The organism is Anatilimnocola floriformis, assembly GCF_024256385.1.
Taxonomy (GTDB): domain Bacteria; phylum Planctomycetota; class Planctomycetia; order Pirellulales; family Pirellulaceae; genus Anatilimnocola; species Anatilimnocola floriformis.
Map to the genome: position 1 here is coordinate 1 of NZ_JAMLFW010000001.1, position 230,686 is coordinate 230,686.

Here is a 230,686-nt window from a genome sequence, read left to right on the forward strand (position 1 = left end):
AGGTCGATAGCGCTGCTAACCCCTCACCCCGGCCCTCTCCCCGAGGCGGGGCGAGGGAGCGAAGCGTGCTGCGCACGTGCGATGTGGCGTGCGGCGTTTTGATGATGTGTGATTGCATGTTGGCTTTCGTTTTCACTTCTTTTTGCGAGGAGTCATCTCATGCCTGCCAAGTCGAAGAATCCGTTGCGCTCGATTGAGATGCGGGTGTCGCAGCGCGATCGGCAGATTTATCAAGCCGTGGTCATCGAGCAGCGGTTGCAGTCGGCGGTGGCGGCCGAGCATGGCATCAAGCAGCCGCGCGTGAGTGCGATCGTCAGGCGGGTGCGGAAGTGGCGAGCGCTCCCCGCGCCGCCGGGCATGGAGCAGTTTTCGCGCGAGGAGCAGTTGCGGGTGGCGGCTCGCGATCATCGCGATCGGCTCGCATTTTGGCATCAGCAGGCCGTGGTCGCGTGGCAGTCGTCGAAGCAGACGAAGCACAAAGTGAAAGTGCGAAAGGTGAAGGGCGAGGAGGTCGAGGAGCGGACGGTGGAGGTGCGCGATGGCGATGATCGGCTGTTCAATGTTGGGTTGCTCGCCGCGGATAAGATCGTGCAGTTTGAGGGCTTTGATCTGCGGGGCAACGTCGATGTGTCGAACAATGGGCGTGTGCCGGAGCCGCCGAAGATGGCCGACGAGGAGCTCTATCGCGGCGTAAAACGGAAGGTGATGAGCGGCGACTTCGACACTCCCGGCGATGAAGGCGTGCCCGGCATGTGGCAGCAAGAAGCCGAGAAACGAAATGCCGAAGTGATCGCGGCGCAGGCGGAAGTGACCGAAGAATTGCCGGTGAGCGCGCCGCTGCTCGCATGCGTGACGGCTGCGGTGGAAGAGGATAGCTCGAATCAGAAGTCGGCAGCCATCGAGGACTCAAAGCTGAAGAGTTCCTCGGCAGAGTGCAATAAAGTGTTATGCAAGAACGAAGTAAAAACGTCGCAAGACAATCAGCAACCAGCGGTTACATCGAAAGCAAAAACAGATCACCTGTTATATAACGCCCCGCCGGCAGAGGGGGCTCGCCAGCGGCCGCCGGCCCCGGTCAGCGCGCTGGTTCGGGGTTATTGCGTGCCGGTGCAGCATGTACCGGACGACGAACCGCCCGGCACCGGCGAATTCCGCTGGGCGAATCGGCCTCGTGGATCGTGATTGTGCTCATTGTCGTCGAATACTCCGTATTCGATGGTGGCGGTTGCAGGCAGTGGGCCGCTGGAATAAGCGTCAGCGAAATTCCAGCAAGTTCGGCGAGGGGAGTCTCGGCGGTTGTGTTGTTCCGCGATTGCGCTTCCTCGATACGACTCCACTTCCACGATCGCGCGCCAAAGCCGGAATTTCGCGGAGCTCATTCCTAGGCATGTTTTGAGTTCACCTCAACCCACCGGATACGGAGTATCCGGCGACAATGATTCTGCGCATGTTGGCAATCGCCTCAAACGTCAACGTGCATCGTTTTGGCACGCCAGCTGCTTTTTCTTCCCGCGTGTTCGCGCTCTTCTGTCATTTTGACTGCGGAGCTCCGCAACGTGACGAACATGTCAGCTTTTTGTTTTTCGTCAAATATTCCGCAAGAACCGCCTGTTTTGGCGCAACGTACAAAATAGCTAAGGGACAACTTTCGAAACCTAGGAGGAAATTCAATCATGCAAACATCGGCTAATAATACGTTTTCCCGCTGGGCGATGGGCTCGGTGCTCACCATCGCGACGCTGACGTCGGCGGGCTATTTTCTTGAGTCAACACATCTGCTGTCGCCCAATCATGTGACAGCAGCCCCGGCAGCGCCGGTGGTAGCAACTCCCAAGGCTCGCGAAGATTTGTCGCATGCCAATTCGCTGTCGGAAGCGTTTCGTAACTCCTCGAACCGCGTCCTTCCAGCCGTCGTCGCGATTCAAAACATTCAACAGCCGAAGCTGGTGCAGCGCGAAATGCCGCGCAACATGCCCCGCGGTGGCGGCATGCGGCAAATGCCGCCGGGCATGGGCGAACTCGACCCGCTGCTGAAGCGATTCTTTGAAGGCATGCCGGAAGGTGAGTTCGATGGCCGCGGTGGCGAAGGCGCGCCGGGTCGACAAATGCCAGGACGCGAAAGCAGCGGCTCGGGCGTGATCATCGATCCTGCCGGTGTGATTCTCACGAACAATCACGTCGTCGCTGGCGGCGGCAAGTTGCGTGTGAAGTTGCATGACGGTCGCGAGTTCGATGCAGTAGATGTGAAGACCGATACAGGCACCGATCTCGCCGTGATCAAGATCAAAGCCAACGGCTCGCTGCCGTATGCCGCGCTGGGTGACAGCGATCAGATGCAGATTGGTGATTGGGTGCTCGCGCTCGGTCAGCCGTTTGGTCTGCAAGACACCGTGACTGCCGGCATCATCTCGGCGAAGGGCCGCGACATTGGCATCACGCGTCACAACGAGTTCCTGCAAACCGATGCTGCGATCAATCCGGGTAACAGTGGTGGCCCGCTCGTGAATCTGCAAGGCGAAGTCGTCGGCATTAATACCGCGATCAGCAGCAGCAGCGGCGGTTTTCAGGGGATCGGCTTTGCCGTACCTGTGAACGTTGCCAAGTGGGTCAGCTCGCAGTTGCTCAAGGATGGCTCGGTGCATCGCGCTTACCTGGGCGTCGGCATTCAAGCTGTTGACCAGACGCTAGCCGATCAATTGGGGCTCAGCACGTCGCAAGGCGCACTGATCACCGATGTGCAAAAGGATTCGCCGGCCGCGCAAGCGGGTGTGCAAGCGCAAGACGTGATCGTGGAATTTGCCGGCAAGCCGGTGAACAGCCCACGCTCGCTGCAAGCCGTTGTCGGTCGTGCCGATCTCGGCAGCAAGCAGCCGATGGTTGTGCTCCGCGATGGCAAACGGGTCACACTGCAGGTGAATATCAAGGAACAGCCGAAGGGCTACGGAGAGGTTGCCAAGTTCAATGAAGAAGAAGGCTCGGGCCCACGCAAGCCAGAGTCGTCGTCATTCGAAAACCTGGGCCTCGATGTCGCGCCGCTGACCGCTGATCTGGCGAAACAGCTGAGCGTGAAGGCTGACGCTGGCGTTGTTGTGACCGACGTCGAAAACGGCTCGGCTGCGGCGAACGCCGGTCTGCAGCAAGGCGATGTCATCGCGCAGGTCGGCCGCACGCCGGTCAAGAGTGTCGATGAATTCCGCGCTGCGGTGAAGAAGGCCGACCTCGATAAAGGCCTGATGTTGCTCGTGAAGAGCAGCGAAGGTTCGCGCTTCGTCGTCCTGAAGAACTAAGCAAGTTGGAGTGCCGCCTGCAGGCGGTCTTCCGACACCAACGAGAGTGGCGTGGAGGTTAAAAACTTCACGCCACTTTTTTGCGCGGATGCAATCGACTTACCAGTACGACGTATTTCCGGTCCACGGAAAGTAACTCGGTCGCTTGCCGCCAAAGCGGTATTCCACGCCCATCATCAGGCTGAAATTATTCATCGGATCGACGTGCGCTCCGCTGAAAGAAAGATTCGCGGTGGCATCGAAGCGAATGGTGAACCAGGGAGATTGATACATCTTCAAGCCGACGCCCAGCGGCATGGTGAGGACGGTATCGTCGATTCCCTGGCCTGCTTCGTTCATGTAACGGGCATTCATAAAGCCCAGGCCGGCGAGCAAGTAAGGCCGCCAGCGCGAATCGCCCCACGGGTAATGCAGCAGAGCCAGATCGACATAGTATTCGCGAGCTGGATCACTGATCGGCGTGCCGGCGACGTTGAACGTCTCCACGCGCGAATAAGCGTAGCGGGCTTCCCAGCCCCAGAAGTGATCGAAGTCGTGACCGAGCCGCAAGCCGACGATCGGCCCGCTATCGGAATAGACGTGATCCTCGAGTATGTCATCGGCGATCATGCCGCCAACAAACACGCCGACGTACCACGGCCGATTCAGCCAACTGGTGCCGGTGAGCGGATCGCCCCAACCGGTGTGTCGGCCGGCATCGTTCGGATCGTTGTGCGAAAACCACGGCTCGCGCGCCGGGTATGCCTGGCCATGATGATTGCCAAAACGGCCGCCGCCGTAGTGATCCATCGCGGGCGCATCGGCAGGCCAAGCCTGGTTAGGATCGCCCTCGATGTATTGCTCCGGCTGTGAACCAGGAATGGGCACACCCGGCGGCTGCTGCGGCTGCGTCTCCATCGGTGCCGCCCCCATTGGTGAAAGACGCAACGGCGTGGGCAGCGTTTCCTGCGCTTGGGTAGGTTTCACATTGGGATCGATGCGTGTGAGCGCGATCGACTCGGACGACGAGCGGAGCGGATTGGTCGGCGCGTTGGCCGTGCCGCTGCTGCCGACTTTGCGAATTGGGTTTTGTCCCCACGCTTCACTCGCTGAGCACAACGCTAGCGCGCAACAACAGCCGATCGCCAGCAGGGCGAGGCGGTATGTCGGCCAGCGAAGGTGTGAGAAAAGTAATTGCATGAGCGCAGGGAATCGTGAGATTTTTTGGCGGCGGGATTGTGCTGATGCAGCCCCGCGGCGTCAAGGCGAAATTGGGCCGCTAGCAACCGATTCGGCCCGAAGAAATGACGTGCGCCGGGAATTGAGAGCCCGGCATTAGAAGTTCGCAGGCAAGGAAGGTCCGCCGCGCGCAGCCACTCGTCTCTCCAGCGAGTGCTGCGCGCAGCGGCCTGAGCGGCCACTCGATTGATTCGTGCCGGGACCGCTTGAGGTCGATCCCGGTCAAAGATGACGCGTTGTCAACGCTATCGAGTTTGCCTCGCGGCTAGTTCCAACAACAACTACACCAGAGCAGCAAGACGCGGATCAGTTGCTCTTTAAAAGTCGGTTCCGCAGCGACGGCACGGGGCGGCACTGGCGACGGTGAAATCGCTTCGCGGGCCCGGCGGACGGTTGCGCTGAACTGGCTCGTAATTCGACTGACTCGCATCGGCTGTTTGTCGCTACTTAAACGTGTTTGAACTCACGCGTGCTGAAGTCGCACGACAGGCCTCTCTTGGCGAATCGCGTGCCAACGTTGAAACTGCGCCGAAAAGCGTGAATTTCGCGGAAATTCAGCAGCGCGCGGCGAGAAGGCAATGTGCTGGATCCCGTCGACCCAGCAAATGTGCGCGAGACCCAGCAGGAGTCATGGCCGAGCCGATGTTTGGTGGCTAGTGCGGCTTGCCGGGCACTAGCGGCCCAAGAGATGATCGGCGAACCGCCGGTCGAGATCGGGAAGCCGCCGACGCAGACGCCGGCTGAGCGGCTCTGGCTGTTGATTGGCGCGGAGCTCGGAGATGTAGTTGACGAGCTCTTCGTGAGCTTCGCGCGGGCCGTGCAGCATGAAGTGAACCCAGGCGAACGAGTCGCGATATTCGTCTCGACCGAGCTGTTCAAAATCGGTGATGGCTTCGAGCGTGGGGAGTGCTGGCGGCTCAGCCGTTTGCAGCAACCGGCGCAGGTCGGCGAGGTGCGGATTGTTCGACGAGCGATCGTTCTTGTGGACTTCGAAATACTCGGCGAGTCCTTCGTCGAGCCACAGCGGCAAGCCGTTCACCACGGTGTGCAGCAGTGCGTGAGTCGCTTCGTGGCGGACATCGATTTCAAAATCGTCCCCCTTCGCGGCGAAAACCATCCCCGGCCCCTTCGACTTGATGAACAGGGCCCGGCGATAAGGAATGCGGGGAAAGTAGGTCTTCAGATAGTTTTGATAGGCTTCGCGATCATGAAACAGAAAGAGGTGCACCGACTCGCGCGAAGCCGGCAAACCGAGGATCTCGGTGAGGTCGCGCGAAAGATCGCCCAGCTGATTGAGGAGTAGTTCATCGCGGCCGAATTGAAAATCGGCATGGCAACGGAAGATGCCGATGGTCTTCTCGGCTGGCCAGCGCGACTCTTGCGCAGCGCCGCTGGCGGCAAGAATCAGTAGCAGCAGGAGTGCACCGCAGCTCGACGCCAGAGAAACTGCGCAGCGAATTGGAAGCAGTGATAGCATCGCGCAGGTTCGCCATCCACAGAGAAGACCCGGCTGGGAAAGGGGTGGGAATGTACCGATGCGTTCGACAGCCGGTCAAGGCGAATCTGTGAAGATTGCTGGATGGCAGCAGGCGGCAGATCAGACTCCACCGAGCTTGCTCGGTGGTGAAACGATTTTGCACCAGACCGCATCCCCAGAGAGCGTTGCCCCCTCCGAGCTTGCTCGGTGGAGCACATGATTGAAGCTGCGGCGAAATCACTCGCTCCACCGACCAGAGATCGGTGGGGGCGAAAGGCATACGGAATCGCCCTGCTAGTGCAAAATCACGGCTCCACCGAGCAAGCTCGGTGGGGGCCAAGCCACCAGCAGGTTCTCTCCTGCGACCTACACTTGCCCGTAGGTAAGCATCGCAGGCTCGTTCCTGGTTCCGATTATGTCGACTGAAACAAATGCACCGACCGATCCCGGCTTGCTCGCGCGGCGAGTCTGGCTCGCGCCGATCTGCTTGTGCCTAGTGGCTGCCGTGCATTTGTATCGCGTGGCAACGGCTGGCCAAACGCCCTGGAAGGGCGGCAGCTTCGGCATGTTCTCGACGATCGACAGCGAAGGCGCCCGCTTCGTTCATGCCTACGTTCAAACCGCCGCGGGCCGAACGCCGGTGCAGATTCCGAACGACCTCGATAAAAAAGTCGCCGAACTCCGGGCCGCGCCGAATCAAGAACTCGCCGACGAAATCGCGCGGCGGCTCGCCAAACGCTACTGGTTCGACCCACAACTCCGGCAGGCACAACTGAACGAACAACTACGTCGGCAACCGGTCGATGTCCCCCTGACCGGCGAACGGCTGCGCGAAATGCGCCGCGGATCAGCCGTCACGAACGTCTCGCTGCCGACAACTGTGCTCGCCGCGACAAGCGACCCCGAATCGGCGGCGACGATTCCGTTTGACTTGGTGCGGGTAGAAGTTTGGAAACAAACGATGAGCCCGGGCACGACGCGGCTCGTACCGCAGTTGCTGTTCTTCTCTTCGCTACCGATCACGGAGAAGAGGCCATGATTGCCATTTCTCCGCCGAGCTGGCAAAAGTCAGCCGTTGAATCGCCGCCGACGCAACTGCCGCCGCGCTGGTTGCAGCTCGATCCGTTCGTGGTGCTGCCGCCGCTCACGCTGCTGCATCTGCTCGTCCACGCGCCACAGGCCTGGTATCTGCAGCTCTTGCTGTTGCCGTTGTTCGCGGCCGGGCTGGTGTTTCGCCGTTGGCTCAATACACCGGCATTCTGGTATCTGACGGCGGCGCTGCTGGGAACGACGATTTATCTCAACTGGGAATCGTCCGACAATCACAAGTACCTGTTCGTCTATTGGTGCCTGGCCCTTTGCTCGACCTTCTCGATGCCGCGCAGCGATCAACCCGAAACGCTGCGCCGCAGCAGTGGGTTGCTGATCGCGCTCTGCATGCTGTTTGCCATGGCTTGGAAGGCCTGCACGCCGCAGTACCTCGACGATCGGTTCTTTACGTATGAACTGATCGCCGACGAACGCTTCGCGCACTTCACTTCGTGGACGACTGGTCTGCCGTTGGAAACACTCGCTGCCAATCGCGAGCTGCGCGATCTGCAGCAGAGCTATCCTGCCGGCGTCACCGTTCCCACAGTCGAACTGTCGGGCGGCGGGCAAGTGAAGTTCCTCGCGCACTTTCTCACGTGGTGGACGGTGCTGATCGAAGGTTTGATCGGCGGATTGTATTTGTTGCCGTCGAATCGCTGGACGAACCGCGCGCGCAATTTGCTCCTCATTCTCTTTGCCGTAACGACCTACAGCGTCGCGCCGGTGCGCGGCTTCGGCTGGATGCTGATGCTACTCGGTCTGGCGCAATGCCCGCGCGACGAGTGGCGATACCGCTGGGGTTTTCTCGGCGGCATGCTCCTCATCCAAGCCTACATGCTGCCGCTTGGTCAGATTATTCAGATTGTGGGAAGAGGCTGAGGTTATTTGATGTGGGCACGCAGGGGCTTCTTTGCATGAGGCGGGCTGCGAGCGATAATGCCGCTACCTCTCATTCGCCAACTTCCGCCTCTGGATGTCTTGCTATGTTCCGCACCATTCTTGCGCTGTTCGTGTTTTTCTTCGTCACCGCTCCCCTCTTCGCTGAAGAAGCTCCCGAGAAGCCGCTCACGGTCGAAGAGGCGCTCGCCAAAGCCGGCAGCGATGTCTATGTCGAGTTGACGATTCAATCGGCCAAGAATCTGCTCGCCGATCGCGGCGCGGTTTACCTCGATAGCGAAAAGAACTTCCGCGATCCCAAGAACATCGCGATCACCATCACCAAAGCCGCCGCTGCCGATTTGAAGAAGACTGGCATCGAGGATCCCGCCGAGCACTTCAAGGGTAAGACCGTGCGCGTCCGCGGCAAGCTCAATCTCAAAGACAAGATCGCCCGCCTCGAGGTGAAAGAGGCGAAGCAGATCGAACTGGTGAAGTAACTCCACTAGTGTTGAATGCATCCGGTTCAGCCGCCAGGCGCTAGCCTCCGGCTTCTTCCTGCTTGCTGATCCGTAGGTAGTGCTGATCGCTGCTGCGCGCTCTTGGTTTTCGGCCGATTCACTCAGGCACCTAGCTGGGGTATTTTGGTACCGCACTTCTTGTCTTGCGGCTCTCCTCAGCAGGCTTATCCATGTATCGGAACCCGGCGGCACTCAGCGCGGACAGCATTGTGACGCTCGAAAAAATCCTCGAGCCGATGCGGAAACAAGATCGTGAAATTGCCGACCGCCTGATGAAGTACATCATCGATGGCGACGAAGAGTCCGTACTGAACAAGATGTGGGAAGCGGGCAAGGACCTGCGTTTGGGCGCGCTGGAGCAGTATGGTTTTCAAGCCGATCCTATTTCTTGGCAGACGTTTTTTCGTGACTTGACCAACTTTGATATCGAGCTATTTCAGCGGTTTATCAAGGTCTTCGAGGCTGCCGTTTGCAATGCACCAAAGGATCGCTTCTTGTTGCAAAAGTGGCTGGGAAACTCGCGCGGCTTGGAGGTGCTGCTACAAGAGGCAAATCGAATCACTGGGCAGTTCTACACCACCGACCGTAAGCCCGCGAATTTTCCCTTTCCGTTGATCGAACAGCTGCTGAAGGAAGCGGGCGCTGACATCGACAAGTATTTACACGGCATTTTTGAATTTGATGAGAAGCGACCCTGGGATTCTCAAGTCCGCAAGCAACTGCGTCTTGGTATGCAAGGTCTCGGGCCCGTGCTGGCCGAGCGGCGGTCATTGGTCGTGCCCTATTTGCTGGAAGGACATGTCATATCGCGAGTGTCCGCCCTCGAAACGCTCATCGATGCTAACGTGCCGCTGGCGGTGTTTGTCGAAGAGTTGGCTACGTGCGCAACCGAGTCCTCGAAACAAGTTCGCGATGCCGCCTGGCCGGTGCTGCGGAAGGTCTCCGACGAAGCTCGGCCGCACGTCGAACGCTTGGCCCGCGAAGGTGATCGCAACCAGCGTGAGCACGCGATTCGTTTGTTAGGCCGTTTCTACGGCGAGCAGACTTTGCCGCTGCTGCGCGAGTTGCTCGAAACCGAAAAATCGGCGCCGGTGCGCGAAGTGCTGCAAGCGGCACTCGGCGAAGTGAAGACCGCAACGGCGGAGCCACTTGTGCTCGAAGTGCCGCCACTCCCGCCGCTAGATTTGCACGCGCCCGTCACACCTGCTCTCCGGCAAGCGATTGAAGCGATCGCTGGTGGCCACGAAAAGCAGCGCGCGATTCACAACGAGAAGTTCAATAACCCAGCTGCCAATCCGCACCTTCATCCCAATCATCGGCTCGAATCACTGCCGAAAGATTGGGTCGATGCTGTGTGCGCGATTCTGGCAGGCAAGCGAGAGCCTGCCGCGCAGTCGCACGGATACTTGCAGGAAGCTGGGCTCTACGGTGGATACCTGAAAGGGGACATTACCGCTGCTCACCAGCGATTGTTGGAGAATCCCGATCTGCAACTGATTCAACTGGTTCGTTGGCTGGTGGTCATTCATGCGATTCCGCTGAGCGGCCGAAAAGCTGTGGAATCGCAGGCGATTGATTCGATTGAAAAGTATCGCGCGACGCATTCACCGCCGATCACGCTGGCCGAACTCGGCGCCGCTGTGGAGGCGGTGGGAGCTGATAGCGGCAGCCTCCTGCAATTGTCCCTCTATGAATATTGGCAAGCCTTCGACTGGGAAGCCGAAGCCGTGTGGCCTTACCTGTATGCAAATCTGGCAGCTCTCGAACGTTCGTTCATTCCGGTGCAAACGACCGACTACCAGACGAGATACGAAAGTGAATGGCAGCGCGCCGGTGCATTTCGGTTGCTGCGCAAATTCCCCGTCGTGCCACCGGCCATCGTCGGCAAAGTGTGGGAACTCGCCATCAGCACAAACAAACACGAGCGACAACAAGCGCAACCGATTGCAGCGAGACTTCCCGACTTGCAAGAGCGATTAGCCACGGCGCTCAGCAGCGGCAGCTTTCAAACACGACAAAATGCAGCCGAATGGATCGGGAGGTTGGGAGACAAGGTAGCAATCAAACCGCTCGTGGTCGCAGCCAAGAACGAGAAACAAGACGCCACGTTCGATACGATGTTGACCGCGCTCGAGCGACTTGGCGAATCGATCTCGCCGTTTCTCGATCGCGAAAAACTGCAAGCCGATGCGCAGAAGAATCTTGCGAAGGGCCTGCCGACAGCCCTCGTCTTTTTTCCCTTCGACACGCTGCCAGGAGTTCGCTGGCAAGATAGCGGCAAGCCAGTTCCGACGGAAACGCTCATCTGGCTGATTGTGCAGAGCTTCAAATTGAAGACGGCGGAGCCCGGCGCGCTCCTTAAGCGTTATTGCGAACTCTTTCGCAAGAATGACCGCGAGGAGTTCGGCAACTTTGTGCTGCAGGCCTGGCTTGGTCAGGATTTGAAACGTGGGTTGACCGATGACGAAGCCCGTGCAAAAGCCAAGAAGAATGCGCCGCAGCAATGGCAGTATTATCAGCACAGCATCCAGTGGTATCAGAACAACAAGCAGCCCATTCCTGCGGGCTTTCCGCAGAGTCAGTCGGCACTCGAAGATCAGCTCTTTGCACAATATCAACGCGAGGTCGGCTCCGCCGTTGCGGAGAAAGGCATGCTCGCCGTGGCCGGCGCTTGCTGTGGCGATGCTGCCGTCGGGCCGGTGCAGCGGTATTTGAAAGAGTGGTATGGCTATCGCGCGGCGCAGTGCAAGGCGCTCATCGCCATGCTCTCCGGCGTCGATCGGCCGCTGGCGATTCAATACATTCTCTCGATTTCGAATCGCTTTCGCACGAAAGGAATTCGCGAAGAGGCCGAGAAATACATTCAGCTGCTCGCCGAGCGCAAGGGCTGGTCGCTCGATGAACTGGCCGATCGGACGATGCCGACGTGCGGACTCGATGACGAAGGAAAACTCGAGCTCGACTTCGGCCCGCGCAAGTTTCTGCTGCGCGTGAATGCCGATTTGGAGCTGACCGTTTACGACGCCGAAGGGAAGGCGTTGAAAAAACTCCCCGATCCGCGCAAAGATGACGACGCTGAACTCGCGAAGGCCGCGAAGAAAACCTACTCGGTGGCCAAGACCGAAGTGAAAAAGCTATTTGGCCTGACGCAGACGCGGTTATATGAAGCGATGTGTACCGAGCGAACTTGGCCGCTTGCCGATTGGGAGTTGTATCTGCATCAGCATCCACTCGTGCGGTTTCTAGTGCAGAGACTCGTGTGGGCGGTGCTCGTTGATGGCGAGGTGGTGCAGACTTTTCGGCCGCTCGATGACGGCTCGTTTACGGACTTCGAAGACAATCCCGTCACCCCGCCCGCTGGTAGCTCGATTCGCGTCGCGCATGCCTGCAACGTGTCGCCGGAGACCACGCAGGCTTGGGCACAACACCTTTCCGATTACGATGTCACGCCGTTATTTGCGCAGTTCGCTCGCGCTCCGTATGAGTTGCCGGCAGCGAAACAAAAGACGACGAGCGCCGACGATTTCCAAGGACATCTCGTCGAAGCCTTCAAGCTCCGCGGCTTGGCGACGAAATTCGGCTACACCCGCGGTCAGGCCGAGGATGGCGGTTGGTTCTACAGCTATTCGAAAGCATTTCCCGGCCTGGGCATCGAAGTGCTACTAAGCTTCAGCGGGAACGGCTTACCGGAAGAGAACCGCACCGTCGCACTCACAACGATGAGCTTCGCAAGAAAATCGCCGGGTCGCGACAGCGGTTACAACCGCGCTGGCAATCTCCAACTCAAGGACGTTCCCAGCGTGCTGCTTGCCGAATGCCTCGGCGACATGAAGACAATCGCCGCGGCGGGAAGCGGTTTCGATGCCGAGTGGGAGAAGCGGCTGTAGCCCCGCCCACGCTACTGCGCGGCAGCCGTCGCTTTCGCTGCCGCTGCAGCAGCCATCTCGGCGCGGATTTCATTCATCGGCTCGATCACATCGTCAACCTTGTCATCGAACAGATCGCCAATCAAGAGATCCGTAAGGTGTCCCTTCAAGTTGGGATGCTTCTTCACGAACCGGCCGAAGCTAAAGCCGTCGTAGTATTCGCAGACGAGACGCTTCATGCGGTTCATGCCAGTGATGAAATCGGGGCCCCATTTGCCGAGTTGCGCAGCCGATGTGTCGCCTTTGCTCAAACCTTCGGCCACGGCATCGCCGCAGACCGAACCCGAACGGAGCGCGAGGAGCACGCCGGACGAGTAGAGCGGATCGAGGAAGCCAAAGGCATCGCCCACCAGCGCCCAGCCATCGCCGGCGACTTGCGTCGAGCGATAGGTGTATTCCTTGGCCGCTCGCATCGGCGCGACTTGTTTGGCATTGGTGAGTCGCGGCTGCAGGCCGGGGCAGCGGGCGACTTCTTCGTTGTAAATGTCTTGCAGATCTTTCGACGCGCGGTTCTGAAAAAGATACGAGTGCTCGGCAACGACGCCGATGCTGACAATGTTGTTGTGCAGCGGGATGTACCAGAACCAACCCTTCTTACCTTCCGTTTGCATCACGTGCGTGGCGCCTTCGTCGCGGCCTGTGTCGCGATAGGCATTTTCCCAGTAGCTCCAAACGGCGGCTTTTTTCAGATCGTTGTCCCACACTCGCAGCCCAAGTTTCCCGAGCAGCAGCGAGCTTTGACCGCTGGCATCGACGACGACCTTGGCTCGCACTTCGCGCTGCTGGCCGTTTTCATCTTCCACCTTCACGCCGACCGCGCGAGTTCCTTCGAACAGCACATCGAGCACGCGCACCCCTTCATGCACCTGCACGCCATGTTCGGCGGCATTGCGGAGCATCATCAGGTCGAACTCGCTCCGCAGCACTTGCCAGGTTTGCGAGCACTCGTGCGGCTTGTTGTCGTGAAAGTAGAACGGCTCCGACAGACGGCCTTTGTCGGTGACAAATTGCACGCTGAACTTTTTGACGAAGTGGCTTCCCTTCATCTTGTCGAGCATGTTGAGCCGCTTGAGGACCCAATACGTTTCGGGAATCAAGGATTCGCCGATGTGGAACCGCGGAAAGCGCTCGCGCTCGAACAGCTGCACCTTGTGACCGTGCTGCGCGATGATCGTGGAGACCGTTGCACCGGCGGGACCGCCGCCGATCACAACGACATCGGTGGTTTCGACAGCAGGGTTTTCGGCAGGCGATGAAGAAGTGGTCATCAGCAAAATCCTGTGGAGAGAAGGGTTCCCAGGCAGGTCAATTGCACAATAGTTGTTTCAACAAGTGTCGTCAAGAGCTGAGGTCTGAATGCCTCGTAGCTGTGCGTTTTTCAGCGCGAGGGCGACAAACTGTCGGCGCGGGACGCAAGCAATGACCAGAAATGGCACCGCATGGTGGGGCCGGTGTTCAACTGAGATTGAAAACGAAAAATTCAGCGCGGTATTAAAATCGCTTTCGCTTTACGAATGAGTTATCGTGAGATCACCACCGCGATCGAGTTGCATTTGGGAAGAGGCGATGGTTCCCTGCCAACTTTCGACCTGCATGCGGAAGGCGTCCCATGTCGCACGATGTGCGGGTAATTGCCGCGACTGATTTTTTGCCGACAACTGTCGAAGGCAACATTGTCTTTGAGAGCAGCGACCAATTCCTGCGGCAAATCGCCGTGGCTTGCGATCAGCACGATCAGCACCACGTGCTGTTCGATGCTACGAAGCTCCCCGAAAAGAGCTTATCGGTGATCGAGCTCTATCAACTGGGAAGCGGCCTGCAGCAATACGGCTTTGGAGCAACGCATCGCATTGCAATTGTCTGCAGCCCCGGCGAAAGTGCGCAGCGGGGAAAGTTCTTTGAGCTGGTCGCCGTCAATCGCGGCGCAAACGTGCGATCGTTCGATAAGGTCGAAGAAGCCTGGACCTGGCTGGGTGAAGCTACGCCGCCAGGAAATCCAACGAACACAAACGCGCGGGCTTCGGCTTGCTGAGCGTGTTTACTTCGACTTCCGCAAGAAGGCGATGATCTCTTCGTTCGTCTTGAACTTGCCGAGCATCGACTTGCCTCCCCCGCCAGCAGCAGGAGCTTCGGCGACTGGTTCGGGCTCTGGTTCCGGTTCTGGAGCAGGCGGCGGCGGGGCTGGAGCGGGCTTGGCTGCCGCAGGAGCCGGGGCGGCAGCGGCCGGAGCTTTGCCGCGAGCGGCGGCCAGAATTTCGGCGGGGCTGAGTTTTTTGGCTTCGGCTGGCTTGGTTTCAGTAGGTTTGGCTTCGGCGGCCGGGGCAGCCGGTTTGGCACCGCGGGCGGCGGCCAGGATATCGGCAGCACTCATTTTGCCGGCCGGCTTGGGAGCTTCGGCGGCGGGAGCGGCCGCTTTCGCACCACCCTTGGCGGCAGCCAGAATTTCGGCGGCCGACTTGGCAGCGGGCTTTGCGGGGGCAGCCTTCTCGGCGGCAGGAGCAGCCGCGGCGGGCTTCTTTTCGGCCTTCTCAGCCTTCGGCAACGGAGCGTCGACAACCTTCAAAAAGGCCGGATCGATGTCGTACCAGCCGATGTTGTTATGGCCATCGAACTGCACCAGGGCCCGGCCGCTGAAATTGACCGTCTTCACCATGCCAGTCAGCCCGTTGAACCTTTTGAGCTCCGGACGATTGGCATCGACGACCACGTATTTGTCGGTCAACTGCTTCTGAAGACTGAGGATATTGTCGAAGACCATAGCCCTGACGACCGGTGAAAGATGTTGCCGTGGAAAGCGGCATATTCTCCCGTCCACGGCCGGAAAAGGCAAGGTGCCAGGAAGGGGCTGGGAGCTAGGAACTGGGACCTGGGGAAAGAAATCGCGTTAGGGATAGCATTGGGTTGGGAGCTTAAGAAGGCGTAATAGAAACAGAGAGGGGCGGGAATGCATTTTCCCAGCCCCAGTTCCTTGTCCCCAGCCCCCACCTCCACCTAATCGCCCGCGATGCTTCCCGACGCCAAGCCCTTGATCATCACAACGAGGCCGATGATGAACAGCACGGGCGGATAGAAGAAAATGAAGCCAGCGGCCAGACCACCGAAGAACCACACGACGGAAATTGCCATCAGCGCTAGACCGCCGAGGATGCTGCTGTCCCAGAACTGCCCCTTGGCCGGTTCGGGCCGATAGGCGGAGTAGGGCGTGACCGATGTCGGCGAGGCATACGGACTGGCGATGGTCGATTGCTGATACGCGGCTGGCGCCAGAGTGTATTCCGATTCTGGCTGTTGATAGGCCGGACCGGAGGGTGCAAAGGCATTGCCGAAATCGAGCGGCGAAGGCTGATAGGCCGGAGCTGCTTGAACTGCTTCGGCTTCGAAGACTTGCTCGAGCAGAAACACCGAATTGCAAGCCGGGCAGCGCCCCTGCTTCCCCAGCGAAACTGCCGGGACGAGCAACCGCTTATCGCACTGGGGGCAAACGACTGGAACTTTTTCACCTGCTGTCGACATGGCAATATCCTCTGGCTGACAAAAGCACTCGCGACCTCAACCGCGTGGCTCAAGTATAAAGAGCCGCGCGGCAATTCGCCAAACTTTTGCTCTCATTTCATAGTCCGCGCCGCCTGTTCATATTTCTCACGCAGGCCCGGCAAAATTCGGAGCGCATTTTCAAAATAAATCTTGCGCAGCACCTCATCTGGCAGATGCATGCCATAAATCTGCCAAAAGCCTTGCGGTGGAAATTCTTTTTCCGAATAGGGAAAGTATTCGTCCTCGGTTTCCAGGAACCTCCAGTAAAGTTTCAGGCGTTCTTCGGGCCAGGGGCCATCGGTGCCAAGCAGCACGCGGTCTTGATATTTAATGAGAAACTTCCGCGCGCTGTGCGGCTGCCGGCCGAGCTCGGCGATTCGCGAAGCTAGCTCCACATTCAGATTTGGATAACGCTCGAGCACGGCTGCAATCGCCGGCAGATTCTCAGCCTGGCCGTCCATATGAGCGCCGAAAAAGATCGTCTTCGGATGTCGCTCGACGACGCGATGAAAGGCCGCGAGCAATTCTTCGTGCTTGGGAAATTGCGGCCCATAAAAACTCCACTCGGGCCGACGATGGAGCTCTTCCCAGCGTTCGTTTTTCTCGTCGATCGGCTGAAAGAAGGCCAGCGGATCGGCAACATGAATTAGCACGGGGAATTTCAATTCCGCGCAGGCTTGCCAGATGGGATCAAACCGCTGGTCATCGATTTTCAAGAGCGAGCCATCAGTGTTTTTATATTCGAGGCCGAAGCCTTTGAAGATTTTCAGGCCAAGGCAGCCACGTTCTTTGGCATCCTTCAAGGAAATGGCCATCCGCCGCGGAAAGTCAGGTCGATTGCAGTCCCAGGTTGCTGGCTCACCCGCTTTGCCGGTTCCCTGCCAGTCGAGATTGGCGAACATCGCGAAACGGCTGGGGTATTTCGTGAGTAAGTACTTCGCATGCTCATCGATGTTTTCACCGAGTTGGCCGTCGAGGCTCACGCAGACGGCGATTCGTTGACGATCCATTACTTTCACGAATTCGTCGAGTTGCTCCGGCGAATGCTTGAGGCGAATGCGAAAGTGCGAGTGAACGTCGATGGCAGGAAACTTGGCGCCGTGCAGCACCGTGGGCTGAACCTGCAAGGTCGTTTGTGGCCGAAAATTTTCCAGCAGCAGCTGTCTGCCATCACGGCCATCGAGCGGCGGATCTTGGGCGAATATGGCAATCGCTTGTAACAAAAGTGCTACCGCGATCGACATGAGAATGATTCGTGCGCGCATTTCAACAAACTCCATCCGGTCGAAGATTCGTCAATCTGTTACGATAATCCATTCATGAGTGCCGACGTAACCGAGCAACAATCCGACGACGACCGGCAGCGCTCACGCGACTTGAGCCTGCGGAGCACGCAGCCACCGACGCAAGCCCCCGGCTACGAAGCCCAACGGCTGCTTGGCACCGGCGCGTATGGCGAAGTCTGGGTCGGCCGCGATCTGAACACCGGCCGGCAAGTGGCCATCAAGTTTTATGCCCACCGCCGGAGCGTCGATTGGTCGCTACTATCGCGCGAGGTCGAGAAACTCGTGTTCCTCTCGGCCGATCGCTACGTCGTGCAGTTGCTCGACGTCGGCTGGGACGCCGATCCGCCGTACTACGTGATGGAGTACATCGAGAACGGCTCGCTCGATGAAATGCTCCGCCGCCAAGGCACACTGTCGATCACCGACGCCGTCGATCTGTGGAAAGATATCTGCCTCGGTCTGGCACATGCGCACGGCAAGGGCGTGCTGCATTGCGATCTCAAGCCGGCCAATATTTTGCTCGATAGCGACAACCGGCCGCGGCTCGCCGATTTCGGACAATCCCGATTGTCGCATGAGCAGCGCCCCGCGCTCGGCACGCTGTTTTACATGGCGCCCGAACAGGCCGATCTGCAGGCGGTGCCCGATGTCCGCTGGGACGTCTACGCCCTCGGCTCGATTTTGTACTGCCTGCTCATCGGTCTGCCGCCGCATCGCAACGACGATTCGGTCACGCACATCGATACGGCTGGCGACCTGGCCGATCGTCTGGCTCGTTATCGCAAGCTAATTGTCACGGCGCCGTTGCCCAGCGAGCATCGCCGCGTGAGCGGCATGGACCGCGCGCTGGCCGATATTATCGATCGCTGTCTGGCTCCGCATCCGGCCGATCGCTTCGCGAACGTGCAAGAAGTGCTCGACGCGCTGAATGCTCGCGAGCAGGCCCGTTCGCGGCGGCCGATGCTCGTCCTCGGTTTTGCCGGGCCGGTGCTACTGCTCTCGGCGATGCTCTTTTTTGGCTTCCGCGGTTACGAGCAAGCGCTCCGTGAAACGGCCAATGTTGCGCAGCAAGCCGCGGTCGACAACAACACCTTCGCAGCGCAACTCGCAGCGGAAAAAGTGACGGTGAAGATCGCCAACTTTTTTGATCTCTGTCGCCAGGAGGCAGGCCGCGCGGAATTGGATGAATTTCTGAAACCGCTGAAGGATTTGAACTCACTCGCAACGCTCAATCGTTCGCTCTCAACCGACAACGAAATCACCGTGGCGCGAGCGGAGTTTGTCAACGATCCACGGCGGGCCGCGCTCAATAGCTATCTCGATCGCCGATTGCAAAAATACAAATCCGCCGCGGCCAAGGATCCGCGAGCGCCGAAGTTCTCGAGCATTTTTGTCGTCGATCGTTTCGGCACTCAGCTGGGCGTAGTGTTTGACGAAGACGCGGTGGCGAGCAATATCGGCCGCAATGTGGCGCACCGTTCCTATTTCAGCGGCATCCCGGAAGTGCCCGAATTTCCACGGGCCACGGTCAACCCGCGGCATATTGAACAGACGCATTTGTCGAATGTGTTTCAAAGCTCTTCAACCCGCCGCTGGAAGGTCGCCATCAGTTCGCCGCTGTGGAGTGACAAAGAAGAGTTCATGGGGGTGTTTGTTCTCACCGTGAACCTTAGCGATTTTGAATTGATCGGCTCGACGGCCTCTGCCGATCGCTTTCCGGTGCTGGTCGACGGCCGGCATGGAGAGTCGGCAGGAACGATCGTGCATCACCCGCTGTACGAGGAACTGCAGGCCACTTCGAGCAAGCTGCCGAAAGAGTTCTTTGAGAAACGCGTCCCCGCCGAAGTGCTCAACGGTTCGAATTTGAAAGACAACGACGGCGGTAACTACCAGGATCCACTCGGCGAGCATCCGCTGGGAGCCGACCAATACAATCGCCCCTGGATTGCCGTTGCCGCACCGGTGAAGTTGCCTGATGCTTCGCAAGCGGAGACGGGCCTAGTGGTGCTGATGCAGGAAGATTACCGCCGTGTGATCGCGCCGGTGCAGCAACTCGGCCGACGATTGCTCCGCGAAGGCTTGATCGCCCTCGCAGCCGTGATCGCGCTCAGCATCGGCCTGTGGTGGTTCGTGATCCGGCTGTTTCGCGAACCGAAAAAAGAGATTCGCGTGACGGCGCTGAATACATCGCAATCAACGCCTCAGCAGGATGCACCAACCCTGGCCCAAACAATCAAAGCCCGCAAAAAGGGCTGACCTTACGTCTCGTCGATCACCGGATTCGTCAGCTGGCCGATCTTTTCGATCTCGACGGTGATCTTGTCGCCGTGCTTGAGAAAAACCTTAGGATCGCGGGCCACACCCACGCCGTGCGGCGTGCCGGTCATGATCACCGTGCCCGGCAACAGCGTGGTGCTGCCGCTGAGAAACTCGATCAGCGTCGGCACGTCGAAGATCATGTCACTGGTCGACCAATCCTGCATCGTTTCGCCATTGAGCACCGTCTTGATCTGCAGCGCATTAGGATTCGGGATTTCATCCTTCAGTACCAGCACTGGCCCGAGCGGTCCAAACGTGTCGAAGGTCTTGCCACGGCACCACTGCGAACCGCCGAAGTCTTTTTGCCAGTCGCGAGCGCTCACGTCGTTGCCGCAGGTGTAACCGAGCACGTAGTCGAGCGCGTCGGCCTTCGATACGTTCTTGCATTTCTTGCCGATGACGACAGCGAGTTCGCATTCATAATCGACCTGCGTGCTGAGCAACTTCCGCGGCAGAACGATGGGATCGCCGGGGTTCTGCGCCGCGCCGGGAGATTTCATGAACAGCACCGGAAACTTCGGAATCGGCGCCTTTCCTTCCTCGGCATGCTTACGATAGTTGAGGCCGATGCAGAGAAAGGCCCGCGGATCGACCGGCGCCAGCAACTTCGCCACATCGGCCTGCTGATCGGTTACTTTGAAATCGCCGAAGATGCAGCCGTCGATTTTGAAATCGCCCTTGTCGGTGCGGGCTGCGTGATGCGTGGAACCTTGCGAATCGGCGTAGCGGATAAGTTTCATGGCGGGTGTGCGTGAAGAGTTCGTGTGTCGGAAGAACACGAATTGTAGCGCACCGCCTCAGGACGGACCATTGGTCCGTCTAGGACTGCTATTGAACGAATTGGGCGAACACCCGCTTCGGCACCATCCTAAGAAGAAATATCCATGACCGAGAAAATACCCACAGCCGCGAATCGTCTCGCATCGCTCGATGCCTTTCGCGGCTTCATCATGTTCTTGATGGCGAGTGCTGGTTTTGGCATTGGTGGTGTGGCGGCGAAGTTGCCCGAGAGCATTTGGGCCACGATCGCGCCGCAGGTCGACCATGTTCCTTGGGTTGGCTGCGTGCTGTGGGATTTGATTCAACCAGCCTTCATGTTCATGGTGGGCGTGGCCGCGGCCTATTCGACGGCGAACCGGTTGAAGAAAGGGGATTCGCTCGCGCTGGTGCTGTGGCATGCAGCCGTGCGGTCTGTCGCGCTCGTGCTGCTCGGAGTGCTGCTGGCTTCGAATTCGCGCGAGGACAAGCAAACGGTTTGGCTGTTTACGAACGTCCTCGCGCAGATCGGCATTGGTTATTTCTTCGTCGTGTTGCTTTCTTGGACGAATGCGAAAGTGCAGGCCGCTGCGATTGCGGCGATTCTCGTTGGCTACTGGCTGTTCTTTGCCGTGTGGACGCCCTCGACGTTGCCGACAGGGGCCGACACTAGTTGGATCAAGTCGACGGAATATCTCAGCGGCTTTTTTGCTCACTGGAATCCGCATACCAATGCGGCCGCCGATTTCGACGTGTGGTTTTTGAATCTCTTTCCGCGCAGTTCGCCGTATGTGCTGACGCGCGGCGGTTATCAAACACTGAATTTCGTCCCTTCGCTGGCCACGATGCTCATGGGACTGATGACTGGCGAGATGCTGCGACGCGAAGGTCGACCGGAAGTGAAACTTTGCACGCTGCTGATCGCTGGTGCGATTTGCTTGCTCGTCGGTTGGCTGGCAGGTTTGACCGTTTGTCCGCTGGTGAAACGGATTTGGACGCCCAGTTGGACCCTCTTCAGTGGCGGCTGGGTGCTGCTGATGCTCGCCGCGTTTTATGCGGTGATCGACGTCGGCGGCTGGAAGGCCTGGTCGGTACCATTCACGGTGATCGGCATGAACTCGATCTTCGTTTACCTCGGCTTTCAGCTCAGCAGCGGCTGGATTCGCGATACGGCTGCAAGGCACTTGGGGCAAGAACTTTATACGGGCGATTACGCGACCATGGCCCAGCGGACGACAGTTTTGGTCGTTTTATGGCTGTTGGCGACATGGTTGTATCGGCAACGGGTCTTTTTGCGGCTGTGAGGTGTCCAGGCCTTACGCCCAGAAATACGGGCGGCTGTAAGAAGTGTCCAGTCCGCCGGTAAGACCAGCAAAGGCCAATACAACTCACCGTCAAAAAGGATCACTGCCATGACCGCCTACGTCACCACCGTCCTGGTTGCTCACGTCGCTGTTAGCCTGGTCGCTCTCGCCCTGGGATTCGTCGTGACTGCCGGTTTTCTGCGAGGTCATTCGCTCGACCGCTGGAATGCCTGGTTTCTGGGAACGACCATTGTCACTAGCCTGAGCGGCTACCTGTTTCCCGTCGATCGCGTTCTGCCGTCGCATATCCTGGGTGTGATCTCGCTTGTGGTGCTCGCGGTCGCAGTCGACGCTCGCTTTCGTCACTCATTGGCCGGTTGGTGGAGGCCCACGTATGTCGCCTCGGCGATGGCGGCCTTTTATCTCAACTTCTTCGTCCTCGTGGTGCAGGCCTTCTTGAAAGTCCCCACGCTGCACGCTTTGGCCCCGACGCAAGCTGAGTTGCCGTTCGCCCTGACGCAGCTTTTGGTCCTCGTGGCCTTTGCAACGGTCGGCACGTTGGCCACACTGCGGTTCCGGCCCACGCAAACAGTTACCGCCTAATTCAGAAAGCAAACCATGAGCGATCAGCCTCTCCGCGGGCGAAAGATTCTCACCCTTGTTGGCGACATCTACGAAGACCTCGAGCTCTGGTATCCCAAACTGCGAATGGTCGAAGCCGGAGCCGAAGTGGTCGTTGCCGGCGAAAAAGCCGGAGTAAAGTACGCCGGCAAGCACAGCTATCCGTGTTCTTCCGATGCCGCCTACGCTGATCTCAAAGCGGCGGATTTTGCTGGGCTGATTGTTCCTGGTGGTTTCATGCCGGACAAACTGCGACGTGATCCGGTTCTCTTGCAACTCGTCCGCGATTTTGACCAGCAGAAAAAGTTGATCGCCGCGATCTGCCACGGCGGCTGGATTCCGATTTCGGCCGGCGTGTATCGTGGCGTGCAGGTGACGGGCTCGCCGGGCATCAAGGACGATCTAGTAAACGCCGGCGCGATTTGGAAGGACGCCGCCGTCGTCATCGACCGCCACTTCGTCAGCAGCCGCAAGCCCGATGACCTGCCGGATTTCTGCCGCGGCTGTCTGCAAGTACTCGGTTAAGAAATAGGTAGCCCGTAGCGTTAGCGAGGGCATCCGCTAGAGGCGATTCTCCCTCGCTAACGCTACGGGCTTCCTGGAGGCAAGCACATGTTCACCGGCCCCGAAATCGTCGCCATCCTCACCGAACTCGGCTTCACGCACGTGATTTGGGTTCCCGACACAACGCTGGGACCATGGGAAGAAGCTCTCGAGTCTTCTAAGAAGTTGCAGCTCGTGCGCGTCTGCCGCGAGGGCGAAGCCTGGCCCCTCGCGGCGGGTTTGCTCCTCGGCGGCAAGATGCCACTCGTCGTGATGCAGACCACCGGCTTGTACGAATCGGGCGATGCGCTGCGTAATGTTCTTTACGATCTGAAGCTACCAGTCTTTGCGCTCATCGGCGTACGCAACGCGCTCGTGCCGGAATCGACCGATTCGGCGAAGGCGTTTGCCCTTCTGATCGTGAAAGCCTGGCAGCTGAATGATGTGTGGATCACTTGCGAAGCAGATAAGCCCAAGTTCGCTGAGCATGTCCGCCAATGCCGCGCCGACAACACTGCCGGCGTGATCATGTTGGCCGAAGGAGCACCGTAACATGAGTGACGAACAACCCTTGATGCCGGTGGTCGATGCGCTGCAAACCATCATCAACCACCTGTCGGATGACTGGATCGTCGTCACCAACCAAGGCTCTGCCCGCACCTGGCCGAAGCTGGTGCAGCGGCCCCTCGATTTGCATTACAACCCATCGACGATGGGAGGCGCCGTGCCGCTCGCGTTGGGTTTGGCGCTCGCGCAGCCCAAGCGCGAGGTGTTGTGCATCACCGGCGATGGCGCGTTGCTGATGAACTTGGGTTCGCTGGTCACCGTTGGCGCGGCAAATCCTCCCAACTTGACCGTCGTCGTGCTCGAGAATGGCATTTACGAAGTGACTGGCGGCCAGCAAACGCCGGGGCCTGCAGCGCTAGTCCAGTTCGGCAAGATCGCCGAGAGCACTGGCTTTGAAACGATTGCCGAGTATCACGAACTCCGCGATTGGCAACGAGAGGCGCGCGGATTCCTGCTGGGGACCACCGGCCCGCGGTTCGCCTGCCTCGCCGTCGATGTAACACCGCCCGAATATCTGAAACATCCCACGCCACCGGTGGGCCAACAGCTCGCGCGCTTTCGTGCCGCCATCCGCGGCGATTGAAAGATTGACCCTCTATCCCGACGCGGTGATAATATCACGCGAATTGGTGGGTGCTCACCGATGTGTTCGCGGAGAACGAGGCAGTCATGTCGGAAACGTTTGATCCCTATTACACCTGGCTCGGCATTCCTCCCGAAGAGCAGCCCGCGAACCACTATCGGCTGCTCGGCCTGCGGACGTTTGAGCCGAATGCCGACGTCATCTCGAACGCCGCTGATCAGCGGATGGCGCATTTGAAGACGTTGCAAACGGGCAAGCATTCAGCTGCGAGCCAAATGCTCCTCAACGAAGTCTCGAACGCGGCCGCTTGCTTGCTGACGGACAAGAAAGCGGCCTACGACGCCGCCCTTCACCAGCAGCAACAAGCCAGCGCTCCATTGCTGCAACCGGTTGCACCCGAAACGCCAGCCTTTGTCGCCGTCGCACCGCTCGGAGCCAATCGCCGCGGCGGTGCCAAGCCAGCTAAGGCATCTCCGTTTGCGAATCTGAATCTTCCGGTCGTTGCCGCAGCCGCAAGCGCTATCTTGGTTCTGGCCCTTGGCTTGATCATTCCTGCTCTTTCGAAAAAGCCCCCGACCGTTATCGCGCAACCTGCTGACGAAGACTCACAGCCCAGCGAACCGCCGGTTGAAAAGCCAATTGAAAAACCAATCGAGAAGCCCACAGAAAAACCGGTCGAATCGCCGGTCGTCAAACCGCCACCGGTAATCGTTGGTCCACCGTCACCAATGCCTCCACCCGTGGTCGTTCCACCAACCATTCCTCCAGCCGAACCCTCGAAAACCACTCCGGAGCCCACACCTCCGCCCACCGAGATCCCTTCACAACCGACCGATCCCGAACCCGAACCGGTTGCGGAAGAAAGTCCGAAACTTGCGATCCCGGACGAAGAGGCCATCACGGCTGCTCGAGCCGAAGTTCTGACCATGCACGGCGTGGAAGCCAAGGCCGCCACCAATCCCGATCTGAAAAAGTCACTTGCTCGCAAGATGCACACGGAAGCCGCCACGGTCAAAGACCCTGCCGTCCGTTATCTGCTGTACGACAACGCTCGCAAGTTATTCGTCGGCGCCGGCGAAGTCCGCGCCGCTCAAGAAGCTGCGAAGGACATGGACAACGCGTATCGTTTCGACGATGCCGCGTACCGCGATTTGCTGGTCGCCACATTTACGGGCTTGTCCGATGCCCCGCTTCGGGAGCAGCATCGCCAGGATCTGGAAGACGATCTGGCCGTCGCGACCGATACGTATCTGCGCGACCTCGCCATCGAGCATGCCGATCAATGCTCGCTGCTGCGGTTGAAAGTCGTGGCCCGCTTGAACGATTTAGACCTGAAGAAGGCGGCCGGCGAGCAGCGAACCGTCGTGACGAAGCTCAAGAATGAATACTACGAATACAAACGGGCCCTCACCACGTTGGAGACAATGCCCGAGAGTCTCGCCGCGAACTTGAGCGTCGGCAAGTATCTGTGCGGAATTGCCGGCGATTGGAAGGAAGGGCGGAAGTATTTGGCCGCGAGTGTCGTAGCATTGAAAACTGCCATCGACGCAGACCAATTGGCGGAAGAGGCGCCATACGCAGACGAGCCAGGCTTCGTCGCCGGCAATGAATGGTATGAGTTTTCCGTATCAAACAAGAGTAACGATTCCGAGTTGGTTAACATCGCCAAGCTGCGCGCGAAACACTGGTATTTGAATTCACGCGAAGGGTTGAGCGACGACAATCGCCGCTTGGCATCGAACCGGTTGCTGGACCTCGCCGACGTGCAGCCGCAGTTCGCGGTGGGCTCCGCTGCCGGTCTTGCGCCGACAAAGTCCATCTCGTCGGCAAAGGTCGGCGGCATGTATGGCCGCTTGCTCATTAACTCTCGAACGCAAGATGTTGTTCTGAATTACTCGCCAGGAACCAACATCTTGCCCAAGCATCGTGATGTCTTGATTCCCGATCGCCTTCCGAACCAGAGAATACAAATCGTGCTGGAAGGATTTCTCGAAGTCAGAGCAGATGGCAAGTATGTCGTTCATCTGGACGGTGGACCGCCGACGGGGGGCGTGAACACGGTCTACATCGACAACCAGCGCTGGAAGGTGGGCCTAAATGGCAACAATTCCGATTCCCATACAGTCACGCTTACCAAAGGGGTTCACTCCATACGTTTCGAAATGGAGGGAGCGATCGGCGGCAAGTTTTCCGTCCGATTGCCCAAGGGCGCGCCCATAGGTCTGCAGGAGCCGTCCATTTACAGCATCAACAGCGACGTGATTGCGCTTCGCAAAGCAGCTTCGAAATCGTTCACGCTCGGCTCGTCGAATGCCACGATCGTTTCCAACCAATCGCAGCTGGCGGGTGGTACGCAAAAAGGACCGCAACCTGGGCGGGGATCCAATGAAAACCCGACCGCTAAACTTTCCGCGGGCATAGACGCCGTAAAAGTCATTCCTGGCAGCATCTCCGGCGGCGGCGTGAATCTGCTGGACGGCTGGGAGTTCAAGACGTCCAGCGCGATCATCGTCACCCACCTGGGAATTCTCGATTTGGCCAGCGATGGCCTGACCGCTGCGCATGAAGTTGCCATTTGGGATTTGGAAGACAAGACCAAGCCGCTCGCCCTGGAAATCATTCCTGAGGGCGAGAGAGCGCCATTGGCCGGCAACATCCGCATCGTTCCAACTCCCCGCGTCGAGCTCAAGGCGGACCACCACTACGCGATCGTGGCGCACTTCCCGGCTGGATCTTCCGACAGCACTGTCAGCCTCGGGAATCGCGCTGGTCTCACAATCGAATACAGTCCTCACATCGAACCCATTGGCCGACGCTACTCGTTCCCTCACCAAGCCATGGCCTTCCCCGACAAACTCGGTGAGGGAGGCGATCATGCAACGATCGGCCCGACTTTTAGGTACGAATTGCCGAAAGCCGGAAAATAGAAACCGCTTGACGAATGCGCCTGCCGCAATTGATAGTTCAACGTATGAAAGACTCTCCTTTCCTACGGCTGGCTCTTTGTTGCGGTGCACTTCTCTGCGCTGCGACGTCGCGCGCCGAAGAACTCCCTCCGCCAGCCGCCCGGCAGATTGATTTCGTCAAAGACGTCCAACCGATCCTGACGGCCAACTGCGTGAAGTGTCACGGGCCGCTGCTGCAGGAAGGGGAATATCGCGTTGATGTGCGCGAGATCGCGCTCACCAAAGGCGCTGCCTACGCGCCGAACATCATTCCGAAAAAAAGTGCCGAGAGCCCGCTGATTCAGTTCGTCGCCGGCCAGGTCGACGGCATGCTGATGCCAGCCAAGGGCGCGACACTGACCCGCGAACAAATCGGCGTGTTGCGGGCCTGGATCGATCAAGGCGCGAACTGGCCCGATTCGGCGGCGGGAAAGGTCGAGGACAAACTCGCCTGGTGGTCGCTGCAGCCGTTAAAGTCAGTACCGCTGCCGATGATCGTGGCCGCCAATCCGCTCGACACCTTCATTCGCGCAAAGCTTGCCGAGGAAAAGCTCCAGCCTTCGCCGCGGGCTGATCGGCGAGTGCTCATTCGCCGTTTGTATTTCGACCTCATCGGCTTGCCGCCCGCGCCGGCAGAGATTGATTCGTTTCTCACGAACCCCGCGCCGGATGCCTACGAACAACTCGTCGATCGCTTGCTGGCGTCGCCGCAGCATGGCGAGCGCTGGGCTCGTTACTGGATCGATACGGCCCACTTCGCCGAAACGCATGGTCACGATCAAGATCGCATTCGCGAAAACGCTTGGCCGTATCGCGACTATTTGATTGCAGCTTTCAATCGCGACAAACCGTATGGCCAGTTTGTGCGCGAGCAACTTGCCGGCGACGTGCTCGCTGCCGCCGATCCGCAGGCCACGGTCGCGCTCGGTTTTCTCGCGGCGGGGCCTTGGGACGAGAGCTCGCTTCGCGACATTCGCGAAGACACGCTCGATCGGCAAATCGCCCGCTACCTCGATCGCGACGACATGCTGGCCAGCGTGCTGAACAATTTCTGCAGCCTGACCGTGCAGTGTGCCCGTTGTCACGATCACAAGTTCGATCCGATTCCACAAACGGACTACTACGCGCTGCAAGCAATCTTCGCCGGAGTAGAACGGGCCAATCGCACCTTCGATGCCGATCCCGCCGTTGCTCACAGACGACTGAAACTCAAAGAATACGAAGCAAAACTAACGAAACTCGATGCGCAGACGCGCGAAGAGTTGCTCAGCGAGCCAATTCAAACGCAAGTTGCAGCCTGGGAACGCGCCGTAGGCGAAAAACCACTGGCGTGGGAAGTGTGGAGCTCGGCCACGCTCGCCACGGCCGAAGGTTCACAACTGGCGAAGCAAGACGACGGTTCGTATCTCGCGTCGGGATCACGGCCAGAAAAAGAAACGTACACATTCACTGGTTCGACGCCGCTGCGCGAGATCACGGCCGTTCGTTTGGAAGTGCTCGCCCACAACAGCCTGCCGCAGCAAGGACCAGGCCGACAGGACAACGGCAATTTGCATTTGTCGGAGATCGAGATCTTTCTCGGCGACAATAAAACGCCGCTGCCAATCGCGCGTGCCGTGGCTGACTTCGATCAAGATGGCTGGGGAGTCGCGCGGGCCATTGATGGCAATCCCGCTACCGCTTGGGGCATCTATCCGCAGGTCGGCAAGAATCACGAAGCCGTCTTCGAATTGAAAGAGCCGCTGAAAATCGCCGCCGATCAAACGCTGGTGGTGGTGCTCAAGCAACTCCACGGTGGCGGTCATTTGATCGGCAGGCCGCGACTATCGCTGACGAGCGCGAAGAATCCGTTGCGACTCAACCCGCTGCCACTGGAAGTTGCGAAAATCATCGCCATCCCAGTCACCGATCGCACACCTGCGCAGCGGCTCGAGATTGCTCTCTATCAACAGCGCGAGCAACTGCGAATCGATCGCGAAGCATTGCCGAAGGCCAGCCTGGTTTACGCCGCCGCAGCCGACTTTACGCCCGATGGCAACTTGCGGCCGCCACCAGGGCCGCGGCCCATTCATGTGCTGAAGCGAGGTGAAATCACCAAGCCGGGCGAAGAAATCTTCCCCGGCGCGCTCTCTTGTTTGAAGCAGCTCCCCGCCAGATTCGAGTTGCAGGGCGCGACGCAGGAAAGTGCTCGTCGCGCTGCTCTCGCGGACTGGGTAACTCATCGCAACAATCCGCTCACGTGGCGATCGATCGTCAATCGCATCTGGCAACAGCACTTCGGCCGTGGCATTGTCAGCACGCCGAATGACTTCGGCCGGATGGGATCGCTGCCGACGCAACCGGAGTTGCTCGATTGGCTCGCGCTGCGACTGCGCGATTCCGATCAATCGCTGAAAGGCCTGCATCGATTGATCGTCACCAGCGAAACTTATCAACAAACATCGCAAGCCCAGCAGACGATTTCTGGACCGCGCAACGATCAAGCAGCAACGCGTGATGCCGACAATCAATGGCTGTGGCGAATGCAGCGGTCGCGACTCGATGCCGAATGCATTCGCGATGCCGTGCTGACCATCTCAGGCCGTCTCGATCAGCGCATGCGCGGTCCCAGCGATCGGCAGTTCGATCTCAAGCCGGGCCGTCACGTGACGCCGATCATCGACTACGGCCAGTTCGATCTCGATGGCCCAAAGGCGAGTCGGCGGAGCGTTTATCGTTTTCTGTTTCGCACGCTCCCCGATCCTTTCATGGAAGCGCTCGATTGCCCGGCCGGCGATCAGATCATGCCGACCCGCACCAACAGCGTGACCGTGCAGCAATCGCTGGCGATGTGGAACGACGCTTTCATTCTGCGCCAGGCCGAACATTTTGCGATGCGACTGGAACGTGCAGCGCCAAACACCGGCGAGCGTGTGCAACTGGCCACCCGCCTCGCGCTCGGCCGCAAACCCACCGCGTCAGAGCAAACGCAATTCGCGGCCTACGCCGACAAATACGGCTTGGCTAACTTTTGCCGGCTGCTGTTCAATGCGAATGAATTTGTCTTCATCGAATAACGACCTTCTGAGGCGAAGAGCATGTTCCGAAACGTGATGGCTGCGATGTTTCTGGCGGTACTCTCCAGTGTTGCCTGGAGTGCTGATAAACCAGTGAAGGTCTTCATTCTCGCCGGCCAATCGAACATGGAAGGGCACGGCATGATCGCTGCCGATGCCAAACGCAACGGCGGCCAGGGAAGCCTCGAGTTCGTTGTAAAGGAGCCGAGCACGGCGGCGAAGTTTGGTCATCTCGTCGACAAGAGCGGCAAATGGAATGTGCGCTCGGACGTCTGGATTTCGTATCTCGAGCGGAGCGGGCCGCTGACCGCTGGGTTCGGCGTGAAGCCGGATCGCATTGGCCCGGAGCTTGGCTTTGGTTGGGTGATCGGCAACGCGTTCGATGAACCGGTGCTGCTCATCAAATGTGCCTGGGGCGGTAAGAGCCTGGCCGTTGATTTTCGCCCACCCAGCGCCGGCAAGATTCCGTACTCGCAAGGTGAAAAGCAGGACGCCGCCCTCGCCGCCGATCCGGCGATGGTCGGCAAATACTATCGCGAGATCCTGCGACTGACCAAAGAGACGCTGCCGAAAGTGAAGGAGCTCGTGCCGGGCTCGGATGGCAGCTACGAACTCGTCGGCTTCGGCTGGCATCAAGGTTGGAACGATCGGATCAACGACAAATTCAACGCCGAGTATGAAAGCAACATGGCCCATTTCATTCGCGACATGCGCAAGGATCTGGGCCGCCCCGGTTTACCGTTTGTAATTGCCGAAAGCGGCATGAATGGCCCGACGGAGACACATCCGCGAGCGTTGTCGCTGATGAAAGCTCAAGCCGCCGTCGCCAAACATCCTGAGTTTGTCGGCAACGTCGGCTTTGTGCCGACGCAGGCCTTCTGGCGCGATGCGGACAAGTCGCCCAGCAATCAGGGCTATCACTGGAACACCAACGCCGAAACGTATTATTTAATCGGCGAAGGGATGGGGCAGGCGATGAAGCAGCTCTGCGGCAAGCAGGCCAAATGATTTACGATTTCGACGCCAGGAAAGTCATCTTCCGCGCCTGACCTGCGGCGCCAATGACGCGCAGCAGGCTCCGTTTGATCTCATGCTCGCTGTTGCGAGCTTCGGCCACCGCAGCCAGTTCATTGGCGGGATTCGCCAGCGCGTCGCAATGGAGCGAGCGCGCCAGATCGGCGAGTTGCTGACTCTGGCGGGTGACTTCCTGCCAGTCGCGACGATCAGCCGCCGCGACAAGAGGCTCCAGCCAGCCAGGCAGCGAGTTCAGCGCGTTGAGCACGCGCGCGTTGTTGCTGGCCAGCTTTTGATTGACGTTTCCGAAGTCGCGCGGTGAAAGCATGGGAAACGCAGAATGAAGAAGGCAGAATGCAGAATGAAAATGCGGAAACCAAATGTCAGAGGAGCAGCGAGAGGCAGATTTTGTTCTGCCTCCATTCTGCATTCTTCGTTCTGACTTCTGCGTTTGACTACGCGGCCAATCGTCGCGCAGCTGGGCGAGCCCGGCGGGCTTGTTCCATTTGCTGCAGAATGGCCGTGACCAGCGAGTCCATGGCAGCGTTGATCAACTTGCTGCGAAGCCTTTGGACGCCGGAACCTTCTTGTGCGATGAGTTTGTCGGCCTCTTGAGTGACGACGGCAGCCGCCCGAGCGCGGATGTAACCGCGGGCCTCGTGAGCGTCGAGCGTCATCAGGCGTTCGCACACGCGCTGATAAGTTGCAAGTCGGCTGCGCCCGGCGATGCGTTCGGCCAGGTGAGCGACTTTATCGGTAACAAGCCAATCGACCATCCATTGTGTCAGACCCATAACCACAATCCTTCCAAGCTAGGGGAGCTCTGGCGGCCAAGCGACGTTCGCCACGACGGGCCAGGCTCTAGTGAAATCCGTGCCTTGGTTGAAATCGAGTTTCGCGTGCCAGCAACTTGATGCAGTAGCCGAGTACGCCGGTTTGGTCTGGTTGGCGAATCTGGTGCTACGACTCGTTGGCGGGTGCTAGCGAGCCAGCGATCGCAGGGACTGCGGGGTTTTGGAGGTCTGGGAAGACCCTGTGATCATGGAATCGACGAAAATGCAAACAGAGCTAATCCAAGGCGGGCAGAAATCCGATACAAACCATGCCTCGGTACGCATCGTCGCGTTCCTTGCAACTGACCAAGTCGCCGCAGCCGGCAACCCTGCCCCAGCTCGCGCCCCTTGACCAGTCCGCAAGGTTTCCCTTACGCTCAGGTGCAGACAGAGTACATGGCGCTGTAGCCAAGTGGCTAAGGCAGCGGATTGCAAATCCGCCATCGTGAGTTCGACTCTCACCAGCGCCTCTTCATTATTCCCGTGACAGTTGACGACAGGCGGTGACAAGTACCGCTCAGATATAGCCTTAGAGTTCACGGGCTCTAAGCTATCTGGAAACTGGCAGTTCGTGTCAAATGTGACAACCTGTGCCAGGAAATGCCCCTCTGAGACACACTCTTGTGTCAAATTTTGTGTCAAAAGCGCGGGCAGCGCTGGCAACTTCTCAACAGCCGCTGCGCCGTCGTTTTCTTCAATTTTCGCGTAAGTATCCAGCGTCAGCGTAATGCTCGAATGCCGCGCGAGCGTCTGAGCAACCTTCGCCGGGACGCCAGCCCGCGCCAGGCCGGAAATGAATGTGTTGCGCAGGGCATGGAAGTCCAGCACTTTGCCCGCAGCATCGACATCAGAAAGGCCGGCGGCGTGCAGATCGGCCCTGAGCATTGCTGCGGCGTGGTTCGACCAGCTTCCTGGCCAGAGAAGCCCTTCGCGACCGGGAAGCCAAGCCCGCAGGATCGCGACAAGATCGCGGCGCAGGGGCTGGCGATCATTCTCCCGCCGTTTGCTGTGGGCGGCCTTAACCGCCACCGCTGCCGCTTCAAGATCGAAGGATTCAGGCAGCAGGCTTTTGAGTTCGGATGCTCGCAGGCCGGTGCTAACCGCGACGAGATAGAGCATCACCCTATCTTCGCCGGACAGGCAGCGATAAACAGGCGCGGTGAGAGTGGCTTCAATCAGCTTGGCGAAGTCGTCCGCGCTGCACGGCCGGCGCTCGCGGGCTTCATCGGTTTCGGCATTCAATGGCGAGAAATGCGCCATCGGGTTTACTTCGGCGCGGCCGTCAGTCACCAGCCAGGCCATGAACGACTTGAAGTCGCGAGCGTAATAGTTGCTCGTCTTGATTCCGAAGGCCTTGTCAAACGGTTTTGAGATTCTTGGGTTTTACGGCAGATCGGGCGGAAAATTCGGAAGTCTTGGACTTTTCCGGGAAGTCGGTTGCCTCAGTTGTTCCGATTTCAATCATACCGCAAGCGGCAACGATTCCGCGTCCTAGTCGGCCTAAAGTTGAGGTGCGATTAGCTGCACCCGATAAGAACTTTGCGGGCATCAAATAACCTTGGGAGAAACTCAATGAGCATGTACAAACTTAACTCTCCTGAACAGCAAAAGCGGTTGGACGAACTTTCGAGGGAACCAATTCCCGCACCGGGCGTTGGAGTTCGCACGATAGAAGAAAAACTTGCGGGCTTGTCGGCTGATTCGCCACTTCGGCCGGGGCTTGAAAAAATGTTGGCCGACTTGAAGGCCAAAGGTAAAAAGGCGTGAATCGCGCTGTTAACGAAAAAAACCCGTAGCCGCCGAAGCGACCACGGGCTAGTTGTTATCGCGCTGTTCCTCGCCGGAGTTCCCGGCGAATGTGGGCCATTACTTCGCGGGCGGTGGCTTTTGAATCGCCCTCGCCATGCAAATTCAGGTTAATGTCGCCGTTCAGGTTCGTTGTCGAACCGGCCGCCATGGGGCGCGGAGCGATTCCCGCGTTCACCTGCTGAAACTGTGGGAAGAACTTCGCCGCCGATCGCGCGTTCACAACGAACTCGCCCGGCGTGAGCATCGCAGAGACTGTGTCGGTCCCCTGCGGCGCTTGGCCGCCGGCCGCGAGTGCCAGCCCGCCAGCCGCTTTGCTCACCGGTGCCTGGCCGCCGATCCCGGCCGCGGCGCTGGCCGCTGCCTGATAAGAGGCCGCGGTCGCAGCTGCCGACTTCGCGATTGAATCTGCGGCCGATTGCGTGCTCTGCAGGGTGCTGCCGAGCGACGCAGCCGCGGTGCTTGTCGACTGCATCGCGGAAGACATCGTCACGGCCGGCGCTGCGGCCTGCAAAATCTTCTGCAACGGGGCGAGCTTGGCTTCCAGTTCAGGAATGTTGCCGATGGTGCTTTGGACTCGCTGAATCTCTTGGAACGTTCCGAGGGCCTCATCCAGGGCGTTCAGCGTGGAAGCAAAGGCGAACTTGCCCGCCTTCGGAGTGAAGAACCCATCACCCGCGAGGGCCTGCGATCCGAGCTTGTTACGCGCTTCGATGACTTTGGCGAGTTCCTCTTCAGTGAACTTCCCCGCGTCGCGCAGCCGCTGCAGTTCCGCAAACACGCCCGCGAACTGCTGGCGCAAATCCTCGCCCTCGCCGCCGCCGATCACCGCCCGGGACGTTTTCAGCCGTTCCAAGGTCTGGAATAGCGAGTCCAGATTGCCGCGCAGCCGATCCGCTCCGGCCTGGCCGCTTAACGCCGTGTCAATCTGCGCCTTCAGTTCCGCGGCCTTCTTCTGCGCGTCGATCAGCCCCCGGCTGACTTGGTCCGGGTTGGTCAATTCGCGGCCGAGCACCTTCCCGAGCGCCGCTTCATCGACCTTGGTCCCCGCCTTGAACTTGTCGAAAGCTGCTTTCTTCTCTTCTGCCGTCTTGGCGTTCGCCACGTCCTGCAGATAGGCCGCGTTCAGCTTCTGGTTGACCTGCAGCGCTGCTTGAACCCTCGCCTCATTCGTTTTATTGAATGCGTCGCGCTGCGAGGCGAGCTTGCCTTGAAAGTCCTGAAGAAACGTTTTGTCTTCAGCCTTCAGTTTGTTCAAGTCTCGGAACAGCGCTTCCATGCGTTTACTTTCAACTGCGTTACCGACTGCCTGGCCGATTCCGGCCGCAATCGGCACGAGCGCCAGGCCGTTCAAGCCTTTCGACAAGAGGCCTAGCTGCGAGTTCGCGGCCGTAATGCTCAGGCGCAGCGTCACGAAGCCGGCAGTGATCCCCGCGAGGGCCGGCAGCACCTGTTTCGTTGTGGCGATTATGTTTTCAGCACCGCCCGCGAACTTGAAGAACTTATCGGCGGTGTCTAGGGTTGCTTGCCCTAGGTTCACTGTCATTTCGTTCCGCAGCTTATTCAGCGCCGCCGTGACGCGCTCAGCATCGGTATCCGTTGCCGCGAGAAACTTCTCTCGGTTGAACTCGCGGCCCGCGTTCGTCATCTCGTTGATATTCCGAGTCAGTTCGCCAAGGTCGTCGGAGGTCAGCGAGGTAGCGCCCGATAGTCCGCGGATATTCGGGAACAACTTCGCCATTTGTTCGGCGCTGCCGCCGGTGCTCGCGGACAATTCCTTCAGCACGCCAGAGAGGCCGAGCGTCTTGATTGCCAATTCACTGGAAGAGAACCCCATTTCAGCGAGTTGTTTTTCCATCGTCTCGCTAGGCTTCTGCAGCGCTGACAGAATCGCACGCAGTTGCGTTAGTGCTTCGCTGGTTTTCGTACCGCGAACCGAGATTGCCGCGAGTGCGCCGCCGGTTTCTTCCAAAGAAACTCCGAGGTCGCTTGCGATGGTATCGATACGACCGAAGCTGTTGGCCAACTCGCTGGCGTTAATCCGTCCGCGATCAATCGTAGCAAAGAAAATGCTGCTGACTTTGTCGGTATCATCGACCGATAAATTGAACCCGCGCAACGCTGCCGAGAGTAAATCGACAGAGTCTTTCAAGCTCGAATTCGTTGCTTTTGCAAATCGCGCAGCCTCAGCCGTAAAGGTCAACGACTGCTGAAAATCTCCGACTTGATTCGAGAGTGCGTTGTAGGTTGCTTCGGTCGCCTGCAGTAGCGGGATATTGAATTCGTCCGACAGCTTGCGAACGGATACGGCGATTTCGTCAAACTTCGCGCCGTCCGCAATCGTGGTTGTCAGCGCGACTTGCTTCTGGAAATCGATTGCCGATTTCGCGGTATCCTGCAGAGCGTTTCGGAGTTGCGACAGTGCGCGAATAATCGCCTGCGTGTAAACGATGCGCGACAGCAAGCCGAGTGACGTAGTAAGCCGCTCAGTGTGCTGCACGGCCTGCGGTACGTTCTGGTTAAACGCCTGCGCGGCCGCGCCCAATTGCTGCTGCGTGCTGGTGCCGAATTGCTGCGTGGCTTTGGTCGCATTGCCTAGACTCGTCTGCACTGATGAAGCCATGCCGCTCGCGGCCGTGGCAAAGTTCTTTGCCGTGTTATTGAATTGCCCGATGGTTTGGCCGAGATTGGCAAAGCTCTGCTGCAGTTTGTTCAAGCCGCTGTCGAGGGCCGCAATTGCCGCCAGGGCATTCGAGGCATCGAAGCCCATCCGCTGTACGATTTCAGTCATTGTTCGATTCCAAGAAACGAAAAAGCCCCAGCGAATGCCGGGGCCAGTGGTTGTTTAAGTTGTGGGAGAGGGCGCTAGGCTGCTTTCAGCAGTTCGACAGCGCACACGGTGGCCGTGTGATAGAGCCACGGCCGAACCTGATGATGGTCAGTTATCGTGACCGACTTCAGCCGCTCGTATGCTCGCTGCGTTGCCAGTTCGGCGAGTATCTGATTGCCCTTGAAGTAACGCATGGCCAAGTAATCTTGGATGCCTGCGGCAAGGTGTTCTGCGTTCATGCCACCACCTTCAGTTGAGGGCGGAACATTTCATCGCACAGCGTCAGCAGTTGTTCATCGTCCGCAGTGAGATATTGCCAGATTTCCAAGTTATCCAGCGCTGCGGCGCACGCTTGAAACTTGGGAGTCTCCCAAATCTCGCTGTACTCGCCCGGATCGCTCCCGCAGTTCATCGCCGCGAACTGCCGCCAGTAGCGGGCCGGGATGCGGTGCGAGCACAATACATCCTGCAACTGTTGTCGGCCGATGATTTCGACAACCGCGCGAATCAATGCAATCTGCGGCGATGGGGCGAACGCCCGCGGATTTAATCGCAGGGCGGTTAGAGCGTCCGAGACGATCCGCGGGGAACTGCCGTCAAAATCGGTAAGCCAATCGGCGATACCGGTGAGCATTTGCTCGCAGGATCGCACGAATTCGGAATACCGACGCTCGTTGCCAGTCGCTAAGAAAGAGTAGAAAACATCGTCAGAAGTCATTTGTTGTCTCCGGCCAAGGTGCGAATCAAGTTGGTACTTGAAACATACCCGCAATTAGGCCGAAGTCAAATTATTTTGTCGCCGTAACTGCTTTTGTCAAAGCAACTTACACCAGCTTTGACAGCTTCGCCGCCACTTATTCCACGTGCCAGTGGAGCAGCCGCAGAAGACTATCAAAATTGCCGCTTCCTGCCTGATAGTTGCTAATCCCAATTCCAATTTGATCGGGCGCACCTAGTGCGGTGCGCGAGTGTTGGAGCAGTTGCACCCACTCGACTCCATCAGGGCTAATGGAATACGTCAGGTTCGCACCGTCATCACGCACGCGAAGCCAATGAACCGTCTGGGAATAGACTGGGTTGGTCACGACGATGCGAGACGTTCCTGAGAATGTTGTCTCGTCGGTCCAATCATTTGCTAAAAACCGAAACGGTGTGGTTGAGTTTGTGTTGAACGACAAGTCGTGAAACTTGCCGCTAGAACTCTGCCGCAGAATCAAACCGGCAACTGGATTGCCGGCGTTCCCTTCGAGGTCGCGGACGGCCAGCAATCGAAAACCGGCAATAACGCTATACGGCGGGGTAGGAGCGGAAACGTAGGCGATGCGCCAGTTCGTGCTGCTGCTGCGAGGCGCTCGCAGGCAGACGGTCCCGTTGTGATCGGTAAGAGTCGCGCCGCCTTGGTTGATCCACGAGAAATCAGCAGCGGTAATCGCTGAAAATCCGTCAGCCGCGATCAACTGATAGAGCGTCGGCGGTTTGATTTCATAAACCCTCGTGCCTCCGACGTGGCTGGCTGCCGATGTTCCTTCCGCCCCGCGAATTACGGTAAGCGTGTCACCGCTACGATTCGTGCATAGGAGGAACTCGCTGCCGATCCGCAGACGACCCCGCGGCGGCCCCGGAATGCTGTCCACTGTGATCGTCGTTTGCGTGTCGTCGATGTCTTCAGCCAACCGGGTGGCTGCGTTAATGATTTGTCCGCTCATGTTCTGATTCCCGTGTTAGAAGGGCTATGTCCAGTCGAGGAAGGCAGCCGGACCATCGAACCCAGCTACAAGCAAAACGAGATCACCGCAGCGAAGCTCGCCATTGACAAGACGCAACGTGAAACCCTCAGGCATCGGCTGCCAACCCACGCTAAGTAACTGGCCGCCAGAGCCTCTCGGATAAACCGAGACTCCGATACTTGCGGCCGGTCCTTGGAACTTGGCTTCTCGAACTTGTTCAAGTTGGGCGGTTTCAGCATGATCGAACAACAGCGATCCGTTGCAATAAACAGCGGACCCGTTGCGGGTGAACTCGGCTTGCTCAGGGATTGCAAAAACAACAGCATGCAAATCGATCATCGATCTAAAATCCTGGCGTGTGGTATGCACCGCCCCAGCGTTCCACCGAACTCTGCAGCGGGCGAATTCCAAGCAATATAAAATGACTGTCCCAGCGTTTTTTCAGTTCTGCCGCTTCTTTGCGCCAACGGTTTTGCAAGAGTCCGAGCGGGCCACCCTTCGGCATGCCGAATTGCGTGGGTGCTTCTGTAAGCGGTTCGCCTGCAATGAAGCTCGCAGGCGTCGCCAGGTTGTCGCTTTCGGTGTCGGGGTCGATTCCATCAACGCCATCAACGCCGGCAACGCTCAGATAAGCAACCCGATGAAGACGGCGGCAGAAAGCTTGATCGATTTTCACCGCCGCGAACGCAACAACGTGCTGATATGGTCCGGCGCAGTTGCGGCCTAACTGATTCGGCACTCGCGAGTTGTCAGTAACTAGCCCGACGCGAATGAAGGGCAACTGCTTTAGCGCTTCATCCAGCCAAACAATGTGGGTCTCAGCGGCGTAGACCGCGGAAGGATAAATAAGCACGTTTGATGCCTCGCCAGAAGAGAGTTAGAGCGCGTCGCCAGGACTGCCAGCGCTTACGCTTGCGGTCTCGGATTTGATCCCATGCCCGCGCCGAAGCTCGGTGAATCCAGCGGCGATAACCGAGCGGGTGAGGTTTGTTTTGCGGCAGCTTTAGACTATCCCAGTTCGATGACGGCTTGTTCGGCCGCAACGAACTTGGATCAACGCAACGCCCGCCACCGTCCCGCGGCGGCACGCCGTCGCAATCGGTGGGCATGAGATACCACAGCCGAATGATTCCGAGCGTCGGCGCACTATGCGCCACCACCACCGAGCCTTTCGGCCCGATGGGGAGAGGCCCACGGATAGTTTGCTCTCGCACGTATCGCAGAGACCGGGCGAAGGGGTGAACCCAAATGATGTCGGTTTCATTCATGCTTGTGCGGCCTCGCCTTCAGGAGCTTCAGGCGTTGCCGCCACTTCCTCGGCGAGAGCTTCACGCGCGGCCGTCATCTCGGCAGCGAGCGCTTCGGACTTCTCATCCAAGGCCGCAGCTTTCGCCTGTAAAAACTCGTTTCGAGTTTTCTCAAAGGCGTCATTTTCCTGCCAGAACTTGGCGAAGTCGCCGGTGCGCTGCAGTGCGGTGAGACGGGCGCGAGCATCTTCAACCCACGCATTCGGAATTCCGTGATTCGTTTCAAGCCGAACAACCCACGTTGCAGCACGACTCAGAGCCGTTTGAACCTCGCTGCTGGTCATCAACGCTTCGTGAACCTTGGCAGCTACACGCTTTGCGTCGAGTTCGTCAGCGAGTTTGTGGAAGTGGTCGATACGTCCCTGGATGCGTTGCTTGTCGTATCGCGGAGCGTGCGCCAATTCGTTCTCAGTCATTGCGGCGTAATCGCGGAAATGGTTGCGATCTGCGTCGGGTTCACCGCTGCGCACGATGCGATCTGTGCGTTCGTCAACAACCCCATTGACATGCTCACGCTTTGAAAGCACTCGCCCCGCGCGGGCGTTGTTGGCAGCCATCACGGCGTTCGCCTCGGCTTCCATCTTGGCGAGCGCCTCGCGCTTCGATTTGCCGTCCCGGTCTCTGGTGAACGGGTATTCGCGCTTCGTGATTGCCGACTTGAATACGCCGCCGGTTGAATGCTCGGTTAGGGAGTGCATTTCTTCTCTTCTTGTTTCGCGCCGACTTTGGTCGGCAGTGGTGTGGGGAGGGTTGCAGGCTTCTGTGCCAGATTCTGAGCGATGCGCGTTTGTGCTTCGGCGATCCTTAGCGAGGTTAGTCGCTCGCGATCTCGTCTTTCTTTACGCATGGGGGAAGCCCTAAAAAGGAGCAGCGGGACTTAGGCGAATTCGAGGTGGCGTCGGTAGGGATTCAGGCGCTGGGAAAGAACAGTCCTGTAGTGGCAGGGTGGCAACGCCGCCAACACTGTATTGACCGTCTCGTAGGTATCTTCAAAATCAGCGCCCGCAGGCCCGATGAGCGTGTCGAGCGCTGAGATACTATCTGCGAGCCCCGCGGTTCCACTGCCCTGAAGAGCTACGAGCAGATCGCGGACCGCTGCCGCCTGTGCGATAAGGTCTTGGCGGGATTCATCGGCGACTGCCATCGCAGTGAGTACACAATACAAGTCACTCGATTGCTGCTGGTCAAAGGGAATGCCGATTCTGTTAAGCAAACGTCGGAAACAATTGATGAACATTTCAAAATCTCCAAAGGGGTGAAAGAAAAAGGCAGCAGGGAGTCAAAAAACCTGCCAGGTAGTTGTGACTTCGACCTGCCGCCCCGGTGCCCGCGGCCGGCGACTGCTCGGCGGCGGTGATTCGCGGGGACCGGCCAGTGAAAGAACAAGCTGGCCGGTCCCCCGTCCAGCGCCGACGTTGCCGGCGCTGCGACGCTCTTTATCAAAGGGACCGGCCGGCCCATTCTCAAAGCCGGTCCCCGGCGCAGCGGGGTCAAACGCTGCGCCTTGCAAAGATAGTTAAGAGAACTCTTCTTGTATTTGTTCGATTGCGTTGGCGAAGGTGAACGGCGCGGGCGGCGGCGTGGGTTCGTCCGAGTCCTCGGCGAGGGCTTCGAGGTTCTTCGCTAATGAGACGTAGACGCTCGGTTCGTGGTGCAAGCCTCGCAGGCCAAATTTATGGAAACGCTCGACCACGCAATCTTCGCACTGTGAATCGAGATCGTAGGAGCCGACGACAGGGCCGCCGCACGACAGGCAGAGGTTAGGCATTCGAAAGCTCCAAGGCCCCGTCGATGACTTTCCAGATTCGATCTGCGAGTGCAAGGCCGGTGATGTGATCGGCGCGATCATATTCGCCGATGCCGTAGCCGCCCTGCTGTAATTCGGCGACAACCCTCGCCCGGTTCCAACGTTTGGCTTCATCCGCGGGTAGGCTACTTCGAAACGCTTGGACGAACTCCGAGAGGGGAACAAGGTTGAAGCTCGCCGCGCGGCACCGGCGAGCAACGAAATGACTCAAAACTAAGCTCATGGCGGCCTCGCAGAGACGCGGTGGAAGTGCGCTAAGAATAGGCGCGAATAATCTGTCCCCTTACTCATACCCGGAAATGCCGTGCGGTTTTCAGAACACGCGGCGAAGAAAGCGGAGAAATCTTGGAGATTCTGAAAACCGTTTGCCACTTTCTGACGTGGTATCTTCACCATGAAAACAATCGAAGCAATCGACGACAACGGCCAGGCATGCCACCGCTTCAAGAGCATCCGCGACGCTGTTCGCGAGGGCGTGGCCACTTCTGAAAAACTCCTACGCGATGCGCTCAAAGGCCGCCAGAAACGCCACGCCGGCTTCCGTTGGCGATATGCCGGTGACCGGGCGCTACCACCGATCCGGCCCGCAGTCGATGGAGGTCACCGCGTGTTGTTGTACATAAAGATGAGCTGCGACCCGCGGGGCGAGATGAAGTGGGCCGACTTCGCGAGTCGCTTCGCTAAATGGGTGGAAGGCAACTTCATACGAGAGACCGTGGACCGAGAACGACTCCTTGAACTGGTGCAGACCCAGTTCACAATCCGACAAATTCCAGGCGGGCCGAAAGTCATTGAAGGCTTGCAGTGGAAAGCGGGCGTGCGGTTTTAGCTCAGAAGCCGTGCGATTCCATCCACCGACGCTCGGCGATGGCCCGTAGGCAACGAGTAGCGACGCGTTGTCGCGTTAAAAGAAGTGGCATTTCAGCTAGTTTTCCGGCAGGTGAGTCGGAACACCAAAGCGACTGCGAATCGCTGCTGCGAGGCCGGACGGGGCCTAGGATTTGATTCTGGCCGCTGGTGCCAGGACACTGGATTCCTGCGGGTTAGTAACGTAGTAACCAAACCCAGTAACTAGTAACGTTTTTCGACGGGCCGACATTTACTCCTATATTCGGTTGATACTTATATCTCTATTGGAGTCAAAATGGAGGTTACTACGTTACTAATTACTATAATCGTTATAAAGCACTTATTTGAAACGACTTAGTGGCAGTAACGCAAAAAAACAGAAGTTACTACGTTACTGGAAGTCGCACGGGAAACCGACACGCGGCAACGCGTCGCTGTTTTTACAACTAACGACCGAACTCGCGAGTCCGCCGCGGTGCTCACGGTTACAATTAGTCACCCGCCTCGCGCGTTAAACCAAAATATGCGCGTGACAACCCGCTTAGACGCGCCCGGCCAGGCGATGCACCGCGGTCGCGGTGTATGGCATGCCGCGTTGAGTGACCCTGCCGGCAGCGTTGAGTTCGTTCGCGATTGCCGCGAGCGCGACCCCAGCCGCTCGCCGCTCCAAGATCGTCGGCAGAACGCCCGCGTAATAGCTCGCTGCATTCGCTGACGTGGCCGCAGCGCCCTTCGCCCGGGCTTCATCGCTCAGATTACGGCATGCTGGATTCGAGGCTCCCAAAAGCGTTCCGCGGGCCTTGGCGGCCTGCAATGCGTCCTTGGTGCGAGCACTGATCTTGCGGGCCTCCTCCTCCGCTACGGCCGCTTCGATGTGCAACCGGAAAGGATCGGCCCCGGGCCGATCCGCACAATCGAACGGCACACCGGATTCCATCAGGCCGCTGACGAAGTGCACGTTACGGGCGAGGCGGTCGAGCTTCGCCACAACCAACGTGGCCTTGGCCCTCTTGGCGTGCGCCAAGGCTACCCGCAACTGCGGCCGATCCGAGCGTTTCCCCGTTTCAACCTCGACATATTCGGCGATAATCTCGCCACCTACTTGCTGAGCGTACGCAGCAGCAGCGGCCCGCTGAGCTTCCAACCCAAGGCCTGAAGCACCTTGTTTCGCGGTGCTGACTCGATAGTAAGCGATGAGTTTCCGTGTTGTTCGTTTCATATTGCAACTTTACATTGCTTCAACGAACAATCAAGCAATGTAATGCAATAATTCGATAACTGCTAGTTAGTTATGTATCGATTGTGCAGGAGTATTGCAGCCAGAATCGGAGCGACCGGAAGCGAGGTGCAAGGGGTGGGGTTAAAAGTGCGGCATGATACAACCGTTACAACCGCGCCAGACCGCCAGCCCTCCACGCGGTGTCGGCCTTTCGAAAATAGTCGCTGCCGCGTCAAAGCGGACCGCAGGAATCTCGCCGCCGGCCGCGAGCAGCGTTGAAAAATTGCGCCGGGAATTTTCAATCGTATGGCTGCCGCGGCGAGTGTAGCGTTTCCCGCGACTGTAATTGGCTGCCGCACGCCATACCATTGCTGAAAGGAGTTTTGCAATGCAAAGTCAAGTCTACAGCAACCCTGATTTCCAGGCCGAATCACCACCACAGCGATACGCTTGGCGAAAGCCGTCGAATCTGCCCGAGCGAGTCGAGTTGATCGACCGGGTCACGTCGCAAGTTGTCGCTGTCGTCGAGCATGTGGGGCGGGATTGGCAATGGCGAAGGAATACTTCGCAGCTAGTGCATGGGGCACCGCCCTCAGAAGGTATGCAGACATCGCTGGAAGATGCGAAGCAAGCAGTTCTTAATGGGCTACCCGATGCGCCCGCCGAGATTCAAGTAAGAAAGCCCCGCTAACTTGCTCCACGAATGGAACCGCCATACAATCCGTTGCTTATACGGCGCGTTCGTATGCCAAACCCTGCAGCCGGTCTGCAGGTGAATTATCTGAATCCCGGCAGTTTTCTGCCGGGATTCTTTTTGCGCTGCCGATGAAAATTGAATGCCTGGCTACGTCGTCAAGAGGCAAACCCTCTTGTAGCAGGCGGCGTAGTCGGGCATTTTTGCGCTGCAAGAAACAAGGACGGCCGCAGAGTGCGGCCGTTGAAGAGACTCAGGCGGGCGTGAGTCAGGCGGGTTATGCGGTTATCGCTTCGACAAACGAAAGCAGAAACTCGACGCTTGGCTTCTCGGCCACGCCGATTGAGTTCCAGAACCGAGTTGCGTCGCCGGGAATGTCGCCTTGTCTGTTGTCAGGGTTTCCCGCGAGGTACACCATTTCCCAAGGTGAAATTCTCTGTGTTTCATACTGCGGGAAAATCGCTGGGTTGAGAAGGGCGAAGAATCGCTTGTCTTGAAAGTAACCGGGATACATTTCCCGACACTTGGCAGCCGCTTTGGCCGCTGCTTGTTCCAAACTCACTGGCTGGCTCGTCTCTTGAATTAGGACGCAAAAATCCTCTTCAGGAATTGACCTCCGGTTGGAGATGTAAGACTGCAAAATGCCTTGCAGCACGAGAAACTCCCCGAGCGTCCAGTGACGGCCATCGACGGGCGTTAAGGGGAGGCCGGCCTCAATTTCTTGTTTGAACTTCCGACAAACTTCGGCAGAAAAAATCGACATCAACTTGTTTCCTCATGGGGTGAACGTGAAAGAAGGAAGCCCGGCGGCCAGCGATGTCACGAAACTGGCCGCCGGGCACTAGGAGAACGGTTAGGCATCCAGGCAGAGATTCGCCTGGATGCGAATTTGCACCAGCGGGCGCTCTTCGAGAGGACTATGGAGAAGTCCCGCCTTCAAGTCGCGAAGGAAACCACCAAGATTGTCGAGCGAAGCAAACGCCGCCCGCTGTGTGGTGGAATTCCCGTCGCCGAGTTCGAAAAACTCGGTTTCGACGGTGTACACAATCAAGTCATTCTGCGGTTGAGCTTTCGCTCGCTTCTTCTTGGCCATTGTTGCCTCTCCTAGTAGTATTTGCCTTGGCACTTCCAAGGGCATGAGAGCTACACACCGCAGAGTGCGCGGAGCGGTTTTGGGAATTGCTCAGATTTCTAAGAGGGCGAGCATCGCCCGGCGGACCGCCGCCGGCAGATGCGGCCAGGCCGCTACAATCCGCGCCAGATCACTAGTGTCAAATTTTGTGTCAACGGCGGGTGAAATTGTGCTCTTTCCCGGCGAAAACTGTGCATTGTTGCCAGATTGCAAATCCGCCATCGTGAGTTCGACTCTCACCAGCGCCTCTTACTTAACGCTATTCACACTGCCAGTTTGCGGCGATTGCTGCATGCTGGCAGTTGGCGTTTCTTGATCGGTGGCACCCAAAGAGGCACCCACGGCGTGCTTCTCTGCTTCCCATAGAACGGCCGCTGTTCTGATGTTCGCTGTTCATCGAAGGCTTGGGTGCCGAATTGCGTTTGTCTAACACGGCCAATCGGGCGACGAATTCGGCGTATCGAACCGATGGATGCAATTTGAGTTCATGCCCAAAGATGCTTAGCGGGAATCACTGCCGATGAGTTGGAGGAGCGTTCGTAGTTCAGCCTCGATTTCGGAAGCGTCGTCCAGAGTCGCGGCGACTTCGATGCGCAGGAGTTCGCCGTAGCGGCGGCGCATGCGGTGGATGGACATGGCAATGGCGGCGGAACTGAGCTTCAGGCGGCGGCCTATTTCGGCGCGAGGAATGGCGTCACCCTGGTGGGTTAAGTGGGGTTCAAGAAGTTGAAATAGTTCCCGCTTGCCGGCCAGTTCATAATCGTTTGACAGTTGTTCCTTGACGCGGGCCAGAAGCGATTCAACCCAGCTGCGCTCGAAGAGAACTTCGGGCGTTTCTTCATGCGCCGGTTCGCGGTCGTAGCGAGTCTGGAACTCGGCAGCGGAGAGGGACAATGTCACAATGTTCCCGCCCCGACGAATCGTGGCCGCAGCGCGACGTTGGTTGGCCATGAAATTCTTGAACGAGGCCAACAAGAACGAACGGAAACGTCCCTTTTCTGGAGTCACCGTTTCCAGCGCGTCGCTGCTCAGCAACTGAGCAAAGAAACCCTGCGTCAGATCGAGGGCATCGTGGTCTGAATTTCCCTGCCGCCGGCAAAAGGCGTAGAGCGGATACCAGTATTTTTGGAACAAATCAGCGAGAGCTTGGTTCGCTCCTTCTTTTGCCGAAGTGCCGGCGCGCAGCACGATGCTCCAGTGAGTCGTAGCAAATGCCTTCCGCTGCGGCTGCTCCGCGGAAAACGCCGACAGTCTCATAAAATCCCCAGGACGCTTTGTGGTGCGGGCCGCAGTCACCGTTAAGTTGCGAGCAAAACGGGTTTGATACTCTCTCCAGTTCCGTATGGCAGCGGCAGGCGGCACTGGAGACATTGGCCCAATTATACTACACGCCCTGCAGCGCAGATCGCTATTTGTCTCGGCAGGAAATGATGAATTCGTCAGTATTTGCAGCTTGTCCGACGTGCGGCCGATCACTGAGCGGTAAGGGACAGGGAAGCTGCGCGTATTGCCTGCTGCAACTGGGGCTGGAGCGTTCCGCTGTCCTGCCAACCTCGGGAGGAAGTTCGGCTAACGCCGAATTTTCGGCAACTGGTCAGCGGTTTCTGCAGCAAGGTGTGTTGCCGCGGTTTGGCGATTACGAACTCGAGGAAGAAATTGCCCGCGGCGGCATGGGTGTGGTGTATCGCGCTCGGCAGCGCAGTTTGAATCGTACCGTGGCCATCAAGATGATCCTGGCCGGGCAATTGGCGAGTCCCGAATCGGTGCAACGATTCCGCCTCGAAGCCGAGGCCGCCGCGCGGTTGCATCATCCGGGCATCGTACCGATCTACGAAATCGGTGAGCACGAGACGCAGCACTTCTTCAGCATGAAGTTGATTGAAGGGGTGAGCCTGGCTGCCTGCATCGAAGAATTCCGTCTGCCGAAAACTGGGGCAGCGGCCGATCTGCGCGAGCAACAAGTTTGCCTTGCGGAACTTGTGGCTGCAGTGGCGCGAGCACTGGAGTTTGCGCATCAGCGCGGCGTGCTGCATCGCGATCTCAAGCCGTCGAACATCTTGATCGATGAGCAAGGCGAACCGCACCTTACCGACTTCGGCTTGGCGAAACTCACTGGTCGCGAAGCCAGCGGCCTTACATTGTCCGCTGCAGTTTTGGGAACGCCCGGCTATCTCGCGCCGGAGCAAGCGGCCGGCCGAATGGATGAAGTGACGACGGCAGCGGATGTGTATGGTTTGGGAGCAATTCTCTATGAGTTGCTCGCCGGGCGCCCACCGTTTGTCGCCGAGACTGCCATGGAAACGATGCTGCTCGCGATCGCAGGCAATCCAGCGCCATCGCGACAACACAATCTAGCCGTGCATCGCGATTTGGAAACAATCGCGCAGCGCTGTTTGGAAAAGGAGCCCAGTCGGCGATATGCGACGGCTGCGCAAGTGGCGGATGAATTGGAACGCTTCATTCGCGGCGAGCCGATCCTGGCGCGACCCGTGGGGAGAGTGGAACTCGTCGCGCGGTGGTGTGTCCGCAACCCAGGCTTGAGTTCGCTCGCCGCAGCGCTGCTGCTAGCCATTTTCATCGGCAGCGGCGTGGCATTTTGGCAATGGGGACGCGCGGAGCGAGCCCGCGCGACGCTGAGCGAAAATGTTGCTCATCTCGAATGGAATGCGATCGACACCATGCTGGAGCATGGTCAGTCGTCCCGCGGCTTGGCCAAGGTTGCCGCGCTCGTGCGCGAGAATCCCAACGACTGGAAAGCCGCGATGTTCGCGATGTCAGTGCTGGAGCAGCGGCGTTTTCCGGTTCCTGCCGCGCCGCAGCTTCGGCATCCGGAGGGAGGAGAGTTGACGGTCGCTAGGCTCAGTCCAGCAGGCGATCGCATTGCGACCGCGAGTTACGATTCCACCGCGCGACTCTGGGATGCGGCGACGGGCAAAGAAGTGTTGCCTCCGTTGCAGCACGGCGGTTCGGTACTGTGGGCCGAATTCAGTCCGAACGGCAAGCTGCTGGCCACTTGCGCGAGTGACAAAACAGTCCGACTTTGGGATGTGAACACCGGCGCGATCGTGGGCGAACCCACAACGTGCGAGAGCACGCCGACTCGCATCGCCTTCAGCCCCAACGGAGAGCATCTGCTGGTCGTTGCTGGACAAGCGATATCGCTGCTGGAAACAACTCGCGGCCAGCGAACACTTGGTCCCTTGACGCACGAGGTCCCGATTTCCGCTGCGAAGTTTGTCGCTGGGGGAACGACGATTTTCACCATGCAGCGCGGCAAGATGCCGCGCGCGCAAACTTGGAATGTGACCACGGGAGAAATGATTTCAACCGTTGATCTGACAGCCGTGATTGCGGCCGATTTGTCGGAGGATCAAAAGCAGATTGCGTGCGTCGAAAACAATGGCAGCGGTTGGATCGCGAGTTTTCCGGATTTGCAAGAACGACGGCAGCTACCCGCTTCCGAATTGGGGCGTTTGTTGCAGTTGAAGTTCGGCGTCACTGGGCAGACGCTGGCTGCCATCGGGCACAATCATTGGACGCAAGTGATCGACGTGCATTCGGGGCTGCCCACGACGCGTGAACTCGCGCACGACTATCTGGTCAACGGCGTGGCGTTGTTTTTCAACGATCAGCGGCTGCTGAGTTGGAGCGATGACGCTTGTGCCTATGTATGGGACGTGACCGGCAACCGGCCATGGTGCGAACCGATGCGACATCGTCATCGCGTCCAGCAGGCGGAAGTAGGAACCGTCAAAGAACAAGAGGTTTTTCTCACGACGTCCTCACATCTCAAATCGCGCACGGAGAGTACGAAGACCGGTTCTGCCCAACTGTGGCGCGTGCTCGGCGGCCGAAATCCGAGCGATCGATTGTTGGGAGTAGATTTGCCGACCGGGCATGACGGACATGGAATAAGCCCCGATGGGAAGTGGATTGCGCTGGGGAATACATCGCAAGAAGTGCGCGTGATCGACGCGAAAAGTGGCGAGCTCGTTTGCGCACCACTCAAGGTCCAGGGCGGGCCGTGGTGCGTGATGTTTACTCCGAATGGCAAACGCTTGATCGTGGCCACTTCGCAGGGAGAAGTTTCGCTCTGGTCGCTGCCCGACGGTAAACGGCTGTTTGATCCCGTGAAGATCGCCGGAGTGATTCAGCCGGCGGATATTTCCGCCGATGGGCGAATCTTTGCGACGGGTTCGACCGATCATCTCGTGCGAGTTTGGAGTTCGGAAACCGGGCAGATCATCCACGAAATGCGACATGGCGCTGAAACCAATGCCGTGGCCTTTTCGCCCGATGGTCGGTGGCTCGCGAGCGCGGGTGAAGATCGCCGGGTGAAATTATGGAACACGGCGACCGGCAAACTCGAGCGCGAATTGATCGGCCATCAGAATGAAGTGATGGCCGTGCAATTCAGTCCCGACGGCCAGCGCGTGGCTTCGGCGAGTCTCGACTTCACCGCGCGATTGTGGGATGCCACGACGGGCGCCGAACAAGCGGTCCTCACGCACCAAGGCGAAGTGATTGATGTCGCCTTTCATCCCTCGGGAGACTTCGTCGCCACGGCTTCGCGCGATCGGACTGCCGTCATCTGGAACGCCCACACGGGGCAACCTTACTCGCGCGCCCTGATCCATGGCCAGGCAGTTCGCAACTTGCGTTTCAGCCCCGACGGCGAGCAGCTGCTGACGCTCGACTTCCGCGGCCTGCGGTTGTGGGACGTTCACACGTGTCATCCACTGACTGTTCATCTGCCGCGCATCATGTGCGGCGGCACCGGCTTTCAAACCAACAGCGGCCGGCCGACCTTCTTCCCCGCTGGCACGGCTGCCATCATCGGCATGGATGCAGTCGAAGCCCGCGAGTGGCACTTCTCCAAGCCCCCCGCCGGGGCCCCAACTTGGTTTCCCGCGTTCCTGGAAGCAGTCGCCGGCCAACGCTTCACAGCAGGATCGGAACACTCCGAGCTTGTCCCCTCCGAGGCCTTCCTGCAGCTCGAAATGCAGCTGCGAGACTCGACGGACCAGGATTTCTACACCCAATGGGCTCGCCGCTGGCTGACCACTCTGCCGCAGTGATCGGGTCGCAACATAATAGGTAGTATTTCTGGGTGGGGGAAATGCGAGTTTGCCGAGAGATGCGCGCATTTCTGCTCGCGATTAATGGATGCCACCCGCAAGGAGTGGCACTGAACTTACGTTAATTTCCAGTTGCACGCGTTATGTTTCGCCCGCAACCGGTTTCTAAGGGTTAGGCAAATCTCAACGGGCTGGGATTACTTCGCCCACCCATTTGCCAGTTCGTAAGTTGCAATTAGTATCCGGTGTTCTTATCGGCAGCAGGATCGACATCGAAGCACTCACCAGAAAGCAAGCGCGTGTTGCCTTGACCACTCATTCCCTCGAGCCGACTCCAGCTCCGTCGCTGCGGAGCGTCCATACCGAGAACGCACCGCGGCTGCTTGAGCAGCTGGGCATCTCGCTGGCCGTGACGACTTATCAGGCCAATCGCCTGGTGTTGATGCGGGCGGATGAGGGAAAGCTCAACACGCACTTTCGCGAGTTTCGTCAGCCGATGGGTTTGGCGCTCGACGGGGACCGGCTGGCCATTGGGACTGGGCTAGAGGTTTGGGAGTACGACAACGTGCGGGCGGTAGCCGAGCGTTTGACTCCGGCGGGGAAGCACGACGCTTGTTTTGTGCCGCGCTGCAGTCATACGACGGGCCATGTGCAGATTCATGAGATGGGTTGGGGACGAACTGCCGCGGCCGAGCCCGAGCTGTGGTTTGTGAACACGCGGTTCTCGTGCCTCTGCACGCTCGATCGACTCCACTCCTTCGTGCCGCGCTGGCAACCTCCTTTTATCACCGCGCTGACACCTGACGATCGTTGCCATTTGAATGGCATGTGCTTGGTCGATGGCCGACCTGCCTTTGTGACCGCACTGGGTGAGACCGACACGGCTGCCGGCTGGCGGGCGAACAAGCGCGACGGCGGCGTGCTGATTGAAGTGGAAACCGGCGAGGTCTTGCTGCGCGGTTTGTCGATGCCGCATTCGCCGCGGTGGCACAACGGCCGGCTGTGGGTGCTCGACTCGGGCAACGGTGGCTTGGGTTATGTCGATCCGCACACGCGGCGCTATGAGCGCGTCGCGGAGTTGCCGGGCTTCACGCGCGGGCTCGACTTTGTCGGCAACCTGGCATTTGTCGGTTTGTCGCAAGTCCGCGAGAGCGCGGTCTTCAGCGGCATTCCGATCGCCGATCGACCCGTGAGCGAGCGCCGCTGCGGGGTGTGGGTTGTCGATCTGAATACCGGTGAGACAGTCGCTTATTTGCAGTTCGAAGATGCACTGCAAGAGATATTCGCCGTGCAAGTGCTGCACGGCATTCGCTATCCCGACTTGGTGAATGACGACCTGAAGCGGATCGCTGATTCGTTTGTGTTGCCGGATCAAGCGCTAGGGCGAGTTCCCGCGGAACTCCGTTCACGTGCTTCGTGAATCTGCTCAGAAAGGATTGGCAATGAATCAACCTCCTTATTTCGCGACCGCTGGGCTTGTCCCAGCGGAGCGCTCACTGGATTGCTACCCAATGACAAAGCGGCGCCGGCGACCACCGGCCTTGTGCCGGTGGGGCCATCACTGCACGGCTACTTAGCCGGTCAGTGAGCGCTCCACGGGGACGAGCCCCGTGGTCGCGGATGTTCGGGCATTCATTGCTGTAGCTGGCCAGTGATCGCCCCACCGGCACAAGGCCGGTGGTCGCAGCGAATTGCAATTCGCGATCAATCAAATCGAGTTTTTAATCAACGACCTGTTCGAAATGCCTGTGAGTTTGCGTTTCTTCAATGATTAGGGTGGACAAGATGGCTGGTTGGTTTTCGCATTGGTTCTCGCAGGCATCGAAGCAAAACAAACGGCGTGCGCGGCGGTTGCGAGGCGCAGCAGAGAGAAACGCGCGGCGTTTTTTGCCGCTGGCCGAAGGACTCGAAGATCGCCGGCTGATGGCGGTCTATTCCGTCACCAGTTTGGCGAGCTCGGGAGGCTCGGTGACCGTTCTGGGGCACGCCGGCACGCTGAGCGACCCTTATCTCGCGACGAGTTTGTCCGCAGCCATCGCAGATGCCAATGCATCAACCGCTGCCGACACGATTGTCTTTGACTCGAGTTTAACGGCGGCCGGGCCAGCGACGATAACGCTCAACACCGTCGGAGATACGACTGCCGGGCCCAGCGCGTTTGGCATCACATCCCCGATCACGATTCAAGGGTCGACGACCAATAACGGCATTACGCTCAGCGGCAACAACGATAAGCGTTTGTTCTACGTCTCGTCTGCCGGCAGTTTGACGTTGAATGCGCTGACGCTCAGCAATGGCCGAGCGCAAGGGGGCACAGGTGGCGGTGGTGGAGCGGGGCTGGGCGGCGCTATTTTCAATCAAGGGACGTTGAACCTGGTGCAAAGCACCCTCAGTGGCAACCTGGCGCAGGGTGGAGACGGCGGCAGCAGCAGCAATGGGGGCGGCGGCATGGGTTTGGGCACCACGAGTAGCGTTGGCGGTGGGCCGAATGGCGGCGGCTATCCAGTCGTTGCCGGCGGTTTCGCCAGTGGTGGCGGCTTCGGTTCTCTGGTCGCGGGCGGTGCCGGCGGATTTGGTGGTGGCGGCGGAGGTGCGGGCAGTTACGCTGGCGGCAACGGCGGATTCGGCGGCGGCGGTGGCCGCGGAAATAGCGTAGGTAACGGCGGCTTTGGCGGTTCCTCCGCAGCCGGCAACGCTCTCGGCGGTGGTGGCGGTGGGATGGGGGGCGCGATTTTCAACGCGGCCGGAACCGTCAGTATCACCAATAGCACCCTGGCGCAGAATTCCGCGATTGGAGGGGCCGGACCTAATGGCGGAATCAACGGTTCGGCCTTCGGCGGAGCGATTTTCAACCTCAACGGTACTCTCAATCTGCGCAACTCCACACTGGCGGCCAATACGCTTGACGGCGGTCCCATTGCCGCTACACGCACACCCGGCGTGAAACTAGGGGGCGCGGTCTTTACGCTGGGACTCGATAATGTTTACGTGAGCGGCACGCACACTGGTGCGACGATCGGCATGGCCAGTGGCGCTGTTGTTACGAGTTTCAACACGATTTTTGCCAACAGCGTTGGCGGCAGCGATTTCTTCAACAACAACAGCACGTTCAGCGGCTCCAACAACCTCGGCACGCAAACGTCGGGGCTGCCAAGCGGCGTGAGCACGACCACAACAGCCGCACTGAAACTTGGAGCGTTGCAGAAAAATGGGGGACCGACGGCAACCATGGCACTCGGTGCCGGAAGCGTTGCCATCGGCCTGGGGATCGATACGACGCAGGCGCCTTACAGCCTGACGACCGATCAGCGCGGCGGTCTCTACAGTCGCAAAGTCGACGGCACGGTCGATCTCGGCGCGGTTGAGTTCCTCACCGACTTCACCGATCTCGGTGCGCTCGGGCTGCCAGGCGTCAACACAGGGACGCCGACGGTTGCCTGGGGAGATTACGACAACGATGGTTTGCTGGACGTTGCCTTGATTGGCTACAACGGCGATTTTCTCGCGAAGATCTTTCGCAACACCGGCAACGGTAGCTTTGTGGATATCGGCGCCTCGCTCATTCCCATCATCAACGGCTCTGTCTCTTGGGCCGACTACGATAACGACGGTCGCCTCGATCTTTTGATCACGGGCCGTACGAGATCAAATGCGTCTGTTGCCCACTTGTATCACAACGACGGCGGCGGAGCATTCTCTCCGGTGAATTCAGGCTTGGTGGGGAATCGCTACGGATCCGCGGCGTGGGGAGACTACGACAACGACGGCAGACTGGACGTGGCCATTCAGGGGAGAGTTGCAGATAACACCACCATCTCCCGCATCTATCGCAACAACGGCAACGGGACGTTCTCGGATATCAATGCAGGACTTCAGGCGAGTGCTTACGGCTCGTTCACCTGGGGAGACTACGACAACGATGGCGACAGCGACTTGCTGGCCACTGGCAATCAGAACGGCACCTTTACGATCCGGCTTTATCAGAACCGTGGGAATGGCGCGTTTGTCAACATTCCAGTCGCAATTCAGGGCGTCTATCGAGGGGACGCTGCGTGGGGCGATTTCGACAACGATGGCGATCTCGACATCGTTCTGACCGGCAGATCCAACATTGGCGCGATCGCTCGGGTCTATCGCAATGAGGGGGGCGGTAGTTTCTCCGACATCAATGCCGGTCTGCCTGGTCTCGATTATGCTTCCATTGCCTGGGGCGATTTCGATAACGATGGCGATCTCGACCTGGTAATGACAGGTCGCAATTCGAGCCTTCAATTGCAAGCCAGTGTTTACAGCAATCTGAGCGGCGCTTTTACGCTCACTTCCAGCCTGACCGGCATGTCTTACGGGACGGTGACGCCCGCCGATTTCGACAATGACGGCGACCTCGACATCCTGCAGGTGGGCCGGGTTGGTGGCGCCAGCGATGCGATCGCCAAAATCTATCGGAACAATACCGTGGTTACCGACACGGCCCCCGTGGCGCCGACAGGTCCGCAATCGACCGTCAACTCGACGACCTCGGCGACGCTCTCGTGGGCTGCGACCACGGATGCGAAAACGCCGGCGACAGGTCTGTCGTATAACTTGCGCGTCGGCACGACTCCCGGCGGGAGCGATGTCTACTCATCGATGGCCGATGCAACAACCGGTGTGCGGCGGATTGCCGCGCGCGGGCCGATCCAAGGGACGAGTTACACGCTGAACGGTTTGACTTCGGGCGCGACGTATTACTGGTCAGTGCAAGCCGTCGACACCGCGCTGAAAGGTGGCGCGTGGAGCAGCGAAAGATCCTTCAGCCTCGTCGTCCCCGAGATTGATGTGCGCGGCAACAGCGTCTCCATCGTCGACGGCGACACAACCCCGTCGACCACAGACTCGACCGACTTCGGCAACACCGTGGCCGGCGGCACGATCGTGCGCACGTTCACGATTGCCAACACCGGCAGCGCCGCGCTGAATCTCACCGGCACGCCGAAGGTGTCGATCAGCGGCGCGAATGCAGGCGACTTCACCGTCATCACGCCGCCAGACGCGACCGTCAGTCCGGGTGGCAGCACGACATTCAAGATCGCGTTCACTCCGAGTGCAAATAGCCTGCGCACGGCGACGGTGACCATCGCCAACGACGATCCCAATGAAGGGACCTATGACTTCGCCATTCAGGGGACAGGCCTCGCTGCGGGCTTGGTTGTGTATGTGGATTACTCGGCGGAGTCGCATACGCTGCGCGTGTTTGGGCGTGACTTGGGCGACCAATTGGCCATCGCCACCACTGCGAACAACACCGTCCAGATCTCTGCCAATTCCACGATCACGCTCACCGGCGACGCGGTTGCCAATCCAAACTTCACCGGCGGCGGCTCCACGCTTGTGACGATCAACACGGCGGCTGCCAATGCGCCGGCTGACACGCTCAAAGTATTCGCCCTGGACGGCGACGATGTGTTGAACTTCGGTCTCGGTAGTACAAGCACCGGTGTCGGCAGCGTAGCGCTCGATCTGGGAGCCGGCGCTGGCGACGTGGTGGATATCGGCACCACGAATATCACCGGTGATTTAACTAGCACCGGCGGCTCGGTGGCTGTGCTCGTGGACGCTTCGATTGCCACGCATGGCGGTGCGATCAACTTGACCGGTCTCGGGATCAACGTGCCGAGCAGGCGTCTGGGGATCAGCGTTCGCAGCGGCGCGACGCTCGATGCCGGCGGCGGCAACATCACGCTGACAGGGACAGCGTTTCCCGCGGCTAGCTACAGCAACTATGGAGTAGATGTGAATGGCGGGACCGTGAAGACCACCGGTACGGGCCAGGTCACGATCACGGGCACCGGTGGGAACGGCAGCGCGGGGAACAATTTTGGCGTGAATCTTCGCGTCGCCGCGAAGGTGAGCGCCGGTGATGGCGGAATTCGAATCATTGGCAACGGCGGCGGAACTGCTTCGACTGAAATGGGTGTGCACATCGCCACTGGCTCGCTGGTGGCTGCGACAGGGAGCGGCGCCGTTTACGTGGAGGGAACCGGCAGCGCAAACGGCACTACTCAGAACTACGGCGTGATGGTGAGCGATAGCGGCACTAAGGTTTCCGCGGAGAATGGTCTGGTCACCATCACCGGAACTGCCAACAACGGCGCCGCACCAAGTGGTAATAACTCCACCAACCGCGGCGTGGTCATTATGGCCAGCGCTCAGGTGACCGCGGGCAACGGCGGCGTGAACATCACGGGCACTGGCGGGGGCGCGTCGACGATCGAAGACGGCGTGGCCGTCCTTTCGGGCGCTACCGTATCGGCAACGCTCAGCGGAGCAGTGACCATCACGGGCACCGGGGCAGCCTTTGGATTTCGCAATTATGGCGTGCGCGTTGAAGGAACCGGCACGAAGGTCAGCACCGAGTCTGGCTTGCTCACCTTCAAGGGATACGGCGGCGGCAGCAGCTCTACCTCCGTACCCAACTCTTACAATCACGGCGTGACGATTGGTAACGACGGCCAGGTGACGACGGTCGATGGTGGGATCACGATCACCGGCACCGGCGGTGGACGGAGTTCGAATGAGCGCGGCGTACAAATCTTCGGCGCTGGACTTGTTTCGGCCACCGGCAGCGGCGCCGTTTCCATTTCCGGCACCGGCAGCGCAACTTCCACTTACAATTCTCCTGGTGTGTTGATCAGTGACACCGATACGAAGGTGAGCACTCAAACGGGATTGCTGACAATCACCGGCACGGGTGGCGGAACGAATCCAAGTGGCGCCACCAACAATAACGTTGGTGTGAAGATCGACCTCGGTGCTCAGACGACGGCTGGCGCCGGCGGCATTTCGATGAACGGCACTGGCAAGGGAACGGGAAGTGCCGATCACGGCGTGATGATTACGGGCGGATCGCTCGTGCAGACAACTTCCACCGGCAACATCAACATCCAAGGGACAGGCGCGGGGAGCAGCAGCAGTTCCGGAGTGTTCATCAGCGGGAGCCGGCTCATCGCCGCGGACGGTGCAGTCACCATGACCGGTACGGCGGGGAGTGGCAGTGGAACGCAGAACCAAGGTGTGTCGCTGTTCAATGCGATCGTGACTTCCAGCGGAGCAGTTTCGATTGCTGGCACGGGTGGAGCGAGCTCTTCTGGTAGTTCTAACGACGGTGTGCTCATCCAAGCCACGGCGATTACATCGACTGTCGCCTCGGCGAACGCGCCGATCATCACGGGGACGAACGGTGCGGGGAGCAACTCCGTTCGCTTCGTCACCACTGCGACGCCCAACACGCTGAATCTGACGCTGGGCCTGGCTCCCTCAGCGGGGACGCAACTGGGCATTATTCACGTGAATGGCAATGGCATCAGCGGCACGTTTGGCAACATTGCCGATAACTCGACGGTGACACTTCCCTACAACAGCGTGAACAACCTCTTCTACTCCGACTACACCAGCGGCGCGAACGGCAAGGACTTCACGCTGACGGTGAATGCGGCGCCGACGATCAACAGCTCAATAGTCGCGATTGCCCCGACCACGGAAGATGCAATCTCGGCGGTGGCGGGTGTTTCCTCGATGCTGGGCTTATTGAACTACTCCGATACGGCGGTGGCGGGCCTCTCTGGTATTGCCGTAATCAGCAGCACTGGCAACGGCGACTGGCAATACACGACCGACGGAAACACCTGGACGTCGTTTGGAACGACGACGACCGCGCAGTCGCTGCTGCTGAGCAGCGGCTCACAAGTTCGCTATGTGCCTGACCAGATCAATGGCGAAGATCCGAGCTTTACGTTCCGCGGGTGGGATCAGACATCAGGGGTACCATCGGCCTATTCGCTGCCCAGCCGTGCGAATACGACCGCAACCGGTGGCTCCACAGCTTTTTCGGTGCAGTCGGCCAATTTTCGAGTCAGCGTGACCTCGATCAATGATGCTCCGACGGCGACCATCATGCCGACGAGCTACAGCGTGGGTGAACAAACAACGTTGAACTTGAAAAACAACGGCCTGGCGGTGGCCGACGTCGATGCCTTCGGTGGCAGCGTCACGGTGACGTTGTCGGTGACGGAAGGAACACTCACTGCCTCGGCTGGTATGAGTGAGGCAACTGTTTCGGATAGCGGAACAGGAAGTATCACGATCAAGGGAACCATCGCTCAGATCAACGCACTGCTGAGTTCCGACAGCACGAGCACGCTTAGTTACTTCAACAGCTCCGACGCGCCGAACCCAGCCGTCACGCTCACTCTGTCGATCAACGACGAGGGGAACACCGGCGGCAGTGCGTTGACTGGCAGCGATACGGCGACGATCAATATTGCTGCCCAGAACGATGCGCCGACGGCGACGATCGCCTGGAGTAGCGTCGATGTGAATGAAAATTTCACATACGACTTGAAGAATAATGGCTTGTCGGTGGGCGATGTCGATGCGGGGAGCAATGCCGTCACGGTGACGTTGACTGTTACCGACGGAATTTTGAACGTCACGGCGGGAGGCAGTGGCGCGATGGTTTCGGGCAGCGGCACGGCCAGCGTGACAATCGTCGGGACAATCGCGAAGATCAATGCGTTGCTCAACACCGATGCGACGAGCACCGTTGTCCACGTCAACAACAACGACGCCCCAAGCAGTCACACGACATTGACGCTGGCGATCGACGACGGTGGCAACACAGGGACCGGCGACTCGCTTAGTGCCAGCGACACGGCGACGTTCAACATCTCGGCAGTGAACGATCCGCCGACAGCAACGATCACACCGTCGACTTACAACGCGTCGGAACAGACCATTTTGAATTTGAAGAACAGCGGCCTGACCGTCAGCGATCCCGACGCCGGCAGCGGCAGCATGACGGTGACACTCACGGTCACCGAAGGAACACTCTCGTCAACTGCCGGCACGAGTGGGGCGACTATTTCGGATAGCGGAACAGGGAGTGTCACGATCAAGGGCACGATCGCCCAGATCAACGCGCTGCTGAATAGCGACGGCACGAGCACGCTCAGCTACTTCAACAATCTGGACGCGCCGAGCCCAGCCGTTACGCTCACTTTGTCGATTAATGACAACGGCAATACCGGCGGCGATGCGCTGACGGGCAGCGACACGGCGACGATCAACATTGCCGCGCAGAACGATCCGCCAACCTTGAATCCTGCCGGCCCGATTTCACTTCCCGAATTCACCAGTAATGGCACCACGGTCGTATCGCTTTCGGCGAGCGATCCCGACGGCACGACATCCTTCAACTGGTCGATCGTGGATGGAGACACCGACGGCGCTTTCTCCATCAGCAATACTGGCGTCATTGCCGTTTCCAATAGCAGCGCGCTGGTCTTCGCCACCAATCCGACGTTCAACCTGCGGGTGCAAGTCAGCGATGGCGAATTGAGCGATACCAAGATCATCGTCATCAACCTGACCGAAGTCGATAAATTCGACTTCGGCGATGCGCCGGCCAGCTACGGGATTGCTCAGCACCTGGCCATCAACGGCGGAGTGAAGTTGGGTGCGCTGCGTGATACAGAAAATGCTTCGCAGTTCAGCGCGAATGCTACCGGCGACGACACGAACGGCGTGGATGATGAAGATGGCGTGACGTTCGGCTCGACAACATTGGTGCCGAGGTTCAATTCGACGATCACCATCAATGCCAGCGCGGCGGGTGTTGTGGATGCTTGGATCGATTTTAATCGCAACAACATCTTCGATTCGAATGAACGGGTTGCCAGCGGCTTGAACGTTGCTTCAGGCTTGAACACGCTAATCGTGACAGTTCCCGATAGTGCGGTCGCAGGAACGACTTTCGCACGCTTCCGCATCAGTTCGACGAGCGTTAGCTCTCCGACTGGTCTCGCCAACAGTGGCGAAGTGGAAGACTACCAACTCACGATTCAACCGCTCGCGCCAGGTTCTGCACAGGTCATCGATGATCCGGAGAATCCCGGCCCATCGAATCCTGATGTGCTTGTCATCAATGGCCGTGACAATGTGAACGACGCGATCGTCGTGCGCACGACTGCCACAGGTGTGGTGACGGTCTACATCGCGCCGAATCTTGCTGTCGGCAATTTCCAACTCGCTTCATTTGGTCGAATCGTCATTTACGGCGGCTCGGGCAATGATTCGATCGTCGTCGAATCGACAGCAGCCAAGCCGATCACCAAAGCCACCACCATCTATGGCGACGCGGGCAATGATACGATCTCGGGCGGCAGCGGTCCCGATACGATCATCGGTGGCGATGGCGCCGATACAATGGCTGGCAATGCCGGCAACGATATTTTCATCGGTGGAGCCGGCAACGATAACATCGTCGGCGGTGCTGACTTTGATCGGATCATCGAGCAGCCGGGCGCGGCGATCATCACCGCGACGAACCTGCGGTTGGGATTGTTCGCCGATACTTACAGCCAAATTGAGCAAATCGAGTTGACCGGCACGACTGGTGCTGACAATCTCGTCTTTAGCAATGTGACCGCCAATGTGCTGATCAACGGCCAAGGTGGCAACGATACGCTGATGTACATCGGCGACGGCAACTTCGTGCTGACCGATGCTCTGCTGACGCGCACTGCCGGAACGGCCGTTTCGACGGTGACCATGGCTGGCATTACTGAAGCAACGCTGACTGGTGGTGCGACCAACAACAAGTTCACCGTCACCGGCTGGTCTCGGCCGCTGACCGTGAATGGGGCGGGTGGCACCGATACGATCGAAGCCGCCGGCAGCGACAACTTCACGCTCACGCCCACGCTATTGCAGCGAACCGGCAAACCAAGCATCAATCTCAGTGCCGTCGAAGATGCAGTCCTCACGTCGACGACGGGCGCGGTCGATAGCAAATTCACCATCGACAATTGGCTGGGCACAGCCAACCTGGCTGCCGGCGCTGGCACCGACACGCTCACGGTGATCGACAACGGCTCGTCGACGACGTTGAGCAATACGAGCGTCACGCGGACGGGACGGGGAACGATCACGCACAACGGATTTGAAGCCGCCGAACTCATCGGCGGCGCCGCGGCGAACACCATGAACGCCTCGACGTTCAGCGGCAAGTTGCTGATCGACGGCCAAGGTGGCAACGACACGTTGACGAGCGGGGCCGGCACGGCCATCGTGCTTGGTGGTGAAGGAAACGATACGCTCGCGGCCGGCAGCGGCCCGGCAGTGCTCGTCGGCGGCAACGGCAATGACACGCTCAAGGTCACTGGCGTCCCCACGGCAGGAGTAAATGCCGGTCACGCGATCCTGATCGGCGGCGCGGGAGTCGACAACCTGACCGGCGGCCTCGGCCAGGACCTGCTCATCGATAGCTCGACCGACTTCGATCTGCAGATCGCCGAGCTCGCCAATCTGCTCGCCCACTGGACTATCAATGCTCCGTACGCAACGCGGTCAGTTCAACTGGCGTCGGATCTCGATGGCCAACTCAACCCCGACGGCGTTGTTGATACGCTGACCGGCGGCAGCACAGCTCTCGATTTGTTTTTCGCCAATCTGACTGGTTCGGTTTTGACGAAAGATAAACTACCGGATCTGAACAAACCTGGGACTGAGATTGCGAAAAACAACATTTGACGCATCGTCGATCAACTGACCGCTGGTGACTTCACCGAGTCTCGGATAGCGGCGGGATTCAGCGACATCCAGATCGCGCTTCGGCGTATGTCTGTGTGGCGGCTACGTGGTCCAGAATCTCTCAAAAAACAGGCCGAACGTGATTGATTGCGTTTGGCCTGTTTTGTTTCTTGTTCGTTTCTGCTGGGCTATGCGTGCTGTTTTCGCTTGGCCACCTTCTTCGGGGCTTTTCGTTTCGCCGCTTGAGCGGGCGAGTCTCCCTGGCCACGGCTGGCGCGGACCATGCGTTCTTCACCGACAGCGGGAACGCCGTTTTGCAGTAGTTGCTCTTTGCGGTGCATCATTTTTTCGGCCAGTGCGGCGAAGTCGACCTTCACGCCTTTGGCCTTCGGCAGCATTTCGTTTTCTTCTTCCTTGATGTGATGGCGGATGTTTTCGGCGAGCACCGTAAACTTGGCGTCGAAGTGGCTTTCGGAGCCGTCCATCGCGTCGAGTTCGGCGATCAGCAATTTCGCCACGTGATGCTCCTCGTCGGCTTCGTTCATGATCTCTTTGCCGATCGGCTTGCGCACGGCAGGGTAGAAGATTTCTTCTTCGATGGCAGCGTGAACTTTGAGTTCGGTAAGTACCTCGCGCACGATCTTACGCTTGGCCGGGCGAGTCTTCGCGGTTTCGAATTGAGCGAAGAGTTTCTTCACGCGGTCGTGATCGTCTTTGAGCATCGATACGGCGGGATTGGCTTGGAGGAACTCAAACATGCGGCGGTCTCCGGCTAGTTGGTTGTTTTTTGATTCGCAATTGAATCGCGATAGCGTGCCTTAGCGAAAGCAACTTGCATGCCCGCTCATGAAGCGTCGCGGGCAGACGCATTGGGTTGCAAACTGACCACTGCCACGACAGGTTGAACGCGTGCCGAGGGAAAACTACGGCAGCGAGCCATCGGCGAAATGGTTGTCAGTTATGGCGTTAGCTCGACTGGCGCACGGATCGCGCGATCGGCCCGCAAATTGCGGATCTGTGGCTGATCCTCCTGCCACCAATCAACAGAAATCAACGGAGGAAGAGATGCGGTGTTCATCAATAAAGGCTGCTTGCGGATTGCTCATCATGGCCGCCGCCGCTGCGGCTCAGGACGCGGGACCCGGTCCAAGCGGGGATGCGACAAGCAAGCAATACGACGTCGTCGTCGTTCGCGCAGGTAGTTTGAGCCAAGGAGTGTTGGTCTTCACGCGGGCCGGCGACAACTCGGGCGTTCCGACCGACGGCAATGACATTGATGAGAGCCTGCCGACGACGAACGACGCTTCGGCCGATGGGACCAACCCGGTCGCGAGCGGCGACTTCGGCAATGTCGGTAATCCGAATGGCGCGACAGGCAATACCGCGGGCAACACGTCGGGCTCCGTGAATCAGAACATGACGACGACTCCCGCGACGGGAACTACGAATACCACAGGTACTGCGACTGCGACCGGCGAGGCGGCGGCTGCCCAGCCCGCAAGTTACTGGACCACTGCCCGGGCCAATGGCCAAGTTGCGTCGCAAACAAATGACGCCAACTCCGCCGATTACTGGACAACAGCGCGGGCTCGCGGCGAGGGAAATGCCGATGTCTCGGTTGGTGCCGCCAATGGCAATGGAAGTGGCCAGGCGCCTTCGTCAGTGCTGACGACCGGCGGATTCATGGCCGATTTTGCCGACGAGACTTCGATGGGAACTTGGTATTCGATCAACTTGGGCGGCTTTGCCTTATGGTATGCGACCAGCGAGTCGACCGAATCGCCGGTGAGCTACGTGGGCTATTCGACGGCGGAAACGATCTTCGGATACACCGCCGCCGGCACTGGCGGGATGATGGAAACGATGTTTGCCGGCAGTTTCTTCATGGGAACCGCTACGGATGACGTAGATCCGGCGAGCGACACGCAGTAAGTCTTTTCTGGCAAATGGCTTGCGTTGGGAGCTGCGGTTTTTCCGGTTTTGCCGAGCTGTCTGATTTCGCCCTTGAAACAGGGCGAAGAGCCTCTTGTGGAAAACGGCTGCGACCTGTAGATTACGCGTTTCCCCCAATCGGATCGAGATCGGCTGCGACGTTGTTTTCGTCGCAGCGCACCTGGAGAGACGTCGTGGCTGGCACGCATTACGGCACTAAGACCTACATCGCCAAACCGGGCGAAATCGCTGAAAAATGGTGGCTCGTCGACGCTGCCGACAAGACCGTGGGTCGCCTCGCGAGTGACATCGCCATGGTCCTCATGGGCAAGCACCGCCCGACTTACACCCCGCACGTGTTGACCGGCGACGCGATCGTGGTCATCAACTGCGAAAAGGTCCATTTCAGCGGCCGCAAGTGGGAACAAAAGACCTACGCTTGGTTCACGGGTTACACCCGCCAACGCACTGTCACGGCCGCCAAGCGTCAAGCTGCGAATCCGGACCGCATTTTGCGTGATGCCGTTCGCCGCATGCTGCCGAAGAACAAGCTCGCCACCAAGATGCTGGCCCGGCTCAAAATCTACAGCGGCACGGTTCATCCGCACCAGGCTCAGCAGCCTGAACCGCGGGAAATGGGCGTCAAGTAGTTCAATTTCATACAAATGACAATTCATCCGATATAGAGCGTAGATAAACATGGTTGCAGCGAAGAAAGACAAACTGACGGGTGACGCCCTCGGCACTGGCCGCCGCAAGACGGCTGTGGCTCGCGTTCGCCTGCGTGCCGGCAGCGGCGTGGTGACGATCAACGATCGTCCCCTCGAAGATTATTTTTCCGTCGAAACCGACCGCATGAACGTGGTCGAAGCTCTCGAAGCAACCGGCCATCGTGGCGACATCGACGTGATCGTTCGCGTTGCTGGCGGCGGCCCCACTGGCCAATCGGGCGCCATCCGCATGGGCATTTCCCGCGCGTTGCTCGCCATCGACACCGAATCGTTCCCCACGCTCCGTGGCGGCGGTTTCCTCACTCGCGACTCGCGCATGAAGGAACGCAAGCACTACGGTCTGCGTGGTGCCCGCCGTGGCACGCAGTTCTCGAAGCGTTAATTCGCCGAGCATTGCCTGGCAGCTTGAACTGCCACCTAGATCAGCCTCTCCAAAACCCGCGATCAACCGATCGCGGGTTTTTTATTGCGCCTAAGTCGTCGATTCGCTCCGCGATCGATGAATCACTACGATCTTGCGCTGGGCGCTGAGAACCGAAACGCCAAGCCCAATAACCTGCACGCAATGCCGTCGGAACCTCGCTGCGCGGGTTCCGTTGCCTATCGCGTGTTGATCTCCCTTCAACTTTCGCAGAGCGAAAGTCGACAATGGGTCAAATCTCGCTGAGCTTTGGCAGCAAATATGGCTTGCGATATTCGGCGCGCGTCAGGAATTGATTGGCGTCGCTATCGCCGACGAAGGTGTAGGTCTCTTTGTCGAACTTCAACTGCCGGCCGGCTCGCCAGGCGGCGTTGCCGAGATGGCAGAGGAGGCTTGAGGGATGGCCGACGGTTTCCAGGTCGGCGTTGGGCTTTTGGCGGGATCGCATGCAGTCGAGAAAATTCTTGGCGTGGCCGATGTCGTTGTAGCCGGCTTTGTCTTCCTTCACGAGCTTGCCCTTGGCATCGAAGGCCCGCCAACGGCTGTTGCCGATGACGACGTAGCCCTGATCGCCATAGACGGCGGCACCTTCTTCCTCTTCGTGCAGCGGATAGGAATTCCAGACTCGCATTTCGTAGGTGAGCAGATAGCCCGGCGCGAAATCGTACGTGGTCATCAGCGTATCGGGCCATTCCTGATCGTCGTCGAAATAATACTTGCCGCCGAGCGACGAAATGGCCCGCGGCATTTCAGGCACTTTCTCTCCCTTTGCCGCGGCAGCCGTTGTGAGGGCCCAGCGGGCCATGTCGAGCCGGTGGACACCGTCGTTACCGAGGTCGCCCGTGCCGTAATCGAAGAACCACCGCCAGTTGCCGTGGAACCGCATGGGGTTGAACTTGTGCAGCGGCGCGCTGCCAAGCCACATGTCGTAATCCACGCCGCTCGGAGTCGCCTGATCGGCAGCGTGGCCGATGCTCGGTTGCTTCGCGCTTTCCCAGGCCTTCGCAAATCGCACCTTGCCGAGCGGCCCGGGCTTCAGATATTCCATCAGGCTTAGCAGGTGCGGCCCGGTGCGGGCTTGTGTTCCCATCTGCACCACGCGCTTGTGCTTCTTCTGCGCGGCGACCATCGTTTGCCCTTCGATGATGTTGTGGCCGTCGGGCTTCTCCACATACACATCCTTGCCGGCCTGGCAGGCGTGAATCGTCGGCAGGGCGTGCCAGTGATCGGGCGTGCCGATGACGAGGGCATCGACCGCCTTGTCATCCAGGGCGGTCCGATAGTCTTTGATTCCCTGCGGTTTGCGGCCGGTCTGCTTCTCGACACCCGCAACTCGGGCCGCGAGCACGCTTTCATCGATGTCGCAGATATATTTCACGTCGACTTCGGGCAGGCCGGCGAACGCAGTCAGCACGTGGCCGCCGCGCCCCTTCACGCCGACCGCGGCGATGGTGATCTTGCCGTTGGCGAGCGATTTCGCTGGCTGGGCATAGGCCAGATGCTGAGTGCCAGCGTAGATGATGCCCGCGGCCAGGCTTTGTTCGATGAACTCGCGACGGAACATAAGAATCTCGCAGGAGAGGTGAAAGAGAGGTGGGTCGAACTGCGTTATTCTTTAGCACGGCGGCGGGCGCGACTCAAGCAACAGCCGGTTTTGGCGAACCGCCGTGGCGTTTTTGCGCAGGCGATTGAGTTCGCCACAACCGTACACGACGATGCCGGAATCGAAGACTTCTCTTGCCTGGAGGTTGCTCCATGACTTACAGCACGCGCTGGTCCATCCTGCTGATCGCGTTCATGGTTTCATTGCCTGCGATCTCGGCGCAGGAAACAAAGCCCGAGAGCAAACCCCAGAAGATCGATTTCAGCCGGGCTCGCGAACTCGCCCGCAAACGATCGCAAGGCGAGAAACTCACCGCGGAGGAAGAAGCTTTTGTGCGCCGCGCCTTGGATGCTTATCAGGCCTGGCAGCAACTCGAGCGTCTCACCGGTGGCGATCGCGCTGCGACTCCCCGCGCCGACGCACCAGCACCACCGGAAGGAAGATCGAGTGTCGGCTTCAAACCGCTTAATGAAATGACCGCCGATGACAAATACAAAGGCGAAGATGGCGGCCTGTTCGGCGAAGGAAAGAACAAGCCGCCGAGTTATTACTCGCAGTTCTTGGCCGATGCGAGCGTGAAGATCAAACCGCTCGACGCCGCCGGCAAGCCGGCGAAGGATGGCGTGATCGGAGTGATCTCGATCAGCATGTCGAATGCGACTCAGGAGTTTTCGATGTTCAAACGTATCGCCGATGCCGATGAGGCGAAGTCGCCGCGGGTGCGAATCGTCGACTGTGCCCAAGGTGGCCAGACCATGGCGCAGTGGGCCCCGCGCGATGCTCGGCCGTGGGAAGTCGCTGCGAATCTGCTCACGCAAGCCAAGGTCAGTCCGCAGCAAGTGCAAATCGCCTGGGTCAAACTCGCGAACGCTGGTCCCCGCGGCGATTTGCAAGAGCACGGTCGCAAGCTGGAGAAAGATACGCTCGCCGTGCTGAAAAACGCCCACGAGAAATTCCCGAACCTGCGCATGGTCTATCTTTCGAGCCGCATCTACGGCGGTTACGGAACGGGCATGCTCAATCCCGAGCCCTATGCCTACGAAGGCGCTTTTGTGGTGCGCTGGATCATTCAAGATCACATGAAACGCTTTGGCGGCCGCGGCTCGGTTGGCAACGATTACGGCTCGATGGGAATTACCTGGGGGCCTTATCTTTGGGCCGACGGCACGACGCCGCGGGCTAGCGATAAGTTGATTTACACCCGCGAAGACCTGGCCGGCGACGGCACGCATCCATCGCAGGAAGGCCGCAAAAAAGTGGCCGATCAGCTGCTGAATTTCTTCAAGACCGACTGGAACGCAAAACAGTGGTTTTTGAAGGAGTACTTGGACGATGATTTGGACCAGGATTAATTCGCACGAGGATTGCGACCGCGCCCCTTGGCGCAATCGCCCCCCGCACGGCAAACTGCAGGGATGAGCAGCGCCACATTACCTCAGGTCAAACCACTCTGGATCGGCAACGTCAAGGTTGATCCGCCGATCCTGCAGGCGCCGATGGCGGGTTTCACCAACTACGCCTATCGGCAAATCGTGCGGCAGTTCGGCGGCAGCGGCTTGCTGGCCACCGAAATGGTCAGCGCCCGCAGCTTTGTCTGGCTCGAAGATCACGAAGCCGAACACCCCGAGCGCCTGTGGGGCGTGAAGGAAGAGGCTCGGCCCCTCGCGGTGCAGATGTGGGACAACGATCCCGAAACGCTGGCCCGCGTCGGCGAACGGCTGGCCAATGAGTTCAAGGTGAGCGTCGTCGATCTCAACTTCGGCTGCCCGGTGAAGGACCTCACCGAGCGAGCTCACAGCGGTTCATACTTGCTCCGTTTTCCCGAGCGAGTGGGCGCGATTATCGAACGAGTCGTGAAAGCCTGCGCTCCCACGCCGGTCACGGCCAAGATCCGCCTCGGCTGTTCGCACGCCTCGATCAACGCCAACGAAATCGCCCGCGTCGTCGAGAACTCCGGCGCTGCCGCCCTCACCGTGCATGGCCGAGTCGCTTCTGATTTTTTCCGCGGCAGCGCCGACTGGGAAAAGATCAGCGAGATCAAACAGCATCTGAAAAAGATTCCCCTCATCGGCAACGGCGATCTCGATTCGCATCACAAGGTGATCGCCGCGTTTCAAAAATACGCGGTCGACGGCGTGATGATTGCCCGCGCTTCGCTCGGCCGGCCGTGGTTGTTTCAACAGTGCGCTGCCGCCCTCCGCGGTGAACCCGTCCCCGCCGAACCGACGCTCGACGAACAGCGCGACTGGATGCTCAAGCACTACGAGCTAGTCTGCGAGCGCTTTGGCGAAGATCGCGGCACGCTGCTGATGCGAAAGTTTGCCTGTAACTACGCATCGGGAAAGTCCGGCGCTCGCCACTTCCGCGGCGCGGTTGGCAAAGTGAATACCCGCGCAGAATTTCTCGCCGCCGTGGAAGAACATTTTCCCCGGCACGACAATCCCCAACTCTTCGAACCCCGCGACACGGCCGAGTGCGAAGAGTCGTGTGGATAATCTCTTGGTGATCCACTCGCATGGCGAGGTGCACTACGGTTGAAATGACAATCTACTGCCGGGCCTGCTGATAGTCCGTTGGAATTGCGAACACATCTGGTGGCGAAGGACCAACAACAACATTTCGCCACTCGACGGTCAATGCGATTTCTCCAATTCGGTTCATTGAGTAAGACCTGCGCGTTAGATGCGTGCTGTTGTCCACGTAAGTCACGTTGATGGGCTGATCCAATTCAGCTGGCAACGAACCCTCGTACCGGCTACATAGTGTTCCCTCGATCGCTTCCTGGCCCGTCAATCTCCAACTTAGGGGGCTCGCCTGTCCTGCAAGGGAAGCCAGGTTTGCACCCGGCTGAAAATGGCTTGTGTACGTTCGGCTAGCAGGAGTCAGCGTGTATCCAGATCCGGTATCAAGCCAAATAAAAATTTGCGTGCAAGTTTCGCCGTTATAGAGTTCGACGCGCATTTGCCCCCTGTCTCGATACACCCGACTCCATCGGCCGTCGGACCGCACAATGTCTGCGATGTACGACTCTGGGCGAGGCGGTAAAGAATCACTTTTAGTCATCGTAATGGCTTCACTGTTTTGAGTAGGCAGGAAGGAAGTCTAGGGCGTCGCGAAGCTCCAAACTCCACGATGACGGGCGGTCTATCGAATCGACTTCGGCGCCTTTTGCCCTTCCGGAATCAGCGTGATGTATTTGCGCTCTTCCATTCGCTTGCTGAAATCGGCTTTGGCAGCCGTCAGCGATTTGGGATCTTCCAGCAGGTCGAGCGTGGTGCAGGCCAGCACTTTGGCGGCGTACGAGATTCCTTTTTCGCCGATCGACGATCCGATGGCGGCGACGTTTTGCCAGCTGTGGCCTGGGGCGTCGTAGGCGAAGCATGCCGTGCGCAGGCCGCCGGTTGGCACGTGCCAGCTGATGTCGCCCACGTCGGTCGAGCCGCTTCCAGTGCCGGTTTTGGCGAGGCGATGGACTTCCTCATCGAGCGCGAGTTTAAACGTCGTGCCGAATTCGCGCGTGACCGACTCCTGCAGCCGCCGAGCAAAGGCGTGCTCTTCGGGAGTGAATTTCGGCGGGCCGACGCGCTCCAAGTTGGTAAGCATGATCGCGGAGAGGGGATCGTTGGGGATGATCTCATGGCAATCGGTGTCGATCTGCACGTTGACCGTGGTGCGCGTCATCTTCGCGGCGCCGTCGGCGATGTCGCGCAGCCAGGCAAAGTTGCGCTCGACATCGGCGTGGTTGTTCGCCCGCACGTAGTACCAAACCGTGGCCTTCGCAGGGACCACGTTCGGAGCGCCGCCGCCGTTGGTGATGACGTAATGCACGCGGGCGTCTTCCTTGAGATGCTCGCGCATGAAGTTCGCGCCGACATTCATCAGCTCAACGCCGTCGAGCGCGCTGCGTCCCTTATCGGGACTTCCCGAGGCGTGTGCCGTCACGCCGTTGAACGTGAACTTCGCCGAGACGGCGGCTTTCGATTCGCCGTACCAAACGTCGTTGCGAAACCCCGGATGCCAATGGAGACAGGCATCGAGATCCTTGAACTCGCCGGCCAGCGTCATGTAAACCTTGCCGATGAGCGTCTCCTCGGCGGGCGTGCCGTAGAGGCGAACGGTTCCTTTCAAACCATGCTTTTCGATGGCTGCTTTCACCGCGAGGGCGGCGCCGAGCGAAGCCGTTCCGAGGCCGCTGTGACCACAGCCGTGGCCCGGCGCGTCGGCAACGACTGGATCGCGCTGCGGCGAAACTTTTTGTGATAGACCGGGCAGTGCATCGTACTCGGCGAGGATACCGATGACGGGCTTGCCCGTGCCGAACTCGGCGACGAAGGCCGTCGGCATGTCGGCAACGCCGGTGCGGACTTTGAAGCCAGCTTTTTTCAGCTTTTCGACCAGCAGCGCCGACGAGCGCGTTTCTTCCAAACCCACTTCGGCAAATTCCCAAATCGCTTTGTTGGTTTCATTGAGCTCGGTTTGCCGGCCGTCCACATCGGCGACGGCAGTTTGGTGCGTCGGCCGCATAGGCTCGGCAGCGTGGAGATTGTTGCTAAGAATGCCGCAGAAGCACGCCGCGAGCACAGTCCTGAGTCGATTCATGGTTAAAATCGCTGGTGAGTAGTTGGGCGAAGAAGTCCGTTCGCCAACATACTCGATCAAATTCCCTCGTTCCAATTTCGCCGCCGCCCCATGCCTCAGCCAGTTCGTTTTCGTGCCGAAAAAATGTCCCAGCCGACGCGTCTCGATCGCGTGCTGCGCGATCGGTTTCCAGATTGGGGTCGGCAAGCGGTGCAACGGGCGATCGGCAGCGGCAAGGTACGACTCAACAGCAAACAAGTGCGGCTGTCGTCGTGGGAAGTGAAGAACGGCGATCAGATTGAAGTCGCCGATCCGCCGGCCGCGAAAACCGTCGCTGCCGTGCAGTGGGACGACGCTTGGATCATCGCCGAAGAGCGCGAGTTGATCGTCGTCAGTAAACCGGCCGGGCTCCTTTCGGAGCCGACGCGATTTTCGCCCGCGGCCAGTTTACTCGGCTTGGCGAAGGAGCGTTTTGGCGAGGTAATTTTGTTCCATCGCTTGGATCGAGATACCTCTGGCCTGCTGCTTCTCACCAGACCAGGGCCGATCAATAAATATTTGACGGCAGCGTTTCAAAACCACACCGTGCAGAAAGAATACGTCGCCGTCGTCGCTCGGCCGCATCGCTTAGAAGAATCGGGAACGATCGACGCTCGTCTCGGTCCGCACGAGGAACGCCGCGATCAAATGATGGTCGTCGAGCGCGGCGGTCAGCGGGCAGTCACGCGGTATGCACTCGAAGATGCGACCGACCGGTGGCAACTCGTCCGCCTCTGGCCGGAGACCGGCCGGACGCATCAATTGCGAGTCCATCTCACGCACCTCGGCGCGCCGATCCTCGGCGATCGTCTGTATGGTCCACAACCGCCGCGGGCGAATCGTTTGCATCTGCATTCGCAAAAAATCGCTCTCCCAGCCGGAGAAGGCTACGAGCCGCGCAGTTTTGCCTCACCGCTGCCGGCCGGTTTTTGGCCTGTCGAAAGGCAATCCTGAAGGCTGCATGGTAGGATCGTCGGTAGGAGTGCAAAGCCAACATGATGCGATCTCTAGTCCTTGCGATGCTGGGTTTGGTCGTTGCCACACACCAGCTTCACGCCCAACTCGACTTCGGCGGGATCACGCGCACCGACGCTACATCGCCGACAGAGTTGCCGGAAGTTTTAAAGCCTCTCGCGGCGCGTAGCGAAGCCGACGAAGATCAACTCACGGCCGCGGCCCACTATGCGCAGGGGCGTTTGCTGCATGCGAAGAAGAAGACCGCGCTCGCGCTGCAGCATTATCAGCGGGCGTGGCGATACGATTCCACTTCGCAGCAGTTGCTCGCCGAGATCGTGCCCGTGGCCTTTGAAGCCGGGCAGAGTGATGCCGCCGTGCGGTATGCAGTGATCGCCGCCGAACGAAATCCCAAGGACGATCTGCTCATCCGCCGCCTCGCCGTCTTTCTGACGAACAACCGCGAATATGAACGAGCGATTGGGCTGTACGAAAAAGCCCTGAATAAAGATGCGCAACTCAAGAACGGCATGCCGGAGGACATCACGGCGGCGACCGTCTATGGCGAACTCGCTCGGCTGTATTACCTCACGGAAAAATACGAAGCCGCGGCAGGAACCTATGCCATCCTCCGCCGAGCCGTGGAGGACAAGAACTCGCACTTCGACGAAGCCGCGCGAAAGTCGATTCTCGGCGACGCAGCGAAAACCTATTCGCAGTGGGGCGAGAGTTTTCTCGAAGCGGGCAAATACGACGATGCGGCGACGGTTTTCAAACAAGCTAACGAGGCAAAAGAAGATAAAACGCTCCTCGCGTTTCGGCTGGCGCGCGTGACGTTCGCGCAGAACAAACTAGAAGAAGCTCGCAAGCATTTGGAGGAATACTTTGCCGCGAAAAACGACTCCGCCGGCGATGATCCCTACGAGTTGCTCCGCAAGATTATCCTCAAGCAGGAAAAAAATCCCGCCGCTGCGCAAGAGCAATTCATTCAACGCCTGCGTGAACTCAACAAGGAACAGCCTGAGAATATTTCACTGGCGTTCGCACTCGCCGATGCCCTGTGGACGACGCGGCAGTTCGACACTGCCATTCCGCTGCTGACAAAAACGCTCCAGCAGCAGCTCGATGCCACCCGGTATGCGAAGCTGATCGAACATCTTTGGCATGAAAAACAGTATCGCGAGTTGCTCGCTGTTGCCGGGCAATTGGCCGAGCAAAAGAACTCGCTGACTTCGATTGAAAAGCTCGTACTGCGATTGAAAGATGACGCCGGCCTGGTGAAAGGCTGCATCTCGTTGACCCGCGAGCAAGCAGCGTCGACCGAACCGAAGCCGACCTACGGCCCGATTCTGGCGGCTGCAATTCTGGCGCGCGAAGCCGGCCAGTTGAAGGAAGCGGATGAGCTCTTTGGGAAGGTGCTCGAACTCGCGCCGCAGAAAACGCTCGACCTCCAAGTGAATTGGGCCGAAGGTTTGTTCCTCGCCGAGCAGCATCGGCCGGCGATCGAGATGTATCGCCAGATCCTCGCGGCCAAGCCGCGGAAAAACATTGCGACGGTCGTCAATTACTACCTCGCTTCGGCGCTGGCGATGGCAGGAGATACCGACGAAGCTCTGACGGCCATTCGCATTGCCTGCGAGGGAAATCCGGACAATCCTCGCTATGAAAGTCGCGTCGGCTGGATCTATTATCACGCCGAGCGCTGGCCGGAAGCTCGCGCGGAATATGAAAAGCTGCTGAAGAAATACGGCGAGAAACAAAACGCCGAGACTCGGCAAGTCGTGCGCAGTGCCCGCATGGTGCTGTCGAACCTCGCGCTAGAAACGAATGATTTTCCGCAAGCGGTTGAGCGGCTCGAGCAAGTGCTCGATGAATATCCCGAAGACGCCGGCGCACTCAACGATCTCGGCTATCTCTGGGCCGATCGCGGTTTGCATTTGCAGCGGGCGCTGCTGATGACTCAGCGGGCCGTGGAACTAGAGCCGGAGAACAAATCCTATCGCGACAGCCTCGGCTGGGCGCTCTATCGAGTGGGCCGTTTCGACGAAGCCGTGCGTGAACTAACGTCGGCCACCACCTTCGATCCAGCGGCAGGCGAAGAAGAGCCCGATGGCGTGCTGCTCGATCACTTAGGCGATGCATTCGCCAAGCAAGGCAAGCCTGCCGAAGCCAAGCGCGCCTGGCAACGGGCCGCGGCGGCGCTCGAGAAAGCCAAGGAGCTGAAAAAATTGGATGCGGTGCGACAGAAGCTGAAAGCAGCTTCGTAGCAACCGCTGGCGAAAACTACGCCTTGGCCAGCGAAAGGATCCGGCCGGGCTGCTCGCGCTTCAGTGGCTTATCGGCAGCGTAGCCGACCAGGTCGTAGTCCTGCACCGCGACGATTTGCACCGGCACGAGATCTCCCACCTTCAGTTTGATCCGATCGCCGGTGACAAACACCAGGCCATCGACATCCGGCGCATCGGCTTGGCTGCGGCCGATCCAGACGTTCTTCTCACCTTCGACAGGCTGATCGAGAATCACGTTCAGCGTCTTGCCGAGTTGAGCCTGATTCCAGGCGAACGCGTGGGCTTGTTGCACTTCCATCAGGCGAGCGCGGCGAGATTCTTTCAATTCTTCCGACAAGTGATCGGGCAAGTTGGCAGCCGGCGTGTCGGGTTCAAAGGAATAGGTGAAGACGCCCATCCGCTCGAAGTGCTGCTCCTGCGCAAACTGCATCAGCTCTTCAAAATCGGCATCGGTCTCGCCGGGGAAACCGGTGATGAACGTGGTTCGCAGTGTGAGGTTCGGAATGCGGCTGCGGAGTTTGCTCAGCAGCGCTTCGGTATCCTTCCGCGTCACACGGCGGGCCATGCGGCGGAGCATGTGATCGCTGGCGTGTTGCAGTGGGATATCGATGTACGGAATGATTCGCTTGCTGGTGGCGAGGACGTCAATCAGTTCATCGGTGATGTACATCGGATAGAAGTACATCAAGCGAATCCAATCGAGCCCTTGCACTTCGTCGAGTCGCTTGAGCAACTCCGCGAGGCGCGATTCACCGTAAATGTCCATGCCGTAGTAAGTGGTGTCTTGCGCGACGACGATCAACTCGCGCACGCCGTCGGCAGCGAGCTGCTCGGCTTCGGCGATGATTTCGTCCATCGGCTTGCTGGCGTGCTTGCCGCGCATCTTGGGAATCGCGCAGAAGGTGCAGAGGCGGTCGCAACCTTCGCTGATCTTCAAAAAGGCAAAATGCTTCGGCGTGATGCGGAGACGATCGCGATCGCTCAGCGCGCGAATCGGGGCCGGCTGAAAGACCGTCCGTTGCTCTTCGAGATTGCCGACCAATCGATCGGCGACTTTGGTAATCGCTTCGCGACCAAACACGCCGACCAGGTAGTCGATCTCCGGACGTTCGGTCAGCAGATCTTCCTTCTGCCGTTCGGCGAGACAGCCCGAAACAATCACCCCCTTCGTCTTGCCAGCCTTCTTCAGTTCCAGCATTTCGTCGATGGCCGTGAACGACTCGGTGCGGGCCCGTTCGATGAAACCGCAGGTGTTCACGACGACAAAGTCGGTTCCCTCGGGTTCATTCACCAGCTTGTAGCCGTCGATCTTCAGCAGCCCCAGCATCCGCTCGCTGTCGACCAGATTTTTGGGACAGCCCAGGCTGACGAAAGAGTACGTTCCCTTCGGCGCGTCGGCTTCGGGGACTTTGTTGAGCGATGGCTTGGATGCAGACATGAGAATCAACGGTTCAAGGCGGAAGATGCTTTGCAGGCAATCTTTCAGTCTAAGGCTGCCGGTCCACTTCGGGGAGGGCTAAAACGCCGCGGATTTTCTTGCGGGTCATGGCAAAACGGTGTGCCCTTACAGAATTGACATTGACGCGAAAGGGCAGTTTTTGAATGATAATGGCACCGGGCGGACCCGTCCGTCCGGCCTGTTGTTGAAATTCCGGATCACGCCGGCCGCCCTTATTTCTGGCTTGAATTGATGAACGCAACTCATTTGGCTTCAAAGCCTTCCGTCGAAGACAGGCCTGACGAGGCCCTCCTCCGCCGCTCCGACGAAATCCTCTCGGCTGCGGTCGAACTCTTTGCCCGCCAAGGCTTTGCAGCCACCGAAGTGCAGCAGATTGCTGACCGGGCCAACGTCGGCAAGGGGACCGTTTATCGCCACTTTGTGAATAAGGACAAACTCTTCCTGGCGGCGGCCGACCTGGGGCTGCGGCGGTTGAAAGATGCCGTGAACCAATCGGCCGAGGGGCAACCTTTGGACCGACTGCGGGCCGGCGTGGTGGCCTTCTTGCAGTTCTTTCGCGAGCACCCGGAGTTCGTCGACCTGATGATTCAGGAGCGGGCCCATTTTCGCGATCGCCAGTCTCCCACTTTCTTTGGTCGCAAGGATGACGAAATGACCTGCCGTTGGCGGGATGAGTTCAACGATCTCATTCGCCAGGGCGTGCTGCGGCCGTTGCCGGTCGAGCACCTGATGGACTTCATCGAGCAGTCGCTCTTCGGCGCTGTGCTCGTGCATTTTCTCGGCCAGCGCGATCCCGCGATGGCTGCCAGTGGCGACCGAGTCGCTGATCTGATTTTGAACGGAATCGCGGTGTCTTAACAACGATGCCTCAGAAATAACGTGCCCGCAACGACTCCCCAGAAATGACATCTGGATGAAATCGAAAACTATGAGTACTCAAGCTCGGTTTGCGTTCTTTGGTTCGCTCCTCACGATCGGCGTCGTGGCCATTGCCGGCTGTGGCTCGCATGGCAAGAAAACTCCCGACGCTCACGCGCAAGCCGAAAACGTCGTGGCCAAGCCGGTTGTCGTGACCGTCGCTGATCTGCAATCTCGCGCGGTGCAACGGCGGATTCCCGTCGTCGGCACGTTGCATGGTTTGGAAAAAATCCAAATCAGCGCCAAGGTCGCCGGCCGACTCGAAAAAGTGCTCGTCGACGTCGGCGATCGTGTGCAGCCCGGCACGAAGCTCGTCGAAATCAATCAGCTCGATTACAAACTCGCCGTCGACGAAGCTCAGCGAGCGCTCGAACGCGAACTGGCCAAACTGGGCCTCAGCGAGATTCCCAAGCAACGCTTTGATCCCGAATCGATGCCCGCGATGATGCGCGGCCGCCTGGTGGTGGCCAATGCCCGCCGCAAGGCCGAACGTTTTCGTGGGCTGCATGCAAAGAACGCAGTGACCGATCAGGAATACGAACAAGCGACAACCGATCTGCAAGTCGAAGAAGCCGCCCTGCAGCAAACCATGCTCGACATCCGCTCGACGCAAGCCGCGGTTCGCTACCAGCAGTCGGTGCTCGAAACAGCGCAGCGTCACTTTGCCGAAACAACCATCTACACGCCGCCCAGCGATTTCCCTTCATTGAGTGAACTCAAATTGACCGGCTGCGGCTACGTCGTCGCCCGCCGCATGGCCACGGCTGGTGAACTCGCCATCATCGGCAGTTCGCCTCTGCTCGAACTCGTCATCGACGACGCGCTCAAGCTCAAAGCCACCGTCCCCGAGCGCTACGCCAGCGAAGTTCACATCGGTCAAACGGTCGAGCTGAAAGTGGAAGCCTATCCGCACGATGTCTTCCACGCTCGCATCGCGCGGATCAGCCCGACCATCGACACCGAAAACCGCACGTTCGAAGTCGAAGCCCACGTTGCCAACCCGGACCATCGCCTGCAGCACGGCAGTTTCGCGAAGGCTTCGATCCTCACTCGCGCTGCCGACCAAGCCATGATGGCCCCGCTCGAGTCGCTTGTGACCTTTGCTGGCGTAACCAAACTCTTCTGCCTCGAAGGCGAATCTGTTCGCGAAATCCCGGTCGAACTCGGTGTTCGCGACGGCGGCTGGGTCGAAGTCATCGGCGAACTGCCAACCACCGGCGCTGTCGTCACCAGTGGTCAAACCCAACTCGCGGCTGGTTCGCGCGTCAGCATCCGTCAGCCGATCGCGGTCACGCCCGCGCTGTTGCCCACAACATCGCCGCACACCATCGCGCCTGTCGGAGCGATCACCGAGTAGTAGGGAAAGAGAGGAAGGGATGAAGAGAGGAAGAGCTGAAGCAACGCTCAGCACTTCATGCTCTTCCCCCGTACTCCCCAATCTCTTCATCTCTAACCTCTTCGTCCCTTCAACCCTTCGTCTCTTCCTCCAACCCAACTCCGCCATGAACGTCTGGGAACTCTGCATCCGCCGGCCGGTTTTCACCTGCATGCTGGTCCTCGCGCCAGTCGTGATGGGGATTGCCGCCTATCCGCAGCTGGGGGTCGATCTGTTTCCGAACGTCGACATCCCGACGGTCGTCATCACGACGACTCTCAAGGGGGCCGGCGTGGAAGAAATGGAATCGAGCGTCACCAAAGAAATCGAAGAAGCCGTCAATACGATCAGTGGCATCGACGAACTGAAGTCGACGACCAAGGAAGGCTTTTCGCAAATCGTTATCGCCTTCAAGCTCGCGAAGAATGGCGACGTTGCCGCGCAAGAAGTGCGCGACAAGATCTCGCAGATTTTGAATCGTCTGCCATCCGGCACCGATGCTCCGCTCGTCGATAAGTTTGCCGTCGATGCCGCGCCGGTCATGACCATCGCCGTCAGCGGCAAACGCGATGAACGCGAAGTCACCGAAATCGCCAAGAAACAAGTCAAAGAGAATCTGGAAACCGTCTACGGCGTCGGTGCGGTGACGATGGTGGGCGGTCGTCAACGCGCGATCAACATCATTCTCAACGTCGATCAGCTGGCCGCCTATTCGCTGTCGGCCGAAGACATTCGCCGCGCACTGCTGCGGCAAAATCTCGAAGTTCCCGGCGGCCGCGTCGACCAAGGTTCGCAAGAGCTTGTTTTGCGCACGATGGGCCGCATCGAGAAGGTCGCCGACTTCGCCAACCTGATTGTCGCTGACCGCAAGGACTATCCGGTTCGTTTGAAAGACGTTGGCCGCGTCGAGGATTCCTACGAAGAACCCCGCGGCCTGAGTCGCCTCGACGGCAACTCGGCCGTAAGTCTCGTGGTGCAAAAACAATCGGGACAGAACACGGTCTCGGTGGTGCACAGCATCAAAGATCAACTCGCCAAGATCAAAGAGATGCTGCCGCCGGATATTAATTACGCGGTGATTCGTGATCAGTCGCGGTTCATCGAGAGTAGCATCCACGAAGTGCAGTTCCACTTGGTGCTCGCTGCCGTGCTCGTCAGCTTGACCATTTTGCTCTTCATTCGCGATTGGCGGACGACGATCATCGCCACGGTGGCGATTCCCGCCTCGATGCTGCCGACGTTCGCGTTCATGATGGCGATGGGCTACACGCTCAATAACATCACGATGCTCGGCTTGATTCTTGCCATCGGCATCGTCATCGACGACGCGGTGGTGGTACACGAAAATATTTTCCGCCACATGGAAGAGTTTGGCCGCGACGCCGTCGCTGCCTCACGCTCGGCGACTTCCGAAATCGCGACCGCCGTGGTCGCCACGACGCTCTCACTCCTCGTGATCTTCGTGCCGGTTGCGTTCATGCAAGGGCAGGTGGGCCGCTTCTTCAATAGCTTCGGCTTTGTGGTCGGCTTTTCGATTCTGATGAGCATGTTTGTGTCGTTCACGCTCACGCCGATGCTCTGCTCGCGGTTTTTGGTCCTCGAAAAAGACAGCCATCACAAGAGCAAGGGTGGCATCGTTACGCGGATCATCGAAGGCTCGTATCGTTGGATTCTCGGTTGGTCCTTGAAACATCGCTGGGTGATCGTGGCCGTTTCGGTTGCGGTCCTATGTAGCACGCCGACGATTGCGGGCATGGTCGGCTTCGACTTCGTGCCAGTCGACGATCAAGGCGAATTCGAAGTCAGCATGACGTTGCCCGAAGGTTACTCGCTCGACCGCGCCGGTCAGCTGATGCGAGAAATGGAAACCGACCTGAAGACGCTGCCCGATGTGCGGCACATCTTCACGATCGTCGGCGATACGACGGGCCGCGTCGGCAAAGGCCAGGGTGACGTAACGCAGGCCAGCATTTATGTGCGACTGCCCGACGTCGGTCAGCGTGAATACACGCAGTTCGACATGATGCGCAAAGCTCGCGAAATGATGCAGCGCTATCCCGACATCCGCACTGCCGTGCAAGACGTCGGCGCGATCTCGGCGAGCGGCTTCAAGCAAGTCGACGTCGACCTCAACATTCGTGGCACCGACCTGGAAGAACTCCGCGTCATCTCCGACAAGGTCGCGGCCTGGCTGAAGTCGCGCGGATCGTACGTCGACGTCGACACCAGCTTGTCGCTCCGCAAACCGGAACTGCGCGTGCACATCGATCGCGATCGTGCGTCGAATCTCGACGTGCCGGTCGAAACGATCGCATCGACGCTGAACTTGCTCGTCGGCGGCGAACTGATCGGAAAGTACAAAGAGAAAGCCGATCAATACGATGTTTGGGTCCGGGCCGATCGCTCGTTCCGCGACGCGCCCGAAACCATCGACGCGTTGATGGTTCCCTCGCCGCAAGCGGGGCTCGTGAAACTCTCGAATCTCGCTCATCTCGAAAACGCGCAAGGCCCGACGTCGATCGAACGTCACAGCCGGCAACGACAGGTGGTGGTGGTTGCCAATCTCGAAGATATGCCCCTCGGCAAAGCCGTCGAAGAGATCGACGCTTACATGAAGTCGCTCAACCTGCCCGCCGGTTACCACCACGAGTTCCTCGGCCGGGCGAAGATGATGAAGGAATCGAACGGCGGCTTCCTCATCGCGTTCGGCTTGAGCTTCCTCTTCATGTACATGGTGCTCGCGGCCCAGTTCGAGAGCTTCGTCCATCCGATCACCATTCTGCTCGCATTGCCGCTCACGCTGCCGTTCGCGTTCCTGTCACTGTATCTACTCCGCACGCCGCTCGATATCTACGCGATGTTCGGCCTGTTCATGCTCTTCGGCATCGTGAAGAAGAACGGCATCTTGCAGATCGACTACACCAATGTGCTGCGAGCGCAAGGGATCGAGCGCGACAAAGCCATTCTCGACGCCAACCAAACTCGCTTGCGACCGATCTTGATGACCACACTCATGCTCGTCGCCGCGATGGTGCCGGTCGCGATGGGCCAGGGCCCCGGCGCCGGCAGCCGCGCGAGCATGGCCAAGGTCATCATCGGCGGCCAAAGTTTGTCGCTGCTCCTCACGCTGCTTCTCACCCCAGTCGCCTACTCGCTGTGGGATGATTTTGTGTTGCTGTGGAACAAATGGATCCTGCGAATCAAGCCGGCCGGACAGCCGCAGACCTCGCCGATTCCGAATCCACTTTCGCAAGCCGGCACTGAAACCGTCATCGACGGCATCGCGATCCATCATGCGAGTGAAGTTCCCTCGCCATCGGCGGTCTTCCAGCAGGTCATCACCGATCCTGACAGGCAAAGAGCGCTGAAGACAAATTCAATCGTGGCGTGAAGTCATTGTCGTCGTTCACTCCGTGAACGATGGGTTGAAGTGAACCAATCCGCGCGCCGCCGAAAGAGCTCCGCGAATTTCGGCCGTTTGGCGAGTGGAGTTGGTAGCTGAGTCTGTGTTTGAATTGAGAGCGAAGGCGACTTCCATTCGCCACCGCCGGAACTTCGCGGGGCTCGTTCCTTGGCACGTTTCAGGTTGACCTCAGCCCATCGTTTTCGGAGAAAACGACGACGATGGTCACTCCGCCGGATTCGGCGGGGATGAGCTCCAACCGGCGATCTTTTGATCGTAGTACTCCACAAACCGATCTTGCTCGATCGCGGCGCGGGCGCCGGCGAGCAGGCGTTGGAAGTAAGTGAGGTTGTGGGCGCTCAGCAGCATCGGCCCGAGCATTTCGTCGGCCATGAAGAGGTGGCGGATGTAGCCGCGGCTGTGTTGGCAGCAAGGACACGGACAGCCCGCTTCGACCGGTTGCGTGTCGAGCTGATGTTTCAGATTGCGGAGCTTGAGCGTGCCAGCATCGGTATATGCCGTGGCATTGCGGCCGTTGCGCGTCGGCAGCACGCAGTCGAATAGATCGATGCCGCGACGAACCGCGTTGAGCAGATCCATGGGCGTGCCGACGCCCATCAGGTAGCGTGGCTTGTTCACGGGCATCGCCGGACAAACTTCGTCGAGCACTTTGTACATTTCGGCCGGCGCTTCGCCGACGCTCAGGCCGCCGACCGCATATCCGGGGAAATCGAGCTTGGCGAGTTCTTCGGCGCACCAGATGCGCAACGCAGGATTGAGGCCGCCTTGCACGATGGCGAATTGCGCTTGCTCGGGACGCTTCGCCGCGGCCTGGCAACGGCCTGCCCAGCGGATGGTCCGTTCGCAGGCAGCGCGAATGGCGGCGTCTTCGGCGGGAAGGGCGATGACATGGTCGAGCACCATGGCCACATCGCTGCCGAGGTCTTCTTGAATCTGAATCGCTCGCTCCGGCGACAGCTCGAGCAAACTGCCGTCGATATGTGAACGAAAGACGGCTGCTTGCTCGCTGATCTTGGTCATCTGCGCGAGGCTGAAAAGTTGAAAGCCGCCGCTATCGGTCAGGATCGGGCCGTTCCAGCGCATGAAGCCATGCAGCCCACCGAGTTCCTTCACCACGCGTTCGGTCGGGCGCAGCGCGAGGTGATAGGTATTGCTGAGAACCATCTGCGCGCCGGTGTTGCCCACCATGTCGATGGTCAGCCCCTTCACGGTGCCTTGCGTGCCGACCGGCATGAAGGCGGGCATTTCGACCGGGCCGTGCGGCGTGTGAAAGGTGCTGCGGCGGGCGCGGCAATGAGCGTCGGTGTGATGGAGCGTGAAGTGAAAGCGCGTCATGCGAGGTACGAAAGAGCGTTAGGCTGCCAGAGTGGTGCAAAAGCCGGTAAACCACCGAGTCGAGCCCGGTGGCGATGAATCGTGGTCTACTTTTCGAGATCTTCCCTGACCAGCAGACTGATGTTGCCGACGCGGGCAGCAGCGCCGGCATCGAAGACGCGGATCGCGGCGCCGTGGCTGGCGTCGGCTGCAGCAATGACGACCAGCGTCAGCGGTTTGCCACCGGCGTCGGCTACGGCGGCTTGGATTTTCATCCGCAGATCTTGATCGCTGAAGCACTGCTCGTCGTCGATCCAGAACGTGTCGTCATCCTGAATGGTCACCTTCAGCGTGTCGCTGTCTGGCGAGGCTTCGGTGACCGAGCGGCCCCCACCCTTGTCCGTGGCCTTCTGCGGATTGGGTAGGTTCATCACCGCTTGCAGCGCAGCCATCGAGGTGGTGAGGAAGAAGATGAGCAGAAAGAACACGATGTCGACCATCGGCGTCATGTCGATGAGGTCTTCGTGCGGCTTGTCCTTCGGCCCCATCAAGCCGTGATCTTCGTGGTCCTCGTCATGCTCATCGTCATCGTGGTCGTCAAAATCATGTTCATGATGATCGTCGTGCTGCGCAGCCGGCGGCGAGGCAACTGGTGGCGCGGCGGCCGTTGCGGCGGGAACGAGGATGCCTGCCGAGCACTTTGGGCAGCGGACTTTGCGGCCGGCATGTTCGTCGGCTGCTTTGATGGGATTCTGGCACTGGGGGCAAGCAAAGGAGATGCTCATTCGTGCTTCTCCTCCTTGCCCGATGCTTCCATCACGGCGACGTGCAACGTCATGTCTTCCCGCAGGGCGATCCCCACGATGCGCTGAATCTCGCGCAGGCGAACGGCTTTTTGAGCTTTGATCAGCAGCTTGGTTTTCTTCGCGGCCTGCGCGATATCCGAAGCTTTGTTGATGCGGTCTTCCTGCACGCCCGGGTCGGTAAATTCCCCTTCGACTCCCTCGAGCTTGACCGCGACGAAGTTCGGATCGGGGCCGGCCATAACGACGATGGTCATGGTTTCGTCGAGCTCGAGCGGCGCAGCATGCATGGCCGTCGGCATGTCGGGAATCTCTCCGCCCGCCTTGGTGATGAACAAGAACATGAAGTAAATGTTCATCAAGAAAACGAGATCGATCATCGCTGTGATGTCGAACTCGGCATCGTCATGATGCTTTTTATGTGGCAATAGCGACATGCACTAAGCCGCCCGCTTCATAGGATCTTTGCTGGGTTTGAGCAGGAGCAGGACTTTCAGCATGCCGGCCTGCGTCGCTTCCAGCAATTTGCGGAGGCGGTTCTGAATCGAGGCCAGCAGAAAGTTGAACGGAATAGCCGTCAGCAGACCGAGGGCGGTGCAGATGAGGGCGATCGAAATATCCTTCGCGATATGGTGCGGCTCGACCTTGGCACCGCTACCGATGGTGCTGAACGCCGCCATCATCCCCATCACCGTGCCGAACAAGCCGAACAGCGGGCCGGACTTGATCACCACCGCGACCCAGCCGGTGCGGTAATCGAAATCGGTCACCACGTCGCCCATCAACGTTTCGGTCACCATCTGCTTCACGTGTTCGTAGCCGAGCTCGCGATTGGTGAGGGCCAGGTGAGTGAGCTGCGGCACGGCGCGAATGTCTCCTTCGCAGAGGGCGGTCGCTTCGTCGTATTCGCGATTCTTGAGCTTGGCCAGCAGTTCGTCCATGAACGCGTTGTATTCGTTGCGGTTGGCAAAGCCGAACTGCGACAGCCGGCGATAAGCCGTGACGATGCAATACAAACCCCACAGAAAGTTGAGCGCGAGCATCACGTAACACAACTTGTCAACGATCGGGGCAATCGCACTGATATTCATCGCGGCTCCAGAGCAGAATCAAATCCGGCAACAGACACCGGGCAGTGTTCGCAAGAAACGCGGTCGCAAGAAACGACGGCTGCCGGGTAGACTTTTGATTGTGAACGGCGGGGTTGAGTTTTGCAACCAACGGAACCGATGGAGGGGGATTTTGCAGGTTACTTTTGGTTATGGGTTGCAGAACGCGTGCTTGATTTATTTGCGTGGAGATTGTCGGTGGAAAAACGCTGGCCAGCGATAGTGGACAAGTGTATAGTACGCGTTGGCGTTGTTCGCGCATTGCTCTCTCACAATTTGGTTGTCGGGATCTTGAGGAAGAGCCTCAGAGAATGCGGTTGCTGTGATGCTGGGAAGTGAAGTGTTGTGGAACAACAACGAATGGTTGTGGCCGCGAAGGATGGGAAAAATAAGGGTTGCGTGGCGGCGGACCGCGGCAAGCCGATGCGGGCAAGTGACTTGTGGCGACCTGGATGTGCGCAACACTTAGCAACAACGTAGTAAGCAGGTGTTGTGGAAATGTTGTGGAAAAATGGCGGTTTTTGGCGTAAATGATGGCTGGGCAATTGCTTTCAGCGAATGAGTTTCAACAGCACAAGTGTTGTATGTTCGGACGCGAAGGAAAGCTAAGGGAATGGTGTTGCTCGCTCGGTGGTTCACTTCGTGAGCACTTCAGCGACCACGGCGCGATGGTCGGACGGGTAGGGCGTGACGATGATGTCGGCGGTGGTTTTGTTTTCGCCCACGACTTCTGCCGATTTGATGGTGAGCTTATCGCCGTGGGCGAAGACGAAGTCGATGCGGTCGTGGTGGTCTTTGGGGTCGGCGGGTTTGGTAAGCGGGGTCCAAGTCAGGCCGGGGTTTTTGATGGGATCGGCGTGGATCGTGCGATACGCATCGCGAAAGCCAGCGGCGACGACGGCGTGGGTGCTGGGCCATTCGACGGCGAGGGGGCAGAGTTTTTGTTCGGCGGCAGCGGCGGTCCAATCGTGGTGTGAGGGTTCGTTGAAGTCGCCGGTGAGAAAGATCGGCGTTTTCTCCGAAACGATGTCGCGGACTTCGGCGAGCAGGCGTTCGACTTGGGCACCGCGAGCGGATTTGGCCGCGGCGATGGCTTCTTCGGCGGTCTTGAGGAAGGGGCCATTGTGGTAAGGAATGCTGAGGAGTTGGTAGGGCTGATACGGCGCGTGGGCGAGGTGAGCGTTGAAGTGGTAGAGCGTGCGGCCAGTGGGCGTTTCGAGGCGGACGCCCCATTTGCGCGGCGTGGCGGTGACGATTTTGAAGCGGCTGATGATGGCGGTGTTGCCTCCTTGATCGAGATGATTCCAGCCGAGCCGCTTGGCGATTTCGGCCGAGCGATCGGGTCGCGGGCCACTCGCGGCGAAACTGGTGGTCTCTTGCAGACCGACGATATCGGCGCGGGCTTGCTTGATGACTTCGACGGTTTGATCGAGTGGTTGTTTGCCGGCATCGCCGCCGTGCCAGAGGTTGAAGCTCATGACGCGGATGGTTTCGGCAGCAGGTTGGGCATGCGACACACTGACGAAGGACAGGAGACAGGCGATGGCGAAGATGTTGCGAAACATAAGGTGCGATGTGAACGAGTGGGAACGCTTGATTCTCGCCGGCGACTACTGGCCGTTGGCGGGTTTCCTGCGGATAATCGGAGGTCGAATTTCTATTCTGTCTGTTGCCCGCCAGATAGCAACGGCGTTTCTTTCACGAGGATCAGTTATGTTGCGTCGTTCTTTCGTCGTTATTTGCTGCGTGACGGTCGCGGCGAGTTCGCTGGCCGGTTCTGTTCAGGCTCAGACCAAAACGTACGATCAGATGGTCTCGCAGGCCATCGAGTTCTTGGCGACGAAGTCGCAAGCTGCCGATGGCTCGTACAACTCGAAGGCTGGGCCGGCCGTCACCGCGCTGGTGACCGCGGCGATTCTCAAGCACGGCCGCTCGCCTGAAGATCCGCATGTGGCGAAGGCGCTGAAGTATCTCGAAGGCTTTGTGCAACCCGACGGCGGGTTTTATGCGCCGGAATCGAACAACAAGAACTACGAAACGGCCCTCGGCCTGCTCGCGTTCAGCCTGGCGAATAAGAACGGCAAGTACGACGCGCTGCTGAAGAAAGGCGATGCCTTTGTAAAAAGCATTCAGTGGGGTGCGACCGATGGCAAGGTGGCCAGCGATGTCGAGTTTGGCGGCGCGGGTTACGGCCGGAGCAAGCGGCCTGACTTGTCGAACACCAGCTTCTTTCTCGATGCTTTGAAGGCCACGGGCAACGACGAAAACAGCGAAGCCATCAAACGGGCTTTAATCTTTGTTTCCCGCTGCCAGAATCTGGAAACGGAACACAACACGACGCCGTTCGCCGCCAAGAAACCGGACGGTGGTTTCTATTACACGCCGGCTGCTGGCGGCTCGAGTCAGGCCGGTGTGGATGAATCGACAGGTGCGCTGCGGAGCTATGCTTCGATGAGCTACGCCGGGCTGAAGAGCATGATCTATGCGGGCGTGAAGAAGGACGATGCTCGCGTGGTCGCGGCCAAGAAGTGGCTGGCGAAGAACTACGACTTGAAGAGCAACCCGGGCATGGGCCAGGCTGGACTCTACTACTACTACAACACGATGGCCAAGGCGCTGGAAGCGCTCGGCGAAGACAAGTTTGTCGACGAAGCGGGCGTCGCTCACGACTGGCGGAAAGAACTCGTCGAAACACTCGCCGCCGCCCAACAAAAGGACGGCAGCTGGGTGAACGAAACCAACCGCTGGATGGAAGGCGACTCGGCGCTCGTCACAGGTTACGTGCTGCTCGCGCTTTCGCACTGCAAGAAGTAATTGCTGCCAGATCGCGCAATTGCTCCTCGTAACATTTATTTCCGCGGTGTGATAATCAGAGCACCGTCGGCCGCTTCGATGATCAGGTCGTGGCGCACCTTTGCTTCATAGAGGAGCTGCCCGGCCATTCGGTTAATACCTGCCTGATAAATCAGTGGTTGGGTAACGATCTGACAGCGCAAGAAAGCGTTGCGAACTCCCTTCACTTCGCCACGTGGATAGTTGATCGCCACCCAGCGAAATTTCCCACCCGACTCCATTTCGACATACGCCAGCGAATCGTTTTTCGTGCTATATCGGATGTTCCAGGCATCGAATGGATGGACAACGGGGCCTTTCACGTTTGTCACACCGTCGAGCCATTGCAGGAACTCCGTCATGGCGGTGTCATCGATCGGCTGGTCGTCGATGGCTATCAGCCTGCCGTGACAATACTCGCATGAGTGGGCTTCCCAAAGTTCAGTGGCAGGCCACTTCCACAAGCCATGCCACTGAGTATCGAGCCATTCCTGCGATGCTGTACCCTCCGGCCTGGCTTTGGTCAGTTTCCAAGAGCCGACCATGCGGTCGTCGAGATAGGTCCCTTCCGTTAGCTCCAGGTGCTCATTCTGCAGAAACTTTCCCTGCATCCTCCCGATCGCATCTTTGTGCAACTCCTTCGTCGACTTGCCGGCTTCGTCGAACTCACGGGTCGAGTGAACCGGCGCGCTGGGATTGGTCGGCGTTGCCCGGCGCCTGATATCTTCATAACGCAGCGTGCCCGCGTCGTCGTATGTGCGCGCAAGCCATTCGTCAGCGGCCACGCCGAAGCGATTCTCTTTGATCATCTGACCGGTAGCGCGGCTGAACGTGCTCCTCTTCTCAAAGCGACCGTTGTGATAGGTCGCTTCCGCAACGAGTCGGCCATTGCGATAGCCACGAACGGGTCCGTAGATCCGCGACCCTAAGGGAGTGCGGTGTTTGGTAACCACAAGACGATCAATATCGGTCCCCAAGAACTCGGCGTCGAAATAAACTTCCTGCCAAGGCCAAGCCCAGTAGCCGAAGATGGCAGCGATGACCGCAGTGATGATAAACGCCAAGCGCAGAGAAAATCGGGGGAACCAGCGGCGGAGAGGCATGGGCTGCGACATGCGACTATTCTCGCCTCGCGCACCGCAGATGTCACTCGATCTCGTAGCGGATTTGGCCATGCTGCTGCGACCGGCTGATCCGGTCGAGCGCGTACAAGCCGGCGAGAACGAACTCGACGCAACTCGCGCGGACGGCGGGATCGCTGGCCGCGTTCACTTCAAACGCTTTGTCCCACACGGGGGGCACGCGTTTGAGCCGCTCGGAATATTGCGCCGACGGCAGCATGTCGCCGACTTCGATCTTCACGCCCTTGCCGAAGATCTCGGCGATCTCCTGCAAGCCGTGCTCTTCGACGTACTGCGTGAAGACGGTGCGAATGGCTTCGGCGATCACGGCATCGAGAACTTGCCGTTCGCTCATTTGATGGCTCCCCATCAGGTCGAGCTCGAGCTTGCCGAGGGACGATGAGTACAAGTGACCGAGGTCGCTGATTCGCGGCACGGCGGGCTTTTCCTTCAGCACCACCGACCGCTGCCGGGCCGAAGCAATCATCGCGCCGTAGTTGGCGATGCTGAAGCGAGCGCTCACGCCTGACGCTTGATCGATGTACTTACTCTTGCGAGCTTGCACGGTGATCTGCTCGATCAGCTCTTTCATGAAGTACGGCACGATGACCGGATAATCGCCGCCGAGATCGACCTTGGCTTCCTGTTCGAGAATCTTGATGCCCAGCTCGCGCTCGCGCGGATAGTGCGTGTGAATGACGCTGCCGATGCGATCCTTCAGCTGCGGAATGACTTTGCCGCTGCGGTTATAGGTCGAGGGGTTCGCGCTGAAGAGAATCAGCACGTCGATCTCAAAGCGAACTGGAAAGCCGCGAATCTGCACGTCGCGCTCTTCCAGAATATTGAACAAGCCAACCTGCACCAGTTCGTCGAGCTCGGGCAATTCGTTCATCGCGAAGATGCCGCGATGCATGCGCGGAATCAGACCGAAATGGAGCGCGTCTTCGGTCGACATGCTCACGCCGGTGGCCAGTTTGGCGGGATCGATTTCGCCGATGATGTCGGCGAACTTCGTGCCCGGCGAAAGACGTTCGGCGTAACGATCTTCGCGTTTCCACCAAGAGATAGGCGTTTCCTCGGGGGAATGCGTCGCCAGAAACTTCTTCGCCGCCGTCGTCATCGGATGGTACGGATCTTCATGCAGCGGCACGCCGGGAATGTCGAGGTAGGGAATTTCTTCGTCGAGAAAGCGGACGAGGGCCCGCATCATGCGACTCTTGCCCTGGCCTTTTTCGCCGAGGAAAAGCATGTCGTGACTGGCGAGCAGGGCGATGCTGATCTCGGGAATGACAGTGTCTTCGTAGCCGACGATGCCAGGAAAGAGATCATCGTCGCCGGCCAGGGCCCGGAGAAAATTGTCGTGCAGTTCCCGCTTCACCGATTTAGAAACCCAGCCGCTGGCACGCAGCTCCTGCAGGTTTTTCGGCTTGGTAGAAGAGTGGGTCGGTGCGGCCTCAGTCATTATGTCTTGCTCGCTTCGCGCGGAATGTTGCTCGGTCGTCTCGTGCGTTCATTATACGAGACCGGGCAAGGGCGAAGCGGCGCGAGTGCGGCTGGCCGCGTTAGGCAGTCAGTTGCGGATCGAGAGTGGCTTCGCGCAGTTGAGCGGCGAGCTCACGAATTTCCTCTTCATAACGACGGCGATCGTCGTGCAATGCTTGGCGAGCGGTACGCAGTTCCTGGTGCTCGGCTTCAAGCTGTTGCTCGCGCTCGACCAGTTGGCGGGCTTGCTGTTCGATGCCAGACTGCCGCGCGACACCCCAGCTGCGAACATCCTGCCGCTCGGTGGCGATGAGCTGATGCTGCATCTCCAAACGCTCGGCGAGTTGCAGCAGTTCCTCTTTTTGCTTCGCCAGCGACTTCTGTTCCTGCTCGAATTGCTGGCTGAGTTGCAGCCGCAGCGCCGCGATCGAACGCGTGATTTCGGCACTGCTCAAGCGGCCGGTGATCTGGGCCCAGAGTTGTTCGGCGATGAGCCGCATTTCGAGCGACTGCCGGTGGACATGGCCGATCTCGGTCCGCATTTGTTCCATGGCGACGCGTTGGCGTTCGACGATGGTTTCGCGACTTTCGACTTCACGTTTACGATGGACAATCTCGAGATCGGCGGCGCCCAATGCTTCATCGAGCGTCTTACGTTCGCGCTGCATTTGGGTTGTTCCCTGCACGCGTTGCCGTTCGAAGTCGACTCGCTCTTGATCGAGCCGCTGTTGCAGCTCGTGCAGTTTTTGCTCGGCGATTTCCAGTTTGCGACGGCGGTCGGCCGTTTCAAATTCGAGTTGCTGCCGTTGCTCTTCGACCTGGCGGTTCCACAGGTCGGCGGCTCGTTCGCGTTCTTGGCGGGCGGTGTTTTCTTCGTGCGTCTTTTGCAACTGCCAGAGAGATTGCGAGTGCGACAGCGCGGCATTTTGCCGATCGAGTTCCTGCCGTCGCTGGCGGAGTTGCATGTCGAGAGCGTTCAGCGCGTTTTCGCGCGTGGCGATCTTATCGGCCCGCTCGTCGTTGGTTTGCACTTGCTCCTGGCCGCGAGCGACTTCAGCCGAGCGATGCTGCAGATCTTCGACCTGACGGCAAAGTTCGGCTTCGCGCTGTTGGAAGTCGTATTCCCGTTCGCGCTGCCAGAGACGGGAGGTGCGGAGATCGGCTTCGAGCTGAGCGATGCGAGCGTTGAGTTGAGATTCGCGGCGATCGACTTCGGCGAGCCGCGATTTTAAATGGCCCGCGAGCTGGGCGGCTTGCAGTTGCAACTGCTCCTCGCGGAGCGCGAGTTCTTGCAGTGGCCCCGGCGCAGGCTCGGGCGGCATCTCAGCCAGCGAGGCCATCAGGTCGGCGGCAATCTGTTCGGCAGGCACGGCGTGCGGCGCATCGATTCGCAGCGGCGAAACAGAGCCGGTTGGTTCCGACGACTGCCCGTTCGCGCCGACCGCTTTGTCCGATTTCGAGTCCGTCGTTTTGCCGGCACGCGTTCTGGCCATGGTTTTCGCTCCGCCCATCGCTCGCAGGGTTGCTGCGTCGCCGGCTGCTATCAGCCAGCGTCGTCAGGCTCGACCCAATCGTTAAAGCTTCTCGCGTCTAGCATCGGCAGACGGCTGCAACTGCTGCAGGGAAACTTGCCGCGCATGGCAAAAAGAATCGATTGAGCGCGAAAGAAGGGGGCGCGATTCGCGCGGCGCTGCAGAAGCCCCTGGCTTGAGGGAGCGGAGAAGCGTCGCCACAGATGGCAACGCTAGCGGAGTAGGGCAGAAGCCGCTAAACCCCTGCCGCAGTGGCAGGGGCGATCTATCGAAAGAGCTGAGTCGATTTAATCGTCTTCATAAACAACCGCAGCGCGACGCCGCGGGGCTGCGCGAGCGGGTCGACGTTTGATCGGCCCTTCGCCTTCGACGAACCAGTAGCCGCCGAGCAGTTTGTAGAAGAACAGAATGATAAACGCCCCCGCCGTGGCCACCACGAAGCCGATCGGGCTGATCGGTGTGACCTGCCGGCCGCCTTCGTAGAAAAAGGCCAGCACGCCGAGGCCGATCACGGTACCGCCGACGCCCATCGCGAGTGTCGCTACTGCGCCGCCGGGATCTTTGCCGGGCATGATCGCTTTGGCGAGCAGCCCCACGATCGTGCCGAAGCCGACCCAAGCGAGAATATCGTGCGCCAGTTGCTGCGCAAACTTCAGTGTGTCGCCGTCCATGGCAATCCTCCGTTTACTACGTCACCTTGTCTGTATCGGCGATAGGGGTCAGGAACTTCGCAATGATTTTGCGGGAGGGTGAAAGTGGGAGGAGTATTCAGGCGCGGCGTCGGGCTGCATGCAGGATTCTTTTCGTTGGACATTCGCCTGCTGGCAGGTGCAGAATACCTCGGCTGCCACTAATCCTCTCCCGAGACCCACCGATGAAATACTGCGTCGCTGGAATCGTTTTTGGGCTCCTCTGCTGCTCGTTTGCTGTCGCCCAGGAACCACCGTCGCTGAAAGATCTTCCAACAAACACTTGGGTCAAACTCACGCCGCTAAAAAACACGCCGCCGTCGCCGCGGCTTGGCTATGAAGGAGCCTGCGTTTGGGATTCCGTGCATCAGCGCTTGATTCGATATGGCGGTCACAATCAGGGTGGCGGCGGCGAACAGAACTCGGAGATGTGGTCGTTCGATCCGCTGACGGCTAAGTGGCAGTTGCACGAGCCGAACTTGCAGCCGCCGGGAATTTGCTGCGGGCAGCAGAATGTGTTTGATCCGATTCGCGGGCAGTACATTCGATTTCCCGCGTTCAGCGCGAGCCACGGCTGGCAATGGCTGCGCGAGGTGTATCTCAACAACGCTTCGATTTGGACATTCGACTTGCCGACGAATCGGTGGCGAATGATCAGGCCGTTGCCCACGGCTCATCCATCGCCGCTGCGGTGCGCGAGTTGGGATCGCGAGCATCAGGTCGTGGTCCTATTTGGCGGCGAGGGAAACAGCGAAGGGACGCAGGTCTACGATCCGCAAACCAACGAATGGATCGCCATGAAGCCGAAGCAACAGCCCGAGTTTCGCAGCGGCGGCAGCATGGCGTACGACGATCAAGTCCGGCAGCATGTGCTGTTTGGTTCGCAGTTCAACGACGACAAGCGCACCTGGGTGTACGATCTGCGCGAGAACACCTGGCGCGACATGCAGCCGCCCGAAATGCCGCCCACGAATAAGAACGACGCAGTGCTGACCTACGATGCAGCGGCTGGCACCGTGCTGGCGATCATCAAGGAAACGGTCGGCGAAGATGAGAAAGCGAAGCACCAACTGTCGACTTGGAGTTATGACCTCGCGGCCAATCGTTGGAAGAAACTCGAACCCGCCAGTGAGCCCGATCCGACCGGCAGTCGCGCACGGCAATTAATGTTTGCGCCGGAACTCGGTGTGGCGCTGCTAGAAAACCGGCCGAGCAATTCCAGTGGTGTGGCCGAACAGCAGATCTGGGCCTATCGCACGGCAACGCCTGATCTGGGCAAGCACAAATCGGCGACGCAATTCGCCGAACTTAAAGTGTCGACCAAACGGGACGCGGCACACTTGAGTTGGAAAATGGTCGGCGATCGCCAGCCGGCGCGGTTCTCGATTCATCGCGGTCAGGCCGATCGACCTTGGAAGTTGCGCTGGCAAGAAGTGGGTCAGGTCGACGGCAACCAGCGAGCCTTCATCGATCCATCCGTGAAAACGGGCGAGCGCTACTTCTATTACCTGACCGCGCTGCTGACCAACTCAATTGTCGACTCAGTGAGTATTCGCGTCGCGACTCAGCCGCCGATTGCTGACGAGTTATCTGTCTCGGTTCTATCGCCGCAAGAAGTGCAACTCGAATGGTCGATGCCGGGGAAGGAGAGCAGCGACATTGTGGGTTATCATATCGAGCGAGCGCCCGTCGAAGTGCTCAGCGATGATCAGCTGAAGAAACTGAAGTCGCAAACACCGCCGCTCGAATCACCAAGCGTCGGCATGATTCGCCGCGTGGGTCCGTTCGAACGGTTGACGAAAGAGCCGATGCTCAGCGCTAAGTTCAGCGACAAGACCATCGATTTGAACAAGCCGACGAGCGTCGAAGGTGAGCCGCTCGATCAACGCAAAGTGTCGACTGAAGACCTCGATCTCAGCGGCAGGCCGTATCGCTTTGGCGTGTATGCCTATCGCGTGCGAGCGGTGAACGTGCTGGGTGTCGAAGGAGGAGCATCTTCGGCAGTACTAACCATTCCATCGGCGCCGCAGTTTCTCTTTTCGAAAGAAGACGGCGCCAAGTGTCACTTGAAATGGCAAGCCAGCAGCGAACAGCAATTGCAGGGCTATCGCGTGTACCGAATGGATGGCCGGTATGCGAAGGATGCGATCCCGCGTTTGACCGACAAGCCGATCAAGGAACTCACGTTCACCGATGAAGAAGCCGGCAAGGCGACGCGGCGGTATCATGTCGTCGCCGTGGATGCGATCGGCCAGGAGGGTTTCCCAAGCAGCCCGGTGTGGTTCGAGCGCGAGTGGAAAGAGTTTTACAAACCATTCACCGGCGAATGGCATCAGTAGGACAGACCATTGGTCCGTCTAGGACTGCTATTCAGCGAATTGGGCGAGTGCTCCCGCTTCGGAACGGACCAATGGTCCGTCCTACGTGGTGGTCACTTCCCCTTTTGCCACTGTTGTTTCAACCCCGTCAAACGGCCCAGCAGAAAATCCATGTCCTTTGCTGCTTCGCCGTCGAGGGCCGGTCGCAGGGCTTCTAGTCGCTCGATCATCTTTAGATCCCAGCCGAGCGGCCGATAGAGTTCGACGTGGCCGTTGCCGTTGATCGATTGCCAGCCGAGCTCTTTGAACTCCGCGCCGCCGTCTTTTTTCTTCGCAGTGAGAGTCAGGCTGTAGCCGACGGCGGGCTTGATGTCTTTGGTGCTGATGTCGCCGGCCGTAGCAATGAAGCCATCCTTCGCCAACGCGTCGAGAAGCTTGAGCATGGCGTCGCGATCGAGCTTCGTGACACGGTCGAAAGAATTATCGCCCGCCGCCGCAAAGTCACCCAGGTGATAAGTGATTTGATAAAAGGGCTTGTCCTGATCGCCGAAATAGCGAAAGGCCGCCGTCAACGATTCACAGGTCCGCAGCATTTTCAGGCGGCGGGCAGTAAGTTTTTCGGTTTCTTCGTCGGCGACTGCTGGCAACGCCAGGGCCGCGGTGATTCCAGCTGCTGCGCAGCCTACGAGCCATTCCCGCCGCGTCGAATCTTCAATGTGCATGCATCACCTGGGTCCATAGGAGGTTTGTCCAGGATAAGACGACTGGCAGGCAAAAAAGTTTTCTTCCTGAGTCAACGAGAAATTTAACCGGTCTCATCCAGCTCCGCGAAAAGTGTCGCGACCGGCAGCTCGAATCCAGGCAGTACCGAAGTCGAGATGGTGGCCGTTTCGTCAAACCGTGTGATGCTGCCATCGGCTTGATACTGAATGATCTCGCGCGTGGGAATCAGCACTTCCCAGCATTCCAACACGCCGGCGGCAAAGTAGTCGGTGCGTTTCCGCTCCATCTCTTTTTTGGTGTTCCCAGGACTGAGAACTTCGATCGCCAGATCGGGAGCCAGCCGCGGCACCTGAGCTTTTGGAATCTTGCGCCCCGGCAGCCGATCCCAGGAAATAAAACAAACATCGGGAATGCGAATCTGCGCTGGCAGAACTCGCAGCATTCCATCGGAACTCAGGACTACACCAAGTTTTCGCGGCTTCACGAACAGCCACAGGTAATTGATCAAAAACGCCGCCAGCAGCGATTCCGCAAACCCCATGGCTTTCTCCACCAGCACGCCGTCGATGAGTTCACACAAGCGCTTCTGCGGAGCGGCTTCGAGGCGCAGCACATCCTCTTCGGTGGCAGTCCCCGGCGCGGGATGCAATAGAATCCGGCTCGGCGGAATATCACCGAGGTCGGCCAGCAGATCGGCCACCGTCTCCGGTGTCCTGGTGGTGATGTCGATTGACATATCGTTATCGTAGTCGTTCCGATCTCCGCTGGCGAACTTCGCCGAACTACTTCAGCGTAACTCCTTCGAGCGCGAGCAGCTTCTCTTTCATCTCGATGCCCGAGGGGCAGGAATATCCGCCCACCTTGCCGCCGGAGGCGACCACGCGATGGCAAGGGATGACCAACGGAAAGCGGTTCATGCGCATCACGCTGCCGACCGCGCGGGCGGCGCCGGGCGAACCAGCCGCGGCGGCGATTTCGCCATAGCTGCGGATCTCGCCACGGGGGATGCGCAGGACCGCCCGTTGCACCTTCTTTTGAAAAGCCGATTGCGCGCCGAAGTCGAGCGGCGCGTCGCTCCAATCGACCACTTTGCCGACGGCGAATTTTTTCAGCTTCGCAATAAACCGGGCGACCCAAGTTGGAGTCTCAGACCCATCGACGGGCTCGGCCTGTGAACGTTGCGCCGCGGCGGCGGGCGAATCATGGCCGAACGAAATCAGGGTAATCTTGTCGCCTTGCCACTCCACCACAATCCAGCCGACCTCGGAATCGAACACCGCGCACTGGTACTCACTAACCACCGCCTTATGAGGTGTCGATTTGCGGCGAGCAGATTTCTGACGGCGAAGCGATTTGAGTTGCGGCATGGTTGCTCCACGAGCGTGCGGGAATCTTGCGGGTTCAGTTCACTATATCGCCATTGACCAAAAGCTCGCCATTCCCTACTAACCCCTCACCCAGCGTAGTTCGTTTGTTGTCGGCCTTTGGCAAAGCACGTTGAATGCCTCGATTCCTGCTCATCGCCGCATTGCTCCTTGGCTTGCCCATCATTAGCGGCTGCGCCTTACCTTATGCGTATCCCAAGGTCGACTTCACGCGCGCGTTGCAAATAGCTGCTTCGCCCGACGAGGTTCATGTCTTTCGCGTTGACATCGGGCAGGTAACGGAAAATAGCCATATAAACTATTATTCTTCGGAGCGGCTCACCGAGCTTACGGTGGGTGGAGATGGACAAGTAGCAACCCAGATCAAACCTTCTCTGCCCGTCGGCGTTTATCTGCTGATGGGAGCTCTGAATCACGATTTCCGAGTGAATCGAACCCTGGAGCTCCGAGCGTATCGTCCTGGCTTCTGGTTGGTGAAAGTCGAGTCGATGGAGAAAGTCAAAGAAGTAGTCTGGACGCCAGCTTTAAACGTGGAGGCTCAGGAGCGAGCTTTAGACGGCTTGTTTTCCATGCCGTATGACGCAGAGCAACGTTGTTCCCGGCCGAGTGCTGGTTCTACATCCGCAGATCATCGCCGAGCGCTACTCTATGGAGCCTCCGAATACAAACGCGTGGCCGCGATCGCTGAGTTGGCCGACGAGCAAGCCCGACTCCTGAAGAAGGCAGAATCGCTGAAAGAGCGAGCGCTGGAGTAAGCGCCGCGTGAGTTGCAACTCTGCCGTTACTTGGCCGAGCTTGCGGTTGGCCGATAACCAAACAGCCGGCCGTTTCTACCCGGCGAAGGTTCAGCGGCGGTGTTCACGTTGGCCAGCATGGCTTCGATGGCCTTCGTCCATGCTCGGAGGGTTGCCAGCGTCGTGCGATACTGTCGGGCGATGGTGGTTGTGGTTAGGGTCATGGGACTTACCTCTCGAAAGATTTTCAGTGGGCGGCTGCGAAGTACGAAGTTCGCAACCGCTCTGAAGACATCCTAAGAGTGGCAAATAAGTCTTCCGTGAAACGAAGATAAGTTCTGCTTCAGGTTCGGGAATTCATGGGTTTGGCGACAGTTGCCGCATGAGTGGCGCACACTTATAGTTGCCGGAATCACCACTCGTGTCAGCCGAAAGTAGGGCCGGAGAATCGCCATGCGGAATCTGATTTTGCTGTGCATTGTGCTGAGCATTTCGCTGTCGCAACTCCGTGCAGCCGAACCACCGGCCAAAGATGGCCCAGCTATCGTCGCTCCCGAGAAGCCGCGACTCAGCGTGATCCGCCTCGGTGAAACCAAGGATCAGATCATCAAGCTGTACGGCATGCCGGTGAAGTCGACAACGTTTGCCTCGGGAATCGAGAGCCTCACTTTTCAGCATGGCGGAGTGCGTGTGCTCGTCGAGATTTCGCCGAAGAGCAGCACTGCCATTCAGATTTTTTACTTCAAAGACACGCCGTTCTCCGGCACGCAGATCGCCGAGCTGCAGGAACGAAATGCCGAGGGCTCGAAGTGGCGACCGATTCCAATTGACGGTGGGTATCGATACGAACGCTACGATGGCGGCACGATGCGGAAAAACAAACTCGAGAGCGAATACATGCTGGCCTTTCTCTCGGGGAGCGAAGTGCGCGGCCGCAATCCCGCCGCCGATGCGGCGCGGGCCAGCGAGATCAACGAATCGTTGAAAGAGATTGAGTAGCGCCGAAACTGTTAAAACAAACCAGTGAGTCGCGCGGCGATTTGTTGAATGGCTTCGAGTCCGCTCATGGGCAAGCTTACGCCGTTCACGCAGGACGGAATCTCCGCTTCGCGCGGGTTCACGCGAATCAGCGTTGTTGCTCGTTGTTCGCATTCATGACGAACGGTGGGAATGGCCAGGCCGGCGCCGAATTCGATGGCGACAATGTTCTTGCCTTCGACCTCACCCAGCCAACCCTGATAGCGACTGTATTGCCTTTCGCAGCGCTCGGTGAGCCAATCGTAGTCGTTGAACATCAGGATGTTCGGTCGCGCGAGACTCTGGCAATTTGGGCAGCGGGGCAACGACGAACTCGTCCGAATCGTTGCCATGTCGACAGCGATTTGCAATTCACCGGCCGGCCAAATCTCAGGCGAGCATCCTTCGGCACACTGTAAATAATGAATCGAGCCATGTCGCTCCAGCACGCGCTCTTCCGCGAATCCCGCGCGCTGAAAATGGCCGTCGACATTGCTCGTGAAAACGAAATAACCATGCGGCAGCTTCTCACCCCACTGTCGCAAGATCGCAAACCCAGCGTGCGGCGGCGTGCTGCTGTAGAGATTCCACCGATGGCCGAAAAAGCCCCAAGCGAGTTCCGGATCAGAGCGGAACCAATGCGGCGTCGACATCTCCGCAAATGCCCGGCCACGGAACGGCGGATACGCTTTCCAAAAACCGGCATCGCCGCGAAAGTCGGGCAAGCCGCTATCGACGCCCATGCCGGCGCCAGCGCCGATCAGTAACGCAGACGCGCCGCGGATGGCTGCCGCGGCGCGATCGAGAGCAGCTTCAAGATCAATGCTCATTGTCTTTCGGCGCCCACGAAAGAAGCAGCACTTCGAGCGAAACGTCTTCCGGTACGAGCAGTGGCAACCGTTCGCTCTTCCCTGCCAAGATCAGGTTACCCATTACAAAAAATGGAATTACTTCACCAGTCTCCAGCGCCATCTCGCCTTCGAAGTAACCGAAAGTAAACGGCCGAGAATGAGGCGGGGGCGCTTCCTCTTTGGGCAATAATTTCGCGCGCCTGATAAGTTCCAAGATTTGCCGCAGCCGATCTTGATCAACAATCCTGACATGGACGAGCTTAATCGGCACAGGCGGATCGATAATCGTTGCTTGGTATTTCAAGCCAACGACGCGGCTCTTTGGTGATTGCAGGGCATTCAGAATCGACTGCGATTCGACATCGATGCCTGGCTTGGCATGACTGCATGATGCCAGGAAAAGAACCGACATCGTCAATAGCAGCCACTTAGGCATGATGGAACTTCCGAAAGCTGAATCCTGCAATCGGTCCACCCATATTGCGTTGCTGGCTGAACGCCAGCAACGCGGTCGAACCAATGGGTTCAACCTACGGACACAACGGCTGCGATCAGGTTCACGCGTATTCGCGGTCCTTCAAAATACCCGGCATCGGAATCGGATACTTGCCGTCCTTGTCGGCCTTGATGGGGGCTTCGCCACCGAGCACGAGCTTGTCGACGTTGGGCGCGAATTCATGCGTGCTGTTGAGGATTTCGTCGTAGGTCACAATCTGGCCGGTGTGAGCAGCCATGCGACCCATTGATGTGACCAGGCTCGCTTCGGCGCCGCGTTTCACTTCGTTGTAGGGCTTGTCGTTGCGAACCGCGTCGACGAGATGTTCCCATTCGAGCTTGTAGGGATTTGGCTCAGGCTGCGGGAACGACCACAGGAGATTTTCCTTCGTCATGTTCTGACCGTTGTAGATCTTGCAGCGAGCCGGCGAATGGCTGGCTTGCGAGATCACGCCGATCCCCTTGCTGCCGTGGGCGTAGCTGGCAAATTCTTCGTGGCAACCAGGAATCGTCCGGCCGCTGAGGAACATCTTCGAGCCGTCGGCGAACGTGTATTCGACCGAGTAGCTGTCGAAATTCTGATCGATCTTATCACCGCGATAGTTGCGGCCGCCGCTGGCTTGCGCCTTCACCGGCCAGGCGTTCTTCATCCAGCAGCATTCATCAATGTTGTGAATGTAGAAGTCGCTGTAGAGACCGCCGCTGGCCCAGAGGAAGCTGTGGAACCGCTGGATCTGGTATTCCAATTCGCCAATATTGTCGGGCTTCTTATCGCTGAAGGCGGTACCCACTGGCGGATGCATGCGGTAGCAACGCAGGGCAATGATGTCGCCGAGTTCGCCGCCTTGAATGCGGTCGAAGAGTTCGCCGCGGGCTTTGCAGTGGCGGCACATCAAGCCCACACCCACCTTGAGGTTTTTCTTCACCGACAGCTCGCCGAGCTCCAGCATTTTTCGCGTGCTCGGGCCATCGACGGTGATCGGCTTCTCCATGAAGACGTTTACACCCTTTTCGATTGCGTATTGAAAATGGACCCAGCGAAATGCGACGGGAGTGGCGAAGATCGCGATGTCACCCGGCTTGAGCGCGTCGATCGCGTGCTTGTAACCATCGAAGCCGATGAACTTGCGATCATCGGGAACATCGACGGTGTCCTTATTCTGCCGCTTCAGGCTGTCGTAGCTCTGCTTCAGGCGATTCTCAAAAACATCGGCCATCGCGACGAGCTTGATCGGCGCACTCTTCACGCCCAACGCGTCCGCGGCAGCACCAGTGCCGCGGCCGCCGCAGCCGACAAGGGCGACTTGCACGGTGTCGCTCCCTTGCGCGTGCACCTTGGGAACCATCACGCCCGCGAGCGCCGTAGCGGCAGCAACCGTGCCGGTGCTTTTCAGAAACGTGCGGCGAGAGGGAGTTGAATTGGTCGCGTCACTCATGGTCAGCCTTTTCAGAGAGGGAGAGTTTTTGCAGGTGGGTGAAACCGCCGATTATCGCTAGCGGTGGCGCGCGGAACAAGTGTGCGAGCGCAGCTTGTAACGCACACTGACCACTCCGCGTCGAAATCCCTGTAGCTGAATTCGCCAGAATTCAGAGCCTTTGAATCGCAGGCCACGATCTGAATTCTGGCGAATTCAGCTACTTGGGGAGCGGTGCTCTGCCGCTTGCCGCCGATTTGCGCGGCAGGCCGAATCTGATCTACTGACCGACCAGCATTCGCTGCCACGAATCCGTATATCGACCTCGAGGCCATCATGTCCAAGACTCGCTCCGCATCTTCGCAAGCTCGCTCTGCCACCGTTCGGCTCGCCGATGAGCAAGGCGCCAACGGCAAGGTGCGGCAGATTTTTGACGACATCAAAAAGACCAAGGGGCTCGACTTCGTTCCCAACTTCTGGCGGGCCCTGGCTTCGTCGCCCGATCATTTGGAAATGGTCTGGCAGCGGCTGAAACAGCTGATGCATCCCGAAGCCTGCGGCCGCACGAGCAAGCTCGACGCCAAGACGCGTGAGATCATCGCTCTCGCCGTCTCGGCGACCAATGGCTGCTCGTACTGCGTCAACTCACACACGGCTGCTCTGCGCAAAGCGGGCGTCGATAGCGAAATGCTCGGCGAAGTGCTGGCCATCACCGCGCTCTTCAATAGCACCAATGCGCTCGCCGATGGGTATCAAATTGAACCCGATGTGCTGCCGCCGTTGGAATAGTCGTTGAGCGCCGGAGTGCTCGACGACTTACTTCACCTTGTCGGCTTCCAGGTGGTAATAGACCAGGCCCACGCCGAAGGGATCGTCGGGTTGTTCGGTGGCGACGAACTTGCCCATCAGGCGGATTCGCCGCAGGGAGTAGCGGACCTTTTCGTGCGGGTTCACGATCTTCACTTCGATCATGTGCGTCGGCTTGGTCACTTTGTCGCCAAAGCAGCATTCGCCCAGATCGGGCACCAGGATGAAGTGATCCACCTTTCCCAGGCTGTCGAATGACTTGTGGGTGTAGCCTTTGACGAAGACCTTTTCGCCGCTGAGCTCAAGCGCACGCGAAGGGATCGCTTTGTCAGGCTCATTGAAAGTGTGGGGCTGCAGTTCGCCGAACGAAATCCGCTTGTAACCGTCCGGCACTTCGGTGAGGTAGGTGTAAGTGTGCATGGTCGCGCCGGTGACAAAGATCACACCGCTGAGCAGCGTGCCTGCCATGGCCAGTTCACGGCCGGTGTACTCGAGTGGATAGCGGCGAATCGATTGCAGCGCAACGAGGCCCATCGCAAATGCGGCGACAGCGACGACCAGCATCGGCTCGAAGAGATAGCCCAGCAGCGAGATGACGGTGAGGACCACCGAAACGACCGCACTCCGGCTCAGCGCGCGGTAGGGGGCAATTTCAGCTTCGTCACCGTAAATGGGCGACATCGAGGGCGAAGACGTACTCATACTAACTGCTGGGCGGTCCGGAGCCGGTAACACGCTGGAATTACTAGATGCCACGGAGAACGCACCATTGCACAACAAACAAAGCCAGGCCAATACCCCATGGTACGCCGACCAGCAGCCAACGGTTCGGTGCTTGGATCGGATTTTTCAAAATGGCTTGGGCCGGATCGGCGCCACTGTTCACCACCGAGGCTTCTTCGGCCTGCGGCGCGGCGGCGACATCGGCTGGAACCTCAGGCGCGGCGGCAATGGCTTGATCCTTGGCGATCCCTTCCGCATTGCGCGGCTGGACCATGACCTTGGTGGCCTTGTTGGGATCGACCGGCGGCGAAGGATCGCCCGGGAAGAAAGTGTTCGCTCGCTTCACGGCGGCGGGATCGATCTTGTCGCATTCCTTCAGCAGTTCCTTGGCGTGTTCGGTCGGATTGCGGCGGAGATAGTTGATCACCGGCACCCGCACCCACGTGCTCCGTTCATCCGCCGTCTTGAAGAGTTCAAACAGCTCATCCGACGCCGTCCAGTCTTCCCAGTTGGCGAGATCCGGAATCACGAGGTCGGCCAACTCGGGCCGCTTGAGCATGAGCCGCAGGGCTTGGATGATCCGCTTCTTTTCGATGACGTTCGATTCGGTGCCATGAAAGCGGAGCGCGATGATCGCCGAGTACGTGTCGGCGTAGTCTGACTTCTTATTCTTCAGATACAAATCTTCGACGGTCTCCATGCCGCTCTCGCCCTTCAGCGTGAGGTAGCAAGCGATGAGGGCGTCGAGCCCTTGGCGGGCTTTGCGGTCGTTCGACTTCATGCACGATTCGAGAAACGGCAGATCGTTTTCGCTACCACACACGCCGAGCATCACCAAGTACAACCGGCGGCGGCTGGCGGGAATGTCGGTGTTCTGAATCCAAGTCATCACCTGATCGTGCTTCATGTGCGGCTTGAGGCGTTTGACTTCGGTGTACGGCGCCTTGGCAAATTCATCGAAGGCGTCGCGCGAGATGATCGTGTCTTCGTCTTCAAGAAACTCTTGAAAGAAGACGAGCCGTTCGTCGCCGCTCTTCGGCAACTTCGTCAGGCGGTCGAGATAATCTTTGGCCCGCGTCGAGAGCGCGATCGGCGTCGACCAACTAACGCGCGGCGGATCGATGCCCATGATCAAAAACGTGCTGCCGACCTTGCCGTCGCCGAAATAGACCAGGTCGATCTTGTCGCCGACCTTGGCCGCGGCTTCGCCCTTGATGAGGTGGACGATCTCAAACTTGGCCTTGGCCAGTTCGGTGTCGCCGAGGTCGATCGGCGGAATGTGCAAGAGCTTGACGATGGCGACAATGTCCATCGACGCCATTTCTTCGGTCAGCGTCTGGGCGGTCGGCCCGCAGAACGGACAGGCATGCGAAGCCGTCGCCGCCGTGGCCAGGGCCAGCAGCGAAACCGCGGCCAGCAACAAACCACCAGGGGACGCAAAAACGCTCGTCGTCATTTTCGGCATGATTGCAAAACCTCACCCAGCTCGGACCCGAGGCAGCCTCGCCCAATCCTATTCCATCGGCAAAGGCGCGAGAAAACGTCCAATCTATTGATTCTAGGTGAAAGACCGAGCTCAGGCTACCGGAAGCCTTGCGATTCGCGGCAACATGCAACTTGCGGTGGGGCCGATACTTACGGCGGCAAGGCTAAGGAATTACGGGTTCTGCACACCCGGAATGAACGGCCGTGGCGCTGGCGCACGACCGGGGAGATCGTCGAAGGCGCTGCGCTGCGAAAGCGCCGGCGATTGCTGCAGGCGTTGATAAACGACAAAGCCCGCGCCGCCCAGCAGGACGAGCACGGCGAGCCAGAGAACGCTATCGCGCACCACCCCGATCAGCCCTTTCAGGCCGGGGAAGGCCGAGACCAGCGAGATCGACAGCGCGATTCCCGCCATGACGCATGCTGCCAGACTAAGCGATGTGTTGGCGTCCCATTTCATGGCCGCACCTATCCGAACCAAACCAGGAAGAGTTACTCCATTTGTTTATTCCCGGTTGAGCCGATTTTGACAATTCGTTTCTTGCTTCTTTCTGTCTGGAATTGGCAACTTTCCGGCGCTGAAGGTGGGGTTGTCGGGTTTGCGAAAAGTCTGCTTGCACCGTATTCCAAATCGATCGCCGCAAAATCAGCTGATAAGTTGTAAGGACCCCGCCGCTCGCCGGTATATTGCAAGTGTTCTCATCTTTGCCGGGAGTCTGTTATGCGCTATTTGCTGTTGCTCGTCGCGGTGGTTGGTTGTGGTCCGGTCGCCAACGAAATGTCGCCGCCGGTAAAGATCGCGGCCACCGTGCCGATCACTCCCGTCGCGCTCGAGCGGGCCACCAGCGATTGGCCGCAGTGGATGGGGCCGACGCGCGACGGCGTGTGGAATGAAACGGGGCTGGTCGACAAGTTTCCCGAGAACGGCTTGCCCGTGCTGTGGCGAACAAAAATCGGCGGCGGCTACGGCGGGCCTGCCGTGGCTGGCGGCCGTGTGTATGTCATGGATTATCTGCGGAAGGACGGCGATCTGAAAAATGATCCCGGCTCGCGCAATGAATTGAAGGGAACTGAGCGAGTTCTTTGTCTCGACGCGCAGAGCGGCGCGATCCTTTGGAAGCACGAATACGATTGTCCGTACGCCATCTCCTATGCCAACGGCCCGCGCTGTACGCCCACCGTACATGACGGGAATGTCTATGCTCTCGGCGCCGAAGGAAATTTGAATTGCCTTGATGCCGCGAAAGGAACGGTCATCTGGTCGAAGAGTTTTCAAAAGGACTATCAAGCGCCGTCGCCGATCTGGGGTTTCTCGAGTCATCCGCTCGTCGACGGCAACAAGCTGATCTGCCTCGTCGGCGGCAAAGGCTCGGTCGTGGTGGCCTTCGATAAAGACACCGGCAAGGAGTTGTGGAAAGCGCTCGACGCGCCGCACGCCGGTTATGCACCGGCCAACATCATCACGGCGGGGGGCAAGCGGCAACTTATTGTGTGGCATCCCGAGTCGCTCAATAGTTTGAATCCGGAAACCGGCGAAGTTTATTGGACCGAGCCACTCGTGCCACAGTACGAAATGTCGGTCTCGGCGCCGGTGAAGCACGGCGACTATCTGTATGTGAGCGGCATCGGCGATGTCGGCGGCGTGTGGAAACTCGACCGCGACAAGCCAGGCATCAGCGAAGTTTGGATCGGCGACAACAAGACCGCCGTCTACACCTGCAACAGCACGCCGCTGATCGAAAACGGCGTCGTGTTTGGCTTCGATTGCCGTGGCGGCCAGTTGCGCGGCGTCGATCTCCTTAACGGCAAACGTTTGTGGGAATCGCTCGTGCCGATCTCTGCAACTCGGCGTACCAACCACGGCACCGGTTTCATCGTGAAAAACGGCGACCACTATTACCTCTTCGGCGAACAAGGCGATCTCGTCATTGCGAAACTCAATCGCGAAGGGTTTGAAGAGCTCAGCCGATTTCATGTGATCAAACCCACGTCGGAAGCCTTCGGCCGCGAAGTGGTTTGGAGCCATCCGGCGTTCGCCAACAAATGCCTGTTCGCGCGGAACGATGAAGAGATCGTGTGTGTGTCGTTGGCGCGGTAGAATTTGGGTAGGAGGAGTTATGTCTGACAGCGAAACCACCGACTTTATCGCACGTGCTGAAAATCTTTACGAGGTGAAGCTGCGCTCCATTTTGGAGCCAAAGCACCTTCACGAGTTCGTAGCCATCGAGCCTGAGTCAGGCGATTATTTCCTCGGCCAAACGCTGAGCGAAGCCGTGGGGGCAGCACGGCGTTCTTATCCCGATCGAATTACGCACACTATGCGTGTGGGACATGCTGCCGCGCTGCATTTTGGGATGCAGTTGCAATGATTGGACATGTCGACGAACAAGGGAGCGTCCTAATCGACTAGGTCGCCAGCTCTGGAGATCGCCGTGTGAACCTTCCATCGCAACCAACAACGCTTGTCCCTGATCTTCCCGCCTTCACGTTTCTCCGCTTTTCGCTCCTCACACTCCTCTGTATCACTACGCTCGCGGCGTTTATTTCTTCGATTGTCTTTTCGCCGCATTGGCATCATGACGAGCGGTTGCTCCTGGCCTTTTGGTGCGCGGGGATGATTTTAGGAGTCAGTTTCGGCCGTGCGCGCGGTTCGCATGGCGTGTTAAGCGGTGCGCTCGGCGGGGCAGTCGGCTGCGTGCTGGCCGCGATGTTCGTCATCAACCGCTTTGAGCAAATGCCCGAAGCGGCGGCTCGCTATCGCACGGTTTATCTCGCCTTCGTCGTCACAGTCGGCAGTGTTGCTGCGTTGGCGGTGGCCGGTTGTTATCAATTCATCGCCTCGGGCGCCGTAGAAATTCTCTGGCTCAGCAAACGCGTGCGTGGCGCTGTGTTCGTTCTATTCGGCGGCGTCGTGACTGTGTTGGTCATCCGGCAATTGTTTCGTGAGAAGCCGTGGCAACCGACTTGGGAAATCGCGGTGAAGGCCACCGACATCAACGATTTTCCCACGCTGCGCCTCTCGGCCAACGGCGAGTATTTGTTCGGCATGCAATCGAACGAAAATATCAATCCGCCGGTGCGCAAAGCCTTCGTGCATCAACTCACGTCGCGCGGCATGGTGGGCCGATCGTCGCCGATGGAGCGGCATCCGCGCAATTACATTCTCAGCCCCGACGGCAAATGGCTGGTCGAGCACAGCCTGGGGGACCTCATCATTCACGAAACGCTCACCGGCAAGGTGCTGCAGTCGTGGGAACTCGGCAAGATCTCGCAATTGGCGACGCAGTGGCAATTCAATGCGGCCGGCGATCGGCTGTTGCTCACCACACACACGCCGCGCATTCAGCGGTTGTATGTCCTGAATCCGCTCGAAGCGAAACTCCCTCAGGCCGAGCTCTTTCCGTTTGCCGGCAGAGTGCTGCTTGATCCGACGGGTGAAGTGCTTGTGAAATTGTTCGACGCCGCCGAAGCCGATGGCCCGCGCAAGGTCGAAGTCGTCCGCCGCAGCGACGGCCAACTGTTGGGCGAAATGCACGATGTGCCCGATCTCGGCACCGAGTACTACGCCATCTCACCCGGCGGAAAATACCTGGGCAATACGCACCACGTCTGGAAGCTGGGCTCCGATTCGTCGACCGATATGGCCGGTGTCGTGCTGGGTTTCACCGACGACGATCGCGCGATCGTCCACACTGAACCACATCGGCAAGAGCCACCCGAACTCCTTCCCGATTGGCTGCTGCCGATGCCGCTGCTGCAGCATGCCTATGACTTGCGCAGTTACTTCCGGCAGCTCAGTATCGTCGATCTTCGCACCGGGAAAACGCTGACTAAGACCGAGCCGTTCAAAGGAATGTCGATCGGAATGGCTGCAGAACAAAGCCACGTCGTGCTGGGCGCCACCTGGCCGGAATCACATGTGCGGATCTGGAAAGTACCGCCGCGGAAATAAACGGCGCGCACATCAGTTCTCTGCAAACTGCACGATCGTCTTAATGCCCTGCGGCTGCCGATGCTCGTAATGCCAGAGCGCATCGGCTTGTTTCACGCGGGCAGTGATCAACTTGCCGAGCGCCGCGGCGTTGTGATTCTTCCACCAGGCGAGATGCGCGAGCGCGTCGTGAAAATCCCGCGGCGCGCAGTTCACGCTGCCGATGAAAAGATTGTTTCGCAACAAACCATCGCGCATCAGCCGCTCGACGTTATGCTGCCGCGCTTCCGGCACTCGGCTGCTCCCCAGCCAAACCATGATGCCGCAGGAACGCATCGCCGCCGCGGCAGCCAGTGTCAACTCGTCGCTCCCTGTGCATTCCAGCACGAGATCGAAACCGTTTTGCTCCACATCATCGATTGCGGCAAGATCGCATTCACCGAGCGACCAATATTCGCTTTCCAATTCGCGAACCAACTGACTTCGGAACGTCTCCGGTTCATCGCGCCCCGCGAGCACGCATCGCCATCCACGCGCAACACACGCGAGGACCGCGGCAAACGCGATCGGCCCTTGTCCGGTCACCAGCACGCGCGGCGGCTGTCCGTTCCAAACATTCGTGCCCAACCGTGCCTGCTGCAAAACATGCGCTTCGTTGGCGCCCTTTTCCGCCACAGCGAGAGGCTCGGTGAGGACCGCGAACGACGCAATCGCCGGATCAACTCGATACAAATGCTCCGGCCGATCGAGAAACTGCGGCACGCTAAAGCCGTGCTCCTGCACGATGCCTCGCTCCGTAAACGTGCCGAACGGCAACAAATCGAGCCGCCGCGTCTGCCCCGCAAACGGCCTGCGCACGGCAGGAACTACCAGTTCGCCAACCGCGAAATCGCGCACATCACTACCAACAAATTCAATCCGCGCAAGGCATTCATGGCCGAGAATCAAATGCGTCTCATTCGCCGGCAGCCACGGCTTTTCCGACAGCAGAATCTCCCGGTCGGTGCCACAGACACCCAGTTCAATCGTCCGGCAAAGAACTTCATTCGCAGTCGGTTCAGCCAGCTTCGGCGCAGCAACCAATCGCGGAATGCGAGTGCCGGGGAATGCTGCGATGCCGAGCATGGGGAGGAAGTTCTGAGTTCTGAGTTTTGAGTTTTGAGACAGGAGGTAGTTCGCCAGTTCTTGTCCTGTCTCAAAACTCAGAACTACCCCAAATGTATCTCCGGAATCTTTTCCGGATCGATCGTCACCTGCGGGAACTCTTCTTCGCTGTTAAGGAAGTCGTGGCAGCAGATTTCGAGTTGAGCGAGCAGCTTCTCGATGTTCAGCCCTTCGCACACGGGGCCATAAGGCTGCAGATAGCCGCGGCTGCTGTTGTAGAGCTTGCGGGCGCCGCGGATGTTTTCGTTGCCGAAGTGGTGCAGGCAAACGGCGACGTGAATCAAACCTTTGTAGAACAAGCGCAGGTCGCCGCTGTAGTCCTTCCAGAGGTCTTCCCACACTTCGTGCGCCTCGAAGAAATCGCAGGCGTTGAAGTGCTCGATTCCTTCGAGATAGCGATGATCGTATTCGGCCATGGTATTTCGCAGCGACTAATCTTTGCGATTGAGCGCCATCAGCAAGCGGAGCAGGTAATAAAAGAGCGTCGCCACGGAAGCGAACAGCGCGAGGGCTGCTGCCACGTGTTGATCGGTGCGGTAGCGATGCAAAATGTTCGAGGTGTCGTACAAAATGTAAGCACTAGCCAGGCCCACCATCGCGGCGGCGAACCACACGCCCAGCGCGAAGTTGAAAAACATACCAGCGATCACGATACCCATCGCGGCCATGCCGGCCCACCACAGGTATTGCCCCCAACCGCTGAAGTCGGCCCGAGTCATCAGCACAAACGCAGTCAGCCCACCGAAGATCAAGAGCGTGAGAAAGCCCGCCGCAGGAATGGTGTGCGGCGCGACCTTGTTCGCAAAGTAAAGGAGCGGCACGAAGATCAACGCCTCGGCCACCACATACATGCCGAGTCCCGCGTACTGCGCCGTCGGCGAAGCTTGCGATTGGGCTAACGACTGCGCGACCCAACTCGCGACCATGAACACGCCGATCACCGCGAGCCAGCCGAACTGACCGCGAAAGAGCATCGCCAACGTCCCTTCGAGCGTGGCCGGCGGCACGAGCGTGAAGATGGCGGCTTCGATGCCGACAAACAACAAAATCGCCGCGAACACATGCAAATACGTGCGACGAATAAACGACACACGCGCCGCCGTTTCGGCGTACGCGGCTGGCAGTTCGCCGTACCTGGCAGGAGTCTCGTAGTAGGACATGGCAGTTTGTTTCAGTTGCGAAATTTACGTGCGGATCGATTCTGACGGTCTGTTACCAACTCTAGGTGGCATTGGCGGTAGGGTCAAGGTTGCTCAACGCGCGCAAAAAAGCTCCCTGGCCCCGCGCGAACGCAGAACCAGGGAGCAGGCAGGATTGAGCCGATCAATCGGATCGTTAGAAAATCTGTTCGCCAGATGCCTTGTCGGTGTAAGTATCCTTCGGCGAGGTCGGCAAGGTCGTTGCGACTTGCTTGGCGAAGAACAGATCTTCGCCAGCGCCGCCGAGGAGCACATCGACCGAACTGTCGTGAATCACATTCGCTCCGTCGAGTCGCAGCGCGCCATTCAACCCGCCGGCAGCGCCAGTCAGATGCGCGACGCGATCGGCGTAGCTCGCCGCCGAAGCCCATTCGGCCAGGATCAGCGCGAGCGCGGCAGCATTGGCGTCGTACACGGTTTGGCCCGAGATCAGCAAATCGCCGTTGCTGTTGCCGGTCAACCGATCGAGGCCGACGCCGCCGATCAACACCGTGCGACCCGTGCCGCTCTTCAAAGTGTCATCGCCCAAGCCGCCGATCAGGATCGTCGGTCCCGCGCCGCCGGTAATGTTGTCGTTCCCCGCGCCGCCGTCGACCTTCAGCGAGCCGGTGAACGAACTAGCGTTCACCGTGTTGCTGCCCGCGCCGTCGATAATCTCGGCGGCTTCGATGCTGCTGAGTGTGACCGCGCCGCGCGTTAGACGCGTGAGCGAGGTGTTGGTCAGCGTCGTGGTCAGTACATTGTCCGACGACACGAGCTTGTCCGTGCCAGCGCCGCCATTAAGTGTCGCCGTCCTAGTCCAGCCCGAGATGTCGAACGTGTTGTTGCTCGCGCCGCCAGTGAGGTTGGCGTTTTCCATCGTCGAGTGGGCGATCGGCTGCAAGCCGGTGCGGAGGAAGAGCGTGTCGCTGAGGTTGTAGTTGACATCGTTGCCGGCCACGATCGTATCGGTGCCACCGCCGCCAGCGAGTACGAGCATCTTCGACCAATTGGTCAGATCAAACGAATCGTTGCCGCTGCCGCCGTTGAGCCGCAGCGATTCGATGGTCGCCAGCGACAGCGTGAAAGTTGCTGTACCTTGCGTGCGCTTGAGCTGCGCATCGCTTACCACAAAGTTGCCATCGCCGGTGTAGGCCAGCGTGTCGGCCCCAGCGCCGGCATCGAGCAGCACGCTGAGATTGACGCTGGTGAGCGTGAAGACGTCAGCCGTCGGAGTGCCGGTGAGTTCCACTTGTTCGATCGTGGCAAACGTATCGCTCGACGTACCGACCTTGGAAGTGGTTTGCGTCAGCGTGACCGAACCGGCCATTTCGATGAAGCGATCGAAGTCAGCGCCGCCGGCGATGGTGTCGTTACCCAAGCTGCCGTAAATCACATCGTTGCCCGCGTTGCCCGAGACCGTGTCGTTGCCGTCGCCGGGATAAATGATATCGGCGCCGAGACCACCCGAGATCGAATCATTGCCTGCGTCGCCATAGATGGTGCTCGGCTTGTTGATTGGCGACTCGATGCTGATCGAATCGTTGCCGCTGCGTCCAAAAATCACGATGCTGCCAAACGAGTTCAGCGCGAATGTGCCGATCGCGACCTTCGGCGCGATGTAGACCGTGACGATCCCCGGATTGAATGGCACGGTGGTCGGCGCGGTTGTTTGGCGAACGACGATCGCATCGTTGACGATTTCGTTGCCGTTGATCAGCAAAATCTTTGGACCTTCGGGATTGGTCGGGTCGGTGATGAGCTGCGCGGATCCAGCCGGCGTGCTGAGGATCGAGAGTTGATAGTCTTCCACTTCGCCGTCCGCGGCCAGGCCGATCGGCAGTGAACCGCCCGCCGTGCTGATACGGAAGCGAGCGTAAGTGATCCCCGGACTTGCGCCATCGGGAACGTTCACCACCAGGCTGTTGCTGCCGGCGACCACACTCAATCCGCTGGCGATCTTTTCCGTCGGATCAAACACGCCGTTGCGATTGAAATCGATCCAGGCATCGAGCTTGCCGGCGGCGGATGCATTGACGGTGACGTTTGTGGTCAAACGCGGAACGAGAGTCGTTGAGCTGAAAGTCACGCTGCCTTCATCATCGCTTTGCGACAGATCATCGCCGTCGGCGCCGGCGGAGAATTGACTGGCAACTTCAAAATCGCGCGAGCCGAGCAGCGGGCCCGAGTTAGCCGTGCCGCCGATAAAGCCGGCTCCTTCAAAATGCTGCGCCACGCCATACGAGGACGGTGCATCACCGAAATCAAAGTCATCGACCGGAGTCACCGTGATCGACACCGTCACGACATTGGAATCAGCCGTGCCGTCGTTGGCTTTGTAAGTGAAGCTATCCGAACCGTAGTAATCTGCGGCGGGAGTATAAGTAAACGATCCGTTCGGGCTGAGCGTGAACGAGCCCGCATGCGCCGGCCCAGACACTAAGACCGCGGTCAGTGTGGCGCCGAAATCGACATCGGAGTCATTGCCCAGTACGCCGGCTGCAGCAATGTTCAGCAGCGTGTCTTCGGCGGTTGTATATGAATTGCCAACAGCCACCGGAGCGTCATTTTGGCCGTTGACGGTAATCGTCAGCGTGCTGCTGCTCGTCAACGCGGCCTCATGGTTGTCTTGCACGGTGTAGTTAATCACCACCGTTGCCGATTGGCCGGCAGGGAGAAAATCGAAGTCGGTACCCGGATCGAAGACAATCGAGTTGCCGCTCTGTGTGACCGTCGCCGTGCTGAGCGCGATCGGTGTGCTGTTCAAATTGAATGTCGCCGAAGCAATGCTGAAGCCAGTCGCGAGGCTGAGCACGTCGGTTGCATCGACATCGGTATCGTCCACGATCACGTCGGTGGTGACGGCTGCATTTTCGGTCGTGCTGGTCGTGTTGGGGTTCGCCACCGGCGCATCGTTCTCGCCGTGCACCGTGATGGTCAACGTCGCTACTGCCGTGAGCGTGGGGTCGTTGTCGTCTTGCACGGTGTAATTGATGAACACAGTCGCCGTCTCGCCGACCGCAAGCAGATCGAAATCGGTGCCGGGATCAAACACGATCGAATTACCGCTTTGCGTCACGGTAGCCGTCACAACCGGAATGGCTCCATCGGTGACGTTGTTGCGCATCGACTGAATGAAAAAGTTCGGCGCAAGACTCAGCAGATCGGTCGTATCGGGATCGGTGTCGTTGCTGATCACATTCGTCGTCACCGCTGCATTTTCCGTCGTGTCGTTTTCATCCTCCGTCGGCTGCGGCGCATCGTTCCGGCCGGTGATCGTTACCGTTACCGTGCTCGTCGAAGTCCCGCTATCGTCATCGCGAATGGTGAATGACACGACATCTGTCGTTGATTCACCAACGGCCAGATATTCAAAGGCGCCACTCGGGTCGTACGTAAACGTGCCATCGGCGGCAATCGAATACACGCCACCTTTCGCGGTCGTGCCGCTGGCGACGACGGCTGTCAGCAAATCCTGCGTGCCAACATCCGTAGCGCCGTTCCGCACGTCGATGAGAGTGATCGCAGTGTCTTCGTTCGTCGTCGCCGTTTGCGACACGGCTACGGGGTTGACGTTGTTGACCGTCAAGGTCTTCGAGATAACGTCACTCGACCCGAGATCATCATCGGTAACGGATGCGGAGATCGTGTAAGGATCGCTGGGCGTATTCGAAGGTTTGTCATCCAGGTACCGATGCGGCAGGGCAAACACCCGCGTCGTCGGGTTCCAATCAACGCCGTTCGCGCCCAGCGTCATTGACGACGTCCCCAGCGAAAGGTTCTGACTCGCTGAACCATCGCCCCAGTCAATCGTCACGACAAACGTATCGAGCGTGCCGGGATCGGTGATGGTGCCGGTCAGCGTAACGACATCATTTTCCGAAATTGAGTTGCTCGAGAGCGCCACCGACAAGGTTGGTGTCAAATTATTGACGGTCACCATCGTCGAATCTGATCCCGCGCCATTGTCGTCGTCCGTCACCGCTGCGGTGATCGTGTAAATGTCCGCGTTGCTGTTCGATGGGTTATCGTCGAGATAAGTGTGAGGGAGCGAGAACTGCCGCGTCGTCGGATTCCAATTAATGCCACTCACAGCCGCCGTGAGTGCCGTCGTGCCGAGCGTGAACGTCTGCGTATTCGGTGGCGAGAGTGGATCACCCCAATTGAGGTTCAGCGTAAAAGTATCCGCCGTTCCCGGATCGGTGATGGTGCCCGTCAACGTCGTGCTGCCATTCTCGCTAATCGGGGTGCTCGATAACGACAGCACCGTCGTCGGTGCGACATTCTTGACCGTCAGTAACACCGACGTCGATGTAGTCACTCCCAAGTCATCATCGCGGACTTGAACACTGACATTCCACGTGCCGTTGTCAGTGATTCCGAGAGAGTTAAGTTGCGACCAGGTCAATGTGGGATTCACGCCGCTTGCATCCGTGTAAATGCCATCGCCGTTAATGTCCCACGAATACGTCAATGGATCAGCATCGCCAGCAGGATCGGTTGCCGTGGCCGACAGCATCAAGCTGCCGCCTTCATCGATCGTGTACGGGCTGCCTGCGCTGACGTTCTGTGGAGCGATGTTGTGAACCGTGACCGTGAGTGTGGTCGTCGAACCTGGCAGTAAGGCCAGCCCGTCGATGTTGTTCACACCGTTGGCCCCAATCAGCGTGGCACCACCGGTTGTGACGTTCAATTGGTACAAGTTGTTGTTGTAGGTTGCGAGTAATTTCTGGCTGGAGGCATCATACTCAAGGCCCAGGTAATTGGTGGGTGTGAATCCCATCGACCCGATGAGGGTGGGAACTCCGGTCGCCGTGTTTAACCGGTACAAGCCTCCACCCGCAGTGCCATACAGGATTCCATTCGCCTCGTCATAGGCGAGCCCGTTGATCTGCAACCCCGTCGAACCGATCGTGGAAATGGCGCCGGCGGGGGTGATGGCTAACAGCGGGTATCCCGATGTGTCGTTATCCACCGTGTAGAGCACATTCGCCGCCTGATTGCCGGCCAATGCCCACCAGTTGGCCGAGCCGCCCTGGGTGTTGATTGGCGTAAAGGCGCCTGTCGTGGTGTCGATCGAACCAAATCGCCACCCGCCCACATAAACATCGGTGGCGTAGAGCGTTCCATTGAGAGCTGCCAGACCGGTGATGCTGACAGTGGTGATATTTGTCAGTTGAGCCACGAAAACTGCGGCGCCGGTAGTCTCATCGATTCGGTAGAGGTTGTTCGTATTCGAGGACAACCCGTAGAGCGTTCCGTTGCCCGCGGCCGTGCCCCCGTCGTCATCGTTCAGCCCGACGCTGATCGTATGTTCGTCGCTGCTCGTTCCCGACGGATTGTCATCGACGTACGCGTGCGGCAACGAGAAGACGCGCGTCGCTGGATTCCAGTTAATGCCGTTCGCCGCGACGGTCAGCGCGGTGGTGCCCAGCGTGAACGTTTGGGTGTTATACGGCGACTGCGGATCGCCCCAATCCAGGTTGAGCGTGAATTCGTCGAGGGTCCCTGGATCCGTGATCGTTCCGGAGAGAGTCGGCGAATCGGTTTCGTTGATATCGTTATCGTTCAGCGAAACGCTCAGCGAGGGTGCGACGTTCTTCACCGTGACATTGATCGAACTACTGGTGCTTCCCCCAGGTCCTCCCAGGGCAAAGGTCGCATCAGCAAAGCCGATGTTTTCATCCGATTCATAGCTTTGATACGGGACCGGCCCAAAGGCACTTGCGGTCCCTTCGTAGTGAAAGTACCAACGATTGGTGCCTGGCGAGACCGTGAAGGAAGCCAAATCGCTGAGCGGGGATGAGCCGCTCCCGATCGTTGAGATGGTGCTGGTCGCCCCATCCGAAATTCGTGTACGGAGAATCGTGCCATTGAATGGGCCTGCGTAGGCCAGGTAGTCCTGGCCGCCAAAGTGTTCCGCTACACCCCAAAACGCCCAGTTTTCGGCAGTACCGGGGCTGAGCGTTACGCTCCCCAGATTCGTAACCGTTCCGCTGGGTAAATCGATCTTCCACACATTGCCGGAAGCATTGCCGAATTCTCCGGCTGTTCGCTGAAAGACGAAGATCTGATCCATCCCCGCAAACACACCGTTCGCAACCCTGACCCCCGTGGTGACCGTGATCGCCGACGATAGCGCGAGGCTATTGCCCGACGGTGCTCCCGTCGAGTCCAGCTCGATCAAATGCGTGATTGTCTGGCTCGATGTATCCCCATCGATCGGCGTGGTGGCGCTGGTCCCCAGAGCATAGAGCTGCTGGTTGCGCAAATTGCTGACAATCCCATCGTTCTTCGTCGACGCAGTGCCACTACTCAAGTTGCTCAACGCGAAGCGCTCGGTATTGCCGTCGTCGGTCACCAGCACGTGCGTACTCGATACCGCGATCCCGCCACGGTCGTCTCCCGCGAGGGGATACTGCGTCACCACGTTGGCGTTGTTATTCGTCAAACTCAGAATTTGAAATTCATTACCCATTTCCGCGACTGTCACGCTGATCGGATAGACGTCCGAATTGGTGCCATTCCCGGGCGACGCGCCGTCGTCCAAATACATATGTGTGATGTTGCTGAACGAAGTGACCCCCGGCCCAAGATTCACTTGCTGAACCGCGGAGCCATCGCCCCAATCAATCGACACCACGTGCACATCATTGGCTCCCGCGTCCGTGAAGCTGCCGGAAAGCGTCGCGCTACTCCCTTCATTGATCGTGCTGCTGGCCAGACTGACGATCAGGTTGCTCGGTGGAGTAAGGTAGCCGTAGACAACATCCTCGACATTCAAGTTCAAGGTTTGCGAAAACGGCGTGTTGAGAGTGACCCGATCATTGTCGGCGCCGCCATTGACCGTGATCGCCGTAATTCCCGCCAGCGATACCGTAGTCGTTTCGATTGTGGCGCCACTGACGACCAGATTGCTGCCGACTAGATCCATCGCGATATCGTCGGCACCCGATGTCAAATTAAATTCAAGCGTGCCGCTAGAGGTCGTATACGAAATCGGATCGAGTCCCGTGTATCTGATCGTCCCACTGCTGGGAATTACTACGCTGCCATCGAAAGCATTTGTGTAATTGAAAACGTGATTACCGTTCGGAGCGCCACTAACATTCAGCACGTCATTGCCGCCGGGCCCCCCTTGATAGTCGATGCCTCCTGCTGGAATTGGGTTTCCGCCCGCGAAATTCACTAGCAGCGTATCGTTACCATCGGCGAGATCGACTTCGATCTTGTTGAATGCCGCAGCAGGATAGGTGACAGAACCGCTTGTTGAAGAGACTCGCTTCGCGACAGCGGCAGCATCCAACACCGCGATCGACGCAGTTGATTCGGATAGGACCACGTTTGCGCCGGAGCGTGAGATCGACAGATTGTTGTTAACACCCGTGGTGGCGGTGTAGTTCAACCCGCTGACACCGGTTTCGATCACCACATCGTCAAGGAAGGAGGTTTTCGTCCCTTCGTAATTCTCGCGATTATGAAATGTGACCTTGTTAGTTGCGTTCGTTAACGTACTCACGGCAGTGACAGTCTGCGTATTCGCTGGGTTGCCAACCTCCGTGAGCCGCATTCCCAATCGCGTTCCGTCATCGAAGATATCAAAATCGAAGACGTCACCAGGACTGATGTTTCCGTCCGGCATCGCAGCTGATGCCAGCGTCGTTACCGCGCCGTTGACGCGAGTGGCGATGCTGACTCCAGCGAAGTAGTTTCCGCCGAATTCGATTCCGTTAGTCGTTTCTGCAGAGCCCGCGCTTACGGGCACACCGCTGCTTCGTGTGATCACTTGTAGAAAATCTTGGTTTAACCCCTGACCGCCGAAAGTATATCGCCCAGTGATATGCAAGCCGTTAGACGTAGCTGGATTGATCGAGGTGACCGTGTTGAGATAACCACGGTTTGTTAGCTGCAACCGACCGCCAGTTTCCGTTACCGAAGAACTTATTGCGGTCGTATTTGTCGACCACTTCGTCGTGTCGAGCACGTTGTCGTTGAAGTTGTCTGTCACCACCACATTCGCAAACGAAACGGCGACATTTCCGGCCATGACTTGCCGCTGTTCGAGTGTCTCGAAGAAAGCTCTGCGCTTTGCTAAGTCGGTGCGATTGTTTCTGCCGATCTGGCTACGAGATTGTTTCGAAATTCGATTCCAAAGCGCACGAAAGGGGCGGGGCATTGCCAGTGTCTCCAAAGAAATTGCGAAGCAGCCAAGGCAGATACCGAACCGCAAGCAGGGCTGGTTCGATGGAGGGGAGGAAGCCTGAGGGAATACCGTCAGGAGTCGCATGATAGCCGCCGCTACCAATGTCGATACCACCCGATTGGTGTATTAACCGACCGGAAAGGGTGGACCTGGATAGGCGGATTGACCAACTTTGACACACCTAAGGCCATGGGAGATATGTGGTTTTCCGACCGAACAAAAAAAATTCTTTGACCGCTCGAACGCCAGAAAATCGCCGCTAGAAAATCGCGATTTGTAATGTGAGACAACGGTTACAGCGCGTGCACGACCGTCGCTGGTTGAACCTGTTGGGCGAGCTCGCCGACGTGGCGATGATGCGTGAAGAGGAGTACCTGAGTCTTGGTGCTGAGTTCGGCTAGGCAGCGGAGGGTGGCGCGGCTGCGGGCGTCGTCGAAGGTCATCAGCACGTCGTCGATGATCAGCGGTACGGGTTCGCGGTTTTGCAGATGCTGCTCGATGCCGGCGAGTCGCAGCGCGAGGAAAAGTTGATCGCGGGTACCTTCCGACAGGCCGCCGACCGGCACGCGAGGGAACGAGTGGCCCGCGGCGCGGATGGCTTTGAGGACGTCCTTCCCTTCTTCGTTGTCGATTTCGATCGTCGCGAACTTTTCGTCGGTCAGCGTGCGGAAGAACTCGCCGGCGCGGGAGAGCAACGTATCTTGATGCCGCGCGCGATAACGCTCCTTGGCCTGATCGAGCACGAGTCCGGCAAGCTGCAGCGCGGCAAACTCGGTGACTTGCTCTTTCAATCGCGTGATCAAAAACTCCGCCTGCTGCCGGGCATGGGCGGCGGCGCTCGAGGCTTGTTCGTATTCTTTCAGCAGGCGACGGGCTTCGCGCGATTCGTCTTCAGCCGCTTGGATTTCGGGATCGAGCTTATCGGCGCGAGCGCTATGCGCGGCGAGATCCATTTCAATCGAAGATCGCACCGCGAGCGCACTCTTGATGAACTCGTCGAGCGCCTGACCCCGAGCATGACCAGCGAGAACTTGCTCGTGCGTGCGCACTTCCTTTTCGGCGGCATCGCGGTCTTGAGCGCGCTGTAGTGCACTCGCTAACTCTTCGGGTTGGGCGACGCTGGCTTCGGTGGCGAGCGTGCGGAGCTCGGCTTCGGCGGTTCGCAATTGTTCGGTCGTGGTTTCGATCTCGGTGGCGATGGCGCGCAGGCGGCCGGCGCGCTCTTGTTGGCGGGTGCGACTAACGCGGGCCGTTTTCAATTCGTTTTCGAGCGCCTGAAAATCTTCGCGAATCGTTTCCAGAGTCGAGGGCTTGCTGCCAGGTTGTAGTCGTTGCCGGAGACCGTTCCAGCGGCGGGCGAGAGCTTCGCGGGCCGCTTTCAGTTCCTCCAGCCGTTTGCCCTTGATGCGCGATTCCTTGAGGTGCTCCTGCATCAAGCCGATCCGCTTCAAGTACGACTGCGCGGTCGCGACCGATGTGCTTGGGTCGCTCAAACCGAGCGGACGAATCGCGGCGGCCCAATCTTTCTTCCAAGCCTCGAGACGTTTGCGGGCGGGCTGCACCTGCGCTTCGGCCGTGGTCAGTTGCGATTGCAAGCGGCGAATGTCTTCTTGGAGCCGGCTCGCGGCTAGTTGCCGATTCGCGGCTTCACTGGCCAACTGACGGGCACGGCGGAGCGCTTCTTCGAGCGACTTAGCCGATTGCGCGGCAGGACAGGCAGCCGTCAGTTGCTCACGCACATTGGCGATCTGCTGCTGCAAACTTTCGAGTGAACGGCGATTCTCTTGCCAGGCGACGACTTGCTCGCACAAGCGTTGCCAACGTGTTAACCAAGGCTCCATCACGGCTGGCGACTGCGGCGTGATGGTGGCGGCTTGCCAGAGTTGCTCCCAGGCTTGTTGCAGTTCTGCGTGCGCTGCCTCCGTCGACTGCTGTGCTGCTTGCCAGGTTTGTTCGCGCTTGAGCCAGGTTTGCTGATTCTGTTCGACAGACTGCCAGCGCGCGATTTGATCGGCTTCGCTCCGCAAGCGATCGGCGAGGACATCGGCCTGGCGAACGAGGTGCTCGGTCGTTTCGAACAACGGCCTGCCGGTGTGCTGATCGGCAAATTGTTTCTCAGCGTTCGCGTCGGCTTCGTTGCTCAAGCGACGACGAAGCAACTGCAAGCCGTGATCGCGGGCCGCGCGCGTGGCAGACAAATCGTTTACCGATGGCAAAGGTTCCGCCGCGGGATTAGCCGCCGTCTGTTGCTGTTCGAGCGTGATTCGCTCGCGATCGAGTTGAGTGCGTTCGTCTTGCAGTTTGTCGAGCTTGCGTTGCGACGATTCAAAGCGACGGCGGAAATCGGCGATGGCTTCGACTGCTGGAACTGCGAGTTCCGCCGCTTGTTGAAAACTACCAGGCGCTGCCGGCTGGAGGCGGCTGAACTCGGTGGCCAGTTTGCGCTCGTCACCAGTCAGTTTGTGTTGCAACTCGCGGGCTTTTTCTTCGAGCGGACCGAGCGCACTGATGGTTTCCACCAGCGCGAGGAGCGGCTGGGCATCGGTGATTTCCTGGGATTCGGTTTGCTGCGTCGTAGCCGCGGTGAGTGCCTCGCGCGTCGTGTTCAGTTGCCGTTCGGCTGTTTCCACGGCGAGCTCGACGGCTTTGGCATCATTGGCCAGATCGTGCAGGCGGTTCTCTTCGTCGTCACGCGGCTGGAGCAGATCCATCAGCATCCAGTCGGTCGTGCCGGTCAGCGCGCGATAGATGTCACGGGCTTCGCCGAGAACTTGCTTGCGGCGCGAATCGGTCTTGAGCTCTTCATCGCGCGCCCCCCAGTCGGCAGCGACTAAGCCCTTGAGTTCATCGATCTCGGCTTCTTCGGCGAGTAGATTCTCGGGCGGGTTCGCCGTGGTCTGCGATTGCTCGAGCTTCTCATGATCGAGCGTCAGCACTTGCAGCTTGTCGGTGGCGCGCTGCTTTTGTAGCAAGGCTTGATGAAGTTTGTCGCCAAAGTTGAGAGCCAGGCGAGGAGCATTCGCGACCACGGCGAAACGCTCGCGCGCTTGCAGTAGCATGCCGATGGTGGGAAGTGCGAGATGAAATCGCTCGAGTTCGCTCAGCTCGCGGCGAACTTGGTCGCGTTCTTTGCGCAACGTTTCCGCGCGAGCTTCTTTGGTCGTAGCCGTGCTCACGGCCACCGCGTGTTGCTCGGGTGGCAAAGTTTGCTGACGCTGCGCTTCGAGTGCCTCTTTGTATTCACCCAACGCGCGATTGAGCGGCAGTTGCGAACGGCCGGCGGGGCTGCGCGATTTGTAAAGATCGCCCTGCCGCTGGGCCAATGAATCGGCGAGCTTTCGCAAACCAGCGAGGCCAGCGCCGGCGGCGAACAGCGCTTCGCCAAAATCGCCTTCGCCGTCGGCGATCAGTTGGCCGCCCAGCCGGAGCAGTGCGGAATTGAGGCCGAAGAGTTGTTCGAATTGCGATTCGTTCACGCCGCCGATAAACCGCGCGAGTTCGGTTTCGGCGATTTCGGTTTTCTCATCGGTCAGTATGAGCGTTGCTTTTTTGCCTTTGCGGCGGACCGATTCGAGCACTTCGCCGGCGACGTTTTGCAGCGTGGCTTGTATGCGAAACTGAGAGGCCTTGTAGAGATAGTCGTCGGCTGTGGTGTGTCCAAAGCCGAAGAGAAAAGCGTAGAGACCGCGGAGCGCGGTGCTCTTGCCGGCTTCGTTCGGGCCGAAGATGACATGCAGATTGCCGCCGGAAAAGTCGAGCGACTTTTCTTCGAACGGACCAAAGCAGCGAAAGGTGACCTGCTGAAACTTCACGCCGGCGTCTCCTGACCGGCTGTCTGCAGCAAGACTTCGGCGCGGGCGATGATCTCCGGCAAGCCGTCGGGGAGAAGTGAACGTAACTCGGCGGGCAAGTTGCGAAACAGTTTTTCGCATTCGCCGGTCGTGATTTTCTTTTGCGTTTCGGCGAGATCGGTTTGGAGCTCGGTCAACACTGCGCGCAACTCAGACGTTGCATCGTCACTCAATGCTGGAGTGGCCGTTGTGGTCTGACGGAACTGCGGCCAATGGATTTTTTCGACCCAGACTTCTTTCTCAAACCGCGCGACGAGTTCAGCCCGCAACTTCGGCAGATCGGCGGCGGCAGAAAGTCGCACGGCGTCGGGACAAGTGATTTCCAAGCGAGCCGCGAGCAAGCGTCCTTCGGCATCGTCGACGGCGGTGGTGAGGGCCGATTGAATTTGCTCCAGCAGATCGTTGAAGTTTTCGACTTCGGCAGCATTCACCGGAACGACTTGCCAGCGGATGACGTCGAGCGGGCGGAACTCGGTGGTCACTTGCTGGCCGCTGGTCGTGACGAGGAGGCAACCTTTTGCACCGGGCTCGCGAGCGTGTCGGCCTTGCGTGTTGCCGGGGAACTCGATGCGCGGCCGGGCGGCGGAAACGGTTTCGCGCTGATGAACATGGCCGAGCGCCCAGTAGTCGTAATCGCGGGCGACCAGATCAGCGACCGTGCAGGGAGCATAGCAGGCGTGCTCGGCGCGGCCATCGAGCGACGTGTGGAGCACGCCGATGTTGAAATGATTCGCCAGTGGCGGCGGATAACTGGCCGCGAGGTTCCGCGGCTCGGCCTGACGGGCAAAGCCCTGGCCGTGGAGGGCGACGCGGAGATGGTCGAGCGTTTTGGTTTCGGGCTGCTCGGTGCTGAACGAATGGACGTTCGGCGGCAGCGTGAGTTGCGACGTGATTCGACTCTCGGCGTCGTGATTGCCACGAATCAGATAGACGGGAATGCCGGCCCGCTCGAGGTCTCGCATCCGCTGCACGAAAAAGACGCCGGTGTTGTAGTCCTGCCAATCGCCGTCGTACAGGTCGCCGGCGAGGATGACGAAATCGACTCGCTCGGTCTTGGCCAGGGTCACGAGTTTTTCGAGCGACTGCCGAGTGGCATCGCGGAGCAGCTCCACCGGCGCACCTTCATACCGATCGAGCCCGCGCAACGGGCTATCGAGATGAACGTCGGCGGCATGGAGAAAACGCATGGGGAACTAGCGAAGGTGGCGCGAAAATGAAACTCGCATTCTGGCGAGAGCGCGGACAACTTAGGTCAACGGCGGCGTCGGATTTCGGATTGTCTCGCCGAAATTCGCCGACCTGAGTTGTCTGGACTCACGCATAAAATGGGTGGGGCTCATTCTCAATTTGGTTGTGCTCAAAACATCGATCACCGCTGGAGTGGTGCCGTCGTTCGAGGTTATGGGGCGGTTTGTGGAGGTGTTATAAAAGGTTATAGGCTGGCGCGGTCGTTTCGTCGCAAGACACTTGCCGATAAGCACTTCCAGCCAATCGGAAATATTATCACCTGTTATATAACACCCCCTCCGTGGAAGTATGGCGCGCGGGTCGGGCCTCTTCGGGCTGACCCCATGCGAGCGATCGCGACGGGAATTGTAACCGGTGAGGAAGGTTACTGTGGCGAGCGGCGAGCGGCGAGTTACCACCAGCTGGCCCAGCCCCCTTTTTTATTGGTTGCCGAGAGCGAACCGCCGCCGTAGACACTGCTGCAAGCGGCTCGGGTGGGCCAGACATCGCCGGTGGCGGTTTTCAGGGCGACGGCGTCGATGCAGGGCCAAACATTTTGGCCGGTGGTATCGACGTGGATGGTCACCCGTTGGACTGACTTGATCGAAGGGAGAATCGCGACATTGAAGACGCCTGTCCGCGGGACGGGAGCGAGAGTTGGCGGGATCGATGTGGTGGGGCCGACTGTCGTTGGATCGGTGTCGGCGGCAGGTGGTTCAGGAGTTAGTTCAGGCGTGGGTTCAGAAATCGCCGGACCAAGTGCTGGAATGGCCGGTGGTGGTTTCAGCGGGTCGGTTCCTTTCCAGATGCTGGTGACCGTGCCGTTGCCGTCGGTGACGAGAACTTCGGTGACGTAGCCGGGGGAATACGTTTCGTAGATGTCGATGCTGGTGGCCGCGACGGCTTGGTCGTAGGTGACTTCGATCCAATCGGCGGCTGAGGCAGTTTGCGGGCACCAGGACTTGCCCATGAGGCCGGAGGCATCGTCGGGCTTGCCGAGGATTTCGACGGCACCCCAGGCCGTTTGCACCTGCGGCTCGTACATCTGTTCGATCTTGCGGAGCCGCGCATTGAACTGCTGGCGATCGAGCCACCAGGCCAGCGCGATGCCGACGCCGAGCATCAGCATGAGCAGCGTTCCCAGGCTGAAGGTCCAACGAAACCGCTGCTGCTGCGGCGGGATGGGCTGGGGATCGTACATCGTCAGATCAGACATCGGCGACCTCGCATAGGGTTCTTATTATCTGACGAGCGAACGCCGCGATTCAAGCGATTGTTACGGTTCCGTACGACTGTCGCTGTGCAAATTTAGCTCATGGCCGCCAGGCGAAACCCGCCGCGGCCCGTGGGGTTGGATAAAGAGGAGCAGGTTCTCATCACGACTCTTGTTTGGGGATGGTAGTTATGAAGGTCTTTTCGGCAGTGCTGGCCTTGGGTTTGTGCGCGATTCTTTCTGCTGGCATGTGGGCGGAAGACGGCAAGGGCCCCGGTGGAAAAGGTGGCGGTCCGGGCGGCAAAGGTGGTTTCGGCGGGAAGGGCGGCAAAGGCCCAGGTGGCGGCGGTTTTCAGGAACTCATCAAGAAGTTTGACAAGGACGGCGACGGCAAACTGAGCGACGACGAACGAGCTGCCATGCGCGAAGCGATGCCCAAAGGCGGCTTTGGCGGCAAGGGTGGACCGGGCGGAAAAGGAGGCCCCGGCGGCAAAGGTGGGCCAGGTGGTCCTGGCGGCGGTGGCGACTTTCTGAAGAAGTTCGATAAGGACGGCGACGGCAAACTGAGCGACGCCGAAAAGGCCGCGATGCGCGAAGCGTTTGGTGCTCGTAAGGGCGAAGGAAAGAAGAAGGCTGAGTAAACAGCCGTTGGTTAGACTTCGATTGCGATTCAGGCGAGCCTCGGCATTTGAAAGTGCCGGGGCTTTTTTTGCGAGATGGCAACTTCATTCCTAGCTGGAGTTGTGGGCTCAGAAATGAAAACTCGTCGGCAATCGAAGCACCTATCTTTGGATCACGGTCGATCGCGCGTCATCGTGCGGCGGAAATGCTCCGTAGCTAACCCAAACTGTTCTGAGCGACACCGATTGATCATCGTTGAGGTGCAAGACAACGATCGTCGCTCTTCCAATCGAAGTGACGCCTAAGAGATGCGCTCCATCAACATCCCATTGGAAATGTGAATTCCAGCTTTGATGGCGTGGGTTGAACAGCGGTACTTCGCAATGATTGGACGGATCCTCGGCAGAGACCTTGGTGGCTTTGTGTGAGTTGCATACGCTGCAGGCCAACCACAAGTTGTCTTCGTCGTCGCCACCGCCGCGAACTTCGGGTAGCAGATGCTCAATCTCCAGAGGCCCCAGCACGAGAACTTGTGGCGCGTGGCAATATCCACATCGATTAAGTGCAGCGGCCCGAACTCGGTCTCGAACTGTTCGCGAAATTCCCATCACGAAGTAATGACCGGCACAGAGCGCAAGCCACGACGAATAGCCTCGCCAAGTGCGCGGGCTTGATATAGCTGCAACGCCTGATAGCAAGTCATCAAGTTTTGCAACTCAGCGTGTTCGACCGTTGTAATCTGGCCCGCCTGTTGCAAGTTCAGTAATTCCGAAATTCGGTCAGCGTCGCGCGGCGGCAATCGCAGGTCGGCTGCAGCCACGACTTGGTCGTCGGACCATTGATGCATGCCGGGCGCCGCTTGTTGTTGTAGCGACTCCATAAGCTTCCGCACGGTGTCCGCAACGGAAATGCCTGCGCTACGCGACTGAGCAATAATTTGTGCGGCAAACTCCGCCGGAACACTCAGCAGCACTTCACTCGACATCGCATAACCTTTCAAGATTGCCCGACCGAATTGCTATTATCTTTGAAAGATTACCGCCTGGCAAATCTATTCCCCAGGCAAGTTATGCCCCATCTTGTCGCGCTTGGTGGCGAGATACTTCGCGTTGTGCGGATTGGCTGCCGAGATAATCGGCACTTGGTCGACGACCTGCAGATCGAAGCCGCTGTAGACGAAGGCGTCGGTCTTTTTCGGGTTGTTGGTGAGCAGCCGGATCTTGCGCAGGCCCAGGTCCTTCAGAATTTGGATGCCCACGCCGTAATCGCGCATATCGGCTTTGAAGCCGAGAGCGTGGTTGGCTTCGACGGTGTCGAGTCCTTTTTCCTGCAGGTCGTAAGCGCGGATCTTTTCGACCAGGCCAATGCCGCGACCTTCTTGCGGCAAGTAGACGATCACGCCGCTGCCCGCTTCGTGGATTTGCTTCATGGCCATGTGCAGCTGCGCACCGCAGTCGCAGCGGAGCGAATCGAGCAGGTCGCCCGTGAAGCAGGACGAATGCAACCGCACGAGCGGCGCATCGTTTTCGTCGAGCTTTCCTTTCACCAGCACAATCGGTTGCTGCGTTTCGAAACGGACCTCGTAGGCGATGATTGTGAAGTCGCCGTACTCGCCGGTGGGAATTGTGGCTTGGGCGAGGCGGGTGACGAGCTTTTCACTCACGCGGCGATACGCGATGAGTTGCTCGATCGAGATCATTTTCAAGTTGTGCTTGTCGGCGAGTTCGTTGAGATACGAGCGCGAGGCGCGATCGCCGGTGTCGTCGAGAATTTCGCACAGCACGCCGACCGGCGCGAGGCCGGCCATGCGGCAGAGATCGACGGCGGCCTCGGTATGGCCGGCGCGGCGGAGCACGCCGCCTTCTTTGGCCAGCAACGGATGGACGTGACCAGGGCGGACGAATTCGCCGGCGACGGAATCGCCACGGGCCATCTCGCGGACGGTGCGAGCCCGTTCATCCGCGGTGATGCCGGTCTTGCCGCTGCGGTGATCGATGGGGGTGAGAAAGCCGGTTTGCAGCGGCGCGGTGTTCGAATCGACGATCGACTGCAGATCGAGCCGGGCGGCTGTTTCCGGCAGAAGCGGGGCACAAAACTGGCCACGGCCACTGAGGATGAAATTGACCAATTCGGGAGTCGCCTTCTCGGCGGCACAGATGTAGTCTCCTTCGTTTTCGCGATCTTCGGCGTCGACGACGATAATCACCTCGCCGCGGGCAATGGCGTCGACGGCGGCTTGGATGGGCGAAAACTCACGAAACACAGGGATTCTCCGATGGTGGAAGGCTCCCTGCATTATAGCGCGAAGTCGCACCAGCGACAGGCCGCGCGTAGGATAGGCTTCCAGCCTGTCTTGAGATATTCAGAAGAGTTGCACGGACAGGAAGAGCTGCACGGACAGGCTGGAAGCCTATCCTACGGTTGACCAGCGGTTCGCGCCGCGGCCATGATTCACCTTCATTCACACCTCCCTCTCCGCCAGGAGCCCGCCATGTCTCGCTGCTTGTTGCTCGCTTGCCTGCCGTTGCTATTGCTGAGTTCGCTCGCCGTTGCTCAGGAAAAGGAGCCGGCCAAGAAGGAACTGAAGCTCGGCATCATCGGGCTCGACACTTCGCACTCGATGGCGTTTGCCAAGGAGTTCAACAATCCGAAAGTCGCCGAAGATCTCGCCGGCTGCAAGATCATCGCCGCTTATCCGCGCGGCAGTGCTGATATCGAATCGAGCGCGTCGCGGATTCCTGGTTACACCACGAGCATCAAAGAGCACGGCGTGGAGATCGTCGAATCGCTCGACGAACTGGTGAAGCGCGTCGATTGCGTGTTGCTCGAAACCAACGACGGCCGGCCGCATTTGGAGCAAGCACTCGTCTGTTTCAAGGCCGGCAAACCAACATTCATCGACAAACCAATCGCGGCCTCGCTGGCTGATACCGTTGCGATCTTTCGTGCGGCGAAGAAGTTCAACGTGCCGGTCTTTTCGTCGTCGTCGCTGCGGTTTGCCAAGGGCGCCCAAGAGATTCGCGGCGGCGCAATCGGCGACGTGCAAGGCTGCGATGCTTACAGCCCGTGTTCGCTCGAGAAGACGCATCCCGACCTCTTTTGGTACGGCATCCACGGCGTGGAGACGCTCTTCACCGTGATGGGCACCGGCTGTGAATCGGTCAGCCGCGTGTCGACCGCGGATTACGACGTGGCGACGGGCGTGTGGAGCGGCGGCCGCATCGGCACGTTCCGCGGCATTCGTGCGAAGGGTGGCACGGGTTACGGTGGCACGGCCTTCGGCAGCAAGGGGATTCGCGAGATCGGCAAGTTCGACGGCTATCGGCCGTTGGCAGTCGAGATCACCAAGTTCTTCCGCGGCGGCCCAGCCCCGGTTTCACCGGAAGAGACGATTCAGATCTACGCCTTCATGGAAGCAGCCGATGAAAGCAAACACGAAGGTGGCAAACCCGTGACGCTCGAATCGGTGCTGAAAAAGGCTGAATCCGCAGCGACCGCGCGGTTGGAGTCGCTGGGAGTGAAGTAGCCGGCCTACAACTACAACCAATTACGCCAGGTCCTCAAACAGCGCTTCTACAAACTCCGGCGCTTTGAACTCGGCGAGGTCAGCCGACTTTTCACCGAGGCCGATGAACTTCACCGGGATGGCGAACTTCTCGCGAATGGCGACCACCACGCCCCCTTTCGCCGTGCCGTCGAGCTTGGTGAGCATGATGCCGGTGCACTTGGCAGCCGTCGAAAATCCCTGGGCCTGGCTGATGGCGTTTTGACCCGCCGTGCCGTCGAGCACCAACAGCACTTCGTGCGGCGACTCGGGAATCTGCTTGCTCATCACGCGATGGATTTTTTCGAGCTGCTGCATCAGGTTTGTTTGCGTTTGCAGCCGGCCTGCTGTGTCGACGATGCAAATGTCGGCGTTCAGCTCGACCGCTTTCGCCACGGCGCGATGGGCCACGCTCGCTGGATCGGCGCCAGGATCGCCTTTGACGATTTCAGCGCCCAAGCGATCGGCCCAGATCGTAAGTTGCTCGACAGCGGCAGCGCGGAAGGTATCGCCCGCGCCGAGGACTACCTTTTTGCCTTGATCTTTGAATCGCTGGCAAAGCTTGGCGATGGTTGTGGTTTTGCCCGAGCCGTTCACGCCGACGACGAGAATGATGGTCGGCCCACTCGCCGCAAAGTTGATTTCCTGAGCTTGGCCAGGCTGATCGAGCAGGCCGCGGAGTTCTTGCTTAACCGCGGTAAGAATATCGTTCATATGAACGACACGGCCGCGGAAGTCGACCTTCACGCGATCGCGCAGTTTGTTCGCCGCGGCGACGCCCATGTCGGTCTTGATCAACGCGGCAAAGAGTTCGCCGAGGAATTCGTCGTCGACCAGCCGACCTTCGCGCTTGAACAAGTCGCGAATGTCGGTGTTGAGAATGTCATTCGTCTTCTTCAGCGCCGAGCGGAGCTTGCCGAAAAACGACTGAGGCTGTTCCGGCGCGGGCTTTTCTGCCGGGGCCGGCGGAACGACTTCCTCCGGCTTCTTTTTAAAGTAGTCGAAGAGTCCCATGATTATTCCGCGGGCTTGCCAGGTTTATTCGCGACCCGCCGTTCTTTGACGAAGCGATCCAAGATGCCGTTGACGAAATGGGACGATTGCTTCGCGCCGTATCGCTTGGCCAGTTCGACCGCTTCGTTGATGGCCACACGCTCGGGCGTATCGGAGTGCAGCATTTCATACGCACCGATCCGCAGGATGTTGCGATCGACAACGGCCATCCGCTCGAGGCTCCAGTTGTCTGCCGTTTTCTTCAGCAGCTCGTCGAGCTCCGACCGGTTCTTTCGCACGCCGGCCAGCAGTCCGCGGGCAAACTCCAGCACCTCGGCATCCTGCGTCAGCCGACTGCGCATGAAGTTATCGGCCTGGACTGTGTGACAATCCGGATTCAAATCGATTTCGAAGAGTACTTGCAGCACGACTTCTCGTGCGCGACTGCGGCGACTCATCGGGCGGGCAACTCCAGAGAACAGCGTGGGGGACGGCGACTTCTCTCAGTATACACTTTCGAGGCGATTTCCAGGTACGGGGTTGCGTTTGCATTTGCTGGCTTCCGCCGCGCGCCGCTGCTATGCTCAGCCCACAGCACGCAACTTTCCTCCCGCCTTTGGAGCCTTCGTTATGTCGCGCCCGCTCGATCCGAATTCTCCCCGCCAGCACGAGCTCGATCGCCGCACGTTTTTGCAAGCCGCTGGCGCGATGGCGGGGGCTGCTGTCATCGCAAACCTCGCTCCTGAACAAGTTCGGGCCGAAAAAGGACCGAACGAAAAACTCGTGGTTGGCGTGATGGGTGTGAACGGCCGCGGCGCGGCGTTAACCAAGGGCTTTCTCGCCAATGGCGCGCATGTGGCCTACATCTGCGACGTCGATGAACGGGCGGCAGGCAAGGTGGTTGAAAGCGTCAACAATCAGCAGGAAATCAAAGCGGTCGCTGTCGGCGATTTCCGCAAGATTCTCGACGACAAGCTCGTCGATGTGCTCGTTTGTGCCGCGCCGAACCATTGGCACGCGCCGGCGACCATTCTCGGTTGCTCGGCTGGCAAACACGTCTACGTCGAAAAGCCTTGCTCGCACAATCCGCGCGAAGGGGAACTCGCCGTCGAAGCGGCCCGCAAGAACAACCGCGTCGTGCAGATGGGCAATCAGCGCCGCACTTGGCCCGGCATCGGCGAAGCCATTCAAAAGATCAAGGACGGTGCGATCGGCAAGGTGCATTACGCCCGCGCCTGGTACAACAACAAACGGCCGAACATCAAGCACGGCAAACCCGCCGAAGTGCCGACGTGGTTGAACTGGACGCTCTGGCAAGGGCCGGCTCCCGACAAACCGTTCATGGACAACGTGATCCATTACAACTGGCACTGGAAATGGCACTGGGGCAACGGCGAGCTCGGCAACAACGGCATCCACGCGCTCGACGTTTGCCGCTGGGGTTTGGAGGTCGACTTCCCCAACCGTGTCACTTCCGGCGGCGGCAAGTATCGCCATGACGACGACCAAGAAACGCCCGACACGCACATCGTCACCTACAACTTCCCCGGCAACAAATCGATCATGTGGGAAGGGCTCAGCTGGTCGCCTCTCGGGTCGATGTTGAATCAGTTCGGCTGCAGCTTCCACGGCGAAGAAGGCTCGATCGTGATCATCGATCCCGGCTACAAGCAATACGACAGCAACAACAAAGAAGTCGGCGCGTCCCCCGCCGGCAGTAAAGGCGGTGAGGTCGATCACATCGCGAACTTCCTCGATTGCATTCGCACCGGCAAACGCTCCAACAGCGACATCGAAGAAGGCCACAAGAGCACGCTGCTCTGCCACCTCGGCAACATCGCCCACCGTGTGAACCGCGTGCTGACGACCGATCCGAAGAACGGCCACATTCAAGGTGACGAACAAGCCACCGCGCTGTGGAGCCGCGAATATCGGCCCGGCTGGGAACCGAAGGTGTAGCAATTCCGCGTTTGCGCACTACCGCCGCCTTTCTGTTGATCTGCTCGTGGGCGGCGGTTGCCACGGCACAGTGGCCCCAATGGCGCGGACCGACGCAGGATGGCAACAGCGTTGGCGAATCGCTCGTCGATAAGTTCCCCGAGGGTGGTCCGCCGGTGCTGTGGATCCGCGAGCTAGGCCAAGGCTATTCCAGTTTCGCGGTGGTGAACGAGCGGGCTTATACGCTGACGCAAACGCTCTACGAACAGCAACTGATCTGCCTCGATGCAGCCACCGGCGAAACAATCTGGACGACCAAGATCGGTTGGCCCTACGACGGCGGCGGTCTTTATCCAGGACCACGCTCGACTCCCGCGGTAGTTGGCGAGCGAGTCTTTTATGTCACGCCGCAAGGAACCGCCGGTTGTGCGCAAGCCAGTGACGGCGAGATCGTCTGGCAGGTCGACTTTCAAAAGACCTATGCAGGGACAGGGACCGAGTTTGGTTACTCTGCATCGCCGCTGGTGATCGATGAGCTCGTGATCTTGCCGGTCGGAGGGCCGAGCGCGGGCGTGATCGCGCTACGCGTCGCCGATGGTAGTCTGGCTTGGAAAGCCGGCAAGAAACCGGCGAGCTATTCGACCGCGGTGCCGATCGAATGGCGTGGCGAACCGCTGGTGGCCGTGCTCATGCAGAACTCGCTCTGCTGCGTGCACCGCCGGACCGGCGAACTCTGGTGGGAAGTCTCGCTGTCGGCCGGTTACGACGAACATGCCTCGGCGCCGCTGTACCGCGAGCCTCACCTGCTCATCGCTCGGCCGTTCAAAGGAGGCGCGACCTGTTATGAATTGGTCGCGGACGAAAAGACGGGCCGCTGCAAACCCGTGGAGAAGTGGGACAGCCCGCAACTGTCGAACGATGTCGCCTCGAGCGTGCTCGTCGGCGAAACCATCTTCGGCTTTGATCTGCGCGAAGCGCAGTCGCGGCTGAATCGTCCTTCGCGGGGCACCTTTCGCGCGCTCGATTGGCAGACCGGCGAAACACTCTGGTCTGCGAATGAACCGGGGCAAACGCAACTCATCGCCGCGGGCGACAAACTCGTCGGCTTCAATGATCGAGGCGAAGTGCTGTTGTTTCGTGCATCGCGCGATAACTACGCCGAGCTCGGTAAGGCCGCGGTCTTTCCTGGCGAAGTTTGTTGGACTTCGCCGGCGCTCGCAAATGGCAAGCTGTTGCTGCGAACGCAATCGCGCGCGGCTTGCATCTATCTGGGGCGTTCACCATTAACGAAAGCGAAGGCGGCGATCGGGGTGAGTGATATCCCCAAGCATACGCGTTTCGATCCGACGGTCCTGATCGGCGCCGAGCGGGATTATCCAGCCACGAAGCCCGATGCAGACGACTATTGGCGGTGGGGACTGTTTGGCGTGGTCGCGATCGTCGCCATCGGTGGTCTCACGATGTTCGGAGAATGGTTACTGCCGTCTCGGCAGCACAGCGGGACTTGGCTGATCTTCTTTTGGTCCGCGCTGTTCGTCATCGGTGCCACCGGCAGCCGCGTGATCCATCTGTGGCGCGATGACTATTGGTTTACCTGGCCACTCGCTTTGTGGGCCGTCTATCAGTTGACCATCGGCTTCAGTCTCGCTGGCGGGCGTGCGAAATTTCAAAGTCGCGAGCGGTTCACTTCGTACGCGGTCGGCCTGATGTTTCTGGCCTTGTGCGCGCTCTATTTTCACTTGCTGCGCTGGCTTGGCCTGGCGCTCGAGTGGTGTTTCCTTACCGGCTTTGTGCTGACCTTTCCGCTGGCGGCGACCTGCGAGATCATCGCCAGCCGCGCGGGTGGTTACGCGTGGGCCCGTCGCCTCGCCGCGTACCTCGTTTCGTTCGCTGCTTACTATTGGGCCAGCGTTACCTTTCTCGATTGGTGGCTGTCGTGACTACTTCACGGTCGCAAAGTTGCCCACCCAAGCGGCGAGATCTTCTTGACCTTTGCGATGGCAGAAGTCGCCGAAGGTTTCGTTCGGCTGGCGTTCGGTTTTGAAATATACGAACAGCGGCACGAGCGTGCTGACCACTTCTTCGGACGGCACGTAATCCTTGTACATGAAGTTCAAGCGATCGCCGAGCAAGCGGCCGCCGACGAACACGCTGTACTGATTGCGGGCCCGACCCACGAGACCAACGTCGCAGTTGTAAGGCCGAGCGCACCCGTTCGGGCAGCCCGTCATGCGGACGGTGAACTTCTCGCTCGACAGGCCGAGGCGAGCGAGTTCCACTTCCATTTGATCGATCATGCCGGGCAACGCTCGTTCGCTTTCGGTGATCGACAAACCGCACGTCGGCCAGGCCACGCAGGCCATGCTCCAGCGGCGAACTTCGCTGATCTCTTCGCTCAGCTTGACGCTGTGCTTCTTCAAAATCGCTTCGAGCTTGTCTTTGTTTTCCGGCGCGATGTCGGTGAAGAGAATGCTCTGATGGGCAGTCAAGCGAATGCCCGGATTCAGCGTGCGGCAAACTTCCCGCAGCGCGGTCTTCAGCTGAAAATCGGCCGTGTCCTTGATCCGGCCGTTCTCGACGTTCAGACCATAGAACCACTTGCCATCGCCTTGCTCGAACCATCCCATGTGATCGTCGAAGCCGTACACATCGTTTGGCAGCGGATCAGGCAGCGATCCGCCAAAGTACTCTTCGACCTTGGCTTTGAACTTTTCGATGCCCCAGTTGGCGATGACATACTTCAAGCGAGCTTGCTTGCGATCATCGCGGTTGCCGTAGTCGCGTTGCACCTTGAAGACGGCTTCGATGACTTGCATCACGTTTTCGGGCGTTGCATAGCACAACCGCTTGGCCACGGCTGGGAATGTCTTCTTCACCGAGGGTGAAGTTCCCATGCCACCGCCGACGATCACGTTGTAACCGAGGATCTTGTCGCCCTCGGTGATCGTGATCAGGCCCAAGTCGTTGGCATACAGATCGACGCAGTTGTCGAAATCAAAGCCGATCGCCATCTTGAATTTGCGCGGCATGTAATGCTTGCCGTAGATCGGCTCGACATCAAAGCCATCGCCGGCCTTTTCGTCCATGCCGCCGACGAGTTCCTTTTCGCCAGTCGATGAATCGGTCAACCACACGCTGTGATAAGCGCAAGTCTTCGGGGCAAAGTGATCGGCAATCTTATCGGCCAGCGCCTGCGTCTCGCGATAGATATTGCTGGCGATCGGCGCTGGGCAGCACATCACATTGCGATTCACATCGCCGCAAGCGCCGAGCGTCGACAATTGGATTTCGTTGATCCGCGCGATCGACTTCTTGAGGTTGCTCTTCAGCACGCCATGCAACTGCAAGCCTTGGCGGGTCGTGATCCGCAGCGTGGTGTTGGCCAGTTCATCGCACAGGTCGAGTTCGGCGAGCAGTTGTGCGCTCGTCAGCTTGCCGCCCGGAATCTTGGTCCGGACCATGAAGCTGTAGGCCTTCTTTTTCTTGCCGTCTTCGCCCACCTGGCCGCGCTCGTCGCGGTCGTCTTGCTGATAAGTGCCGTGGAACTTCAGCAGCACTTCGCTGTCGTGACCGAAGTTGGGGTTCTCATCGGCGAGTTCGGTCGCGAGCGGTCCCGCCAGAAACTTGCTGTGATCCTTGACCCCTTCGACCTTGCTGAGCTTGGCTTGCGGATTGAGGGTCGGATAGTTGGGAAGTTGATCGGTCATACTTTTCGCCAGGAAAGACCCGCGGTTGCGGGCGATTACGCGAGAAACGAGCAAATGCCACGGCTGAAACTGGCAACGCCACCAAACATCACCATGTTTACCATCATTGTAAAGTTTCGGTCGTGCCGGTCAAGCAAGTATAGCGGTGCAATAAACTTCCTTAAATGCCAATCGGGCGAAACGGGGAGGCTGGGCAAAGCTTGGCGACGGTTGAAAGGGACACAACCTCACAACACTTGTTTCAGCTCCTGAAATCTCGCAACCCACTTCGGTCAAACACTTTGCGAAAAACAGCCCCTGTTTTCTCACAACACTTTGGCCCCAAATACAACAGTTTCACAACAAAACCACCTCGAGCCACAACGAAGTGGACTGCCAGGTCACAACAAGCCCGACTGATCGCTGGCGTGCTGCAATGTCGCGTCGCCTGCTCGTGCAATCAAATTTCGCCAACTGAGAATAGTATACAGTTGGCCACTTAATATCAAGCCTAGCCCCGAACTTTGCACCCACCGCCACTTTCAAAAAACAATTGCGTTCCGCCAAACCGATCGGATACGATAAGCGCTGCCGAATGGATCAATTCGGCTCCCACCCGAGTGCCCTCCTAGCCTCCCCACCTGAGGTGCCGCATGTTGAATCTCTTCCCCGCCCGGACGCGCGATTGTGAAGGTGTTTCTCGCCGCAGCTTTTTGCAGGTTGGCGCGCTCGGCGGTCTCGGTTTGTCACTGCCTGGTTTGCTCGGCCTGCAATCGGCCGCTCGGGCGGCGGGTAAGTCGTCGCTCGGGCAGTGCAATGTCATTCTCGTCTGGACCCGCGGCGGCACGAGTCATCACGACACGTTCGATCCCAAGCCCGATGCGCCGGTCAATGTGCGCGGCGAATATGGCGTGATCGACACGGCTATTCCTGGCGTGAAGTTCACCGAGATCGTCCCCACGTTTGCCAAAGAGATGAAGCGCTTCGCGCTGCTGCGAGGTTGGAATCCGCAGAACGGCAGCCACGGCGCCGCCGATCAATATGTGATGTCGGGCCGCAAGATGAACCAAGCCGTGCGCTATCCCACGATGGGCTCGGTCGTCAGTTATCACAAGGGATTCAAATCGGCGTTGCCGCCGTTCATTCAGGTCGGCACCGAAGTCGACCGCCGCTTCGGCGGTGGCCAACCGGGACTGCTTGGTCTTGAGCATGGTGCGTTCGAAATCGCTGCCGATCCGAGCAAGGAAGATTTCCGTGTCCGCGACATCACGCCGCCGAGTGGCGTCACTTCCGAGCGCATCGATCGCCGTCGCAAAATGCTCACCGCGGTCGATCAGATCCAGCGGCAAGCCGATCTGCAGCCAGCCGCGTACGCCGCGCTCGATGAGCACTACAAGACCGCGCTCAACATGATCACCGCGCCAGAAACCAAAGGCGCTTTTGAACTTGCCAAAGAAAACGACAAGCTCCGCGACAGCTACGGCCGCAACAAATTCGGCCAGGGGTTGCTCCTCGCTCGTCGCATGATCGAAGCCGGCGTGCGGTTCGTCACCGTGACCGACGGCGGTTGGGACACGCACGCCAACAATTTCAAATCGCTGAAGAACACCCGCATTCCGCCTGTCGACCAAGGCTTGCCGGCGCTGGTGAAAGATCTGGAAGATCGCGGCCTGCTCGACACTACGCTCGTCGTGTGGCTCACCGACTTCGGCCGCACCCCGAAGATCAACTCGGCCAGCGGTCGCGACCACTGGGCGACGTCTGGCTTTGCAATGATGGCCGGCGGCGGAGTTCCGGGCGGCACGGTGCTCGGTTCGACCGACGACGAAGGTGGCTTCGTCACGAAGGACGAATACCTGAGCGAAGACATCGTCACCACCATCTACTCAAAGGTTGGCATCCCAACCGACCTGATGGTGAACGCCCCCGACGGCCGGCCGATCCGGCTGCTCGAAGGAAAGCCGATTAAAGAGTGGATGTAACTACTTGGATGACCCAAGCTCGGCATTCACTTGAGCTTTTTGCAACTCGATCTTGGCAGCGTTGCGTTGAAATTCTGCGCGGCGATATTCTTGCCGACCGAAATCCACAGTCAGTCGCAAGATTTGCTGCTGGGCAAATTCCGCCTCTGCGAGTCGCAACTCCTCCTGGGCCGTTTTTAGTGGCAGCACATCTACGTACTGCTTGGTTGCTTGAATTGCAGCGGTGTGGCGACGAACGCGAACATGTTCGTGCAACCATGCCCAAGTCAGCCCGACTGCCAGCAACAGCCAGAAAACGTCGCGCCAATAGAAGCGACGAAGTTTTCCACGACGTTCCGTTGGTGGTAGTTCGCCACTCACTTTTTGGCCGCTCCCGCGTTTGATTTGGTGCGAACCGTCTCCAGCCTCATCTTGGCGGCCTGGAATCGCGCTTTAGTGAGTTGCACTTCGGTCTGGGAAATTGCACCGGGAGCTTTGCGAACAATATTATCGACCATGGCCTGTTCGGTTTCGGCTACCAAAAACCTGGCCTCAGCACTCTGGAGTGCCAAAGCGTCCAGGCGCTCCGCGGCAACTTGCAGCCTGTCAGCTTCGCGGCGATCGCTCCACCACGCCAGCGCGAGCCCGACCACCAGCAGCAGCCAAAGCAAATCGCGCAGGTGAAGGTGCGGAAGTTTCATCAGATGTACTGGAAGCAAATGATAGTAGCTGCGACCGTCCTACTATAACCCTACAATGGCCGGCTGGCCTATTCGCTTTTCTTTTCGCGGAGCCTGCCATGCGACTTGTTTTGATTGCTGTTCTCTTTTGCGCGCTGATCTGTGGTGCAGTTGTCTCAACATTGCTGGCCGTGACACCCGCGCCAGCCCCACAGCCCGAACCGCCGCCCGATGCACCCGCAAAACTTCCGCCGCCACCACCTGCGGAAGTGCTCGCGCGCATTCAACCGCCGGCCGCCAAGCCAGTGATCAAAACCCGGCAAGAGTTCTCGATTGAGGTCGATCGGTCGAAACAGATCCTAGCCGTCAACGTTCCCAAAAAGGACCTGTGGATCTCGCCGCAAGTCGAAGCGTATCAGACGGTGGAAGTGGTGACCGAGGGTGCGCCGCTACAGCAGACGACGACGGTTCTCGCCCGGTTGAAGAAGGGACGCATTCTTTACACCACGGCCCAGAACCAGGATTGGGTCCAGCTGCAAATTGTGGAGAACGGAGAAGTTCTACGCGGTTGGGTGCAGAAGAAAAACCTCAAGCCCGTCGCCGAAGATCGTCCGCTGCACAAGAGCCTGAACCAAGGCGGGCAGTACGCTTCGGCAGCGATGCTGGTTCAAAAAGGGAAGCAGTTCGACGATGGCCTGTATGCTGCCGTAGAGCTAGCGATGCAAAACGGACTCGGCCCCACGACGGGCAAAAAAGATTGGCTGCCGCGACTCGCGGCCGCGGTGAAAGCCGATGCCGGCGGTACTCCGCTGGCGACAATCTTTGCCGCGACTGAACTGAGCGGCAATTCGCCGCCAGTTCCGCCAGCGATCGCGAAACTCAAAAGTGACGCGCTCACCAAATTCCTCGCCGATGAAAAACGGAGCAAACCGATCGGCTTCTACACCTGGTCAAAGCCACTGGAAGCCATCTTCCGCCAGGACCGAATGCTGCAGAGCAGTGTGTTGGCGAAACACAATGCGGCCAGCATCACAGCCATCGGTCAGGCCCTCGCCGCCGATGCCTCCGCCCGCGAGAGCTACGAAAAAACGATGCGGCTGAACGAACGTTTGACGAACAAGCTCAAAGGGCCCGGCTATCGCAATGTGCTGGCCGCAATTGATGCCGGCAAGACACCGGAATTTGATCCCAATGAGCAGATTAGCTTGCTGCCGCCGTCGCGCAGTCACGAGACCGATCTCATTATGAGGCTCTACGGCGATCGACCAATCCCGGCGGGTTTTGATCTGATGAACGAAGTCATCACGCGGCTAAAAAACGGCCAGCTGTCGTTTCAGCCCCAAGCCGACTCGGGTTGGTACGATCACCAACTCTGGTCCCTTGAATCACTGGTCCGCTTCGACAAGTCGCTTGAGGCGAGCAGGCTGCGGCCGAACGATTTGTACCACAAACATCTCGAGAATCTCTTCAAGGGAACCTATGCCCTGATGCGCGAGACGCATATCAAACAACTCGATCACCCCGCGCCAGCCTCGGCCGCGCCGCCACCGATGATCGAGCGCGAAAAAGTTTACATCACCCCTGACCCGCATGTGGAACTGTTGCCGACCATGTATCTGCGGCGGGCAGCCTCCTATCGCTTTGCGCGTAGCGTGCTGATCGAGATCTTCGGCCAGGAAAACGTCGCGAAGATGTTTCGGCAAACGGCGAACGGACCTGTCGAAACAAACCTACTGGAAGAACTCGATCAACTGGCCGGACTATTCGGTGGCGCGTACATCACCGCCTGTCGCGAAATCGGCATGCCCGCAGAAGCCGCCGCTGAAATCGGCAACGGTAAAACGGCCGACGAGCAAGCAGTGGGCTTCTTGCGGTGGTTGGCTGCGCTTCGTTCCGATCCCGATCTCGCGCCCGACGTGCGGATGATGGCGCCGGTCTTCTTCGATCAGCAGCGGGGTAAAAACAAAGTGTGGCTGATGCTCGGCTGGGAAGAAGCTTCGAGCACGATCAGTTATGCACAAACGCCGACGGTGACCGTTACCGATCGTGATGGCAAACCAGTGGCAGCCGACACCGGCCCGGAAATTCACTTCGGCTCGAACTACTGCAGCCTCGCTACACCAGCCTTCGCCGAAGTTTATGTAACAAAGATCCTCAACCGCGCCGAATTCCGCCGCCACTGCGACACGTATCAAACCAAAGCTGCGATCCTGGCGAATTTGGAATAGAGAACAGAGCAATTATTTCGACTCATGGAGGTTGTCATGCGTTTTGGTCTTCTGTGGCTTATCGTCTTCGTTTCCTGCTCTCTTGGGTCGGCACAGGAAGTTCCGCTGACACTTCCGCCACGTCCGTCTCCCGAAGTCCTGGCGCGTATTCAACCGGCGGTGGTGAAGCCGGTTATCAAAACGAGGCAGGGCTATACCCTGGAGTTCGATCGGTCAAAACAGATCCTGAGCGTGCGAATTCCCAAAAAGGAAGATTCGATTTCTGATGAGATTGGACGGGGTAACACCGTCGAAGTCATTGCGGATGACGTTCCACTCCAGGAATCTAACAAGGTGCTTGCGCGGCTCAAGAAGGGGCGCATTCTGTTTGTGACGAAGGAAGACAAGGGTTTGGTGCAAGTCGCAATTGTGGAAAACGGCGAGGTACTGCGCGGCTGGGTGCCGACGAATCAACTCAAGTTGCTGGCCGAGACACAACAACCATTGCCGTGGTTGGCCTGGCAACCCGAGTGTGCGTCGGCGGCGATGTTGATTCAGAAGGGGAAGCAGTTCGATGACGGCCTATACGCTGCCGTTGAACTCGCGCTGCAAAACGGCCTGGACGCGACATCCGGCAAAAAGGATTGGTTGCCGCGACTGGCAGCAGCCGTGAAGGCGGATGCCGGCGGGACTCCACTGGCAGTGCTCCATGCCGCGATAGAATTGAGCGGCAACGCTCCGCCGACTCCTGCCGCAATTGCCAATCTCAAAAAACAGGCACTGGCGAATTTCCTCGCGGATGAAAAGCAGAGCAAACCGATCGGCTTCTACACCTGGTCGAAGGAACTTGCAGCCATCTTTCAGCAGGATCGCATACTGCAAAGCGAACTCGATTCCACGCAAAATGGCGCCGGCATCCTCGCGATCGGCAAGGCACTCGCCGCCGATACGGCCGCCCGCGCGAGCTACGAGAAGATGCTTCGCTTGAACGAGCGACTAACGAACAAGCTGACCGGCGCTGGCTATCGCGAAGTGCTCGCCAGTCTCGACGCCGGAAAAACCCCCGATTTCAAGACACTGGGGCAAATCAGTTTTCTGCCGCCGTCGCGCAGTCACGAAACCGATCTCGCCCTGCGGCTGTTTGCGGCTCAGCCTGTACCCGCGAATTTCGACTTGATGACGGAAGTCATCACGCGACTCAAGGACGGCCGGCTGTCGTTTCAGCCCCGCGAGGACTCCGGCTGGTATGACCATCAGTTGTGGTCGCTCGAGTCGCTCGTCCGTTACGACCAATCGCCCGAAGCGTTCCGGCTTTCCCCGGACAGCGAGTACCTTAAGCATCTGGAGGAACTCTTCAAGGGAAGCTATGCCCTGATGCGCGAGACTCACATCAAGCCACTTCGAGCTAGCCGACTTGGTTCGGCGCCGGGGGACCGTGGGCCGAAGATCGAACGGGAGATTGTTGTTGTCTCGCCCGATCCTCAAGTCGAAATGCTGCCAACGATGTACTTGCGGCGGGCGGCCTCTTATCGATTCGTGCGCGGCGTGCTGATCGAAATCTTCGGTCAGGACAATGTTGCCAAGATGCGCAGGCAGACCGCAGACGGCCCAGTCGAGATGAACCTGCTCGCGGAGCTCGATCAAATGGCCGGCATCTTCGGCGGTGCTTATTTCACTGCCTGTCGCAATTGCGGCTTAAAAGAAGAAGCGAATGCAGCCGAAATCGGTAACGGTAAATCAGCCGACGAACAGTCCGTCGGATTTCTCCGGTGGGTCGCTGCTTTGCCGTCAGATCCCGATACTGCGACGGACTCGCGTATGATGGCACCAGTCTTTTATGATCTGCAGCGGAAGAAAACGAAGGTCTGGCTGATGCTGGGCTGGGAGGGAGTGTCGAGCTTAGTTGGCTACGCTCGGCATCCCGCGACGAAAATCATCGATGCGGACGGCAAGGAACCGGCCGCCGACACCGGCCCGCGCGTAGTCTTTCGCGAGCGCGAGTGCCGCCTGACCGCGCCGGTCTTCGCCGAAGTGTATGTGACCAAAATCCTCAATCGCGCCGAATTCCGCCGCCACTGCGACACGTATCAAACCAAAGCTGCGATCCTGGCGAATTTAGAATAAGAGTCGTCCTCAAGTCGTCGAACGCTCTGCGGTCGATGAATGGAGCCAAGCCCTGCCGCGCGCCCAGGAATAAGCGCCAGCGATATTCCGGCTGTTGGCGAGTGGACCTATTGTCGCCGAATCGCTCCGCGTTCGGCCAAATGCCGCTGGACCTGCAGTGTGCTGCGGGTTGCTCGAAGACTTCCCTGCGCGAACTTCACTCGCCGAAATGCCGAAAGTCGCGGCGCTCTTTCGGCGGCTATCGGCAGGTTGCCCTCGGCCATCGTTCAGGGACTGAACGACGACTGTGAGTCGTCGAACGCTCCGCGATCGATGAATGAACTCGGCCTCGCCTAAACCGCCCGGGCCAGCAACTGCACGCCAGTCCCCGGCGCATCGGGGTAATGACAAATCCCCCGTTCGACGCGCACACCGGTCGCGATATCTTTCGCCAATAACACCGCGCCATCCATATCGACGTAATCAAGCAACGGCAGCAATTGGGCGATGGCCGAGATGCCGACGGTCGATTCGGTCATGCAGCCGACCATCACCGATAGGCCGAGTTGCCGCGCCTCGGCAATCATTCTTCGAGCGGGAGTGAGGCCGCCGCACTTCACCAGCTTGATGTTGATGCCGTGAAACAATCCCGCGCAGCGGCGGACATCGCTTTCCACAATGCAACTTTCATCGGCGATGATCGGCAGCACGATCGACTCGCGGACGCGGCGAATGTCTTCCCAGCGATCGGCCGGCAACGGCTGTTCGATGAACTCCACGCCGAGGGCTTTCAGCTGCGGCGCATACTCGAGGGCTTGTTCCGCCGACCAACCGCAGTTGGCGTCGACGCGAAAAGTTGCCGACGTGTGCTTGCGCAATTCACGCACGATCTCAATGTCGTTCGCCGTGCCGAGCTTGATCTTGTAGATCGGCCAATCGGGAAACTCCTGCAGCTTCTCGAGCATTTTGGGAATCGTATCGATGCCGATGGTGTAATTCGACGCGGGAATTTTCGCGGTCGACAAACCCCACATTTCATACACCGGTTTGCCCGCGCGCTTGCCCCACAAATCATGCGCCGCCTGATCGATCGCACAGAGCGAAAACGGATCGCTCGCGAGCGCCGGTTGCAATTGCTGCCAAAGTTCCTCAGGCCGATTCCACGTCGCGGTCTCAATCATCGGCCGCAACGTTTCGATCCGCTGCGTCATCGCTTCGATCGTCGCGCCGTAATATTTATTCGCCGTCGCTTCGCCGTAGCCGCGATGCTCGCCGTCACGCAGTTCGACGATCAACGTCGGCTGGGTGTTGATCGACTCGCGCGAGATGGTGAAGGTGTGTGCGAGCGGTAAATCGAACGAGTGGAGTTTGAGTTGCATGAGAGTCGCTCATCGTCGTCTTTCGCTCCGCGAAAGAACGCGTCTGCTTCCGGTTTGAGTGGCAACAAAATTCCGACTTGCCAAAGACGCGTCCTTTCACGGAGTGAAAGGCGACTGTGGTAAAATTGACAGCCCCGCGCCGGTTGGCTAGCGTGACACCTGCCTGCCCGCTCGATTCTAGCGAGAACTCCCGCCTTATGGTTTCCTCCCGCCGACGAATCTGTTTTTCCCTCCTGCTGCTCGCTGGCTTGCTGTTCGGCGTGCAGTCGCGTGTTCGCGCTGACGACAAGACCGAGCAACCCACGCCGGAGCAACTCGAGTTTTTCGAAAAGCGAATCAGGCCGATCTTTGTCACGCATTGCTATGAATGTCACAGCGGCGAGAAGAAGAAAAACGAAGGCTCGCTGACGGTCGATTCGCGGGCGGCGCTGCTCAAAGGCGGCGATTCCGGTCCGGCGATCATCGTCGGCGATGCGGAAAAGAGTCTGCTGATGATCGCTGTCCGGCAGAACGACAAAGATTTGAAGATGCCGCCTGAAAGCAAGCTCTCGGCAGCACAGATCGACGACCTGGCCGCGTGGATCAAGATGGGCGCGGCCGATCCGCGTGTTGCCGTCACGACAGATCTAGCCGCCCGACCGAAAACGGGCATGAGTCTGGAAGAAGGCCGCAAGTTCTGGTCGTTTCAACCGGTGAAAGATCCACAGCCGCCGGCAGTGAAGAACACAGCTTGGCCGCGAAATGCACTCGACAACTTCACACTCGCGCGCATGGAAGTAGTTGCCGTTTCTCCTGCGACCGATGCAGATAAGCGAACGCTATTGCGGCGAGTCACATACGATCTAACGGGCCTGCCGCCCACACCGGAGGAGATGGCGGCGTTCGTTGTCGATGATTCGCCGCAGGCGTGGGAGCGCGTGATCGATCGGCTGCTTGCCTCGCCGCGCTACGGCGAACGTTGGGGTCGGCATTGGCTCGATGTGGTGCGCTATGCCGATACTTGCGGCAACGCGTCGGACTATCCCGTGCCGCAGGCGCACAAGTATCGCGACTGGGTGATTGCCGCGCTCAACCGTGACTTGCCCTACGATCAATTTCTCCGCGAACAACTCGCCGGCGATTTGCTGCCGAGTGAGAATGACGCACAGCGGTTCGAGCGTGTCACGGCAACTGGCTATCTCGCTATCGCGCGGCGGTTTGGAGGCGATCGGATGGGGGAACATCATCTGACGCTGGAGGACACCATCGACAACGTCGGCCGCGCGATGCTGGGGACGAGCATCGCGTGTGCTCGTTGTCACGATCACAAGTTCGATCCGTTCACGGTCAGCGACTACTACGGGTTGTACGGCATCTTCAGTAGCACGCGTTATCCATTTCCCGGCGCCGAAGTGGGCCGCGAACAAGTCGATTTCGTGCCGTTGCTCACGGCGGAACAAATCGACGCGCTAAACAAACCGCATCAAGAACGACTCGCCGCGCTGCAGGCGGAAGTCGCGCAATTGCAAGCCGCCGAAGCCGAAGCGAAGAAGGCCGAAGAGACTCCCGAGAAAGCAGCCAAGGTCGCCGAAGCAACAAAGCTACTGAAAGAAGCTCAGCAACGACACGCAGCCGCGGCGAAAGAAAAGCCGGTGATCAGCAACGCCTACGCGGTTGCCGAAACGGCGGCAGCGAATGCGAAGGTGCATTTGCGTGGCGATCCCAAACGCCTCGGCGATGAAGTGCAACGGCACTTCCCGGCGATCCTCGGCGGCCAAGAGTTGGCCGCTGACTCCAAGGGCAACAGCGGTCGGCTGCAATTGGCCCATTGGATTACCGCTCCGGAAAATCCGCTTACCGCCCGCGTGATCGTCAACCGTGTCTGGCAATACCACTTCGGCCGCGGCGTGGTCGAAACGCCCAACGACTTCGGCAAGCAAGGGAAAGCGCCGACGCACCCCGAGCTGCTCGACTATCTCGCATCGCGACTCGTGCAGAACGGCTGGTCGCTGAAGTCGCTGCACAAGCTCATTCTCATGTCGCACACTTGGCAACTGAGCTGCAACGACGTTGCCGCGAGTAGCAAAGTCGATCCCAACAACGAACTCTTCTGGCGGTACACACGTCGACGACTTGATGCGGAGTCGTTGCGAGATTCGCTCCTCATGGTCAGCGGCGAACTCGATGAGTCACCGGCCGGCGCACATCCTTTTCCGCCGGCGCACACCTGGGGCTGGACGCAGCACAATCCGTTCAACGCCGTGTACGAAACCAAACGCCGCAGCATTTATCTGATGCAGCAACGGCTCAAAAAGAATCCTTACCTCGCGATCTTCGACGGCGCTGACCCAAGCTCCAGCACGGCAGTTCGATTGCCGAGTACCACGCCGTTGCAAGCTCTGTTTATGCTCAACGATCCGTTTGCTCATCAGAGCGCCGCGAAGTTCGCTGCCCGCGTGATTGCTGCCAAATCGGACGAACCAGCGCGGATTGAAACGATCTATCAGCTGACGATGACACGTTCACCGAGCGCCGACGAAGCCCGCGAGTGCAGTGAGTTCCTGAAGGCCTATCGCGAGAAACTCACCGCCCGTGGCGTACCGCCACCGCAAGTCGATGGTGATACGTGGTCGGCGCTCGCGCGAGCGATACTTAGCAGCAACGAATTTGCGTTTGTGGATTAAGGAACAGCGATGGGCTTTTACACGGGACTCGTTTACTACCGGCCGGGCGCTCCACCGGTTGTTACCTGCGCAGAATTGGCAGCGTGGATTGCCGCAGTCACTGCAACGCAAACGCTGCATGGTGGCAACCATCTTTCGCTCAAGGTCAAGTTCGGCGAAGCCATTGACCAAGACTATGAAACTGACAGCATCTTTGACCTCGACTGCGAAATCGACTCACGAGATTTCAAAACGGTCGAGATGATGACGCAGCAGCTGGCCGGACGCAAGGAAACCATTTATCGCGCCTTCGTCAGCCTGGATCGGTTGCGCGACGACGTTGTTCAGCCGATCACGCGAGTCGGCTCGCCCGAGAACAAGATCGATTTTTGGCCGAGCTATTTGTCGCTCTCGATTGGCCCCGTGCAATGCTACGAACTGGGCGGCGAAGAACCGATTATCACGGGTTGTCTCGCTCTTTCGATTTCCGGTAACGGCTATTTGTATCCGTGGAAGTTTGCGGACGTGGTGCGACGATTGGAAGGTTCCGCGGAGATTCAGCGCTTAATGCAAGCCTGTCGCGATCAATGGCCCGTCGCACCCGACAAGCCGAGCGCCGAAGCCGTGGCCAACCGCCAAGAGGTGGGAACGCTGTGGCCCTATGATTTGAACAAGCCGCGCGATTGGTTTTGGGGATTGCAAGAATCGGGTTAGTTTCACGGGGACGATTTAACAATGTCGAACGATCAATCCAATTTGCAATCTCGCCGCGGCGTGATTCAATCGCTCGTTGCCGGTTCGCTCCTCATGCCTGGCATCGTTTCGCAGTTGCTGGCCGATGATGCGTCGCGAAAGAGCGACGTCGATCCTCTCTCGCCCAAGGCGCCGCATTTTGCCCCGCGGGCGAAAAGCGTGATCTTTCTCAACATGAGCGGCGGCGCGTCGCACGTCGATTCGTTCGATTACAAACCGGCGCTAGTCCAGGATCACAACAAAGCCTTTCAAGTGCCGGAGAAAATGCTGGCCGCGTTTGCGCCCAACAATCGCGTCGTCGAGAAGTTCTTCAAGCAGCCGCAGTGGGAATTCAAACAGCGGGGCCAATCGGGGCTGTGGATCAGCGAACTCTTTCCGCATGTCGCTGCCTGTGCCGATGATTTGTGCCTGGTCCGCTCGATGCGGAGCGACCATCCTGATCATTTTCAGGCGACGCTCGGCATTCACACGGGCTCGGTGACGTTCGCGCGGCCGAGCATCGGCGCTTGGGTGAGTCACGGTCTCGGCACGATCAATCAGAACCTGCCGTCGTTTGTGGTCCTCGCGCCGCATCTGCCGTACGCGGGTGGCCAGGTGTGGGCTTCCGATTTTTTGCCGGGTTGCCATCAAGGAACGCTCGTCACGCCCGGCGCCGAGCCGATTGCAAACATCAAGCGTCGGCAGGCCGCGGTCGAATTACAGGAAATGGAGATTGGTCTCGCGCAGGGCTTCAACCGTCGTCATTTGGCCGATCGTGCGGGAGACAACAATCTCGCCGCGCGGATCAAATCATTCGAAACGGCCTTCGGCATGCAAGCCGAGGCGCCGGAAGCCTTCGATCTGTCGAAGGAAACTGAAGCGACGCACCAGATGTATGGTCTGCCGCGGGGCAGTGCGAAGGGCTTTGCCTGGCAGTGCTTGATTGCTCGCCGGCTAGTCGAGCGCGGCGTTCGGTTCATCGAGTTGATCGATACGGGCGCATCGAACAACTGGGACTCACACGGCGACATGGGGGCTCACGGGCCGCTGGCGAAAAACGTCGATCAGCCGATCGCGGGTCTGCTCAAAGACCTGAAGATGCGCGGCATGCTCGATGAGACGCTGGTCGTGTGGACTACCGAGTTCGGCCGCACGCCGTTCAACACCGGCAAGGACGCGCGGGGCCGCGAACATCACGCCGAAGTCTTCACCAGTTGGCTGGCTGGTGGCGGTGTGAAGGGTGGTTTTAGCTACGGCGAGAGCGACGAGCATGGCTGCACCGTCGGTGCCAACGAAGTGCATGTGCATGACTTCCATGCCACGATCTTGCACCTACTCGGCCTCGATCACGAACGGCTCACCTACCGCCATGCCGGACGCGATTATCGTTTGACCGATGTCGCCGGCCGCGTGGTGCGCGAGATCATTGCGTAATCGGCTGCGAGCCTCTTACTTCCCGGACTGCACGTCACGGATTTGCTGAACAATGCCATCGCCGCGCTTCAGCACGCGGTCTTTAAAGTTGCGGATCTGTTCGTCGAGTTGTTGCGCCGCGGCAGGGCTAGTGGTTTTGGCGATCGCTGCCAGCCGCGGATAAAGAGCGTCGACCTTGGCATTGAGGCGGGCCGGGCTGAAGAGAGGCGTGAGTTGCTTCACGCGTTCGAAATAGGCAAACCGCCATTCCTTGCGGCTGAAGACCGCATTGGCCACGATCGAATCGGGCACGTGGAAGACCGAGTAGTTCGCATCGCCGAACATTTGATCCATGCCGTGCGGCACGAAGATCGCTTTCTTGCTCGGCGGGGCAAAGTAGATGCGATAGTTGTTGTGCTTCTCCGAATAGCCGTCCCAATGGCACATCATCAGCTCCATCGCCATGAACGTGAGGAACTTGTCGATGTCGAGAACCTTCTCAAGTTCGGCCCAGCGCTTCTTCTCATCCGGCTCGCGACAAGCGTTCAATAGCCCGGTCAGGTCGCTGTTGTCCTCGGCAGGATCGCCGCTGTGCTTGACCAGCTTCTGGTCGATGTCCTGCAGAAAGCCGCCCTCATAAAAGCTGCCGGTCAGATCGGGAAAGTGCCGCTTCATCCACTCCTCTTCAAAGCTCTCCTTGAGCACAAAGATGCCCAGGTCGCGGCCGTTCAACATCACGCGGGCGTGCGTGACGCGGGTGTGCGGATAGTTGGCGTCCTTGAGGATCGAAGCGCACAGCCATTCGCACATGAACGCCGGATCCTGCACCGAGTTGTTGAGATGGATCTTGTCCATTGCATGAAACTTTACGTCCTTCCCTTTGATCTTCATGGTGATCGCGGGCTTGTCGTCGATATCACGAGTGCTGCCCGCCGAACCTTTCACCTTCACTTCGACGTCAAATTTGTTCTTTTCATTTTCGATCATCACGGCTGGCGTGTAGGTTCGCGGCGCAGCCTTCCACTTGGCCATGTTCTCGGGCGTGAGCTCGATTTTCAAAAAAGGAATCTGCGGTCGGGCAGGATCGAAGAAGAGATCGCTTTCGTCCCTCTTGATCACCGGCTTCGTGACCTTCGGCAAACCCTTCTTGGTGTCATCTTTTCCCGCAGTGCCGGCCGGCGTCTTCGGCTGTTGCGCCGTGATTGCGGCAGCCGTGCAAAAAATGCTGCAGAGGGCCAGAAAACGAATGGCTGTCGCGGGAACGGGCTTCATAGCAATATTCGGAGTAGAACAAGGAAAAGGCGTTAGCTTCGCTACAAACTGACTATCGTCTGCGACAGGTGGGACTGTCAACGTCAGAGAGTCGACAGCCGCTGCTGATGGGCGACCAGGGTGATGAAAAGGCAGCCAGGCTGCACTTCAGCATATTCGGGCCAATCGCTTTGTAGTGGCAGCATCCTCTGAATGAACTGCAAGAACGGTGCAGGCCGCAGTGGTACGGCCCTTGCCTCACTTCGGAGGGAGTGTTCGGGGCAGAACTACTAAAGGAGTTGAACATGGATCATGCAGCCATCGAATGTGCACGCTGCGGCATGCACCTGCCGCTGAAGCGCGATCTCGCGGCCGATCATCAAGAGGCGGCTTGGGTTTGTGCGAACTGCGGTTGGGAGATGCCGGGAGTTCTCGATCCTGAGGCGCGCGATACGATCGTGGACAACGTCGCTCCCATTGCGCCGCTCGCCGAAATCGAAATTCGCCGCGCGGAGCAGTTTGATGCAGACGAGCCCATCCTGAGTCGGATCATTGCGGGGATGAAGCTCACGCCGGGGTAAGCGCGAGGGATGTCTGTAGCTGAGTTCGCCAGAACTCCGAGGTTACTTCCAACTGCCGGCCTCGGAATTCTGGCGAATTCAGCTACATGTATTATTAAACGGGACTTCGCTGCGGCGGCGTGTTACGCTGCTCCCTCTGGTTTTATTTCCAAGGGAGCTACGAATCCATGTTGCGCAGAATTGTGGTGAGCGGCGTCATTACGGTCCTCTTTCTCGTGTGTGGATTGATGAGTTCCACTGCCTCGGCACAGACCGCGCTCGCGGGTGGTTTTGAAATCACGTTGCCAGCCGGTGCGAAGCACGAAACGCAACGAGGCATCGATAGCAGCCCCGGCAAGATCACGGCCAAAGGTGGGCTCGAAATCTATTACGACATTGGCGTCGCGACCAAGCCGGGCGCGCCGCGGCTGGGTGGCGGCTACATGAACGCCGCCGCGCGAGTGCCCATGGATCAGGTCCAGTGGACGAAGGAGCAAACTGTCGGCGGCCACACGTTTTCGATCACCTACAGCAAGGACAAGCGGCTGTACGTCAGCACGGCTGGCATGACGCACGGCGTGAATTTCAGCGCGCCGGCCGAGACGCCCGGTGATGTTGCCGATGTGCTCTTGATTACGTTGTCGCTGGCAGAGAAGGCAAAGTAAGGCATGGCCCTGCCGAGCAATCCTTACGCGTCACCCGTGCTCGATCCGGCGGAGTCGCATTCTCTGCGCGCTTCCTCGGGCCGGGTTGATCCGGTTTTGTTTCCGCTGGCAGCGCTGGTCTGCATCGCAGTCTCGCTGGCCGTAGCGGCGGTGCTCGCGCAGTTGTTTGCAGCCGGCTACTACCTGGCGATGATCGTCCCCATTGCTGCTTCGATTGTCGTGGCAGCGGCGGTTTATTTTGCGATTCGTCTGGGCAAGTGTCGCAATCGTTGGCTTGGAATGGCGCTGGGGGCCTGTTGCGGCAGTGCGATGTATCTGGGGTATTACCAGTTTGACTTGGCCCGCCAAACGGGCAACCACATGCTGTGGCGGCTCGATGCGTTGCCCGGGCATGTTGCGTTTCGCCTCCGGAACGATGCCACGCGCAGTTTGAAAGAGGCAGGCGCACCGAATCGCAAGCCAGCGGCGTCCACGAACCTGATCATGTTCTTAGGTGAGTGGGCGCTGGTTTTGTATCTCACTTCGGTGATGGGCCTGCGCGCCGCGTCGCGAGCCTTCGATGAAGCGCCAGGCCGATGGGGAAAAATTTCGTACGCCACGATAGCGCATGGCCAATCGCAACGACTAGAGTTGGCGCGGCGGCAGAACTGCCTGGCAGAGGTCTTGTGGCAGCTGACACCCCTGCAGCACAAGCTCCACACTGCGCACTGCATGTTGACGCTCGAGCAATTTGAAACAGTCGAAGGCGAGCCGCCGTGCGCGTTTCTTTCGGCCTATGAACTTCAAATGCCCGGACAGTCGCTGATGATCAATGAGCTGCTGTTCGGCAAGCGAGTGGCGATCCGGCAGGCTGAACTACCTGCCGCTGACTTGGCGGCCTGCAAACGACTGTTCGTCCGTGCTTGAAGATTGGCGAGCGTTTACTTGCTCTTCGACTTCGTAGGCGCCTTGGTGCCGGCGGCGGCTTTGCTGAGAGGCATTTTTGAAGTGGTGGTAGCTTTCTTGGTCGCAGTCGCCTTCTTACCTGAGGACTTGCCGGGTTGCAGCAGCAACAATAGACCACCAACAAACAGCACAGCGATTAGCAACGCGCCGGCGACGGCGGCGAGGATGAAGAACCGGAGCTTGCGTTCTTCTTTTTGCTTTTGTGTCGGCGGCGGTGGTGCGGCATTCGCGGCAGCCTTCTTGTTGTTGCTCACCGCAGGCTGAACACCCGTCTTGGCTTTGCTGGTCGCGCTCGTGGGAGCGCTTGCCGCTGCAGTCGGTTGCGGGGCCGAGTTCAATTTCAGTTCGAAGCCGCCCGAACCATTGCCCGTGTCCAGAGGGAAATCGAGCGCAGGGCTAGATTCCTTTTTGCTTGGTTTGCTTTCGGCGACCGCGATCGGAGCGGCCGTGCGCAGCGCGGGAAACGATCCGCTGGAGCCACCTTTGGCAGTCGCCGCCGCGGTTACCGGAGCGCGAACGCTCACTTGCGGCGAGCTTGCAACCTCGGTCTCTTCACTGAGCAGTACGCCTTCGACGGGAATGTCGACGACGGTCGCGCATTTGGGGCAACGAGCTTTTTTGCCGGCAAACTGTCCGCCGACTTTGAACCTGGCGTTACAAGCCGAGCAACTGCACACAATGTCCGACATCGTTGACCAACTGAGAAAAGAGGGGAGGCAAGGCCAGCGTTCAGCAGGACTATTATCGGTTCCACGTCGGGCCGCCGCAAGCTTGGACGGCGGCAAAGTAACGGAGCCGAAATCCGGCGAGCTGGATTCTGTTGAATTTGGCCACCGTCATTTCGACTCGGCTGTGCTCTTGAGTTAGACTCTGAACTTCCTCCCCGTCGCCCGCCTCTCCCGACGTGCTCGATGCCTGACAAAAAGAAGCTAGATTCCAGCGCCAGCCCTCAGGGCTATCCCGACGTCGCGGTGCAGGCGAAGCCCGAAAAAAGTCGGTTCGATCCTTACGAAATGCCGCCCGAGGCGGTGCAAGATCCACCGACCTCGCTCTGGACCGCACTGCGCCAGATTGGCCCCGGCATTATTCTCGCTGGGACGATTGTCGGTTCGGGCGAACTGCTCCTCACTACCTCGCTGGGAGCCAGGCAGGGCTTTATTTTTCTATGGCTGATCTTGTTCAGCTGTGTGATCAAGGTCTTTGTTCAAACCGAACTGGGCCGTTATGCCATCTCGTCGGGCAAGCCGACGCTGGGTGCGATCAACGAACTGGGCGGGCCGCACTTCGGCGCGCATTGGATCGTGTGGTGGTGGTTCGTGATGATGGCTTCGACCATCTTTCAGCTCGGCGCGATGACCGGCACGGTGGGGCAGTCGCTCAACCTGGCCTTTCCGCAGGCCTCGATTCAACTGGCGAACTCGGTGGAAGGAATTTTGCCTGCTTTAAGCAAGTCGATTCTCGATCGGCCTGAATATCCGTGGGCGATTCTCACCTGCATCACAGCGATTGCGCTGCTGTGGAGCGGTAATTATCGGCGGATCGAAATCGTCACAACATTTCTGGTCGTGAGTGTGACGTTGCTGACGGTCACGGCGACGTGCGCGCTGCCGTTTACTGACTATCCCATTCGCTGGGGCGAAGTGGCTCAAGGGCTAACCTTCCAGTTGCCCAAGGAGCAAGCGCCGAAGGACGAGCAATCAACCAAGGATGAGCAAACGCCAAAGGGCGAGCAAGCTCCCAAGGATGACGAATCGCCAAAACAGGATCAATCGCCGAAGGGTGACCAAACGCCCAAGGATGAGCAGGAACCTAAGAGCCAAGCGCCCAAAAGCCAATTGCCAAGTGATGCCATCATGGTGGCCTTCGGCGTGTTCGGCATCACGGGCGTGGGAGCGACAGAACTCTTCTATTACCCCTACTGGTGCCTGGAAAAAGGTTACGCCCGTTACACCGGTCAGCAACAGCCGACGGCCGCTTGGGAACATCGCGCCAAGGGTTGGATTCGTGTGATGTATCTCGATGCCTGGGTCAGCATGGTGGTTTTCACCATCTCGACACTCGCTTTCTACTTCATGGGCGCAGCCGTACTCTATCCACAGGGCTTGAATCCCCAAGGCAAGGACATGATCGAGACCCTCTCGAAAATGTTCACCGGCACCTTCGGCACGTGGACACAGCTGGTCTTCCTGATCGGCGCTGCGGCCGTTCTCTTCAAGACGCTGTATCTGGCGAGCGCCGGCAACGGCCGGCTGATTGCCGATTTTCTCGTGCTGAACAAAGCAGTGGAGTACACCGCGCCGGGTCAGCGGTCGCGGGTGATTCAGCGTGTGTCGGTGCTGATTCCGATTATCGCTCTGGTCCTCTTTCTGTGCTTCAAGGAGCCGAAGTTCATGGTCGTGGTCGGCGGTTTCGGCCAGGCCCTGACGCTGCCGATTATTTCGGCGACGACGCTTTACTTCCGCTACCGCAAGCTCGACCGCCGACTCACGCCGTCACTGCTGATCGACATTTGCCTGTGGGTCGCGTTTGTGTCGATCACCGCCGTGGCTGTTTATGCCCTGCGCAATCAAATTGAGACTTTGGTTTGGCCGAAAAAGTAAGCCCAAGCAGCCGATTTCAGGGCCGGGCGAGCGCCGCGGCCAAGGTTTTTTCGGAAAATACCGGCGGTGGCAAGGCGCATTCCAGCTGGGTCCCATAACGGCCGAAAAATCCATTCCCTCACCCGATTCACCTTTTCTACTGGCGCGGATAGATTACGCCCTTCCTGAATGGAGAGTTGGTGGGAACTGTCGGGCCGAGCTGCCTGCGCAGCCTCACCTGCTTTGGGGTGGTTGACAGAAAGCGAGAACCAGGTAAAACGGTACAAAGAGGCTTGTGAAAAACTTCACAAGGTTCTGGGCCGATCCTGATTTTGTCGTAAGTTGCTTCCGGAAAGCAGCTTGCGATTGCTGACGGTGATTAACAACACGGGGGAACGACGGTTCCCGTTTAATAGCTTTGCCCGACGGGGCGAAGCATTTGTGGGCAAAGGCTTGGCGTTATGGCCAAAAAAATGTCGGTCGAGGAAATTCTGGCGGCTGCCCGTGGTGGCCCGGCCAAGAAACCTGCGGATGCTCCGCCTCCTGCCGCTGAAGCGGCTCCTCCTGCAGATGCGCCCGCTGCCGCGGAAGCCGCTCCCGCTGCGAGTGAATCGGCTGCTCCCATCAAGCCGGTGAAAACTGCTGGCATGAGCGTGGCCGATATTCTGGCCGCCGCGAAGGCTGGCAAGTCGGCTCCGAGGCCCGCTGCTGCCGCGCCAGTCGCTGCCAAGCCGGCCGCCGCTGCTGCTCCTGCTGCAGAGAAAAAGGCACCGCCGAAAACCGATGCGGCCACGGCTGCTGCGGTTCCCAAAGACACTGCGAGCATTCTCGCTGCCGCCCGCAAGGGTGCGAAGCCTGGTCCGGTTTCGAAGGCCGAAGCTGAGAAGAAGGGGATTGCCCCGCCGGCCAAGAAGAAGCTCGAAGCTCCGCCGATGCCGGCCAAGCCCGAGTTTGCCCGGCCTGCCGCGACCAATGACGATCCTTCGCGCCGCACGTTCATGGCTGCCATCGGTGGCGCGCTGTTTGGTTCGTCGCTGGCCGTTGGTTTCACGTCGCTCGCGGTCACGCAAGTGATGTGGGTCCTCGGTCTGGCTCGCTACATGTTCCCGAATATTTTGATCGAGCCCCCGACGAAGTTTAAGGTCGGCTCGCCGTCGAACTTTGGTCCCGGCCAGGTCGAGACCAAGTTCATTCCCGAATTCGGCGTGTGGATTGTTCGCTATGAATACGAAGGGCGGCCGATGATTTACGCCCTCAAGTCGGTGTGTACGCACCTGGGTTGCACGCCCAACTGGCTCGAAGCCGAACAGAAGTTCAAGTGTCCCTGCCACGGCAGTGGTTTCTACAAAGACGGTATCAATTTCGAAGGTCCCGCGCCGCGGCCTCTCGAGCGTTACGCCATCAGCCTGGCCGACGACGGTCAGTTGGAAGTCGATAAGAGCCGCACCTTCAATCAAGAGCAGGGCCAGTGGAAAGACGCGGCCTCGTTCGTGCCGGTCTAATTGTTTTTTGCCGGGAGTATCCGGTCTGGTTTGATTGGCTGGTGGCAGTTCGGCAGCTTCCGTTTGGCGACCTAACTACTGAATTCTGATCTATATGGCAACGCTCGGCGAAATCATCCGCGAATCGCAGATTTGGAAGAGCATCTTCCGGCACCCGGCTCCGCTTGATCGGCGGAATCGCATCGTCGTGATGCTTACCAACTTCTTCCTGCACTTGCATCCGGTCTCGATCAAAAAGCAAGGCATCGCGCTAAGCTTCACCTGGTGCATGGGCGGTGTGACGTTCTTCCTGTTTCTGGTTGAGACGATCACCGGCGTGTTGTTGATGTTCTATTACCGGCCAACGCTGGAATGGGCTTACAACGATATTCTGGCGCTCCGCGATGTCACCTCGCTCGGTATCCTTCGCGAAATTCATCGCTGGGGTGCTCACGCGATGGTGATCACGGTTTGGCTCCACATGTACCGAGTGTTCCTCACGGGGTCTTATAAGCCACCGCGAGAGTTTAACTGGGTGATTGGTGTCATCTTGCTCCTGCTTACTCTGCTCTTATCGTTCACCGGCTACTTGCTCCCCTGGGATCAGTTGGCCATTTGGGCGATCACGGTGGGTTCGAACATGGCCCGCGCTCATCCAATTTTGGGTTACGAAGGTCCCGGCGCCATGTTCCTGCAGATTGACGGCGTGAACATGATCACGAACGCTTCGGATGCACGCTTCGGCTTGCTCGGGGCTCGCTTCGTGGGTGAAGAAACGTTGAACCGCTTTTATGTGCTCCATTGCGTGGCGATCCCGCTCGCGGCGTCGCTCTTGATGGCGATTCACTTCTGGCGGATCCGCAAAGACGGCGGTATCAGCGGGCCGTTGTAGTTCGGTTTGGAATGTTGGTTTTGGTTTGTTGAACTAGTTCAGGCGAATGGCAGGCAGCGATGCACGGACACGAACCAGCTGGGATTTTCATCGGCAAGATTGCCGCGTTTCTCGGTTCGTACTATTTGCTGATGTCGGTGATGAACGCAGCCGTTGCGCTCGTCATCTGGCAGTCGGGCCGCGATCGCGCGTTCTTCAAGCTGCCGGTTGCGAAGTTCCCCTTCACGACGTCGATTGTTTGGTTGATCGTTTCGATCGGCCTGCTGTTGATGTCGGCCCTTGCCTATAGCGGTTCGGCGGACCTGGTTCACTACATCACGATGCCTCAGTTTGTGGTGGGGCTGACGACGAAGTACATGAATCCGACCGTGTACACGCTCGGTTCGCTCGCCTTGCTGAGCTTTCTGTTCTGGTTCCGGCGGTTCTTTGTGCAGCCGACGGTGGCTTGGGTTCTGTTGAATATCTCGATGCTGCTGATGGGCATGTCGATGCCCAATCAAGACTTTGCCTCAATCGTGATGAAGCCCGACAACGTGCCGATCGTGGGCTTGATGTTTTTGCTCGGTTATTTCACCTGGCTGGGTGCTTATCAGGCCGTCATCAACGACGACCGGGCCAAGCAGGGCCTGGAGCCGATGGAAAAGCTCGACAACGAAAAAGTGCTCGTGTGGCCGGACCTGGTTTACACCGAACTGATCTGCATGGTCGCGCTCACCGCGTTCATGTTTGTCTGGGCGATCTCGCTGCAAGCTCCGCTCGAAGAGCCCGCCTCGGCCGTGAAGACGCCGAATCCGTCAAAGGCCCCTTGGTACTTCCTCGGTCTGCAAGAAATGCTGGTGTACTACGATCCTTGGATGGCGGGCGTGGTGCTGCCGGGCATGGTCGTGGGTGGTTTGATGGCCATCCCTTACATCGATTTCAACAAGGCTGGCAATGGTTATTACACGATCGATCAGCGGAAATTTGCCTACGTGACGTTCCAGTTCGGCTTTCTCGTGCTGTGGGTCACTCTCATCGTGATGGGTACGTTCTTGCGAGGTCCCAACTGGAACTTCTTCGGGCCGTTTGAGTATTGGGATACGCACAAGGTCGAGGCACTCAATAACGTCGATCTATCCGAGTATTTCTGGGTTAACTTGATGCACAGCAGTCGTCCGGCCGCGCCCGAGGGTTCGGCCTTTGCGACCAAGCTGGGCTACAACATCTATCGCGAATTGCCCGGCATTTTCCTGGTGATCAGCTACCTGACCATTTTGCCGCCGCTGCTCGTGATCTTCAGCAAGTTCTTTCAGCATCTGTTCGTGCGGATGGGCTTCATTCGCTACATGGTGATGACCAACTTCCTGCTGATGATGATGCTGTTGCCGCTGAAGATGGTGGCGCGGTGGACGGTGAACTTGAAGTACTTCATCGCGCTGCCTGAATACATGATGAATTTCTAGCCAGTGTTTTTTGCCAGGATTGCCTGGTGTTTTTGCCGGGGTTGCCCGGGAGTTTTGTTGCGAAGTTGGACTGCGAAGTTTTGTTAGAAGGGCCGCCTAGGCGGAGATCGTAATCATGCCCGCAACCGAATCGACCTGGTACAACATGCCGTTCATGCACCGCCTCTTTGCGGTGACTGGCGTCGTGCTGACCCTGGCTACGGTCTGGATGTTCTACAAGGATCACTATCGTCCTTGGAAAGATCATCAGCGCATCAACGTTAAAGCCGAAGAAAACCTCAATCACTTGCGCGAGGCCGCCTTTGAAACGGCCACGGCGCAGGCCAATGTGGCTCGCTTTTCGATCGCCGAAAGCGAAGCCAAGGCGTTGCCGATCGATCCGGCTGCCGTGCTGGCCTTCGATGCGGAATGGAAGAAGCAGAACGAAGGGAAGTTCGGCGTTGCCGACAAGCAACTCGAAGATCTCCGCGCTGCGTCGACACAGGCTGTCGAAGCTCGCGGCGTGGCCAAGGCCGCCCGCGCTGCTGCCGATTTAAAGCTCAATGACGCTGGTTTGCAAACTGCAGCCCGCGACGCGATGCGTGAAGCCGAGGCCAAGGAAGCGGCCGCGGCCAAGTTGCGCAGCCGAATCGTCAGCACGCTGCAAGGCTACGTCAATCAAGCCAAGATCAACGAAGACGCCAAGAACCTGCAGCGCAAGTTTCAATCGGCTCACGTCGACAAGGCGAAAGCCGATCTCGACATCGCCATTCGCGACGGCCAAGACCAAGTCGGCCCGCAAAAGAAGATCGACGAACAGGTTGGCAAGTTCAATGCTCTGAAGGAAGAGTACCAGCACCTGAGCGCTCACCGCAAAGAGCTGGAAAACATCCTGCGGAACATTACCGCCCCCGTCGATGCCGCCAGCAAGGCGCTCTCCGATGCTCAGGCAGCTCACAAGCGACTGGATACGACCCTCCGCGAAAAGCGGGAAGGCTATTTTGTCAGCTACGATGGCTTTCCTTGGGTCGGTCCCGGCAAGGACATTTTGAATCTGCCGATTCTCGATGCCTTCGGCGCCACGCGCAAGCCAGAGACCAAGTGGTCGTCGGACTTGATGCAGGACTACACGCACGCCAAGGTCCGCCGTTTCGATCGCTGCACGACTTGCCACGGTGCGATGCAAAAGTCGCTGCCAGGCGATCCTACCTCGCCGCTGTTTGACGAAGAGCGTTCCTTCGACGTCGTCCTTGTGCCGCGCACGCCCGAGGAAATCAAAGCCATCCGCGCTGCGTTGAAGAAGCCCGAACTCGACGACAAGGGCCAGCCGATTCCGTTCACGGTCGACGAGTACCTCGGCATTCGCCTGGCCGATGGTGGGCTCATTAAATCGGACGACGTGATTGTGAAGTATGTCGAACCGCAATCGCCGGGCGCCGCTGCTTTGCCGATCAATGCAGCCGCGAGTGAGCAACTTCCGACGGGTGCTGAAATTCAAGAACAGGTTGCGTCGGGCATCGCGCCGGCGCCGCCCACAACGATTCCGAATCGCGCCGGTTTGCTGGTCGCCGATGTGATCGAAGCGGTCGATGGCAGCGATCTGTATGGTCAAAATCGCGGTGCGGCCCGCACGGCTGCCACGCTCGTCGACCTCGCCGCTCTCGGCAAGCCTGTGACCATTACCATTCGCCGTGGCTTGCCTCATCCCTACAACACCCACCCGCGCCTGGATCTGTTCATCAGCGACTCGAGCCCGCACAAGCTCTCGACGTTCGCCTGCACGATCTGCCACGAAGGTCAAGGAAGTGCGACCGAATTCAAATGGGCGTCGCACACCCCCAACGATCAGGTTCAGCAAGAGCGTTGGTCGAAGGATGGAGAGCTGGGATGGTTCAATAACCATCACTGGATCTATCCGATGTATCCCGAGCGGTTCACGCAGGCGACCTGCCTCAAGTGCCATCACGACGTGGTGGAACTCGAGCCCAGCGATCGCTTCCCCGATCCGCCGGCCGCCAAACTGATGCACGGCTATCACTTGATTCGTAAGTACGGCTGTTACGGCTGCCACGAAGTGAACGGTTACGACGGCCCGTCGAAGCGGGTTGGTCCTGACCTGCGTCTCGAGCCGAACTTCTTTGCCGTCGCGCAGCAGTTCGACTTCGAAGTTGCCAATCGGCCGCTACAGCTGAATCAAAAGATCGAGGAATTGGCGAAGCCGCTGCCCGAATTGAAAAAGTCGATTGATGAGCTGAATAAAGCGATTGAAGAGCTGAATAAGACGGAAGAAAGCGCTGAGAAAACGGAGCAGTTGAAAGTCTTGACCGACAAGCTGAAGGACCTGTCCGAGAAGTTTAAAGTCGCGTCGGCGCAGTTTGACTATGCTAACAAGCAGAAGAATCAACTTGACGAAATGATGCGTCTATCCCGGCAATTGTCTGCCCATCCCGATCAAGACGCGACCCGTCGTCGGTTGATGACGATGATTGACGAAGACGCTGCCGTCACCGCCGACAAGCAAGTAGTCGCCGGCCCGACGCACCGCCTCGGCGGCATGCTCCGCGATATCGATGCTCCGGGTACGCTCCGCAAAGCAGGTCCGAGCTTGCGGTTCGTCAAGGAGAAGGTCGATACCACGTTCCTCTACGACTGGATTTGGAATCCGAAAAATTTCCGCGAGAACACGCGCATGCCGCGGTTCTTCGGCTTGACCGATCACCTGACTGACGAGCAGTCAATCGACATCTCGCACAATCTCGAACCGATCGAAGTTCGCGGTGTGGTCGCTTATCTCAACGATCGTTCGCAGACCTTCCAGCCCATTCCGCGGCCTGAAGGGATTGCGGATTGGTCGGACGAAGTCATGGTTGCCCGCGGTCGGACTCAGTTCGAAACGCGCGGCTGCCTCGCCTGCCACACTCACAAGGAATTCCCCGACACGGCCAAGTTCCGCACCAAAGAAGAAATCGTGCAGGGACCTGATCTGTCGAATATCGGCGCCAAGTTCTCGCGCGAAACGAATCCGAACGGCCCGGCCTGGCTCTACAGCTGGATCAAGGAACCGACGAAGTATCACGCTCGCACGGTTATGCCGAATTTGTTCCTCGAGCCGATCAAGGTTCGCGATGCGAGCGACAAGGACGAGAAGGACAACCCGAAGGAAAAGTGGGCCGATCCTGCCGAAGATATCACCATGTTCCTGCTGTCGGATAACGACGGCAAATGGAAGCCGGTCCTCTCGAAGGAGCAGCTCGCTGCTGGCCTGACGGGCGGCCAACAAAAGGCCCTGCAAGACCTGACCGTTGAATACCTCAACGAGCCGTTCTTCAAGGACGACGTCATCAATCCCGACGGCAAGGGTGGTTACTACTACACCGGTCTGCCGGAATCGATGCGGTCGGAACTCAAGGGTGCCGAAACCGAACTGATCACGAAGACGGGCAAGCTGACCGATGAACAGCGGCTGCGCTACATTGGTTTGAAGACCGTTTCGAAGTATGGCTGCTATGGCTGCCATGACATCCCGGGCTTCGAAGATGCCAAGCCGATCGGCACGCAGTTGCAGAACTGGGGTCGCAAGGATCCCTCGCGGTTGGCGTTCGAGCACATCACGCACTACATCGAGCATGGCCATGGTGCGAAGCACGGCGGCCATGGAAAGCATGATGCGAAGGACGACAAGCACGCCGTCGCCAAGACCGGCGATGCGGGTGGCGATGCTCACAGCCACGACAAGGGCGCTGCGACTGGTAATGAACCCGCACCGGCGACTGCAGTGGCTCACAAGGACCACGTCCCTGCCGGCACGACGGAGTACTATCAAGCAGAACTCGGCGGCGGCAGCCGGATCGGCTTCATCTATCAGAAGCTGAAGGAACCCCGCAGCTACGACCACGACAAGACGCTCAACAAGCGGTTCAACGAACGGCTCCGCATGCCGCAGTTCCCGTTCAGCGTCGAAGATCGTGAAGCCGTGATCACGTTTGTGCTGGGCCTCGTCGCTGAGCCGCCGCGCGAGAAGTATCTGTACAAAGCCAATCCGCGGGCCAAGGCGATTGTGGAAGGCAAGATCGTTCTCGAGAAGTTCAACTGCGGCGGCTGCCATATTCTGGAAGCCGACAAGTACAAGCTGGCCTTCACGCCCGGCACTTACGAGCCGCAGCAACTGGCCGATCCGGTTTATCCGTTCCTCGTGCCCCACTTCACGCCAGTCGAGCTGGCCAAGTCGGCTACGCCGGACGCGAGCAATTTGTTGCACGCTCACATCTCAGGCCTTCCCAAGCTGACCAAGCCCACCGGCTTGCCGGAATTGGTGAATGCTGAAAACGAAGAACTGAATCCCGACGATCGCTACGACCCCAAGACCACGAAGCTCTCGGTCGATGTGGTTCGCCCGACGACTCTCGCCGGCGGCGGCTTCTTGCCGGGCCTGTCGAGTGTGTCGCTCGCGGGAAGCACGGTAAGCAATGCCTACACAGGTCATGGCGGCATGCTGACTCGTTATCTGTCGCCGCGGGCTACCAAGATGGCCCAGGATCCGAACAACGTCTTTGTGCCCGGCGTGGAAAACGCCAGCGGTATTGAAGCCTACGGCTGGCTCCCGCCGCCGCTGTTCGGCGAAGGTGACAAGGTGCAGAGCAACTGGTTGTTCGAATTCCTTCTGGAACCCTATCCGATTCGTCCTGCGGTTTTCCTCCGCATGCCGAAGTTCAATATGTCGCGCGACGAAGCTACGAAGCTCGTGAACTACTTCGCTGCTGTCGACAATGCGAACTATCCCTACGAAGCTTCGCCAGCCCGGCAAGACAGTCGCCTGGCCGAACGCCAAACGGCCTATGCGGAGCAAGCGGGCAAAGCTGGCCGCACCGATGCGAATCGGCTCGATGACGCGATGAAGATCCTCATCGATAAGAAGAGCTACTGTGCTCAGTGCCACGTCATCGCCGACTTCCAACCGGATGGCCAAGGTCGCAACCGCGGCCCGAACCTGGCCGATGTTTATCGCCGGTTGCGTCCCGAGTACGTGCGCAATTGGATTGCCAATCCCAAGATGATTCTGCCCTACACCGGCATGCCGGTGAACTTCAAGTATCAACAAACGAAGATCGCGCCCGAGCAATTCGTCGGCGACGGCGAGCAGGCCATCGATGCGGTCACCGATTTGTTGCTGAACTTCGATCAATACTCGAAGCGAAAGAACTTGATCGCGCCGCAGATTCCGAAAGCCCCGACCGAGCCGCCAGCCGCTGCGGCTGGAACTCAAAATTAACGTGCTGGATTTAGTGCGCAGTGCCGCAAACGCCGGGATGCCGAGCGGGGCCGCGATTGATTCCCTGATATGATGATTTGCTGCGTTTTTCCATCCCGCCTCGACTGGCAAGCCCTGGTGCCAGTCGCGACTTCCAACCTCGGAGTCCTCTGATGATTCGCCACGTTGTTACCTTGCTGGTCGTCGCTGCCGTAGCGTCGTCCGCCTTTGCCGCCGATGGCAGCTTGAAGGCCACGTTCAAACTCACCGGCACGGCTCCTACGCCAGCCAAATTGAAGATCGACAAGGACCCGGAATTCTGCGGCCCGAAGATGCTGGTCGATGAATCGATCAAGGTCGGCGCCAGCGGCGAACTGCAAAACGTCGTGATGTACATGTATCTCGCCGCAGGCAAGAAGGCCCCGGAGAGCGCTGCCGCGACGGCTGCCCTCGCCAAGGAAGTGAAAGTCGACAACCAAGGTTGCCGCTACGAACCGCGCGTCACGCTGCTCCACACTTCGCAAACGCTGATCATCGGCAACCCCGATCCCATCGGCCACAACAGCAAGGGCGACACCTTTGCCAACCCAGCCTTCAACGAATTGATTCCCGCTGGCGGCTCGACCAAGAAGACCTTCGCCAAGACCGAAACCCGCCCCATGCCGTTGGCTTGCAACATTCATCCTTGGATGAGCGGTTGGATCTTGATTCGCGACAACCCGTACTTCGGTTCGAGCAACGACAAGGGCGAACTGACGATCAAGAACATTCCCGAAGGGAAGCACACCTTTGTCATCTGGCAAGAGAAGGCCGGGTTCGTGACCAAGGGTAAGCTCGCCGGCAAAGATACGGAATGGAAGCTCGGTCGCATCGAGATCGACGTCAAGGGTGACGTCGACCTGGGTGAAATCAGCGTTCCCGTCGACGTGATCAACAAGAAGTAAGGTCTGAAAGCAGGAACCTTCCCGTGAATCGTTTTGTACTCTTCAGTTCCGCCTTGTTGCTCGCCTGCGGCGCGCTCGCCCTGAATGGCTGTGCGCGTCCTTTGGCGGGAAATGCGCGAGTGGTGGCCAGCAACGTCGATTCGCTGAAAAAAGCGTTCGGCGGCGGCGCAGCAGAAGCTGGTGCGGCGACAGCCGTGGCAGCCGCTGAGCCAACGGGTTGGTCCACCGTGAAGGGACAGTTCAAACTCACGGGCGCACCGCCAGTGCGGCTCGCCTTGGCGATCACCAAGGATCCGCAGGTGTGCGCTCCCGGTGGCAAGCCGGTGCTTGGCGAGGAAATGGTTGTCGACAGTGCTGGCGGCATTAAAGATGTCGCCATCTTTCTCACGACAAAACTTCCGGCGAACAATCCCAAGTGGGAACACCCCGACTATGCGGCCACCGCTACCGCGGAAACGGCCCTGCCGTTTGATCAGAAGAACTGCGTGTTCTTGAGTCACTTGTACATTATGCGGTCGACTCAAACGGTGGTGATCAAGAACAGCGACGAAGTCGGCCACAACACCAGCATCAGCCCTTCGGCGGGAAGCAAGGCGGCCTCGCTCAATGAGTTGATGCCGGCCCTGGGAAGCACGAAGTACAAGCCGATTGGCGAATCGATCGTTCCCAATCCGGTCGCCTGCTCGATTCACCCTTGGATGTCGGCGTTGATCCTCACGCGGAACAATCCTTACTACGCGGTCACTGCTGCCGACGGCACGTTCGAAATCAAGAACGTTCCCGCCGGTGTCGAGCTCGAGTTTGCCGTTTGGCAACAAAAGGTCGGCTTCCTGGGCAAAGTCAGCGTGCAGGAAAACGGCGGCGCTGCCGCTGCTCAGTCCTGGAAAAAGGGCCGCTTCAAGAAGACGCTCACGGCCGACATGCCGTTGGATTTGAACGTCACGCTCGATGCTGCTGATGTGCCGAAGTAACGAATACGTAGCTAATACAACGTAACCAATACAACGATTTGCTAACCCGCACTTGGATTTGCCCCGCGGCCTTGTTGCCCGCGAACGGGATGAGACTTATGAATCTGCGTTGGATAATGATGTTGGCGATGCTCGGCTGCGGCATGTTTGCCGCCGGCTGTGGCTCGCCGCCGCCCCAGTTTCAGCGGTATGTGACTTTCATTCGGCTCACCGAAAAGCAAGCCGGCGCCGAATTCAAGTTCAAGCCGGAGCAGCTGCAGGCTCTCGATGAAATCTTGGCCGCCCAGTTCGGCACGCCGAACGAGCCCTCGATTCCGGCGCTCGGCGAGCTCGATGTCGCCAAGGTCATGCGGCTCAACAATCTCAAGACCGCAGCCGGCGGCGTTGGCAGCGATGCCAGTGGGCGGGCGGTTGGTTTGTATCGCGAGCATTGTGCTCACTGCCACGGCGTGACCGGCGACGGCATGGGGCCGACGGCTGCCTTTTTGAATCCTTATCCGCGCGACTATCGCAAGGGACAGTTCAAGTTCAAGTCGACCCCCGTGGGCTTCAAGCCGACGCACGAAGACTTGACTCGGATCATCAAGGATGGCATTCCCGGTACGGCGATGCCCTCGTTCCTGTTGCTGCCCGAAAACGAAATCGAAGCGATCGTCGAATACGTGAAGTACCTGGCCATTCGCGGTGAAGTCGAACGGAATCTGCTCAACCTGTATGCAGCCGGCGAACTAGGTGCTGAAGACAAGTTGATCAGCAACGCCGCCGAGCCGAACCCCGAGCAAGTTACGATGCTTAAGGACCAAACCGCTGGCGTGGTGACCAAGTGGCTCGAAGCCGAAGCGAATGCGACAGGCGTAAGCGTTCGGCCGAATTACACTCCCGAAGAATTTATCAAATCCAAGGAAGCCGGCCGCGCGCTGTTTCAAGGCACCAAGGCCAACTGCTTCAGCTGCCACGGCATCACGGCATTGGGCGATGGTCAGTTGACCGGCTTCGATGAATGGACCAAAGAACTCATCGCGCCGACCGGCGTGCGTAACCCGGAATTGATTCGCGAGTTTACTCACCTCGGCATGCTCGAGCCCCGCAACATCCGCCCGCGTAACTTGCGGCAGGGTGTGTTCCGCGGCGGCCGTCGCCCGCTCGATATCTTCTGGCGCGTGCGGAACGGTATCGAAGGAACGCCGATGCCGGGTTTCAAGCCTGAGGTGTTGTCGGACAACGACATTTGGAACATCGTCAATTACGTGCAGTCGCTGGCCTACGAACCGATCAGCGATCCGCGGCAAGCACGCGATCCCATCAACGTTCAAGATTCGGCCAAGTAAGACAGCACCATAAATCAGTCAGCACACTTGCCGGATGGCGAGGAGAACATAACGTGGGTCGTTTTTGGAGTTTGTTGTTTTTGATGGTGCCGATCGTCGGCGTCCTCGTGTTTGTCTGGGCGATGGCTGGTTGGCCAGGCATGGTCAATCATTGGCTGCCAGAAAACATCGGCGGCAATGAAGCGATCTGGATCGATCGACTGTTCCTGTTCATCCTCGGCTTGACCGGTGTGATCTTCATCGCAACCGGCGTTGTGTTCTTCTGGTTCTTGTGGGCGTACGACGCGGAAAAAACAACGCAGCCGGTGAAGTACTTTCACGGCAGTCACACACTGGAAGTCGTTTGGTCGATCATTCCCGCCGCGACGCTCCTCTTCATTGCGATTTTTCAGATGAAGGTGTGGGCCAACGCCAAGCTGGAACGGCCGCAGGTCGATGGCTTGCCGAAGGCTCCGATCGCCGAGATCACTGGCCGGCAGTTTGAGTGGCGGATTCGCTACGCCGGCAAGGATGGCATCGTCGGCACGCAGGACGACATCCTCAAGGTCAATGATTTGCACCTGCCCATCAACGAAGACGTGGTGTTGCTCATCAAGAGCCAGGACGTGCTCCACAGCTTCTTCCTGCCGCACGTGCGCGTGAAGCAGGACGTGGTTCCGGGTATGCAACAGTTTGTGTGGTTCAAAGCTAATCGCACCGGCAAGTACGACATCGTCTGTGCCGAGTTGTGTGGTTGGGGACATTACAAGATGCGCGGCCGAATGACGCTGCAAAAGCGGGCCGATTTCGACAAATGGCTGGAACAGGCGTGGCAGGAGCAGGAGGTTTCGTCCTTCGCACCTTCCGCGGGAGAGTAACGCAAAGCAATGAGTACGACCGCAATTCAACCGCATGGTGGCCACGATACGCATGCTCCTGGCATGAGTGTCGGGCAGTTCATCAGCACCTACGTCTTCTCGCTTGATCACAAGATCATCGGGCTGCAGTTCCTGTTTTCCACCTTGCTGTGGTTCCTGGTCGGCGGCTTGCTCGCGCTGGGAATTCGCTGGCAGCTGGCCTATCCCTGGCAAGACATGCCGGTGATCGGTCGGATGCTGTTCAGCGCCGAGGGTGGCCAGATCTCGCCCGAGTTCTACACCACGCTGTTTACGATGCACGCGACGGTGATGATCTTCTTTGTGATCATCCCGATTCTCGCCGGCGCGTTCGGCAACTACCTGATCCCGCTGATGATCGGCGCCGACGATATGGCGTTTCCGACGCTGAACATGCTCAGCTACTGGTTCATGTGGCCAGCCTTCATCCTGATCGGCATGAGCTTTTTGTTCCCGCCCTACGGTGCTGGTGGTGGTTGGACTTCGTATCCGCCGTTGTCGGTGGTTTGGGATGCTGCTCCGGGCAGTCACTGGCCGCAATCGCTGTGGCTGCTGGGCGTGACCTTTGTCGGTGTGTCGTCGATGATGGGTTCGGTCAATTACATGACCACGATCATCCAGATGCGTGCGCCAGGCCTGACCATGTTCCGCCTGCCGCTCACGATTTGGGCGATGTTCATCACCGCCATTCTGCAAGCCTTCGCGTTGCCGGTCCTCACGGCTGCTGGCTTTATGCAATTGACGGACCGCTTGATCGGCACGGGCTTCTTCCTGCCCGATGGCCTCGTGGTGAATAACAGCGCGCCGGCGACCGGTGGTGGTCAGCCGTTGTTGTGGCAGCACTTGTTCTGGTTCTATTCGCACCCGGCCGTGTACATCATGATTTTGCCGGCGATGGGTATGGTCAGCGACATCATCAGCTGCTTCGCTCGCAAGCCGATCTTTGGTTACAAGCCGATGGTGTACTCGATCTCCGGTATCGCCGGGCTCGGCTTCATCGTGTGGGGTCACCATATGTTCGTCTCGGGGATGAATCCGATCCTCGGTATGACGTTCATGGTCAGCACGATGATGATCGCCTTGCCGTCGGCAGTGAAGGTGTTCAACTGGTTGGGCACGATCTGGGGCGGCAAGATTCAGTTCACCACGCCCATGCTCTTTGCGTTGTCGTTTGTCTCGATGTTTATCATCGGCGGGTTGTCGGGCATCTTCATGGCCGCCACGCCGGTCGACATCTTCATTCACGACACGTACTTCATTGTCGCTCACTTCCACTATGTGCTCTTCGCGGGCACGGCGATGGCGGTGTTCGGCTCGATCTACTTCTGGTATCCGAAAATGTTCGGCCGGATGATGGATGAGAACCTCGGTAAGGTCCACTTCTTCCTGACGTTCCTGTTCCTCAACGGCACGTTCTTCACGATGCACATTCTGGGCGCGGTCGGTTTCCCCCGTCGCCTGGCCGATCCGTATGACTACGACACGTTCCGCCACTTGCTGCCGATGAATCGCTTCATGACCTGGTGCGCCATCGGCATGGTGGCCACGCAAGTGATCTTTGCGTTCAACTTCATCAAGAGCATGTTCTTCGGTCAGGTGGTCGGCCGGAATCCTTGGGGTGCCAACAGCCTCGAGTGGGCTGCACCCAGCCCGCCGGGACACGGCAACTTCGACTTCCAACCGATCGTCTACCGCGGCCCGTACGAATACGGCTCGCCGGAAGTCGACACCGATTTCTATCCGCAGACCCAACCGCCACCGGCCGATCCGGCCCGGCGTTATAAGGCTCCGGATCACCACTAGAACTTTCGCTCCGACAGTCGCCTTTCACTCCGTGAAAGGACGCGTCTGCGGTAGTCCGAACGCCAATCGATTTCACAACCCCAACAGAACCCCACCCAAATAGAAGACGCGTTCTTTCGCGGAGCGAAAGACGACTGTGACCATGACCAACCCCACCTCGACATATCGCTGGCCTCACCGCCTGGCCCTGCTGTCGGCGGTGGTTATCTTCCCGCTGATTTGGGTCGGCGGGTTGGTGACAAGCTATGACGCCGGCATGGCCGTGCCCGATTGGCCGGGTACCTATGGTTACAACCTGTTCCTCTACCCTTGGACCACTTGGTTCTTCGGGCCTTGGGATCTGTTCATTGAACACGGTCACCGCATGCTCGGCGCGACGGCTGGCATGCTGATGATCGCGCTCGTGGTCGCCACTTACTTGTCGAAGTGCCCGCGCTGGTTGCTGCAGTTTTCGCTGGCTCTGCTCGTGCTCGTGATTCTCCAGGGCGTCCTCGGTGGCATTCGCGTGCGTCTTGACGATCGCATGTTCGCGCTGCTGCATGGTTGCACGGGACCTGTGTTCTTCGTGTTGGTTGTAGCCTTTGCCACGCTCACGTCACCGCGCTTCGCTCAGCGACCGCTGGGCGAACAAAAAGCCCCGCAGTCGCTCTCGACGGCAGCCTGGGGTTTTGCCGGAGTTTGCTACCTGCAGCTCGTGCTCGGCGCCCTGGTGCGACACGTACCAGTGACCAGCTCGGCGGGATTCTTCCGCGCGGTAGCGCTGCTGCACATCGTCATGGCGATGATCCTGCTTGGTCAGGCGCTGCTCCTTTCCGGCAAGGTGCTGTTTGGCAGAGACCGGAATGTTTCGCGCTGGGTTGGCGGTTTATTGTCGGCTCTGATTGTCGTGCAAGTTTCCCTCGGCGCTGCCACTTGGATTGTCAAATACGGTTGGCCGGGCTGGATGGGTTCGTTCCAGTTCGCCGCCGAACACGTCAACTACGAAAAGTCTGTCCTGCAGGCTGTTATTTCCACCGCGCACGTTGCCAATGGCTCGCTGATTTTGGCGACGGCAGTGATTCTGTCGCTGCAAGCGTCGCGTCACTGGCGGCCGGCAGTGGCCATTGCTGCTCCTTTGTTGCTCGTGAGGCCTACCGCATGAGCACTGTCAGCATCAGTCGCCGCGAATCTGCGTCGCGCATTCTCGATTACGTTGAACTCGCCAAGCCACGCATCGGCGCGTTTGTGTTTCTGGTCGTGCTGGCCAGTTGCTATATCGCGACCAGCGGCAGTTGCAGCCTGGCCGTGATGTTCGCGGCTGCGTTCGGCACGTTGCTCGTCGGTGCTAGTGCGAGCGCGATGAATCACTGGATCGAGCGAAATCTCGACCGCCGCATGGTCCGCACGGCCAACCGGCCGATCGCGAGTGGCCGGGTGTCGTCGACCGAAGCGTTGCTATTTGCGACCGCCACATTTGTTGCCGGCAGCGGGCTGCTGCTCGTCACCAACAATCCCGCGTCGGTCCTCTGGGGCGCGGCGACGTGGGCTGCTTATGTGCTGATCTACACGCCGATGAAAACGCTCAGCAGCTGGAACACCTGGTTTGGCGCGGTGGCCGGCGCCATGCCCGTGCTCATGGGCTGGTCGGCGACGGGTGCCGAGCTCAACGCTCCCATCGTGGTCTTGTTTGCGATTCTCGTCTGCTGGCAGTTGCCGCACTTCATGGCCATCGCCTGGTTGTATCGCGATGACTACGAACAAGCGGGCCATCAAATGGCTACGGTTGTCGACAAGACGTATCGCCTCGCGGCTTGGCAAGCAATCAGCTTTGCAATTGTTCTCGCGCTGCTGCCACTCGGTTTGCTCGCCGGTCCGCGCACCGCGGCTGCGATGATGGCTGGTGGTTTGCTCATTTCGCTCGCCATCGGCCAAGGTTATTTTGCCTGGCGGTTTTTCCTGAATCAAAACGAACGAACGTCGCGCCAACTATTGTTGGCGTCGCTGATTTATTTGCCCGCCACGTTGCCTTGCCTTTGCCTGGCTGCCTGGCCTGCCCTGTAACAATTTTAATTCCCGCTCGAAACGGTACGTTTGCTATGTCGGACCATTCACACGATCACGGCCATGACGATCATGGCCACGGGCACCTCAAGCTGCAGTACCAGCGCAGCCTGCCGATTCCGAACGGCAAGCTTTGCTTGTGGCTGTTCTTGTCGACCGAAATCATGTTCTTCGCCGGTTTGATCGGCGCGTACATCGTGCTCCGCTTCGGCGCTCCCTCGGGCAGCTGGCCGCTGCCGCACGACGTGCACCTGGTCGAATGGATCGGCGCGATGAACACCTTCGTGCTCATCTGCTCCAGCGTGACCATCGTGCTCGCTTACGAAGCGTCGAAGTCGAACGCCGTGAGCGTGGCCCGCGGCTGGTTGTTCCTCACGCTCATCCTCGGCTCGGTGTTCCTCGGCGTGAAGATGGTCGAGTACCGCTCGAAGTTCGCCCACGGCATTTATCCTGCCGCTCCCCGCAGCCTGCTGCACGAAAAGGCAGACGTTTATTATCTGCAAGACGTTCGCCTGAAATTGGCCGCCCAATTCGACACGTTGAAGTCCAAGCAGAGCGCCTCCGAAACAGATGAAAAACTGCCGAAGCTGACCGACGAAGAGACCAAACGGCTCGACACGCTGACCAAGCTCCTCGACTACGTGAAGTGGACCGAAACGATCGCTGCCGTTGATCCCGATACCCTCCGTCGCCATGTCGCCATGGAACGCCTGGCCATGTCGATCTACCCGATCGATCACAGCCACGAGAGCGCCGAGAAGAAGCACGAGAAGATCGTCGGCATTCTCAAAGACGAATACGCCGAAGTCGAAGGGAAGAAAAACGCGGTCAACATTCACAAGACTGATCTGGCCAAGGCCCGCGCTGTCGCAGCTGAAAAGCACGTGAAGCTCGAAGCCGACATCAAGGCATTGAACGAAAAGAAGGCCAACCTCGCCAAGCCGGCTGGCACCACCAGCACTGAGGCTGGCGGCACGACCTTTGTCGCCGTGCAAGACCAGCCTGCCGAAGCTCAGCAGATCGACTCGCAGATCGCTGCCGCCACCACGGAATTGAACAAGGCCAAAGACGAGATGGCCAAGATCGATGCCGATCTCGTGCCCCTCGACGCCGAGGTGAAGTTGATGGACGGCCGCTTGAATGCTCAAGAAGTGCTGGTGAACGCTCACGGCGGTTTGAACGAACACGAGAAGTGGCTCCGTCTGCCGATGATGATTCCCAGCGGCAATATGTGGGCCAGCACCTACTTCCTCATGACTGGCTTTCACGCGATTCACGTGCTCGTCGGCTTGATTGCGTTCGCGCTGATCCTGCCGAAGCAACTCGATTCGCGCAAGTCTCACATCCTGGAAAACGTCGGCCTGTATTGGCACTTCGTCGATCTGGTCTGGATTTTCCTCTTCCCGCTGCTGTACCTGTTCTAAAAATACATGGGGACAATTGAAGTCCCTCCGACATACAAGGTGGTTCATGGGTCACGATAAAAAAGAAGTCGAGCGCCAGCACTTAGGCCCGACGACCAACATCGACAAGCATGCCTCGCATGGCGGCCTCGGTACTTACATTGCCGTGTTCGTTTCGCTGTGCGTCCTCACGCTGTTGTCGTTCCTGGTCGGCAACTCGCAGTCGCTGCGGGTGAACGCTCCGCAGGTGATGTGGGCCGCGATGATGGCCGTTTCCTGTGCCAAAGCCATGCTCGTGATGCTGTTCTTCATGCATCTCAAGTGGGAAGCCAACTGGAAGTACGTCCTCACGGTGCCGGCCAGCATGATGAGCCTGTTCCTCGTGCTCATGCTCGTTCCCGACGTGGGCCGCCGCACCCGAACCTATTCCGATGAACGCTGGTTGTATTCGGCCACTCCCCGCGCAGCCCACACGGATGAACATCACGACGAGCACCACGAGGGTCATTCGCACGACGCACCTGCCGAGAAAAAGTAGTCGAAGTTCGGCTTCGACGGATTGGTGAGATATGAGTAAGGCAGTGTTGGCGTGGTTGGGTGTCCTCTTCGTTGCGATGGGGATCACCTTCGTTTGGCTGGGCATCAAATACAGCTTGCCCGCCGTGGAAGTGCGGCCGTCGCACTCGGCGATCGATCAGGGTTACGAGATCAAGCCGCCGTCGGCCAGCGAGCCGATTCTGACGGAGTTCACGCTCACGGAGCGGAGCGGCCGCAAACTCGGCACCGCCGATTTGGCCGGCCGCGTGTCGGTGACTAACTTCTTCTTTTCGACATGCCCCGCCGAGTGCTTGACGCAGCAGCGGCAGTACGAAATCGTGCAGAAGGAATTCGGACCCAAGGGGGTTCAGTTCGTCAGCATCACTTGCGATCCCGAAAACGATACGCCTTCACGTTTCAATAAGTATGTCGCCGAGAAACGGTTCGACATTGCCAACAACGGCGAAGCTTGGTGGTTCCTCACCGGCGACCTCACGTACATTCAGCGAATCGCCGAAGAGATTTATCAAGTGCCGCTCAAGCGGTTCACGCACACCGAGAAGTTCGAAGTCCGCGACAAGTGGAACAATCCGCGCGGCAGCTTCTCGTGGAAAGACGGCAAGTCGCTGGTCGATCTGAAGCTGACGCTCGACAAGCTCCTCGTCGAAACCGAACCGCCGCCAGAAGTGAAAGCCGCCGCTGCCGAACGGACCGCGATGATCGAGCGAGCCATTACCAACGCCAAGGCCGCAAAAGAAGGCAAGCCGGCAGCAGAGCCCAAGGAAGAAGTGAAGCCAGCTGAAGAAGCGGCTCCAGCGGAAGCACCGAAATCAGAAACACCCGCGCCGTAAGGAACCTGCCGGGTGGAATCTCTCGTCCGTGTGCTACCGCACATCAATGCATCGCTCAACGGTCTGGCCGCGGTGTTGCTCGTCGTCGGTTGGGTGCTAATCAAGCAGCGCCGCGAAGTCGCCCACAAGTGGTGCATGCTCAGTTGCTTCGGCGTGTCGGTCGTCTTCCTTGCTTGCTACCTCACCTATCACGGCTTGCGACATCAGGTCCTCGGCGAAACAAGCAAGATGTTTCCCGCCGCGACCTATCCAACGGCGGCCTGGTTTTATTATCCGATCCTCATCACGCATGTCATCCTCGCGGCCCTGGTCCCGTTTCTCGCCATCGCGACGATTTACTTCGGCCTCAAGGACCAGCGGCAGCGGCACATTCGCCTAGCTCGCTGGACATTTCCGATCTGGCTCTATGTCTCAGTTACGGGCGTGATCGTATACTTGATGTTGTATCAATGGTTTGTTCCGCAGGTGCCGATCCCATGAAAGCCCGCCACATTCTCCGCTGCCTGACCGCCCTGCTGATCGTAGCTTGCTGCGCGCTGGCCGCCGAAGCGTGCCCCGGCTGCAAGGAACAGATCGCCGGCGATCCCGCCGCGTATAACATCGCCCGCGGTTACTTCTGGAGCATCCTCTTTATGCTCTCGATGCCGATTTTGATCTTCACCGGCATGGGAAGCTATTTCTACTGGGAAGTCCGCCGCGCCTATGCTCGCGAAGCCCTCGAACAAGCTGCGGTGGTTGTTGAGCAACCTGCTTCGCAGAGCTAGCCCCGTACAGAGATTGTCGTCGAATACTCCGTATTCGATGGGTTGACGTTAAACAGCAACTCCCCGAGGAATGAGCTCCGCGAAATTCCGGCGTTCGGCGAGTGGACGTGGAAGCTCTGAGATTGAAGCGCGAGTGCGTCGCGGTGGATCACAAGCCGCTGCGAAATCAACTCGCCGAACTTGCTGGAATATCGCTGGCGCTGATTCCAGCGAGCCTCGGCTTTCGACCGCCACCACCGAATACGGAGTATTCGGCGACATAGCCGTCTTCTTACTCCCTCGCCTCGGTACTCCGGGGAGAGGGCTGGGGTGAGGGGGCTGGAAGTTTAGAGCGGCTCTATTTGGCAGATAGTTTTGCCAAATATCTCAGGAGATGCATTATGAGTTATTTCCTAATGGCAGCGTATTTATCGCGCTATTTAGTTGACAACCGTCCACTATGTCGCGAAAATTCAGGTCGTCCCATCAGCCGCCGGGCGCTAGCCCCCGGCTTCTTCTGCGAGTGAAGGTAAGAGCCGGGGGCTAGCGCCCGGCGGCTGATGGGACTGTGTTGAGATTAGGTCGATAGCGCTGCTAACCCCTCACCCCGGCCCTCTCCCGAGGCGGGGCGAGGGAGTGAAGCGTGCTGCGCACGTGCTTTGTGGCGTGCAGCGTTTTGGCGATGTGTGATTGCATGTTGGCTTTCGTTTTCACTTCCTTTTTCTAGGAGTCGTCTCATGCCTGCCAAGTCGAAGAATCCGTTGCGGTCGATTGAGATGCGGGTGTCGCAGCGCGACCGGCAGATTTATCAAGCGGTGGTCATCGAGCAGCGGTTGCAGTCGGCGGTGGCGACCGAGCATGGCATCAAGCAGCCGCGCGTGAGTGCGATCGTCAGGCGGGTGCGGAAGTGGCGAGCGCTTCCCGCGCCGCCGGGCATGGAGCAGTTTTCGCGCGAGGAGCAGTTGCGGGTGGCGGCACGCGATCATCGCGATCGGCTGGTTTTTTGGCATCAGCAGGCCGTGGTCGCGTGGCAGTCGTCGAAGCAGACGAAGCACAAAGTGAAGGTGCGAAAGGTGAAGGGCGAGGAGGTCGAGGAGCGGACGGTGGAGGTGCGCGATGGCGATGATCGGCTGTTCAAGGTTGGGCTGCTCGCCGCGGACAAGATCGTGCAATTCGAGGGCTTTGATCTGCGCGGCAATGTCGATGTGTCGAACAACGGGCGTGTGCCGGAGCCGCCGAAGATGGTCGACGAAGAGCTTTATCGCGGCGTGAAACGAAAGGTGATGAGCGGCGACTTCGACACGCTTGGCGATGAAGGCGTGCCCGGCATGTGGCAGCAAGAAGCCGAGAAACGAAATGCCGAAGTGATCGCGGCGGCGGCAGTGGCGGAGGAGACGCTGGCGGAAGAGATACCAGCGAACGCGCCGCTGCTGGCGTGCGTGACGGCTGTGGTGGAGCAGAAGAGTTCGAACCAGAAGCCGACAGTCGTCGAGGATGAAAAGCTGAAGAGTTCCTCCGCAGAATGCAATAAAGTGTTATGCAAGAACGAAAGAAAAACGTCGCAAGACAATCAGCAACCAGCGGTTACATCGAAAATAAAAACAGATCACCTGTTATATAACGCTCCGCCGGCCGAGGGGGCTCGCCAGCGGCCACCGACCCCGGTCAGCGCGCTGGTTCGGGGTTACTGCGTGCCGGTGCAGCATGTACCGGACGACGAACCGCCCGGCACCGGCGAATTCCGCTGGGCGAATCGGCCTCGTGGATCGTGACCGTGTTCATTGTCGTCGAATACTCCGTATTCGATGGTGGCGGTCGCAGGCAGTGGGCCGCTGGAATAAGCGTCAGCGAGGAATACAGAGTAGGCGAGGGTAGCCGTTGTGAGCCGATGTCAGATTTTTTGAGGCATCTTCCCTTGCTTCAGTCCCCATAATCTCAGCGGCGAGGGGTGTTTCCTTCGCTGGGTTCGGCGTTCTGTCGCTGGCCCGAAATGAAAACGGCGAGAGTGAACGTTGACGCGTTCACCCCCGCCTGAACATCACTTGCGTATGGAGCAAGCAATGTCTGTCGTCGATTCTATGGGGCGAAGCTGCGCACCTGCAACGTCGTCTGAGTGGCTATCAATCGGGGAACTCAGCAGGAGATTCAAAGTGCATGTGAACACGGCGAGGAACGCGGCCAACGCGGGCAGGCTGCGAAGTTACCGGCTGAACGCGGCCAGCTTCGACGGCAAATCGCATCGCCGTTTCAAACTCGAAGACGTTCACGAATGGCTTGGCCTGACGGCTGTAGAGCAAGGGAGTTGTTCAGGCAACGATTCAAAGCCAACGGTGGTTCTCTGCGCCCGGGTGTCGAGCAGTGGCCAGAAAGAGGACTTGGCTAGGCAGGTTCAACGGTTAGAGGCGTACGCGAATGAACGATGGGGCGAGGACGGTTGCACCGTTCATAAGTACGTACGTATAGCATCAGGGCTGAATTACAACGCTCCTGGTCTGCTCTCGTTGGTTAACGACATTCTGAACGGCAAGCTGAACAACGCGTTCCTGGTCATCACTCACCGCGACCGGCTGATTAGGTTCGGGTTCAACCTGCTCAAGGCAATCTGCGAGACGAAGGGAATCCAGATTGTTCAAATCGAATCGGAAGAACCTAAGAGCCTGATAGATGAGCTGGTTGCCGACATTCTCTCGCTGAGCCAAGTGGCGAACATGAGCATCTACGGCCAACGCGGCAACAAAAACCGGGCGAGGTTTAGCGAAGTTCCTCAGGCCACATTCGACTTAATCTGTAACCTGAGAGCCAAGGGCGTGAGCGTGCGCGGCATTCACCGGCAACTTGAACAAGCCAAGGCCAACGTGTGTTCAGACGGCAAGACGTTCAGCATTCAGGTGGTGCGGCGAATTGCAAAAAGTGTGAACACCAACTCTCTTGCTAAACCGCAACGCGGGGCCGGGAGCTTCGACACATTCTTACGGGCCAAGCTCAGAGCAGGCGGGCCAGGTTCAAAGGTGAAGCGGTCCCGCATTCTCAAAGCGTACGCCGACTACTGCGAAGCGAATGGCGAACGACGCGTAAGCCGGAAGCTATGCCTGGAAAAACTGAGTGAGCATGTTCGAAAACTAAATGTCTCGGTGACGGAAAACGGCGATTCGGTCCTGTACACAGGACTCAACCTCATCCCGCACAGCGTCACAACGGCTTAACTGGTCATGTGAGCCGATGTTAGGTTCTCTCTCGCAGCGATGGCTCAGCCACGCTGAAAATCGTTTCGAAGCCGTCCGCAGTGCAGGGGCACGGTTCGGCTGAGTGAGGCAAAAACGGGGAGCTTGTCGCGGCCAATCTACCCGGTTGACCGTTCGCTTCACCAGTCAGTGAAAACAACATGAGGTCATTCTGCATACTGCGGGATACCTTTTTTGTTGACTGCTGGCAATCTGTTGACCGCTACGGCGAATAGCTTCTAATCCGATGAAAGGGGTCAGTAAATGAGCGAAGGTGATGGTGGAATCAATGACTTGGCGGGTGTTGGCGAAGTGCTCAATTCTGAAGTGGCCAATAAGGCGTACGACGATGGGCTATCCAACGCGATGAAATCGACGGGCGAGGGGCTAACCGATGTAGTCGATGGGCTGCGGTTATTCCTACTGCCGTTCAATTTGCTATCGATTGCTCGCGTGAGAATTCTTCGCTTTATGGGCATCGTGCGAAACGATGTTCCACCAGAGCGGCAAATCGAAGCAGCCCCAGAAATTGCCGGGCCGGTACTGGAAAAACTACGTTACCAGCGCGACGATGACCCGCTAACCGAGCTTTACTTGAATCTACTCAAGCGAGCGATTGACAAGGAGCGGCGCGACGAAGCGCATCCAGCATTTGCAAGTATCATCGCTCAGCTTAGCGCCGATGAAGCATTATTTCTCTATCGCGTATGGAAAATTGCGAAAGACCTGAGGCACTCCCGCTTGCCGTTATTTTTTCAGGCGAACTACCAGGGGACCGGACCATTCGGAAAGAACTTCGACTTGTACCTTACTCACCTGCGAGGGCTTACGTTACTTGAGCAGCCAGAGGTCAAGCTGCAACATCGCCAGCAAATTTACAGCGGCGGAATCGAGGATAGTGATTTTACCGGCATTCGCGTCGAACAAAAAATCAATCGCAATGAAATCAAGTTGACTCCACTTGGCAGGCTGTTCTGTCAAGCGGTTTTACCTGACCAATTCCAGGGTGAAGAGGTCACCGAATCTTCGCCCGACTAACAGGGAACCTTCCGAAATTTCGCAAATTGCGTCCCCAACTCATCCGGCATCAATACCCCGTTCGGTTTGGCGTCATTGGCAAAATGCCGAATTAATTTCACCAGCAGCGTGCCAAGTTCCTTGCTCTGGTAGAGAACTGTGTTGCTGTCCTGAAGCTTGATTTCAAACACGAACTCGCCAACCTGTTCATCGGTCAAAGGCTGTCGATGCGGGCCGATGCCAAGCAAGTGCTTGACCAAGAATGTCAAACTGTCTGCATTCGCCCCTTCCCAAATGAGGAGTGAGTGGTCACGAACCTGGGTAGAAAGTTGCTCGCCAGCTCTTGCTGCGTCAAACAGCGAAAACGAGTTACTCGGCCGATGCAGAGAGAGCGTGTGTGGCGGCAAAGGTTTGACGTCGCAATTCGTGACCACCAAATGAAAGCCTATTCCGCTGCCATTGGCGAACCATGAGATTTGAAAGCCAAGGTCGTAGTACGGCGACTTCCGCAGGCCAAGCCGTTTTATCTCGTTCTCGATTGCCGTAGTTGCTGGGCCAAGCGCCGATTGCCAGTTGCCAGAGTCTGGCTTCTTGTACGCCGCTGGCGTTATTCCCGCCAAGTCGCTCGGCATTTTCGCATTCGCATCTCGGTCGATAACGATGTAAACACGTTCGCGGCCAAGTTTGCCCATGAACAAGCCTAGTTCCAGAACCACGTTATCGCGCGGTGACTTTTTCTCTTCACCCCGGCTGATGGTTAGGTCATCGGGAGTGAGGCAGAGAACTGCAAAATCGAACGCATCGACTTTGTTGACAAGCGTTTCCAGAGTTCCTTCGCTCAGTCCGAATAGGCCCTGCGACCAGATATGCGACTCGCAAGCGTACTCCAAGTTGGCCTGAATCGCCTTCGCCGCATTCAGACCTTCGGATGATGAACCAATGAAAACATAGGGCTGCTTGGGCATAGACTTGCGTTCCTTTGACGTTGTGAAACCCCTCATTCTAGCGTAGAGCGAGCGTGAGTTGGCGAGGGCTATTTTCGAACCTTGACAGGCTGAAAAACTGTGGTTCAATCGTACACACAGCAAAGGAGAACGCACCGTGAAATACCTAATTTGCATCCTGCTTCTGGTGATTGGAGCAGCGCTTTTGGGGGTTGGCTATTCCAACTACTCTGCTCTGGTTGCGCGCGAGAACTCGTGGAACGCGAATCAAGCCAAATTCGATGAAACGAATTGGCAGCTGGCTCAAGCAATGGGAACGGAGTCCGGATGGAAGTCCGGGCCGAAAAAGGAGTTCGACAAAAATACGGCTGTTGTGACCCTTGGCATCGGGGGAATCGCTTGCCTTATGGGATTGCTCGCGCTAGCCATTCCCGGCAGCAAAGCAGGCAACGCATGAAGGAGCCATCGCGGTTTCAACTCACCATTTGTACCACCTTTCTCGCTTGCGCCGCTCCTTTCATATTTTGGGGGATTGTCGCGGGAGTCATAGCCGGTTGCTCGCAAGGCAGGCCGCAAGCTAAATCTATCGAGTTCAAACTCCAGAAAGAGATGCGGCAGTTATCAAATAACTGGGGCGGAGTTCACGCTGTAGCAGCTGACGACGGCAAACTGCTCAGCATCCGGATAATGTATTCCCTGCCTAACGGTTACAAGTATTGCTTTCATGGCTCCCCGTATTGGGTTCCGCCAATGGTATCTGTTTACAATGCGACCAGTGACGCGGCGCTTTCCGAAGGCAGCTATGACACTCAAACTCAACTGATAGGTGGCTACTACTTCCATCCCGACGGAAAGGTAACGGAAGACGACTTTCATAAGAATCCGCCAATGTACGATTCAAAGAAGCTCAAAGAACTGCAAGCTGCGGCTGGTCAGTTGAATGCTGTTCTTGCAAAACTAATTGGCAAGTAGAGAGATGCAACTATGGCGATGACAACCTGCAAAGACTGCAAACGCGACATTAGTAGCCAGGCAATGAAATGTCCGCACTGTGGAGCTTCGACAGGCTACGCGCTCTTTGTGCTAGTGCTATTGATGGTCATTCTTGGTGGTGCTGCAATCATGATAGTTGTCGGCAACAATATGCGGTGACGTTTTAGCTGAGACAAGGTATAATTATAATAGCAAGCGATTGGACTGGTTGTCCCGTGCGGCTTGGCTTGTTCACTGATGAATGAGCGTTAAATATAGAACTGACGAATGGGTTATGCGTTACCGTTGCTTTGCCCGAACCAAAAAAAGTTTAACACGGGTGGGAAGATTGGCAGTTGAGTTTGTCGATGGTCCTACAGAAGAAAGTTCAGCCTATAGATTAAATGCTCAGTCCTGATTCCCGGCAATAGCGGGGAATGAGCTTAGAGAGTGTGCAAAACACTCGACAAGGGGGAGCCTCACAAACTCCGATGTTTACCCATCGCCAAAAAACCTGCACTGATTAACGCTATCAACAGGTACTTGGAGCGGAGCAATCCGAAAGGCGAAAGAGAGTAAACAGGCTATCTGGTTCAACATGACTAGATTCGGCAAGTAATCAGACTGAAAGCAAATAATCACCTTCCTTGAGTCTCCTATACTCCAAGGGTAAAGCGGTGGTGCAGATATATCCCCCGTGCTGTATTCATCAGGCAGCACAAAAACCACGCTTAGCCCGCTCGGAGCAATCTGACGGGCTTTGTCGTTTTCAGAGGCAGTTAAAGCAAGGAAGATTCATCATTCGGCTTACTCGCCATCTACTCAATCCGTATACGGCAACTGAACAACTCACAGTAAGCACATCAGGCTAAGCCATATCTGATAAAGTGATGGGCTGAGTGATGCGGGACTTAACAACTGAGCATTCTCTCTTGCTATACATTGCTTCGTTGTTTTCGCATTGACTATCTGACGGAATGCGATATTCGCCGCTTCGACTAGACGGGCGGCAATCTACGGATAACGTATTGCTGTCGGTGAATCCCCGAATTGAAACAGGCGAGCTAAAGCCAGGCTTGGCGAGTGGTGACGTTCTTCATACGTTGTAATCGCGTAACCGGCTGCGATTAAAGTGAAATCGGGGAATTGGCATATTTCCCGAAATGAAATGCTTTTTAATCCGAATTGTATTCTCGCAGCAATCTGGCGACGAGCAACCACTTAGCCAGCCATAGCGAGTGAACAGGCCGAGTAAATATCGGAAGTTGCTTATTAAGCCTAGATGAGGTGTTTTCCAGCGACAATCTAAGCCGCTAAACGTGGTTCGTTTTTACGTTCCACCGCACTCGGCTTTTGATTCGGTGAAGATGAAAGAGAAGTGGTGTATATGAATACAGAGCGAATTAGCTCTTTGACATAGCTCCGCGAATTGGCAATTACTTAACCAGCTTTGCTGATTCGCAACTTAGCTTGCCCTGCCCGCTGCCATAGGTGGGTGGGGCAGGCGAGTTTTAAGAATTTTCGGAATCAACACAATGAAAACAAGCAGGGAAATATTTCCAAGTCGTTCACAACTGCGTATTACACGAACGCAGATTATGAATGAGCTATACGACAGAAGAGCGGGCTATACGCTCAGCTTTTTCGCAGCACTTTTTGGAATTACAAAGCGTTCCGCCGTGGCAATGTGGCGAGACGTGAAAGAACAACGAGAGGCAAGCACCAATGGCGAGAATAACAGCGGCGGAAGTAATAGCTAATTGCACAGTGGCGCGCAATAGAGACGTTTTAACGGGTCCGAAAGAAAGCAATCAGGCAGCAACTGCAAGAGCGATGCTTAAACGCGGGCATTCAGAGCAAGAAGTAATCGCATTCCTGTTCAATCTGCCAAGCCAAGTGGAAATTGACGGGCTCAGAGCGAAGGAGCTGGCATCGAGCCCGCCAAACGCAGCTTGCAGCCGGGCAAACGCCAGCGAAGGCGAGCTGTTGCAGCTAAAGCGGAACTCCGTCCTGAAGTGGCTCAGAACGATAGCCAGCAAGAGGGACACCTAATGAACGCAATCGCGAAATTTATCGGGGCGTTCGCGCCGCGAATGGAAATTCTGGACTATCGTGACGGTGGCAGTGACGAACCGACGCTGTTCTCTTGCTTATTCGACGGAACAGCCGTAGTTCTGTTGGCCGACGTTCCGCAATCGAAACACGATTCAATTGAAATCCGAATGTTCGGAATTGCCCCGAAGATGCAACGGCAGGGGCTCGGTCGCAGGCTCTTGAACGAGATAACTGCATGGGCGGATACAGAGCGGGTTGTGCTGAATTGCGAAGCGAAGCTAATCGACTTGGCGGCGTTCGACTTTACGCTGGCTGCGTACAACAAGCTGCTTTTGGAAGACGGAATGATTGGCAAACCGTTTGGCAACACCTTGAACGACTTTGATTGGAGCAACGTGCTGATTGAAAACCACGGCTTTGAACGTGGCAGAGGCTTGGAATTGAAAAGAGTTCCGCGCAAGAGCAATGAATAGAGAATTTTACGAAGCGCTTGAGCAAGTGCTAACCGATGACGAATTGGCGGAAGCAGGAAAGAAGCAGCCGGAGATTAGCGATTGCGAACTTAACAAGCGATTGGATTACTGCAAGCGATACGAAGAGCACCTTAACCGCCGTGCTGCTGGAATCACCGAGCCATTCGACGACCGAGAGGCAAAGAAGAACACTTCCGCCGCATTCATTCAGTCACTCATCGATTCCAACTAAGCGAAGGGCAATCTCTCGCCGCGTTAGCTTTGCTTAGGGGCCACGTTACTACAAGAGCGTGGCTTTTTTCATTCGCTCAATCGGCTCAGCGGACTTGCTTAGCTGCGACTATCTGTTATTCGTGCGGGTCTGATTTTTGAAATTCGGCTTGTTCCATGTCTCAAGGTGGTTTCGCAGAATGCGTGCCTTGGAGTCCCGGCGAACGGCATTAAAAAAACACCCCCGGCAATTCCCGCGTAAAATCACTGTTCATCAAGAGTTGGCAGCGAAATTCCAGCAAGTTCGGCGAGGGGGAGTCGGCGGTTGTGTTGTTCCTCGATTGCGATTCCTCGATACGACTCCATTTTCACGATCGCGCGCCAAAGCCGGAATTTCGCGGAGCTCATTCCTTGGGGAGGTGCTGTTTGGCGTTAAGCCATCGAATACGGAGTATTCGACGACAATTGTCGCCGGCGCCGATTTGACTCAGCACTCAGGAGATGGTTTCATAGACTCATGTATCCATGCCAACGAATCCGTTCGACGTGTCATTCTCGCCGCGACTTCTTGCAGCAAGCCGGGACCGGCTTTGGTGCGCTCGCGCTTACCGCGCTACTGAATAGTGGCGAGCTCGGCAACGCTCGCGCAGCTGAGCAGCAACCAGATAAGAGCCCCTTCGCGCCCAAGGCGACGCACTTTCCTGCCAAGGCGAAGAGTGTGATTTATCTGTACATGGACGGTGGGCCGAGCCAGGTCGATACGTTCGACCCCAAGCCGCGGCTGACCGCCGAGAACGGCAAACCGTTCGGTCTGAAGATGGAGCCGACGCAATTCAACAACAACGGCGCGACGCTCGGCAGCCCGTGGAAGTTCAATCAATACGGCGACAGCGGTTTGCCGGTGAGCGACTTGTTTCCGCACATCGCCCAGCACGCCGACAAGCTCGCGGTCATTCGCTCGATGACCAGCGAGTTCCCTGAGCACACCTCGGCGAACTATTTCCTGCACACCGGCACCGGCGTGCAAGGCAGGCCGAGCATGGGGGCCTGGTTCGGCTACGGCCTCGGCAGCGAGTGTCGCGACCTGCCGGGCTTTGTGGTGATCAACGGCGGGCTGATTCCGCCGGGCGGCCTCGATTGCTTTAACAGTGGCTTCCTACCAGCCAGCTTTCAGGGCTCGGTGTTCGCCGCGCAGCAGCCGCCGGTTTCGAACATTCAACGGCTCGAAGCGACCGACAGTCTGCAGCGAAACAAGTTGTCGCTCCTTAAGCAACTCGATCAGCAGCTGCTGGAGCGGACCGGCCGTGCCGATGCGCTCGAATCAGCCGTCGCCAACTATGAGCTCGCTTATCGGATGCAAACCGTCGTGCCGGCGCTGATGGATCTCAAGGATGAAACAGCCGCGACGCAATCGATGTATGGGCTCGACAGCAAATACGGCCCGACGACAACGTTTGGGCGGCAGTGCTTGCTTGCACGGCGGCTCGTTGAAAAAGGTGTCCGTTTTATCGAGCTCACTTGCCCCAGCCTTGGTCACGATCGCTGGGATCAGCACGGCGGTTTGAAGAAGGGGCACGAAGACAACAGCCGTTGTGTTGATCAGCCGATTGCGGCGCTCCTCACCGATCTGCAGCAGCGCGGTTTGCTCGATAGCACGCTGGTAGTTTGGTCAGGCGAGTTTGGCCGCACGCCGTTTGCGCAGGGCTCCGATGGTCGCGATCACAATCCGTTCGGCTTCAGCCTGTGGCTGGCTGGCGGTGGCACGAAGGGGGGCACTGTTTACGGCGCGACCGATGAATACGGTTATAAGGCGGTCGAAAATGCCTGCGAGATCCACGACCTGCACGCGACCATGCTGCACCTGATGGGCATGGATCACACGCGCGTCACCTTCCGCTTCTCGGGCCGCGACATGCGACTGACCGATGTGAAGGGGCATGTGCTGAAGGATATTTGCGCGTAGTTTCGACTCCGCATCAGCGCGGAGTCTTCGACGACTACTGACCGATCGCGCTCGCCGTGGTGCGACTCAGATCGCGAACTTTGAGCGCATCGATTCGCACCACATTGCCAGCCGTGATCAGAGTCGGCTTTTTCAAAGTAGGAACCGCATCGGAGGCGACGTCGCGCAGTTCGCTGGGACTGCCGGACCAACTGACCCACGGCTGACCATCGACGCTCACGGCCAATGAAGCGTTGTCCTTTTGCTGACGAACTTGCACCTCGAGGCGGGCTGTACGATTCGACGGCAGCGTCTGTTCGTTGACCGAAACATTGCCCGGCATCGGGCCGCCGCCCATATCCTGCAGCGTGGTCTTTTGCTCGGCGCCGCTCTTCGGCAGCACCGCGATGCTGCAACGATCTTCGACCGGCAGCGTCAGCTTCAACGGACCATCTCCCTCGACCCAATGCAGATCGACGAGCAGGTCGTAGTTCTTCAAGCCATCGGGGCCGAGGCCGAGCCAGGAGTCTTCGACGGTTTCGTTTTGCCAGCTCGAGTCATCGACGATTTGCCAGTTTCCCTTGCCGGCGTAGCGGGCCGGTTCGAGATCGTCCGACATCAGATTGTCCCAGCTCAGGCCGGTGTCGCGGCGAGCAAACAGGGCTTCGTACTGGCCGTGACTGCGGGCGATCGCAAAGGTATCGAGGGCGTGGTCGGAAATCGCCAGATCGCAAACCGTTCCCCGCCAGGCTCGCCGGCCGTTGGCATCGGCGCCGATGCTGAGCGCACCGGGCGACCAATCGAGGCCAGGCTTTAAACCGCTGATGCGGCTCTTTTCCACGCCTTGCACATAACCGGTCAGCGTCGAACCGTCGTAGCTCACCGCGATGTGCGTGGCATGGTCGGCTTTCACTTTGCCGAGCTTGAGTTCCACCGGCGGTTCGTTCGGGCTGGTCCACAGTTCAAAGACGAATTCATTTTTGCGCTGCAGCATGCGGAAACTGGCCTGATTGCTCTGATCGCCGAGGCCGAAGATGCGCGCGTCATTCGCGCGATTGGAATCGGGCATGATGATGGCTTCGATGGTGAAGGCTTTGTGCTGGCGAATGTTCTCGACCAGATCGTCGCCGGCTTCCCAGGAATAGAGACTGCCGCCGTTGAGGTTGTAGACGTTCACACCCTCGACGAATTGGGCTGGGCCGCGCACTTCGAGCTTCGTGATCAGCTCTTCGGTCTTGTTTGCCGGATTGCGCACCAGGGGCACGTTGTTCACGCCCCACAGCGAAAACAGCAACTGCTGCGGCGCATCGGGCCATTGCAGTTCGCGCAAGACCAGACCTTGATTGTCGGCGACGGCGGATTCGTTGGCGGCGACGCTGGCCTGTTGATCGCCGGTCGTCCGCACAAAGGAGACTTTGCCTTCGGTCACATCGAGACGGGTTGTCTCTGGCGAAACAATCAGGCGAAACTGGGTGCCGATGACGATGGCTTTGGCTTGCGGAGTTTCGAAGACCATCGGGCCCAGGTCTCGCTGGGGCGCGACATTGGCCAGGACTTCACCTTGCAGCAGGTGGACTTGTTTGGCGCGGCTTTTCCGCTCGGCGACCAGTTCGAACTTGGTCACCTGCGAAGCGCTGCCGAACTGGGCCGTGGTCTTGTCACGATACTCGATCAGTAGCGTGCTACCGGCGGGAACTTCCATCATCGAACCGGTCGAAATCTTATCGCCACCGTGCAACGACCGGCTGCCAACCAACGCATTGCCGGAAAGGTTGCGAACTTCGGCTACCTGACGAGGGAGCAGCGGCAGAAACGATTGCACCAGTACGGCGACCAGCGCCGCGCAAGCTGCCGCCACGCCGAGGGCTGCAACCATCCAACCGGGATTGCGGCGTTTGGACTCGTTCAACTCAACTTTGCTGACGGCGCCCGAAACCTGCGTGTAGATCTGCACTTCATTTTCGAAATCGCCGATCCGCTGACCGACCTGGGCGAGAAAATTCCGCCGATCCACGGCCAACTTTTGCGCGAGCAGATCGTCGAGGATGAGCTGCGAACGAACTTCCACGGCAAGGGCTGGTTGCGCGCGCAGGGCTTCGATCAACTGATCGAGCTCTTCGGCTTCCAGGCTCGTTCGATCCTCGACAAAGCGCTTCATCAGCTGGTCGATATGCGGCGACCGTTCGCGCGCTGGATTGACTGGTTGATTCTGGCCGTCACTCATAACTATATCCAATTCCTTTTCCGAATCCCCAGTTCCCGTTTACGGGCTCTCTGCTGCCAGGCTGCTGGCAATGCACAGCTTCAGGCTGTTGCGGATTCGGAACAACGCCACGCGGATCGCCTCGGCGGTGCTGCTCAACATTTCCGCAATCGACTGACTGGGCAATTCCTTCTCGTATCGCAATTCAAGTAACCGCCGGCTCTCTTCCGGCAGCTGATCGTAACAACCATCGAGTGCCCGCCGGATCGGCCCTTCGGCCAAGCCGGGCGAACTGTCTTGTTCCGCTTGGATCAAAATCTCCACCATCGCTTCGCGCTGCAGCCGCTGCCGCCGACCCTGCTTCCGGAAATAATTCAGGCACAGGTTGCGAGCGATTCCCTTCAGCCATTGCTTCGGATGCACACCCTCAGGGATGTTGTTGCTGAACCGGTACAGTTCGACATAAACGTCCTGAGCCACATCGTCCACGTCGTGCCGGGGCACACCCATGCCCGCGATGTAAGCGCGGATATGCGGATGCGTCTCACGGACGATCACGTCGAAGTCCAACTCAGGCCCGCTGAAATCGCCGCCAACGGATTCAGCAGTGCTGTCAGTTTCCAGGGAGTTCAATCCGGCCGACGAATCGGCCTCGGGCATTCGCTGTTCTTCCGCCATCGCCTCTGCTCCGGAATGCCTTCAAAGATAAGTGGTCGTTGACCTTCCCTCATGTTACACCGCTGGCCGACCTTAGCCGACTATGTGGGCGTTTATCTGATCCGTCCTTGAAAGAGGGGCAGTTATAGCGGTTGCGCAGATTTTAAATGATCCTTAAGCCCCTGACCGCGGCCCAAATTTGGCCGCTGAGGATTTCGCCACAACTCATTTTCTGGGAAGCGGTTAGGTCGCCATCGCCAAAATCGTTTTTACAACCTCGATAGAACACCGCCATAACCCAGCGAACTTACTTCGCGCGCGAACCGTTAAACTCTGGAAATAGCCTTTTCCTCTTTTCTCCAGGACTATCACCATGTCGAACCGAATTCTGGCCTCTGTGCTGACTGGCTTGCTGCTGACCGCTGCCTGGAACTGTCACGCCCAAGGTCCCGAACTGGCCAAGCCGACCAAAGAGCACGAACTGCTAGCCCAGTTTGCCGGCGAATGGAACTGCACCGCCGAGACTGTTCCGGCGCCGGGGCAGGAACCGTTCAAATGCGAAGGAACCGAGTCGGCCAAGATGGTCGGCGGCCTGTGGCTCGTCAGCGAAGGGAAAGCCAGCCCCGGTGGCATGCCCGTCACCAGCCAACTGACGGTCGGCTACAACGTGGCCAGCAAAAAGTACGTCGGCAACTTCTTCTGCACGGCCGACACCACGCTCTGGCAATACACTGGCTCGATGGACGACTCCGGTAAAAAGCTGACCCTGCTGACCGAAGGCCCATCGCCGCTCGATCCCACCAAGCGAGCCAAGTTTCGCGAAACGTTGGAGCTGAAGGACAAGGACCTCAAGACCTTCACTTCGGAAATGCAAAACGAAGACGGCAGCTGGCTGACGTTCGTGAAAATGGAATATCGGCGGAAGAAGTAACCGCTGCGCAGCAGCTCACTCCGTAGGACGGACCAGCGGTCCGTCCAGGTGCGGGTACCAAGCCGATTTTATGCACTCGCTGCTCTTGGACGGACCATTGGTTCCATCCTACATGGAGAATGCTCAAAAATAAATATTGACGCATCAGACAGCTCCGATACGATAACGGCTGGATACCAGTAGTTCTGAGTTTGGAAGTTTTGAGTCTGAGACAGGAGAGGTAGCGCTTCAATCTCCTGTCTCAGAACTCAGAACTTCCAACTCAAAACTTCCTCCCCCCTCCCCGGAGCCCTCGCCATGCTCGAACTTGCTTCCCGCCGGTTGTATCGCGATTGTGAAGGCCCTGTTCATGCCAACACGGCTCGCCGCGATTTTCTGAAGGTTGGTTCACTCGGCTTGGCTGCGATGGGGCTTGGCGCGTTGACGCTGCCGAACTTGCTCGCGGCCCGAGCGGCTGCGGCAGCGAGTAATCAGCGAGTAAAGGACACTTCGGTCGTTTGGCTGTGGCTCGGCGGCGGGGCAACGCACGTCGAAACCTTCGATCCCAAGATGACAGCGCCGTCGGAATATCGCAGCACGACCGGCGAAGTGGCAACAAATCTGCCGGGCGTCACCATTGGCGGCACTTTGCCGAAGATCGCCGGTGTCGCCGACAAGATGGCCTTCGTGCGGTCGTTTGCGCACACCAACAGCGGTCACGGCGGCGGCACGCACTATGTGATGACCGGCTACGACAACCGCAAGGTCGACAATGGCGGTGTGCCCGATCGGCCTGGATATGGTTCGATCCTGGCTCGCAGCCGCGGCGCGAGCAACGCGACGACCGGCATTCCCACGTACGTTCGCATGGGCGCAATCAATCAAGGTGGCGGCCCGGCGTTTCTCGGCGGCGCGTATGGTCCGTTCGATCAAGAAGGTCAGGCTCGCAAGAACATGACTCTTTCGGTCCCCGAAGCGCGGATGGCCGATCGGCGGAACTTGCTCAGTTCGCTCGATGCAGCACAGCGACAGTTCGAAGCCAGTGCCGACATGGCGAGCAAATCGAAATTCGAAGAGCAAGCCTTCGAACTGATGTTCGGCGCTGCAGCCAAGGCGTTTGACACGTCGAAAGAAAACGCCAAGACGCGCGAAGCCTACGGTTCCGATCTCGGTCAAAGGATGCTCGCCGCGCGCCGCTTGTGCGAAGCAGGTTGCGGCTTTGTGACGATTTCTTACGGCGGCTGGGATATGCACGGCAACATCGAAAACGCGATGAAGCAACGCAGCCCGCAACTCGACCGTGCTGTATCAGCATTTGTCGAAGATGTGGCTCAGCGCGGCCTGAGCGAAAAGATCCTGCTGGTCATCAGCGGCGAGTTTGGTCGCACGCCGCGTGTGAATAAGAACGGCGGTCGCGATCACTGGGCTCCGCTCAGCACGCTTGCGCTCGCCGGCGGTGGTTTGAAAATGGGGCAAGTCGTCGGTGACTCAGCAGCCAAGGTCGACGTTCCCAGCACGCAGCCGATTCGTCCGCAGGACCTGATGGCCACGCTGTTCCATGTGCTCGGCCTCGATCCGCAATTGCAATTCACCAACCCCGCTGGTCGACCGACTTACATGTTGGACAAAGGGAAGCCGATCGCTGAGCTTGTGTAGTTCTGCTAGCAGCGCAGCATTACAATCACCGACGAAATTTTCGCCGGGGTATAGCTTAAAATTTCCGTTTCGTTACATTCACGCACCATAGAGCAGACTCCGGTCGGCCGCACGCAATGACGCGTGGAACGACCCTTAGGCATGGAGTGGCCTGATCAAGCGTGGATTGACTCGATACCGGAGCAAACGAAGGGCGGCTAGTAAGCCGCCTTTTGTTTTTCTTGTGAACCGATTGCTGTCGAACCCATTGTCGTCGATCCACTCCGTGGTCGATGAATGGAGGCAAACTCACCGCGCGCCGCCGAAAGAGCTCCCGCGATTGTCGGCGTGTTTGGCGAGTGGAGATTGTAGCGCGCTCGGTCGGAGATGAACGCAGAAGCAAAGTTCGCTGCCGAGTCGGCGCGCCAAAGACGGAACTGCGCGGAGCTCGTTCCTGCGCCCGTGGTGAGTTAACCTCCGGCCATCTTTCGCGGAGCGAAAGACGACAATGGTTACTTTCCGGGGCGGCCGCTTTCCATTTCGTCGATGTAGCAGCGGAGGCGTTCGAGTTCGTCGACGACGTCCTTGTGCTTTAGCATTAGTTGCACGCGCTGCAGCAGCTCGGTTTTGTTGACCGGTTTGCTGACGAAGTCGTCGGTGCCGGCCTTCACGCCGCGTTCGATGTCGCCTGCTTCGTTGAGGGCGGTGACCATGAGGATCATGATTCGCCGCGTGGCTGCATCGGCCCGCAACTTCTGACAGACCTCGAAGCCGTTCAGTTTCGGCATCATGACGTCGAGCAGGATCAAGTCAGGCTGAAAGGACTTGACCTTGGCGAGCGTGTCTTGGCCGTCGACGGCAATGTCGGTGACGCAATCGACTGTGGCCAAGTAGGCCTCGAGCAATTCGCGGTTGGCTTGGTTGTCGTCAGCGATCAGGATTTTATTTTTCGCGGGCATTGTTGCTAGCACGGCGTGTGAGGAAGTTTGCGTCATTCTAATGGGCAACTGCCACGCCGAAAACGGGCCCGTTATTTGGCCGGGGCTTCGACCACCTCAAACGCATTTCCCTTCACCTTCCGCAGTTCGTCGTGCAGCACGGGAATTCGTTCGTCAGGCGCGCAGCTCAGCGCCCATTCGATGCCGTTGTCGGCGACAAGCATGCCGTGCTTTTTCAAGGCTTTGAGAATGACTTGCACCGGCGAGCTGAACTTGCTGATGTCGTAATCGGCGCGCAGTCGCAGGCGCTCGCCCATCCGCGGCAGATTGGGGTCGGTCTTGCGACTGGCGTAGTGCGTGGCCGGTGAGACATAGGCTTTACGCGAGTTGCGAACCGTCACACGCAGTGCATGGTTGATCTCGCCGGCTTGCAGTTCGTCGTGGCGAATGATGGAGGGAAAAATCGGCAAGCCGGCCGCATCGGAGCTCGTCCAACCGTCGGGGCGAAGTTTATTCGACTTCAGATCAAAGGTCGCTTCGCACGCACAATGCCAACCCTTGTCTGTCTTTTTCATTTGATAGAACTCGTAGAGCATCATCGCCTGCGGATCAACGACGATGGCATGACGGTCGCCACCTTGCTTGATCTTGTCGCGCTGCACATCATCGAGCGTGAGCTTCTTCAATTCGTCGTCGCGTTTGAAATTCGCCGGCCAACCTTCGATGGGGATGCTGGCCGGAATCGGGAACGGCCCTTTGTCGGATTCGTCGGGATATTCAACGACGGCGATATCGATCTTCGCTTGATTCGGCGGCACGAGCACAAACGCCATGTCGGGGTTGTAACGCAACGGCTTGTCGTTGCCGATCGAAGCGACAATGGCAGCGCTATTCTTGGCAACCGGCCAGGCGCTGATGTCTGCATTCCAAGGATTGTCCTTGGGAAAGATTTGCATCTTGCTGACGATGGCGTCGGCTTCTTTGGTATTGAAGAGAACCGGCTCGGTGAGCTGTTGAGCGAAGACCGGGGAGGCGAGTAATGCGATGGCGAGGCAGAGGTAACGCATGATGACTCCGGTAATTAAGACGGCGGGAAGTTCTAGCGGCCGTGAATGACCGGATCGACGTTCCATCGTCGGCCATCCTGCTGGTGCTGGACTTCGATCATCGGTACGAGATTTTCGCGTGGAGTAAGCTTCAGCGTAACTGGGAGCACGGCGGAGGTTATCGGTTTGCCTTCTGGTAACACCGAAACACCTACGGCAACGAGCTGCCCATTTTCGAGTCGCAGTAGGCTGAGTTTCCATGGATCCCGATCGATGACGAGCAATTCTCGTGTTTGGACAGCGGCGTAGAAATCAAGCTTGTCCCAAGTACGATCATGTTTGCTGGCCACTTCGACCGCGAAGTCTGGACCGCCCATCCAGTGTGTCAGTAGGTTCTTCGCAGAATTTGAACGGAAATAAACGGCGACATCGGGTTCGATTTCCAGTCAGCCTCTTGGTCACTAACATTGCAACCCGCCATAACAGCTGCGCCCGTGCCTTCGCAGACGACTCGCAAAAAATGCGCGAGTTCGAAAGAGACGAATTGATGTTCGTTGTTCGCCAGCGGCGCCATGATGTAAACTCCGTCCCAAACTTCATCAAAACGATCGAGGCCGAGTTTACGTCGCTGGGCGATGGCTTGAGCTTCAAATTCGGTATCGAGAATTAGGGTGGTCATGGCAAACCTGCGGGATGAGTTGTTTCGCGCTCTGTCATTCTATTCGACCTACTCGCGCAATGCCTTCTTGCCACTCACGAACGGGCTGCCCCGTTCGTAGAAGCGCAGTTGTAGATCATGGGCGCTCGTCACGCCAATTCTTGTAGAGATGCCGATCTCGAATTCGCGCGCGCTCTTCGCTGGTGCTTCGCGGGCTATCCAAACGGATTCACCAAGCGTGAGATCGACGCCGTCCTGATCCTTGGTTACATCGAGAGCCTGACACAAGCGCGCCGGGCCGCGGGCCAGATCGTGAGCGGTGGAGAGTGGTCGCCGCGCTTGCATGAGTTCCACGCCGAATAGCGGTTCGATGGCACGGATCAGCACTGCGCTCGCGCAGCCGGCGGGTTCGGTTACGGCGTTGAGGCACCACTTGGCGTGAATCGAATAGACATAGAGATGACCAGGTGGCCCGAACATCGAGGCATTCCGTTTTGTCTTCCCTTTCGCTGCATGGCAGGCCGAATCGCCGGCGGCGAGATAGGCTTCGGTTTCCACAATCCGCCCGCCGCACAGGCCCAGGCGGGACTGGTGGAGCAGCAGTTTGCCGACCAAGTCGGGCGCCACGAGCTGCGGTGGGCGGTTGAAGAAGGTTCGGGAGAGTATCTTCACAGTGCCGCTCCGGCTAACTGTCCAATGGTTCACAAATGTTAAACTGGCGCGTTTCGGCAATGCTGGCAGCTAGCACGCTAGCGATAGCAAAGATTTCGGGAAGGTATTTGGAAAATTCTGTGTCAGGCCGCTGGCAGAGCCCCCACTCCAGAGCCAAATCCCAAGTCGTTAGCAAACAACCAGTTGTGGCATATCCTAAGTTCTCGACAAGTTTTCCACGATTCAGGCAGCGTAGCCGAAGTCCAATTCGGGTAAGCATCTGCGCGCCGAAAACGGCAAGCGATTGACGCGCCCTATGGGATCCGTAAGATGCCCCGAGCCACTAAGCATTGTGGCAGCACTTTCGACACCTACAATGGATGGTATGGGAGCCCCGCATACCTGCCGGGCATCGCTTTTCATGCGAATTGGCTAAGACAGCCCTTTCTAAGGAAAGTTGCGAGTGCATTTGGACGATTTTCTCATTCAGGCTCGACACTGGACACTTGTTTAGTAGCATGATGCTGTCGGCCCGCTGTTTTGCTTCTTCACGGCAACAACGCGCGGCTGCGCATCCCCTAATTCTCAGCAAGGAGCTGACTTGATGGCGACCGCGTCTTCCCCTCGTTCTCGCGCTGCCCGCACTCGCAACGGCGCCCGCACCCTGGCCGCAGGGCTGCAGGTGGAGCCCCTCTTTTGTCCCACGACCGTCGACAGCCCGTTCGACACCGTGGCTTGGACGCTGCGCAGCGCCCAGATCAAGGACGAAAGCGGCAAGCTGATGTTCGAGCAGAAGGACGTCGAGATCCCCGAGAACTGGACGCAGCTGGCCACCAACGTCATTGTCAGCAAGTATTTCTACGGCGAGAACGGCACTAAGGAACGGGAAAAGAGCGTCAAGCAACTGATCAACCGCGTCACGCGCACGATCACTGATTGGGGCATCGCCGACGGTTACTTCGCATCGGCCGAGGACGGCGAGAATTTCTATCGCGAGCTGACCTGGCTCTGCTTGAATCAGCACGGTGCGTTCAACTCGCCGGTGTGGTTCAACGTCGGCCTGCACCACATGTATGGCGTGAGCGGGGCCAAGTGCAACTGGCACTGGAACGCCGAAACGCTGGAAGTCGAACAGCCTGAGAATCCCTACGAGTTTCCGCAGGGCTCGGCGTGCTTCATTCAAAGCGTCGACGACAATATGGAAGCCATCATGCGCCTCGCCACCAGCGAAGCCATGCTCTTCAAGTTCGGCAGCGGCACGGGCACCGACCTGTCGACGCTTCGTTCGCACCGCGAAAAGCTGAGCGGCGGCGGAAAGCCGTCGGGTCCGTTGTCGTTCATGCGGGTGTACGACCAAATCGCTGCCGTGGTGAAGAGCGGCGGCAAGACTCGTCGCGCTGCCAAGATGCAATCGCTCAAGGTCTGGCACCCAGACATTCTCGATTTCATCGAGTGCAAGTGGAAGGAAGAGAAGAAGGCCCACTGCCTGATCGAAAAGGGTGGTTACGAAGCCAACTTCAACGGCGAAGCTTACAGCAGCATTCTCTTTCAGAATGCGAATCTCTCGGTCCGCTTGACCGACGAATTCATGCAGGCCGTGGAAAAGGATCAACAGTGGGCGACTCACTGGGTGACCGACCAAAAGACCGAAGGCCCGTCGTGGGAAGCCAAGTGGCTGCTCAATCGGATGGCCGAGTGCGCCTGGCAGTGCGGCGATCCTGGCGTACAATACGACACGACGATTAATCGTTGGCACACCTGCCCGAACAGCGGCCGGATTAACGCCAGCAATCCGTGCAGCGAGTACATGTTCCTCGACGACACGGCTTGCAACCTGGCCAGCATCAACCTGATGAAGTTCCGTCAGCCCGATGGCTCGTTCGACGTCGAACGTTTTCAAGCCGCTTGCCGGTTGTATTTCATCGCGCAGGAAATCCTGGTCGATCACGCCAGCTATCCCACGGCTGACATTGCTCGCAACAGCCACATGTTCCGCCCGCTGGGTCTCGGCTACTCGAACCTCGGCAGCCTGATCATGGCTGAAGGTCACGCTTACGATTCGGAAGCGGCTTATGGTTTGTGCGGTTCGATCACCGCGTTGCTGCACGGCTCGGCCAATCTGACCAGCGCCGAAATGGCTGGCGTGATGGGGCCGTTCGAAGGCTTTGCTTTGAATCGCGAGCCAATGCTTCGCGTCATGCAAATGCACCGCGACGCTGTCGAGAAGATCAACGATGCTGGTCCACAGAACCTGAAGGAAGCGGCCCGCGACTTGTGGGACGACGTTCTCGCTCTCGGTCGCAAGGCCGGGTTCCGCAATGCTCAAGCCACCGTGCTCGCGCCGACCGGCACGATCAGCTTCATGATGGATTGCGACACGACGGGCATCGAACCCGACATCGCCCTGGTGAAGTACAAGCAACTCGCCGGCGGCGGCATGCTGAAGATTCTCAACAACACGGTGCCGCTCGCCCTCGGCAAGCTCGGCTACGACGATCCGCAGATCAAGGCGATCTGCGAATACATCGATAAGAACGACACCATCGAAGGCGCGCCGGCCCTCGCCGAAGAGCACCTCGCCGTGTTCGACTGTGCGTTCAAGCCCGCCAGTGGTGTGCGGAGCATCAACTGGAAGGCTCACGTTCGCATGATGGCGGCTGCTCAGCCGTTCCTCAGTGGGGCGATCAGCAAGACGGTGAACATGCCGACCGATGTCACTCCGCAGGACATCGCCGATTGCTACTTCTGGGGCTGGCAGCTCGAACTGAAGGCCCTCGCGATTTATCGCGACGGTTCGAAGCAGAGCCAACCGCTCAACACGTCGAGCTCGGATAAGAAGGATGTCGTCGAACGGATCGTCTATCAACCGCGCCGCGAACGCCTGCCCGACACCCGGCAGTCGATCACGCACAAGTTCAACGTCGGCGGTCACGAAGGCTACATCAACGTCGGCATGTTCCCCGACGGTCGCCCGGGCGAGCTCTTCATCACCATGGCGAAGGAAGGCTCAACCGTCGGCGGCATGATGGATGCCTTCGGCACTTCGATCTCGATCGCGCTGCAGTACGGCGTGCCGGTCGATGCTCTCGTCAACAAGTTCTCGCACATGCGGTTCGAGCCGATGGGTCACACGACCAACCCGGACATCCGCATTGCGAAGAGCGTGGTCGATTACATCTTCCGCTGGATGGGCATGCAGTTCCTGGCCGGTTTCCGCGAAGCCAGCCGGGGCGAACTGCCGAGCCAAGGTGAATCGGCTGAGAAGCCCGTTGCTCCCGCGCCGGTCGCCTCCATTCCTGCCGCCAAGCCGGCCGCTCCTGTGGCAAAGGCTCCGGAAAAAGTCGCTGAGAAGCCCGCGACCAATGGCACGAACGGGACCAACGGCGCTAACGGCACGAATGGTCACTCGACTCCCGCCAAGCCGAAGATCGATCTGGAAGTGCTCGAACGGGCCGGCCTGTCGATCAAGGGAAAGGAGACGGGCGGCAATGTTCGCAACGAACAGTTTGCCCGCTTCCAACTCGACGCCCCGAGCTGCGACAACTGCGGCTCGATCACGGTCCGCAACGGCAACTGCTACCTGTGCCACAACTGCGGCAACAGCATGGGTTGCTCGTAGTCGAGTCTTGCCGGTAAACGATGGTGGGCCTCGCGAGTGCGCTTGACCCACCCTACGGTTTTAATCGCACATCGGGTTGCTCGGGAAAGGATGCAAGGCCGGAGGCCCCGAGCAACCCGGTTTTTCTTTTTGTTTGTTCTGCTACGTTCACTTCAATGAACCTCAAAGAACAAGCCTTCTTTGCGCGACGGCGTTGCCAAGCATTGGCGAAAATGCGGCTGGCGATTCAGCATGTCCGCCGATCGTTGACCGTCGATGGCTTGGATCCCGAAATCATCGATGAAGCGATTGCGGAATACGAGGTGTTACTGGCCGCGCGCCGACGATCTGATCTCTTGTTGTGGCGACTTGGCGCGCTGCTTCTCTTTTTGGCTTGTGCGGCGATCGTGACGACGGCACTGTTCGGGCCGCTGCCACATTTCAGTCGCGCTCATGCCGTGGCTTTGGGAGTTGGCTTGCTGGCGTTGCTGCAAGCATTGTTTCCGATGATGCCTCGACGCTGAGGCCAATCGGCAGTCGCACTTCGCTAATCGGCGGCACGGAGTAGTGCATAAGCCGTAAACCAGCGGGGCGAGCCCGGTGGCGTTTCTACACAACGAAAATTACGGCATCGACTTCAAATCGAAGTTGAACGAGCGATTGCTTGACGAGACGTTGGCCGTCAGGGTGGATGCACTGTTGTAAGCAGCCGGAATGGCTTGGGCTGGCGCGGCAGCTTTGCCGTCGGGGGCCTCGATTGGTGTCTCTTCATCCGAACCTTCGCCGGCGCCGCCAGCTGTGATCCGGACGATTTTTTCTCCGGGCGTGCAACCGGCTTGATTGCTGTCGTACAGCAAGCGGTAGCGACCTCCCGAATCGGTCTTGCCGCCGGAAAATCGATTGGGCGGACCTTCGAAGCGAACCGTCACTCCGGCCAGCGGTTGGCCATCGAGCGTTACTCTGCCGCTGACGCTGACCAGCCCCAGTTCATGGTAACTAACCCGCGATCCGCAACCGGTCAACAGCAGCAGCGCAGCCAGCACAACCCACGATTTTCCTTGCCGCCAGGCGACCTCGGTGAAATTCGATTTCATCATTAATCCTTCAGCACTTCGCCGCCATCGCGGCTCCCCATGGCTTTGTAGGTGACGGCATCCATCGTGTAAGGCACGAAGCGAACCGAGGCATCGGCCATGCAGAAGAGTGTGCCGACAGGATGAAAGCTCGTGAACGATAATTCCTTCACATAACCCGAAGCCGTCGCAATCTTGCGGGCGTTCATCGGCACGCCGGTCGAACCGACGAACTCGCTGAATTCAGTCGCGTTCGCGGGCCAGGGATCGACCTGTGGCGAACCGATGTACCAGAAGTCCATCTGGTTGCCGTCCTGCGAGTACGTGTCCCAATAGCACTCGCCCATCATGAACGTATTCGAGGTGCCGTCCGTGATGTTTTTGAAGGCGATGCGGCTGTTGCCGAAAAAGATACCTTCCAGATCCGATTGCTCGAGATAGCGCCCCACGGCCGAAGTGCTCGGATCGTCGGAATCGGCCGTTGACGAGGCCACGCCGCGGTAGCAGGCCGGCACACGCTTGGGAATGCCTTGATTATTCACATATTGCGGGATGGCAGCTGACGGGCAACGCAGAGTTTTGATCAAGGTTCCGCAGGCTTGCTCGTTGGGAGAGTTGTCGATATCCCAGTCATTGGCGTCGTTCCACTGGATCGAATTCCACAACGGCGCCTGTTCGATGTACGGCAGAATGCAGGCACTCCACCCTTGGCCGAAGTCGCTCCAGCCGAAGGGAAAAGTGTTGAGCGTATCGTGATAGTTATGCATCCCGATTCCGAGTTGCCGCAGATTGTTCGAGCATTGAGTTCGCCGCGCGGCCTCGCGAGCAGATTGCACGGCGGGCAACAGGAGGGCCACGAGCACGCCAATGATGGCGATGACGACGAGCAGTTCGACGAGGGTGAAAGCCCGCCGACGATTCGTTGTGCCGCCAAAAGTTGTCGAGTAGGTGTGCATCCAATCCCCCAAAGTGAGCTCGACCAGAAAACGACGAATGTTGAGCCACCTAGAATGGCAAACCCAGCGCCAGGGACTGCAAAGAAAGTATGAAGATTGCGTGTAGCGGCTTGCCGCGAACCGCGGCAATAACCATTGCTGCAGCGTTTTGGCGGCCAAGGTCCGCGATCTCGACTGACTGAACGAGCCGCTCTCCTGCTCAGCAGAAAATTCAAATTACTAGAGGGAATTCTGCCTGGATAGTTCGATTGCCCGGCTCCCTTGCATGGTCTGCCGGAAAAGGCGTCAGTCCGCCTTCCAGAACCTTTGCACTGCTGCCACGCTCGCTCCCTTTTGCGCGCGGCTCTTGGCGGCGGAAAGCTGATCTTTCCAGTTGCCCGCGGCGAGCGGTGGCTGTTCGAAGTGATCGACAAAGATGCTTTGAAATCCATAGATTCCCGGGCCGCCATGGCAACGCAGGCAGCCTTTCATCACGAACCGACCAAAGCCGCGACGGTCGGGATCGGCGACGGGATTTTCGATCGGATCCTGTTCGTTGCGCGGCACGAGTCCCAGCAAACCGATATCGAACGGATTGATCTCGTCCCGCGCGACGGCTCGCAAGCTGTTGCCTGGCTGGTCGAACAAGGCGCGACGGTGGAGCGTGAACTCAAAGACATTCGGCGCTTTTAGTTCCTGATAAACACGCAGTTGCACACTCTCGATCAACGGCGAAACGTGGACACTTCCCGTTTCATCGAGCAAGTTCATCCGCCGCGCGAGCGCTACTTGAGTTCCGGCGGGAAACTGCAGCAGTTCATCCCGGCCGAGTTGCTTCGTGCCAACGTCCTTGAGGTAGGCGAGTGTAGCGTCGCGTCCGGCGGGTAATCGCAGCAGCAGCAAAAACGTGCTGCGGCCCGACGTGGCCTTGTCATGCGTCGGCGCGGGACTCGCATCCGGCCGCAAACGATTGGTGAGCAAGACCCAGGAGCTATCGGCAGCGAAGAGATCGCGCGGCAGGAACGGCTTGTCTGGTTCGCGCGGATCGAACTCCGCGGGGAACTGCTGAGCGCGAGCGACGGCGGCGAAGTTATCTGGCAACTTCTCAATCCGTTCGGTCGGCAATGCGATCAGCCGCATCGCCTTCGCCAGACGTTGCAGCAGTTGCTTTCTTTCAGCTTGTCTGGCGAGATCTGGTTCGCTGAGCGCAGCGAACACCGCCCACAGGTCGCGCTGCAAAATCGCCCGCGATACGTCGTCACTAAGATGCGCCGCTTCCGGCCGCAAAAACTCATCGAGTAGTTCCATCGCCCGCCGATGCGAATCACCTTCGATCAGGAAGTTTGCGCGTGGCGTGAAGTTCGCTTCCAGGTTCTCGTGTACATAACGACTGCCGTTAGGTTGGATCCGCACGTAGAGATGTTCGTGCAGCCGATTCCACAGATGCTCGCGCGGCGCAGGAAACTGGAACGGTTCCTCGGCGTACGAATTGGCACAAACGCCGAGGTACAGCAGCGCTAGCAGGCCCACGACGAGGTTCAGCAGTTTGCCCATGCAGGGCATTCTGGCACTCTTTCCAGCGAAAATACAGCGCGGCGGCGCGACATCGTCTGGCCTCCCCCAAACTCGGCCTTGTCCGGTACGATAGTGGCTTGAGGCGGAGGGAACTGGCCGTTTGACGGCGCACGAGGTGGAAGCAGCAATGCCAGAATATGATGTCGATGTGCTGGTGATCGGCACGGGACCCGGCGGCGAAGGGGCCGCCATGCAGTCTGTCAAACAAGGCCTACGAACCGTTGTCGTCGAGCGTTTCAATCGCGTCGGCGGCGGCTGCACGCACTGGGGGACGATCCCCAGCAAGGCCCTGCGGTTCGCCATTTATCAGCTGCTCGAGGTCAACACCAATCGCCTGATTCGCGAAGCTGGTTACAACCTCGAGCTGACCTTTCCGCAGCTCCGCAAATCGGCCGAAGCGACGATTCAGCTGCAAGAAGACATGCGGCGGGGCTTCTACGACAAGAACGGCGCCCGGCTGGTCTTCGGTTCTGCGAAGTTCGTCGATCCGCACACGGTGGCCGTGACCGATAACCGTGGCTTGGTCGAAACGATCACGGCGGGAAACATTGTTATCGCCACCGGCGCTCGTCCCTATCGGCCGCCAGATATTGATTTTACTCATCCGCGGATTTTCGACAGCGACACGATTCTCAATCTGCAATCAACGCCAAAGACGATTTCGGTGTATGGCGCTGGTGTGGTCGGCTGCGAATATGCGTCGATGTTTCGCAACCTGGGCTGCAAGATCAACCTCGTCAACACGCGGCAACAACTGCTCGAGTTTCTCGATGACGAAATCTGCGACGCGCTGAGCTATCACCTGCGCGAGACCGGTTGCTTGATTCGCCATGGCGAAATTTATGAGAAGGTCGAAGGGCTCAGCGACGGCGTGGTGCTGCACTTGAAGAGCGGCAAGAAGCTGAAGACCGATATTCTGCTGTGGGCCAACGGCCGCACCGGCAACACCGATAATCTCGGCTTGGAAAACGTCGGCCTGACAGCGGATTCGCGCGGGCAGTTGAAAGTCGACGAATCGTATCGCACTGCAGCGCCGAATATCTATGCGGTCGGTGACGTGATTGGTTATCCAGCCCTCGCGAGCGCGGCCTACATGCAAGGCCGAGCCGCCGTGCTGCATCTGAATGGCGATGAGTGCGCGAGCTTGCTCGCCAAGGATATTCCGACCGGCATTTACACCAGCCCCGAAATCAGCAGCATCGGCAAGACCGAGCGCGAGCTGACGACCGAAGGCGTGCCTTACGAAGTAGGCCACGCGCAGTTCAAGAGCCTGGCTCGTGCGCAAATCACCGGCCGCCGCGTCGGCATGCTCAAGCTCTTGTTTCATCGCGAAACATTGGCCGTCCTCGGCGTGCACTGCTTCGGCGTGAACGCCGCCGAAATCGTCCACATCGGCCAAGCCATCATGATGCAACCGCCGCCGCACAACACGCTGATGTACTTCATCAACACGACGTTCAACTACCCGACGATGGCGGAAGCGTATCGGGTGGCGGCGTTGAATGGATACAACCGGTTGTTTTAAAGGCGGAAGTAGGTCTGCATTTATAGCCAGAACGCGCAAAACCGCGCGCGATCCCAATCTTCAGGCTGCAGGATAAATAGCCCCGCTCCGCCGGTTCCTTCATGTGCACCCATGACATCGAAGACAACCAGCCCGTTCTCAAGCATCAGATAGGGAGATTCAACTCCCGAAATTCCCGGCAACGGGCGCAATACTTCAACGATGCGTTGACCAACCACGCTGGCAAGTGCCGGTGCGGTGAGTGGTTTAGATTCCAGCGGGGGCTCTTCCCCAAAAAAATCCAGACTGTCTTCAAAGGGGAGGAAAAAAGTCAGCCCCGACTCCAGGCGGTAAAAAGTCGTGACCAAATCAATTCCGCTGGCCGATTCGCCGACTTGCAAAATCGCAGCGAGGCGTTGCCCGATAATTTGTTCGCGCGGAATTGGCGGCTGGTCTGCCATGATTCTGATCGCTCACTTTTGTTATGATTGAGTGATTCAGTCTAATCCAATTAGAAATGACCTGTTCTCGGAGTCCTGATGGCTGCTGATTGGCGCGCGCTGTACCCGTTTGCTTCGCATTTTTTTGCAACGAGCAGCGGCGCGCGAATGCACTATCTGGATGAAGGCCCTGCGGAAAAAGAACATGCGCAGCCGCTGCTGATGGTTCATGGCAATCCGACCTGGTCGTTTTATTGGCGAAATCTAGTGCTCGGCTTGCGCGATGATTATCGCTGCGTCGTGCCCGATCACATCGGTTGTGGGCTGAGTGAAAAGCCGCAGAGCTATCGGTATCAACTCGAGCAGCACATCGATAACCTAGCCGAGCTCGTTGAAAAGCTCGATCTGAAAAATGTGACGCTCCTTGCGCACGACTGGGGTGGCGCGATTGGAACCGGCTGTGTGCTGAAGTTGCCGGAGCGGTTTTCGCGCATCGTGCTGTTCAACACGGCGGCCTTTCCACCGCCGTACGTGCCTTATCGCATCGCCGCTTGTCGGATTCCGATCTTCGGCAAAGTGGCTATTCAGGGTTTCAACCTGTTCGCCCGCGCCGCAATCACCATGGCGACCGAAAAGCCCGAGCGGATGACGCCGGAAGTGCAAGCGGGGCTGCTTGCCCCCTACGACAGTTGGGCCAATCGCATCGCTACCTGGCGGTTTGTGAAGGACATTCCGTTCACTCGGCGCAAGCCCACGGGGAAGAAGCTTGCCGAGATCGAATCGCAGCTCTGGACGCTGGCGAACAAACCGATCTCGTTGATTTGGGGCATGCGCGACTGGTGTTTCAATGCCAGCTGCCTCGAGCGATTCCGCAAGCATTGGCCCACGGCGGAAGTCCACGAGTTCGCCGACTGCGGGCATTATGTGATCGAAGATGCCCACGAGCGAATCGTGCCGCTGGTGCGGCAATTCCTCGCAAAAACGCAGTCGGAATAGCCATCGCTTCGTCCGCATTCCGCAGCGTGTTTCTTGAGCTCTTTTCTCGCGGCTTTATTTTTTTGTTTTTCGCGTAACAAACCGTTTGAATTTCCGCTCCGCAGGTCAGCCTCATCTCAGCTGCATCTCGCTCTCAAGGAAATTCATCATGTCTGCTACGCAAAAAACCGCTCAGAAAAACTCAAGCTCCGCCGCTCGTCGCCAATTCCTGCAACTCGAAACACTCGAGTCACGGCAGATGATGGCGATCACCGCCATGTCGGTAGATAGCGTGGGAACGCTGATGATTCGTGGCGACGATACGGCGGAAACGATCGTGGTGTCGAAGTCGGGTTCTTACACTCTGGTCCAATATCAGAGCAACGGCGGGACTCCGATCACTTACAACGTCGGCCCGTTGGTCACGCGACTCGACATCCGCACCAACGGCGGCAACGACACCGTAACCAACAACACCGCCATGCCAGCCGTGATCTACGGTGGGGCCGGCGATGACAAACTCAACGGCGGCTCGTCGACTGACTACCTCTATGGCGAAGTGGGCAACGACACGCTTAACGGTGGCGCCGGCGGCGACCTTCTGTACGGTGGCGATGGCATTGATACGCTCAACGGCAACGGCGGTGTCGATCAGCTATACGGCGACGCCGGTGACGATGTGCTCTTGGGTGGTGGCGGCATCGATTTTCTCCATGGCGGCGCCGGCAACGACACGCTGTACGGCGACGACGGGCTCAGCCAGTCGATTGTCGATGGTGAAGCCGCCGGCGGTGACAGCCTCTTTGGTGAAGACGGCAACGACACGCTCAACGGTGGCTATGGCGACGACTTTCTCTACGGTGGCAACGGCAACGACTACTTGTTCGCCCAAGAAGGAAACGATCACCTCTTTGGCGATGCCGGTTACGACACGCTGTGGGGCATGAAGGGAGACGACTTCCTCGACGCCGGCTCGAATGGCGAGTTCACTTCGGGCGACGAAGGCAACGACTTCAACGCATATCGCCCCGTGATCAATGGCGCGACGTTCAACGACATCGCTCAAGGCAACAGCAACAACTGCTTTATCTTGTCGTCGATGGGCGACGCTGCTCAGAACGGCGTCGACATGGCTTCTCGCATCACTTACACGGGGAATGGCAACTACAACGTGTCGCTGTTCCGCCGGAGCTCGACTGGAACTTACACGGCGACGACCATTCCCGTGTACTTCGATGGCACGCTTCGCTCGACCGATCCCACGGCCCACTTCCGCGGCCAGGAAGGTGAGAGCTGGCCGATCATCATGAACCGGGCCTTGGCGAATTTGCTCGGTGTCGACCTGTCGACCACGAGCGGCGGTTATGCGGGCGACGTGCTCGGAGCCATCATGGGCCGGGCTCCCACGACCACGACTTGGAAAGATGCCAACGGAACGCAGAGCATGTTCTACAACGACGGCATTCTCGATTACCTCTTTGCTGTCGGCAATGCACGTCCGACGGTGGTGGCCACGACGGGCGCCGCAGCTCTCGACACCACGCTGTTCGCTGGCTTTCACGTCTACATGGTCCACTCGGTGCAACTCAGCGGCTACCTCTACAGCCCGGTCACTCGTATGATGGTGCCGCAATACGTCGTCACGCTCTATAACCCGCACGGTGTGGACAACCGCAATGCTCCCGGCAGCGGCCGTTCGTCGGGTGACAACAGCGATGGTTTGATCACGATCACCGGCGCCGAGTTCAAGCGGAGCTTCGGCGAAATCACGACGATCTAGTGCCTGACAGGGCAAGTGCAAAAGCAACGGCCTCTGTTGTGAGGGACAACCGAGGCCCGCAATGGCCCGTGCGTAGGAACGGGCCTTCTCTTATGCTTTAGATTCGCTCAGCGAATTTACTTCCGCAGCCGCCGCCACTTTTTCCCTCTGTTCGCAATGCCTCATCATCTCTCCTGGAAGCGCCTCCTCTCTGCAAATCGACCGGCGGCTTCACGATCAGACAGCGAGAAGTTCGCTGATATCGACTCGCGGACAGCCTTTGAACGTGATCATGATCGAATTGTCTTCTCGGCCCCGTTTCGCCGTTTGGCGAGGAAGACGCAGGTTCATCCGCTGGCCACCAACAGTCACATTCACAATCGCTTGACGCATTCGATGGAAGTGGCCTGCGTGGGGCGAACCTTTGCCAGCCGAGTCGCCAGGCTCGCGCGTGAGCGGTCTGATTTCGAGGACTGCGACGCCACGCAGATCGCCTGGATCATGCAATCGGCCTGCCTGGTGCATGACCTGGGGAATCCTCCATTCGGTCATGCCGGTGAAGAAGTGGTGCGGGCCTGGGCGGCCAAACATGCTGACGAAATGTTCAACGTCGCGCGATTCAAAAGTCCCGAGGAGCGCGCCGCTAGTCTCGCCGATTGGTTGCACTTTGAGGGGAACGCGCAGGGCTTTCGATTGGCCGCGCGGCGCGATATCCAGAAGGTTAGTTATCTGAATTTGACGCATGCCTCGCTCGCGGCGGCGATCAAGTATCCCTGGTCGTCGGCCGATCCGCGGACTGCCGAACGCAACAAGCACAATGTTTATTCGACCGAGCTGCCGCTCTTTCAAGCCATGGCCGAGGATCTCGGTCTGGTGCTGCCGAGCGGACAGATCTGCCGTCATCCGTTGTCGTTTCTCACCGAAGCGGCCGACGACATTTGCTACCGGATCATCGATCTCGAAGATGCCGTCGAAATGGGCATTCGCGACGAAGCCAGCGTGCATCGCCTGCTGCTGGCCATCGCGTCGACCCACGGCAAGGAATCGATGCGGCTGCCGCAGCTTCGCGGCCTCGCCATTACTTCCCTGATCGATACCTTCTGGACCGTGTTCGAGGCGAGTTTCGATCAGATCATGAAAGGCGAACGAATCCAGGATCTGAAATCGTCGCTCGATGAGAAGACGAAAGAACACATCGCCGCCATCAAGACCAACTACGACGAAATCTTCGGCCACTCGAAAAAAGTGGCCATGGAGCTTGGCGCTTATCACATCCTAGGCCGCGTGCTGAAGGCGCTGGTCAAGACAATCAACTCGATCCACGATGCCCAAACGTTTGCCGATGTTCCCTTTCTTTCGCGCCGCTGCGCCGAACTGGTGTGGGGCCGTGAATTTGCCGAAGAAAACTTCTCGCAGGGACACGCTTGGTGGTTATCGCGCGTCAGCGACTTTGTCAGCGGGATGACCGATGACTACGCGACCAAGTTATCCGGCGATATTGGCGGGCATAGTTTTTTTGATCGGTAATCAGCGCAGTTGAGTAGGCCGGAGCAAGCGTACTCGCGCAGTTCCGGCATGATTAGCGAGGGGTGGTCACAGCTTGATTGTGGTTGGGCGTCCCTCCCACATATTAGTGTCATAAATTATGAGTTCGCTAAACCCATTCAAGCGATTGTGTTCGTAAATCGCGCGAACGTGTCGCATTCTTTGCTCGTCATCACCGAATCCTGCGGTAAACGGATACTTTGGGAATCCAGCATTTTTTGCATCGTCGAATATTACGACGTAAAGAAATGCTTCGGCCTTCGACAGTCGCTTCTGCTCTCGGCAAAATTCAACTAGCCGAGCTTGATTAAACTTCCCGCTGTAGAAAAACAGTCGCATGACATTCTTGTTATCACCTTCCGCCTTAGACCGAACGAATTTGTAGGGCCAGTTGGTCTTAGTTGACCTCTTCGCTTGGGGTTCGCTACAACCGCAGAAGCAACTGAGCGAAAGAGTTGTCAGTGCGAGGATAGTTGCTTGTCGAAACATCACGCGATCCGCTTGAACGATAATCGGCTATCAGAGGAAGTGAGGATTTTAGCCTGTCGATTGCCAAGATTGAATTCTCGCAGGCGAATATCTACTGAGTTCCCGAAAGGAGGTGCCGTTTGGCAAAATTTTTGGGGACGCCGCTAAACACCCCAGACAGTATGCGGGGGATAACCACGACATCGTCGGCGACAGAGGAGGGGTTGGTCCTTCCTTAACGATGACAAACAGATGTGGGAGCGTTGGTGGGACGGCAGCAGCGGGGAGAAAGACCATAATCGGCAAAAAGCTCTGAGGCAGTGACGTCACTGCTTTTCGGACTGCCTAAAATTTGATCCCTCAGATCTCACCCAGGGGCAAGAGACGCTAACCAACTCGCGTCTGACTGCCCCTGTTTTTCTTCTTGCCTTCAAGAAACACCACGGCCTCGGTTGTGTGGACAACCGAGGCCGCGTGAGGCTCGTGTGTGGTAACGAGCCGCCTTAGGATTATTCGCCGCTTCGGCCCCTCACCCTAACCCTCTCCCCGGAGTACCGGGGCGAGGGAACAGGATTTAGAGGCCGCAACAAACTCTAGTCGACGATGTTGAGCTTGATCTCGTCGCTATTTCCCTTCAGTTCTGGTGCGTACACCGCGCTCGCCTTAGTGGGCAAAGCGCTGAACTTGCCGGGGATTTCGGCTCGCATGCGGTAGCTCACGCTGTGCTTGCCGCGGGCGAGAGCACGGACGAAGAACGTGACGCGGTTGTCGCGCAGTTCCATGTACGCACCGAGCGAGTTGCTGTTGTAACCGCTCTTCACGTCGACCGTTTCAAAGCCGGCGGCTTTCATGTCTTCGAACATGATGTACTCGTAATCGTTCTTGCTGTCGATTTCGAGTTCCACTTCGACCAGATCGCCGCTCTTCAGCGTGTCACCTTCCTTCAGTTCGCCGCGCTCATACTTTTCGACCTTCTGATTGAGGGCCTGGCCGCGCGAGCCTTCCACCTTGATCTGCTTGTCGACCGGCGTGAGCTTGTAGTACTTGCGGTTCACCTTCACTTCGAGGCCCGCCTTGGTGATGTGGTCCTCGAGCGTGAAGTTGGTCAGGTAGGCATTGAAATAGATCGGCCCCTTGCCGCGGCGCTTGATCTCGATCTCGTGCATACCGTCTTTCACGTCCTTGCCTTCGAGTACGAACTTGTTGTCGTAAGTGAAGAGGTTGTCTTTATTGATTTCGACTTCCTTCTTCTTCTCGCCGTCGATCCAGACTTCCACCGTGAGGGCTGGTTCCTGTTCGCCGCTTTGCTTGACGAACTCGGCGAACGATTCGACGCACACCGCCGTGTCGCGGGTGTTTTGCCAATAGGTCGCATGCTTGCGATTATTGAGCAGATACTTCACGATTCGCGGCGCCCGTTCACCCTTGCCTTCGGTCTTCGAGAGAAGCTTCAGGTAATAAGCGTTGGCTTCGACCTCGCTGCCGTACCAGCACCACCATTGGTTGTCCTGTGGCAAGCGGAGATAAGCCGTTTCGTTCTCCGTATCCTGAACAAGGAATTGCTCGATGTTCTGCAGAATCATGTCGAGCTTTTCTTTGTCCTTCACCTTCTCTAAGGCGAGACCGAACATGGCCTTGGCATAGACGGGCAACTGAACGCGGTCACGGTAGAGGCGATCGCGCATCTCGGTGTTATCCGCTTCGGCATCGTTCAGCACCATGTAGATAAAGGCATCGAGGGCGTCGGCGTACTGCTTGTGCGGCACGTCCTTCGTCTTGTTCTCGAAGTTCTTCAGCTTTTGCAGCTCCGCAGCCTGATAGAGCTTCAGCCAGTTCACGCCCCGCTCGAGCACGCCGGGGACGATGGCCACATCGTTGGCCTTGGCGACTTGCAAGCCATGCACCACGACGGCTGTCGTGTGCGGGTAGCTCTTTTCGCCCCAGCCGCTGAACCAACCCCAACCGCCGTCGCTGATTTGCTGTTCGGTCAGCGCTTTCACGCCGTCCTTCACCATGCGACTGAGCTCTTCTTCGTCGAAGACCGGGTTGCGCTCGAAGCGCTTCCAGCCCTTCGCCCGTTCCTTGTCGTCGCCAATCTCTTGCGCGTTGAGATTCGAACGCTTCTCGCCGATCTCCTTTAAGTTGAGCTTGAGATCAAGCAAAGTTTTTTGCGTGATCACGCTCGGCAGGAAGCGATTCAAAGTCGTATCGGTCGTGTCGTAGGGATATTCGGCCAGGTAAGGCAGAGCATCGACCATCGCCATCGCCAGGCTGGGCGAGTAACGAATTTCGAGGCGGCTCTGCTCGACTCGCCGTTCGGTGGGCACGCTGATGTTGACCTTGCCGATTTCCTTGTCGGGGCGAATCGTGCTGGCCCAGCTTTCAGTCTTCAGCATGCCATGCACAAAGGCTGGCATCTTCATTTCCATCGCATCCGATTCTTCATCGGTAAGGGCCTTCATGCGAACGACGGCTTGGCCTTCGTTGGTGACCTTGCAGCGCCAGTCGACGCGTTGTTCGCCGCCAGCGGGGATCTTCACCATCACGGTCGTGTCGCTCATCGGCTGCAGAATGCCGCCGGGAACTTCGAGCGTGACCGAGACTTCTTTTTCCTTCGGCAGGTAGTTGTGCACGTTTGCGGTTAGCACCACTTCGTCCTTCTGCACAAAGAACCGCGGGGCTTGCAAGCGAACGAGCAGATCCTTGCGGGTCGTCACTTCGGCGTCGCCGCTGCCGACCTTCGTCCCTTGGCCCATGCCCCAAACACGAATCTTCCAACCGGTGAGATTTTCTGGCATGTCGATTTCAATCTCAGCCGTGCCATCCTTGCCGGTCGTGATCGCACCATTCCAGTAAGCAGTATCGGCAAACTTGGTGCGAACCGAAGGCTCGATGAGCGGAGCATTGCCGCCGGCTTGTTGCTTCTGTTGCATCTCCACACCGTTGGCATCGCCGGCCGATTTGCGCAGCTCTTGGCGATCGGCGAGCATGTTCATGCCCGGAGCAGCCGCAGCCATTGGAGCCATTCCTGGCGCCATGCCGGCAGCCATCTCCATGCGCCGACCTCCTCCTCCGCCGACACCGTCCATGGCCATGGCGCGGTTCGCGAGCATACCGCCCCTGCCGCCACCAAAGCCACCTTCGAACTTGCCATCGCCGAGCGCGACGGCTTCGTCTTGCTCCATTTCGTCAGCAACCGAAGCGCCAAACACACCGAGAAATTCCATTCCCGGTTTGTTCGGCAGGCTCATGTTGTAGGAATGACGGGCCAGGCTCTCCTCGGTTTGAGGATTGTGATGGCGACGCCACTTCCAGAAGAACTCTTTGATATCCGGCACATTGCTGCCGCCGGAGATGTATTCCACCGACTTGTCGTAGACGCTCACCACGGTCGAGCCACTGTAGTTCTCGCCGTTGAAGTCGGTGAGCTTGACGTTCACCTTGGCTTTTTGCCCCGGCTTGTAGACCGTGGCCGAAGGTAGCACTTCGACATTCAGCACCCGCTTTTCTGGCGGAACGATCAGTTCCTTAGTCTCGGTGTAAACCTTGCCGCCCGAGATCGTCAGGGCTTCGACAAAGAAGTTCGGCATGTCGCGTTTGACGATGTCGATCTCTTCGACGACCGATTTTCCCTTGAGGCGAATCACCTTCGGCGGTTGATAGACGCTCCGTCCATATTGAGCGCCGGTCGGCCGCACAAAGAGGAGAACCGTGCTGTCGTTGCGATCGGTGTTCACCTGCAACTTCAGCTTGTCGCCAGGAACGTAATCCTGTTTGTCCTGAACCAGTTCCAGGTTGTTGAAGCGATAGTCGCTTCCTTCCACGCCGTCGCCGACGATCGTGAAGATGTAACCACCTTCGATCTTGTGCTCCTTCTTATCGGTGAGCACATACGACAAGCGATACTGACCCTTGGCCGAAGCCTTGATCTGCTGCTCGGCGACACCTTCCGCGTTGGTATTCACATCCCAGCGGCGGACAGCCGTTTCGATCGGCTGTTTCTTGTCGTCGTAAGTGATCTTGTAGAGCGTGACGACGCCCTTGCCTTCGACGGGCTTCTTGTCGAGCGTCTGAGCTTTGAAGTTTGCGCCCACGGTATCGCCGACGCGATAGTAGCCGCGGTCGATCCAGGTGAAGACCTTGAACGGCTTGCGAGCGACGAGCACGTTGCCGCTGCCGGTGATGGTACGGCGCGATTCGTCACGCACTTCGACCGAGATCGAGTACTCGTGATCGGTGTTGCCGTGCAATTCCTTGGCGATGGCGGTGTCGATTTCGACATCGAGCGAGCCATCAGGGCTGATTTCGCGTTCGACTTCGGCGACGATTTCTGGTGGATGCTGTGGACCACGATGGATCCACGGCGGCAACGGCCGACGACAGCCACACCAGTCGTTAAAGCCGCGATACCACGAGTAGTCGTAGCCATACCACCAATAACCTTGGCCGAAGCACCAGTCCCAGGGGGCCGACGGATACCAGGTTTCGTTGTGCGGGCTGCGGGTGATCTTGTACTTGATCTTCCCCTTCGCGACCGGAGCGCCGAAGTAATACTTCGCATTGATCTTGGCCGTGATCTTTTCGCCGAGCATCACGGGTTCGGTCGGCGCGTCGACCTTCACCTCAAACTCGGGCTTCTTATATTCTTCCACGCGGAAGGTGTTGCCACCCATCGCATTCAGCGGAATGTTGTGCCCCGCATCGAGACTAATTCGGTACTGACCGAGCGTGGCATCTTCAGGAAGTTCGTACTCGCCGACATAGCCGCCGTAATCGTCGGTGTCGATTGTTTTGGTCTGCACCTTTTCGTTCTTCGGATTGAAGATCGCGATCGGAATCGTCTTCTTGGCGTACTCCGAGGTGTCTTCCTGATCGTACTTGGTGGTCCGCAGCCACAGCTTGAAATTCACTTTTTGCTTCGGCCGATAGACCGGGCGATCGGTGATCGTGAAGATCTTGACCTGCTTGTATTCCTGATCATGCACGGCGCCATTCCACACGCCCTGGAAGCCGTAGTAGGCAAAGCGGGCCTTGCCATCCTTGCCATCGCGAGCGGTGATCAGCCATTGAAAATTGTCGGACTTCAGGTCCTTGGGATCAGGAATCAAGATGCCATCGGGCCCCGACTTCTCGGCGAAGTTCGTTGTCACCACTTGGAACTTGTTATTGCCGATGTGCCGCGACTGCCAGCCGAAGAACTCCACATTGGCTTCGGCGATCGGCGCACCGTTCACCGCATCGCCGATGTAATAGAGTTGCTTTCCTTCCAGCACTTTGTGCACGATGGCCGTATCGGCAACCCACACGATGATCTTGCTGACGTTGCCGTTGTCCATCGTGCCGGTCAGCAAGTAAGCGCCGGGCTTTTGCATCGGCGTGGTGACCGTGATCCGGCGATCGAAGTGTTCCTTGCGCGGATCGAGATCGAGCGACCAGGTGGCGACCGATTCGCCGACGTACTTCGTCTCGTTGTTGTAGACGATCTGCGAACCGATGTTGCCGATGTTGATCTTGTTCCAGTCGATGCTGTTGCCCGGATCCGATTTCAGATAGGCCTTCAAATCGGTGAGGAGCTGATCGATCTTCAGGGCGTTGGCTTCGAACTTCACCTTCTTGCCATTGCGGAAACGGAAGTCGACCACGGCACCCTGACCGGCAGGCTGTGTGTTCGAGGGTTCGAATGTGCCCCAGTTGTTCACAATCTGATTGCGGCGGTCAGTTTTCCAGTTGTTCGGACCCGCGCCATGCTTGGCGATGTTGTCGGCCCAAACCTTGGCAGCCGTCGGATACTGGCGGCGATTTTCAAAGACCTGCGCGAGTTGCGTGTAAGCGTTTTCGCTATGAATGCCTTTGTCTTCGGCGACGATCTTTTGCCAGAGCTTGATGTAGTTGAACTCATCCGGCAGCGTGAACCGCTTGATGCCGCTGGCGAGCTTGGCGATCGTTTCGTCTTCCTTCAGCGTGTGCAGGGCGTAAGTGCCACTCTCATCTTTCTTGGTGTCGTCATCGGATTGCGGTCCGAAGAATCGGCCGTAGTTGCCTTGCTGCATCGTTTGCACACCGAATTGCTGTTCGAGGAACTGGGCAAACTGCATCCAGACGTCGAACTTCAGCTGCGGATGATTTTCGATCGCTTGTTCCTGCGCCCAGCGCCAGCGCTGACCATCGGTCGTGGCTTTTTCCCAACTGCCGGGGTTCGTGTGATAAACCGGGTTCCCCTTTTCATCGACCGGGGCGCCGTTGTTGTTGCGATAATAGAAGTAGCCGTCGTCGAGATCTGGCAGCGTCGCGAGGTCGACCAGATATTGCAACCGCCAGGCTTCTTCCGAGCCGCGATTGTTCAGCAGTTGCTCCGACAGACGGAGGAAGAACTGAGCCACCTCGGGCTTCACGTCATCCTTCTGGGCAAGCTGAATCGCTTCTTGCATCAGCTGCAGAGCACGCACGCGGTCCTTCTCGACCGAGTTCACCACCTTGCCGCCGCCGCGGTGAAAGCCGCGCTCATACTTGCCGGCGATCAGAAAGCCCTGGTGCTGACTGTTGATGTATTGATTGGCTGCCTCTTGCTTCAACCGCCAGTTGTTCGGATGGGCTTTGATCGTGGCTTCGACAAACTCGTCGAACTCTTTGGTGCGCCCCAGGCTGTTGAGGCATTGCACGGCCAGGACCAGATCGCTGGCCACTTCCTTGCCGTCGTTCTTCTCGTTCAGACAGAGAGCCCGAAAATCGTCGTAGGCAACTTTGAAATTGCCTTTGTTCATTTGTTCTTGGGCGCGAGTCCGTTGCTGAGCCGGATCGGGAGCCTGCGACAACGCTCCCGAAGCCAGCAGCCCTACCAGGACCAAAGCAGCCACCGAAAAGCGGGTCCACATCGTTCTGTTCATGAGACAAGCCTTCAACACGAAGTAGGTCAGGCAATCTAGCGAGGCCTGACAGAGGAGCGAGAAATCCAGCGCGCAACATCAGGCGGCGGGAGCCTGACGAACGGTAAGACGAGAGACTCGGCTGAGTCGTTCTCAATATGTGGAGATTGAGGAGAGAAAACCAGCAGGGGCGGCGGGGGAAGTTCTGAGTTTTGGGTTTTGGGTTCTGAGACAGGAAGGGAGAGCCGCGCCCTCCCGAAATTAGCGCCAGCTAGAAAACTGACACGCCCCCCCTTTCTTACTCCCGGAATATTGCAGGCAATGCTCGAAGCTATTTATTCCGCAAGTCATTGCTAGGAAAGGCTTAGAGACAATAAGCGTCTGCGATATCGCATTCCAAATATCACAAATTATTGTAGTTATTTTGGGTGGTTTAAAACGGGCTTGTCAGCGTGGATGTTTACTGACTTACGTCGCCTCCCGTCCGAACTACCCGGTCCGAAATTTGGCTTTGAGGAAACGTTTTGGTAGACTCGACCATTAATCAATAGTCATTGATTCCCGCCTCCTGCCGACCCCGCCCTCCCCAGGCGCCTTCCTCATGCTGACCATTGCCGATCCACGGCCTACTCGCCATTGCCAGGGCTTGGCCCGCCGAGAGTTTTTGAAGATCGGGGCCCTCGGCTCGCTCGGTCTCGGCAGCATGCTGACCTTGCCGCAGTTGCTCCAAGCCAAGGCCACCGGTTCGCCGCTGGTGAAGGATAAGTCGGTCGTCCTCCTGTTCCTGCAGGGTGGCCCTTCGCACATCGAGTTCTTCGATCCGAAGATGTCGGCCCCGTCCGAATACCGCAGCGTGACCGGCGAACTGCCGACCAAGCACGCAGGCATCACCTTCGGCGGCACCTTTCCGCAGCTGGCTTCGCGGGCTGACAAGTTCACCGTCGTGCGCAGCTATGGCAGTGGCAACAACGGCCACACCTACGAATCGGTCACCACGGCTGGCAATTCGCTGAAGTCGGCCCTCAGCGCCATTTATGCCCGCGTTGCCGGTGTGAACAACGCAGCGTCCGGCATTCCAAACAACGTTCTCGTCCTTCCCGAAGCCGTCAAAGAAAACCTGAAGATCGGCAGCAACTTCGAAACCGGTGCGCTGCCGACGCTGACGCAGTCTGGCGATCTCGGGCCGTCGTACAGCGCGTTCAACCCAGCCGGCGGCGGCCAGCTGAAAGAAAATCTCGAGCTGAAGGTCTCTGCCGATCGGTTGCTCGATCGCCGCAACCTGCTGGCCAATCTCGATGGCATGAAGCGAGCGGCTGAGCAGATTGCCAATGTCAAAGGGGCCAGCGAGTTTCAGCAGCAGGCACTCGACGTCATCACCCGCGGCGTGGCGCAGGCCTTTGATCTGAAACAAGAGAGCGCGGCCACGCTGGAGCGCTACGATACCGAAAAGCTCTTCCCGCTAGCCGAGGTGCAGCGCTGGAGCGACATGAAGCGGAGCACCAACCTGCTCGGCCGGCAAATGCTGCTGGCTCGCCGCCTGTGCGAAGCGGGTTGCGGTTTTGTGACAGTTTCGGACTGCGGCTGGGACATGCACAGCAACGAAAACAGCCCGAAGTTTCTCGGCGGCATTCATCCCCTCGGCCGGCAGGTCGATCATGCGGTTAGTGCCTTCATCGACGACGTGCGCGAGCGCGGCCTGGAAGACAAAATTCTCCTCGTCGTCACCGGCGAAATGGGCCGCACTCCACGCATCAACAACAACGGCGGCCGCGACCACTACGGCGATCTCACGCCGCTACTCCTCTTCGGCGGCGGTCTCAAAATGGGCCAGGTCATCGGCCAATCCGACGCCAAAGCCGAGCGGGCCATCGCCAATCCATTTCGGCCGAACAACCTGATGATTACCATCATGAATGTGTTGTTCGACATGGGCTTGCTGCGGCTGCAAACCAACATCCCCCGCGACATCGCCCGGCTAGGCGAAACAGCAGAACCGATTGACGGGTTGCTGTAGTCGTTGCGCAGCAACGCATCGCTCCCTCGCCCCTGTACCCAGGGGAGAGGGCTGGGGTGAGGGGCTGAAGCTCGCTTTAACTTCCCCCTCGCGAAAAACGCCAATCACTGACTATAGGAATAGGCAACTCAACTCGCTGCTCTAGCCCCTCACCCTAACCCTCTCCCCTGAGTACAGGGGCGAGGGAATGAATTCGATGCTCTCCCGACGCCAAATACTCTCGAATTCCGCCGCCGGCGTCGGCTCACTCGCTCTTTGGCAACTCCTTGGCCACGAGCAACTTCTCGGCGCGGCTGCCAAACCCGAATTCAACGGCGGGATACACCATCCGGCAAAAGCCAAACGCGTCATTCAGCTCTTCATGAATGGCGGCGCGAGCCAGATGGACCTCTTCGATTACAAGCCGCAGCTGCAAAAGCTCCACGGTCAGAAGTTCGATCCAGGAACCGAAGAACGCGTCGAAGCCGCGACGAGTGCCCCCGGCAATGTCCTCGGTTGTCCTTTCACCTGGAAGCAATACGGCGAGTGTGGCCGCTGGGTCAGCGATCAATTGCCCGCCACGGCGAACCACGTCGACGACATCGCGCTGCTGCTGGGGATGCAATCGCGCACGAACGTCCACGGTCCGGCCAGTTACCTGATGAACACCGGTTTTTTGCTGCCGGGGTTTCCTTCGTTCGGCTCGTGGGTCAGCTACGCGCTCGGTTCGCTCACCGATAACTTGCCGACGTTTGTCGTGCTGCCGGATTCACGCGGCTTGCCGTATAACCAGCGTGGCAATTTCTCCAGCGGTTTCCTCTCCGTCACGCACCAAGGCACGATCATCAACGCTGCCGCGCCGGAACCGTTGCATGGCTTGCACGCACCTGCGTCGGCCAAGTTCATCACACCAGCTGCCGAAAAAGATGGCCTCAATTTGCTGGCCGGTTTGAATCGCGATCATCTGGCCACGAGCGACAACGATGCTCGCCTGGAAGCGCGAATTCGTTCCTACGAGCTCGCTGCGAAGTTGCAACTCAGCGCGCCCGAAGTTTTCGATCTCAGCCAAGAGTCAGCCGATACGCACAAAGCCTACGGCCTCGATAATCCCGCCTCGGCCGACTTCGGCAAGCGCTGCTTAATCGCGCGGCGAATGATCGAGCGCGGCGTGCGGATGGTGCAAGTCTGGAGCGGCGCGAACGGCCCGACCGGCAACTGGGACAACCACGGCAGCATCATCAAAGAGCTGCCGCCGATGTGCGCGGCCACCGACAAAGCTACTGCCGCCCTCCTCGCCGATCTGAAGCAACGCGGCCTCTTCGACGATACGCTCCTCCTCTGGAACACCGAGTTCGGCCGCATGCCGTTCTCGCAAGGAAGCGAAGGCCGCGACCACAACGGCGGCGCATCACTCGGCTGGATGGCCGGCGCCGGCGTCAAACCGGGCATCACTTACGGTGAAACCGACGAGTGGTCCTGGCGGGCGACGAAAAACGTCTGCACCAACTACGACTTCCACGCCACGGTGCTCCATCTCCTCGGCATCGATCACGAGCAACTCACCTATCGGCACAACGGCGCGAACCGCCGCCTGACCGACGTGCATGGGCATGTGATTAAAGAAGTGCTCTCTTAACTGCGTGCAACGGCGTGCAAAAAAACTTGACGCAGCCTTGTTGCCCGATAAATTATCGATCGTGCTAACCCCTCCTTCTTGAGGGTTCTGTCATGTTCGCTCGCACCGCGTTCGCAACCTCGCTGATCGTTTTTCTGCTCTCGCTCGGAGCCAATGCACGCACTTGGAAAAGCGCGGATGGCAAATCTAGTGTCGAAGGAGAAATGGTCGAGTCGGTGGGGGCGACAGTCAAAATCAAGACCGACGACGGCCGGGAACTCAACATTCCGTTGAGCAAACTGAGCCAGGCCGATCGAGATTTTGTGCTGGCCGAACGGAAGAAGAAAACGACGCCAGCGGCGAACGCGTCGACCGGCAAACCGATGGCCGAGGCGAAGCAAGTGGACGAAGCGGCCATTCGCGCTGAACTCGAGAAAATGGACTGTGAATGTCGAGTCAATTTAGACGGTACTTACTTGGTTAATTTTCAAGAAAAGTTCCAAACCGGCGACGTGGTCAAGGCTTTGCCGCTGCTCAAACAGCTGAAGGCGCTCCATGAGATTCAGCTGGACGATAAGGCGACGGATGAGGATCTGAAAGCGCTCACGGAACTCAAGGGATTGAAGGATTTCAACAACGTTGTTGCCACGTCGTCGCAGGTGACCGATGCCGGTCTGCTGGAACTCAAGGCCTTGCCCAACCTCAAGTACATCAACGTGATCGGTGCCAAGAAAATCACCGAGCCAGGAATTCGTGCGGCTTTCAACGCAATCCCCACGCTCGAATTGGTGCATCTCAAGCTCGACGACGGCATTAAGCGCTAAACCGTTGTCTATACGCACCGTTGGTTCTGTCCGGCAACCGCCTCTCGCCGAGGTTGACCGATGGACTACGATAGAGATACGGAGATCAGGCCATGTTCGAGGGAGCGGTGCGCTCCATTTCGATTGCAGCGATCACAGGATTTTTAGTCCTGTGTGCGGCGACGGTGCGCGCTGAAGAAAAACACTGGGCCTATCTCACGCCGGTTAAAGTTTCTCTGCCTGCTGCTTCAGACGTTGCCCGAGAACCAATCGACTGCTTTCTTGGTACCCGCTTCGCCCCTCATCCCGCCCCTCTCCCCGGAGTACCGAGGAGAGGGAGTTTGGTTGACGCCAACCGCCGTACCCTCCTCCGCCGCGTGACTCTCACGCTCATCGGACTCGTTCCTTCTCCCGAAGAGCTCGCCGCTTTCGAGAAAAACCAAGCTCCCGACGCTTACGAGCAACAAGTCGATCGACTCCTCGCTTCGCCACTCTATGGTCAGCGGATGGCCAGCGATTGGCTCGATCTGGCACGCTACGCCGATACGCATGGTTATCACGCCGACACCGAGCGGCAGCAGTGGCGGTGGCGAGATTGGGTGATCGAGCAACTTAATGCCGGTCAGCCGTTCGATCAGTTCGCGCTCGAGCAACTCGCCGGCGACCTGTTGCCGAACGCCACGCTCATGCAGCGAATCGCGACGGGCTTCAATCGCAATCACCGCATGAGCGGCGAGAACGGCGCGATCCCGGAAGAGTTGCTCGCCGAGCATGCGATTGATCGCGTCGTGACCACGGGCACCGCTTTTCTCGGGCAGACATTCGTTTGCGCTCGCTGCCACGATCACAAGTACGAAGCCCTCTCGCAGCGCGAGCTCTACGGCATGGTGGCATTTTTCAACAGCCTCGATGAATCGCCGCTCCTCAACGATCACGTCAACGCCTATCCGCGGCTGCAGGCTCCGACGCGCGAACAGCAAGCCGAACTCGATCAATTGGCCTTCCGCCTCGCCAGCACACAAAGTGCACAGCAGCAGCGGGCCGTGGTAGCGCGGGCTGATCAAGAGCGGTGGGAAAAAGAGGCGACGGCTGGCAAGATTGCGAGTCCCCCCGCGGCGATGGCCATTCACTTGCCGCTCGACAAGGCAGACAAAAACAAAACGACTGACCTGGCTCGACCGTTTGAGCCAGCGGCGATCGAGGGAGCAGCAGACTTCAGTACCGGCAAATTCGACGACGCATTGCTTGGCGATGGCGGCACTTTTCTCAAGCTCGCAAACTGGCCCGCGTTGACAACCGATCAATCGTGGACGCTCAGCGCCTGGGTCTTCCCCACGACGCGCGACGAACTGGTCATCACCGCGCAAGTCGACGACGTCCTCTTTTTTCGCGGCATCGAATGGAGCCTGGTCGACGGTCAATTGCAGTTGCGCTTCATCAATCGGGCGGGGAGCGATGAGCGGATTTTTCGCTCTCAGGAAACGACCGAGCTCAGCCGCTGGCAACATCTGGCCGTTGTCTTTGATGCGAAGAAGCCGAGCGAGCCGCAGTTCTGGAAGAACGGACGGCGAATGGAGATCGAGACGACAGGAAAAATGCCCGCCGCGCCAATATCGACGGCGAGCCCGCTGCGCATCGGTGGACTCACGAACCAGGTGGCCTTCCGCGGCATGCTCGATGAAATCCGCTTGTATGCCCGGCCGCTTTCGCCAAGCGAGATCGAGTTGCTCGCCGGTGGCAACCCGATTGCCGAGATTGTGAAGTTGCCAGCCGACAAGCGAACGGCTGAGCAGCAGCAAACGCTCGCTCGCTACTATCTCGAGCATCACGATGCCGAGCATCAGCGGTTGAGCACGGTGCTGCAATCGCTCCGCTCGCGGCGCGATCTGCTTCTCAAGTTGCTGCCCAGCGTCCTCGTCTCGCAAGAGCTGCCGCAGCCGCGGCCAACGTTTGTGCTGATGAATGGTCAGTACGATCACCCCGGCGAACGCGTCGCCAGGCAGACGCCGGCATACTTGTCGCAGCAAGCAAAACTCCTGCGCACCGATCGTCTCGGCTTCGCGCGCTGGTTGATCGATCCTCAGCATCCCCTCACCGGCCGCGTCGCTGTGAACCGGGCCTGGCAACAGGTCTTCGGCAAAGGCCTTGTCGCTACGCCCGAAGATTTTGGCGTCCGCGGCGCAAAGCCAGCCCAGCAGGAGTTGCTCGATTGGCTGGCCCGTGAATATGTCGACACCGGTTGGGACACGAAACGACTCCATCGTCAACTCGTCAACTCGACCACTTTTCGTCAGCAGAGTTTTCCACGCCAGCGTCTCTCCGCCGAAGTCATTCGCGACGTCGCGCTGCAATCGGCGGGCGTGATCAACTACGTCCACGGTGGCCCCGGCGTGAAACCTTATCAGCCGGGCGATTTGTGGAAAGAGTTGTCGTACTATCCGAACGACCTGAGTGCGCAGCTCTACAACACGACGAGCGGATCGGCCATGTACCGCCGCAGCGTCTATTTGTTCTGGAAGCGAAACGCGCCGCCGGTGAATCTCACTACGTTTGACGCACCAAACCGCGAAACCTGCACGGTCGAACGAAGTCGCACGAATACGCCGTTGCAGGCCCTCGTGCTGCTGAATGATCCAACGTTCGTTGAGGCAGCGCGACTGTTGGCGACGCGCATCCTTGCCGGCAAGGATCAAGCCGCCGACGCACGCTTGAATCGGCTATTTCAGATCGTTCTCAGTCGGCCCGCCACTGCGGGTGAACGCGAACTGTTGCAGCAGCAACTGGCTGCCGATCTCGCCCACTACCAAGCCAATCCGGCCGAGGCCAAGAAGTTGCTCGACGTCGGTCAGGCTGCTGCGCCGCTCGATATCTCCGCCGCTGAACTGGCTGCGTGGACGAATCTGGCCACGGTGGTTCTAAACTTGGACGAAGCCCTCACCAATCATTGACGATGACGAACTCTCTGCTCAGCGAATTGATTTCGGCCGATCATCTCTGCGAACTCGGTCCCGGCAAACCGAACGAAGCGTTGCGACCGAAGCTGGCCGCGCTGACGATCGAACAACTATTCGCGGCCCAGCGGGTCGTCGATCACGATGCGGCCCGTTGTTGCTTGTCGGGACTCTGGCTGCTGCACAACTTCCTCGACGAGTCGCACTCATTGAGTCAAGAGATCGAAACCGCCGACGGCAGCTATTGGCACGGCGTGATGCATCGCCGCGAACCCGATTACGGCAACGGCAAGTATTGGTTCCGGCGCGTGGGGAATCATCCGGTCTATTCGCAGTTGCTGGCCGAGGCGCAGCGACTCATCGCGGCAGAGAAACCGATCGATGCGACTGCGCTGAAAATCGCCCAAGCGAAGAGTTGGGATCCGGATCTCTTCATCGATTGGTGCGAACAGATCGCACGAGGAAGAGCGAAGCAAGAGTTGCTGGCGAAGAGAATCGCACAGGTAGAGTGGCAGTTGTTGTTCGACCATTGTTTCGAACAAGCGATTTCGCAGTAGCTGCTATTTTCGCGAAACGTAAACAGATTATTTGTTGGAGCGTTTCTCTTCCGGCACTTTCGTCTTTCGTAGCCTGATGTCTCCCTGGCAACACTCGCACGTTTTCAGTTCATACATGGCGATCGAGCAAACATCGCACCAATAGTCGATCTCGAATTTGCCTTCTTTGGTGAGTTCGTACACGCGAATGACCTGCCCGGCCGGTGAGCCTTTGAATTTGCGGACGAGCAACTCCACCTGCATCTCGCGCAACCGCGGATCGGCGCGAAAGGCTCGGCCGCGAACATCTTCGACCAGCGGAATCAAATTCCCCTCGGTCGTTTCGACAGCCAGCGTTCGTTCTTTCGCTTCATCGACCGATTTAATGCCGTGCAATCGCTGCAGCGCTTCGGCCAGATAGACGACTTTGCCGCGGTGAGTTTGCAGTTCGAAGGGAGAATCTTCAGCAGATGCGACGAGCGAAATCGACACGCCAATTAATAACGCGGCGACGGTTCTCTTCACAACGAATTGAAAAATCTCAAGCATTTCAATCTGCAATCTAAAATCCGCGATCTGCAATCACTCACTCTTCCGCATGACCAACAACCACAAACTCCACTGCCTGATCAGCCGCCTTCCCATCGCGAACCGTCTTTCCCTTGAATCGCAACAGCCACCATTCCTTGGCTTCGTTGTGACGGACTTCGAGGTCTTCGGTCGAATCGCTCAGACGCTGCATCGAGAGCACGGCGGGGTGAGTCGCGCCGGTGGCTTCTTTGGAGGCGGCGACCAGCGGCTTGTATTCAAGCACAGCAGCCGATTTGTCTTTGGCGGCGGGGATGAGCGCGAGGAAGTCGCGCGTCGGCGAGGTGCCGACATGGGCGCCGTCGACCGGTTGTTGGCTGTAGCGGAGGATGTATGTGCCGGCGAGGATGTCGGAATCGCGGAAATCATTTCCCTTGCGCGGATAGCGGGCCACGCCGATGACTTGGCCTTGGGTCAGCGGATAATTCACTTCGGCGCTCACTTTGGCTTCTTTGCTGATGGGCCATTCCTTGCAGAACCAGAGTTCGCAGACCGTGCGGTTCTCGCCTTTGATGAACTTGAGGCCGGTCGGTTGCAGCAGCGCGGCGATCTCGGGCGAAACGCTGTCGGGAGCAGCCTGATCAAGCTTTTCGACCTTGTAATCTTGGGCGACGACGGCCGAAGCGGCGAATAGCGAAAGCAGGGCCGAAAAAGCAAAGCAGCGGAACATCGGCGGGCCTTTGCGAGGGGCGAGGTGGGAGAATTGTGCTGTATTCTACCATTCTGCGGGCCAGAATGTTCCCTGGGCGGCGTGCAAAGTGATTCGGTTTGCCCTTACGCAATTTGCATTCCGCCCTTCATCACAAAGCTCGACCGCCCATTGGCGCAAATTGATGAAGTCCAGATAATGCTCGATTCGATTTGCACATTGTCCGATAGCGCGATCGCATGCTTCTCCCTCGGTGACGCGTCGGGCTAACTGGCACCAGCCATTCACCACCACCTGACTCGAGGAGTTCCATCATGCCACTCGTCACCCTGCGTACCGTCCTCGATCATGCTGCCGAAAATAACTACGGCGTTGCGGCGTTCAACGTCAACAACATGGAGCAGATCCAGTCGATCATGGAAGCGGCGAAGGAAACCGATTCGCCCGTGATCGTGCAAGCCAGCCGCGGTGCTCGCAGCTATTCGCAAGACAACTATCTCCGCCACCTGATGCTCGCCGCTGCCGAACTCTATCCGCAGATTCCGATCGTCATGCACCAGGATCACGGCAATAGCGTGAAGACCTGCCTCTCGGCCATCGAAAACGGCTTCACCAGCGTGATGATGGACGGCTCGCTCGAAGAAGACGGCAAGACGCCAGCCAGCTATGAATACAACGTCAAGGTCACGGCGGAAGTCGTGAAGCTCGCGCACGCCAAGGGTGTGGGTGTGGAAGGTGAACTCGGTTGCCTCGGCTCGCTCGAAAGCGGCGAAGGCGAACAAGAAGACGGCCACGGCGCCGAAGGCCAGCTCTCGCACGATCAGCTCCTCACCGATCCGGATCAAGCCAAGGATTTCGTCGCCAAGACCGGCATCGACGCGCTCGCCGTTGCCATCGGCACCAGTCACGGCGCTTACAAGTTCACGCGTCCGCCGAAGGGTGACGTGCTGGCGATGGATCGCATCATTGCGATTCACAAGCTCCTGCCCAACTGCCACCTCGTCATGCACGGTTCGAGCAGCGTGCCGCAAGACCTGCAAGACATCCTCAACAAGTACGGCGGCAAGATGAAGCCGACCTGGGGCGTGCCGGTCGAAGAGATCCAACTCGGTATCAAGAACGGTGTGCGTAAGATCAACGTCGACACCGACAACCGCATGGCCATCACCGGCGCGGTCCGCAAGGCTTTGATCGAAAGCCCCGAAAAGTTCGACCCCCGCGACTACCTCAAGCCCGCCCGCGACGCGATGAAGAAGGTCTGCGTCGCCCGCATGGTCAGCTTCGGCCAAGCTGGTCAGGCCAGCAAGCTGATGGCGAGTGGTAAGGTGAAGTAGGCAAGGCGCGAACTTAGTCGCCAGGAAAATGGATTAGCCACTCGAAAGAGCACGCTCCGCAGCGTGCTCTTTTTTTGTGTACGTTATCTCCGACAAATCTTCGCTGCAAGTAACGGACTGCGATGACCTGCATCGACTATCCCGACTTGATCCGCAGATCTCCCTCCAGCAACTTGCGCTTGGAGATTCGCTCGCCCGACAACGATCGAGAGTCGCCGCGCTCGCCCACGACTTCTTCCCGAGAATTCTGGGGAGGTTTTCAGAGCGACTTTACTTACACCGTCACGCGCAGCGACTCGGGCGAAGTAGTTTGGAGCAGAACTCCTGATGAGCACGATCTGCTCGGCATGCCGAACGATGCTTGGGTCAGCGACGATGGGCACGTCGTGGTAATTGTGCGCACGCCGTTTTCGAGCTATTTGCTGGTGGTCGATCCGCGCGGACAGACCATTGGTCAATACGACGTGGCCTCTGAAGTCTTGGAAAGCAACGACGATGAATTTCGCGATACCAGCGCTGGTTCCCACTGGAACCGGCGGGGCCGTGGACATTGTTTTGTGGCAGCGGGTAAGCCTTATTGGTCGTTTCGCACTTTGCTCGATCGGCAGATTTTGGTCGATCTTGAGCAGGGGAAAATAGTCGCTGGGGGCACAGCGGCTTGCCGCGAGCGCCGGCGAGTTCAGCGGCGGTGGGCCTTGGCGACGCTGCGCAAGAATGTGAACGATCAGTTGCTGCAACGCCCTCCGCGTTCGCAACCCGACTGGCGCATTTTGAATCGCTTGTGGATCGCCATCTTTTGGTGTGGACTCGATCGAACTCGCAGCGCGCTCCCCGCACTGCGCCAAGCCGAACGCGCGACCATCTCCGGTGGATATACGTCTGGTTGGAAGCATAATGGCAAATCGACCGATTTGGTCATCATGCTGCTGGTTCGCGTGACACAATTCGCGCTGCGCCGTCTAGGAGAAGAGCCGGCGGGATACGCTCCCTATTGGTTATGCCGCAATGGTGCTGCTCCTCAGCGGACACGGATTCCCCTGCCAGAACTTCTCACCGATCGCGCGGCCCGCCTCGATCAATTGCAAATTGGTATGAATCATCAGCAAGTCGTGAACCTGGTTGGCATGCCAGATGTCGATGGATTTGGCTGGTATTACGACGTGCTCGCCGGTCCTTATTCATTGAAACTTACTTGGGATCATCAGTCGGATACCGTTGAAAAAATCGAACTCGAACCGCCCGGTTGGATTGAGTGGAAGTCACGGGCAAGTTGGTTGTAAGGTGCCTCATGAATCGTTCTCCCCGTGAAGTCGTGCAACTTTGGCTCGATGCTTTCAACCGTTGCGATGCCGAAGCGGCCGCGGCGTTGTATCACGAGGATGCGGTGAATTTGCAAGTGGCAGCCGGTGAGCCGACGGTGGGGCGGGCGGCGATGCTCGCGGGGTTTGCTTATTTCTTTCGGGCCTTTCCGGATAACTACACGTCGCCGGTGAATTTGTTCGAGGATGGTGAGTGGGCCATTTTGGAATGGCGGGGCGGCGGCACTTGGCAGGGTGAATTTGCCGGCCAGCCGGGGAGCGGCAGGTCGTTTGAGATTCAGGGCTGCGGCTTTTTTCACGTGATCGACGGGTTGATCAAGTTTCAGCGCGGCTATTGGGACAAGGTCTCGTGGTTCGGGCAACTCGGATTGCCGTTGGAGTAACCAACCCACCAGCGCCGTCGGCTTAGTTGCGCTTCATATCCACATCCAGCGAATTCGATTTTTCCGTCACCGACAGTTTTAGATCGCTGGTTTTCACATCGCGATAACGGCTCGGAATGGTGCTGGCAAAGGGATCGACATTCGCAGGCGGGGCTTTGATCGGCCCGAGAGGATGATCCTGGATGGGCGGGCAAATGCGGACTTTGTAATCTCCCAGCGGCAAGCCATCGCCGTTGGCCATCCGCACGACGTAACGACCTTGGCTGTCGGTCACGGCGTTCATGTGAACGCCTTTTTGATCGTTGCTGAACATCACTGTCGCGCGCTCGACAGGCGTTCCCTCCACGGTAATGACACCGTGGACAGGCCCGAGGACCTCGCCGCGGTTGCAACCTAAGCCCGAAGCCAACGCGACCAGAGCGACGATAAAAAGCAGGTTGCGCATCGTTAGTCGTAGTTCAGTTTCGTCTGGCCGTCGTCGCGGTTGGCCAGGTTGTAGAGGACGGTGGTCGTGTCGATGTTTTCGCGGAGAAACTTCACCGTGCCATCGGCAAAAAGGACCATCGCGCCGCCGGAGTGGGCCGATTGAATGGCAGTGTTCGGGCCGCAGTTGCCGGGCACTCCGGTTGCGAGCGCGGACTTTTCATTCAGGCGGTGAACGATGCAGGTTGTATTGAACTGCCGCTGCCAACCGTCGTTGCCGGGGCCCATGCAAAAGCCGTGGCCACAGTCGCTACGACAATTCACCTTGGGGTTGGTCGAGTCGCGGCACCAGTCCGATTGCTCGCCGACGGCGATCGTGTTCGACAGCCCATCGGTAATGTCGCCACCTTTCACGGCGACATGCATGTTCAGCACGCCGCCGGCGCAGATGCGGCCGTCGGCGCCGCCAAGCGATGACTTGTTGGTCGCCGAGTCGTGGTTCGTCGCGCCGCTGATGCCGGCGTAAGTCGGGCTCGCGGTGTAACCGAACTCGTGGGTTGCATTGTCGAGCACAAACTTCGGCAAGTTGCTCGATGGGCAATACATGAACTTGAAAAACTTCTTCCGCAGTAGATCGCGGTTGTAATCGTTGCCGCCATACGCCGCGCCGCCGAGCCAACCGGTGTAGCCGTTGGCGTTGCCGTTCTGATCAAACTTTTCGTAGACGGCGGTCTCTTCGGAGTAGGGCAAAATGCGAACCCACCACGAATGGCCATAACCGCCGTTGCGACTCACGAGGCCGCCGGGAGGATAAACGTTGAACGAAGATTCGTAGTTGTGCAGGGCCAAGCCGATCTGGTGCAGATTGTTGGTGCACTGGGTGCGGCGAGCTGCTTCGCGCGCGGCTTGCACGGCGGGCAACAACAGCGCGACGAGCACGCCAATGATCGCGATCACGACGAGCAACTCGACTAACGTGAAACCACGCGGCAGGCGAGGCGAGCGAGAAGACGTTGGCTCGTTCATTGGCGGGAGTGGCTAGGTGGAACGAACAAACCTGAGGAAGGCCCCTCTATCTTACACAGAAGTTTTCGCCAACTCCGAGAGCAAAGCAGGAAATTCACGCACACTATTTAAGAGAGCGATGCGCGGAAAACCATCAAATTCGACAGCTTGCGACGGTCCGCTTAATACGGCTACGAAGGGAACGCCCGCAGCCTCGGCCGCTTCGGCATCGACTGGATGATCGCCGCAGTAAATCGTTTCCTCGGCTGTGACTTGCAATCTTCCCATCGCCCGCCACAGCGGCTCCGGGGCCGGTTTGTGCTCACGCACGTCCTCGCCGCCAACGATGACATCGACCAGCCCATGCGCGCCGTGATGAGCGAGGATGGTTTCGATTCGGTAGCGATACTTGGTGCTCACAATGCCGAGCAAGTAACCGCTGGCCCGCAGCTGAGCCAGCGTCTCTGTAATGCCGGGAAAAAGCGTCGTCAAATGCGCCATGACTTCGTCCGCACGGCGGATGAAGAACTGCGAAAAGACCTCGCCGATCTGCGGATCCTCGATGCCGGTCAGGCGCGCGAGAACCTCCGGCAGCGGATAAGCGACGCAGCGGCGAATGGCTTCCTTTTCTGCCGGCGGCAAGCCGAGCTGCACGAGCGCGTGGTTCACGCACTCAATGGCCCCGGCCGAAGATTCGGCCAAGGTGAAATCGAAATCAAAGAGAATCGCGCGCGGTTTGCGCGACGAGCTCGCGGGAGAGTTAGTGTTCATGCGACTTTTCATTCGCGTGCAAAGCCGCGTGGGCTGCGTCGTCGTGGGGGCGATTGTCGTGACCTTTGCCGACAGTGAATTCGAGTGTGTCGACGAATTTCACATTGGCACACTCATCGATCTCGGCCGAGCGACAGGCCAGATGATCGGGGACAAAAAACCGACAAGGCCCGCCGGCCTTCACGGCGAGCGGTGCGCCATCGAGTGCGTAGATCAGAAACGCCTTCTCGCGCACGCCGTCGAGCGGAATGCTGGCATGAAAATTATCGGCCGCGGCGTGCAGGGTCAGATAATTCGCCGAGGACTTCACGGCCGCAACATTTAGCAAGCCAGCGAGCGTCACCGCCATTCCTTTGCGACCGCCGGCCTGCGAACTGACATCGGCGATTTGAAACTGCGGATCGATCGCCGTCAGGTCGGCGAAGGTCAGTTCCTTCGGCTGGCCGACTTCGCCGGTGATGCGCAACAGGATCGATTCGGTCATGTTTTTTACTTTCCGCGTTAAACGGCGCATTGT

Annotated in this window: 178 protein-coding genes, 1 tRNA gene and 1 pseudogene; 96 read left to right on the forward strand and 84 right to left on the reverse strand. The window is 58.4% G+C overall.

The features are described from left to right. The first annotated feature begins 159 nt into the window (after positions 1-159). The 3 genes from M9Q49_RS00005 to M9Q49_RS00015 all read left to right on the forward strand — a co-directional run bounded on the left by M9Q49_RS00005 (position 160) and on the right by M9Q49_RS00015 (position 3,287). Entirely contained in the window at positions 160-1,182 is a 1,023-nt protein-coding gene (locus M9Q49_RS00005) for a hypothetical protein (RefSeq protein ID WP_254506484.1), read from the forward strand. Between the two features lie 253 nt (positions 1,183-1,435). After that, positions 1,436-1,690, forward strand: coding sequence for a hypothetical protein (locus M9Q49_RS00010; RefSeq protein ID WP_254506485.1), 255 nt, complete (start codon positions 1,436-1,438; stop codon positions 1,688-1,690). Then, entirely contained in the window at positions 1,674-3,287 is a 1,614-nt protein-coding gene (locus M9Q49_RS00015) for a Do family serine endopeptidase (RefSeq protein ID WP_254506486.1), read from the forward strand. Before M9Q49_RS00010 ends, M9Q49_RS00015 begins: the two co-directional genes overlap by 17 nt. A 99-nt stretch (positions 3,288-3,386) precedes the next feature. On the opposite strand, the gene M9Q49_RS00020 is transcribed toward M9Q49_RS00015, so the two are convergent. Together M9Q49_RS00020 and M9Q49_RS00025 are read right to left on the reverse strand one after the other, a co-directional pair. Next, positions 3,387-4,466: a porin family protein gene (locus M9Q49_RS00020; RefSeq protein WP_254506487.1), complete on the reverse strand. Its 1,080-nt coding sequence runs from the start codon at positions 4,464-4,466 to the stop codon at positions 3,387-3,389. Between the two features lie 712 nt (positions 4,467-5,178). Further along, the gene (locus tag M9Q49_RS00025; RefSeq protein ID WP_254506488.1) at positions 5,179-5,982 is read right to left on the reverse strand and encodes a DUF1570 domain-containing protein; all 804 of its coding nucleotides are present in this window, start codon (positions 5,980-5,982) and stop codon (positions 5,179-5,181) included. A gap of 415 nt (positions 5,983-6,397) precedes the next feature. Here M9Q49_RS00025 and M9Q49_RS00030 point away from each other — a divergent pair, with 415 nt between their 5' ends. The 4 genes from M9Q49_RS00030 (at position 6,398) to M9Q49_RS00045 (ending at position 12,355) form a co-directional block, all read left to right on the forward strand. Beyond that, the gene (locus tag M9Q49_RS00030; protein ID WP_254506489.1) at positions 6,398-7,021 is read left to right on the forward strand and encodes a hypothetical protein; all 624 of its coding nucleotides are present in this window, start codon (positions 6,398-6,400) and stop codon (positions 7,019-7,021) included. Continuing rightward, on the forward strand, positions 7,018-7,950 hold the full coding sequence (locus tag M9Q49_RS00035) for a hypothetical protein (RefSeq protein WP_254506490.1): 933 nt from the start codon (positions 7,018-7,020) through the stop codon (positions 7,948-7,950). The genes M9Q49_RS00030 and M9Q49_RS00035 overlap by 4 nt, the downstream gene beginning before the upstream one ends. Before the next feature lie 104 nt (positions 7,951-8,054). Beyond that, positions 8,055-8,447, forward strand: coding sequence for a hypothetical protein (locus M9Q49_RS00040; RefSeq protein ID WP_254506491.1), 393 nt, complete (start codon positions 8,055-8,057; stop codon positions 8,445-8,447). A gap of 191 nt (positions 8,448-8,638) precedes the next feature. After that, positions 8,639-12,355, forward strand: a complete 3,717-nt coding sequence (locus M9Q49_RS00045; protein WP_254506492.1) for a DUF4132 domain-containing protein — start codon at positions 8,639-8,641, stop codon at positions 12,353-12,355. An 11-nt stretch (positions 12,356-12,366) separates the two neighbouring features. On the opposite strand, the gene M9Q49_RS00050 is transcribed toward M9Q49_RS00045, so the two are convergent. Next, entirely contained in the window at positions 12,367-13,662 is a 1,296-nt protein-coding gene (locus M9Q49_RS00050) for an NAD(P)/FAD-dependent oxidoreductase (RefSeq protein WP_254506493.1), read from the reverse strand. A 341-nt stretch (positions 13,663-14,003) separates the two neighbouring features. Here M9Q49_RS00050 and M9Q49_RS00055 point away from each other — a divergent pair, with 341 nt between their 5' ends. After that, complete coding sequence (locus M9Q49_RS00055; RefSeq protein ID WP_254506494.1) at positions 14,004-14,426, forward strand: SpoIIAA family protein; 423 nt, start codon at positions 14,004-14,006, stop codon at positions 14,424-14,426. Between the two features lie 6 nt (positions 14,427-14,432). Here M9Q49_RS00055 and M9Q49_RS00060 read toward each other — a convergent pair whose 3' ends face one another. From M9Q49_RS00060 to M9Q49_RS00070, 3 genes are all read right to left on the reverse strand, one after another. Continuing rightward, a complete protein-coding gene (locus M9Q49_RS00060; RefSeq protein WP_254506495.1) occupies positions 14,433-15,152 on the reverse strand; it encodes a hypothetical protein in 720 nt (239 codons plus the stop codon). A gap of 233 nt (positions 15,153-15,385) precedes the next feature. Continuing rightward, positions 15,386-15,907, reverse strand: a complete 522-nt coding sequence (locus M9Q49_RS00065; protein WP_254506496.1) for a hypothetical protein — start codon at positions 15,905-15,907, stop codon at positions 15,386-15,388. A gap of 92 nt (positions 15,908-15,999) precedes the next feature. Then, complete coding sequence (locus M9Q49_RS00070; RefSeq protein ID WP_254506497.1) at positions 16,000-17,193, reverse strand: amidohydrolase family protein; 1,194 nt, start codon at positions 17,191-17,193, stop codon at positions 16,000-16,002. A gap of 54 nt (positions 17,194-17,247) precedes the next feature. Here M9Q49_RS00070 and M9Q49_RS00075 point away from each other — a divergent pair, with 54 nt between their 5' ends. Further along, positions 17,248-19,470 (forward strand): serine/threonine protein kinase, encoded by a 2,223-nt coding sequence (locus M9Q49_RS00075; RefSeq protein WP_254506498.1) that lies wholly within the window; start codon positions 17,248-17,250, stop codon positions 19,468-19,470. Positions 19,471-19,472: 2 nt separating this feature from the next. On the opposite strand, the gene M9Q49_RS00080 is transcribed toward M9Q49_RS00075, so the two are convergent. After that, complete coding sequence (locus M9Q49_RS00080; RefSeq protein WP_254506499.1) at positions 19,473-20,273, reverse strand: fumarylacetoacetate hydrolase family protein; 801 nt, start codon at positions 20,271-20,273, stop codon at positions 19,473-19,475. Between the two features lie 144 nt (positions 20,274-20,417). Here M9Q49_RS00080 and M9Q49_RS00085 point away from each other — a divergent pair, with 144 nt between their 5' ends. From M9Q49_RS00085 to M9Q49_RS00120, 8 genes are all read left to right on the forward strand, one after another. Then, positions 20,418-21,593 (forward strand): acyltransferase family protein, encoded by a 1,176-nt coding sequence (locus tag M9Q49_RS00085; protein WP_254506500.1) that lies wholly within the window; start codon positions 20,418-20,420, stop codon positions 21,591-21,593. A gap of 108 nt (positions 21,594-21,701) precedes the next feature. Continuing rightward, on the forward strand, positions 21,702-22,196 hold the full coding sequence (locus tag M9Q49_RS00090; protein ID WP_254506501.1) for a hypothetical protein: 495 nt from the start codon (positions 21,702-21,704) through the stop codon (positions 22,194-22,196). 15 nt (positions 22,197-22,211) lie between these two features. Further along, positions 22,212-22,739 carry a type 1 glutamine amidotransferase domain-containing protein gene (locus M9Q49_RS00095; RefSeq protein WP_254506502.1) on the forward strand — a complete coding sequence of 176 codons (528 nt, stop codon included), beginning with the start codon at positions 22,212-22,214 and terminating at the stop codon, positions 22,737-22,739. A gap of 87 nt (positions 22,740-22,826) precedes the next feature. Further along, positions 22,827-23,309, forward strand: coding sequence for a thiamine pyrophosphate-binding protein (locus M9Q49_RS00100; RefSeq protein ID WP_254506503.1), 483 nt, complete (start codon positions 22,827-22,829; stop codon positions 23,307-23,309). 1 nt (position 23,310) lies between these two features. Continuing rightward, a complete protein-coding gene (locus tag M9Q49_RS00105; protein WP_254506504.1) occupies positions 23,311-23,907 on the forward strand; it encodes a thiamine pyrophosphate-dependent enzyme in 597 nt (198 codons plus the stop codon). A gap of 86 nt (positions 23,908-23,993) precedes the next feature. After that, positions 23,994-26,834: a hypothetical protein gene (locus tag M9Q49_RS00110; RefSeq protein WP_254506505.1), complete on the forward strand. Its 2,841-nt coding sequence runs from the start codon at positions 23,994-23,996 to the stop codon at positions 26,832-26,834. 44 nt (positions 26,835-26,878) lie between these two features. Further along, positions 26,879-29,908, forward strand: coding sequence for a DUF1553 domain-containing protein (locus M9Q49_RS00115; protein ID WP_254506506.1), 3,030 nt, complete (start codon positions 26,879-26,881; stop codon positions 29,906-29,908). A gap of 21 nt (positions 29,909-29,929) precedes the next feature. After that, positions 29,930-30,916, forward strand: coding sequence for a sialate O-acetylesterase (locus tag M9Q49_RS00120; protein ID WP_254506507.1), 987 nt, complete (start codon positions 29,930-29,932; stop codon positions 30,914-30,916). Between the two features lies 1 nt (position 30,917). Here the strand turns inward: M9Q49_RS00120 and M9Q49_RS00125 are convergent, their stop codons facing one another. Together M9Q49_RS00125 and M9Q49_RS00130 are read right to left on the reverse strand one after the other, a co-directional pair. Then, positions 30,918-31,250 carry a hypothetical protein gene (locus M9Q49_RS00125; RefSeq protein WP_254506508.1) on the reverse strand — a complete coding sequence of 111 codons (333 nt, stop codon included), beginning with the start codon at positions 31,248-31,250 and terminating at the stop codon, positions 30,918-30,920. 127 nt (positions 31,251-31,377) lie between these two features. After that, a complete protein-coding gene (locus tag M9Q49_RS00130) occupies positions 31,378-31,716 on the reverse strand; it encodes a hypothetical protein (RefSeq protein WP_254506509.1) in 339 nt (112 codons plus the stop codon). A 437-nt stretch (positions 31,717-32,153) separates the two neighbouring features. Here M9Q49_RS00130 and M9Q49_RS00135 point away from each other — a divergent pair. Then, positions 32,154-32,225 (forward strand) — tRNA-Cys (locus tag M9Q49_RS00135). A gap of 283 nt (positions 32,226-32,508) precedes the next feature. Here the strand turns inward: M9Q49_RS00135 and M9Q49_RS35905 are convergent. Further along, a pseudogene (locus tag M9Q49_RS35905) lies at positions 32,509-33,057 on the reverse strand (tyrosine-type recombinase/integrase); the annotation flags it as partial. Between the two features lie 270 nt (positions 33,058-33,327). On the opposite strand from M9Q49_RS35905, the gene M9Q49_RS00145 reads away from it, so the two are divergent. Continuing rightward, positions 33,328-33,522, forward strand: coding sequence for a hypothetical protein (locus M9Q49_RS00145; RefSeq protein WP_254506511.1), 195 nt, complete (start codon positions 33,328-33,330; stop codon positions 33,520-33,522). Positions 33,523-33,577: 55 nt separating this feature from the next. Here M9Q49_RS00145 and M9Q49_RS00150 read toward each other — a convergent pair whose 3' ends face one another. The 10 genes from M9Q49_RS00150 to M9Q49_RS00195 all read right to left on the reverse strand — a co-directional run bounded on the left by M9Q49_RS00150 (position 33,578) and on the right by M9Q49_RS00195 (position 41,455). Next, on the reverse strand, positions 33,578-36,352 hold the full coding sequence (locus tag M9Q49_RS00150) for a phage tail tape measure protein (protein ID WP_254506512.1): 2,775 nt from the start codon (positions 36,350-36,352) through the stop codon (positions 33,578-33,580). Positions 36,353-36,426: 74 nt separating this feature from the next. Next, positions 36,427-36,630, reverse strand: a complete 204-nt coding sequence (locus M9Q49_RS00155; RefSeq protein ID WP_254506513.1) for a hypothetical protein — start codon at positions 36,628-36,630, stop codon at positions 36,427-36,429. Continuing rightward, the gene (locus M9Q49_RS00160; protein ID WP_254506514.1) at positions 36,627-37,109 is read right to left on the reverse strand and encodes a hypothetical protein; all 483 of its coding nucleotides are present in this window, start codon (positions 37,107-37,109) and stop codon (positions 36,627-36,629) included. Before M9Q49_RS00160 ends, M9Q49_RS00155 begins: the two co-directional genes overlap by 4 nt. A 136-nt stretch (positions 37,110-37,245) precedes the next feature. Further along, entirely contained in the window at positions 37,246-38,097 is an 852-nt protein-coding gene (locus M9Q49_RS00165) for a hypothetical protein (RefSeq protein ID WP_254506515.1), read from the reverse strand. Between the two features lie 24 nt (positions 38,098-38,121). Beyond that, positions 38,122-38,457, reverse strand: a complete 336-nt coding sequence (locus M9Q49_RS00170) for a hypothetical protein (protein ID WP_254506516.1) — start codon at positions 38,455-38,457, stop codon at positions 38,122-38,124. Positions 38,458-38,461: 4 nt separating this feature from the next. Next, positions 38,462-38,794, reverse strand: a complete 333-nt coding sequence (locus tag M9Q49_RS00175; RefSeq protein WP_254506517.1) for a hypothetical protein — start codon at positions 38,792-38,794, stop codon at positions 38,462-38,464. A 588-nt stretch (positions 38,795-39,382) separates the two neighbouring features. Continuing rightward, a complete protein-coding gene (locus M9Q49_RS00180; RefSeq protein WP_254506518.1) occupies positions 39,383-40,123 on the reverse strand; it encodes a hypothetical protein in 741 nt (246 codons plus the stop codon). Positions 40,124-40,302: 179 nt separating this feature from the next. After that, positions 40,303-40,662: a hypothetical protein gene (locus M9Q49_RS00185; protein ID WP_254506519.1), complete on the reverse strand. Its 360-nt coding sequence runs from the start codon at positions 40,660-40,662 to the stop codon at positions 40,303-40,305. A 279-nt stretch (positions 40,663-40,941) separates the two neighbouring features. Continuing rightward, a complete protein-coding gene (locus M9Q49_RS00190; protein ID WP_254506520.1) occupies positions 40,942-41,193 on the reverse strand; it encodes a hypothetical protein in 252 nt (83 codons plus the stop codon). Continuing rightward, positions 41,186-41,455, reverse strand: coding sequence for a hypothetical protein (locus M9Q49_RS00195; protein ID WP_254506521.1), 270 nt, complete (start codon positions 41,453-41,455; stop codon positions 41,186-41,188). Before M9Q49_RS00195 ends, M9Q49_RS00190 begins: the two co-directional genes overlap by 8 nt. Before the next feature lie 171 nt (positions 41,456-41,626). Here M9Q49_RS00195 and M9Q49_RS00200 point away from each other — a divergent pair, with 171 nt between their 5' ends. After that, positions 41,627-42,061 carry a hypothetical protein gene (locus M9Q49_RS00200; RefSeq protein ID WP_254506522.1) on the forward strand — a complete coding sequence of 145 codons (435 nt, stop codon included), beginning with the start codon at positions 41,627-41,629 and terminating at the stop codon, positions 42,059-42,061. Positions 42,062-42,622: 561 nt separating this feature from the next. Here M9Q49_RS00200 and M9Q49_RS00205 read toward each other — a convergent pair. After that, entirely contained in the window at positions 42,623-43,300 is a 678-nt protein-coding gene (locus M9Q49_RS00205) for a recombinase family protein (RefSeq protein WP_254506523.1), read from the reverse strand. Positions 43,301-43,688: 388 nt separating this feature from the next. Here M9Q49_RS00205 and M9Q49_RS00210 point away from each other — a divergent pair, with 388 nt between their 5' ends. Then, the gene (locus M9Q49_RS00210) at positions 43,689-43,991 is read left to right on the forward strand and encodes a hypothetical protein (RefSeq protein ID WP_254506524.1); all 303 of its coding nucleotides are present in this window, start codon (positions 43,689-43,691) and stop codon (positions 43,989-43,991) included. A gap of 280 nt (positions 43,992-44,271) precedes the next feature. Here the strand turns inward: M9Q49_RS00210 and M9Q49_RS00215 are convergent, their stop codons facing one another. The 3 genes from M9Q49_RS00215 to M9Q49_RS00225 form a co-directional block, all read right to left on the reverse strand. Continuing rightward, complete coding sequence (locus tag M9Q49_RS00215; protein WP_254506525.1) at positions 44,272-44,757, reverse strand: hypothetical protein; 486 nt, start codon at positions 44,755-44,757, stop codon at positions 44,272-44,274. 90 nt (positions 44,758-44,847) lie between these two features. Beyond that, positions 44,848-45,087, reverse strand: coding sequence for a hypothetical protein (locus M9Q49_RS00220; RefSeq protein WP_254506526.1), 240 nt, complete (start codon positions 45,085-45,087; stop codon positions 44,848-44,850). Positions 45,088-45,627: 540 nt separating this feature from the next. After that, a complete protein-coding gene (locus M9Q49_RS00225; protein ID WP_254506527.1) occupies positions 45,628-46,602 on the reverse strand; it encodes an RNA polymerase sigma factor in 975 nt (324 codons plus the stop codon). On the opposite strand from M9Q49_RS00225, the gene M9Q49_RS00230 reads away from it, so the two are divergent. The 3 genes from M9Q49_RS00230 to M9Q49_RS00240 all read left to right on the forward strand — a co-directional run bounded on the left by M9Q49_RS00230 (position 46,557) and on the right by M9Q49_RS00240 (position 61,772). Beyond that, positions 46,557-50,204 (forward strand): protein kinase domain-containing protein, encoded by a 3,648-nt coding sequence (locus tag M9Q49_RS00230; protein WP_254506528.1) that lies wholly within the window; start codon positions 46,557-46,559, stop codon positions 50,202-50,204. The two genes, M9Q49_RS00225 and M9Q49_RS00230, sit on opposite strands and share 46 nt — an antisense overlap. A 307-nt stretch (positions 50,205-50,511) precedes the next feature. Further along, on the forward strand, positions 50,512-51,624 hold the full coding sequence (locus M9Q49_RS00235) for a TIGR03032 family protein (protein WP_254506529.1): 1,113 nt from the start codon (positions 50,512-50,514) through the stop codon (positions 51,622-51,624). 365 nt (positions 51,625-51,989) lie between these two features. Beyond that, a complete protein-coding gene (locus M9Q49_RS00240; protein WP_254506530.1) occupies positions 51,990-61,772 on the forward strand; it encodes an FG-GAP-like repeat-containing protein in 9,783 nt (3,260 codons plus the stop codon). Positions 61,773-61,960: 188 nt separating this feature from the next. Here the strand turns inward: M9Q49_RS00240 and M9Q49_RS00245 are convergent, their stop codons facing one another. Next, positions 61,961-62,530 (reverse strand): hemerythrin domain-containing protein, encoded by a 570-nt coding sequence (locus M9Q49_RS00245; RefSeq protein WP_254506531.1) that lies wholly within the window; start codon positions 62,528-62,530, stop codon positions 61,961-61,963. Positions 62,531-62,879: 349 nt separating this feature from the next. Between M9Q49_RS00245 and M9Q49_RS00250 the strand changes: the two genes are divergently transcribed. The 3 genes from M9Q49_RS00250 (at position 62,880) to rpsI (ending at position 64,817) form a co-directional block, all read left to right on the forward strand. Next, complete coding sequence (locus M9Q49_RS00250; RefSeq protein ID WP_254506532.1) at positions 62,880-63,704, forward strand: hypothetical protein; 825 nt, start codon at positions 62,880-62,882, stop codon at positions 63,702-63,704. 194 nt (positions 63,705-63,898) lie between these two features. Beyond that, positions 63,899-64,354, forward strand: coding sequence for a 50S ribosomal protein L13 (rplM, locus tag M9Q49_RS00255; protein ID WP_254506533.1), 456 nt, complete (start codon positions 63,899-63,901; stop codon positions 64,352-64,354). A gap of 49 nt (positions 64,355-64,403) precedes the next feature. Then, on the forward strand, positions 64,404-64,817 hold the full coding sequence (gene rpsI, locus M9Q49_RS00260) for a 30S ribosomal protein S9 (protein ID WP_254506534.1): 414 nt from the start codon (positions 64,404-64,406) through the stop codon (positions 64,815-64,817). 271 nt (positions 64,818-65,088) lie between these two features. On the opposite strand, the gene M9Q49_RS00265 is transcribed toward rpsI, so the two are convergent. Next, positions 65,089-66,420: a Gfo/Idh/MocA family protein gene (locus M9Q49_RS00265; RefSeq protein ID WP_254506535.1), complete on the reverse strand. Its 1,332-nt coding sequence runs from the start codon at positions 66,418-66,420 to the stop codon at positions 65,089-65,091. A 191-nt stretch (positions 66,421-66,611) separates the two neighbouring features. Here M9Q49_RS00265 and M9Q49_RS00270 point away from each other — a divergent pair, with 191 nt between their 5' ends. Both M9Q49_RS00270 and dusB read left to right on the forward strand, forming a co-directional pair. Then, positions 66,612-67,811, forward strand: a complete 1,200-nt coding sequence (locus M9Q49_RS00270) for a hypothetical protein (protein WP_254506536.1) — start codon at positions 66,612-66,614, stop codon at positions 67,809-67,811. A gap of 63 nt (positions 67,812-67,874) precedes the next feature. Beyond that, positions 67,875-68,954, forward strand: coding sequence for a tRNA dihydrouridine synthase DusB (gene dusB, locus M9Q49_RS00275; protein ID WP_254506537.1), 1,080 nt, complete (start codon positions 67,875-67,877; stop codon positions 68,952-68,954). Positions 68,955-69,603: 649 nt separating this feature from the next. Here the strand turns inward: dusB and M9Q49_RS00280 are convergent. After that, positions 69,604-71,058 (reverse strand): amidohydrolase, encoded by a 1,455-nt coding sequence (locus tag M9Q49_RS00280; protein ID WP_254506538.1) that lies wholly within the window; start codon positions 71,056-71,058, stop codon positions 69,604-69,606. A gap of 123 nt (positions 71,059-71,181) precedes the next feature. On the opposite strand from M9Q49_RS00280, the gene M9Q49_RS00285 reads away from it, so the two are divergent. Then, the gene (locus M9Q49_RS00285; RefSeq protein ID WP_254506539.1) at positions 71,182-72,030 is read left to right on the forward strand and encodes an RluA family pseudouridine synthase; all 849 of its coding nucleotides are present in this window, start codon (positions 71,182-71,184) and stop codon (positions 72,028-72,030) included. A 41-nt stretch (positions 72,031-72,071) separates the two neighbouring features. Continuing rightward, positions 72,072-74,297 (forward strand): tetratricopeptide repeat protein, encoded by a 2,226-nt coding sequence (locus M9Q49_RS00290; RefSeq protein WP_254506540.1) that lies wholly within the window; start codon positions 72,072-72,074, stop codon positions 74,295-74,297. A 16-nt stretch (positions 74,298-74,313) separates the two neighbouring features. Here the strand turns inward: M9Q49_RS00290 and rimO are convergent, their stop codons facing one another. Beyond that, positions 74,314-75,756, reverse strand: coding sequence for a 30S ribosomal protein S12 methylthiotransferase RimO (gene rimO / locus M9Q49_RS00295; RefSeq protein ID WP_254506541.1), 1,443 nt, complete (start codon positions 75,754-75,756; stop codon positions 74,314-74,316). 252 nt (positions 75,757-76,008) lie between these two features. Here rimO and M9Q49_RS00300 point away from each other — a divergent pair, with 252 nt between their 5' ends. From M9Q49_RS00300 to M9Q49_RS00310, 3 genes are all read left to right on the forward strand, one after another. Further along, entirely contained in the window at positions 76,009-76,635 is a 627-nt protein-coding gene (locus tag M9Q49_RS00300) for a TetR/AcrR family transcriptional regulator (RefSeq protein ID WP_254506542.1), read from the forward strand. A gap of 70 nt (positions 76,636-76,705) precedes the next feature. Next, positions 76,706-78,052: an efflux RND transporter periplasmic adaptor subunit gene (locus M9Q49_RS00305; RefSeq protein WP_254506543.1), complete on the forward strand. Its 1,347-nt coding sequence runs from the start codon at positions 76,706-76,708 to the stop codon at positions 78,050-78,052. Between the two features lie 145 nt (positions 78,053-78,197). After that, the gene (locus M9Q49_RS00310) at positions 78,198-81,461 is read left to right on the forward strand and encodes an efflux RND transporter permease subunit (protein ID WP_254506544.1); all 3,264 of its coding nucleotides are present in this window, start codon (positions 78,198-78,200) and stop codon (positions 81,459-81,461) included. Positions 81,462-81,698: 237 nt separating this feature from the next. Here the strand turns inward: M9Q49_RS00310 and tgt are convergent, their stop codons facing one another. The 5 genes from tgt to M9Q49_RS00335 all read right to left on the reverse strand — a co-directional run bounded on the left by tgt (position 81,699) and on the right by M9Q49_RS00335 (position 86,285). Continuing rightward, positions 81,699-82,829, reverse strand: a complete 1,131-nt coding sequence (tgt, locus tag M9Q49_RS00315; protein ID WP_254506545.1) for a tRNA guanosine(34) transglycosylase Tgt — start codon at positions 82,827-82,829, stop codon at positions 81,699-81,701. A gap of 86 nt (positions 82,830-82,915) precedes the next feature. Beyond that, complete coding sequence (locus M9Q49_RS00320; RefSeq protein WP_254506546.1) at positions 82,916-83,593, reverse strand: ExbD/TolR family protein; 678 nt, start codon at positions 83,591-83,593, stop codon at positions 82,916-82,918. Next, positions 83,590-84,048 (reverse strand): ExbD/TolR family protein, encoded by a 459-nt coding sequence (locus M9Q49_RS00325; protein ID WP_254506547.1) that lies wholly within the window; start codon positions 84,046-84,048, stop codon positions 83,590-83,592. The genes M9Q49_RS00320 and M9Q49_RS00325 overlap by 4 nt, the downstream gene beginning before the upstream one ends. 3 nt (positions 84,049-84,051) lie before the next feature. Beyond that, on the reverse strand, positions 84,052-84,702 hold the full coding sequence (locus M9Q49_RS00330) for a MotA/TolQ/ExbB proton channel family protein (protein WP_254506548.1): 651 nt from the start codon (positions 84,700-84,702) through the stop codon (positions 84,052-84,054). Positions 84,703-85,355: 653 nt separating this feature from the next. Continuing rightward, the gene (locus tag M9Q49_RS00335) at positions 85,356-86,285 is read right to left on the reverse strand and encodes an endonuclease/exonuclease/phosphatase family protein (protein WP_254506549.1); all 930 of its coding nucleotides are present in this window, start codon (positions 86,283-86,285) and stop codon (positions 85,356-85,358) included. A 148-nt stretch (positions 86,286-86,433) separates the two neighbouring features. Here M9Q49_RS00335 and M9Q49_RS00340 point away from each other — a divergent pair, with 148 nt between their 5' ends. Then, entirely contained in the window at positions 86,434-87,534 is a 1,101-nt protein-coding gene (locus tag M9Q49_RS00340; protein WP_254506550.1) for a prenyltransferase/squalene oxidase repeat-containing protein, read from the forward strand. A gap of 35 nt (positions 87,535-87,569) precedes the next feature. Here the strand turns inward: M9Q49_RS00340 and M9Q49_RS00345 are convergent, their stop codons facing one another. The 4 genes from M9Q49_RS00345 to M9Q49_RS00360 form a co-directional block, all read right to left on the reverse strand. Further along, positions 87,570-88,667, reverse strand: coding sequence for a hypothetical protein (locus M9Q49_RS00345; RefSeq protein ID WP_254506551.1), 1,098 nt, complete (start codon positions 88,665-88,667; stop codon positions 87,570-87,572). A 31-nt stretch (positions 88,668-88,698) separates the two neighbouring features. After that, positions 88,699-90,135: a magnesium chelatase gene (locus M9Q49_RS00350; RefSeq protein ID WP_254506552.1), complete on the reverse strand. Its 1,437-nt coding sequence runs from the start codon at positions 90,133-90,135 to the stop codon at positions 88,699-88,701. A gap of 100 nt (positions 90,136-90,235) precedes the next feature. After that, positions 90,236-91,648 (reverse strand): hypothetical protein, encoded by a 1,413-nt coding sequence (locus M9Q49_RS00355; protein WP_254506553.1) that lies wholly within the window; start codon positions 91,646-91,648, stop codon positions 90,236-90,238. Between the two features lie 326 nt (positions 91,649-91,974). After that, positions 91,975-92,358, reverse strand: coding sequence for a GlsB/YeaQ/YmgE family stress response membrane protein (locus tag M9Q49_RS00360; protein WP_254506554.1), 384 nt, complete (start codon positions 92,356-92,358; stop codon positions 91,975-91,977). 203 nt (positions 92,359-92,561) lie between these two features. On the opposite strand from M9Q49_RS00360, the gene M9Q49_RS00365 reads away from it, so the two are divergent. Continuing rightward, entirely contained in the window at positions 92,562-94,715 is a 2,154-nt protein-coding gene (locus M9Q49_RS00365; protein ID WP_254506555.1) for a kelch repeat-containing protein, read from the forward strand. Positions 94,716-94,807: 92 nt separating this feature from the next. Here M9Q49_RS00365 and M9Q49_RS00370 read toward each other — a convergent pair whose 3' ends face one another. The 3 genes from M9Q49_RS00370 to M9Q49_RS00380 all read right to left on the reverse strand — a co-directional run bounded on the left by M9Q49_RS00370 (position 94,808) and on the right by M9Q49_RS00380 (position 96,784). Next, entirely contained in the window at positions 94,808-95,416 is a 609-nt protein-coding gene (locus tag M9Q49_RS00370; protein ID WP_254506556.1) for a hypothetical protein, read from the reverse strand. An 83-nt stretch (positions 95,417-95,499) separates the two neighbouring features. Further along, the gene (locus tag M9Q49_RS00375) at positions 95,500-96,153 is read right to left on the reverse strand and encodes a Uma2 family endonuclease (RefSeq protein WP_254506557.1); all 654 of its coding nucleotides are present in this window, start codon (positions 96,151-96,153) and stop codon (positions 95,500-95,502) included. A gap of 46 nt (positions 96,154-96,199) precedes the next feature. Further along, entirely contained in the window at positions 96,200-96,784 is a 585-nt protein-coding gene (locus M9Q49_RS00380; protein ID WP_254506558.1) for a methylated-DNA--[protein]-cysteine S-methyltransferase, read from the reverse strand. Between the two features lie 134 nt (positions 96,785-96,918). Here M9Q49_RS00380 and M9Q49_RS00385 point away from each other — a divergent pair, with 134 nt between their 5' ends. Next, positions 96,919-97,557 (forward strand): hypothetical protein, encoded by a 639-nt coding sequence (locus M9Q49_RS00385; RefSeq protein WP_254506560.1) that lies wholly within the window; start codon positions 96,919-96,921, stop codon positions 97,555-97,557. 26 nt (positions 97,558-97,583) lie between these two features. Here M9Q49_RS00385 and M9Q49_RS00390 read toward each other — a convergent pair whose 3' ends face one another. Then, the gene (locus tag M9Q49_RS00390) at positions 97,584-97,760 is read right to left on the reverse strand and encodes a hypothetical protein (protein ID WP_254506561.1); all 177 of its coding nucleotides are present in this window, start codon (positions 97,758-97,760) and stop codon (positions 97,584-97,586) included. A 229-nt stretch (positions 97,761-97,989) separates the two neighbouring features. On the opposite strand from M9Q49_RS00390, the gene M9Q49_RS00395 reads away from it, so the two are divergent. After that, positions 97,990-98,535, forward strand: coding sequence for a hypothetical protein (locus M9Q49_RS00395; RefSeq protein WP_254506562.1), 546 nt, complete (start codon positions 97,990-97,992; stop codon positions 98,533-98,535). A gap of 11 nt (positions 98,536-98,546) precedes the next feature. Here the strand turns inward: M9Q49_RS00395 and M9Q49_RS00400 are convergent, their stop codons facing one another. The 3 genes from M9Q49_RS00400 to M9Q49_RS00410 all read right to left on the reverse strand — a co-directional run bounded on the left by M9Q49_RS00400 (position 98,547) and on the right by M9Q49_RS00410 (position 101,335). Next, on the reverse strand, positions 98,547-99,383 hold the full coding sequence (locus M9Q49_RS00400) for an SIR2 family NAD-dependent protein deacylase (RefSeq protein ID WP_254506563.1): 837 nt from the start codon (positions 99,381-99,383) through the stop codon (positions 98,547-98,549). Continuing rightward, positions 99,373-99,840, reverse strand: coding sequence for a hypothetical protein (locus M9Q49_RS00405; RefSeq protein WP_254506564.1), 468 nt, complete (start codon positions 99,838-99,840; stop codon positions 99,373-99,375). The genes M9Q49_RS00400 and M9Q49_RS00405 overlap by 11 nt, the downstream gene beginning before the upstream one ends. 121 nt (positions 99,841-99,961) lie before the next feature. Next, positions 99,962-101,335 carry a Gfo/Idh/MocA family oxidoreductase gene (locus tag M9Q49_RS00410; protein ID WP_254506565.1) on the reverse strand — a complete coding sequence of 458 codons (1,374 nt, stop codon included), beginning with the start codon at positions 101,333-101,335 and terminating at the stop codon, positions 99,962-99,964. Between the two features lie 315 nt (positions 101,336-101,650). On the opposite strand from M9Q49_RS00410, the gene M9Q49_RS00415 reads away from it, so the two are divergent. Next, a complete protein-coding gene (locus M9Q49_RS00415; protein ID WP_254506566.1) occupies positions 101,651-102,103 on the forward strand; it encodes a carboxymuconolactone decarboxylase family protein in 453 nt (150 codons plus the stop codon). Positions 102,104-102,130: 27 nt separating this feature from the next. On the opposite strand, the gene M9Q49_RS00420 is transcribed toward M9Q49_RS00415, so the two are convergent. From M9Q49_RS00420 to M9Q49_RS00430, 3 genes are all read right to left on the reverse strand, one after another. Beyond that, positions 102,131-102,802, reverse strand: a complete 672-nt coding sequence (locus tag M9Q49_RS00420; protein WP_254506568.1) for a DUF4190 domain-containing protein — start codon at positions 102,800-102,802, stop codon at positions 102,131-102,133. Positions 102,803-102,866: 64 nt separating this feature from the next. Further along, the gene (locus M9Q49_RS00425) at positions 102,867-104,309 is read right to left on the reverse strand and encodes a hypothetical protein (RefSeq protein WP_254506569.1); all 1,443 of its coding nucleotides are present in this window, start codon (positions 104,307-104,309) and stop codon (positions 102,867-102,869) included. Between the two features lie 192 nt (positions 104,310-104,501). Beyond that, a complete protein-coding gene (locus M9Q49_RS00430) occupies positions 104,502-104,789 on the reverse strand; it encodes a hypothetical protein (protein ID WP_254506570.1) in 288 nt (95 codons plus the stop codon). 261 nt (positions 104,790-105,050) lie between these two features. Between M9Q49_RS00430 and M9Q49_RS00435 the strand changes: the two genes are divergently transcribed. The 3 genes from M9Q49_RS00435 to M9Q49_RS00445 all read left to right on the forward strand — a co-directional run bounded on the left by M9Q49_RS00435 (position 105,051) and on the right by M9Q49_RS00445 (position 108,281). After that, entirely contained in the window at positions 105,051-106,427 is a 1,377-nt protein-coding gene (locus M9Q49_RS00435; protein ID WP_254506571.1) for an outer membrane protein assembly factor BamB family protein, read from the forward strand. 19 nt (positions 106,428-106,446) lie between these two features. Then, the gene (locus tag M9Q49_RS00440) at positions 106,447-106,698 is read left to right on the forward strand and encodes a hypothetical protein (protein WP_254506572.1); all 252 of its coding nucleotides are present in this window, start codon (positions 106,447-106,449) and stop codon (positions 106,696-106,698) included. A gap of 65 nt (positions 106,699-106,763) precedes the next feature. Next, positions 106,764-108,281, forward strand: a complete 1,518-nt coding sequence (locus tag M9Q49_RS00445) for a hypothetical protein (RefSeq protein ID WP_254506573.1) — start codon at positions 106,764-106,766, stop codon at positions 108,279-108,281. Positions 108,282-108,293: 12 nt separating this feature from the next. Here M9Q49_RS00445 and M9Q49_RS00450 read toward each other — a convergent pair whose 3' ends face one another. From M9Q49_RS00450 to M9Q49_RS00480, 7 genes are all read right to left on the reverse strand, one after another. Continuing rightward, a complete protein-coding gene (locus M9Q49_RS00450; protein ID WP_254506574.1) occupies positions 108,294-109,385 on the reverse strand; it encodes an alcohol dehydrogenase catalytic domain-containing protein in 1,092 nt (363 codons plus the stop codon). A gap of 83 nt (positions 109,386-109,468) precedes the next feature. Next, positions 109,469-109,840, reverse strand: a complete 372-nt coding sequence (locus M9Q49_RS00455; protein WP_254506575.1) for a DUF309 domain-containing protein — start codon at positions 109,838-109,840, stop codon at positions 109,469-109,471. A gap of 15 nt (positions 109,841-109,855) precedes the next feature. Beyond that, positions 109,856-110,584, reverse strand: a complete 729-nt coding sequence (locus M9Q49_RS00460) for a Bax inhibitor-1/YccA family protein (RefSeq protein ID WP_254506576.1) — start codon at positions 110,582-110,584, stop codon at positions 109,856-109,858. Between the two features lie 175 nt (positions 110,585-110,759). After that, a complete protein-coding gene (locus tag M9Q49_RS00465; RefSeq protein ID WP_254506577.1) occupies positions 110,760-118,649 on the reverse strand; it encodes a beta strand repeat-containing protein in 7,890 nt (2,629 codons plus the stop codon). A gap of 449 nt (positions 118,650-119,098) precedes the next feature. Further along, positions 119,099-122,617 carry an AAA family ATPase gene (locus M9Q49_RS00470; protein ID WP_254506578.1) on the reverse strand — a complete coding sequence of 1,173 codons (3,519 nt, stop codon included), beginning with the start codon at positions 122,615-122,617 and terminating at the stop codon, positions 119,099-119,101. After that, a complete protein-coding gene (locus M9Q49_RS00475; protein WP_254506579.1) occupies positions 122,614-123,843 on the reverse strand; it encodes a metallophosphoesterase family protein in 1,230 nt (409 codons plus the stop codon). The genes M9Q49_RS00470 and M9Q49_RS00475 overlap by 4 nt, the downstream gene beginning before the upstream one ends. A 452-nt stretch (positions 123,844-124,295) precedes the next feature. Next, the gene (locus M9Q49_RS00480; protein WP_254506580.1) at positions 124,296-125,099 is read right to left on the reverse strand and encodes a hypothetical protein; all 804 of its coding nucleotides are present in this window, start codon (positions 125,097-125,099) and stop codon (positions 124,296-124,298) included. Positions 125,100-125,287: 188 nt separating this feature from the next. Between M9Q49_RS00480 and M9Q49_RS00485 the strand changes: the two genes are divergently transcribed. Continuing rightward, entirely contained in the window at positions 125,288-125,737 is a 450-nt protein-coding gene (locus tag M9Q49_RS00485) for a hypothetical protein (protein WP_254506581.1), read from the forward strand. Between the two features lie 141 nt (positions 125,738-125,878). Here the strand turns inward: M9Q49_RS00485 and M9Q49_RS35910 are convergent, their stop codons facing one another. From M9Q49_RS35910 to ribA, 3 genes are all read right to left on the reverse strand, one after another. Beyond that, entirely contained in the window at positions 125,879-126,325 is a 447-nt protein-coding gene (locus M9Q49_RS35910) for an HNH endonuclease (RefSeq protein ID WP_390843053.1), read from the reverse strand. After that, complete coding sequence (locus tag M9Q49_RS00490) at positions 126,325-126,702, reverse strand: hypothetical protein (RefSeq protein WP_254506582.1); 378 nt, start codon at positions 126,700-126,702, stop codon at positions 126,325-126,327. Before M9Q49_RS00490 ends, M9Q49_RS35910 begins: the two co-directional genes overlap by 1 nt. A gap of 66 nt (positions 126,703-126,768) precedes the next feature. After that, positions 126,769-127,980: a GTP cyclohydrolase II gene (gene ribA / locus M9Q49_RS00495; protein WP_254506583.1), complete on the reverse strand. Its 1,212-nt coding sequence runs from the start codon at positions 127,978-127,980 to the stop codon at positions 126,769-126,771. 228 nt (positions 127,981-128,208) lie between these two features. On the opposite strand from ribA, the gene M9Q49_RS00500 reads away from it, so the two are divergent. Beyond that, the gene (locus M9Q49_RS00500; protein WP_254506584.1) at positions 128,209-129,243 is read left to right on the forward strand and encodes a Gfo/Idh/MocA family protein; all 1,035 of its coding nucleotides are present in this window, start codon (positions 128,209-128,211) and stop codon (positions 129,241-129,243) included. Positions 129,244-129,264: 21 nt separating this feature from the next. On the opposite strand, the gene ftsY is transcribed toward M9Q49_RS00500, so the two are convergent. Both ftsY and nusB read right to left on the reverse strand, forming a co-directional pair. Beyond that, a complete protein-coding gene (ftsY, locus tag M9Q49_RS00505; RefSeq protein ID WP_254506586.1) occupies positions 129,265-130,275 on the reverse strand; it encodes a signal recognition particle-docking protein FtsY in 1,011 nt (336 codons plus the stop codon). A 2-nt stretch (positions 130,276-130,277) separates the two neighbouring features. After that, positions 130,278-130,712, reverse strand: a complete 435-nt coding sequence (nusB, locus tag M9Q49_RS00510; protein ID WP_254506587.1) for a transcription antitermination factor NusB — start codon at positions 130,710-130,712, stop codon at positions 130,278-130,280. Between the two features lie 172 nt (positions 130,713-130,884). Here nusB and M9Q49_RS00515 point away from each other — a divergent pair, with 172 nt between their 5' ends. Together M9Q49_RS00515 and M9Q49_RS00520 are read left to right on the forward strand one after the other, a co-directional pair. Then, on the forward strand, positions 130,885-132,213 hold the full coding sequence (locus tag M9Q49_RS00515; RefSeq protein ID WP_254506588.1) for a Gfo/Idh/MocA family protein: 1,329 nt from the start codon (positions 130,885-130,887) through the stop codon (positions 132,211-132,213). Positions 132,214-132,224: 11 nt separating this feature from the next. After that, the gene (locus M9Q49_RS00520; RefSeq protein ID WP_254506589.1) at positions 132,225-134,132 is read left to right on the forward strand and encodes an outer membrane protein assembly factor BamB family protein; all 1,908 of its coding nucleotides are present in this window, start codon (positions 132,225-132,227) and stop codon (positions 134,130-134,132) included. On the opposite strand, the gene M9Q49_RS00525 is transcribed toward M9Q49_RS00520, so the two are convergent. Further along, positions 134,133-135,899, reverse strand: a complete 1,767-nt coding sequence (locus tag M9Q49_RS00525; protein ID WP_254506590.1) for an NADPH-dependent assimilatory sulfite reductase hemoprotein subunit — start codon at positions 135,897-135,899, stop codon at positions 134,133-134,135. Between the two features lie 632 nt (positions 135,900-136,531). On the opposite strand from M9Q49_RS00525, the gene M9Q49_RS00530 reads away from it, so the two are divergent. Next, positions 136,532-137,860, forward strand: a complete 1,329-nt coding sequence (locus M9Q49_RS00530) for a DUF1501 domain-containing protein (protein ID WP_254506591.1) — start codon at positions 136,532-136,534, stop codon at positions 137,858-137,860. Here M9Q49_RS00530 and M9Q49_RS00535 read toward each other — a convergent pair whose 3' ends face one another. Next, the gene (locus tag M9Q49_RS00535; RefSeq protein WP_254506592.1) at positions 137,861-138,220 is read right to left on the reverse strand and encodes a hypothetical protein; all 360 of its coding nucleotides are present in this window, start codon (positions 138,218-138,220) and stop codon (positions 137,861-137,863) included. Beyond that, positions 138,217-138,540, reverse strand: a complete 324-nt coding sequence (locus M9Q49_RS00540; RefSeq protein WP_254506593.1) for a hypothetical protein — start codon at positions 138,538-138,540, stop codon at positions 138,217-138,219. The genes M9Q49_RS00535 and M9Q49_RS00540 overlap by 4 nt, the downstream gene beginning before the upstream one ends. A 98-nt stretch (positions 138,541-138,638) precedes the next feature. On the opposite strand from M9Q49_RS00540, the gene M9Q49_RS00545 reads away from it, so the two are divergent. Continuing rightward, a complete protein-coding gene (locus M9Q49_RS00545) occupies positions 138,639-140,747 on the forward strand; it encodes a hypothetical protein (protein WP_254506594.1) in 2,109 nt (702 codons plus the stop codon). A 36-nt stretch (positions 140,748-140,783) separates the two neighbouring features. Beyond that, positions 140,784-142,850 (forward strand): hypothetical protein, encoded by a 2,067-nt coding sequence (locus M9Q49_RS00550; RefSeq protein ID WP_254506595.1) that lies wholly within the window; start codon positions 140,784-140,786, stop codon positions 142,848-142,850. A gap of 332 nt (positions 142,851-143,182) precedes the next feature. Here the strand turns inward: M9Q49_RS00550 and M9Q49_RS00555 are convergent, their stop codons facing one another. Next, the gene (locus tag M9Q49_RS00555; RefSeq protein ID WP_254506596.1) at positions 143,183-144,208 is read right to left on the reverse strand and encodes a dipeptide epimerase; all 1,026 of its coding nucleotides are present in this window, start codon (positions 144,206-144,208) and stop codon (positions 143,183-143,185) included. Between the two features lie 197 nt (positions 144,209-144,405). Here M9Q49_RS00555 and M9Q49_RS00560 point away from each other — a divergent pair, with 197 nt between their 5' ends. The 3 genes from M9Q49_RS00560 to M9Q49_RS00570 are packed head-to-tail and all read left to right on the forward strand — an operon-like array spanning position 144,406 to position 149,016. Continuing rightward, positions 144,406-146,871, forward strand: a complete 2,466-nt coding sequence (locus M9Q49_RS00560) for a PSD1 and planctomycete cytochrome C domain-containing protein (protein WP_254506597.1) — start codon at positions 144,406-144,408, stop codon at positions 146,869-146,871. Between the two features lie 9 nt (positions 146,872-146,880). After that, positions 146,881-147,564, forward strand: coding sequence for a hypothetical protein (locus tag M9Q49_RS00565; RefSeq protein WP_254506598.1), 684 nt, complete (start codon positions 146,881-146,883; stop codon positions 147,562-147,564). A gap of 21 nt (positions 147,565-147,585) precedes the next feature. Continuing rightward, positions 147,586-149,016 (forward strand): DUF1501 domain-containing protein, encoded by a 1,431-nt coding sequence (locus tag M9Q49_RS00570; protein WP_254506599.1) that lies wholly within the window; start codon positions 147,586-147,588, stop codon positions 149,014-149,016. Positions 149,017-149,031: 15 nt separating this feature from the next. On the opposite strand, the gene M9Q49_RS00575 is transcribed toward M9Q49_RS00570, so the two are convergent. Then, complete coding sequence (locus tag M9Q49_RS00575; RefSeq protein WP_254506601.1) at positions 149,032-150,267, reverse strand: CotH kinase family protein; 1,236 nt, start codon at positions 150,265-150,267, stop codon at positions 149,032-149,034. 284 nt (positions 150,268-150,551) lie between these two features. On the opposite strand from M9Q49_RS00575, the gene M9Q49_RS00580 reads away from it, so the two are divergent. The 3 genes from M9Q49_RS00580 (at position 150,552) to M9Q49_RS00590 (ending at position 152,377) form a co-directional block, all read left to right on the forward strand. Next, complete coding sequence (locus M9Q49_RS00580) at positions 150,552-150,827, forward strand: hypothetical protein (RefSeq protein ID WP_254506602.1); 276 nt, start codon at positions 150,552-150,554, stop codon at positions 150,825-150,827. Between the two features lie 167 nt (positions 150,828-150,994). Next, the gene (locus M9Q49_RS00585) at positions 150,995-151,471 is read left to right on the forward strand and encodes a hypothetical protein (protein WP_254506603.1); all 477 of its coding nucleotides are present in this window, start codon (positions 150,995-150,997) and stop codon (positions 151,469-151,471) included. 3 nt (positions 151,472-151,474) lie between these two features. Next, positions 151,475-152,377 carry a hypothetical protein gene (locus tag M9Q49_RS00590; RefSeq protein WP_254506604.1) on the forward strand — a complete coding sequence of 301 codons (903 nt, stop codon included), beginning with the start codon at positions 151,475-151,477 and terminating at the stop codon, positions 152,375-152,377. A gap of 14 nt (positions 152,378-152,391) precedes the next feature. Here M9Q49_RS00590 and M9Q49_RS00595 read toward each other — a convergent pair whose 3' ends face one another. After that, positions 152,392-153,105, reverse strand: coding sequence for a hypothetical protein (locus M9Q49_RS00595; RefSeq protein WP_254506606.1), 714 nt, complete (start codon positions 153,103-153,105; stop codon positions 152,392-152,394). 222 nt (positions 153,106-153,327) lie between these two features. Here M9Q49_RS00595 and M9Q49_RS00600 point away from each other — a divergent pair, with 222 nt between their 5' ends. The 20 genes from M9Q49_RS00600 to M9Q49_RS00695 all read left to right on the forward strand — a co-directional run bounded on the left by M9Q49_RS00600 (position 153,328) and on the right by M9Q49_RS00695 (position 179,791). Continuing rightward, positions 153,328-155,016, forward strand: coding sequence for an Nramp family divalent metal transporter (locus M9Q49_RS00600; RefSeq protein WP_254506607.1), 1,689 nt, complete (start codon positions 153,328-153,330; stop codon positions 155,014-155,016). Positions 155,017-155,456: 440 nt separating this feature from the next. Then, complete coding sequence (locus M9Q49_RS00605) at positions 155,457-156,497, forward strand: QcrA and Rieske domain-containing protein (protein ID WP_254506609.1); 1,041 nt, start codon at positions 155,457-155,459, stop codon at positions 156,495-156,497. Between the two features lie 94 nt (positions 156,498-156,591). Next, positions 156,592-157,368, forward strand: a complete 777-nt coding sequence (locus M9Q49_RS00610) for a cytochrome b N-terminal domain-containing protein (RefSeq protein WP_254506610.1) — start codon at positions 156,592-156,594, stop codon at positions 157,366-157,368. Between the two features lie 59 nt (positions 157,369-157,427). Then, a complete protein-coding gene (locus tag M9Q49_RS00615; RefSeq protein ID WP_254506611.1) occupies positions 157,428-158,810 on the forward strand; it encodes a hypothetical protein in 1,383 nt (460 codons plus the stop codon). A gap of 115 nt (positions 158,811-158,925) precedes the next feature. Next, positions 158,926-164,058 (forward strand): hypothetical protein, encoded by a 5,133-nt coding sequence (locus tag M9Q49_RS00620; protein WP_254506612.1) that lies wholly within the window; start codon positions 158,926-158,928, stop codon positions 164,056-164,058. Positions 164,059-164,210: 152 nt separating this feature from the next. Continuing rightward, positions 164,211-164,981, forward strand: coding sequence for a hypothetical protein (locus tag M9Q49_RS00625; RefSeq protein ID WP_254506613.1), 771 nt, complete (start codon positions 164,211-164,213; stop codon positions 164,979-164,981). A gap of 23 nt (positions 164,982-165,004) precedes the next feature. Next, positions 165,005-165,952: a hypothetical protein gene (locus M9Q49_RS00630; protein ID WP_254506614.1), complete on the forward strand. Its 948-nt coding sequence runs from the start codon at positions 165,005-165,007 to the stop codon at positions 165,950-165,952. A 98-nt stretch (positions 165,953-166,050) separates the two neighbouring features. Then, the gene (locus tag M9Q49_RS00635; RefSeq protein WP_254506615.1) at positions 166,051-167,280 is read left to right on the forward strand and encodes a c-type cytochrome; all 1,230 of its coding nucleotides are present in this window, start codon (positions 166,051-166,053) and stop codon (positions 167,278-167,280) included. Between the two features lie 53 nt (positions 167,281-167,333). Beyond that, positions 167,334-168,137 carry a cytochrome c oxidase subunit II gene (coxB, locus tag M9Q49_RS00640; RefSeq protein ID WP_254506617.1) on the forward strand — a complete coding sequence of 268 codons (804 nt, stop codon included), beginning with the start codon at positions 167,334-167,336 and terminating at the stop codon, positions 168,135-168,137. A gap of 9 nt (positions 168,138-168,146) precedes the next feature. Further along, complete coding sequence (locus M9Q49_RS00645) at positions 168,147-169,958, forward strand: cytochrome c oxidase subunit I (RefSeq protein ID WP_254506618.1); 1,812 nt, start codon at positions 168,147-168,149, stop codon at positions 169,956-169,958. Positions 169,959-170,100: 142 nt separating this feature from the next. Next, the gene (locus M9Q49_RS00650; RefSeq protein WP_254506619.1) at positions 170,101-171,099 is read left to right on the forward strand and encodes a COX15/CtaA family protein; all 999 of its coding nucleotides are present in this window, start codon (positions 170,101-170,103) and stop codon (positions 171,097-171,099) included. Beyond that, the gene (gene cyoE, locus M9Q49_RS00655; RefSeq protein WP_254506620.1) at positions 171,096-171,998 is read left to right on the forward strand and encodes a heme o synthase; all 903 of its coding nucleotides are present in this window, start codon (positions 171,096-171,098) and stop codon (positions 171,996-171,998) included. The genes M9Q49_RS00650 and cyoE overlap by 4 nt, the downstream gene beginning before the upstream one ends. Before the next feature lie 35 nt (positions 171,999-172,033). Then, positions 172,034-173,422 carry a cytochrome c oxidase subunit 3 gene (locus M9Q49_RS00660; protein WP_254506621.1) on the forward strand — a complete coding sequence of 463 codons (1,389 nt, stop codon included), beginning with the start codon at positions 172,034-172,036 and terminating at the stop codon, positions 173,420-173,422. Between the two features lie 46 nt (positions 173,423-173,468). Continuing rightward, on the forward strand, positions 173,469-173,939 hold the full coding sequence (locus M9Q49_RS00665; protein ID WP_254506622.1) for a cytochrome C oxidase subunit IV family protein: 471 nt from the start codon (positions 173,469-173,471) through the stop codon (positions 173,937-173,939). Positions 173,940-173,970: 31 nt separating this feature from the next. Next, positions 173,971-174,789 (forward strand): SCO family protein, encoded by an 819-nt coding sequence (locus tag M9Q49_RS00670; protein WP_254506623.1) that lies wholly within the window; start codon positions 173,971-173,973, stop codon positions 174,787-174,789. A gap of 12 nt (positions 174,790-174,801) precedes the next feature. Then, positions 174,802-175,269, forward strand: coding sequence for a DUF420 domain-containing protein (locus tag M9Q49_RS00675; RefSeq protein WP_254506625.1), 468 nt, complete (start codon positions 174,802-174,804; stop codon positions 175,267-175,269). Further along, positions 175,266-175,553 (forward strand): hypothetical protein, encoded by a 288-nt coding sequence (locus M9Q49_RS00680; RefSeq protein WP_254506626.1) that lies wholly within the window; start codon positions 175,266-175,268, stop codon positions 175,551-175,553. The genes M9Q49_RS00675 and M9Q49_RS00680 overlap by 4 nt, the downstream gene beginning before the upstream one ends. Before the next feature lie 716 nt (positions 175,554-176,269). Next, positions 176,270-177,304 (forward strand): hypothetical protein, encoded by a 1,035-nt coding sequence (locus M9Q49_RS00685; protein ID WP_254506627.1) that lies wholly within the window; start codon positions 176,270-176,272, stop codon positions 177,302-177,304. A 306-nt stretch (positions 177,305-177,610) separates the two neighbouring features. Beyond that, on the forward strand, positions 177,611-178,735 hold the full coding sequence (locus tag M9Q49_RS00690) for an IS607 family transposase (RefSeq protein WP_261365097.1): 1,125 nt from the start codon (positions 177,611-177,613) through the stop codon (positions 178,733-178,735). Between the two features lie 282 nt (positions 178,736-179,017). Continuing rightward, positions 179,018-179,791, forward strand: coding sequence for an Abi-alpha family protein (locus tag M9Q49_RS00695; protein WP_254506629.1), 774 nt, complete (start codon positions 179,018-179,020; stop codon positions 179,789-179,791). Here the strand turns inward: M9Q49_RS00695 and M9Q49_RS00700 are convergent. Continuing rightward, positions 179,788-180,870, reverse strand: coding sequence for a TIR domain-containing protein (locus M9Q49_RS00700; protein ID WP_254506630.1), 1,083 nt, complete (start codon positions 180,868-180,870; stop codon positions 179,788-179,790). The genes M9Q49_RS00695 and M9Q49_RS00700 overlap by 4 nt on opposite strands. A 1-nt stretch (position 180,871) precedes the next feature. Between M9Q49_RS00700 and M9Q49_RS00705 the strand changes: the two genes are divergently transcribed. From M9Q49_RS00705 to M9Q49_RS00725, 5 genes are all read left to right on the forward strand, one after another. After that, positions 180,872-181,171 (forward strand): hypothetical protein, encoded by a 300-nt coding sequence (locus M9Q49_RS00705; protein ID WP_254506632.1) that lies wholly within the window; start codon positions 180,872-180,874, stop codon positions 181,169-181,171. Then, a complete protein-coding gene (locus M9Q49_RS00710; RefSeq protein WP_254506633.1) occupies positions 181,168-181,686 on the forward strand; it encodes a hypothetical protein in 519 nt (172 codons plus the stop codon). Before M9Q49_RS00705 ends, M9Q49_RS00710 begins: the two co-directional genes overlap by 4 nt. 2,051 nt (positions 181,687-183,737) lie before the next feature. Then, on the forward strand, positions 183,738-184,214 hold the full coding sequence (locus M9Q49_RS00715; protein WP_254506634.1) for a GNAT family N-acetyltransferase: 477 nt from the start codon (positions 183,738-183,740) through the stop codon (positions 184,212-184,214). After that, on the forward strand, positions 184,207-184,446 hold the full coding sequence (locus M9Q49_RS00720; protein ID WP_254506635.1) for a hypothetical protein: 240 nt from the start codon (positions 184,207-184,209) through the stop codon (positions 184,444-184,446). The genes M9Q49_RS00715 and M9Q49_RS00720 overlap by 8 nt, the downstream gene beginning before the upstream one ends. A 495-nt stretch (positions 184,447-184,941) precedes the next feature. Continuing rightward, a complete protein-coding gene (locus tag M9Q49_RS00725) occupies positions 184,942-186,387 on the forward strand; it encodes a DUF1501 domain-containing protein (protein ID WP_254506636.1) in 1,446 nt (481 codons plus the stop codon). 34 nt (positions 186,388-186,421) lie between these two features. Here the strand turns inward: M9Q49_RS00725 and M9Q49_RS00730 are convergent, their stop codons facing one another. Both M9Q49_RS00730 and M9Q49_RS00735 read right to left on the reverse strand, forming a co-directional pair. Beyond that, entirely contained in the window at positions 186,422-188,590 is a 2,169-nt protein-coding gene (locus M9Q49_RS00730; RefSeq protein WP_254506637.1) for a LamG-like jellyroll fold domain-containing protein, read from the reverse strand. A 39-nt stretch (positions 188,591-188,629) separates the two neighbouring features. Next, positions 188,630-189,247, reverse strand: a complete 618-nt coding sequence (locus tag M9Q49_RS00735) for a sigma-70 family RNA polymerase sigma factor (protein ID WP_254506638.1) — start codon at positions 189,245-189,247, stop codon at positions 188,630-188,632. Positions 189,248-189,599: 352 nt separating this feature from the next. On the opposite strand from M9Q49_RS00735, the gene M9Q49_RS00740 reads away from it, so the two are divergent. Together M9Q49_RS00740 and M9Q49_RS00745 are read left to right on the forward strand one after the other, a co-directional pair. Next, positions 189,600-190,157: a DUF1579 domain-containing protein gene (locus M9Q49_RS00740; RefSeq protein WP_254506639.1), complete on the forward strand. Its 558-nt coding sequence runs from the start codon at positions 189,600-189,602 to the stop codon at positions 190,155-190,157. Positions 190,158-190,454: 297 nt separating this feature from the next. Further along, complete coding sequence (locus M9Q49_RS00745; protein WP_254506640.1) at positions 190,455-191,792, forward strand: DUF1501 domain-containing protein; 1,338 nt, start codon at positions 190,455-190,457, stop codon at positions 191,790-191,792. Between the two features lie 491 nt (positions 191,793-192,283). Here the strand turns inward: M9Q49_RS00745 and M9Q49_RS00750 are convergent, their stop codons facing one another. From M9Q49_RS00750 to M9Q49_RS00770, 5 genes are all read right to left on the reverse strand, one after another. Further along, positions 192,284-192,730, reverse strand: a complete 447-nt coding sequence (locus tag M9Q49_RS00750) for a response regulator (RefSeq protein WP_254506642.1) — start codon at positions 192,728-192,730, stop codon at positions 192,284-192,286. Positions 192,731-192,801: 71 nt separating this feature from the next. Further along, the gene (locus M9Q49_RS00755; RefSeq protein ID WP_254506643.1) at positions 192,802-193,842 is read right to left on the reverse strand and encodes a hypothetical protein; all 1,041 of its coding nucleotides are present in this window, start codon (positions 193,840-193,842) and stop codon (positions 192,802-192,804) included. Beyond that, on the reverse strand, positions 193,809-194,201 hold the full coding sequence (locus M9Q49_RS00760) for a Uma2 family endonuclease (protein WP_315861193.1): 393 nt from the start codon (positions 194,199-194,201) through the stop codon (positions 193,809-193,811). The genes M9Q49_RS00755 and M9Q49_RS00760 overlap by 34 nt, the downstream gene beginning before the upstream one ends. After that, complete coding sequence (locus M9Q49_RS00765) at positions 194,141-194,434, reverse strand: hypothetical protein (RefSeq protein WP_254506645.1); 294 nt, start codon at positions 194,432-194,434, stop codon at positions 194,141-194,143. Before M9Q49_RS00765 ends, M9Q49_RS00760 begins: the two co-directional genes overlap by 61 nt. A gap of 48 nt (positions 194,435-194,482) precedes the next feature. Then, positions 194,483-195,085 (reverse strand): DNA-3-methyladenine glycosylase, encoded by a 603-nt coding sequence (locus M9Q49_RS00770; RefSeq protein WP_254506646.1) that lies wholly within the window; start codon positions 195,083-195,085, stop codon positions 194,483-194,485. A gap of 583 nt (positions 195,086-195,668) precedes the next feature. Between M9Q49_RS00770 and M9Q49_RS00775 the strand changes: the two genes are divergently transcribed. Both M9Q49_RS00775 and M9Q49_RS00780 read left to right on the forward strand, forming a co-directional pair. After that, entirely contained in the window at positions 195,669-198,683 is a 3,015-nt protein-coding gene (locus M9Q49_RS00775) for a vitamin B12-dependent ribonucleotide reductase (protein WP_254506647.1), read from the forward strand. Between the two features lie 20 nt (positions 198,684-198,703). Continuing rightward, positions 198,704-199,186 carry a hypothetical protein gene (locus tag M9Q49_RS00780; RefSeq protein WP_254506648.1) on the forward strand — a complete coding sequence of 161 codons (483 nt, stop codon included), beginning with the start codon at positions 198,704-198,706 and terminating at the stop codon, positions 199,184-199,186. A gap of 99 nt (positions 199,187-199,285) precedes the next feature. Here the strand turns inward: M9Q49_RS00780 and M9Q49_RS00785 are convergent, their stop codons facing one another. The 3 genes from M9Q49_RS00785 to M9Q49_RS00795 form a co-directional block, all read right to left on the reverse strand. After that, positions 199,286-199,756, reverse strand: a complete 471-nt coding sequence (locus M9Q49_RS00785) for a carboxypeptidase-like regulatory domain-containing protein (protein ID WP_254506650.1) — start codon at positions 199,754-199,756, stop codon at positions 199,286-199,288. A 2-nt stretch (positions 199,757-199,758) separates the two neighbouring features. After that, entirely contained in the window at positions 199,759-200,691 is a 933-nt protein-coding gene (locus M9Q49_RS00790; protein WP_254506651.1) for a DUF1559 domain-containing protein, read from the reverse strand. A gap of 285 nt (positions 200,692-200,976) precedes the next feature. After that, positions 200,977-202,224: a hypothetical protein gene (locus M9Q49_RS00795; RefSeq protein ID WP_254506654.1), complete on the reverse strand. Its 1,248-nt coding sequence runs from the start codon at positions 202,222-202,224 to the stop codon at positions 200,977-200,979. A gap of 148 nt (positions 202,225-202,372) precedes the next feature. Between M9Q49_RS00795 and sthA the strand changes: the two genes are divergently transcribed. After that, on the forward strand, positions 202,373-203,770 hold the full coding sequence (gene sthA / locus M9Q49_RS00800; protein WP_254506656.1) for a Si-specific NAD(P)(+) transhydrogenase: 1,398 nt from the start codon (positions 202,373-202,375) through the stop codon (positions 203,768-203,770). Between the two features lie 20 nt (positions 203,771-203,790). On the opposite strand, the gene M9Q49_RS00805 is transcribed toward sthA, so the two are convergent. Then, the gene (locus M9Q49_RS00805; RefSeq protein ID WP_254506658.1) at positions 203,791-204,210 is read right to left on the reverse strand and encodes a hypothetical protein; all 420 of its coding nucleotides are present in this window, start codon (positions 204,208-204,210) and stop codon (positions 203,791-203,793) included. Positions 204,211-204,288: 78 nt separating this feature from the next. Here M9Q49_RS00805 and M9Q49_RS00810 point away from each other — a divergent pair, with 78 nt between their 5' ends. The 3 genes from M9Q49_RS00810 to dgt all read left to right on the forward strand — a co-directional run bounded on the left by M9Q49_RS00810 (position 204,289) and on the right by dgt (position 208,450). Further along, the gene (locus M9Q49_RS00810; RefSeq protein ID WP_254506659.1) at positions 204,289-205,185 is read left to right on the forward strand and encodes an alpha/beta fold hydrolase; all 897 of its coding nucleotides are present in this window, start codon (positions 204,289-204,291) and stop codon (positions 205,183-205,185) included. A gap of 148 nt (positions 205,186-205,333) precedes the next feature. Beyond that, positions 205,334-206,944, forward strand: a complete 1,611-nt coding sequence (locus M9Q49_RS00815) for a calcium-binding protein (RefSeq protein WP_254506661.1) — start codon at positions 205,334-205,336, stop codon at positions 206,942-206,944. Between the two features lie 156 nt (positions 206,945-207,100). After that, the gene (dgt, locus tag M9Q49_RS00820; RefSeq protein WP_254506663.1) at positions 207,101-208,450 is read left to right on the forward strand and encodes a dGTP triphosphohydrolase; all 1,350 of its coding nucleotides are present in this window, start codon (positions 207,101-207,103) and stop codon (positions 208,448-208,450) included. A 1,079-nt stretch (positions 208,451-209,529) separates the two neighbouring features. On the opposite strand, the gene M9Q49_RS00825 is transcribed toward dgt, so the two are convergent. Continuing rightward, positions 209,530-215,808, reverse strand: a complete 6,279-nt coding sequence (locus tag M9Q49_RS00825; RefSeq protein WP_254506665.1) for an alpha-2-macroglobulin family protein — start codon at positions 215,806-215,808, stop codon at positions 209,530-209,532. Between the two features lie 592 nt (positions 215,809-216,400). Here M9Q49_RS00825 and M9Q49_RS00830 point away from each other — a divergent pair. From M9Q49_RS00830 to M9Q49_RS00850, 5 genes are all read left to right on the forward strand, one after another. Then, positions 216,401-217,813 (forward strand): DUF1501 domain-containing protein, encoded by a 1,413-nt coding sequence (locus M9Q49_RS00830; protein WP_254506666.1) that lies wholly within the window; start codon positions 216,401-216,403, stop codon positions 217,811-217,813. A gap of 196 nt (positions 217,814-218,009) precedes the next feature. Beyond that, positions 218,010-219,428, forward strand: coding sequence for a DUF1501 domain-containing protein (locus tag M9Q49_RS00835; protein WP_254506667.1), 1,419 nt, complete (start codon positions 218,010-218,012; stop codon positions 219,426-219,428). 92 nt (positions 219,429-219,520) lie between these two features. Beyond that, complete coding sequence (locus tag M9Q49_RS00840) at positions 219,521-220,231, forward strand: hypothetical protein (RefSeq protein ID WP_254506668.1); 711 nt, start codon at positions 219,521-219,523, stop codon at positions 220,229-220,231. A 320-nt stretch (positions 220,232-220,551) separates the two neighbouring features. Next, positions 220,552-223,158: a DUF1553 domain-containing protein gene (locus M9Q49_RS00845; RefSeq protein ID WP_254506669.1), complete on the forward strand. Its 2,607-nt coding sequence runs from the start codon at positions 220,552-220,554 to the stop codon at positions 223,156-223,158. Positions 223,159-223,160: 2 nt separating this feature from the next. Further along, on the forward strand, positions 223,161-223,718 hold the full coding sequence (locus tag M9Q49_RS00850; protein WP_254506670.1) for a hypothetical protein: 558 nt from the start codon (positions 223,161-223,163) through the stop codon (positions 223,716-223,718). A 27-nt stretch (positions 223,719-223,745) separates the two neighbouring features. Here M9Q49_RS00850 and M9Q49_RS00855 read toward each other — a convergent pair whose 3' ends face one another. Then, entirely contained in the window at positions 223,746-224,246 is a 501-nt protein-coding gene (locus M9Q49_RS00855) for a hypothetical protein (protein ID WP_254506672.1), read from the reverse strand. A 37-nt stretch (positions 224,247-224,283) separates the two neighbouring features. Then, positions 224,284-224,955, reverse strand: coding sequence for a hypothetical protein (locus M9Q49_RS00860; protein WP_254506674.1), 672 nt, complete (start codon positions 224,953-224,955; stop codon positions 224,284-224,286). Positions 224,956-225,248: 293 nt separating this feature from the next. Here M9Q49_RS00860 and fba point away from each other — a divergent pair, with 293 nt between their 5' ends. From fba to M9Q49_RS00875, 3 genes are all read left to right on the forward strand, one after another. Further along, a complete protein-coding gene (gene fba / locus M9Q49_RS00865) occupies positions 225,249-226,268 on the forward strand; it encodes a class II fructose-bisphosphate aldolase (protein ID WP_254506675.1) in 1,020 nt (339 codons plus the stop codon). A 122-nt stretch (positions 226,269-226,390) separates the two neighbouring features. Then, entirely contained in the window at positions 226,391-227,548 is a 1,158-nt protein-coding gene (locus M9Q49_RS00870) for a hypothetical protein (RefSeq protein ID WP_254506677.1), read from the forward strand. An 8-nt stretch (positions 227,549-227,556) separates the two neighbouring features. Continuing rightward, a complete protein-coding gene (locus tag M9Q49_RS00875; protein WP_254506678.1) occupies positions 227,557-227,970 on the forward strand; it encodes an ester cyclase in 414 nt (137 codons plus the stop codon). 22 nt (positions 227,971-227,992) lie between these two features. Here the strand turns inward: M9Q49_RS00875 and M9Q49_RS00880 are convergent, their stop codons facing one another. From M9Q49_RS00880 to M9Q49_RS00895, 4 genes are read right to left on the reverse strand one after another with little or no spacing between them, the layout of a single operon-like run. Further along, positions 227,993-228,415 (reverse strand): carboxypeptidase-like regulatory domain-containing protein, encoded by a 423-nt coding sequence (locus M9Q49_RS00880; protein ID WP_254506680.1) that lies wholly within the window; start codon positions 228,413-228,415, stop codon positions 227,993-227,995. 2 nt (positions 228,416-228,417) lie between these two features. Beyond that, entirely contained in the window at positions 228,418-229,419 is a 1,002-nt protein-coding gene (locus M9Q49_RS00885) for a DUF1559 domain-containing protein (RefSeq protein WP_254506681.1), read from the reverse strand. 51 nt (positions 229,420-229,470) lie between these two features. Continuing rightward, a complete protein-coding gene (locus M9Q49_RS00890) occupies positions 229,471-230,169 on the reverse strand; it encodes an HAD family hydrolase (protein WP_254506683.1) in 699 nt (232 codons plus the stop codon). Further along, complete coding sequence (locus M9Q49_RS00895) at positions 230,159-230,653, reverse strand: molybdopterin-dependent oxidoreductase (RefSeq protein ID WP_254506685.1); 495 nt, start codon at positions 230,651-230,653, stop codon at positions 230,159-230,161. The genes M9Q49_RS00890 and M9Q49_RS00895 overlap by 11 nt, the downstream gene beginning before the upstream one ends. Between the last annotated feature and the right edge of the window lie 33 nt (positions 230,654-230,686).

Coding starts and splice junctions, on each gene's coding strand:
- M9Q49_RS00125 (WP_254506508.1), bottom strand. CDS start 31,250: ATGCTTTCACCGCGCGACTTCGGAAACGTCAATCAAAAGCTGGCCAGC.
- M9Q49_RS00790 (WP_254506651.1), bottom strand. CDS start 200,691: ATGCACACCTACTCGACAACTTTTGGCGGCACAACGAATCGTCGGCGG.
- M9Q49_RS00410 (WP_254506565.1), bottom strand. CDS start 101,335: ATGAGTGACGCGACCAATTCAACTCCCTCTCGCCGCACGTTTCTGAAA.
- M9Q49_RS00030 (WP_254506489.1), top strand. CDS start 6,398: ATGTCGACTGAAACAAATGCACCGACCGATCCCGGCTTGCTCGCGCGG.
- M9Q49_RS00055 (WP_254506494.1), top strand. CDS start 14,004: ATGTCGCACGATGTGCGGGTAATTGCCGCGACTGATTTTTTGCCGACA.
- M9Q49_RS00600 (WP_254506607.1), top strand. CDS start 153,328: ATGCCTGACAAAAAGAAGCTAGATTCCAGCGCCAGCCCTCAGGGCTAT.
- M9Q49_RS00320 (WP_254506546.1), bottom strand. CDS start 83,593: ATGAGCATCTCCTTTGCTTGCCCCCAGTGCCAGAATCCCATCAAAGCA.
- M9Q49_RS00100 (WP_254506503.1), top strand. CDS start 22,827: ATGTTCACCGGCCCCGAAATCGTCGCCATCCTCACCGAACTCGGCTTC.
- M9Q49_RS00080 (WP_254506499.1), bottom strand. CDS start 20,273: ATGAAACTTATCCGCTACGCCGATTCGCAAGGTTCCACGCATCACGCA.
- M9Q49_RS00725 (WP_254506636.1), top strand. CDS start 184,942: ATGTATCCATGCCAACGAATCCGTTCGACGTGTCATTCTCGCCGCGAC.
- M9Q49_RS00690 (WP_261365097.1), top strand. CDS start 177,611: ATGGGGCGAAGCTGCGCACCTGCAACGTCGTCTGAGTGGCTATCAATC.
- M9Q49_RS00120 (WP_254506507.1), top strand. CDS start 29,930: ATGTTCCGAAACGTGATGGCTGCGATGTTTCTGGCGGTACTCTCCAGT.
- M9Q49_RS00730 (WP_254506637.1), bottom strand. CDS start 188,590: ATGAGTGACGGCCAGAATCAACCAGTCAATCCAGCGCGCGAACGGTCG.
- M9Q49_RS00585 (WP_254506603.1), top strand. CDS start 150,995: ATGTTGCGCAGAATTGTGGTGAGCGGCGTCATTACGGTCCTCTTTCTC.
- M9Q49_RS00870 (WP_254506677.1), top strand. CDS start 226,391: ATGACCTGCATCGACTATCCCGACTTGATCCGCAGATCTCCCTCCAGC.
- M9Q49_RS00390 (WP_254506561.1), bottom strand. CDS start 97,760: ATGACCCTAACCACAACCACCATCGCCCGACAGTATCGCACGACGCTG.
- M9Q49_RS00560 (WP_254506597.1), top strand. CDS start 144,406: ATGGTTTCCTCCCGCCGACGAATCTGTTTTTCCCTCCTGCTGCTCGCT.
- M9Q49_RS00540 (WP_254506593.1), bottom strand. CDS start 138,540: ATGAAACTTCCGCACCTTCACCTGCGCGATTTGCTTTGGCTGCTGCTG.
- M9Q49_RS00065 (WP_254506496.1), bottom strand. CDS start 15,907: ATGTCGACAGCAGGTGAAAAAGTTCCAGTCGTTTGCCCCCAGTGCGAT.
- M9Q49_RS00755 (WP_254506643.1), bottom strand. CDS start 193,842: ATGGAACGTCGATCCGGTCATTCACGGCCGCTAGAACTTCCCGCCGTC.
- M9Q49_RS00305 (WP_254506543.1), top strand. CDS start 76,706: ATGAGTACTCAAGCTCGGTTTGCGTTCTTTGGTTCGCTCCTCACGATC.
- M9Q49_RS00230 (WP_254506528.1), top strand. CDS start 46,557: ATGAATTCGTCAGTATTTGCAGCTTGTCCGACGTGCGGCCGATCACTG.
- M9Q49_RS00240 (WP_254506530.1), top strand. CDS start 51,990: ATGGCTGGTTGGTTTTCGCATTGGTTCTCGCAGGCATCGAAGCAAAAC.
- M9Q49_RS00670 (WP_254506623.1), top strand. CDS start 173,971: ATGAGTAAGGCAGTGTTGGCGTGGTTGGGTGTCCTCTTCGTTGCGATG.
- M9Q49_RS00095 (WP_254506502.1), top strand. CDS start 22,212: ATGAGCGATCAGCCTCTCCGCGGGCGAAAGATTCTCACCCTTGTTGGC.
- M9Q49_RS00170 (WP_254506516.1), bottom strand. CDS start 38,457: ATGATCGATTTGCATGCTGTTGTTTTTGCAATCCCTGAGCAAGCCGAG.
- M9Q49_RS00310 (WP_254506544.1), top strand. CDS start 78,198: ATGAACGTCTGGGAACTCTGCATCCGCCGGCCGGTTTTCACCTGCATG.
- M9Q49_RS00650 (WP_254506619.1), top strand. CDS start 170,101: ATGACCAACCCCACCTCGACATATCGCTGGCCTCACCGCCTGGCCCTG.
- M9Q49_RS00025 (WP_254506488.1), bottom strand. CDS start 5,982: ATGCTATCACTGCTTCCAATTCGCTGCGCAGTTTCTCTGGCGTCGAGC.
- M9Q49_RS00155 (WP_254506513.1), bottom strand. CDS start 36,630: ATGAACGCAGAACACCTTGCCGCAGGCATCCAAGATTACTTGGCCATG.
- M9Q49_RS00110 (WP_254506505.1), top strand. CDS start 23,994: ATGTCGGAAACGTTTGATCCCTATTACACCTGGCTCGGCATTCCTCCC.
- M9Q49_RS00450 (WP_254506574.1), bottom strand. CDS start 109,385: ATGCTCGGCATCGCAGCATTCCCCGGCACTCGCATTCCGCGATTGGTT.
- M9Q49_RS00555 (WP_254506596.1), bottom strand. CDS start 144,208: ATGCAACTCAAACTCCACTCGTTCGATTTACCGCTCGCACACACCTTC.
- M9Q49_RS00265 (WP_254506535.1), bottom strand. CDS start 66,420: ATGTTCCGTCGCGAGTTCATCGAACAAAGCCTGGCCGCGGGCATCATC.
- M9Q49_RS00350 (WP_254506552.1), bottom strand. CDS start 90,135: ATGACTGAGGCCGCACCGACCCACTCTTCTACCAAGCCGAAAAACCTG.
- M9Q49_RS00245 (WP_254506531.1), bottom strand. CDS start 62,530: ATGTTTGAGTTCCTCCAAGCCAATCCCGCCGTATCGATGCTCAAAGAC.
- M9Q49_RS00860 (WP_254506674.1), bottom strand. CDS start 224,955: ATGTTCCGCTGCTTTGCTTTTTCGGCCCTGCTTTCGCTATTCGCCGCT.
- sthA (WP_254506656.1), top strand. CDS start 202,373: ATGCCAGAATATGATGTCGATGTGCTGGTGATCGGCACGGGACCCGGC.
- M9Q49_RS00195 (WP_254506521.1), bottom strand. CDS start 41,455: ATGAGCTTAGTTTTGAGTCATTTCGTTGCTCGCCGGTGCCGCGCGGCG.
- M9Q49_RS00890 (WP_254506683.1), bottom strand. CDS start 230,169: ATGAACACTAACTCTCCCGCGAGCTCGTCGCGCAAACCGCGCGCGATT.
- M9Q49_RS00060 (WP_254506495.1), bottom strand. CDS start 15,152: ATGGTCTTCGACAATATCCTCAGTCTTCAGAAGCAGTTGACCGACAAA.
- M9Q49_RS00420 (WP_254506568.1), bottom strand. CDS start 102,802: ATGTCGCCCATTTACGGTGACGAAGCTGAAATTGCCCCCTACCGCGCG.
- M9Q49_RS00335 (WP_254506549.1), bottom strand. CDS start 86,285: ATGTTTCGCAACATCTTCGCCATCGCCTGTCTCCTGTCCTTCGTCAGT.
- cyoE (WP_254506620.1), top strand. CDS start 171,096: ATGAGCACTGTCAGCATCAGTCGCCGCGAATCTGCGTCGCGCATTCTC.
- M9Q49_RS00075 (WP_254506498.1), top strand. CDS start 17,248: ATGAGTGCCGACGTAACCGAGCAACAATCCGACGACGACCGGCAGCGC.
- M9Q49_RS00290 (WP_254506540.1), top strand. CDS start 72,072: ATGATGCGATCTCTAGTCCTTGCGATGCTGGGTTTGGTCGTTGCCACA.
- M9Q49_RS00045 (WP_254506492.1), top strand. CDS start 8,639: ATGTATCGGAACCCGGCGGCACTCAGCGCGGACAGCATTGTGACGCTC.
- M9Q49_RS00805 (WP_254506658.1), bottom strand. CDS start 204,210: ATGGCAGACCAGCCGCCAATTCCGCGCGAACAAATTATCGGGCAACGC.
- M9Q49_RS00370 (WP_254506556.1), bottom strand. CDS start 95,416: ATGCACATTGAAGATTCGACGCGGCGGGAATGGCTCGTAGGCTGCGCA.
- M9Q49_RS00740 (WP_254506639.1), top strand. CDS start 189,600: ATGTCGAACCGAATTCTGGCCTCTGTGCTGACTGGCTTGCTGCTGACC.
- M9Q49_RS00485 (WP_254506581.1), top strand. CDS start 125,288: ATGAAGGTCTTTTCGGCAGTGCTGGCCTTGGGTTTGTGCGCGATTCTT.
- M9Q49_RS00815 (WP_254506661.1), top strand. CDS start 205,334: ATGTCTGCTACGCAAAAAACCGCTCAGAAAAACTCAAGCTCCGCCGCT.
- M9Q49_RS00405 (WP_254506564.1), bottom strand. CDS start 99,840: ATGCCTAAGTGGCTGCTATTGACGATGTCGGTTCTTTTCCTGGCATCA.
- M9Q49_RS00795 (WP_254506654.1), bottom strand. CDS start 202,224: ATGGGCAAACTGCTGAACCTCGTCGTGGGCCTGCTAGCGCTGCTGTAC.
- M9Q49_RS00360 (WP_254506554.1), bottom strand. CDS start 92,358: ATGGACGGCGACACACTGAAGTTTGCGCAGCAACTGGCGCACGATATT.
- M9Q49_RS00810 (WP_254506659.1), top strand. CDS start 204,289: ATGGCTGCTGATTGGCGCGCGCTGTACCCGTTTGCTTCGCATTTTTTT.
- M9Q49_RS00570 (WP_254506599.1), top strand. CDS start 147,586: ATGTCGAACGATCAATCCAATTTGCAATCTCGCCGCGGCGTGATTCAA.
- tgt (WP_254506545.1), bottom strand. CDS start 82,829: ATGACGCGCTTTCACTTCACGCTCCATCACACCGACGCTCATTGCCGC.
- M9Q49_RS00415 (WP_254506566.1), top strand. CDS start 101,651: ATGTCCAAGACTCGCTCCGCATCTTCGCAAGCTCGCTCTGCCACCGTT.
- M9Q49_RS35910 (WP_390843053.1), bottom strand. CDS start 126,325: ATGGGAATTTCGCGAACAGTTCGAGACCGAGTTCGGGCCGCTGCACTT.
- M9Q49_RS00575 (WP_254506601.1), bottom strand. CDS start 150,267: ATGAAGCCCGTTCCCGCGACAGCCATTCGTTTTCTGGCCCTCTGCAGC.
- M9Q49_RS00885 (WP_254506681.1), bottom strand. CDS start 229,419: ATGAACGAGCCAACGTCTTCTCGCTCGCCTCGCCTGCCGCGTGGTTTC.
- M9Q49_RS00020 (WP_254506487.1), bottom strand. CDS start 4,466: ATGCAATTACTTTTCTCACACCTTCGCTGGCCGACATACCGCCTCGCC.
- M9Q49_RS00850 (WP_254506670.1), top strand. CDS start 223,161: ATGACGAACTCTCTGCTCAGCGAATTGATTTCGGCCGATCATCTCTGC.
- M9Q49_RS00070 (WP_254506497.1), bottom strand. CDS start 17,193: ATGCGCGCACGAATCATTCTCATGTCGATCGCGGTAGCACTTTTGTTA.
- M9Q49_RS00300 (WP_254506542.1), top strand. CDS start 76,009: ATGAACGCAACTCATTTGGCTTCAAAGCCTTCCGTCGAAGACAGGCCT.
- M9Q49_RS00465 (WP_254506577.1), bottom strand. CDS start 118,649: ATGGCCGGAAATGTCGCCGTTTCGTTTGCGAATGTGGTGGTGACAGAC.
- ftsY (WP_254506586.1), bottom strand. CDS start 130,275: ATGGGACTCTTCGACTACTTTAAAAAGAAGCCGGAGGAAGTCGTTCCG.
- M9Q49_RS00150 (WP_254506512.1), bottom strand. CDS start 36,352: ATGACTGAAATCGTACAGCGGATGGGCTTCGATGCCTCGAATGCCCTG.
- M9Q49_RS00735 (WP_254506638.1), bottom strand. CDS start 189,247: ATGGCGGAAGAACAGCGAATGCCCGAGGCCGATTCGTCGGCCGGATTG.
- M9Q49_RS00455 (WP_254506575.1), bottom strand. CDS start 109,840: ATGGCCGAATACGATCATCGCTATCTCGAAGGAATCGAGCACTTCAAC.
- M9Q49_RS00130 (WP_254506509.1), bottom strand. CDS start 31,716: ATGGGTCTGACACAATGGATGGTCGATTGGCTTGTTACCGATAAAGTC.
- M9Q49_RS00765 (WP_254506645.1), bottom strand. CDS start 194,434: ATGACCACCCTAATTCTCGATACCGAATTTGAAGCTCAAGCCATCGCC.
- M9Q49_RS00515 (WP_254506588.1), top strand. CDS start 130,885: ATGTCGCGCCCGCTCGATCCGAATTCTCCCCGCCAGCACGAGCTCGAT.
- M9Q49_RS00160 (WP_254506514.1), bottom strand. CDS start 37,109: ATGACTTCTGACGATGTTTTCTACTCTTTCTTAGCGACTGGCAACGAG.
- M9Q49_RS00855 (WP_254506672.1), bottom strand. CDS start 224,246: ATGCTTGAGATTTTTCAATTCGTTGTGAAGAGAACCGTCGCCGCGTTA.
- M9Q49_RS00530 (WP_254506591.1), top strand. CDS start 136,532: ATGTTGAATCTCTTCCCCGCCCGGACGCGCGATTGTGAAGGTGTTTCT.
- M9Q49_RS00880 (WP_254506680.1), bottom strand. CDS start 228,415: ATGCGCAACCTGCTTTTTATCGTCGCTCTGGTCGCGTTGGCTTCGGGC.
- M9Q49_RS00440 (WP_254506572.1), top strand. CDS start 106,447: ATGTCTGACAGCGAAACCACCGACTTTATCGCACGTGCTGAAAATCTT.
- M9Q49_RS00565 (WP_254506598.1), top strand. CDS start 146,881: ATGGGCTTTTACACGGGACTCGTTTACTACCGGCCGGGCGCTCCACCG.
- M9Q49_RS00035 (WP_254506490.1), top strand. CDS start 7,018: ATGATTGCCATTTCTCCGCCGAGCTGGCAAAAGTCAGCCGTTGAATCG.
- M9Q49_RS00270 (WP_254506536.1), top strand. CDS start 66,612: ATGACTTACAGCACGCGCTGGTCCATCCTGCTGATCGCGTTCATGGTT.
- M9Q49_RS00745 (WP_254506640.1), top strand. CDS start 190,455: ATGCTCGAACTTGCTTCCCGCCGGTTGTATCGCGATTGTGAAGGCCCT.
- M9Q49_RS00425 (WP_254506569.1), bottom strand. CDS start 104,309: ATGCCGAAAATGACGACGAGCGTTTTTGCGTCCCCTGGTGGTTTGTTG.
- M9Q49_RS00200 (WP_254506522.1), top strand. CDS start 41,627: ATGAAAACAATCGAAGCAATCGACGACAACGGCCAGGCATGCCACCGC.
- M9Q49_RS00620 (WP_254506612.1), top strand. CDS start 158,926: ATGCCCGCAACCGAATCGACCTGGTACAACATGCCGTTCATGCACCGC.
- M9Q49_RS00090 (WP_254506501.1), top strand. CDS start 21,702: ATGACCGCCTACGTCACCACCGTCCTGGTTGCTCACGTCGCTGTTAGC.
- M9Q49_RS00005 (WP_254506484.1), top strand. CDS start 160: ATGCCTGCCAAGTCGAAGAATCCGTTGCGCTCGATTGAGATGCGGGTG.
- M9Q49_RS00380 (WP_254506558.1), bottom strand. CDS start 96,784: ATGCCGCAACTCAAATCGCTTCGCCGTCAGAAATCTGCTCGCCGCAAA.
- M9Q49_RS00085 (WP_254506500.1), top strand. CDS start 20,418: ATGACCGAGAAAATACCCACAGCCGCGAATCGTCTCGCATCGCTCGAT.
- M9Q49_RS00250 (WP_254506532.1), top strand. CDS start 62,880: ATGGCCGCCGCCGCTGCGGCTCAGGACGCGGGACCCGGTCCAAGCGGG.
- M9Q49_RS00460 (WP_254506576.1), bottom strand. CDS start 110,584: ATGTCCTACTACGAGACTCCTGCCAGGTACGGCGAACTGCCAGCCGCG.
- M9Q49_RS00625 (WP_254506613.1), top strand. CDS start 164,211: ATGATTCGCCACGTTGTTACCTTGCTGGTCGTCGCTGCCGTAGCGTCG.
- M9Q49_RS00500 (WP_254506584.1), top strand. CDS start 128,209: ATGTCTCGCTGCTTGTTGCTCGCTTGCCTGCCGTTGCTATTGCTGAGT.
- M9Q49_RS00345 (WP_254506551.1), bottom strand. CDS start 88,667: ATGTCGCAGCCCATGCCTCTCCGCCGCTGGTTCCCCCGATTTTCTCTG.
- M9Q49_RS00205 (WP_254506523.1), bottom strand. CDS start 43,300: ATGAAACGAACAACACGGAAACTCATCGCTTACTATCGAGTCAGCACC.
- M9Q49_RS00775 (WP_254506647.1), top strand. CDS start 195,669: ATGGCGACCGCGTCTTCCCCTCGTTCTCGCGCTGCCCGCACTCGCAAC.
- M9Q49_RS00685 (WP_254506627.1), top strand. CDS start 176,270: ATGCCTGCCAAGTCGAAGAATCCGTTGCGGTCGATTGAGATGCGGGTG.
- M9Q49_RS00550 (WP_254506595.1), top strand. CDS start 140,784: ATGCGTTTTGGTCTTCTGTGGCTTATCGTCTTCGTTTCCTGCTCTCTT.
- M9Q49_RS00280 (WP_254506538.1), bottom strand. CDS start 71,058: ATGAATCGACTCAGGACTGTGCTCGCGGCGTGCTTCTGCGGCATTCTT.
- M9Q49_RS00665 (WP_254506622.1), top strand. CDS start 173,469: ATGGGTCACGATAAAAAAGAAGTCGAGCGCCAGCACTTAGGCCCGACG.
- M9Q49_RS00115 (WP_254506506.1), top strand. CDS start 26,879: ATGAAAGACTCTCCTTTCCTACGGCTGGCTCTTTGTTGCGGTGCACTT.
- M9Q49_RS00895 (WP_254506685.1), bottom strand. CDS start 230,653: ATGACCGAATCGATCCTGTTGCGCATCACCGGCGAAGTCGGCCAGCCG.
- M9Q49_RS00180 (WP_254506518.1), bottom strand. CDS start 40,123: ATGCACTCCCTAACCGAGCATTCAACCGGCGGCGTATTCAAGTCGGCA.
- M9Q49_RS00490 (WP_254506582.1), bottom strand. CDS start 126,702: ATGTCGAGTGAAGTGCTGCTGAGTGTTCCGGCGGAGTTTGCCGCACAA.
- M9Q49_RS00375 (WP_254506557.1), bottom strand. CDS start 96,153: ATGTCAATCGACATCACCACCAGGACACCGGAGACGGTGGCCGATCTG.
- M9Q49_RS00580 (WP_254506602.1), top strand. CDS start 150,552: ATGGATCATGCAGCCATCGAATGTGCACGCTGCGGCATGCACCTGCCG.
- M9Q49_RS00645 (WP_254506618.1), top strand. CDS start 168,147: ATGAGTACGACCGCAATTCAACCGCATGGTGGCCACGATACGCATGCT.
- M9Q49_RS00050 (WP_254506493.1), bottom strand. CDS start 13,662: ATGACCACTTCTTCATCGCCTGCCGAAAACCCTGCTGTCGAAACCACC.
- rpsI (WP_254506534.1), top strand. CDS start 64,404: ATGGTTGCAGCGAAGAAAGACAAACTGACGGGTGACGCCCTCGGCACT.
- M9Q49_RS00015 (WP_254506486.1), top strand. CDS start 1,674: ATGCAAACATCGGCTAATAATACGTTTTCCCGCTGGGCGATGGGCTCG.
- M9Q49_RS00395 (WP_254506562.1), top strand. CDS start 97,990: ATGCGGAATCTGATTTTGCTGTGCATTGTGCTGAGCATTTCGCTGTCG.
- M9Q49_RS00330 (WP_254506548.1), bottom strand. CDS start 84,702: ATGAATATCAGTGCGATTGCCCCGATCGTTGACAAGTTGTGTTACGTG.
- M9Q49_RS00105 (WP_254506504.1), top strand. CDS start 23,311: ATGAGTGACGAACAACCCTTGATGCCGGTGGTCGATGCGCTGCAAACC.
- fba (WP_254506675.1), top strand. CDS start 225,249: ATGCCACTCGTCACCCTGCGTACCGTCCTCGATCATGCTGCCGAAAAT.
- M9Q49_RS00715 (WP_254506634.1), top strand. CDS start 183,738: ATGAACGCAATCGCGAAATTTATCGGGGCGTTCGCGCCGCGAATGGAA.
- M9Q49_RS00710 (WP_254506633.1), top strand. CDS start 181,168: ATGAAGGAGCCATCGCGGTTTCAACTCACCATTTGTACCACCTTTCTC.
- dgt (WP_254506663.1), top strand. CDS start 207,101: ATGCCTCATCATCTCTCCTGGAAGCGCCTCCTCTCTGCAAATCGACCG.
- M9Q49_RS00680 (WP_254506626.1), top strand. CDS start 175,266: ATGAAAGCCCGCCACATTCTCCGCTGCCTGACCGCCCTGCTGATCGTA.
- M9Q49_RS00355 (WP_254506553.1), bottom strand. CDS start 91,648: ATGGCCAGAACGCGTGCCGGCAAAACGACGGACTCGAAATCGGACAAA.
- M9Q49_RS00475 (WP_254506579.1), bottom strand. CDS start 123,843: ATGCGTTTTCTCCATGCCGCCGACGTTCATCTCGATAGCCCGTTGCGC.
- M9Q49_RS00400 (WP_254506563.1), bottom strand. CDS start 99,383: ATGAGCATTGATCTTGAAGCTGCTCTCGATCGCGCCGCGGCAGCCATC.
- M9Q49_RS00285 (WP_254506539.1), top strand. CDS start 71,182: ATGTCCCAGCCGACGCGTCTCGATCGCGTGCTGCGCGATCGGTTTCCA.
- M9Q49_RS00830 (WP_254506666.1), top strand. CDS start 216,401: ATGCTGACCATTGCCGATCCACGGCCTACTCGCCATTGCCAGGGCTTG.
- rimO (WP_254506541.1), bottom strand. CDS start 75,756: ATGTCTGCATCCAAGCCATCGCTCAACAAAGTCCCCGAAGCCGACGCG.
- M9Q49_RS00720 (WP_254506635.1), top strand. CDS start 184,207: ATGAATAGAGAATTTTACGAAGCGCTTGAGCAAGTGCTAACCGATGAC.
- M9Q49_RS00430 (WP_254506570.1), bottom strand. CDS start 104,789: ATGAAATGGGACGCCAACACATCGCTTAGTCTGGCAGCATGCGTCATG.
- M9Q49_RS00215 (WP_254506525.1), bottom strand. CDS start 44,757: ATGTCGATTTTTTCTGCCGAAGTTTGTCGGAAGTTCAAACAAGAAATT.
- M9Q49_RS00385 (WP_254506560.1), top strand. CDS start 96,919: ATGCCTCGATTCCTGCTCATCGCCGCATTGCTCCTTGGCTTGCCCATC.
- M9Q49_RS00840 (WP_254506668.1), top strand. CDS start 219,521: ATGTTCGCTCGCACCGCGTTCGCAACCTCGCTGATCGTTTTTCTGCTC.
- M9Q49_RS00165 (WP_254506515.1), bottom strand. CDS start 38,097: ATGAGCGGACAAATCATTAACGCAGCCACCCGGTTGGCTGAAGACATC.
- M9Q49_RS00875 (WP_254506678.1), top strand. CDS start 227,557: ATGAATCGTTCTCCCCGTGAAGTCGTGCAACTTTGGCTCGATGCTTTC.
- M9Q49_RS00780 (WP_254506648.1), top strand. CDS start 198,704: ATGGTGGGCCTCGCGAGTGCGCTTGACCCACCCTACGGTTTTAATCGC.
- M9Q49_RS00835 (WP_254506667.1), top strand. CDS start 218,010: ATGCTCTCCCGACGCCAAATACTCTCGAATTCCGCCGCCGGCGTCGGC.
- M9Q49_RS00605 (WP_254506609.1), top strand. CDS start 155,457: ATGGCCAAAAAAATGTCGGTCGAGGAAATTCTGGCGGCTGCCCGTGGT.
- M9Q49_RS00190 (WP_254506520.1), bottom strand. CDS start 41,193: ATGCCTAACCTCTGCCTGTCGTGCGGCGGCCCTGTCGTCGGCTCCTAC.
- M9Q49_RS00365 (WP_254506555.1), top strand. CDS start 92,562: ATGAAATACTGCGTCGCTGGAATCGTTTTTGGGCTCCTCTGCTGCTCG.
- M9Q49_RS00480 (WP_254506580.1), bottom strand. CDS start 125,099: ATGTCTGATCTGACGATGTACGATCCCCAGCCCATCCCGCCGCAGCAG.
- M9Q49_RS00545 (WP_254506594.1), top strand. CDS start 138,639: ATGCGACTTGTTTTGATTGCTGTTCTCTTTTGCGCGCTGATCTGTGGT.
- M9Q49_RS00185 (WP_254506519.1), bottom strand. CDS start 40,662: ATGTTCATCAATTGTTTCCGACGTTTGCTTAACAGAATCGGCATTCCC.
- dusB (WP_254506537.1), top strand. CDS start 67,875: ATGAGCAGCGCCACATTACCTCAGGTCAAACCACTCTGGATCGGCAAC.
- M9Q49_RS00595 (WP_254506606.1), bottom strand. CDS start 153,105: ATGTCGGACATTGTGTGCAGTTGCTCGGCTTGTAACGCCAGGTTCAAA.
- M9Q49_RS00435 (WP_254506571.1), top strand. CDS start 105,051: ATGCGCTATTTGCTGTTGCTCGTCGCGGTGGTTGGTTGTGGTCCGGTC.
- M9Q49_RS00220 (WP_254506526.1), bottom strand. CDS start 45,087: ATGGCCAAGAAGAAGCGAGCGAAAGCTCAACCGCAGAATGACTTGATT.
- M9Q49_RS00040 (WP_254506491.1), top strand. CDS start 8,055: ATGTTCCGCACCATTCTTGCGCTGTTCGTGTTTTTCTTCGTCACCGCT.
- M9Q49_RS00590 (WP_254506604.1), top strand. CDS start 151,475: ATGGCCCTGCCGAGCAATCCTTACGCGTCACCCGTGCTCGATCCGGCG.
- M9Q49_RS00785 (WP_254506650.1), bottom strand. CDS start 199,756: ATGAAATCGAATTTCACCGAGGTCGCCTGGCGGCAAGGAAAATCGTGG.
- M9Q49_RS00660 (WP_254506621.1), top strand. CDS start 172,034: ATGTCGGACCATTCACACGATCACGGCCATGACGATCATGGCCACGGG.
- M9Q49_RS00210 (WP_254506524.1), top strand. CDS start 43,689: ATGCAAAGTCAAGTCTACAGCAACCCTGATTTCCAGGCCGAATCACCA.
- M9Q49_RS00340 (WP_254506550.1), top strand. CDS start 86,434: ATGTTGCGTCGTTCTTTCGTCGTTATTTGCTGCGTGACGGTCGCGGCG.
- nusB (WP_254506587.1), bottom strand. CDS start 130,712: ATGAGTCGCCGCAGTCGCGCACGAGAAGTCGTGCTGCAAGTACTCTTC.
- M9Q49_RS00635 (WP_254506615.1), top strand. CDS start 166,051: ATGAATCTGCGTTGGATAATGATGTTGGCGATGCTCGGCTGCGGCATG.
- M9Q49_RS00615 (WP_254506611.1), top strand. CDS start 157,428: ATGCACGGACACGAACCAGCTGGGATTTTCATCGGCAAGATTGCCGCG.
- M9Q49_RS00695 (WP_254506629.1), top strand. CDS start 179,018: ATGAGCGAAGGTGATGGTGGAATCAATGACTTGGCGGGTGTTGGCGAA.
- M9Q49_RS00145 (WP_254506511.1), top strand. CDS start 33,328: ATGAGCATGTACAAACTTAACTCTCCTGAACAGCAAAAGCGGTTGGAC.
- M9Q49_RS00010 (WP_254506485.1), top strand. CDS start 1,436: ATGATTCTGCGCATGTTGGCAATCGCCTCAAACGTCAACGTGCATCGT.
- M9Q49_RS00610 (WP_254506610.1), top strand. CDS start 156,592: ATGGCAACGCTCGGCGAAATCATCCGCGAATCGCAGATTTGGAAGAGC.
- M9Q49_RS00825 (WP_254506665.1), bottom strand. CDS start 215,808: ATGTGGACCCGCTTTTCGGTGGCTGCTTTGGTCCTGGTAGGGCTGCTG.
- M9Q49_RS00325 (WP_254506547.1), bottom strand. CDS start 84,048: ATGTCGCTATTGCCACATAAAAAGCATCATGACGATGCCGAGTTCGAC.
- M9Q49_RS00750 (WP_254506642.1), bottom strand. CDS start 192,730: ATGCCCGCGAAAAATAAAATCCTGATCGCTGACGACAACCAAGCCAAC.
- M9Q49_RS00525 (WP_254506590.1), bottom strand. CDS start 135,899: ATGACCGATCAACTTCCCAACTATCCGACCCTCAATCCGCAAGCCAAG.